This window comes from uncultured Fibrella sp., assembly GCF_964250085.1.
Taxonomy (GTDB): Bacteria; Bacteroidota; Bacteroidia; order Cytophagales; family Spirosomataceae; genus Fibrella.
In genome coordinates this window covers 50,270-280,955 of record NZ_CAXUEC010000005.1, presented here as the reverse complement: position 1 = coordinate 280,955, position 230,686 = coordinate 50,270, and the positions used below count along the sequence as shown (strand labels likewise).

Annotated in this window: 172 protein-coding genes (1 of these 172 only partly in view); 73 read left to right on the top strand and 99 right to left on the bottom strand. The window is 53.4% G+C overall.

Annotated features, from left to right (window positions below):
* Positions 1–168: the 3' end of an alpha/beta hydrolase family protein gene (locus ACFE8Q_RS18020; RefSeq protein WP_375446817.1), read on the top strand. The gene continues 1,029 nt to the left of window position 1, outside the view; 168 of the gene's 1,197 nt are visible here — the last part of the coding sequence; the start codon falls outside the window, past its left edge; its stop codon occupies positions 166–168.
* 112 nt (positions 169–280) lie between these two features.
* On the opposite strand, the gene ACFE8Q_RS18015 is transcribed toward ACFE8Q_RS18020, so the two are convergent.
* Both ACFE8Q_RS18015 and ACFE8Q_RS18010 read right to left on the bottom strand, forming a co-directional pair.
* Positions 281–709 carry a YtxH domain-containing protein gene (locus tag ACFE8Q_RS18015; protein WP_375446816.1) on the bottom strand — a complete coding sequence of 143 codons (429 nt, stop codon included), beginning with the start codon at positions 707–709 and terminating at the stop codon, positions 281–283.
* A 32-nt stretch (positions 710–741) separates the two neighbouring features.
* Positions 742–993, bottom strand: coding sequence for a YtxH domain-containing protein (locus ACFE8Q_RS18010; protein ID WP_375446815.1), 252 nt, complete (start codon positions 991–993; stop codon positions 742–744).
* Positions 994–1,219: 226 nt separating this feature from the next.
* Between ACFE8Q_RS18010 and ACFE8Q_RS18005 the strand changes: the two genes are divergently transcribed.
* The 4 genes from ACFE8Q_RS18005 to ACFE8Q_RS17990 all read left to right on the top strand — a co-directional run bounded on the left by ACFE8Q_RS18005 (position 1,220) and on the right by ACFE8Q_RS17990 (position 6,868).
* Positions 1,220–1,714 carry a histidine phosphatase family protein gene (locus ACFE8Q_RS18005; RefSeq protein WP_375446814.1) on the top strand — a complete coding sequence of 165 codons (495 nt, stop codon included), beginning with the start codon at positions 1,220–1,222 and terminating at the stop codon, positions 1,712–1,714.
* A 31-nt stretch (positions 1,715–1,745) separates the two neighbouring features.
* Positions 1,746–2,282, top strand: a complete 537-nt coding sequence (locus ACFE8Q_RS18000) for an FAD-binding oxidoreductase (RefSeq protein ID WP_375446813.1) — start codon at positions 1,746–1,748, stop codon at positions 2,280–2,282.
* Between the two features lie 119 nt (positions 2,283–2,401).
* Positions 2,402–5,731 (top strand): M4 family metallopeptidase, encoded by a 3,330-nt coding sequence (locus ACFE8Q_RS17995; RefSeq protein ID WP_375446812.1) that lies wholly within the window; start codon positions 2,402–2,404, stop codon positions 5,729–5,731.
* 111 nt (positions 5,732–5,842) lie between these two features.
* Positions 5,843–6,868, top strand: coding sequence for a bile acid:sodium symporter family protein (locus ACFE8Q_RS17990; protein WP_375446811.1), 1,026 nt, complete (start codon positions 5,843–5,845; stop codon positions 6,866–6,868).
* A 51-nt stretch (positions 6,869–6,919) separates the two neighbouring features.
* Here ACFE8Q_RS17990 and ACFE8Q_RS17985 read toward each other — a convergent pair whose 3' ends face one another.
* The 4 genes from ACFE8Q_RS17985 to ACFE8Q_RS17970 all read right to left on the bottom strand — a co-directional run bounded on the left by ACFE8Q_RS17985 (position 6,920) and on the right by ACFE8Q_RS17970 (position 11,939).
* On the bottom strand, positions 6,920–7,126 hold the full coding sequence (locus tag ACFE8Q_RS17985) for a TonB-dependent receptor (protein ID WP_375446924.1): 207 nt from the start codon (positions 7,124–7,126) through the stop codon (positions 6,920–6,922).
* A 318-nt stretch (positions 7,127–7,444) separates the two neighbouring features.
* Positions 7,445–9,334, bottom strand: a complete 1,890-nt coding sequence (locus ACFE8Q_RS17980) for a TonB family protein (RefSeq protein ID WP_375446810.1) — start codon at positions 9,332–9,334, stop codon at positions 7,445–7,447.
* A gap of 47 nt (positions 9,335–9,381) precedes the next feature.
* Positions 9,382–9,768 (bottom strand): BlaI/MecI/CopY family transcriptional regulator, encoded by a 387-nt coding sequence (locus ACFE8Q_RS17975; RefSeq protein WP_375446809.1) that lies wholly within the window; start codon positions 9,766–9,768, stop codon positions 9,382–9,384.
* A 122-nt stretch (positions 9,769–9,890) separates the two neighbouring features.
* Positions 9,891–11,939, bottom strand: coding sequence for a pseudouridine synthase (locus ACFE8Q_RS17970; protein WP_375446808.1), 2,049 nt, complete (start codon positions 11,937–11,939; stop codon positions 9,891–9,893).
* A 194-nt stretch (positions 11,940–12,133) separates the two neighbouring features.
* Between ACFE8Q_RS17970 and ACFE8Q_RS17965 the strand changes: the two genes are divergently transcribed.
* The 12 genes from ACFE8Q_RS17965 to ACFE8Q_RS17910 all read left to right on the top strand — a co-directional run bounded on the left by ACFE8Q_RS17965 (position 12,134) and on the right by ACFE8Q_RS17910 (position 36,744).
* A complete protein-coding gene (locus ACFE8Q_RS17965; protein ID WP_375446807.1) occupies positions 12,134–12,787 on the top strand; it encodes a response regulator in 654 nt (217 codons plus the stop codon).
* A gap of 54 nt (positions 12,788–12,841) precedes the next feature.
* Positions 12,842–14,755: an ATP-binding protein gene (locus ACFE8Q_RS17960; protein ID WP_375446806.1), complete on the top strand. Its 1,914-nt coding sequence runs from the start codon at positions 12,842–12,844 to the stop codon at positions 14,753–14,755.
* Positions 14,756–14,967: 212 nt separating this feature from the next.
* Entirely contained in the window at positions 14,968–16,722 is a 1,755-nt protein-coding gene (locus ACFE8Q_RS17955) for a hypothetical protein (RefSeq protein ID WP_375446805.1), read from the top strand.
* A gap of 37 nt (positions 16,723–16,759) precedes the next feature.
* A complete protein-coding gene (locus ACFE8Q_RS17950; RefSeq protein WP_375446804.1) occupies positions 16,760–24,580 on the top strand; it encodes a carboxypeptidase-like regulatory domain-containing protein in 7,821 nt (2,606 codons plus the stop codon).
* Positions 24,581–24,636: 56 nt separating this feature from the next.
* Positions 24,637–26,700 (top strand): fibronectin type III domain-containing protein, encoded by a 2,064-nt coding sequence (locus ACFE8Q_RS17945; RefSeq protein WP_375446803.1) that lies wholly within the window; start codon positions 24,637–24,639, stop codon positions 26,698–26,700.
* A gap of 20 nt (positions 26,701–26,720) precedes the next feature.
* Positions 26,721–30,545 (top strand): fibronectin type III domain-containing protein, encoded by a 3,825-nt coding sequence (locus ACFE8Q_RS17940; protein ID WP_375446802.1) that lies wholly within the window; start codon positions 26,721–26,723, stop codon positions 30,543–30,545.
* Positions 30,533–31,006 carry a hypothetical protein gene (locus ACFE8Q_RS17935; RefSeq protein ID WP_375446801.1) on the top strand — a complete coding sequence of 158 codons (474 nt, stop codon included), beginning with the start codon at positions 30,533–30,535 and terminating at the stop codon, positions 31,004–31,006. Before ACFE8Q_RS17940 ends, ACFE8Q_RS17935 begins: the two co-directional genes overlap by 13 nt.
* A 200-nt stretch (positions 31,007–31,206) precedes the next feature.
* On the top strand, positions 31,207–31,881 hold the full coding sequence (locus ACFE8Q_RS17930; RefSeq protein WP_375446800.1) for a hypothetical protein: 675 nt from the start codon (positions 31,207–31,209) through the stop codon (positions 31,879–31,881).
* An 89-nt stretch (positions 31,882–31,970) separates the two neighbouring features.
* A complete protein-coding gene (locus ACFE8Q_RS17925; protein ID WP_375446799.1) occupies positions 31,971–32,645 on the top strand; it encodes a hypothetical protein in 675 nt (224 codons plus the stop codon).
* Positions 32,646–32,657: 12 nt separating this feature from the next.
* Complete coding sequence (locus tag ACFE8Q_RS17920) at positions 32,658–33,782, top strand: hypothetical protein (RefSeq protein ID WP_375446798.1); 1,125 nt, start codon at positions 32,658–32,660, stop codon at positions 33,780–33,782.
* Between the two features lie 143 nt (positions 33,783–33,925).
* Positions 33,926–35,311, top strand: a complete 1,386-nt coding sequence (locus tag ACFE8Q_RS17915; RefSeq protein WP_375446797.1) for a DUF418 domain-containing protein — start codon at positions 33,926–33,928, stop codon at positions 35,309–35,311.
* 14 nt (positions 35,312–35,325) lie between these two features.
* Positions 35,326–36,744: a DUF418 domain-containing protein gene (locus ACFE8Q_RS17910; protein WP_375446796.1), complete on the top strand. Its 1,419-nt coding sequence runs from the start codon at positions 35,326–35,328 to the stop codon at positions 36,742–36,744.
* Between the two features lie 24 nt (positions 36,745–36,768).
* Here ACFE8Q_RS17910 and ACFE8Q_RS17905 read toward each other — a convergent pair whose 3' ends face one another.
* Positions 36,769–37,341 (bottom strand): pentapeptide repeat-containing protein, encoded by a 573-nt coding sequence (locus tag ACFE8Q_RS17905; RefSeq protein ID WP_375446795.1) that lies wholly within the window; start codon positions 37,339–37,341, stop codon positions 36,769–36,771.
* Positions 37,342–37,508: 167 nt separating this feature from the next.
* Here ACFE8Q_RS17905 and ACFE8Q_RS17900 point away from each other — a divergent pair, with 167 nt between their 5' ends.
* The 4 genes from ACFE8Q_RS17900 to ACFE8Q_RS17885 all read left to right on the top strand — a co-directional run bounded on the left by ACFE8Q_RS17900 (position 37,509) and on the right by ACFE8Q_RS17885 (position 44,363).
* On the top strand, positions 37,509–39,419 hold the full coding sequence (locus ACFE8Q_RS17900; protein WP_375446794.1) for a prolyl oligopeptidase family serine peptidase: 1,911 nt from the start codon (positions 37,509–37,511) through the stop codon (positions 39,417–39,419).
* Between the two features lie 64 nt (positions 39,420–39,483).
* A complete protein-coding gene (locus ACFE8Q_RS17895) occupies positions 39,484–41,589 on the top strand; it encodes a hypothetical protein (protein WP_375446793.1) in 2,106 nt (701 codons plus the stop codon).
* 158 nt (positions 41,590–41,747) lie between these two features.
* Positions 41,748–43,064: an esterase-like activity of phytase family protein gene (locus ACFE8Q_RS17890; protein WP_375446792.1), complete on the top strand. Its 1,317-nt coding sequence runs from the start codon at positions 41,748–41,750 to the stop codon at positions 43,062–43,064.
* A 147-nt stretch (positions 43,065–43,211) separates the two neighbouring features.
* Positions 43,212–44,363 (top strand): cysteine desulfurase family protein, encoded by a 1,152-nt coding sequence (locus tag ACFE8Q_RS17885; protein ID WP_375446791.1) that lies wholly within the window; start codon positions 43,212–43,214, stop codon positions 44,361–44,363.
* Between the two features lie 77 nt (positions 44,364–44,440).
* On the opposite strand, the gene ACFE8Q_RS17880 is transcribed toward ACFE8Q_RS17885, so the two are convergent.
* From ACFE8Q_RS17880 to ACFE8Q_RS17870, 3 genes are all read right to left on the bottom strand, one after another.
* Entirely contained in the window at positions 44,441–44,989 is a 549-nt protein-coding gene (locus ACFE8Q_RS17880; protein WP_375446790.1) for a DoxX family membrane protein, read from the bottom strand.
* Positions 44,990–45,065: 76 nt separating this feature from the next.
* The gene (locus ACFE8Q_RS17875; protein ID WP_375446789.1) at positions 45,066–45,542 is read right to left on the bottom strand and encodes a DoxX family membrane protein; all 477 of its coding nucleotides are present in this window, start codon (positions 45,540–45,542) and stop codon (positions 45,066–45,068) included.
* Positions 45,543–45,735: 193 nt separating this feature from the next.
* Entirely contained in the window at positions 45,736–46,329 is a 594-nt protein-coding gene (locus ACFE8Q_RS17870; RefSeq protein WP_375446788.1) for an NAD(P)H-dependent oxidoreductase, read from the bottom strand.
* A gap of 105 nt (positions 46,330–46,434) precedes the next feature.
* On the opposite strand from ACFE8Q_RS17870, the gene ACFE8Q_RS17865 reads away from it, so the two are divergent.
* Positions 46,435–47,277 carry an SDR family oxidoreductase gene (locus tag ACFE8Q_RS17865; protein WP_375446787.1) on the top strand — a complete coding sequence of 281 codons (843 nt, stop codon included), beginning with the start codon at positions 46,435–46,437 and terminating at the stop codon, positions 47,275–47,277.
* Between the two features lie 83 nt (positions 47,278–47,360).
* On the opposite strand, the gene ACFE8Q_RS17860 is transcribed toward ACFE8Q_RS17865, so the two are convergent.
* Together ACFE8Q_RS17860 and ACFE8Q_RS17855 are read right to left on the bottom strand one after the other, a co-directional pair.
* On the bottom strand, positions 47,361–49,988 hold the full coding sequence (locus tag ACFE8Q_RS17860; RefSeq protein ID WP_375446786.1) for a membrane or secreted protein: 2,628 nt from the start codon (positions 49,986–49,988) through the stop codon (positions 47,361–47,363).
* 44 nt (positions 49,989–50,032) lie between these two features.
* Entirely contained in the window at positions 50,033–51,253 is a 1,221-nt protein-coding gene (locus tag ACFE8Q_RS17855) for an arabinogalactan endo-beta-1,4-galactanase (RefSeq protein ID WP_375446785.1), read from the bottom strand.
* 221 nt (positions 51,254–51,474) lie between these two features.
* On the opposite strand from ACFE8Q_RS17855, the gene ACFE8Q_RS17850 reads away from it, so the two are divergent.
* Together ACFE8Q_RS17850 and ACFE8Q_RS17845 are read left to right on the top strand one after the other, a co-directional pair.
* Positions 51,475–52,281, top strand: coding sequence for a hypothetical protein (locus ACFE8Q_RS17850; protein WP_375446784.1), 807 nt, complete (start codon positions 51,475–51,477; stop codon positions 52,279–52,281).
* A gap of 163 nt (positions 52,282–52,444) precedes the next feature.
* Positions 52,445–53,728, top strand: a complete 1,284-nt coding sequence (locus ACFE8Q_RS17845; protein WP_375446783.1) for a hypothetical protein — start codon at positions 52,445–52,447, stop codon at positions 53,726–53,728.
* A 47-nt stretch (positions 53,729–53,775) separates the two neighbouring features.
* Here the strand turns inward: ACFE8Q_RS17845 and ACFE8Q_RS17840 are convergent, their stop codons facing one another.
* Positions 53,776–54,243 carry a RidA family protein gene (locus ACFE8Q_RS17840; protein WP_375446782.1) on the bottom strand — a complete coding sequence of 156 codons (468 nt, stop codon included), beginning with the start codon at positions 54,241–54,243 and terminating at the stop codon, positions 53,776–53,778.
* A gap of 88 nt (positions 54,244–54,331) precedes the next feature.
* Between ACFE8Q_RS17840 and ACFE8Q_RS17835 the strand changes: the two genes are divergently transcribed.
* Together ACFE8Q_RS17835 and ACFE8Q_RS17830 are read left to right on the top strand one after the other, a co-directional pair.
* Positions 54,332–55,384, top strand: coding sequence for a methyltransferase (locus ACFE8Q_RS17835; protein WP_375446781.1), 1,053 nt, complete (start codon positions 54,332–54,334; stop codon positions 55,382–55,384).
* Between the two features lie 68 nt (positions 55,385–55,452).
* Complete coding sequence (locus ACFE8Q_RS17830; RefSeq protein WP_375446780.1) at positions 55,453–55,896, top strand: protease inhibitor I42 family protein; 444 nt, start codon at positions 55,453–55,455, stop codon at positions 55,894–55,896.
* 40 nt (positions 55,897–55,936) lie between these two features.
* On the opposite strand, the gene ACFE8Q_RS17825 is transcribed toward ACFE8Q_RS17830, so the two are convergent.
* The 6 genes from ACFE8Q_RS17825 to ACFE8Q_RS17800 form a co-directional block, all read right to left on the bottom strand.
* Positions 55,937–57,055 (bottom strand): trans-sulfuration enzyme family protein, encoded by a 1,119-nt coding sequence (locus ACFE8Q_RS17825; RefSeq protein ID WP_375446779.1) that lies wholly within the window; start codon positions 57,053–57,055, stop codon positions 55,937–55,939.
* A 189-nt stretch (positions 57,056–57,244) separates the two neighbouring features.
* Positions 57,245–57,874 carry a YceI family protein gene (locus tag ACFE8Q_RS17820; protein ID WP_375446778.1) on the bottom strand — a complete coding sequence of 210 codons (630 nt, stop codon included), beginning with the start codon at positions 57,872–57,874 and terminating at the stop codon, positions 57,245–57,247.
* A gap of 37 nt (positions 57,875–57,911) precedes the next feature.
* Complete coding sequence (locus ACFE8Q_RS17815) at positions 57,912–58,376, bottom strand: MarR family winged helix-turn-helix transcriptional regulator (RefSeq protein ID WP_375446777.1); 465 nt, start codon at positions 58,374–58,376, stop codon at positions 57,912–57,914.
* A 158-nt stretch (positions 58,377–58,534) separates the two neighbouring features.
* Positions 58,535–60,529, bottom strand: a complete 1,995-nt coding sequence (locus tag ACFE8Q_RS17810) for a hypothetical protein (RefSeq protein WP_375446776.1) — start codon at positions 60,527–60,529, stop codon at positions 58,535–58,537.
* A gap of 73 nt (positions 60,530–60,602) precedes the next feature.
* Positions 60,603–61,130, bottom strand: coding sequence for a GNAT family N-acetyltransferase (locus tag ACFE8Q_RS17805; RefSeq protein WP_375446775.1), 528 nt, complete (start codon positions 61,128–61,130; stop codon positions 60,603–60,605).
* A 195-nt stretch (positions 61,131–61,325) separates the two neighbouring features.
* Positions 61,326–64,628 (bottom strand): cellulose binding domain-containing protein, encoded by a 3,303-nt coding sequence (locus tag ACFE8Q_RS17800; protein WP_375446774.1) that lies wholly within the window; start codon positions 64,626–64,628, stop codon positions 61,326–61,328.
* Between the two features lie 462 nt (positions 64,629–65,090).
* Here ACFE8Q_RS17800 and fdhD point away from each other — a divergent pair, with 462 nt between their 5' ends.
* A complete protein-coding gene (gene fdhD / locus ACFE8Q_RS17795) occupies positions 65,091–65,951 on the top strand; it encodes a formate dehydrogenase accessory sulfurtransferase FdhD (RefSeq protein WP_375446773.1) in 861 nt (286 codons plus the stop codon).
* A gap of 198 nt (positions 65,952–66,149) precedes the next feature.
* On the opposite strand, the gene ACFE8Q_RS17790 is transcribed toward fdhD, so the two are convergent.
* Entirely contained in the window at positions 66,150–66,590 is a 441-nt protein-coding gene (locus ACFE8Q_RS17790) for a hypothetical protein (RefSeq protein ID WP_375446772.1), read from the bottom strand.
* Positions 66,591–66,723: 133 nt separating this feature from the next.
* Entirely contained in the window at positions 66,724–69,561 is a 2,838-nt protein-coding gene (locus ACFE8Q_RS17785; RefSeq protein ID WP_375446771.1) for an alpha-amylase family glycosyl hydrolase, read from the bottom strand.
* Between the two features lie 132 nt (positions 69,562–69,693).
* On the opposite strand from ACFE8Q_RS17785, the gene ACFE8Q_RS17780 reads away from it, so the two are divergent.
* Positions 69,694–72,402 carry an ATP-binding protein gene (locus tag ACFE8Q_RS17780; protein WP_375446770.1) on the top strand — a complete coding sequence of 903 codons (2,709 nt, stop codon included), beginning with the start codon at positions 69,694–69,696 and terminating at the stop codon, positions 72,400–72,402.
* A 66-nt stretch (positions 72,403–72,468) separates the two neighbouring features.
* Here ACFE8Q_RS17780 and ACFE8Q_RS17775 read toward each other — a convergent pair whose 3' ends face one another.
* Positions 72,469–73,527 (bottom strand): PorP/SprF family type IX secretion system membrane protein, encoded by a 1,059-nt coding sequence (locus ACFE8Q_RS17775; RefSeq protein ID WP_375446769.1) that lies wholly within the window; start codon positions 73,525–73,527, stop codon positions 72,469–72,471.
* A 119-nt stretch (positions 73,528–73,646) separates the two neighbouring features.
* Here ACFE8Q_RS17775 and ACFE8Q_RS17770 point away from each other — a divergent pair, with 119 nt between their 5' ends.
* The 5 genes from ACFE8Q_RS17770 (at position 73,647) to ACFE8Q_RS17750 (ending at position 81,916) form a co-directional block, all read left to right on the top strand.
* Entirely contained in the window at positions 73,647–77,090 is a 3,444-nt protein-coding gene (locus tag ACFE8Q_RS17770; RefSeq protein WP_375446768.1) for a PKD domain-containing protein, read from the top strand.
* Between the two features lie 48 nt (positions 77,091–77,138).
* Entirely contained in the window at positions 77,139–79,064 is a 1,926-nt protein-coding gene (locus tag ACFE8Q_RS17765; RefSeq protein WP_375446767.1) for a DNA polymerase III subunit gamma/tau, read from the top strand.
* A 96-nt stretch (positions 79,065–79,160) separates the two neighbouring features.
* Positions 79,161–80,048, top strand: coding sequence for an NAD(P)H-binding protein (locus ACFE8Q_RS17760; protein WP_375446766.1), 888 nt, complete (start codon positions 79,161–79,163; stop codon positions 80,046–80,048).
* A 66-nt stretch (positions 80,049–80,114) separates the two neighbouring features.
* Complete coding sequence (locus tag ACFE8Q_RS17755) at positions 80,115–80,975, top strand: SDR family oxidoreductase (RefSeq protein ID WP_375446765.1); 861 nt, start codon at positions 80,115–80,117, stop codon at positions 80,973–80,975.
* Positions 80,976–80,992: 17 nt separating this feature from the next.
* Entirely contained in the window at positions 80,993–81,916 is a 924-nt protein-coding gene (locus ACFE8Q_RS17750; protein WP_375446764.1) for a helix-turn-helix domain-containing protein, read from the top strand.
* Positions 81,917–81,972: 56 nt separating this feature from the next.
* On the opposite strand, the gene ACFE8Q_RS17745 is transcribed toward ACFE8Q_RS17750, so the two are convergent.
* The 5 genes from ACFE8Q_RS17745 to ACFE8Q_RS17725 all read right to left on the bottom strand — a co-directional run bounded on the left by ACFE8Q_RS17745 (position 81,973) and on the right by ACFE8Q_RS17725 (position 89,280).
* Positions 81,973–83,493, bottom strand: coding sequence for a tagaturonate reductase (locus ACFE8Q_RS17745; protein ID WP_375446763.1), 1,521 nt, complete (start codon positions 83,491–83,493; stop codon positions 81,973–81,975).
* A gap of 131 nt (positions 83,494–83,624) precedes the next feature.
* Positions 83,625–84,974 carry an MFS transporter gene (locus ACFE8Q_RS17740; protein WP_375446762.1) on the bottom strand — a complete coding sequence of 450 codons (1,350 nt, stop codon included), beginning with the start codon at positions 84,972–84,974 and terminating at the stop codon, positions 83,625–83,627.
* Positions 84,975–85,374: 400 nt separating this feature from the next.
* Positions 85,375–86,856: a TolC family protein gene (locus tag ACFE8Q_RS17735; RefSeq protein ID WP_375446761.1), complete on the bottom strand. Its 1,482-nt coding sequence runs from the start codon at positions 86,854–86,856 to the stop codon at positions 85,375–85,377.
* Positions 86,853–88,214, bottom strand: coding sequence for an HlyD family secretion protein (locus ACFE8Q_RS17730; protein WP_375446760.1), 1,362 nt, complete (start codon positions 88,212–88,214; stop codon positions 86,853–86,855). Before ACFE8Q_RS17730 ends, ACFE8Q_RS17735 begins: the two co-directional genes overlap by 4 nt.
* Before the next feature lie 58 nt (positions 88,215–88,272).
* Positions 88,273–89,280, bottom strand: coding sequence for an ABC transporter transmembrane domain-containing protein (locus tag ACFE8Q_RS17725; protein WP_375446759.1), 1,008 nt, complete (start codon positions 89,278–89,280; stop codon positions 88,273–88,275).
* A gap of 127 nt (positions 89,281–89,407) precedes the next feature.
* On the opposite strand from ACFE8Q_RS17725, the gene ACFE8Q_RS17720 reads away from it, so the two are divergent.
* Entirely contained in the window at positions 89,408–90,085 is a 678-nt protein-coding gene (locus ACFE8Q_RS17720) for a TetR/AcrR family transcriptional regulator (RefSeq protein WP_375446758.1), read from the top strand.
* Positions 90,086–90,148: 63 nt separating this feature from the next.
* On the opposite strand, the gene ACFE8Q_RS17715 is transcribed toward ACFE8Q_RS17720, so the two are convergent.
* Positions 90,149–91,243, bottom strand: coding sequence for a hypothetical protein (locus ACFE8Q_RS17715; RefSeq protein ID WP_375446757.1), 1,095 nt, complete (start codon positions 91,241–91,243; stop codon positions 90,149–90,151).
* Between the two features lie 442 nt (positions 91,244–91,685).
* Here ACFE8Q_RS17715 and ACFE8Q_RS17710 point away from each other — a divergent pair, with 442 nt between their 5' ends.
* Entirely contained in the window at positions 91,686–92,288 is a 603-nt protein-coding gene (locus tag ACFE8Q_RS17710) for a T9SS C-terminal target domain-containing protein (protein WP_375446756.1), read from the top strand.
* 88 nt (positions 92,289–92,376) lie between these two features.
* On the opposite strand, the gene ACFE8Q_RS17705 is transcribed toward ACFE8Q_RS17710, so the two are convergent.
* The 5 genes from ACFE8Q_RS17705 to ACFE8Q_RS17685 form a co-directional block, all read right to left on the bottom strand.
* Positions 92,377–93,573 carry an alginate lyase family protein gene (locus ACFE8Q_RS17705; RefSeq protein WP_375446755.1) on the bottom strand — a complete coding sequence of 399 codons (1,197 nt, stop codon included), beginning with the start codon at positions 93,571–93,573 and terminating at the stop codon, positions 92,377–92,379.
* 182 nt (positions 93,574–93,755) lie between these two features.
* Positions 93,756–94,742, bottom strand: coding sequence for a DUF4466 family protein (locus ACFE8Q_RS17700; protein ID WP_375446754.1), 987 nt, complete (start codon positions 94,740–94,742; stop codon positions 93,756–93,758).
* A gap of 5 nt (positions 94,743–94,747) precedes the next feature.
* Positions 94,748–95,143 carry a hypothetical protein gene (locus ACFE8Q_RS17695; protein ID WP_375446753.1) on the bottom strand — a complete coding sequence of 132 codons (396 nt, stop codon included), beginning with the start codon at positions 95,141–95,143 and terminating at the stop codon, positions 94,748–94,750.
* 19 nt (positions 95,144–95,162) lie between these two features.
* Positions 95,163–96,893, bottom strand: coding sequence for a RagB/SusD family nutrient uptake outer membrane protein (locus ACFE8Q_RS17690; RefSeq protein ID WP_375446752.1), 1,731 nt, complete (start codon positions 96,891–96,893; stop codon positions 95,163–95,165).
* Positions 96,894–97,045: 152 nt separating this feature from the next.
* Positions 97,046–100,198 carry a SusC/RagA family TonB-linked outer membrane protein gene (locus tag ACFE8Q_RS17685; protein ID WP_375446751.1) on the bottom strand — a complete coding sequence of 1,051 codons (3,153 nt, stop codon included), beginning with the start codon at positions 100,196–100,198 and terminating at the stop codon, positions 97,046–97,048.
* Positions 100,199–100,634: 436 nt separating this feature from the next.
* On the opposite strand from ACFE8Q_RS17685, the gene ACFE8Q_RS17680 reads away from it, so the two are divergent.
* A complete protein-coding gene (locus ACFE8Q_RS17680; RefSeq protein WP_375446750.1) occupies positions 100,635–101,834 on the top strand; it encodes a glycoside hydrolase family 88 protein in 1,200 nt (399 codons plus the stop codon).
* Between the two features lie 92 nt (positions 101,835–101,926).
* Here ACFE8Q_RS17680 and ACFE8Q_RS17675 read toward each other — a convergent pair whose 3' ends face one another.
* Entirely contained in the window at positions 101,927–102,784 is an 858-nt protein-coding gene (locus tag ACFE8Q_RS17675) for a maleylpyruvate isomerase N-terminal domain-containing protein (protein ID WP_375446749.1), read from the bottom strand.
* Between the two features lie 219 nt (positions 102,785–103,003).
* Between ACFE8Q_RS17675 and ACFE8Q_RS17670 the strand changes: the two genes are divergently transcribed.
* The 4 genes from ACFE8Q_RS17670 (at position 103,004) to ACFE8Q_RS17655 (ending at position 107,410) form a co-directional block, all read left to right on the top strand.
* On the top strand, positions 103,004–103,918 hold the full coding sequence (locus ACFE8Q_RS17670) for a dihydrodipicolinate synthase family protein (RefSeq protein WP_375446748.1): 915 nt from the start codon (positions 103,004–103,006) through the stop codon (positions 103,916–103,918).
* A gap of 110 nt (positions 103,919–104,028) precedes the next feature.
* Complete coding sequence (locus tag ACFE8Q_RS17665) at positions 104,029–105,033, top strand: 4-hydroxyproline epimerase (RefSeq protein WP_375446747.1); 1,005 nt, start codon at positions 104,029–104,031, stop codon at positions 105,031–105,033.
* Between the two features lie 114 nt (positions 105,034–105,147).
* A complete protein-coding gene (locus tag ACFE8Q_RS17660) occupies positions 105,148–106,395 on the top strand; it encodes an NAD(P)/FAD-dependent oxidoreductase (RefSeq protein WP_375446746.1) in 1,248 nt (415 codons plus the stop codon).
* A 466-nt stretch (positions 106,396–106,861) separates the two neighbouring features.
* Complete coding sequence (locus ACFE8Q_RS17655) at positions 106,862–107,410, top strand: RNA polymerase sigma factor (RefSeq protein WP_375446745.1); 549 nt, start codon at positions 106,862–106,864, stop codon at positions 107,408–107,410.
* Between the two features lie 116 nt (positions 107,411–107,526).
* On the opposite strand, the gene folB is transcribed toward ACFE8Q_RS17655, so the two are convergent.
* The 3 genes from folB to ACFE8Q_RS17640 all read right to left on the bottom strand — a co-directional run bounded on the left by folB (position 107,527) and on the right by ACFE8Q_RS17640 (position 109,823).
* Positions 107,527–107,877, bottom strand: coding sequence for a dihydroneopterin aldolase (gene folB / locus ACFE8Q_RS17650; protein WP_375446744.1), 351 nt, complete (start codon positions 107,875–107,877; stop codon positions 107,527–107,529).
* 11 nt (positions 107,878–107,888) lie between these two features.
* The gene (locus ACFE8Q_RS17645) at positions 107,889–108,794 is read right to left on the bottom strand and encodes a DivIVA domain-containing protein (RefSeq protein WP_375446743.1); all 906 of its coding nucleotides are present in this window, start codon (positions 108,792–108,794) and stop codon (positions 107,889–107,891) included.
* A gap of 114 nt (positions 108,795–108,908) precedes the next feature.
* Positions 108,909–109,823, bottom strand: coding sequence for a WD40 repeat domain-containing protein (locus tag ACFE8Q_RS17640; protein WP_375446742.1), 915 nt, complete (start codon positions 109,821–109,823; stop codon positions 108,909–108,911).
* Between the two features lie 128 nt (positions 109,824–109,951).
* Between ACFE8Q_RS17640 and ACFE8Q_RS17635 the strand changes: the two genes are divergently transcribed.
* Positions 109,952–110,584, top strand: a complete 633-nt coding sequence (locus ACFE8Q_RS17635; RefSeq protein WP_375446741.1) for a 4'-phosphopantetheinyl transferase family protein — start codon at positions 109,952–109,954, stop codon at positions 110,582–110,584.
* Positions 110,585–110,592: 8 nt separating this feature from the next.
* Here the strand turns inward: ACFE8Q_RS17635 and ACFE8Q_RS17630 are convergent, their stop codons facing one another.
* Positions 110,593–111,831, bottom strand: a complete 1,239-nt coding sequence (locus ACFE8Q_RS17630) for an NAD(P)/FAD-dependent oxidoreductase (protein ID WP_375446740.1) — start codon at positions 111,829–111,831, stop codon at positions 110,593–110,595.
* Between the two features lie 122 nt (positions 111,832–111,953).
* Here ACFE8Q_RS17630 and ACFE8Q_RS17625 point away from each other — a divergent pair, with 122 nt between their 5' ends.
* The 3 genes from ACFE8Q_RS17625 to uvsE all read left to right on the top strand — a co-directional run bounded on the left by ACFE8Q_RS17625 (position 111,954) and on the right by uvsE (position 114,722).
* Positions 111,954–113,057, top strand: coding sequence for a DNA/RNA non-specific endonuclease (locus ACFE8Q_RS17625; protein WP_375446739.1), 1,104 nt, complete (start codon positions 111,954–111,956; stop codon positions 113,055–113,057).
* A 169-nt stretch (positions 113,058–113,226) separates the two neighbouring features.
* Positions 113,227–113,658, top strand: coding sequence for a peptidylprolyl isomerase (locus tag ACFE8Q_RS17620; RefSeq protein ID WP_375446738.1), 432 nt, complete (start codon positions 113,227–113,229; stop codon positions 113,656–113,658).
* Positions 113,659–113,762: 104 nt separating this feature from the next.
* Positions 113,763–114,722, top strand: a complete 960-nt coding sequence (uvsE, locus tag ACFE8Q_RS17615; RefSeq protein ID WP_375446737.1) for a UV DNA damage repair endonuclease UvsE — start codon at positions 113,763–113,765, stop codon at positions 114,720–114,722.
* A 130-nt stretch (positions 114,723–114,852) separates the two neighbouring features.
* On the opposite strand, the gene ACFE8Q_RS17610 is transcribed toward uvsE, so the two are convergent.
* Positions 114,853–115,806, bottom strand: a complete 954-nt coding sequence (locus tag ACFE8Q_RS17610; RefSeq protein ID WP_375446736.1) for an alpha/beta hydrolase family esterase — start codon at positions 115,804–115,806, stop codon at positions 114,853–114,855.
* 277 nt (positions 115,807–116,083) lie between these two features.
* Between ACFE8Q_RS17610 and ACFE8Q_RS17605 the strand changes: the two genes are divergently transcribed.
* Positions 116,084–116,926, top strand: coding sequence for a sugar phosphate isomerase/epimerase family protein (locus ACFE8Q_RS17605; protein WP_375446735.1), 843 nt, complete (start codon positions 116,084–116,086; stop codon positions 116,924–116,926).
* 223 nt (positions 116,927–117,149) lie between these two features.
* Positions 117,150–118,391, top strand: coding sequence for a low temperature requirement protein A (locus ACFE8Q_RS17600; protein ID WP_375446734.1), 1,242 nt, complete (start codon positions 117,150–117,152; stop codon positions 118,389–118,391).
* Between the two features lie 371 nt (positions 118,392–118,762).
* On the opposite strand, the gene ACFE8Q_RS17595 is transcribed toward ACFE8Q_RS17600, so the two are convergent.
* The 17 genes from ACFE8Q_RS17595 to ACFE8Q_RS17515 form a co-directional block, all read right to left on the bottom strand.
* Positions 118,763–119,587, bottom strand: a complete 825-nt coding sequence (locus ACFE8Q_RS17595) for a PoNe immunity protein domain-containing protein (RefSeq protein WP_375446733.1) — start codon at positions 119,585–119,587, stop codon at positions 118,763–118,765.
* 16 nt (positions 119,588–119,603) lie between these two features.
* Positions 119,604–120,995 carry a PAAR-like protein gene (locus tag ACFE8Q_RS17590; protein ID WP_375446732.1) on the bottom strand — a complete coding sequence of 464 codons (1,392 nt, stop codon included), beginning with the start codon at positions 120,993–120,995 and terminating at the stop codon, positions 119,604–119,606.
* A gap of 32 nt (positions 120,996–121,027) precedes the next feature.
* On the bottom strand, positions 121,028–121,768 hold the full coding sequence (locus tag ACFE8Q_RS17585) for a hypothetical protein (RefSeq protein ID WP_375446731.1): 741 nt from the start codon (positions 121,766–121,768) through the stop codon (positions 121,028–121,030).
* A 70-nt stretch (positions 121,769–121,838) separates the two neighbouring features.
* Entirely contained in the window at positions 121,839–122,252 is a 414-nt protein-coding gene (locus ACFE8Q_RS17580; RefSeq protein WP_375446730.1) for a hypothetical protein, read from the bottom strand.
* Entirely contained in the window at positions 122,253–123,065 is an 813-nt protein-coding gene (locus ACFE8Q_RS17575) for a hypothetical protein (RefSeq protein ID WP_375446729.1), read from the bottom strand.
* 145 nt (positions 123,066–123,210) lie between these two features.
* Positions 123,211–123,525 carry a hypothetical protein gene (locus ACFE8Q_RS17570; RefSeq protein WP_375446728.1) on the bottom strand — a complete coding sequence of 105 codons (315 nt, stop codon included), beginning with the start codon at positions 123,523–123,525 and terminating at the stop codon, positions 123,211–123,213.
* A gap of 10 nt (positions 123,526–123,535) precedes the next feature.
* Positions 123,536–124,096 (bottom strand): hypothetical protein, encoded by a 561-nt coding sequence (locus ACFE8Q_RS17565; RefSeq protein ID WP_375446727.1) that lies wholly within the window; start codon positions 124,094–124,096, stop codon positions 123,536–123,538.
* A gap of 181 nt (positions 124,097–124,277) precedes the next feature.
* A complete protein-coding gene (tssD, locus tag ACFE8Q_RS17560; protein WP_375446726.1) occupies positions 124,278–124,703 on the bottom strand; it encodes a type VI secretion system tube protein TssD in 426 nt (141 codons plus the stop codon).
* 60 nt (positions 124,704–124,763) lie between these two features.
* Positions 124,764–126,494: a type VI secretion system Vgr family protein gene (locus ACFE8Q_RS17555; RefSeq protein WP_375446725.1), complete on the bottom strand. Its 1,731-nt coding sequence runs from the start codon at positions 126,492–126,494 to the stop codon at positions 124,764–124,766.
* Between the two features lie 33 nt (positions 126,495–126,527).
* On the bottom strand, positions 126,528–126,944 hold the full coding sequence (tssD, locus tag ACFE8Q_RS17550; RefSeq protein ID WP_375446724.1) for a type VI secretion system tube protein TssD: 417 nt from the start codon (positions 126,942–126,944) through the stop codon (positions 126,528–126,530).
* A 206-nt stretch (positions 126,945–127,150) separates the two neighbouring features.
* On the bottom strand, positions 127,151–128,551 hold the full coding sequence (locus tag ACFE8Q_RS17545) for a type VI secretion system contractile sheath protein TssC (protein WP_375446723.1): 1,401 nt from the start codon (positions 128,549–128,551) through the stop codon (positions 127,151–127,153).
* Positions 128,552–128,599: 48 nt separating this feature from the next.
* The gene (locus ACFE8Q_RS17540; RefSeq protein ID WP_375446722.1) at positions 128,600–129,055 is read right to left on the bottom strand and encodes a type VI secretion system contractile sheath small subunit; all 456 of its coding nucleotides are present in this window, start codon (positions 129,053–129,055) and stop codon (positions 128,600–128,602) included.
* 307 nt (positions 129,056–129,362) lie between these two features.
* A complete protein-coding gene (locus tag ACFE8Q_RS17535; RefSeq protein WP_375446721.1) occupies positions 129,363–130,433 on the bottom strand; it encodes a hypothetical protein in 1,071 nt (356 codons plus the stop codon).
* 131 nt (positions 130,434–130,564) lie between these two features.
* Entirely contained in the window at positions 130,565–131,596 is a 1,032-nt protein-coding gene (locus ACFE8Q_RS17530; RefSeq protein WP_375446720.1) for a hypothetical protein, read from the bottom strand.
* Between the two features lie 103 nt (positions 131,597–131,699).
* The gene (locus tag ACFE8Q_RS17525; RefSeq protein WP_375446719.1) at positions 131,700–132,413 is read right to left on the bottom strand and encodes a hypothetical protein; all 714 of its coding nucleotides are present in this window, start codon (positions 132,411–132,413) and stop codon (positions 131,700–131,702) included.
* A 172-nt stretch (positions 132,414–132,585) separates the two neighbouring features.
* The gene (trxA, locus tag ACFE8Q_RS17520; protein ID WP_375446718.1) at positions 132,586–132,918 is read right to left on the bottom strand and encodes a thioredoxin; all 333 of its coding nucleotides are present in this window, start codon (positions 132,916–132,918) and stop codon (positions 132,586–132,588) included.
* A 99-nt stretch (positions 132,919–133,017) separates the two neighbouring features.
* Positions 133,018–133,737 (bottom strand): SDR family oxidoreductase, encoded by a 720-nt coding sequence (locus tag ACFE8Q_RS17515; protein WP_375446717.1) that lies wholly within the window; start codon positions 133,735–133,737, stop codon positions 133,018–133,020.
* A gap of 177 nt (positions 133,738–133,914) precedes the next feature.
* Between ACFE8Q_RS17515 and ACFE8Q_RS17510 the strand changes: the two genes are divergently transcribed.
* From ACFE8Q_RS17510 to ACFE8Q_RS17500, 3 genes are all read left to right on the top strand, one after another.
* Entirely contained in the window at positions 133,915–134,898 is a 984-nt protein-coding gene (locus ACFE8Q_RS17510) for a porin family protein (RefSeq protein WP_375446716.1), read from the top strand.
* A 146-nt stretch (positions 134,899–135,044) separates the two neighbouring features.
* Entirely contained in the window at positions 135,045–137,264 is a 2,220-nt protein-coding gene (locus ACFE8Q_RS17505; RefSeq protein WP_375446715.1) for a transglycosylase domain-containing protein, read from the top strand.
* Positions 137,265–137,431: 167 nt separating this feature from the next.
* The gene (locus ACFE8Q_RS17500; RefSeq protein WP_375446714.1) at positions 137,432–137,785 is read left to right on the top strand and encodes a 4Fe-4S dicluster domain-containing protein; all 354 of its coding nucleotides are present in this window, start codon (positions 137,432–137,434) and stop codon (positions 137,783–137,785) included.
* Positions 137,786–138,029: 244 nt separating this feature from the next.
* On the opposite strand, the gene lepB is transcribed toward ACFE8Q_RS17500, so the two are convergent.
* From lepB to dnaE, 9 genes are all read right to left on the bottom strand, one after another.
* Complete coding sequence (lepB, locus tag ACFE8Q_RS17495; protein ID WP_375446713.1) at positions 138,030–139,190, bottom strand: signal peptidase I; 1,161 nt, start codon at positions 139,188–139,190, stop codon at positions 138,030–138,032.
* A 145-nt stretch (positions 139,191–139,335) separates the two neighbouring features.
* The gene (gene dapB / locus ACFE8Q_RS17490) at positions 139,336–140,070 is read right to left on the bottom strand and encodes a 4-hydroxy-tetrahydrodipicolinate reductase (RefSeq protein WP_375446712.1); all 735 of its coding nucleotides are present in this window, start codon (positions 140,068–140,070) and stop codon (positions 139,336–139,338) included.
* 50 nt (positions 140,071–140,120) lie between these two features.
* Entirely contained in the window at positions 140,121–140,945 is an 825-nt protein-coding gene (locus ACFE8Q_RS17485) for a DUF5683 domain-containing protein (protein WP_375446711.1), read from the bottom strand.
* Positions 140,946–140,997: 52 nt separating this feature from the next.
* Positions 140,998–141,921 (bottom strand): ParB/RepB/Spo0J family partition protein, encoded by a 924-nt coding sequence (locus tag ACFE8Q_RS17480; protein ID WP_375446710.1) that lies wholly within the window; start codon positions 141,919–141,921, stop codon positions 140,998–141,000.
* A gap of 85 nt (positions 141,922–142,006) precedes the next feature.
* Positions 142,007–142,792, bottom strand: coding sequence for a ParA family protein (locus tag ACFE8Q_RS17475; protein ID WP_207330726.1), 786 nt, complete (start codon positions 142,790–142,792; stop codon positions 142,007–142,009).
* 188 nt (positions 142,793–142,980) lie between these two features.
* On the bottom strand, positions 142,981–144,018 hold the full coding sequence (locus ACFE8Q_RS17470) for a radical SAM protein (protein WP_375446709.1): 1,038 nt from the start codon (positions 144,016–144,018) through the stop codon (positions 142,981–142,983).
* Between the two features lie 367 nt (positions 144,019–144,385).
* On the bottom strand, positions 144,386–145,714 hold the full coding sequence (locus ACFE8Q_RS17465) for an ammonium transporter (protein ID WP_375446708.1): 1,329 nt from the start codon (positions 145,712–145,714) through the stop codon (positions 144,386–144,388).
* A gap of 120 nt (positions 145,715–145,834) precedes the next feature.
* A complete protein-coding gene (locus ACFE8Q_RS17460; RefSeq protein ID WP_375446707.1) occupies positions 145,835–147,079 on the bottom strand; it encodes an outer membrane beta-barrel protein in 1,245 nt (414 codons plus the stop codon).
* 365 nt (positions 147,080–147,444) lie between these two features.
* Entirely contained in the window at positions 147,445–151,065 is a 3,621-nt protein-coding gene (gene dnaE, locus ACFE8Q_RS17455; RefSeq protein WP_375446706.1) for a DNA polymerase III subunit alpha, read from the bottom strand.
* Between the two features lie 773 nt (positions 151,066–151,838).
* Between dnaE and ACFE8Q_RS17450 the strand changes: the two genes are divergently transcribed.
* Positions 151,839–153,644 carry a sensor histidine kinase gene (locus ACFE8Q_RS17450; protein WP_375446705.1) on the top strand — a complete coding sequence of 602 codons (1,806 nt, stop codon included), beginning with the start codon at positions 151,839–151,841 and terminating at the stop codon, positions 153,642–153,644.
* A gap of 52 nt (positions 153,645–153,696) precedes the next feature.
* Here ACFE8Q_RS17450 and hisS read toward each other — a convergent pair whose 3' ends face one another.
* Positions 153,697–155,058 (bottom strand): histidine--tRNA ligase, encoded by a 1,362-nt coding sequence (hisS, locus tag ACFE8Q_RS17445; RefSeq protein WP_375446704.1) that lies wholly within the window; start codon positions 155,056–155,058, stop codon positions 153,697–153,699.
* Between the two features lie 190 nt (positions 155,059–155,248).
* Here hisS and ACFE8Q_RS17440 point away from each other — a divergent pair, with 190 nt between their 5' ends.
* The 3 genes from ACFE8Q_RS17440 (at position 155,249) to ACFE8Q_RS17430 (ending at position 158,017) form a co-directional block, all read left to right on the top strand.
* A complete protein-coding gene (locus ACFE8Q_RS17440; protein WP_375446703.1) occupies positions 155,249–156,688 on the top strand; it encodes an MBOAT family O-acyltransferase in 1,440 nt (479 codons plus the stop codon).
* Positions 156,688–157,773, top strand: a complete 1,086-nt coding sequence (locus tag ACFE8Q_RS17435; protein WP_375446702.1) for a hypothetical protein — start codon at positions 156,688–156,690, stop codon at positions 157,771–157,773. The genes ACFE8Q_RS17440 and ACFE8Q_RS17435 overlap by 1 nt, the downstream gene beginning before the upstream one ends.
* An 88-nt stretch (positions 157,774–157,861) precedes the next feature.
* The gene (locus ACFE8Q_RS17430; protein WP_207330716.1) at positions 157,862–158,017 is read left to right on the top strand and encodes a hypothetical protein; all 156 of its coding nucleotides are present in this window, start codon (positions 157,862–157,864) and stop codon (positions 158,015–158,017) included.
* A 43-nt stretch (positions 158,018–158,060) separates the two neighbouring features.
* On the opposite strand, the gene ACFE8Q_RS17425 is transcribed toward ACFE8Q_RS17430, so the two are convergent.
* From ACFE8Q_RS17425 to ACFE8Q_RS17395, 7 genes are all read right to left on the bottom strand, one after another.
* Positions 158,061–158,411 (bottom strand): hypothetical protein, encoded by a 351-nt coding sequence (locus ACFE8Q_RS17425; RefSeq protein WP_375446701.1) that lies wholly within the window; start codon positions 158,409–158,411, stop codon positions 158,061–158,063.
* A gap of 50 nt (positions 158,412–158,461) precedes the next feature.
* Positions 158,462–159,460: a glycosyltransferase gene (locus tag ACFE8Q_RS17420; protein ID WP_375446700.1), complete on the bottom strand. Its 999-nt coding sequence runs from the start codon at positions 159,458–159,460 to the stop codon at positions 158,462–158,464.
* A 2-nt stretch (positions 159,461–159,462) separates the two neighbouring features.
* Complete coding sequence (locus tag ACFE8Q_RS17415; RefSeq protein ID WP_375446699.1) at positions 159,463–159,870, bottom strand: hypothetical protein; 408 nt, start codon at positions 159,868–159,870, stop codon at positions 159,463–159,465.
* Between the two features lies 1 nt (position 159,871).
* Positions 159,872–161,155 (bottom strand): glutamate-1-semialdehyde 2,1-aminomutase, encoded by a 1,284-nt coding sequence (gene hemL, locus ACFE8Q_RS17410; RefSeq protein ID WP_375446698.1) that lies wholly within the window; start codon positions 161,153–161,155, stop codon positions 159,872–159,874.
* A gap of 70 nt (positions 161,156–161,225) precedes the next feature.
* On the bottom strand, positions 161,226–162,962 hold the full coding sequence (locus tag ACFE8Q_RS17405; protein WP_375446697.1) for an ABC transporter substrate-binding protein: 1,737 nt from the start codon (positions 162,960–162,962) through the stop codon (positions 161,226–161,228).
* A gap of 129 nt (positions 162,963–163,091) precedes the next feature.
* Positions 163,092–164,927: a membrane protein insertase YidC gene (gene yidC / locus ACFE8Q_RS17400; protein WP_375446696.1), complete on the bottom strand. Its 1,836-nt coding sequence runs from the start codon at positions 164,925–164,927 to the stop codon at positions 163,092–163,094.
* Between the two features lie 130 nt (positions 164,928–165,057).
* Positions 165,058–166,746: a CTP synthase gene (locus ACFE8Q_RS17395; protein WP_375446695.1), complete on the bottom strand. Its 1,689-nt coding sequence runs from the start codon at positions 166,744–166,746 to the stop codon at positions 165,058–165,060.
* A gap of 262 nt (positions 166,747–167,008) precedes the next feature.
* Here ACFE8Q_RS17395 and ACFE8Q_RS17390 point away from each other — a divergent pair, with 262 nt between their 5' ends.
* From ACFE8Q_RS17390 to ACFE8Q_RS17380, 3 genes are all read left to right on the top strand, one after another.
* A complete protein-coding gene (locus ACFE8Q_RS17390) occupies positions 167,009–167,803 on the top strand; it encodes a hypothetical protein (RefSeq protein ID WP_375446694.1) in 795 nt (264 codons plus the stop codon).
* Positions 167,804–168,010: 207 nt separating this feature from the next.
* Positions 168,011–168,595: an RNA polymerase sigma factor gene (locus tag ACFE8Q_RS17385; protein ID WP_375446693.1), complete on the top strand. Its 585-nt coding sequence runs from the start codon at positions 168,011–168,013 to the stop codon at positions 168,593–168,595.
* Entirely contained in the window at positions 168,592–169,392 is an 801-nt protein-coding gene (locus ACFE8Q_RS17380; RefSeq protein WP_375446692.1) for a hypothetical protein, read from the top strand. The genes ACFE8Q_RS17385 and ACFE8Q_RS17380 overlap by 4 nt, the downstream gene beginning before the upstream one ends.
* Before the next feature lie 49 nt (positions 169,393–169,441).
* Here ACFE8Q_RS17380 and ACFE8Q_RS17375 read toward each other — a convergent pair whose 3' ends face one another.
* The 8 genes from ACFE8Q_RS17375 to ACFE8Q_RS17340 all read right to left on the bottom strand — a co-directional run bounded on the left by ACFE8Q_RS17375 (position 169,442) and on the right by ACFE8Q_RS17340 (position 178,265).
* The gene (locus ACFE8Q_RS17375) at positions 169,442–171,109 is read right to left on the bottom strand and encodes a LamG-like jellyroll fold domain-containing protein (RefSeq protein ID WP_375446691.1); all 1,668 of its coding nucleotides are present in this window, start codon (positions 171,107–171,109) and stop codon (positions 169,442–169,444) included.
* A gap of 39 nt (positions 171,110–171,148) precedes the next feature.
* The gene (locus tag ACFE8Q_RS17370; RefSeq protein WP_375446690.1) at positions 171,149–172,114 is read right to left on the bottom strand and encodes a hypothetical protein; all 966 of its coding nucleotides are present in this window, start codon (positions 172,112–172,114) and stop codon (positions 171,149–171,151) included.
* Positions 172,115–172,125: 11 nt separating this feature from the next.
* The gene (locus tag ACFE8Q_RS17365; protein WP_375446689.1) at positions 172,126–174,186 is read right to left on the bottom strand and encodes a serine/threonine-protein kinase; all 2,061 of its coding nucleotides are present in this window, start codon (positions 174,184–174,186) and stop codon (positions 172,126–172,128) included.
* A 34-nt stretch (positions 174,187–174,220) separates the two neighbouring features.
* Positions 174,221–175,003 (bottom strand): caspase domain-containing protein, encoded by a 783-nt coding sequence (locus ACFE8Q_RS17360; RefSeq protein WP_375446688.1) that lies wholly within the window; start codon positions 175,001–175,003, stop codon positions 174,221–174,223.
* The gene (locus ACFE8Q_RS17355; RefSeq protein ID WP_375446687.1) at positions 175,000–175,815 is read right to left on the bottom strand and encodes a PP2C family protein-serine/threonine phosphatase; all 816 of its coding nucleotides are present in this window, start codon (positions 175,813–175,815) and stop codon (positions 175,000–175,002) included. Before ACFE8Q_RS17355 ends, ACFE8Q_RS17360 begins: the two co-directional genes overlap by 4 nt.
* Positions 175,816–175,824: 9 nt before the next feature.
* Positions 175,825–176,430, bottom strand: coding sequence for an FHA domain-containing protein (locus tag ACFE8Q_RS17350; protein WP_375446686.1), 606 nt, complete (start codon positions 176,428–176,430; stop codon positions 175,825–175,827).
* Positions 176,430–177,410 (bottom strand): hypothetical protein, encoded by a 981-nt coding sequence (locus tag ACFE8Q_RS17345; RefSeq protein ID WP_375446685.1) that lies wholly within the window; start codon positions 177,408–177,410, stop codon positions 176,430–176,432. Before ACFE8Q_RS17345 ends, ACFE8Q_RS17350 begins: the two co-directional genes overlap by 1 nt.
* Positions 177,411–177,509: 99 nt before the next feature.
* Positions 177,510–178,265, bottom strand: a complete 756-nt coding sequence (locus ACFE8Q_RS17340; protein ID WP_375446684.1) for an FHA domain-containing protein — start codon at positions 178,263–178,265, stop codon at positions 177,510–177,512.
* A gap of 793 nt (positions 178,266–179,058) precedes the next feature.
* Here ACFE8Q_RS17340 and ACFE8Q_RS17335 point away from each other — a divergent pair.
* From ACFE8Q_RS17335 to ACFE8Q_RS17320, 4 genes are all read left to right on the top strand, one after another.
* Positions 179,059–187,758: an SdrD B-like domain-containing protein gene (locus ACFE8Q_RS17335; protein WP_375446683.1), complete on the top strand. Its 8,700-nt coding sequence runs from the start codon at positions 179,059–179,061 to the stop codon at positions 187,756–187,758.
* Between the two features lie 145 nt (positions 187,759–187,903).
* Positions 187,904–189,595 carry a helix-hairpin-helix domain-containing protein gene (locus ACFE8Q_RS17330; RefSeq protein ID WP_375446682.1) on the top strand — a complete coding sequence of 564 codons (1,692 nt, stop codon included), beginning with the start codon at positions 187,904–187,906 and terminating at the stop codon, positions 189,593–189,595.
* A gap of 263 nt (positions 189,596–189,858) precedes the next feature.
* Positions 189,859–190,674, top strand: a complete 816-nt coding sequence (locus ACFE8Q_RS17325; RefSeq protein ID WP_375446681.1) for a phytanoyl-CoA dioxygenase family protein — start codon at positions 189,859–189,861, stop codon at positions 190,672–190,674.
* Between the two features lie 109 nt (positions 190,675–190,783).
* The gene (locus tag ACFE8Q_RS17320; RefSeq protein ID WP_375446680.1) at positions 190,784–191,563 is read left to right on the top strand and encodes an SDR family NAD(P)-dependent oxidoreductase; all 780 of its coding nucleotides are present in this window, start codon (positions 190,784–190,786) and stop codon (positions 191,561–191,563) included.
* Here the strand turns inward: ACFE8Q_RS17320 and ACFE8Q_RS17315 are convergent.
* Positions 191,548–192,051 (bottom strand): Lrp/AsnC ligand binding domain-containing protein, encoded by a 504-nt coding sequence (locus ACFE8Q_RS17315; RefSeq protein ID WP_375446679.1) that lies wholly within the window; start codon positions 192,049–192,051, stop codon positions 191,548–191,550. The genes ACFE8Q_RS17320 and ACFE8Q_RS17315 overlap by 16 nt on opposite strands.
* 509 nt (positions 192,052–192,560) lie before the next feature.
* Here ACFE8Q_RS17315 and ACFE8Q_RS17310 point away from each other — a divergent pair.
* From ACFE8Q_RS17310 to ACFE8Q_RS17280, 7 genes are all read left to right on the top strand, one after another.
* Positions 192,561–193,793 carry a DUF819 domain-containing protein gene (locus tag ACFE8Q_RS17310; protein ID WP_375446678.1) on the top strand — a complete coding sequence of 411 codons (1,233 nt, stop codon included), beginning with the start codon at positions 192,561–192,563 and terminating at the stop codon, positions 193,791–193,793.
* 187 nt (positions 193,794–193,980) lie between these two features.
* The gene (locus ACFE8Q_RS17305) at positions 193,981–197,112 is read left to right on the top strand and encodes a protein O-mannosyl-transferase family (RefSeq protein ID WP_375446677.1); all 3,132 of its coding nucleotides are present in this window, start codon (positions 193,981–193,983) and stop codon (positions 197,110–197,112) included.
* A gap of 327 nt (positions 197,113–197,439) precedes the next feature.
* Complete coding sequence (locus ACFE8Q_RS17300) at positions 197,440–198,033, top strand: 1-acyl-sn-glycerol-3-phosphate acyltransferase (protein ID WP_375446676.1); 594 nt, start codon at positions 197,440–197,442, stop codon at positions 198,031–198,033.
* A gap of 127 nt (positions 198,034–198,160) precedes the next feature.
* Complete coding sequence (locus ACFE8Q_RS17295) at positions 198,161–199,441, top strand: hypothetical protein (RefSeq protein WP_375446675.1); 1,281 nt, start codon at positions 198,161–198,163, stop codon at positions 199,439–199,441.
* A 39-nt stretch (positions 199,442–199,480) separates the two neighbouring features.
* Complete coding sequence (locus ACFE8Q_RS17290) at positions 199,481–200,332, top strand: hypothetical protein (RefSeq protein WP_375446674.1); 852 nt, start codon at positions 199,481–199,483, stop codon at positions 200,330–200,332.
* 50 nt (positions 200,333–200,382) lie between these two features.
* Complete coding sequence (locus ACFE8Q_RS17285) at positions 200,383–201,393, top strand: PP2C family protein-serine/threonine phosphatase (protein WP_375446673.1); 1,011 nt, start codon at positions 200,383–200,385, stop codon at positions 201,391–201,393.
* 35 nt (positions 201,394–201,428) lie between these two features.
* Positions 201,429–203,801: a protein kinase gene (locus ACFE8Q_RS17280; protein WP_375446672.1), complete on the top strand. Its 2,373-nt coding sequence runs from the start codon at positions 201,429–201,431 to the stop codon at positions 203,799–203,801.
* On the opposite strand, the gene lpxB is transcribed toward ACFE8Q_RS17280, so the two are convergent.
* Both lpxB and ACFE8Q_RS17270 read right to left on the bottom strand, forming a co-directional pair.
* Entirely contained in the window at positions 203,802–204,926 is a 1,125-nt protein-coding gene (gene lpxB / locus ACFE8Q_RS17275) for a lipid-A-disaccharide synthase (protein ID WP_375446671.1), read from the bottom strand.
* A gap of 88 nt (positions 204,927–205,014) precedes the next feature.
* Entirely contained in the window at positions 205,015–205,431 is a 417-nt protein-coding gene (locus ACFE8Q_RS17270; RefSeq protein ID WP_375446670.1) for a 6-pyruvoyl tetrahydropterin synthase family protein, read from the bottom strand.
* Positions 205,432–205,787: 356 nt separating this feature from the next.
* On the opposite strand from ACFE8Q_RS17270, the gene rfaD reads away from it, so the two are divergent.
* Positions 205,788–206,753 carry an ADP-glyceromanno-heptose 6-epimerase gene (gene rfaD, locus ACFE8Q_RS17265; RefSeq protein ID WP_375446669.1) on the top strand — a complete coding sequence of 322 codons (966 nt, stop codon included), beginning with the start codon at positions 205,788–205,790 and terminating at the stop codon, positions 206,751–206,753.
* A 40-nt stretch (positions 206,754–206,793) separates the two neighbouring features.
* On the opposite strand, the gene ACFE8Q_RS17260 is transcribed toward rfaD, so the two are convergent.
* Positions 206,794–208,320 (bottom strand): S8 family serine peptidase, encoded by a 1,527-nt coding sequence (locus ACFE8Q_RS17260; protein WP_375446668.1) that lies wholly within the window; start codon positions 208,318–208,320, stop codon positions 206,794–206,796.
* 133 nt (positions 208,321–208,453) lie between these two features.
* Between ACFE8Q_RS17260 and ACFE8Q_RS17255 the strand changes: the two genes are divergently transcribed.
* The gene (locus ACFE8Q_RS17255; protein ID WP_375446667.1) at positions 208,454–209,749 is read left to right on the top strand and encodes an aminopeptidase P N-terminal domain-containing protein; all 1,296 of its coding nucleotides are present in this window, start codon (positions 208,454–208,456) and stop codon (positions 209,747–209,749) included.
* A gap of 82 nt (positions 209,750–209,831) precedes the next feature.
* Here ACFE8Q_RS17255 and ACFE8Q_RS17250 read toward each other — a convergent pair whose 3' ends face one another.
* The gene (locus ACFE8Q_RS17250; RefSeq protein ID WP_375446666.1) at positions 209,832–210,476 is read right to left on the bottom strand and encodes a TetR/AcrR family transcriptional regulator; all 645 of its coding nucleotides are present in this window, start codon (positions 210,474–210,476) and stop codon (positions 209,832–209,834) included.
* Positions 210,477–210,841: 365 nt separating this feature from the next.
* Between ACFE8Q_RS17250 and ACFE8Q_RS17245 the strand changes: the two genes are divergently transcribed.
* Entirely contained in the window at positions 210,842–212,050 is a 1,209-nt protein-coding gene (locus ACFE8Q_RS17245) for a saccharopine dehydrogenase C-terminal domain-containing protein (protein ID WP_375446665.1), read from the top strand.
* A 99-nt stretch (positions 212,051–212,149) separates the two neighbouring features.
* Here ACFE8Q_RS17245 and ACFE8Q_RS17240 read toward each other — a convergent pair whose 3' ends face one another.
* Together ACFE8Q_RS17240 and ACFE8Q_RS17235 are read right to left on the bottom strand one after the other, a co-directional pair.
* On the bottom strand, positions 212,150–212,923 hold the full coding sequence (locus ACFE8Q_RS17240) for an SDR family NAD(P)-dependent oxidoreductase (RefSeq protein WP_375446664.1): 774 nt from the start codon (positions 212,921–212,923) through the stop codon (positions 212,150–212,152).
* Positions 212,924–212,958: 35 nt separating this feature from the next.
* Positions 212,959–214,704 carry an IlvD/Edd family dehydratase gene (locus tag ACFE8Q_RS17235; RefSeq protein WP_375446663.1) on the bottom strand — a complete coding sequence of 582 codons (1,746 nt, stop codon included), beginning with the start codon at positions 214,702–214,704 and terminating at the stop codon, positions 212,959–212,961.
* A gap of 99 nt (positions 214,705–214,803) precedes the next feature.
* On the opposite strand from ACFE8Q_RS17235, the gene murI reads away from it, so the two are divergent.
* The 3 genes from murI to ACFE8Q_RS17220 all read left to right on the top strand — a co-directional run bounded on the left by murI (position 214,804) and on the right by ACFE8Q_RS17220 (position 218,000).
* A complete protein-coding gene (gene murI / locus ACFE8Q_RS17230; RefSeq protein WP_375446662.1) occupies positions 214,804–215,661 on the top strand; it encodes a glutamate racemase in 858 nt (285 codons plus the stop codon).
* Positions 215,662–215,812: 151 nt separating this feature from the next.
* Positions 215,813–216,835 carry a thioredoxin-disulfide reductase gene (trxB, locus tag ACFE8Q_RS17225; RefSeq protein ID WP_375446661.1) on the top strand — a complete coding sequence of 341 codons (1,023 nt, stop codon included), beginning with the start codon at positions 215,813–215,815 and terminating at the stop codon, positions 216,833–216,835.
* 106 nt (positions 216,836–216,941) lie between these two features.
* A complete protein-coding gene (locus tag ACFE8Q_RS17220; RefSeq protein ID WP_375446660.1) occupies positions 216,942–218,000 on the top strand; it encodes a peptidoglycan DD-metalloendopeptidase family protein in 1,059 nt (352 codons plus the stop codon).
* Between the two features lie 87 nt (positions 218,001–218,087).
* Here ACFE8Q_RS17220 and ACFE8Q_RS17215 read toward each other — a convergent pair whose 3' ends face one another.
* The 11 genes from ACFE8Q_RS17215 to ACFE8Q_RS17165 all read right to left on the bottom strand — a co-directional run.
* A complete protein-coding gene (locus tag ACFE8Q_RS17215) occupies positions 218,088–218,441 on the bottom strand; it encodes a heavy-metal-associated domain-containing protein (RefSeq protein ID WP_375446659.1) in 354 nt (117 codons plus the stop codon).
* Positions 218,442–218,519: 78 nt separating this feature from the next.
* The gene (locus ACFE8Q_RS17210; RefSeq protein WP_375446658.1) at positions 218,520–218,876 is read right to left on the bottom strand and encodes a four-helix bundle copper-binding protein; all 357 of its coding nucleotides are present in this window, start codon (positions 218,874–218,876) and stop codon (positions 218,520–218,522) included.
* Positions 218,877–218,932: 56 nt separating this feature from the next.
* Complete coding sequence (locus ACFE8Q_RS17205) at positions 218,933–220,426, bottom strand: hypothetical protein (protein WP_375446657.1); 1,494 nt, start codon at positions 220,424–220,426, stop codon at positions 218,933–218,935.
* Between the two features lie 68 nt (positions 220,427–220,494).
* Positions 220,495–221,319, bottom strand: coding sequence for a heavy-metal-associated domain-containing protein (locus ACFE8Q_RS17200; protein ID WP_375446656.1), 825 nt, complete (start codon positions 221,317–221,319; stop codon positions 220,495–220,497).
* Positions 221,320–221,441: 122 nt separating this feature from the next.
* Positions 221,442–222,005: a helix-turn-helix domain-containing protein gene (locus ACFE8Q_RS17195; RefSeq protein WP_375446655.1), complete on the bottom strand. Its 564-nt coding sequence runs from the start codon at positions 222,003–222,005 to the stop codon at positions 221,442–221,444.
* Positions 222,002–224,224, bottom strand: a complete 2,223-nt coding sequence (locus tag ACFE8Q_RS17190; RefSeq protein WP_375446654.1) for a TonB-dependent receptor domain-containing protein — start codon at positions 224,222–224,224, stop codon at positions 222,002–222,004. Before ACFE8Q_RS17190 ends, ACFE8Q_RS17195 begins: the two co-directional genes overlap by 4 nt.
* 72 nt (positions 224,225–224,296) lie before the next feature.
* A complete protein-coding gene (locus ACFE8Q_RS17185) occupies positions 224,297–224,740 on the bottom strand; it encodes a hypothetical protein (protein ID WP_375446653.1) in 444 nt (147 codons plus the stop codon).
* Between the two features lie 148 nt (positions 224,741–224,888).
* Positions 224,889–225,962: a M12 family metallopeptidase gene (locus ACFE8Q_RS17180; RefSeq protein WP_375446652.1), complete on the bottom strand. Its 1,074-nt coding sequence runs from the start codon at positions 225,960–225,962 to the stop codon at positions 224,889–224,891.
* A 350-nt stretch (positions 225,963–226,312) separates the two neighbouring features.
* Positions 226,313–226,642, bottom strand: coding sequence for a hypothetical protein (locus ACFE8Q_RS17175; protein WP_375446651.1), 330 nt, complete (start codon positions 226,640–226,642; stop codon positions 226,313–226,315).
* A gap of 221 nt (positions 226,643–226,863) precedes the next feature.
* Positions 226,864–227,106: a TraR/DksA C4-type zinc finger protein gene (locus ACFE8Q_RS17170; RefSeq protein ID WP_375446650.1), complete on the bottom strand. Its 243-nt coding sequence runs from the start codon at positions 227,104–227,106 to the stop codon at positions 226,864–226,866.
* Positions 227,107–227,260: 154 nt separating this feature from the next.
* A partial coding sequence (locus ACFE8Q_RS17165) for a T9SS type A sorting domain-containing protein (RefSeq protein ID WP_375446649.1) occupies positions 227,261–230,686 on the bottom strand: 3,426 nt, incomplete at its 5' end.

The following is a 230,686-nucleotide window of genomic DNA, read 5'->3' as shown; positions in this document are numbered from 1 at the left end:
GACAACACGGTCTTTTACTTCAATACCCAGAATGCCTACGACGCCATGCAACAGCGGGGCGCAACCAACGTGGCGCTCTACCGGTTGCCGGGACGTACCCACGCCACGGGGATCGTTGACTTTGTGCTGGGTACGTTCGAGTTTTTCAGCGCCAAGCAAGCACAGTAGTTAAGATTAACTTATTAAATAAAAAGCGAACGCCCCCGACTTGGCTAAGCCGGGGGCGTTCTTCATAGATCGTTGAGTAAATCAGCACTGATGTACTGGGCACTGTATGGTATTAGTCGACTTTGACTGATTCTTTCACTGAATTGATACCTGATTTAGCCGAATCGGCTGCGTCGTCTACTGCGTTGTTGTAGTCAGCTTTCGCTTCATATTTGTGGGCATCAAATTCTGACTGCGCCTGACCTTTAGCCTGGTTCAACTGATCTTTCGCCTGGCCAACCAACTGGCTTGCCTGATCTTTTACCTGACCAACATACTGGTTAGCCTGTTCTTTCACTTTGCCGAACTGGTCTTTGGCCTGATCAACATACTGACCAGCCTGCTCTTTTACTTTGCCGAACTGATCTTTCAGATCTTCAGACCGTTTGTTGGCTTCGTCAACCAGCTTTTCGCGGGTTTCTTTGCCGCTACGAGGGGCTGTAAGGATACCAATTGCTACGCCTGTCAAAAGGCCGGTCAGGAAATCACGTGTGCTACGCATTGTCTTCTTAATTTACGAGTTGATTGATAGTATTAAAACTTGGCCCGACGCTTAGCATCAGCGGCCACACTCTTTGTTTTATCGGTTGCCGTTTCAACGTATTCGTTGTACTGGTTACGAATGCTTTCCAGGCCATCCTGTAATTGATCCTGCAAATCGCTGAAAAAATTATCGGTGTCGGAAGCAAGGCCTTCACGTGTTTTTTTGCCACTCTGTGGTGCCAGAAGTACACCAACGATGACACCCGCTGCAATGCCAAGCAAGATTCCGGGTAGTGATTTCATGAGTATGTGTGTTAGGTGAATTGGGTCATGTAGACGTCAGTAGTACTGAAAAAAGCGTACCAGTAAACTACCCGTTGTTGATTATTGGTACTTAAATAACTGTAATACAGTTATTTGCCATATATCCAACGGCATAATGGTAAACTGTATTGTATATTGTCGTCGGGGAACAACTTCCACAAACTGGTTAGTATGGCCCCCACTGACGACTCTCATTTTATACAGTATGGTTAAAAATTACCTCACCTGGCTGCTCCTGACGGCTTGCCTGGCCAGTTGCTCGCCAACGGCCACACTCTACATTGTTCGGCATGCCGAACGAGCCAACGAGTCTGACACAACCAGCCTGTCGGTCGAGGGGCTTCGTCGCGCCGAGAAGCTATCCCAGCGACTGGCTCGGGTGCACCTCGACACAATTTATGTGACTCCTTATACACGTACCCGTCAAACGGCCCTACCCACCGCACAGTCAAAGAGCTTGCCGTTGACACAATATCCCGCCAGCCCGGTCACTAAACTGACTCAGCGCGTCCGTACTTTTCGACACAAATCAGCGTTGGCCGTTGGCCATAGCAATACCGTTCTGGAGATTGCCAAAGAACTGGGTACAACGCCCAGCTTGCAGAAGATCGAGCACGGCGACTATGCTAACCTACTGATTGTTAGAATGCGCCTGACCGGTGCTGGCTGGCGGACGACTGTCCGTGAAGAAACATACTAAATCTAATTGACTGCCTAACCACCAACTACTTATGCGAATACCGTTGCTTGCCCTCGCCTTTCTGACCACACTAACTACTGCTTTTGCACAGGCTCCTACTGCCGCCGCTCCTAATTCGCTACCGAAAAAGGCGGCTCCCTCTACCGATAAAACTCCCGCTATGGTGATGCGGGCCAGGAAGACAGTTGCCTCTCGCGAGATTCCCGATACCTATAAAGGGCGGGTGCTGACGATTGGCTCAGGCGGCGGTGTGGTTGGTAAAGAAAAGATGTATCTACTCCTCGACGATGGTCGTCTGTTTAGCCGGCAGTCGGGCCAGAAGAGCTATACGTTCATTGGGAAGCAGACTGCCGACAACACAAAAAAAGTGTTCTGGTCGGTTGAAGACCGTTGCGCCATTCGGAAGACAACATACAATAAGCCGGGGAATATATATCGGTTTGTGAGCTGGAAAAAAGGCGTTGAACTGCACAAAGTAGCCTGGGCTCCGGGTGATAAAAAACTGCCCGCCAACTACGAACAGGTATATACCGGCTTCTTGGGCATGATCCCACCCGTTAACAGGTGATACTGGTCAATTGGTTACTGGTTAACTGGTCAATTAATTATGGAAGAGTCTAATAACCAGTTAACCAGTAACCAATTGACCAGTTAACCAGCAACCAATTCCCCCCTAAATCCACTATCATGAAACTACTCTACGCTTGTTTGTTGGCCTCGACCAGTGCGTTGGCTCAACCGCCCGTTCAGGCCAACAACGCCCAATTGCCCGGCTCAACGTCGGGGCCGGGGCGTGGCTTTTTAGTGAAACAGAAAACAGGTCGGCCCGATGCTGAGTTGGCCCGCCGTCTGGATGCCATCGAGGCACCACTACCTACCGACCAACGTACCCGGCAAACGCTGCTGGCCACCGGGAGTGCCCCGGTATCATTGCCTCCGCTGAAACTGAAAATCGTTCGCGATGCGTCATCGGGTTTACCTATCTACATCGAAAACCTGTCGGCGGGGCGCCCGGTGCGCAATCAGCAGGCGCGGCGGTCGGTACAGGCTACTACTTATCAGTTTCTGAGCCAGGTACGTGGTCTGCTGACGATCAATGACCCTGAACAGGCATTTGCGATTAAACAGACCACTACAGACGAGCTAGGTCAGACGCACCAGCGCATGATGCAGACTTACCAGGGTGTGCCGGTCTACGGAGCCGAGTTGACGGTGCATCAGACCAATGGTGAGGTGACGCTCATAACCGGGCAGTATCGGGTGATTCCCGCTACCCTCGATATACGCCCGGCCCTGTCGCTGGTCCAGGCGGGTAAAGCGGCTATGCGATCACTGGGTAAGGCGGCTCCTGTTCAAATGTTTGGGCAGGGACTGATCAGGCTGGAACCGGTGACTGGCGAACTCTGCGTATATGCTGGTAGCACAGACACGAAAGAAACGCCCCGCTTAGCCTATGACCTTACGGTACGCCCTAACCTGATGGAGCGCTGGCAGTATGTGATCGACGCGCAAACGGGCGATGTGCTGCGTAAATTCAACAGTACCTGTAGCATCGACGGGCCCAGAGATGCCTCAGCCCGTGATCTGAACGGCGTCTCCAGGTCGTTCAAGACCTACCAGATCGGGAGCAACTACGTGATGATGGATGCCAGCCGGGTCATGTATAGCACCACCAAATCGAAATTGCCCGACAGTCCGGTTGGGGCACTCTGGGTCATTGATGCGGCCAATACATATGGAGACAACATCAGCGTGAAGCAGGTCTCGTCGGCCAATAACACAAACTGGACAGCTACGGCAGCATCGGCGCAGTACAATGGTGGTATTGCTTACGAATACTTCCAGAAAACGTTTAAACGCAATTCCATCAACGGGAATGGCGGCACGGTTACCTCGATCATTAACGTCAATGACCCCGAAACGGGCAAAGGCATGGATAATGCCTATTGGAACGGCGAGTACATGATGTACGGCAACGGCGATGTGGCCTTCAAGCCACTGGCTGGCTCGCTCGATGTCGCGGGGCACGAAATGAGCCACGGGGTTATTCAAAACTCAGCTAATCTGGTGTACGACGGTCAGTCGGGGGCGCTCAATGAGTCGTTTGCCGATGTATTTGGCGTACTGATCGATCGCGACGACTGGACCATCGGCGAAGAGGTGGTTGTCGCCAAATACTTCCCGTCGGGGGCGTTGCGGAGCATGGCTAATCCGAATCAGGGCGGAAAATCGGATAACGGGTACCAGCCCAAAACGATGGCGCAATATGTGAGTACCACCGACGATAACGGTGGCGTACACATCAACAGCGGTATTCCCAACTACGCGTTTTATCAGATTGCCTCAGCCACCAGCAAAGACAAAGCTGAACAGATTTATTACCGTGCCCTGACAACGTACCTGACCCGCTCGTCGAAATTCCTGGACATGCGGCTGGCGGCGATCAAAGCGGCTACGGACCTCTATGGCGGCAGTGGTGCTGAAGTGGCGGCGGTAAAAACGGCATTCGATAATGTAGGAATCACCGAAAACAGCACGCCGACCGATCAGAAAACGCCCATTCCAACCTCGACCGGACAGGATTTTATGGCGCTGGTCAGTACCAGCGACAGTAAGTTGTACAACACACCGTACCCAACAACGGCTTTCACCCAGCGCAGTCTGTCGGGGTTGAAACGCCGCCCAAGTCTCACCGACGATGGCAGTGTGGCGGTGTTTGTGGGCAGCGACGGTAAAATCCGGGCGTCGAGCATGACAAAGCCAGCCTCCGAAACCGTGATTTCGCAGGAGGCAGGCTGGGCCAACGTGGTGATTTCGAAAGACGGCACCAAACTCGCTGCCCTGACCGATAAGCAGGACGGCAAACTGTGGGTGTACAGCTTCGATCTGGCCAAGTGGAAGACCTACACCCTTTACAATCCTACGTCGGCGCAGGGGGTGAAAACGGGTGAAGTGGTGTATGCCGATTCGTTTGAATGGGACTATTCCGGTGAATACGTGATCTACGATGCCTATAATAAACTCACCAACGCGGGCGGACAGTCGGTCGACTATTGGGATGTAGGCATCATCAATGTCTGGGACGGCTCTAAAAAGAATTTCCCGGATGTAGGCCGAATAGACAAGCTATTCACAGACCTCGACGAAGGAATCAGTATCGGGAACCCGTCATTTTCAAAAACCTCACCCGATCTGATTGCGTTTGATTATTTCGACGAAAACGCCAAGTCATACTATGTGCTGTCGGCCAATATTGAGAAGGGTGATGTAGAGATCGTCTATGAAAACAACGACCTCGGTTTCCCCAGCTACTCCCGTACTGATAATGCTGTTGTGTTTGGCACCACCAATTCGTCTGGTAAGGAAAGCATAGCGTTGATGAACCTGAATGCCGATAAACTGACGCCAAAGGGAGCGGTTGTTGCCTTGTACACGGGTGCCAAATGGCCGGTCTGGTATTCGAACGTGGCGCGGGCTATCCCAACAAAGGCAAACCAGACAATTACTTTCAACGCTATTGCTGATCAGGTCGTTACTACGGGAAGCATTACGTTACAGGCTACGTCGTCGGCTGGCCTGGCGGTTGGTTTTACCGTTCCGTCGGGACCAGCCGAACTGGTTGGAAATCAGCTTCGCTTCACCGGAACAGGTACGGTAACCGTACGCGCTTTTCAGGAAGGGAATAGCCAGACCTACGCCGCTACCCCAGTCGACCGCACGTTTGCGGTGAAAGCAGCGCCCGTTGTTATCCTGGGCATTGAACCCGACTGGGCCAACGAGGTTCGTTTATTTCCCAACCCCAGCCGGAGCCGGGTCACCGTTGAATTGCCTGCCGGTATAACCTGGCAAGCGGTCGATCTGGTCAGTACATCCGGGGCTGTGATGCAGCAACAGCGCAACACAGGCACGTCCATAGGTACGTTATCGGTCGAACTGGGTACGTTGCCGTCGGGCCTGTACGTGATCAGCATCGAAACCAATCAGGGTCGTGTCCAGCGCAAAGTGCTGCGGGAGTAAAGGGCCGCCAACCGTAACACGGACTTCAGTCCGTATTTTGCTGTAGCCAAAAAACAGACTGAAGACCGTGTTACAGTAAACGAAAGCTCGACAAAGCCGGTTAGTTTGTGTATGGCAAAAACGTCGTTCCCTGCGCTGCTGGCCCGTGTCGGGCTCGACTGGTTTATTCTGGCCCTGCTGGGTATGATTGGATTGGCCAACCTCTGGCCAGAACCGGGTTTGCAGGAAGGGCCACTGTCGCTGTCGGCGCTGACCAACTACGGCGTATCGCTGATCTTCTTTTTTTACGGGTTAAAGCTCAATGTCGATCAGCTCAGGGCCGGGCTGCGCAACTACCGGTTGCATCTGCTGATTCACCTCACCACGTTTGTCGTCTTTCCGGCGCTGGTGCTGGGGGCACGCGCCTTGCTGATGTCGCCGGATACGGTGTTGCTCTGGACGGGCATTTTCTACGTCGCGGCCTTACCATCAACGGTATCGTCGTCGGTCGTGATGGTATCCATTGCGAATGGTAATATGCCCGCCGCCATTTTCAACGCCAGCATTTCCAGCCTGATCGGCGTGTTCATTACGCCCATCTGGATGAGCGTTCTGCTCAGTGCCAGCAACGGGCAATTCGACTTGCAGGGGATCATCCTGAAGTTGTCGATCCAGGTGATTGCGCCGGTTGTGCTGGGCCTGCTCCTGAACAGAAGGCTGGGTTGGTTCTCCGAAAAATACAAGTCGGCCCTGCGCTATTTCGACCAGCTCACGATTCTGCTAATTGTATACACCGCCTTTTGCGAGTCGTTTCACCTCAACCTGTTCCAGAATTATTCGGCGCTCGATTTGCTGGTGTTGGCCGCTGGTATGCTGGCCCTGTTTTTTCTGGTATTCGGCTTTGTACTTCTCGTCAGCCGTCTGCTGCATTTTAGCCGCGAAGACCGGATAACGGCGCTGTTTTGCGGGTCCAAAAAATCGCTGGTGCAGGGTAGCGTCATGGTTAAGGTGCTGTTTCCGCCCACGGCGGTTGGAGTGGTGTTGCTACCGATCATGATGTATCATGCCCTGCAATTGATCGTGGCGAGTATCCTGGCAAAAGCCATGATCAACTGGCAGCCGACACCGTTACCGGCAAAGACAAAAATTGAGAGCTAGCGGCAACGCACCTGAATCTGTAGCTTGGCATCTGTCAGGGGACGATGACGTTTATAGACCCTTTTTCGTCGTAATGACAATCACGCCATTTTTGACAGCCTTATTGCCATATCTAGCTGCTTTTTTCCCTCTATAAACCTCTATTGCCTGAATCATATTCGGGTTTATTCCACGCGGTAGACTGTCATAAGAGATAGCCATTCCGTCTACAGTGATCAACGGCTGGTCTTCCGGTTTCACAGGTCCACAACTGCACATACAGATGTTGGAAGGCTGGAGATCGGTCCGAATAGCCGCTGAGGGCAATCGACTGGGTAACAAAGTCAATGCGTGCAAACGGCTTAGACTGATGGACCGTGCGTCCTGTATCTGACCAATCGGCACCATAACTGACTGGGCCTGGACGCCCGCAGCGCCGAACAACAAGCAGGAAACGAGAAAACACAAGCTTCGAGAAGGCTTCATAGTCACAAAAAGGAGGATCGTGGGCACAAGGTAAACTTTCTTTTTAGAAAGTCTAGTAGCTGTGGCCGTACCTACAGACAAGCATAGACGAGGCAACATATCGTTTTATTGCTACCGATCCTTTTTCTTCTCTGCTTCAGCGCCTTTTTTCGTCGTGATCTTAATTACCCCATTCTTGGCTTTGAGTCCATAGAGTGACGTGGCCGAGGCATCTTTTAGCACGTCGATGGACTGGATCGTATTTGGGTTGATGGCGTTCATGTCCTCATGTGTAATTTCTTTACCATCAAGTAGGTACAACGGCGGGGCGCCGTTAAACTGTATACGATCATTTCGTAGGACACCCGTGTTGTGACTGGACGAATTATCTTTCGACGAACTATCTAGTTGGAGAAGCAAAGAGCTGGGTACGTTCGGCTCTACGTTCGTATCACTCAGCGAAAAGGCGATGGGCAGGTTGTACTGAACTGCTACAGGACGACCGTTTTGCTGGCCAGGAATCCATTTCGGCATAATCGACATAACCCGCACAGCTTCTTCATCGCAACCTCGGCCAATCCCTTTCAATATCCGAATCTGGTCAATTGAACCATCTGTATTGACGACGAAGTTGACAAACACTGTTCCTTGCACCCGCTGCTTACGTGCCTCTTCAGGATAGCGAAGGTTCTCCCCCAAAAATTTGTAAAGCGTCTTTGAGCCACCTGGAAATTCGGGGGCACGTTCCACAACGGTGAAAACCTCATTTGAACCAGCGGGGGCCGGTACAGTCGTTGACTCAGGTAACTTACTTATCGGCATTGTGGTGCCATCAACCGCCTGTGGCTCTAACACACACGAAACCGTATAATTTCCCTTTGATGGAGTGATAATTTCTGTTGACTGAAAACCTACAAAACTGGCAACCAATGTGGTTGTACCGGGTACATCGATTGTAAACTGCCCGTTGATATCCGTTGTCGTGCCTTTGTGTCCATTCAGAACAACGACATTTGCACCTGGTAAGGGTTTCCGTACGTGGTCTCTTATAATGCCTGTCACGTGTACGGTCGTGGCCGGACTCACCTCCGTTGGCAACTCATCCGCTGGTTCAGGCTTAGTAGTCATAGCCAGCAGAGTGGCAGTCAGGGGCAGCACCAGCGCGTATTTCCAGAGGGCGCGGCGGCGGGTATGTTGTTGGTAAAGCATCTGAATGCGTTGTTTGAGGGTTGGTGAATCGGGCCGGTCGGGACCGAACGAATGCGCCAGGCTGTCGTAGTCCGACATTCCGGCCGGGAGGTGGAAGGCGTAGCTGACCAGAAAGCGGGCGTAGGCGTCGCGATCGTCCGTGGGCGATTGGGCGGTGGCGTCGCGGTCGGCCAGGTATTCGTGTACCTGCCGGATGGCCCGCCGGTAGCCGAACAAGGCGGGATTGAGCCAGCACAGGGCATGAATCACTTCCAGTAAGAGCACATCCAGGCTGTGTTTCTGACGAATGTGCACCAGTTCATGTTGCCGAACGGCTTCGGTGTGGGCGTCTTCGGGGTTGAGCACCAGGTAGCGAAAAAATGAGAAAGTAGGCGTCTGCGCATTGTCGGGCAGCACCAGCGTGTGATCGTCCAGCGGTTGAGCGGGCCATTGCCGGATAACCCGCAGCAGCGAAACCGAGCGCAAAACGGTACGGACAAGTAAGCCAGCCGCCACCAGGGCAAAGAGCCACAGGGCCAGCACAGGCCAGTTGGGCAGGAGGGGCGCTTCGACTTCAGCGGTTGCGCCGCCAACCACCATCAGGGTAGCCACCGGGGCGGCTGTGTATTCAGGTACGTACGTTTCCCAAGGCCACGGGAAAGAAAGCCCCGGAATGTGCACAAGCGGCAACACAAATGCCAGCACCAGCGACCCCATCAGGTACGTTCGATTCAGCGTCAGAAACGTATGCCGATGGAGCAACAAGACGTAGCAGCCGTAAAACAGAATCAGAAACAGGTTAGCTTTCAGCCAGTAATCGACAAGCGGTGTCATAGCATCAAGGGGTTAAGGGTTGGCTGGGTCGGTCCGACGTTTCGGCGTTACTTAGCGGAGCCGTCACGCGAATTGAGCAGTTGAATAATTTCGTCGGCTTCGTTCAGACTCACGTTCCGTTCTTTTACGAAAAACGACACCAGTTTTTGCAGCGACCCGTCGAAGTAATTGGTCATCAACTGCTCGGTCTGGAAGCGGCGGTAGGCATCTTCGGTAATCAGCGGGTAATATTCGTGCGTTTTTCCATAGGCCGTGTAGCCTACTACACCCTTCTTCTCCAGGATGCGAATAATGGTCGATACGGTGTTGTAAGCGGGTTTTTCGCCAGTTGAATCGAGCGGAGGTAGCTCGGCCAGAATGTCTTTGACAAAGGCTTTCTCCAGCCGCCACAATACGCGCATTACGTCTTCTTCGGCATTAGTCAATTCTCTCATGGTGGTAGTCCGGGTCGTTCTAAGTCAAACGTAAGACTATTGTTTTAGTTTTACAACTATTAATGTAGTTATAATGTTTAAAAAAAGGCCCCGCCCCCTCTTTAACGGGGCGGGGCCTTTTTTTAAATTAGATACTTCAGCTTCACCACTTCCTTAGGCTCCAGGAAGCGCCACTTACCGCGTGGCAACTCTTTCTTGGTTAGACCCGCAAAAACGGTACGGTCAAGTTTCGTTACTTCATAACCCAGCGACTCGAACATCCGACGAACGATCCGGTTACGGCCTGAGTGAATTTCAACACCAACTACCTGAGCGTCAGGCGTAACAATGGCCAGATCGTCGGGTTTGATATGGCCGTCTTCCAGGTCCATACCATTGCGGATCTGCTCGAAATGCTCTTCCGTGATCGGCTTGTTAAGTTCTACCTGATACACCTTTTTCACGTTGTTCGACGGGTGAGTCAGCTTTCCAGCCAGTTCGCCATCATTGGTCAGTAGCAGCAGACCCGTGGTGTTGCGGTCGAGGCGACCAACAGGGTAAAGGCGGAACGGACCAGCATCGGCTACCAGGTCGAGTACGGTAGCGCGCTCTTCAGGGTCTTCAGTTGTCGTAATGATGTCGCGGGGTTTGTTCAGCAACACGTACACCAGTTTCTCGGCGTTCAGCACATTGTTGCCGTATTTGACAACGTCGTTCGGTTTCACGCGGTAGCCCATTTCGGTTACTACGTTGCCGTTCACCTGCACATCGCCTTTGGCAATCAGTTCGTCGGCTTCGCGGCGTGAGCAAACACCCGCGTTGGCGATATACCGGTTCAGGCGGATCGAGTTCGGGTCTGTTTCGCGTTCACGATCCAGGTTCTTGGCTACTTTCCGTGAGCGGGGCAGGTTGTCCCGCATCGCATTCAGGTTGTAGGTCGGCGCTTTCTCATAACGGCCAGTCCGGCGTTCGAATGGCTTCTCCTCGCCGCTGTCGGTATCCTTACTGTATGGCTTGCGGGTGCCGGTTGTCCGTGGACGGGCCGGCCCATTCGGGTCGCGGGCTGGGCGGTCATCCCGGTTGAATGGCTTACGTTCCGGGCGTTCACCAGACTCGTCACCTTCAGGGCGACGCTCGAAGCGGGGACGCTCTTCGCGATTGTCGTCACGGTCGCGGCTGAATGGCTTGCGTTCGAATGGACGCTCTGCGCCACCTTCCTGCCGGTCTCCGCCAGTAAATGGCTTACGCTCGAATGGACGTTCTGCGCCACTGTCACGTGGGCCGTTACTGCGGCGATCGTCCCGATCAAACGGTTTGCGGGCTGGCCGGTCGTCCGATCCCTCGGTCCGGTCGCGGCGATCAAAACGGGCACTATCGCCTTCGCGTGGCCCCGTTGGCCGGTCGTCGCGACGGTCTCCGCCAGTAAATGGTTTGCGCTCGAATGGGCGGTCCGATCCGCCTTCGCGGCTGAACGGCTTCCGGTCTCCGTAGGCTGGCCGATCGCCACCCTCTCTGCGGTCACCGCCTGAAAATGGCTTGCGATCTGGCCGGTCTGATCCGCCATCGCGGCTGAATGGCTTCCGATCACCGTAGGCTGGGCGATCACCACCGTCCCGAAATGGCTTGCGATCCGGGCGATCGCCGCTAAATGGCTTCCGGTCTCCGTAGGCTGGCCGATCTGATCCGCCTTCCCGGCGGTCGCCGCCAGTAAATGGTTTGCGATCGCCGCTAAATGGCTTGCGATCACCGTAGGCTGGGCGTTCTGACCCACCGTCGCGGCGGTCGCTGCCAGTAAATGGCTTTTTGTCGCCGTAAGCCGGGCGGTCACCACCGTCGCGGCGGTCTCCGCCAGCAAACGGCTTGCGATCGCCGTACGCTGGCCGATCTGACCCACCATCGCGGCGGTCTCCGCCTGAGAATGGCTTGCGCTCGAATGGGCGGTCCGATCCGCCTTCCCGGCTAAACGGCTTCCGGTCTCCGTAGGCTGGCCGGTCTGATCCGCCCTCGCGACGATCACCGCCTGAGAATGGCTTGCGATCGCCATAGGCCGGGCGGTCTGACCCGCCTGAACGTGGACCACCAAATGACGGGCGGCTACCTCCTTTATTGACTCCACCACGGGCGTCATCCCGACGGCCTTCTGGACGACCTTTACCATCCCGGCGGTCGTTACTATCTTTATCTCGTTTCATTGAAAAGTGCAGTACGTAGTAGCTGCCTGTTTGTGCTTAATCCCGCTGACCATCAGCTTATAAATTGGGAGTGGCCTTTTTGCGGGGACGCAAAGATACGGGTTTTTGTCCAATTTAACGATATCATATGCTTATCCGATACAGGTACGTTGTTCAACTGCCTACATTTGTAAGGCCTACACCCCCTGCCTGCCATGATCCGGGTTTCTCTATACGACGATAATGACTCGCTGCGCCAGACGCTGGTGCTACTGCTCGATACCACCAACGACCTGCTGCCGGTGGGAGCCTATGACAATGCCCTGCAAGTTGTAGAAACGGTGTTGCAGGACAAACCCGACGTCTTGCTGATGGACATCGACATGCCGGGCCGGTCGGGTATTGAGGCTGTACGGTTACTTCAGCAGTTGCCCAAACCACCCCGCGTGCTGATGCTCACCGTTCACGAAGAGCCGGAGGCGGTATTCGAAGCCGTTTCGGCGGGAGCCATGGGCTACCTGCTCAAGAAAACCCCCGCCGATCGCCTCACCGATGCGCTGCGTGATGTAGCAGCGGGCGGTGCCGTGATTACGCCTACGATTGCCGCCAAAATGCTGACGGTCTTTCAACAGCCGCCAACCCGTAGCGTGTTACCCCCAACGACCCGTCTCAACGCGTTTGACCTGACGGAGAAAGAGCGGGAAGTGCTGCTGCGGCTGGTCGAGGGAGATAGCTACAAACTCATTGCCGCTCATTGCCACATCAGTATGGGCACCGTACGTACCCACATCGTTAATATCTACCAGAAACTGCACGTCAACTCAAAATCGGAGGCGGTAGCCAAGGCGATGAAAACCGGACATTATTGATAGTCAGATCATTTGTGTATATTTTCAGGCTTGATTGCGTTGCGCTGACCATCTATGACGCCTGTTTACCGTTCCCGACAAATTAGTTGGGTCTTGCTGCTGCTGCTTGGCTGGCCCGTAACTGCACATAGCCAGATAATCGATTCACTGCTAAGTCAACTGCGGACCTCAACCCACCGCGATACCGCGTATGTACGTACCCAGACCCAGGCTGTCTGGCAACTGCTTCAACGCTCGAAGTTCGGCCAGGCCGATTCGCTGTTGACGGAAACCAATAAACTGGCCAGCCGGATCGACTATGCGCCGGGGAAATTCAACGTGATGTATTACCGGGCCCTGGCCTGTTACTACCAGGATCAGATCGCCAAAGGGCTGCCGTTTGCGCAGAAAGCCCTGGCTTTGGTGAATCAGTACGGGCTGTTGCCCCGGGAACGGCAGTTGGCTCTCAGCCTGCATGGGGTGCTCTATTTCAGCGTACACCGGTACGACGAAGCCCTTCAATATTACCTGGCTGCCATACGACTCACCGAGACAAACAACCTGACCTTTCGCGTTACACCTGCCTACTTAGGAGCCGGTAACGTGCTGAAGGTGATGGGCAGGAATAAAGAAGCTCTGGTGTACTACCGAAAGGCCCTCAGCGTGGCTCAGCACGAAGTGGAACCGCGCATGCTGGTGCTGGCCGAAAATCACCTGGGCGATAGCCTGAGCGAACTGGGTGTAGGTTACGCCAACGAAGCCCTACAGCATTATTTGGCGGCGCTACCCGTTGCCGAACGCAGCAATGCCCACGGCCCCACGGCCGATCTGCTGACCAACATTGGCCGAATGTACGTGATGCTCCGCCAGCCGGAACGAGCCTTACCCTACCTCAAACGCGCCGACCAACTGGCTAAACAGGATAACCTGCTCGATCAGCTAGGGGCCAACGATTGGGTGACCGGGCAGGCGTACGCGGCGCTTGGACAGGCCGGTCTGGGTGAAACGTACCTGAAGGAGTCGCTTAGGCTGGCGCGTCAGATTGACGATGCGGAAGGCATGCGGGTACGTATTCAGGCGCTGGCGACGTTCTACGCTGACCAGGGCGACTACGCGAAAGCATACAGTTATCAGCGCCAGAAAGCCGTACTGAACGATTCGCTGTTTACCGTGCAGGCGGCCCAGCACGCCCAGGAAATGGTGACGCGTTTTGAGACGCAGAAAAAGGAACAACAGTTGACCTTGCTGACAGCCCGTGCCGACCGAGCCCAACTGGAACGCGAAGCTTTGATAACGGTTGGTGTGCTGATCCTGCTCCTGCTGGGGGCGTTGACAGCCTGGTATCTGTACCGGAGTCGGCTCAGGCAGGCATTGATTCGGGAGCAGATGCGCCAGCGCATTGCGCATGACCTGCATGACGAGATTGGGAGTACCCTCAGTAGTATTTCCTTACTGAGTGGCCTCATCGGCACTCAGTTAACGGCTAATAACACCGGCGCTGCCGCACGAATGGTTCAAAAAATCCATGCCGATGCCCGGCAGACGCTGGAGTCGATGGATGAAATTATCTGGTCAGTAAATCCCGGCAATGATTCGTTGCAACGGGTGATTCTGCGGATCCAGGAGTACGCCCAGCCGCTGATGGAAGCGCAGGGAATCACGTTTTCGTTACACGTCGATCCTCAGTTGCACGACCGTCATCTGCCTATGGACTTGCGCCAGAGCCTGTATTTCGTGTTGAAAGAAGCGCTGAATAACCTGCTGAAATATGCAGAAGCCACTGCCGTTGACGTGCAGATAAAGCAGCAGCATGGTCAGTTGAAGGTAACCATTACCGACAACGGACTTGGATTCGATTCACACCAGATCGACAACCGAACAGGTCGGCAAAGTATGCAGCAACGAGCCGAAGCAGTTGGCGGACAGTTGCAGATTGACTCTGTGCCGGGCCGGGGCACCAACGTACGGCTAACAGCGCCACTAATCTAGGTAGCCTTCCCGATTGCAACTACGTGACCCGATACGTAGAACTACGTACGCCCTCAGAAGGCTTACCAATGTAATTAGTTGATATATAGCGAGTTAACGCGGGTAGGCGTGGTGATTGTCTAGCCATATCATACATTTATCCGATTGTGGCCGGGGGCGTAACGCAGTAGTTTTGAGTCAGTTAAGTGGCTGATCTATCTACGCCTTGTCTAATGAAATCGTTTCTATTCACACCCGTTTTTTGGCTTGGCTGGTGCGTCGTTGGTTCGTGTTACGGACAAGATGCACCAGCCTCCAAGGAACCCTCGCTACTGGCTAAGTACGTGAAGGTGTCGGGTGGCCTGAATGCCTACGCCGGGTTCTACACCGCCAATGGTATCCAGGCGCGTAACCAGACGGCTCCTTTTGGGTTGAGTGGGCAGGTGACCGTCTCCCTGCCGCAGGGTATTTCCATTCCCATCACGGCCGTGCTCGGCAATCAGGGCGCGAGTTTCAGCGTTCGACAGCCGTTCAATCAGTTTGGCCTGTCGCCCACTTACAAATGGCTCACCGTACATGGTGGCTATCGCAATGTTACGTTTTCGCCCTTCACGCTGGCGGGTCACACGTTTCTGGGCGGCGGCGTGGAGGCCAACCCTGGTAAGCTGCGGCTGGGGGCCATCTACGGAAAGTTTAACAATGCGATCTCAGGTACGTTGGCCGATGCCAATGTGCTGCCAAGCTACGGGCGCACCGGCTACGCCCTGAAGCTGGGTTATGGCAAGCCCAATAACTACATTGACCTCACGATGCTCCGCGCCAAAGACGATTCCTCGTCGATTGCGTCGGTGCCACAGTCGGCTACGCAGACGGTAACACCGGCCGAGAACCTGGTTGTGGGCGTTACGTCGAGGCTGCTGATTGTCAGGTACGTTACTGTTGAAGTCGATGCCGCGCTGAGTGCGTATACGCGGGATGTGCGGGCGGGGGAAGTGGCCGCTGAAGGGACCAATCCGGTAGTGCGGCTCTTCGGAAAATTATACACGCCGCGCCTCAGCACGCAACTCACGCAGGCGGTACAAGCCTCGATCGGTTACCGCGATAAATGGGGCGGGCTAAAGCTACAGTACAAGCGAATCGATCCCAATTTTCAGACAATGGGCGCGTATTATTTCCAGTCGGATATTGAAAGCTATGCCATTGCACCCACGCTGAACCTGCTGGAAAACAAACTCCGCCTGTCGGGCAGCTACGGTGTTCAGCTCGACAACCTGGCTAATTCGCGAAATGCACGGACGGGGCGGTCAATTGGTTCATTGATCGTTAGTTATAACCCGGCTACGAAGTTTGGCTTCGATCTGCAACTGTCGAATTATGGCATCAGTCAGCAGGCGGGGTTACGGCCGATCATTGATACGCTCCGGCTGGCACAGAACAACTTTTCGGCTACGGTAAACCTGCGGTATACGGTTCAGAAAACGGACGTAGTGCAATCGGTGAACCTGACCGCCACGCGCCAGCAACTCAGCGACCTGAACCGCAACACGGCGGCGCAGACGGAAAACACGAACCTGAACGCGAACCTGAGTTACACTTATCAGCAAACGACCACCGGATGGGGCCTGACCGGTATGCTGACGTACACCCAAACGAACCTGCCCGTTGCTGCTACCCTCGGCCTGCCCGACAGCACCGGCACGTTGCAACCCACCAGCGACGGTACGGTGCGGTTCTACGGACCAACGCTGGGCGTAAACCAGTCCTTTCTGAAAAATAAAATCAGCACCTCGGCCAATGTAAGCTACCTGGTCAACCAGCAACTGGGCGTAACGGGAAAAGTACTAACGGCTTCGCTGTCAGGTACGTATCAGGTGGCCAAACGGCAAACGCTCAACGCAACGCTGTATTACCTCAATACCGACACCGGCATTGCAGCTCAAAAATTCAACGAACTCAGAGGCAACCTCGGCTATGGCATCTCTTTTTAAAGGTTTCACCACAGAGACACAGAGTACACAAAGGATTGTGCCTCTGTCAGAAAAAACCGTCTATTTTCTCCGTATACTCTGTGCCTTTGTGGTTGGCCTTTTCGCGCCCTTCGCATTGAAAGCGCAGAACGACGTGCAGATTAACATTAGCGTATTACCGCCCTACAGCGCCTACATCCAGGACTATGCCGGGGCGGGAAAACAGGTACAGATTTTTGTGCGCAACGCAACGGCCAACCGCCTGAATGTGCGCTTGCAGGGAAGTGTAACGGGCGACAACGGCGTGCAAATTCAGACGGTATCGAATTACCGGCCGCCTGTGCCACTCACGCTCGAACCGTTCCAGAATCGACTGCTTACCTACGCTGACCTGTCGGGCCTGTTCGATCTGAGTCAGCTTGACGTGCAGGGCCTCGACCGGGCGAACCTGTATAAAGGGCTGCCGCTGCCGGAAGGAAGTTACCAGCTCTGCATCCGGGCCTTCGATAACGCCACGAGCCGTCCGCTCTCGCCCGAAAATCCGCTGGGGTGTTCGCCGCCGTTTCCGATCAAAGCCGTTGAGCCGCCAATCCTGATTGCGCCTTTCTGCGACAGCGATGTGCAGCCCCTGACGCCGCAAAATATCGTTTTTACCTGGACGCCACCCATCGGGGTATCGCCCGCGATGGTCGATTACACACTACGAATTGTGGAACTGCCGCTGGCAACATCTGATCCGAACGTGTTTATCGACGCTGTGGTGTTGCCAAAATCAGGGATAGAAGTGAAGGGATTGAAAACCAGCACGTTCCTGTACTCGGTTGTTCAGCCGCAGTTGATTCCGGGTAAAAAATACGCCTGGCGGGTGCAGGCCCGCGACATTAGCGGCAAGACCAATTTCCTGAACGATGGCAAAAGTCCGGTCTGCTCATTTCAGTACGGCGTTGTGCTGCAGGCAATCAGCCGACCCGAGCCGACCTACGATTTTATGTCGTTTATAACGCCCGCCGCGCCAAAGGGTAAGGCGTTGCCAGTGGTGCCGCTGGGGAAAGGAACGCCACTGTACATAAGCTGGCAGCTTGACCCCAAACTGGCTCTGGCGGTAGCTGGTAAATTACCAGCCGATCCCGCCGCGCAGATGGCCCTGCTGAAAGGAATGACCCCGGCCGAACTGGCGAAAGCCAAACAGACCGACCTCAGTGCATCGTCGCTGAGCTACAAACTGACCCTGACCAAACTGCCGCAGGGGCAGAAGAAAGGAGGCGTGGTGCTGAGCCAAGCGGTGAAAACGCCGTTCTTCACCGCTGAGCGGAAAGACCTGCCCGATATACTGGAGGTGGGACGTACCTACCGAGCCACCCTCGACCTGCTGGGATTAACCGACGAGCAGCGAACGCAGTATGGTTTGCCGAAGGGGCCTATTTCGGCTGAGCCGCGCAGTTTCTCGCTTAGTAAACAGAACGTGGGGGCCGAATCAGACAGCGTGGTGGTGCGGGGAACGCTGGCGTTCCGGTATCCGGGCGAAGCGGGTGCGGCCCATGTGCTGCCAGGTACGTCGGTGATGGTTAGGGAGATTTCTCCGAATGGCTACGAAGGAACGATCATGGTGGGCAGAACCGATGCGTCCGGCAACTTCCGCGTGGCTATTCCCCGCGAGTTCATCAACGCAGTTGATACGATCGTGGGCAAGCCCATCAGCCAGAAAGGTAAAGGCGACGCACCCGTGGCCGACACTACCTACAGCTACACCCGCTACCGGATTGTGCCGGGCAATGGCTACCTGATCCAACCCGACCAGACGTTCCAGCTTTCGGATAAGCAGGTCGGCGATTTCCAGATGGGCACCGTTGTGGCGCTGGCGCGGGGATACCGCCTAACCCTCACGGCGCGGCAGGCGTACAAAAACTGGCCCGACGCGCCCAACGTCAATCTGGAGGGAAAAACGCTGATCGTTTTCAGGAAGCCAAATGCCTATACCCAAAAAGAATGGCTGCCGGTTGAAGGTAATTTCGATCAGATGCCCGCCCTGCAAAAAGCGGCGATGGACAACACGGTCAAGGCGGGCAATGCCGGAAAAACGGCGGTGACGGGCGGATCCGCGAAAGCCGCCGCTGCCTCTACAAACGTGGCGAAAACGACCCAGGCCGATTATACAGGTAAGGTGGCTACACCGACCAAAGAGGCCAAAGGCGGTAAGGTGGGCAAATCGGCTGCGACGGGGGCAGGTACGTCACAGAACGCCGCCAGTGTTGGTAATCTGGCTGATATAGAGCCCAGTTATAGCGTACCGGGGAGTGGCGGTGACTGGTCGGATAAGGCATCGCCGGTTGTTAAATCGGCGTTGAAAGAGTTGAAAGCGGCGGGGTATACGTTCATTGGCGCGGGTGTGCTGAAACTGGACGGAAACGCCTATAAAACCAGCATCGACCGGCTGCTCTACCGGTATATCTCCAGCGATGGCTACGGTATTTATTGCCCCGACTGCGGCCAGACCCCCGATGCGGATGGCTTTTCGATCGGTGCGCCCAAAGAAGCCCTCTCGCCCGCGCTGGCCCGCACCGAAAATTACACCGTCAACATGACGACCACCGTTCCGCCGACGGTGACGTTTACGGGTAAACTAGCCTACGCCTTTGCGGGAAGTGGCTTTAACGCGGCCAACAAAAAGCCGATGGGCAACACACGGATCTGGTTGCAGGTGGTGTACCGCGACACGCACGTAACGGGCAGCAAATTTACGACCGACGTACCCCAGCCGTATTATGAGTTTCACCAGAAAATCAGTCCTACGCTGGCTACCACCGTCACCAGCAGCGACGGCTCGTTTGCCTTCGCCGCCAAAATGACCAAAGATCTGGTACTCGGCGACTTACCTGCTACTGAACCATCAGGAACCGGCGAGTTCAAAGTAGCCTCAACGGTCTATCAGCGGGCGTTGCGCGTGGTGGTCGACAATCCCTATTTCGCCAGCCCGGTAGAAACGTTTGGCGACAAACCGGGGCAGCAGCTAAAGCCGTTGCAAACGTATGACTTCGGCGACGTAACGGCGCGGGTGAAAAGCTACACGCTTCAGGCCCAGATCAAGTCCGATACCACGGGTCTTTCGCAGGTGTTGAAACAGCAGGCGGGCGTGCGGCAGGAACTATCGGGCGTGGTGGTTTATGCGCTCAGGGCGTACCGCAAAGGCAGTTTCCCAATGGCCCCCTACACCGGGCCGCCCCTCGACGAAGGGCAGGGGTTGACCGAGAAAAGAGCGTTTGGCAATAACCCGTATCAGTATATCGTGGTGGCCAAAGAAAAGACCAACGCCGAAGGCAAGGTAAGTTTTGCCCGCATGGTAATGGCGCAGGGCGAAGACGATGCCTACCTGCTGGCCGTAGAACCCAGCCCCGACGGACTGAATAATTACAAACTTTCGCCCCAAACCACGCTGCTAACCGAAGGCTGGGGGCCTACCTACACGATTACGCCAACACCTGAGCAAAAAGCCCAGGCTGAAAAACTGGGTAAAGTCATCAAGGGCATGCAGCAGATCAACTGCACGGCCGTTCTCTACGCCAGCAAACCAGCCTGTAAGGGTTGCCTGAATTCAGAAATTCTGGGCCCACTCGATCAGGCTACGGCAGAGGCTTATAAGCAAAGCCCATTCAAAGAACTGGGATACAATGTGTATACGAAAGACGAAGGCTGTGAGAACGCAACGGGTTACTGGATAGGCGATAAGCTAAAAACAACCAAGGTCAATGCGAAGGTGGTGATGGGAGGCACGGTCACGCCCATTTTTGCCGATAACTACGCCAACTTCAGTTCCGATCTCGTAGAACGCTACCTGGTGCCGGGGCCGCCCGTGGTGCGGGTGCGGGTGGTGGATAAAACGAACCCTACGCAGGGCATCAATGCCGCCACCGTAGAACTGAAAGTCCATTCCCTCTTTGGTGCTGTCAGTATGCATAAAGCAAACGCCGACCCCAACGGCTGGGTTACCATTCAGCCCGGCGTATTGAAGAATGCGTTCCTGTCGATTGCTGCGCCGGGGTACGTCTTTGACAGTTATTCCGACAAAGACGCAGGCGCTGCCCTGCCACCCGCCAAAGATGCCACCATTGAACTGGGCGACCTGAACCTGGGGCAGAATGCCTATTTCCCCCGGATTCTGATGCAGCCCAACACCCGCATCATTGGCTCGACGCTGGATGCTGACGCGCTGGCCGAAAACCCGAATGCCAGCCCAAAACCGTCAGTGGAGGCTTACGTGCAGGTCGATGATGGGTTCTATTTCAAGACGTACTCGCTCTTTGGTAAACAGGGATTCACTGTCTACGGGCCAGGGAATAAAGTTGATTCGCTCAAGATTTTTCCGGTCAATATCAGCTATTTCAACGAGTATCGGCTGGTGAAAAATCTGCCGAAACCGGCACCCGATCCCTCCCAGCCAGATGGATTTGTGATTAAAGCCGGTGAAATTCCCATCTTCCAGCGCGACCACCGGCTGCTGTTCGACATACGTACCCAGAGCAATACAAAGCTGGCCGGGGCTTATGTGCGGTTGTTTGGCCGGGATGAGGCCGGTTACAAATTCGGCCCCAGCGAGGCAATCGGGTCGCTGGAAGTGAAGTTCAAAAACGTGTCGGTCGAGAATCTGTTTGTCGAAGTGTCGCGGCCTGGGTACGTGACCAAGATCATTTCAGTCACGAACACGGAGTCGAAAACGGTCAAGTCGCAGACCATCGTTTATCTCGATGAGGCCAATCTGATCAAGGGCAACGTAGTGGCTAAAGCGGCCGATGGCACCGAAACGCCACTGAAAGGAGCCGAGGTGTTTGTGGACATGGGAGCCAACGCCCAGACGCCCGTCAGCACCACTACCAACGCCAGTGGCGCGTTTACCCTGTCGGTGCCAAAGGGGCTGAAAACAGTGAATGTGCAGGCGACCTACGCTGAACCAGGCTTTACCTCGTTGGGAGTTGGCGGCAGCACAGGCGGTACGTTGAATGGTCAGCCGGTTGCCATCAATACGAATGTGGTTACGGGTCCGGGGCAGAGTTACGTGGGCGTGTCGGTGGCGCAGTCGTTGCCGCAGACTACCGGCCAGTCGCTGAAGCTGACGCTGCAACCGTTCAGCAAATTCAGGATTGCCACCATCTGGGGCTTCCCGGTCAAGGTGGAAACGCTGAAAGAGGTTAGTAAAGGGCAGGTCGAGGTGTCGGGCGAAGTGGAACTGAGCGGCTCCGAGCGCGGACCGTTTGCCATCATGGACCCCACCGTGCGGGTACGTTTCGAGAAGGTGCTGTTCAAGCCCTCCGCCGCCGATGCCACGCTGGGCGAACCCGTCGACAATACCGTGACGCTGAAAACCGGCATTCTCGATCAGTTGGGGTATTTTGATAAGGTCTACAAGCCTGGTCAGGTGCCGCGCTACAACGTGAAACTGACCGCCACCGAAGGCAGCTACAACACGGGCATGTTCAAGATCGTCAGAAAGGAGGGAAGCGCGCTGGGCGTGGTGTATGCCAAAGCGCAACTGATCGACAACTCGTTTAACTTCTCGGAAAACCTGTTTAGCTACCAAAAAGGGCAGTTTTACCTCTGCGACCTGGACAATCGCCGGGGTAACAACGTCGAGGTGGTGGCGTTCAACGCCGGGGCTGTTCCCATGAAACGCACCAATTTCGGACTGAGCCAGGCCAACGGTAAACCGCTGGAGATGAAGCTGCTGGCCTTCACGGCGACCAGTAGCGTGGAGGGGTCACGACTGAAAGGCGACGAAATTCACCTGAACCCCACGCTCACCTGCACCATTAAAGATGCAGTGCCCGAAAATGTCAGCGTGACAGTGGGTAACCTAGTGTTGAAAAACAATACCATCGACGCCAAGTCGGGTGATACGCCGCTGAGTTTCAAACTGGGCGGTAACTGGAGTGTGGAAGTCCGCAACTGGACGCTCGATTACAAACAGGGTGGTTTCTACAGCACCGAGGGCGTCGTGAAAACGGGTAAAGTCGACGTACCTATCTCGCTGTTCAATCTTCGCGCCGATTTCCTTAAGCTGGAAGCTGCTCCTGCCAAAACCCTTGAACTGGCCGGTATTGCCAAACTGAATGTGAAGGGAAAAGCCTTTTTCGGTTACGATGCCGCTACCGGTTCCGACATGAAAGGCCACTGGTCGGTGGTGGTCACGCCCAATGTCGGGGGCCAGACAGCCGCCAGTTTAGGGGCTGATTCGGGCTTGCCGGGTCTGACCAGCAGCCTCGATTTCGAAACCATTTCGCTGCTTGATAATGGCGAAGATGTGCTTACGTTTGGTGCGGCCAGTAAGGAGTTTGCCTTCTTCGATAACGTGATTCAGGTACGTCCCAAAACCATTGAAACGGGAAAAGACTACTTCGCCTTCGATGCGGGCATGAGTACCTCCATTCCCAACGCGCCCAAAGACCGGCAGGTACGTTTCGTGTATTACCGCCCCGGCGGGAAAGGTGATGTAGCCCTGAAAACGGTGATGATCGACGAGTTCAAGATCGATACCAAAGGGCAGGTGGCCTTCCAGGCGGTGCGCGACGTAGCCCCGGACAAGAGCGAAAAAATGGCCCTGTATCTCGCCAATGGCCTTTTGGTCATGCGCGGCTTTGTGGAGGAACCCGGTAAGCTGAAACTGGGCGACGCCAAAGGCGGCATGATGCTGCTTCATTCGGTGCGGCCCGGTGGCGGCACCTACATCACCCACGACCGCGACGTGGACCTGAACAGCCCGCTTTCGCCCGATTTCGACAAGCTACTGGTGGCGGTGCCGATCAAAAACAATGCCTTTAAGGCTAAACCGCTGGCTGTGGAGCTGGGTAGCAAGCGTTTTGCGAAGGTGTATGCCGAGCAGATTGTGAAAGACGGGCAATGGAATCTACTTCAGTTTTCGGGCATTCCAACGGGTTTTACCATGCTGCCTGCCGAGGAGGTGAACCGGATGAGCTTTACCAACTACGGCGCGGTGCGGGCCGAGGGGCAGAAAATCAAGGCCGACGGGCTGGGCAAAACCGAAGGGAAAGATGGCAAAGAAGGCTTTTCGGGTCTTTCGCTGGAGTTCGATATGGCCAACAGCCGCCTGACGGGTTCGTTACAGCTACCGCCCAATATGCCGTTGCCGCCCACGATGACCGTGGAGCAGGGCATGGCCCAGGTGGTGATCGACCCGGCGGGTTTCTACCTGGCAGCGTCGGCCACGGTGCGCGACGTGCCGCTGATTATCCCGGTCACGATGAAGGCGGGGTTGATGCTGGGCTTCTATACCAGTTCTAATTTCAAGGATGCCGAGCCGATTCTGTTCCAGAACACACATCGAAAAGCGTTGCCCTGCGCATTTGACACCGGTTTTAAAGGGGTATTCGTCAACGGCCAAATCCCGATTCCGTTGATCGACAACTTCTCGTATGAGCAAAGCTTCGTGGTCGGCAACGTGAAGATGGGCCTCAACGGCTACATCGACGGCTACAGCTTCGCCAACTACGACAATGGTGCGTTCAAGTTTGGGGCCGGGCTGGGCGCGGGTGTGCATTACTACGCCTACGGATCGGTGCTCAACATTGCCGCGTCGGGCTCTGTCGATGTTGACGGGGCGGTGCAGGCCGAACTGAGCTACGACGTACCCAGCAAAACCGTTGGCATGGCGTTCGACATGAAACTGTCGGCCGAATTCAAGGCTAAACTCTACGTCGATCTGGGTATTGACTCCTACAGCACCGATCAGGAAATCGGGTTCTGCCTCGGTATGGGCATACCCAACGTGTCGTATCAGATTGGCGGTGGTGTTAACATCGCTTCGCCAAAATTCACCTGCGATTTCAACGCCTGTAAAGCCGAAATCTGCAAAACCGTCACGCCAGCCCAATGAAACAGGTAGCTAACGAATATGTAACACAGACTTCAGTCCGTCTACTCAGACTGTTTATGGAAGCGGCAAATAGAATTCTATTGGTTTTTAAGGCTATTAAAAAACGGACTAAAGTCCGTGTTACGGAGGCGGCAATATTAGTACAATTCCTGCTCCTCCTAACCCTTCCTGCCGTTGCCCAATTCCCGAACGTGAAAACGGGCCGGTACGGGGCGTTTGTGCAGGCGAGCCGGGAACTGCGCGGGCCACGATTTGTGGTGGAACGGTCGGAAAGTGGCACCCGCGACTGGAAACGGGTGGCGGTGAGCGATTATGCGCCCCGGTCGGCGGAGGAGCTACGGGTACGGATGCTGTCGCTGGTGGCGAAAAATCCGTTGTACAGTCCAGTGTCGGATACGATGGCGGTGGTGCTGTTCCAGCGTTTTTCGGCGGCCGATTTTACGGATTCGCTCTACACCTATGGCTATAACCCGCAGGTGCTGGAAGCCCTGGGTGTAGGTTATCTCGACACTTCGGCCGTGGCCGGACGTACCTACGAATACCGCCTGAAAGGGCTGAAAGAAGCCGAAACGGCACCGGGACGGGGCACCAAACCCGTCACCATGCCGGGCCGAACAGTCGGCGAACGCATTGGTACTACGCCCCGCAGCCTTCGGTATCGGGCCGATGGGTTTACGGTCGAGGTGCATTACTGGCTGAAAAAACCGGTGCCTACGCTGGCGGGTTTGCGGGTACGTCGGGCGGCGTATGCCCAGACCGATTTTGCCGACGTGCCGGCTGAATGGGGTTTTCGGAAAGGAAAGAAAGATAGCCTGTTCGTTTTCTTTCTGGACCGGAACGTGCGCCGTAAAATGCTGTATCAATACAGCGTTACGCCGCTCGATTTTCTGGGCAACGAAGGGCAACCGTCTGATACGCTGACAATTGCCAACCTGCGCGGCGGCGATGCGCTGCCCGTAATCGCCCAATTCAGGGCGGCAAGTGCTGAAAAGCAGCAGGCCATCCGGCTGTCTTGGCGGCTGTCGTCGACCAAAGACCTGCGCTCGGTGGATGTGTGGCGGAGCAATCGGTTCGAAGGACCGTTTGCCCGCGTGGCCACCGCTCTGCCCGGCGATACTGTGTATTTCGATGCTAATGTGGAACCGGTGGAAAGCTACTATTACCAGCTTCGCCCCAACGGTTATTACGACGAACTGCCCGCCTCGGTGAAGGTATCGGGCATGGTGAAAGCGTACCGGTCCAACCTCACGGCCCCGGCGTTCCTGAAATTGCGCGTCACGCCCGATTCACTGCATTTCGACTGGAGCCGGACCGCCACCGACACGCGGGGCTATTACCTCTATTATTCGCCCGACCCGAAAACGCCCTTTGTGCAGTACTCCGGCCTGATTTCGGCTACCGGCACGTCGGGGCATCAGGCGGTGGCGGTGGCAAATCTGCCCGTTGGCTTTAGTTACCGCTGGGCGGTGGCGTCATTGAATACGAGCTACAACGTGAGCCCGATGAGCAACGAGGTGTATTCGCCGCTGCGTTTGCCCAACCGCGTAGCTACGCCGCTCAACCCGGTGGTGCTGCCGCAGGAACGGGGCGTACTGGTGGTTTGGGACAACATGATCGAACTGGACCGGTACATCACCGGGTACGTTGTTTACCGGACCGTCGACGGGCAAAAAGAACAGGAAGTGTACCGCCAAACAGGCACCGACCGCGCCCGCAACGCCTGGGCAGACAGCAGCGTGGTGAGGGGACGTACCTACACCTACCGCGTGAAGGCCATGCGGAACGATGCCGTTGAAAGTGCATTCAGTGCTGCTACATCGCCTTATTTCCGCGAACTGGCACCGGTGCTGCCCCTGCGTGGGCTGGGTGTAATACCAACCACGGAAGGCGTCCGGTTATCGTGGAGCACGCCGCTGGATCAGCAACTCGATGGTGTTCAGGTGTTTCGCTACACCGCCAAAACCACCAAACCCCGGCTCATAGCCACGCTGCCCGGCCGCATGACCGAATACGTTGACCGCGACGCGACGCCCGGTATTTCCTATTTCTATACGCTGGTGGCCGTGCAACCCGACAAGCGCGAAAGTGACCCTACCGACCCTGTTGGTATTAACTGGTAAATCCACACGCATCTGAAGCCATGAACCGACTTTATCAACTAGTCCTGCTGCTGACCGCCCTACTGGCGGCAGACAGGGCATGGGCGCAATCCAACGCGCCAACCGGCCTGACCGTCAACGTGACCTATGGCGGGTCTATCTGTTTGCAGTGGAAACCGAATGTAACGGCGGCGACGGTCTATGAAATCGAACGCTCACCAAACGGACGCAGTGGTAGCTTTACTAAAGTTGGCGAGTCGGCTGCTGTGGCGGGGGGTACGCTGGCGGTGGGTAATTATTGCGATGAGAACCTGCTCTCCAATACGACATACTATTATCAGGTCAGAGGGAAAACGGGCACAACGTTCACCGGCTACTCGAACACCACTCCCGGCACGACCAAAGCTGCCCCGCCAACGCCCGCCGCGCCAACACTATCGGAGGTGACCGCCACCGACATAAAGGCGACCTGGAACACACAATTATCCACAACGTATCAACTGGAAATGCAGGCGGCAGGTGGTACTTGGCAGGTGATCAACACACAATCGTCGGGTCGAAACAGTAGCCTCAGCTATAAGATCACCACCCTGTCGGGCGGCGTTAACTATTGCTTCCGGGTGCGGGCTAAAGACCCTCAAGAGGGAACCTCGGAGTATTCGAACAACGCCTGCCAGACTACATTGCAGGCGGCGAGTAACGTTCGGAATTTCGCGGCTAACGCCAATGGAAGTACCAATTCCATCAAGCTCACCTGGGATCGGTACGGGAAAGAGTCGGGCATCACGATTGAACGCCGGACGGGCCAAAACGGGGCCTGGGATAAGTCGTTCAATACCCTGGCCGACGGTGGTGAATATACGGATACGGGCCTTCCATCGGGTACTGAATACTGCTACCGGATTCAGGAGAGTGGCCATGCTGTATCGGAAATCAAATGCGCTACGACGGCTCAACTGATACCGGAGCCACCGCGCAATCTGCGATTGACGGTCAACTCATCGCAGAAAATTACGCTCAACTGGGATCAGAGCCCGTCTACATTTGCCAATGGCTATTACATTGAAGTGGCTGATAACCAGGGTGGTAATTATACGCGTCTGGATGAAGTCAACGGCGTAGGCACCACCCAGTATGAGCATAATGGCCTCACGCCTAGTAAACAGTATTGCTACCGGGTAAAGACAAAATACAATGGCACCCTGTCGAACCCGAGTAACGAGCGGTGCGAAACAACCCAGGCTCCACCCGTCACCGTTCCCCGCCCGCCAACGGAACTGGGTTTGCAAGTCGTTAATGACAGGCAGATCACCCTCCGCTGGAAAGACAACAGCGACAACGAGACGAATTTTACTATTGAGCGTAGTACGGATGGTAAACGTACCTGGCAAGTCCATAAAACGCTGGACAGGAATACGACGAGTTACGACGACGGGGGGCTCAATGCCAATTCCCAATATTGCTACCGGGTGTTTGCCTACAACACCGCGGGCAATAGTGGGGCAACCAGTGAAGAGTGTGCCACTACGCAGGCCCCGCCCGTTACCATTCCGGCCCCGCCAACAGAACTGGGTTTGCAGGTCGTTAACGATAAACAGATTACGATTCGCTGGAAAGACAACAGCGATAACGAAACGAACTTCGCAATTGAGCGGAGCACCGACGGGAAACGTACCTGGCAGCGCCACAAAGATGTAGACCGGAACACCACCAGCTACGACGATGGTGGCCTGAACGCCAGCACGGAGTACTGCTATCGGGTGTTTGCCTACAACACGGCGGGCAACAGCCGAACTACCGACGAGCTTTGCAATACAACTCAGGCCCCGCCCGTAACGACACCCGCCCCGCCCACCGAACTAGTGCTGCAAGGAATCACTGATAAACAGATCTCCCTCCGCTGGAAAGACAACAGCGATAACGAAACGGGCTTTTCTATCGAGCGCAGCACGGATGGCAAACGTACCTGGCAACCGTTTAAAAATGTAGACCGGAACACCACCAGCTACGACGACAGCGGCCTGAGTGCTAACTCGCCATACTGCTACCGGGTGTTCGCTTACAACACGGCGGGCAACAGCCGGACCACCAATGAAGAGTGCGCCACGACTCAGGTTCCACCCGTTACAGCGCCCGCCCCGCCCACGGAACTAGCTTTGCAAGTCATTAATGATAAACAGATTACGCTCCGCTGGAAAGATAATAGCGACAATGAGACGAATTTTGCCATTGAGCGCAGTACCGACGGGAAACGTACCTGGCAACCACACAAAACGATTGACCGGAACACCATCAGCTACGACGATAGCGGGCTGAACGCCAGCACGGAGTATTGCTACCGAGTGTATGCTTATAATACGGCGGGCAACAGCCGCACCACCAATGAGCTTTGCAACACGACCCAGGCCCCGCCTGCTACGGCCCCTGCCGCCCCATCCGATTTGAAAGCAGCAGCTACATCGAGCACTGAAATTGCCCTTTCCTGGACCGATAACAGCCCGAACGAAACGCGGTTTGAATTGCAGCGGTCGCTGACAGGCAATGACCCCTGGGAAAACGTGGATGCCAACATTCCCGCCGATACGAAACAGAAAACCGACGGTGGGCGTAACCCCTCCACGCGCTACTGGTATCGGGTGCGGGCGGTGCTGGTCAGTGTGACGGGTGCGGCACTGCCCAGCGAGTGGTCGAACATCGCCAACGACATCACGCAGGCTCCACCGCTGACGCCTCCCGCTGCGCCATCCGGCTTGAAAGCGGAGGCCGGACCAACCAGTCCCGACCAGCAAATCACGGTGAGCTGGACGGATAATAGTACCAACGAATCAGGCTTTGAAGTGTGGCAGGCTACTAACCAAACAGCCCCGTTTACCAAGATCGCCGATGTTGGGCCCGACAAAACCTCGTATGTACATACCGGATTAACGGCCAGTACCCAATACTGCTATCAGGTGCGGGCGGTTAATACGGCGGGAAAATCGACCTATGCGGGTCCTGTTTGCACCAGCACGCAGGCGCCACCGCTTACTGCTCCCGCGCCACCATCGGATTTCGGCGCGAATGCCGCGTCAACATCGGTTATCAATTTGAGCTGGAAAGATAATAGCCTCACCGAAACAGGATTTGACTTGCAATGGAGTGCTACCAACGCCGACCCCTGGACGAGCTTACCCACGCAAACGTCGAATGTAACGACGTTCGCGCATACCGGACTGTCGCCCAACACACGCTACTATTACCGGTTGCGGGCCGTGAACAGTGCCGGTCCTTCGGTCTGGGTTACTGCCAATACCAGCACGCCAGCGTTGCCGGTGCCGTCAACGACGGCTGATCTGGATGCGAAGGTTTTTGACTACGATCAGATCAAGCTGACCTGGGGAGCGATTGCCAATAACCCGACCAGCATTGTGGTGGAGCGGGCAACCAGCCCGACGGGCAGTTTTACACAAGTAGGCCAGCCATTGCCGGGTACGGCCACCGCATTCACCGACGTCAACCTGCCCGAACTGACTACGTTTTACTACCGGATTCGATCGACAAATTCGTTTGGGCAATCGGGCAATAGTAATGTCGCTTTTGCCAAAACGCCGGAGGCGATCATCTCGGTGCGCCCTATGCCATTGCCCGAAGGCATATACGCGCATGTCGACCATGGCACACTGTTCGTGACGCTGAACTGGAATCAGTTTCAGGAAGCGAAACTGCGCGTGATTGGCCTCGATGGCCGCGAACAACTGACAGACCAGTGCCGCATCAACGGCGGTACCCTGTTCCAGTACGATGTGGCCCGCCTGCCCGGTGGTGTTTATGTACTTTGCCTCGATACCGACAAGAACCGATTCACGAAAAAGATATGGATACCTTAAAAAAGTGTACTGCGGTCCGCCGCGCGGTTTACTATTTGCTGTTTTCAGTTGCTTCGACGCTCTCTCTAGCCTGCCAGCCGAAGGAGCCTGCGCCGCTGGCGATCGGGAAAGTGTGGAAAGCGCAGGTGGTAAAAGAGGGCGATCAGGTGGTGTATACGCAGGGCGGAAGCGCCAATACGCAGCCTGGGTACGTTAATTTCCGGCTCGACCTGACCGACCCGCAGAAGGTGACGCTGGTAGACCGGGATGGCAAAACGATTGTGGGTACGTGGACCGTTTCGCCCGATAACAAACGCCTGATTCTGGAAAACCTGAAGCCTGTTCCGAGCAATACCATCGGCACCATTGAATACTACATCACCACGCCGCCAACGCCAGCTACGTTGCCCCTGCAACGCACCGCCGAAAGTCGAAAAACGGGCAACACGGTGAACGACTACCAACTGGTGCCGATGGAATAGATAGCGGACCCTGATTACCGTTGGCTCAAGTCATATGGATATCCGATAAATGGCTATCGGTCAACTCAATACCTTTGGGTCATTCATAACTGTTCACTTCTTAATCGACTTACGGTATGGGCCAGGGCCAACCCTTTTCCTTTTCTGCTTGTCAATCCCAACTGCGTTGCGTGGGTGGCATGACCGATCTCCGCATCAGTATGAAAACGCTATTCCTGGTGCTGATGCTGGCCGGGTCTTTTTCTGCTCAGGCTCAAAAACCACTGTCGGCCACGCTGACTAATCCCGGCAGCCTGACCGCTAAGTTTGACCCGAAGCAGAAAATTCCAATGCTGAAATCGTGCCTGATGAGCAATGGCAAGCCCCGGCCCTACGCCTGTGAGTTTGCCCTGATCGAGATCGAGGTCGTCGGAAAAAACGGGGTGACGTTAGGTAAGCTCACGCCGGGTAATTCCAACCTTACGCTACCGAAAAGTAAGGCGTCGAGCGACGTCGACGCGCCGGATGGTAAGTCGGCTGCGCTGGGCTATCTGTTTAAACTCCGGTATCGCCGGGTACACAAACCGGCCTTTCCCACGGCTCAGTATGTCATTAGTACAGCCACGGTGGATATGCCCAGTACGCCCTCGGAGTTGAAAGAACTCCACACGTTTACCGACGTACCTGGAAAACTACCCGGTGCCATTCAGGAGTACGCCTTTATTGTGACGTTGCCCTACCCAACCACAGGGTCGCCGGCCCTTATTGTACCCATCCGGTACATACAGATAGCCAATCCGGTCACGTTCGGTAAGTTTCAGTCGCCCATAAATAAGCTAAGCGACCGCGCCGAAACCGCCATGAGCCTGTATTTTGGCGTCGATTTCAAGCAGTAACGCCAGCAATTTCCAACGTCGCGGACGTAGTCTCCTAATAAATCAATTGGTTGTAAATCAGCTTATTAATCTGTGTTAAACTTGCTGTTATGAAGCAAATCCTGATCCTGATCCTGCTCGTTTGCTCCCTGGCTGCCCAGGCGCAAAAACCTTTGTCGGCTACGCTCACAAACCCGAAAAACCTGACGCTTCAGGTACCGAAAAACCCGAAGATCCCGCCGCTGAATCTACCCTGTAAGATGGCCAATGGGCTGGATCGGCCTTTTGCCTGCGAATTCCGGTTCGACCGGCTGGATTTCATCGGCAACGACGGGAAACTGCTGGGGAGTGTGGTGCCTAAAAAAGTGACGCTGACGCTGCCATTTGGTAAGGCTAAAAAAACACCGCCCGCTGGTCAGGATGGGCCAATCACCTACGCCGTCAAGGGCTATTTCACGCGGATCAACAAAGCGACGTTTCCCGTAAATAAGGGGTATCTGATTCAATCGTGCCCCGGTCCCCAGTGTTTCGATGCCCAGTTTACCGATATCAGCACCCTGGTGACCGGCCTGCAAATACCCGCCACCGTGGGAAAGCAGACGATGGTGCCGTTTGACCTGACGTTTGCCTACCGAAAAGGTAAAGAAGACGAACTGGTAGTGGGAGTTTATCTCCAGAATGACGTAACGACCAATAGTATAAAACCAAAACCCGGAACGGTGGTGGCTATGCACGACAAAGCCGAAGCATCGACCCTGTTGGCGCCGATCGTTAAAAAGCCCTAACCGCTTCACAGTATGACGCCTGCCTCACCGTATTTCCGCACCACCTGGTTTTTTAAACTCGTTGAATGCCTGCTGACCGCCATCGCTGTACTGAGCACGATGATGATCTCCCTTGAACTTCTACCCCGCACGTTCTGGGAAAAAAACGGCGACATCTTCGAATACATTCTGATCGGCACTGTTGCCATTGCGCTACTGGTCAGCCTTGTGTATAGCTGGTTCTGGCACCGGCGCGAGGCCACAGGTACGTTCGATAGCGGTCTGCGGCACGCCTGGCTACAGGGCATCATTCGTTACTGGCTGGCCCTGTCTATTTCAACGTATGGTTTTGCGAAAATTCTGAAGACGCAGTTTCAAACGCCCGGCTCTCGCCTCGATATGCCGCTGGGCGAGGTCAACGGATTTGGGCTGACCTGGTATTATTTCGGCTATTCCTACACGCTGGCCGTCATCATCGCCCTGTTTCAGATTGGTGGTTCCATCCTGCTGCTCTACCGCCGGACAACGTTGCTGGGCGCCATTATTTTGCTGCCTGTGATGGTCAATATCGTGCTCATCAACCTGTTCTACAGCATTGCGCCCGGCGCTTTTTTTAACTCCGTTATTTTCACGCTGGCGCTCACATTTTTGCTGCTGCTCGATGTGCCCAGGCTGAAAGCTGCTTTCTGGGATCTGGTCGATCACCTGCCGCCGGTGAGGCTGGGCGGCAACTGGTTAAAGCACGGTCTCCGCCTGCTGCCAATCGTGGCGGCCTTCGCCCTGATCGACTACTTTGTGCTCACCGACAAGTCTGATAAAGCACTGAAAGGAACCTGGAAAGTCGAAAAAATGACGCGTAACGGTCAGGTGGTGCCCGCAACAGCCTGGCTCAGCGACACAACGGCCTGGACCAACGTCTATTTTTCTGGCTGGGAAGGCTGCGCCTTCAGCCCCAACCCGTACCGGTATAAACCGGGCGAGAGCCTGCGGGGCAGCTATGAGTTCGACAGTGTGAAGAATACGCTACAGGTGATTACCTACGGAGAGAAAAAAGATACTGTCCGCGCCGTCATCCGTGACCGGAAGGCCAAATCGATGAGCCTATCAGGTATTTTTCGCGGCGACACGCTGGCTATGCAACTGTCCCGACTGAGGTGAGGATAGCCAACAGGCCCCGGTGATTACTATTGGCGACAGGTTAGTTGCCTTTTAATCAACCCTACAGCTTTCGTTTTGGATAACTAATTGTTTTTCATAGGTTTATCCTTAATTAACCGTTCCTCTCGCCAATCTCTTTTTTCATGGAAAATAAAACCGATTATGCTGTTGAACCGGCCTCGCTGCCGGAGGCTCAACGGGACTATACGCAACCCGATGCCGGGCCACGGCTCACGGTCAGACACGTGCTGCTGGGGGTAGCCTTACTGGGGCTGCTGCTGGTGAGCATCCGCGCTTTCGGGCTTACCCAGGCGCAGGCGACGCAATTGTGGCGGGGGCCGCATGGGGGCAATTATCAGTTGCTGAAGTGGACGCACCTGCTGCTCGATAACGCGATGGCTCCGTTGCTTGCACTGGTGGTTGGCGTCGGCCTGCTGCCGTTTCTGGCCAGGCCCAAAACAACGGCAGGCTACGCCATACCGGAGCTATATATCCGGGGAAGCCTCTGGTTGCTGGTGTTCGGCATCGTCAACGCGTTCATCCTGCTCTCGCCCGTCGATATCCTGTTTCATTATGGCATCGTGGCGGTGTTCATGTTTCCGTTACAACGGCTGTCGGCGCGGGGCTTTCTGATTGCGGCCATCGTTACCGGGCTCTTTTTCAGTGGAAAAGGCTACTGGAACTATACCGAACAACGGGAGAAATTCACTAAATATCAGAAGGTGGTTGCGCTGGAAAAAAAGAACAAAAAAGTGAAGCTCACCGACGAGCAGAAAGGTGATAAATCGGCCTGGGAGGGCATGGTGAAGGGTATCGCGTATGACAAGGAAAAAGACACCAAAGCCATTGCCACCACCCGCTCGGCCGCCTACAGCGATGTCTGGGACTTTCTGGTGCCGAGGTTTCAGTATGATCAGGCCTGGCAGTTTTACCAGCGAAAAATCTGGGACATCGCCTCGCTGATGCTACTTGGCATGGCCCTGTTTCGCTGGGGTTTCTTCACGAATCGATTCTCGACCGGCCAATACGCCGCCATCGCGTTGGGTGGATTAGTGGTCAGTCAGGCGGTGGCCTGGCTGTCGTTGCCGACCTACGAAGCGGCCATTGTCGATTATCCCAAACTCATCAGTTCAGGTACGTTGCCGCTGGCCGATCTGGTGCAGCCCATCGAACGGGCATTTGCGGCAGTAGGCTGGGCGTCGCTGGTGATCGGGCTATACCAGGCTGGCCGGGCAGGATTGCTGAGTCGGGCGCTGGGTGCCGTTGGGCAGATGCCGCTGACCAATTTCCTGTTGCAGGCGGCGCTTTGCACGTTCTTTTTCTATGGCTACGGCATGAGCTATTTCGGCAGCATCCGGCTGCAGTACCTCTACCTGGTCGTGGCCGAGATCTGGCTGTTTCAACTCATATTCAGCACGGTCTGGTTGCGCCGTTTCCAACTGGGACCTGCGGAGTGGCTCTGGAAATCGCTGACCTACAACCGCAGGCAACCGATTCGTTTGGCTACGTCAACGCCTGTTTTATCCTAAACCGACCTCTTCTGATGACTACTCCCTTACCAACGTACCCAGCCGACGAAACGGCTATGGATCAGGCCTTTGCGCCGCCGGTCGCTACTGCACACACGCAGGCACCTCGTCCCGTAAGCGCCGCCGATCGCATCCAGACCGTGGATCTGGTGCGGGGAATGGCCCTGCTGGGTATCCTGATGATGAACATTCCGCTATTTGGCTACCTCGAAACAGGCATGCCAGCGGTGGTGAAAGACCCCGGAAGCCGCGATTATTTTGCGTTTGCCTTTGTCGGAACGGCTTTCGAGGGCACCATGCGTGCGCTGTTTTCCATGCTGTTTGGAGCGGGAATGGTGCTTTTTGCCACCAACAAACCAGAAATGGCCGATGGCCCCTCGGTGGTGGAATACTACTACCGGCGGTTGATGTGGCTGGTTCTTTTCGGCCTGTTCGATGCGTATATCCTGCTTTGGCAGGGCGACATCCTGTTTATGTACGGCCTGATGGGCATGTTGCTGTACCCGTTTCGCAAGCTCAAACCTGCCTGGCTGATTGGCGTAGCAGTGACCTGTATGCTTATTGGCGTGGTGAAAAATGAAGGCTGGCAGGGCCAGATGCGCGAGGCCCGGTCGGGCTATTTGCAGGCAACGAAGCTCGAAAAAGCGGGTAAAAAACCGTCGGCGAAACAACTCGAACAAAAGGCAAACTGGGAGCGGATCGAGGCCCGCGCCAAGCCCGACCCCAAAGCCGACGCCAAAGCGCTGAGCGAGATGCGGGGCAACTACGCCTCGGTGTTTAAACACATGCTACCCAACAATGCGGGGAGCGAAATCTGGTACGTGTACCACGGTGCCTGGGATATGCTGGGCATGATGTTTCTGGGCATGGCGCTACTTGGCCTGGGCTTCTTCAGCAATAAATTACCGACCGATACGTACAAGACGATCCTGCTGATTGGCTACGGTATCGGGTTGCCCATCAGTTGGTTTTACGTGCAGCACACGGCCATAACGTACCTGAATCCAGCCCTGGCCGTTGACACGTACCGGGTGTCGCCCAATGCGCTTTATGATCTGCGAAGGGCGTTACTGGCGCTGGGTCATGCAAGTTTGCTGATGCTCGTATATCGCTCGCAACTGGTGCCGTGGCTCATGCGGGCACTGACGGCAGTTGGACAGATGGCGTTTACCAACTACCTGACCCACAGCATTGTGTGTTCCCTTTTCTTCTACGGATACGGCCTGGGTAACTACGGCAAACTGGCCTACTACCAGCTCTACTACGTCGTCTTCAGCGTCTGGATAGTCCAACTGATTATCTCGCCGATCTGGCTGACATACTTCCGGTTTGGCCCGTTCGAATGGCTCTGGCGCAGCCTGACCTACTGGAGTCCGCAACCCATGCGCCGCCCGGCCGAAAAGCCAGTGCTCAGTGAGGTAGCGTTGGGGTAGGGATGTTGCTTTTTTAAAGCAATACTACTCAATCTCAATATCGTATTTAACCAGTAAGCCAGCCACGCCGGAAAGTGAAAACTTCGCTTTAGCCAGGCGATTTACGTCAGGGTCGAGGGAGTAATTGTAGGCGGTTCTGAAATCGGCTTTTTCCAGAATGGTATTCTCGAACGCGGCGCGGCGCAGGTCGCATTCGTCGAAGTCAGTGCCGGTCAGGTCGGCACCCATGAAGTCGACTTCGTGTAGAATCGACTTTCTGAAGGTCGTGTTCCTGATCTTCTGCTTGTAAAACGACGACTTTGTCAACACGCAGGTATCGAAGCTGACGGCAAACAGGAAATCATTGCAATGCTCGAAGTGCAGGCTCTCGGCTTTACAATTGCGAAAGCGAACATCACGCAGTGCCGTTTTTGTCAGCTTTACGCCACTTAGCTGACAATCAATGAATTCACAATCATAAAAAATAGTGTTTGATAAATCAGATTTAGTGAAGTCGCAGCCGATGAATCGACAAAGCTCATACTCGCCGGTTGGTAGGTTGCTCTTCGTGTAATTGGTGTTTTCGAACTGTTCGTTGACGAGAAATAGGTCGGCCATCTGGTTGCTGAAAGGGGTGACGTTTGCTGAGCAAAGTTAGTCAGCGTCATACAGGGCGCCAGCCCTGTATGACGCTGACCGCTTACGAAATTGGTGGTGACTGGCAATACGTCATTTAGTAGATTACTGAAAGTTAGTTAACTCGTTCATCCTACTACTGTTATCCTATGAAGTCGCTACGTTTAGTGCCTGTTATTGCGCTGTTGAGTATCGGGTACGTTGCTCCGTCGGTGGCTGGTGATCCGCCGGTGAAAGCGGTTCGTCAGTACACCATCGAGCAGTTTATGAAAACGATCCGTTTTAACGGGGCGGATCTCTCGCCCGACGAGAAAACGGTGCTGTTTAGCTCGAATCAGGATGGTATTTTCAATCTCTACGAAGTGCCGTTTGCAGGCGGGCAACCCAAACAACTGACGTTCTCCAAGAAAGAATCACTGTTTACGCTCGGCTACCTGCCCGACGGTCGTATTCTTTACGCCGCCGATCAGGGAGGCAACGAGCTGACGCATATCTACCTGCGCGAGCGCGACGGTGCCGTAACTGACCTTACGCCCGGCCCCGATGCCAAGTACCAATACGCGGGCTTGAGCCACGACCGGAAAAGCTTTTACTACCAGTCGAATGCCCGCAATAAGGCGGCATTCGATGTGTTTGAGATGGACCTGGCCACGATGAAGCCCCGAATGATGTACGAAAATCCGGGCGGTTATTTCCCCGGCGATGTCTCGCCCGACCGCAGGTACGTTGCCCTCAGCAAAGTGGTGACCACAACCAACAGCGACGTTGCGTTGTATGACACGCAGACAAAAGAAACTAAACTGCTGACGGCCCACGAAGGCGAGGTCGCCAACAGTCCGGAAGGATTTAGCCCCGATGGCAGGAAGCTGCTTATCCGTACCGATGCGGGCAGCGAGTTTGCCTATGTAACGGCCTACGATCTGAAAAGTGGGAAAAGCGAGCCCCTCGACAAGGCTAACTGGGATATTTCGGCCGATTATTATTCGTATAAAGGGCGCTACCGGGTGGTGTCGGTCAATAACGACGCTCGCACTGAGCTGAAGCTGATCGATACGCGCAACGGGCAGGCGGTGGCAATGGCTGGCCTACCAACCGGTGACATAACGGGCGTAACCATTGGCGATAGTGAACAGCGAATACTGTTTTTTGTGAATAGCTCGAACGCGCCCGCTACGCTGTTCAGCTACGATTTTACCACGAAAAAGGCGACATCGCTGGTGCAGGGACTCAACCCCGAAATCGATCCGGCCGATCTGGTAACGGGCGAAGTGATCCGGTATAAATCCTTCGACGGGATGGAGATTCCGGCCCTGCTTTACAAGCCTAAAGATGCGTCGCCCACAAATAAGCGCCCGGCTGTTCTGATGATTCACGGCGGGCCGGGTGGTCAAACGCGCTTGAATTATTCGCCGCTGGTGCAGTATCTGGTCAACAATGGGTACGTGCTGCTGGCGGTCAATAACCGGGGGTCATCCGGGTATGGCAAAACGTTCTTCGCCGCCGATGACCGTAAACACGGTGACGCCGACCTGCGCGACTGCGTGGAATCGAAGAAGTTTCTAACGGCTACCGGGTACGTTATTCCCGACAAAATTGGCATCATGGGCGGTTCATACGGTGGCTACATGACGCTGGCCGGACTGACCTTCACGCCCGACGATTTTGCGGTGGGCGTCGATATTTTCGGGGTAGCCAACTGGCTGCGTACGCTCAAATCTATGCCTGCCTGGTGGGGCCCACAACGTGATGCCATGTTCAAGGAAATTGGCCATCCTGAAAAGGATTCGCTGGCGCTGTACAACAAATCGCCGCTGTTTCATACACAGCGAATCAAGAAACCGCTGATCGTGATTCAGGGGGCTAACGACCCGCGTGTGCTGAAGGTAGAGTCGGACGAGATAGTGGCTAACGTGCGAAAAAACGGCGTCCCGGTCGAGTACGTTACGTTTGCCGATGAGGGGCACGGGTTTGTAAAAAAGGAAAACGAAATCGTCGCCTATCAGGCTATTCGGACATTTCTGGATAAATACCTGCTGGGAAAAGATACAGCACTGCGGTAAGGTGCTGTGTCTACCTGAAAACAGAAGTGCATTTACCTTCCACACCGTTAACGGGTTCATTGTTATGCTAGTACCAGGATTAGCTGACAGGGGAGTTGTCGCTCAGCCGCGTCGGGCCTTTAGTCGAAAACCGCTGTTTTTCTGGCTGGTTGCGCTGGCCCTGATCTCGGGCGGGATCGTGCGGTCGAACTGGGCTACGCGACTGGATAGTTATACGTTCGATGAAGCGTACCACATCATGGCGGGGGTTTCGTACGTAAAAACCGGTTCGTTTCGTATTAACCCGGAGCATCCGCCGCTGACCAAACTTTGGGTGGGCGAAGTGGTGTGGCTGAATGGCTATAAGCCGGGTACGTTCCGGCCGTTGCAGGACAAAACGGATGAGCGGAAGTTTGCCGAAGAAGAGGTATACCTGAAAAATAACCCGGATGCGATTCAGCAGCAGGCCCGCGCGGCCATGTTTGCACTGAATGGCCTCTTATTGCTGGCCTTTACGCTGATGGTGCGTCGGGTACTGGGGCCGGTTGTGGCACTGGCAACGCTGGCTTTTCTGATGATCGACCCTACGGTGGCGGCTCATCTGCCGGTGGTCATGACCGATCTGCCCGTGGCGCTCCTGTCAGGTACGTCCATACTGGCGGCGGTGGTGGCTTTCCGGTCGTGGCGGGCCAGTGATCTTGCGCTACTGGCCGTTTGCCTGGGCTTTACGCTGGCGGCCAAACATTCGGCTATTATTACGGTCGTGGCAATCGGCCTGTTTGGCGTCGTTCTGACTTTTGCTGGGCCAGGGTTATCCGTCGCTGTAGCGGCGAATCGGGGAAGGGTTGCGGGTTATCTGCGGCGGCTTGGTCTGGTGGCTCTGGTACTCGGTGGCGCACTGGTGGTTCTCTGGGGTTTCTACGGGTTCCGCTACCGCGATAGCATTGAGGTGGGTGAGTTCTTCAACCGTCCGCTGGCAACAAAGATCGACGACATACGGTCGCCGCTGTACAAAGCACTGCTCCACGGCATGGCCAACTGGCACCTGGCTCCGGCCTCGTATATCTGGGGCCTAGCCGACACGATCAGGGCGGGAGTAGAGGGGCGGGCTGGCTCGGCCTTTGCCTTTGGTAAGCTGACCTTCAACCGGGCACCGTTCTATTATGCACCCGGTATCTGGGGCGCCAAACTGCCTATCGGATTACTTTTGTTGACGCTGGCTGGCCTGGTGCTGTTGTTGCTCAGGCGATTGCCGCGCACCGCGTTACTGCCGTTGGCTGGACTAGCCTTGCTGGCCGGTCTTTTCTGGCTGGCACTGGCGCGCGGGTCTACCTACGGCGGTGTTCGGCACGCCTTGTCGTTGCTGCCGCTGCTGGCAGTGCTGGGTGCGCTGGCCGTGAACTATGCGTTGCAAAACCCGTCCGGGTGGGTTAGGGGCGTTGTGGCTATGGCGATGCTTGCGGCACTGGTATCGGCATTGCCAGTGGTGCGGCCCTGGGAATACTTTAACGAACTGGCGGGTGGGTCGGCCAATAGCCACCGGTACTTCAATGATGAAGGCGTTGACCTGTTTCAGCGGTCGAAGGAATTGACGCAGTATTACAAAAAGCAGGTGCAGCCAACCGGCGAAAAACCATTTATCTGGTATGGTATGTCACGAGCCGAAAAGCAGCGGCATCAGATGCACTGGATTGGCGAAAAGTCGAATCAGGATAGCCTGCTGTTTCAGTTAGATCACATTACCGGCACCATCATAACGTCGACGCATAAGCTGACGCCCAACCTGTATAACGACGATTATTTGGTGTTTCAAAAAGCAACACCCGTAGCCCGAATGGGTAACCTGCTGGTGTTCAGAGGTACATTCCGGTTGCCCGATCTGCGGGCCTCCTGGCTGTCGGGGCAAGGCTTTAAGGCGCTGTATGTGGAAAGCAAACCCGACACGGCCAAAGCCATTCGCTACATAGCGGAGGCGGTGAAGTTAAATCCGAAGGTATTTTTTGTCGATTGGGAATTGGGTAATCTGTACGCCAGTCGGGGGGCGCGTCGGGAAGCAGTGCAGGCGTTCAGACTGGCCCATACATACTGCCCCGATGATGAGTTGAAAACGCTGCTCACGGGGCATCTGAAACGGCTGGCCTCCGATGATCTCCGTCGTGTGCCTGCCCTGAGAAACCCGGGAATGGAATGAAAAATGATCAGCTTATAGCCGGTAGCAGCTTGATTGTGTAGAGAGTGTACTGCCTAAGCTTAACAATCCAGTTACAAATGGGGGCGGTTTCTTGATGTTGAGGTAACATATGAGGCCGACTTTTGTAGTCATATCTACTTCATGATCTGTTCATCTGAATGAAAAATCGCTCCCTTCGTCAATCTGTAGTGGCTGGGCTTGTTGTTAGCCTGGTTGTTGCCTCCTGCATAGACCACCGTTTATCGCCCGAACCGGGTTTTCCGGCTGTTGTTGACGCTATAAACCCGAACACATTTCTGCCCAATGTGCTGGCGACGGTAAATGGTGTGCAGGTATACAATGGTGGGTTTGGCTCGGCCATTGCTGCTGACCCCAACGATCCGGGTGCCTTTTTTATGCTGACCGACCGAGGGCCCAACATCGACGGCACAGTAACGAACTCCAAAGTGTTTGCGGTGCCTGGTTTCGTGCCGCAGATTGGCAAATTCCGGGTTAAGAATGGCCAGATGATTCTGGAAAAGATCATTGAACTGAAAAACAGTGCGGGGGGTAAACTCAACGGACTGCCTAATCCCGTCAATCAGGGCGGGACGGGTGAGACAGCCCTTGACCTGTCGGGCAATAACCTGGGTACCAGTGTCGACGGTATCGATTCGGAAGGGATGGCGGTAGCAGCCGATGGCTCGTTCTGGATCAGTGACGAGTATGGGCCTCACCTGGTTCACTTCGATGCAAATGGCAACACGATCGAGCGCATTAACCCATTTGGCAGCGGTACTGGCGGGCGCAAAATTCCGATGGTGTTCGCCACCCGTCGACCCAACCGGGGTATGGAAGGCCTGACGCTCACCCCCGATGGTAAGACGCTCGTGGGCATTATGCAGTTCCCGCTGTATAACCCCAGTACGGCTGCTGTAGCTGGTTCGCTGGTCACCCGGATTCTTACGTTCGATATTGCCACCGGCGCAACCAAACAGTATGTCTACCTTATCGAACGGGCTAACCTTCAGGCCAATAGCGAGATTACGGCTATTACCAACACCACGTTTCTGGTTCTCGAACGTGATGGTGAATATGGCACAGATGCTACGAAAGGCACCTTGTTCAAGCGAGTGTATAAGATTGACCTGACTGGAGCAACCGACATTTCCGATCCAAACAACGGCGCAAATGGAAAACTGTACGCTGGCAAAACGGTGGAAGAACTGAAAACGGGGGCCGCTTTGCAGGCCAACGGGATTGTGCCGGTAAGCAAGTCGCTGGCCCTCGATCTGGCAACCGAAATTTCGCCGGTTTATCCGCACGACAAAGCGGAGGGAATGGCGTTGATTACGCCAACGCTACTGGCTGTTTCCAACGATGATGATTTTGGCATTGGCGGCGTAGGTACGTATGTGGCAAAAATTTTGCCCGCTACCAACACGATCGATAAAAACCGGGTCTACTTTATCGTACTGAAAGTACCCGTGAAGTAACCATGAATTCATAAAATCGACCGCCTGTCATTACTGGGAGGCGGTCGATTTTAGCGGGTAACGAGGCTGAATCTGAACCTGGTTACCTGATTTTGCGGTTAGTCGGTAGGGTGTTCGTACTTTTGCCGAACGATTCTTACACGACCTATGCAACGCGTTTATTTTGATAATGCCGCCACCACCCGGCTCGATCCTGTTGTGCTGGAGGCCATGCTGCCCCTGATGCAGGACAACTTTGGTAACCCTTCGTCGATTCACGGGCATGGCCGCGTGGTGCGTTCGGCCATTGAAAAAGCGCGCAAAACGGTGGCGTCTTTCCTGAATGCAGCCCCTGCCGAAATCTTCTTTACCTCGGGCGGGACGGAAGCTGATAATACAGCCATCTGCGGCAGCATCGATACGTATGGCATTACCCACGCCATCAGCTCGCCGCTGGAACACCATGCGGTGCTGCACACGCTGGAGTACCTGGCCAAAACGGGCAAAATAAAACTGAGCCTCCTGAACGTCGACGAACACGGCCGCCTGGACTACGACCAACTGGGTACGTTACTGAAAGCAAATCCCAACTCGCTGGTGTCGCTGATGCATGGCAATAACGAGATTGGTAACCTGCTGGATATGAATCTGGTTGGTGACTTGTGTCGGGAATACGGCGCTGTCTGGCATTCGGATACGGTGCAGACGATGGGCCACTATCAACACGATGTGCAGTCGCTAAAAGTCGATTTTCTGGTTGGTGCCGCCCATAAATTTCACGGTCCTAAAGGCGTTGGGTTTCTGTATGCCCGTCCTACCGAGCGGCCGTCTATTCATCCGTTCATTCACGGCGGCTCGCAGGAGCGGAACCGGCGTGGCGGCACCGAGAACGTATACGGCATTGTGGGCCTGGCCAAAGCACTCGAAATTGCCTACGCCGAGATGGACGAGCACCGGCGGCATATCGAAAATCTGAAACAACGCATGATCGACCAGCTTCGGGCCAGTATCGACGGGGTGCGTTTCAACGGTGATTCGGCTGATCTGGACAAGAGCCTGTATACGGTGCTGAGCGTGAGCCTGCCTGCCACCGACATGAGCGATATGCTGCTGTTCAATCTCGACATTGCCGGTATCTCCGTGTCGGGCGGTTCAGCCTGTTCGAGTGGTTCAGATGTGGGGTCGCATGTGCTGGGTGCGTTGCCGGGTCTCGACCCTGACCGGGGAAATATCCGCTTTTCGTTTGGTAAGTACAACACGGCCGACGAGGTGGACTTCGCCGTCTCGAAAGTAGCCGAAATGTACGCTGTGAAGGCGTAAAATAGCTGACTATCAATAGCGTAAAGCTACGCCAGCTACTAAATTAGGTAGCCGACGTAGCTTTTGCTATGTGTTCGTTAAGCGGGTTGCAAATGCCGATGGATCCTGGGAATCCGCCTGCGTAGCGACGACCGGAACGTTACGGGTTCGGCCACAATGCGGGCACCCGTCCAGGTGGCGGCGATAACCATGCCTGCGGCTACCAAAATAATGTCCTTAATGATATACTGAGCGGCCAGGGTTGGCGCATGCATGGGCGTATTGAACAGTTCAGCCGGAAAAAGTATAAGCGGCGACATGGCACCAATCATTTGAGCAGCCATTAGCCAGACCCCAATCCGCAGAAAACGGCCAGTGAGGAAGCTTATGCCGATGATGCACTCTAGGGCAGCCACGAAATTCATGGCAGAATGACCCGATAACAGGCCGAACGTCAGAACGGCCGTAGTACGCGTGGCCAGGTCTTCGATGGGGCTGATTCCGGGAAAAAACTTCAGCATGCCAAAGCCTAGAAACACGATACCCATGCAACTACGTAACAGCGCGATACTGTTGTTGACCAGCCAGCGATTCAGGGCGGTATCAAGCCGATCGAAGCGATCGAAGAGGTTGTTCAGCGTACTCATAGCGTTGATTGATTTGTTCACCTCACCTACGCACAAAGTAGACTAAACGATTTATCGCCCGTTGCCTGCTACGCTTTTAGGCTAGTCCAGGCTTTCTCTGACCCAAACCGGTTTTGTTCCAGTTAACGGCAATGAACAGGCCAGTGGCTACCAGCACTATTTCGGTAAGCATGTACTGGACCACCAACGTGGGCGTATTGAATAGCGAGAGAATCAACTCGTTTGAGAAGAATACAAAAGGGACCAAAGCCCCCAGGAGTTGAATGCCTAATAGCCAGATTACCAGGCGTATAGAACGGCTACTCAAAAAGCATGCGCCCGTGATACATTCCAGAAGAGCGACAAGGTGCGTAGCTGTACCGCCGGTTAACAGACCACCCGTGAGTACGTATGTAGCCAGACCCTCGACGGGACTGCTGCCGTAAAAAAACTTGATCAGGCCGAATTCCAGAAAAACGACGCCCGTGCAGATGCGTAATAGCGTACTACTGTTTTCGACCAGCCACCGATTTACCGTTGTATCGAGCTGGTCAAAGCGATTAAAAAAATTCATTAACACCTTCATGGATTCGAACTGTAGTCTACTATACTTATGAAGTAGACTTAATAAAGGATTTACGCTTTGTTCGGTTCCATTAAATAATGTTTTCTGAAATTTTAATCGCTGGCATGTAATACACTCACATGTGGCCAAATCTTATAAAATGGTAAGTAAGCGGCGCATCACCAGCATCGAGCTTAGGTGCCTATGCGTCTACCGTAACGCCATGCCACCGTTGGGCAACAATCAGCGTGTAGTCGATGAAGGCGCGGGCGGTACGGTCGTATACTTCGTGACCAATGAACAGGCCATCGGCATCCAGGTTTTTATCTGTTTCGTGCGATTCGTAAATCTTCGGCGAAACAACCGAGTAGCTATTGGTAAAACTGATCACTTTGTTCAGCACGGTGGTCATATCCAGCGCGGGTTGCCGGCCACCCCGCCCGTTGGACGTACCCGCCATAGCAAACACTTTGTTCTCAAACAGGTGCTTGAAAGCTGGTCCGCCCAGTGTGTTGAAAGCGTTGATGATCTGTGGCGTAGCTGTCCAGTTGTATTCGGGTGAGGCAAAAAAGACCACATCTGCGTCGCCCCAGGCCGTGACAAGCGTCTGTTGAAAAAGAGTCAGCGTGTCTGGTTTTACCCAGGCTGTACCCACAAATGGCAGGTCGTAGTTAACAAAATCAATGATCGTCACCTCGTGCTGACCACTTTCCTCCAACACATGCTGGATGAATTTGCAGAAACGAAGCGTATTGCTGTTTGCCCGTGGCGAGGTTGAAATAATGGCAATTTTCATAATGGACTGATGTTCGGGAGCGCCGGGAAAAGCCCGGCGTTGTCGTTTGCAGAACCACTGTATCAGCCAGATAGTTTACCTGCCATACGTTAACTAAAAATCAGCATGGCAGCATCACGCATCTGCGTTATTACCGGGGCAAACTCGGGTATTGGTAAAATCACGGCGCAGGAACTGGCCCGAAAAGGCTTCAGCATCGTTATGCTCTGCCGCAATCTTGACAAAGCCCGCCCCGTTCAACAGGAAATTCAGGCGACCAACCCGACAGTCGATATCGACCTGATGCAGTGCAACGTGGCCAGTATTGCTTCGGTGCGGGCCGCCGCCAACCAAATTCAGGACCGCTACGACCACATCGACGTGCTGGTCAATAATGCGGGCCTGTACATCCAGAAAGAACAGTATTCGCCCGACGGCTACGAACTCACGTTTGCTACCAATCACCTTGGTGCATTCCTGCTCACCAACCTGCTGCTCGATTTGCTGCGAAAGGGGCAGGACGCTCGTGTGGTAACGGTTTCGTCGGAAGCACATCGGGTGGCGGGTACGTTCCGCCTCGATGAACTGGCCCGACCAAAATCATATGGCTCCATGAAGGCGTATGGTAAATCGAAGCTCTGTAACATTTTGTTTGCCAGGGAGCTATCCGATCGGCTGCTCGATGATGGCATCACGTCGAACAGTTTACATCCCGGAACGGTCAGTACCAATTTTGCGGCCGAATCCGGGGCTATTTTTGGGGCTGTCCTCAGCTTGGCTCGTCCGTTTCTGAAAACGCCCGAGCAGGGTGCTGCCACCAGCATCTACCTCGCCTCATCGCCTCAGGTACATCACGTAACGGGCCTATATTTTGACGATAGCAAGCCGAAAACGCCAACCAAAGACGCGCAGAACAACTTCTACGCCAAACGCCTCTGGGATATGAGCGCCGAGATGGTTGGTTTGTAACGTGCCCATTTAACAAGTTTTATTTGGCTGAGTAGTGCTGCCATATCCTGGAGATATGGGAGCACTACTCAGCCAAATAAAACCTATTCTAACGTCACACTAACGATGCCTACTCCCTGTTTTTCAGTCAATTGACCGGTTGGAATACCTGGCCCGATAGAGAGTTGCAGGGTTTCGATGTCCGTCAGGTTCAGCGCTTTACCGCTGGTATTTGTGTTGATGAAATAAGGAAGGAACGACGGATAGGGTCGGGGCAAGGTTACGAAGCTGACCGGCTTTAACTGGCTCAGCGGCAAGCTATACGTACCTGATGCTGGTTCAATCAAAACCGTACCGCCGTAGATCGAGCCGTCGCGCGAAATCAGGGCCAGTTGCACCGTGCAGGGCTTGTTGTTGAGGGCCCGGCCGCGAAAAACCAGCTTCTGGAACGTACCCAGGTCGGCGCGGCGACCGGCAATGTGCGGGGTGAAATTGTAGCGCATCGAGTAATCGTAGACCGGCAGCGATTTTTTGTCTTCGGGGTCGGTGGTGGCGAGCTTGTCGACGTTGATTCGCAGTTCATCCTGTCCGGCTTCGGTTGTTGGCATCACGCCGGAGCCCGGAAGGTAGGTCCGGCTCACCTGATCGGCATCGGTGCGGGCGTTGAACAATGTGATGGGCGTCGATTTAGCCACGACACGTACCTGATAAGGCGATTCGCCGTAAAAATCCCAGTCGGTTGGTGCGGTGTTCAGGCCCGCCGGGTACGTGGTGGTTTGGCCTTTTTCGGTCACCGTCAGGTAGTAGCGGATAGCGCCTTCGCGCAGGTACTGGTCGGGAATGGTAGCGGCGTAGGTGTAGCCATCCTGCTTCTCCAGCTTTATTTTCTGGTTCCAGAAGTTAGTGCCCGTTACATACACCCCGACCGCGTCGGGTTCATTGACCGACACAATGCTGGCTTCCAGTTTCAGCGGTTGGCCAGCCGTAGCTTCGGGCACAGGCTGATGGAGCACATATGTCTTTTTCAGGGATGTTGCGGGCGCGGTGAACTCACCAAGCCGGATGTTCTTCCAGCGACTGGCACCGGTTAGTCTGGTGGTTACACCCTGTCGGATGAGCAGGTACGTTCCCGGCGAAACGATGAGGCTGTTGCCCGCCGATTTTCCGCTTCCCGTATTGCCTTCGTTCATTGGCTGAACGCTGAAGTCGGCACCCAGATCGGGCAGGTTGATGGTCATTGGCCAGGCCCGCCAGTTGATAACGGCGTTCTCTTTTTTCGGGCTGTTGCGGCCAAATATATTCTGCACCCAGATGGCATCGGGCATCACTTCAAGCCGCCACACGCCCGGCTCGATCCGGTCGATGAAATACGCGCCTTTTCCGCCGTAGGTAACAACTGATGAGTTGCCGAAGCCAGCAATCTGTTCCAGTTTGTCGGGCGCGGGCAGCGTGGCTTTGGTGGTGTTGGTGTAGATAAACTGCTTATCCGTCACCAGCTCAGCCAGGTCTTTTTGGTAACTGACCCTGAATGCGTCAAAGGCTGTATCGAGTGGAAAAGCGCCGTACTTTTTATACATCGGCACCCGGTGAAACACTGCCGCCGCCAGCATCAGGCTCAGGGCTTTCTGGGGCGCATAGGCCAGGTTCATGAAGTGGGTATTGTACTCGGTATTGGCGGCCGCCATAAACGTAGGGTCGTAGGCAAACTGATGCGCCAACTGCATGCCGGCTTCCCGAAAACTGCGGGCCAGCGCCGGATAGATGTACGAACGCCCCACATCGGCCGCATCGAACTCGTAGACGATCTTGCCCATCTTTCTGAACGCAGGATTGTTGGCGAACGGAATGTCGTACCGGTCTGCGTTGGGCAACAGGTTGCCGCGTAGTTCATGCTGCGCACCCAGCCCCGTTGGATACCACTGGAACGTGCCGCCCTGAATGTTGGCGTTGACATACCCGTCGACGAGGTGAATACTGTGGCTGATATTGTAGAAAATGGGCTTTTTGCAGCCCGTCCGCCGCATAGAGGACACCATCCGGTTGATGAAGGTCGTCACGTCGGCGGCCGTACCACCGTGGTGTGGCTCGTTACTGACCTCAAACAGGATCAGATCGGGTTCATTTTTGTAGGCGACACCCGTATATGGATTGACGTGATTCAGGAACTGGTAGAGGTAATTCTCCTGCGCTTTAATGGCGTCGGGATTGGTCAGGCAGGCTTCTTTGCCATATTTAGTAGAAAAACTCGGTGTTTTGTCGCCTGGTTCGGGGTAGCCGTTGTCCCAGTAAGCAATAGGCGTGATCACGAATTTGATGCCCCGGTCCTTCAACTGCTTCAACAGGTAATCGAACAGTTTCAGGTGCTCATTATCGAGCAGATTGCCCAACGTATCACTGATCTCGGTATCCCAGACGTGAACGCGATACGAATCGAACCCCAGCCGGGCGAAGTGATACACGTCGTTATCGATGGCTTTTTCGAGCGGAATGCCCATTCGTTTGGCGGTGCGGTAGGCGTGGGCAAACGGAGCGGTATAATTGGTGCCAAAGCCCTGCACCTCCGAGCCAGGCGTTTGCCCACCGGCTGTCCCCCAGCGTAATACGCCCGCTTTGTCGACATAGACATCGGCTGATTTCTGCGCAAAAAGGGACGTACCCACTAGTGTGAGCAGGAGCGAGGCGTAAAAGGTAATTCGTACGTGCATGAGTGGATTGATCAGTCGTTGTTGCATGGCTAAAGTCTTGCACGGCACCAGCCGTGTAGTGAGCTGAATTGTTATTTGTACGCCTGTTTCATGTACGCCATGCCCGTCGTTGGTTTGCCGCTGAAGTCGAAGAGCGTAGCGTTTTCCCACGACGAACCGGTTCCGTACAGGTCTTTCATGCTGGATGTAATCCAGGCGGGCTCCCAGTACATGATGCCCGACCCGCCGCCATCTTTCATCTGCTGCGTCAGTAGTTTTAGTAGATCCAACTGGCCCTGTTGCGTAAACGGGTAACCTGCAATGGGTGTTTGCGACCCAAATTGGTTGGCATAGGTGTCGTTGTAGCCGGTGCTCCACGGGTAGGCGGTTTCCAGCATCATCACCTGTTTGCCATACTTGCTTTTAAACTGGGCTACACTTCCCGATAGCCTGTCGACCGGTATGGTGGTGTGCCAGAGTGGATAATAGGAGAAACCGACCACATCGAAATCGGTCACGTTGCCCTGGGTCTTTATGTTGTCGAACCACCACTCCACATTTTTCGGGTCGGCCACATGCAGCAAAACCTTCGGTTTGGTGACTGAACTGGCCGAGGCAGTGCGTACTGCCCGAATGCCGCTATTGATCACCTGGCCCAGTTGACTCCATTGATTTTTACAGGCGTTACAAGCCGGAAAACTGGCGGGTACGTTGCCGTAGAGCATGCCGCAGTTAATCTCGTTACCGATCTGGACCATATCGGGCATCAGTCCCTTGCTGTTCAGCCGCAGCAACGTACCCAGCGTATATTGATACACCGAATCGGCCAGTACGTCGATGGTCTTGATGGCCGTCCAGGAGGTAGGTACGTCCTGCCGGGCCGGGTCGGCCCACACATCTGAATAGTGAATATCGAGGTTGACCAGCAGCCCTTGCTCCCTGGCCAGGCGAATGCTTTTTTCTACGTCAGCAAGGTCATTATAGAGTTGCGTACCGGCCGTGCCGTACACCGTTTTGGTCCAGGTCGGCGTATGCCAGAGCCGAAATCGGGCCACGGTAGCGCCCTGGTCTTTCAGGATGCGGTACGGGCTCCGCACTTCGTTCTGATCCATGTACAGGCCGCCATGATCCAGAATCTGGTTCACATAAGATAGGTCGGCCCCAAACTGAAAGCCAGCCGCCTGCGTGGTCGATACGACCGTGGTTGATGTGGGCCCGCCGGGTGTGGCGGCTACGGTATCCTGTTGCTTACACCGATTGAAGGTAACAAGCGATAAGATCGCCAGAGCGATGCTCAAGCCATTGATTTTCATGTGGTTTTGTTGGATATAGGGTTTTGGTACGAGTGTGGCCGGGCAACCGGTTAATCGGCAAAGGTAAACTGGCTGCGCAATGAATGAAGTTACTCCGGTGCTCCAGCGCAGTGGTAATCTATGAACTTTGCCTTTAGCTAACACCCGCTAAAACTATATGAGCGGCTAGTTACTTTACTGTAAAGTCTGTACTTTGATTTTCGTTTCAACTCATCCGAAAGATGATCTTTTCAATCCACATTAAGACGACGATTATCCTGCTACCGCTGTTGATACTGGTGCAGTTTGTTAGCGCGCAGTCTACAGTCGACAATTCAGACTATTCATCCGTGGAGTACCAGAATCATAACGAGTATTATGAGCGGATAACGTACATCGGAAAACGAAAGGATATATTCATTGTGGATACGTACCTGAAAGATAGTACACTATATCGGGTCGATAACTACAAAATGCTCGACCAGGGGTTACAGTTCGGGATATACGCCGTCAGGCATGGGCCATCCAAGCTGTTTTATGGGGATGGAAAGCTGTATCTATCCTGCGATTATAATATGAATGTCCTCAATGGCCCTTTCATCGTGTACTATAATGACGGGGCTATAAAAAGGAGGGAGCTCTACAAGAACGGTAACCTGAAGAAGAGCCTGTGCTACGACCCCGAGGGACATGAGCAAGCCTGTGAGCCTTTTTACCAGAACGTAAAATTCACGGGTAATCCCAAGGAGTTGAAAACGTACCTGGAGAAAAATTTACAGACTTTATTTGACGGCAACCAATCGATGATCCTTACAATGGGCTTGACTATCAATGAAGTAGGTCAGGTTATTAATGTGAATATGGGCGTTGGGCGTACGAACCCCAGGCTAGTGGCGGCCGTCAGGAGAGTGATTCAGGATATGCCGCGCTGGCACGAAAATGAATCGAACTGGCGGCCAGCCTACATGGATGGTGTTCCCGTTCCTGGCAACTGGGATATTCAGGCTTACCGGGAACGGAGCAACTACTGGCGCATCACGTTTCCCTAAGGTTGGTCGATTAGGGGATTAAGGGATTGGGGCTCTGCTTATAGGTGCCCTGATCCCTTTACTAAAGCCTTTCCAATCACCCCAAACCTTGCTAAACAGCCCATTTTTTAAGAGTTCAGGTGCGTGGCGTTTTATGTTTATCCCGATAAACCGCTACCCCCCCATGAGAATTAGCTCACTACTCATCATATTGCTGGTCACCAATTGGGTATACGTTCATCCGGCCAGTGCCCAGGATTTCAGAACGTACCTGAGCAAAAATGCCATCTCATACCAGCCAGGACAACATACCAGTTATAGTTTGTTCGACTCGGCATTCTATCAGAACGACGTCTTCCTGCTGGGTGAAGTGCATGGCTACGCGGCTCCACAAACGATTGACCTCGACCTGCTCAAACACCTGAATCAGCGCGTTGGGCTTCGGTATTACCTGGCCGAAATGGACTTCGGCCAGGCAACGCTGGTCAATCAGTACCTGGAAGTTGGCGACACCATACTGCTCGATTCGCTGTTTCAGGGTTTCCTTCGTCAAACAAACGCAGGTACGTCGCAGTGGGGGAACCAGGAGTTTTATAACAAGCTGGTTGCGATCAGGGCCTACAACAAAACCCGCCCGGATAGCCTCCAGATTCGGTTTCTCGGCGTGGATTGGTTTCAGGATCGTGGTGCGTTTGCCTGCTCACTCTTGAAAAACAGTATGCAGGCTATAAACCAGCCTGTTTCAGGACGGCCTCTCGTCGACAGCCTGCGTTTGGTGGTGCTGAGTGACAGCTTTAATCTGCTTAAAGCGCAGCCGTTTACCAAACGTATCCGGGCCGACATTGCCGCCAACGAAACTGTATATCAGCAACTGTTGGGAGATAAATTGTTATCGGTTCGATTGTTTTTTGAGCTATTAGTATGCGCCGATGATAAGTTGACCCGCGACGAAGTAGCCCTTCGCATGACGCAGTTTATGACGAAAACGATGGGTCTGGCGCGCGAAAAACTGTATGGTCTGTGGGGCTACGCGCACATTTTACAAGCCGGCACCGGAAAATCAGCCACGTTCTCGGGGCTGTTGGCTAAATCAGGGCGTCGGGTTGTTACGGTAGCTACACTTTTCAAAGACAGTAAAATGCTGATTCACCGGAAACACCTGCCGTTTTTTTTGCGTAAAGGCAGTAAAACCTTTTGCTACACCGAAGCCCTGAATGCCGACAGTAACGTATTCAAAGTGGATAACTTTAGCGATGTCGATGACCTTAGTCCTGCTAATCAGCTAACGCTGTTTAAGCTCGATGCGCCCGATTCTCCCTACCGTCAAACGCTTCGGTTGGTGAAAACCGGCGGTATAACCGGCACCAAAGTGAGTCCATACACATTGGCACCAACTGTAACCACCGATTATTTTCAGTACGTTTTTGTTGTGAAAAACTCGCCTGGCCTTACGATATGGTCAAAATAGACCGTATTTGAGTCTGGCTTTCAGCCACCTTTTTCTGAAAAGCGTATCTACAATTCCAGCTCGAACATGGCTTCGATTTCCACCGAAATGTTGGTTGGCAGTGAGCCCATACCAACGGCGCTCCGCACACCGATACCATTCTCGTCGCCCCAGATTTTGGCAAATAACTCGCTACAGCCGTTAATGACTTTGGGATGCTCCTGAAAGCTATCGACGGCGTTGACCATGCCCAGCACTTTCACCACCCGTTTTACCCGGTTCAGGCTACCCAATGCGGCTTTCAGCGTTGCTAAAATGGCGAGGCCAGTTTGCTGGGCGGCGGCAATGCCAAACTCAATATCCACCTCCAACCCAATTCGACCCGTCATCAGGCTGTTGTCGGGGAGGTAAGGGCCGTGGCCCGATACATAGATAAAGTTGCCAACGATGAGCGCGGGCTTATACACACCTTTAGGCGTTGGGGCGGGGGGTAATTCAAGGTTAAGGGCGTCGAAATTCTGATCAGCGGTTGACATGTTATAGGAGTAATTTGTCGGTTTTACGGCTACTTTGCCAATTCATGAGCAATCAGCAAGTTGCCTGTCTTCTCTTTAAATGTCATCTATGTCTGTTCTTACTCAACTTGATCCTGCACCAATTACCCGCCAGTTGCGGGCCATGTTTGGGTCGCGCCTGTTACTCGCGGCTGTTCATCACCTGTCTGTATTTGACGTGCTCAGCACCGGGCCGCTTTCGTTGGCTGAACTAAGCAGTCGGTTAGGGTTGGCCGAACGCCCGGCAATGGTGGTCTTTCCGGCCCTCTGCGCGATGGAACTGCTTCAGTATGACGAACAGGGCAGGTTGACCGTCACGGCTTTAGGGAGGTATTTGACCCAGCAACAAACGCCTAACCTGACGGGGTACACGGGTTTGGAAAAAGACGATCCGGGGGTGATCGAAATGGCACAGCTACTCCGAAACGATGGCCCGCTGGAATCACCGCAGGGAATCTCATTCGTGAAAGAGGGTGAAGGGCCATCACCCATGGACGACCCTGACCTGGCCCGCAAATTTACGCTGGGTCTGGCCGGACGAGCCCGTCATCTGTCGCCTATCGTGGCGCACTATCTTCCCAAACGGACAGGCCACCTACTCGATGTGGCGGGCGGTACGGGGTTCTACACCTACGAATGGCTGCTCAACAACCCCGAATCGACTGCTACACTGTTCGATCGCCCGGCCGTGCTGGCCGTTGCTGCTGACCTGCTCGACGAGTTTAGCCGGAGTGGCCGACCAGAAGCCGATACGGTAAAAAACCGGGTTATTTTCCAGCCGGGCGATATGCTCACCGATGAGTTGCCGCAAACCGACCTGCTACTGGCCGCCAGCCTGTTCCACGACTGGCCCACACCGACCTGCCAGCAACTGGCTCATCGATTTGCCGCAGCGTTGCGTGCTGGTGGCGAACTATGGGTTCACGATAGCTTTCTGAACGATACGCTGGATGGACCACTGGCTGCCACTGATTATTCAGCCCAGCTTTTTTGGGGTACCAAAGGCCGCTGCTACAGCCGGGCCGAATACCAGAGCTGGTTCGCCGCCGCCGGGTTGACCCCGATGCCCGACAGCCTGCCCACCCAACTGGATTACGGCCTGATCTGGGCGCGAAAGGTGTAGTTTGTCCCTTAGGCTCTGGTCTTGCCGGTTGTAATAAACCGCCGACCGGCCAACGGAGTTACAACGGTATGAAAAACCGATCTGATTCTCAGCTTTACTCACTCTCCGGCAGCGCAGTCCGCAGGTGTCACCACCATGCACTGTCATTGGCGATGGCCTGTGTGCTGGCGCTGCTGGCAGCCTGTTCAGCCAATCGAACTGGCGCGGCAAAAGGGCCGCCGCTCCGGCTGAATGTTGGCGAGATCAGGGAAATCAAGCTGGCTACCCGTTCTGATACAACCTGGCAACTCACGGCTACGTCCGACAATCAGGAAGTGGTCGACGTATCGCGCAAGCCGTCGGTGATCATCAGTGAAAATGAAACGCCTGTTACGGCGAAGGGACAGGCTGTTTTTCTCATCAAAGGCGTCACGATCGGTACGGCGAAGGTGGTCTTTTCCGAGAAGCAAATCGGTACAGATGGCGACGGACAGGCAAAAAAGACGTACCAGGTAACCGTAGTCAGTAAGTAAGGTGAAGTCGTACACGGCACCAGCCGTATACGACTAGGTATTACTCCAGCGCCCGTTTTAAATCGAAAATAAGGTCGTCGGCATGCTCCAGACCGATCGACATTCGGAGCAGGTTGGGCGGCGTCTGGCTGGTTGGCCCTTCTACGCTGGCGCGGTGCTCTATCAGGCTCTCGACGCCGCCGAGGCTGGTGGCACGGGTGAAAATCTGCACTTTCGCCGCCGCCCGAATGGCTTCGTCGGCCCCACCACGTACCTGAACAGAAAGCATAGCCCCAAAGCCGGTCATTTGTCTGCTGGCCAGTTCGTGACCGGGATCGGTGGGCAAGCCAGGATAATGAACAGCTTCCACGTTGGGGTGGGTCGACAGAAACGCGGCTACCTTTCCGGCTGTTTCTGTTTGCAGCCGAATCCGGGCGGCCAGCGTTTTAATGCCGCGCAGCACCAGCCAGCATTCAAACGGCGAAGGCACTGCACCGCCTACCGACTGAAGCCGCCTGATGCGCTGATACAAGGTGCCGTCTTCCTTGAACACCAGCGCACCGCCGAGTACATCGGAGTGGCCACCAAAATACTTGGTGGTGGCGTGCATGACCACATCGCAACCCATATCGAGGGGGCGTTGCAGGATTGGAGTGGCCCAGGTATTGTCACAAACGCAGATAGCGCCCCCCGCGTGGGCAATGTCGGCCAGGGCGCGAATGTCGACGATTTTCAGCAGCGGATTCGAGGGTGTTTCCACCCAGATAACCCGCGTGTTCTCGTGCATGGCGGCACGTACCTGAGCCAGGTCGGTCATGTCAACGCGGGTGTAGGTCAGGCCCCAGGGGTGCATCAGTTCTTCGAGCAGCGCGGGTGTGCCATAATACGCGTCGGTTGGAACGAGCACGTGATCGCCCGGAGCCAGCGCCAGAAACAGGTTCATAGTAGCGGCCTGCCCCGAGGCGTAGGTGGTGGTAGCAAACCCACCTTCCAAAGCCGTTATGCTGCGTTCGAGCGCATCGCGGTTGGGATTGGCATTTCGGGCATAGAGGTAGCCATGCTTAAATGTTCCGTCGGCATCACGTTCGTAGGTTGTCGACAGGTAGATAGGTGGTGCCAGGGCGCCGGCATTTCGGTCGTAATAATGCGTTGAGAGCAGCGCAATTGTTTCGGGCTTCATGGCTGCAAACTACTAGAAAAACGCGATTCGAACGGGTACTATCTGCGATAGCATCTGTGATAATTGGCTACCGGCCTATGCTTGCCCGTTTTTCAGGTACGTTGCCAGTCAACAAAAAAGCCCCGGTGTTGGCCGGGGCTTCACTAAACCTATAAGGTTTTTTGAAACCTTATAGGTTTGAGAGGTCAATTACTTGTTGGCAGCCAGTTTCATGTCAACGGTGAAGTCGTCATAGATGGCTTTGTCGCCGATGTTCTCGAAGAACGATTTAGACCCGTAACGGATGTCGTATTTGGTGCGGTCGAGGGTGGCTTTGCCGGTGGCGGTGATCTGATTACCAGCCATTTTCACGGTGGCGGGGAAGCTTACGGCGTTGGTAATGCCTTTGATGGTCATGTTACCGGTAATGTCGTACTGGTCACCACCTTTAGGCGTCACTTTCGTGATTTTAAACGTAGAGGTTGGGTATTTCGCCGTGTTAAAGAAATCTTCTGACTTCATGTGGCCAATGAACTTACCGTTGTACTCTTTGTCGGTCAGGTCGGTGCAGGTAATGCTGTTCATATCGAAGGTGAACTCACCACCCGTTACTTTGCTGCCGTCAACGACAAAAGCGCCGTCTTTTACATTGATGTTACCCGTGTGTTCGCCGGTTACTTTCTTGCCATTCCAGGTCAGTGTGCTTTTGGCGGCATCAATTTTATAGGTAGCTGCTTTGGCAGCAACGGTTTTGGCGGCTGGTTTGCCAGGGCCGGTGAAAGCAGTAGTTGCCGTGAGAGCGAGGGCGGCAAAGCCAGCCAGAATCAGGTTGTTTTTCATTTTGAACTGTTTATTATATAGTGAATTAACTTGGTAATCAATCGTCGGTGGCCACGTTGCGAAATTCATTCAGCAGGTCATTCAGCTCGTCGGCTTTCTGGCCTTCATATGCCTTGAACTGTACTTCCCAGTGGTCTTGCGCCTCATCAATTTTCTTAAGCAGCGCCAGCCCTTTTTCGTCGATCAGTACATCAACGGCGCGGCGGTCGCTGGGGCACTCGGTACGGAGAACAAGCTTTTTACTGACCAGCTTATCGACCAGCCGGGAGGCATTGGACATCTTGTCCATCATGCGTTCGGTAATGTCGTTGATCTTCACCGGCTGTGGGTGCTGACCCCGTAGAATCCGCAACACGTTGTATTGGGGAACCGTGAGACCAAACGGTTTCAATAACCGCATCTGGCTGTCGCACAGCCAGTTGTTTGTATACATCAGGTTCACAATCAACCGGTGGAGGGGCGATTTGAACTGAGCCTGTTTAATTTCTTCTTCAATATTCATGTGTAGGTATCGCTTGGGCAGGTGTCGGGAGAGGCACGGCAAACGTCGTTGCCAGTCCCGCTGTAGACGTCATGGTAAACTTTACTGTAAATATAATGTCGCTACATTAATTACAAGCGTAGTTGAGATTATATAGTTCCAGTGTAGCTAAAAAACCCTTATTGAAAGGTGGTCACCTGAGGCGAGTTGATATCAAAGTCGCGGAAGCGCAACACAGGTACGCCTTCAAACGCGTACCGCAAGGCAGCGGCATTGTTGGGCAGGTTTGGGTAGTAGGCAAACCGGATCTGCAGGCTGTTGAAGGTCAGGTTTTCGTTTCGTAACCTAAAGCCGATGCCGTAGCCCTGATACAACGGCCCGGCCAGCAACGACTGCTCGGGGTAGCTCACCAGACCGATGTTGGCAAAGGTTAAAAAGGCGACCCGGAAGCCCGCGATATTCACCCGGGAGAAGAGCAGGTTTTCGTAGTCGAGCACGAGCCGTTTAGTTCCAAACAGCCCATCGCCCCCCGCCCCGAAGATGTTGTTGCTGTTCAAATTGATATATTCATTGTTGAACCGATCGCCCCCCAGGGTTATATGCGTATTGACGAAATGGCGCATCTGCCCCCACTTAACCCGATGCAGGGGGCTAAAGTAATTCGTCTCCAGATTCAGGATCGACTGCTCGCGCCGCCCTTGTCGGAAAAATGAGCCTGTATTGAGCAGTCCATAAACGTACCCAAGCTTACGAATGTACTGACCCCGCGAGAAACTGACGCCGAAGTAATTACGCAGACCCAGTTCCGCCTCTTCAAAGCCCCCAACCACCGACATCAGGCTACCGTAAGGAACGTCTTCCGTACGTCCAAACCCGTAGATCAACACGTCACGAACGTACCTGCGCTGCGAGTAACCGAGGCTGAAAATGGTGGTGCGCCGGTTCTGGTAAAGCTGATTACTATCCGCGGTTACTTCGGGGCGGCGGGTATAATCGTAGGCCGTCAGTCGCCCGGCCAGCACGATCCGGGCGCGGTCGTCGGGGTTTTTCACCCGAAATGGAGACGGGAACGAGCGGCCAATCCAGATGTCGCTGTAGTAATAGTTGAGGGGGAAACTGAGTATACTATCCTGCCGGTCGACCACGCGATTGTTGGTCCAGTAGCGGCCCAGTTCAAGCTGGCCGGCCCATTTGGTATCTGGGTTCAGGAAGGGCCGGAACACCTTCGCCGACACGTATTTCAGATCACGCAGCAGAACCAGATCGGCCTGTCCGGTCAGAAACGTTTTGCCAATGTAGGGAATCAGATACCGGCCCTGGTACTCCGTTTTCTGGCCGGGAAGCGTTGCGTTATAGCTGATCCGGTTGAACAACTGATGGCCCATGCCCCGGAAATTGCGCTGATCGAGCCCGAACTGAAAATTATTGAATCCGCTGAAGCCCCCGTCGGGTAATAATGACCAAACGTCCTGCGTAATAACGTATACGTCAACAAATTGTCGGCTGTTGGGACGGGGTACGACCAGTATTCGGACGTCGATGAACAGGCCCACATTTCGCAGGAGCCGTTCGTTGTCGCGCAGCACGGTGGGGTTTACCCGATCGCCTTCCTGAAATTGCAGGTACGATCGCCTGATTACACTTTCGCGGGTGTTGACGTGCAGGCGATTGGCTACTTTCTCTACCCAGTTGGCGGCATTACGCGTGGTATCATATACGCTGGCTCCAAACACGCCCAGCCGTTTGATGAAAATGGTGCCGATTACCCGGCCTTCATACACTTTATAGGGGTTTACCTCTATCTGGTTCACCTCGCCCGACGGTCGGCTATTATATACGTCTCGAAACAGGACGTTGTAGAGTTCTCGAGTCAGTTTACCCTTCGACATGCGTTGTTTCAGACGGGTGTATCGTACGCTGTCGCGAACGCGCTCGGCACTATCGGCCAGCATCAGGCCATACGGCGTAATCAGCGAGTCGATTGGTAACTGTTTCGAGGTGGCCTGCACCGCCGTTGTTGAGGTAGCTGGCACTGTTGCCGAGGCCGCTGGTGTGGCGGGTGATGTGGCTTTGGTCGTATCGGTTGTTTGCTGCGCCCAGACACAGGTTATTCCGGCGAGCCAGAGCAGTAAGCCGCTAATCAGCAATCGGAATAAAGGAGCAGGGCGTAACAACGGACGTATAGAAAAAGTAGATTATTGTGAACAGCTACGTATAGACAGTTAAAAAGGATTGACGTTTAATTGGTTACAGACCTTTCCACAACCAGAGGTCTCGCTGACGTTCATTCCCGAAGAGAAAAGTATGCCAGCCACACTGGATGAAGCCCATCTTTTTATAAAAAACAAGCGCGGAGGCATTGTGTTCCCAGACACCCAGCCAGACAGCCTTATGTCCCTGATTACGAGCATGATCAAGGCAGTGCTGCATGAGTTGCCGGCCCTGTCCTTTTCCGGTTTGTGCCTGCAGCAGGTAGATCCGCTGAATCTCGATCGCGTTCTGCCGATGGGGGGCAGGCATCTGGCGCGGTGGGCGCTGTCGACGTAGTTTGGCGTACCCGATGGGCGTACCATCGTCGGTTTCGGCCACGAAAAAAGTCGACCGGTCATCGGCAAGTTCGGTTTCTAAAACAGGCTGCGTCAGGGCCGAGCGGATGTAGTCATCAACAAGTTCGGCGGGGTTGTGGGGTGGGCCAAACGCCTCGCGCATCGTGGTAGCGGCCAGATCAGTGAGTAAACCAGCGTCGGATAAAGTAGCAGGACGGATAACGATCATGGCAGTACGTTTTAGCCGCGATTTACGAATTATTGTTGACGAAAGAGGTATTGGTCTCATTAGTGTCCGGGGATAAAGCCGGATACAGAGCGGACTGCCAGTGCAAGAGCCGTACCATCATCGCCCGGATCAACGCAAAACAGCCGCCCCCATCTGACTGAGTGCGGCTGCTTTGTTGACTAAAATAGGGTCGGTTTACTCGGCCTTCAAAACCCGGATAATCCGGCTCTGAGTGGGCGTACTGACCTGTAGTAAGAAGATGCCAGGCGTCTGACCTGCCAGCGAGAGATTGTGCTGTTCTACAGCCTGTGGGTTGGCCACCTGCCGTTGCGTAATCACCTGCCCCTGGGCGCTCACCAGTTGGAACCGTAAAGGCTCCGCACCGGCTCCCCTGATTTGCAACGATACTACATCGTTCCGCACCGGGTTACCCAGCACCGTCACGGTTAGCCCGGTTGTGGGTTCGGCCGAGGCGATACGGGCGGCACCTGACGTTGGCTCATTGCCCCATACCCGTGTTCCGGCCACATACACCACTACCCGGCTGTTCTGGCTGCGGTCGGCAGGCTGTTCCTGATAGGAGTAGTCATTCGTCTGGTCGAATCGTCCGCCGTCGGGCTTGCTGATACGGTAGCGAACGGTGCCCGTGCTAGCGCCAGGAGCCAGTTGGCCACCTTGCAGATAGCTGATTTCCAGGTAGTAGTCGGCTCCATTCACGGGCTGGTTCAGTTTCACCAACTGGGCGCTCACATTCCCTTCATCCACTTCTACCTGCAGGCGCTCGTTGCCATCGGCGGAGAAGTAGTAACGCGCTTTCAAATCGCTGTAGTTGACCGCCGTATTGCCTTCGTTGCGTATTTCCAGGTACGTATTGATCTGAGTGGACGATGGTCCATTTTTGCTCTCCGTCAATGCCCGTAGTATCTGCCCCGATGCCGTTGGTGGCGCGCTGGTAGTGCCTGGCTCGATACCGGCGATGAGTACCCCATTGTAATAGGCCGTAATGCGGGAGTTAGCAACCAGTTGGTTACGCACCGTGGCATAGGAATAATCATCCAGTTCGTTAAGGGAACCGTAATCACCTTTGGCAAAGTAGGCCTGAATAGGACCCGATTCGGTGCCTGCTGCCAGATTACCTGCTCCTGCCGCGAAGCTTACCTCAACGTATCCCTGCGCACCCTGTTGGGCGGGTGAAAGGGGCACGTAGCGTAGCTGAACGTTCTGATTACCGATCTGGGCGTAGTTCACAAACAGGTTGGTCAGGGCCGAGGCGTTCTCTACCGTCACGTAGTAACGAAGTGTCAGAGCCGAGTAGGGCAGAGCGATGCTGCTGTTGTTTTGCAGCACCAGCAGGGGCTGAATGGCGTTGTTATCGGCGTAGTTGTCTACATCGCGGTGCAGCACCGTCAGCAGTGGCGTAACTGGCCCTTCGATGGTGAACAGGAACGTTGTCGACACCGACAGACCGCCTGGGTCCGTGGCAGTCACCGTAACCGTGAACGGCGATCCAGTGGCCGTCAATGGAGTGCCACTGATCGTAGCCGGTGCCGTAAACGTCAGTCCGGGTGGTAAGCCGCTCACCGACAGCGTTAATGAAGTTGGGGTCTGTAAGTCGTCGAATGTGTTGGCTGGAATTACGTACGAAAAAGCCTGACCAACCCGACCCGACTGTGCCGGAATGGCATTGGCTACCGTTGGCGCGGTGTTGCTGGCTGCCAGGGCTCTGTCGGCCTGAATGAACCCGTAACCGGTTCCAGTATCGAAACCAGTATCAAAACCTGTTGTTGCCGGGTCGTCCATATCGAGTGCCGTTTGTTCCAGTAAAGACACTATCCGGTCTGGCGACAACTGGTTCCTGTTGAATTGCTGCAACAGCGCGGCAACGGCGGCAGCATGTGGTGCGGCGGCCGACGTACCGAAGAAGTTGGGGAAACCGTCGCCGTCAGAATCACTACTGAAGAAGGTCGTGTTGGTTCCGTCAACGGCTGTGATCTCGGGTTTCTGGCGGTTCACCGTAGCGATGCGCTGGCCGGCCACGTTGAACAGAATAGGCGTTCCTCCGGCCGATGAGAACCCTTCAAGTGTAGCCGTCGAGGCTCCGTTATAGACTGGCGTCCGGCGGTAATCAGCGGCTCCGGTAGCAATGGCTCCGGCTGCGTTGGCGTGGCCAAAACAGGTCGAACTACGGGTTGGGTATTCAAACGCAATGCTCTGCCCGTTGGTGAAAGCCACCCACTTAACCAGCGTTGGAGCTGGCCCTGCATAGTGAGCGATGATCAGTTCAAACGTAGCCGACGCTGTGCCGGTATTAGTGAGCGTAACCAGTTCAAGCGGATCACCACCTAAATTGTTGCTGAAGCCCGAAAGCGATTGTTGAAACGCTCCATTCCTATACACCAGCAGGTCCATATCCGTTTGGGCACCAGCACCGCCGCTAACCGACGCAAATGGGTTATCCCATTGCAGCCCCAGCCTGATTGAACTACGGGCGGGTACAGCTACCGAGTGGCGAATATCGCCTCCGCCAAAGTTATGCGCTCCTATGTAAGGGTCGTTGGCAAATGGCCCGGCAAATGGGGTGGCTTCCGAATACGTACTCTGGTATGAGTTGCGGGCGTTATTGCCGGCCGATGAGAAGTATGTTACATTTCTGGTCGCCTTTACTTCATCGACCGCCTGGGCAATGATACCGTCCTGGAAGAAAGGCTCGGCAAAGTAGATCACGTCGTCGACAATAACATTGCAACCTGCTGCTGCCAGATCCCGGATACCTTTGGCGAAGCCCGCCTGTCCTCTGTTTGCCGTGTTGAAAGCCACGTTGGCCCCCGGTGCTATGTCATGAATGAGTTCGATCATTGCCCGGCCTTCGTCAGTAGCTGTTGACATGAGAAAATCGTCGATAACCTGCACGTTAGCAGGCAAATCACCCGACGCCACACCAGTTGCTGCCCCCCCTTTAGCATTGTACGAATCGGAGAGAACACCAATCTTGGAGCCGCTCCCCGTCACGTTATTTAGCTGACGGGCCACATCGGCTTTCATCGCCCGGTCACCCTGCGAGGTTGTTGCCCCGATATTGTGAATAGGTTCGTAGGAAGGACGGGCAAATCGAAGCGCGCTCAGGTTCTTGAGGTCGTCGATTTTGTCGATAGGCAGCAGACCCGATACCATTCGCTTTTCGGAAATTCCTTCCGTAAGACCCAGCGCCTGTAGCTGAGCAAGCAACGTGGAGGCATCCTGTCCATCAACAACGATAGCTTCAATCAGAATCCTGTTGTCTTCTATTCTAAGAAACTGGTTCTGGTTGACAACCCCCTTTGCTTTAGAAGATGAAGTAGCCGGGGTGCCTGTGCCTTCCTGCTGGATTCGCAGCAGATCGACGGTAATCTTACCTTCGGACGCCTTTACTTTGTCCGATTTCTGAGCATACGTAGCGGTTGTTAGCAGCACTAACAAGCCAATCAACCAGCCTTTTTTTAGTCTAGTAAAATTTTTCATTCACATTGTATGGGTTGATGATAAAGGAAAATAATTCGTCCAGCTAATGGAAGAGACGGGGACTGTCAGACAGCCGGTGGTGCCCTCAATGGGGCGGGAGACGTAGAAAAAAACATTATGAAATTATGATAACATGACCAAACGTTAATATTAAGGAGGCATTGTTAACACGCAATATTATTTGTGCCAATTATGAGGTTTCGGTCCCACTTATGTGCCATCTGCCAGCAGAAACACGTTTCTGCGCGCTAAACGGCTTCCTATTGAGCAGTAGAGGCTGCTTGTCTCATCAGGACCGCTCCGCCCTCCAGGAGTTAACCGGCAAAATCACGTACGATTGGATGGGAAGGGTATACCCAATTTCGCCAATTCTGGCAGGGCATGAGCGGTTTTCTGCTGGTTTTGGTTTTACGTATATAGCCGCTCCTGAGTCTACTGCCCAACCACTTGTTAGTCAATCCTATGCCGCTCGTTTCGCCCACTGCCGTGTATCGTTTTTCTGCCGGTGACTTCACCGAAAGCCCTGATCTGCTGGCTGTTGAGGAGCCGCTGGAAATTCGCCTGGGTTACGGCGCTACCGGCGACCGGCAACAGCGGCCCCTCGCCGTGACCATGCGTACGCCCGGCCATGATGTGGAACTGGCGTTAGGTTTTTTATTTACCGAAGGAATCGTTCAGGATCGCCAACAGATCATATCGGCCCGGCATTGTTCGCGCGAGGAAGTAGAGAAAGGCAACGTCATCCGGGTTGAACTGCACTCCGACGTGCTGCTCGACTGGGCCAAACTGGATCGCCACGGCATCACGGCCTCCAACTGCGGCGTGTGCGGCAAAACATCCATCGACGCTATCCGCACGTCGTGCCCCGCGCCGGTCGCCAGTACGTTCCACCTCGACTCAGGTACGTTACTTACCCTGCCCGAGAAACTGCGCACCCACCAGCAGGCCTTTGCCCATACGGGTGGTCTGCACGCAGCGGCATTCGTCACGGCCGATGGTCAGCTCGGTGCTGTGCGCGAAGACATTGGCCGCCACAACGCGCTCGATAAATTGCTGGGCATCGCTTTCTGGAACGGCAACGTACCAATGGCGCAGCAGGCCGTGCTGGTGAGCGGCCGCATCGGCTTCGAACTGGTGCAGAAAAGCTGGATGGCGGGCGTGCCGATGCTTATTGCCCTGGGCGCCCCATCGAGCCTGGCCGTTGACCTGGCCCGCGAAGCCGGCATCACGCTGGTGGGTTTCCTGAAAACCGACCGGTTTACGCTCTACACCTTCCCGGAACGTATCGCAAAAAAAGCCCCAACCAGCGTCGGAGCTTTGTGAAATCTGTAGAAATTGAACACACATTCATGTAAATCTTTCAGGCGGCGAAAGATTTATATGAATGGTAAATGCGCCACGCCAGGACGAACTTTTCAGGACAACTTGTCGTAATTGGATCAAACAAAGACGCTTCGGGCGTGAGAGGGGGGATTCCCAATATGGAAATGCACTTGCTCGTTGTTTTAAGTGGAATCAGGGCTATCCCTGATTCCACTTTGCTTTTATGATCCGCATACTGTTCAGTGCCAATTGCTTTTTGCCGGTCCTGACCTCTTTCAAAATTATATGCAGATCACCGATTCGTTTCTGGAATTGGAGCACATCACGACCAATCCTGTTCAGCCCATCGTAAAAAACAATGTCTGGCTGCGAAACAATACCGTGGAGTAAGTTAAAGTCGTATACGGTAATCGCTTTCTGGCCTCTCGCTTCTTCTCTTAGCTTGTTTCCATGACTTTTCATAATATGTCTGATAGCATACACGTCTATAGTGAACACGTAATCTGTCAAGTCAATGCCACTATCGAGAAGCACCTTTTCGATAACCAGGAGCGGAATGGGGCCAAGCACAATTTGTTTATTCTCAGGTGGGTTCGGCGATAGGCAATAGGTAATAAACTCTGATAAATCTTCAGTCATCTACAAGCCGGTTTAGGTACACGGGCAATATACTGGTTCGTAGAGACATTGAGCATATCGCAAAAAAAAGCCCCGACCAGTGCCGGGGCTTTGCCAAACTTATAAGGTCTCTTTTCAGATCTTATAGGTTTAATTACTCCTTCAACACCTTACGTACCTGCACGCCGTCGGTGGTCTGTACGTTCAGGAAATACATACCGGCAGCCAGTGTTTTCAAGCTTACCGACTGGCTCAGCGTTTGCGCCGTTTTCTGAACCGTCACCGTTTGCTGGGTACGTCCCGATACGCTGTTGACCGAAATGGTGACCGGTCCGCGATAGGCGCTTTCCCAGTTCAACACGGCCACATCGGCGGTCGGATTTGGCGACACCGTCAGGGTAAGCAGCGGTTCGGTGGCCAGCACGAGCGGCGCGGGCGGTACCAGATTCCAGGGTACAATATTGGCTTCGGGCGTGGGCAGTTTGGTCGTGGTTAGAATATGCCATTGGCCGGGTTGCATGGTCAGGGCCGTACTCGCCGTAGCATTCACCGATTGGCCCGTAAAATAATCGTACCACGTACCTGTTTTAGGTAGGTCGAGAAGCACCGAGTTGGCCTGTACGTCGAAGTTGCCGATGATCACCACAGGCTGGGTCACGTTGTTCAGCACCAGTTTCTTCACCGGCTGGTTGGCCACAAACGTATAATCGGTCGTCTGGAAAGCGGGCTGCGACGACTTCAGCTTGATCAACTCCTGATAAACGCGCAGCAACTTGGCCCGGTTGGCGTCGGTCGTGTATTCCCAGCGGATGGGTTTGGCACCGGTGCGGCCATTCTGCTCAATAGATACGTCGTAGCCCAGTTCGCCAAATTGCCAGATCAGCTTGGGGCCGGGAACGGGGATAAACAACGCGGCGGCCAGTTTAGCCCGTTCCAGCGCCGTAGCCACGTCTTTTGTGTTATACGTACCTAACGATGAGCCGTTCTGTACGACGTCATACATTAACCGTTCTTCGTCGTGGCTTTCCATGTACCCCAGAATGTTGGGGTTGTTCCAGCCGCGCAGTTTATACGAAATCCACTCGAAGTTATCATCGCGGCCGTTCACCACTCCACGGGCGGCGTAGCGGTAATTGTAGTTATGGTTGCCCCACAGCATCATCCCGTAGTTGGCGAGTTCTTTTTCTTCAGCATCATCGGCGAAGTGCTCCAGAATGACGTAGGCCGATTTGTCATACACCCGAATCTGGTCGTAAATCCGTTTCCAGATGGCCACGCGGCTGGGGTCGTACACCCGGAAAACGCCATCGTTGGTCGACTGTTTCTGCGTAAATCCTTTCGACAGGTCAAACCGGAAACCGTCCATTTTATATTCCTGCAACCAGTACTGATTCACCCGCTGCACCAGCGCCTGCGTAGCCGGACTTTCGTGGTTAAAATCGAAAAAGACGCTGAACGGATGCGTGGCCGTCTGGTTGAAATATGGACTGTCGGCCGAGGGCTTGGTGCCGTCCCAATACATTTTCACGTACGGAAATTCGTAGTCGGCCTGATTCAATACCATGTCCAGGATCACGGCGATACCGTTTTCGTGGCACTTGTCGATAAACGCTTTCAGGTCATTTTTCGAGCCATAGGCTTTGTCGGGCGCGAAATAGTAGATGGGATTATAGCCCCACGAATCATTGCCCGAAAATTCCATGATGGGCATGATCTCGATGGCGTTGATGCCCAGCTTCTTCAGATACGGTAGCGAATCGCCCACGTTTTTGTATTGGCGGGACGCGATGAAGTCACGCACCAGCAACTCATAAACGACCATGTTTTTGGCATCGGGGCGGGTGAAATTGGCCACCTTCCAGGGGTAAGCCGTCTGGCCCGTTTGCAACACCGACACGATCTGCCCCTGCGCTTTGGTCGGAAACGCTTTCAAACCAGCGTAGGTCGTGGTCAGGAACGAATCGTTGTTGCGGTCGAGGATTTTGTCTGAATACGGATCGCCGGTCGGAATTTGACCGTCGACGAGATACTGAAAAGCAAGTTCCTGCCCGGAGGTAAGCCCTTTGAGTGCCAGCCAGTAACGGTCACCGTCGGGCGTTTTGTTCATGAGCGAAGCCGGGTCGGGTGTCCAGTCGTTTTGTTCACTTAAGAGCAGCACAAACGATTTTTTCGGGGCATACAGCACCAGCGTGGCACTGGTCGGGTCAGTGGCGTTGTAGTTAATTCCATCTTTCAGTCCGGCGGGCAGCACCGCCACGGTGGGGGTCGGTTTCACGTACAGCAGAAACGAATCGGAGGCGGTTTCGGTAGCCGTTTGGGCGGTGGCAACCACCTTCCGGATCGTGTTGATGGCTGTGCCGGTAGATAGGTTGGCAACGACCGAATCGGCGTTGGTGGCGGATGCCGACGTGACTCCATTGACACGCAGGGTCAGTGTGGCTTTATCCGAGACATTGGCGCGGACCGATAGGGTAGTGCCGGGTTCGACAAGCAGGAACTTCGCCGTAGGCCGGGCGAATGAAACCGTTAGTTTGGCGTCATAAATGGGCGTGAAAAAGTCTTCGGTCTGCGCCGTTCCTGCCCCATTTTTGATCACTATGCCGAGCCGCCGAATGGGCGTGCCGACAGGTACGTTATAGTAGGTACGTGGCACGATCTTGATCTGCCATTTGTCGTTCCCGAGCGAAGTCATGGTGCCGGGCGTGTAGGGGGCATTGAAGTTGGTCTGACCCGTTGGGCCAAATTCAAAGGCGTTACCCGTTTCGGTGCGGCCCGCTCCCGACCAGAAGTAAACGTCGCTGGTTTTGCCCAACAACCCGGCGGCGCGGCCATCTTTTGCCTGCTTTAAATCAATGATAATGGTCACTTCGCGGTCGGCCGTGGGGAAGGCGGGTTGCGTAGTAACAAGTTGAGCAAGAGCAGGAATGAAGCTGCTTACCCATAAACAGACAAGCAGAATCCCCTTTGTGCGTTGGTAAAATTTGGTACACATACGTTGTATTTTTGGATTATCAAAGGTAACACAGACACCGTACCGTTCCATAAACTTACTGTATAGGAAAGACAGACGGGCCGTAGCCAGTACCTTGCAGGAATTTCTTTTCTGCTTTATAGTACATTCAAGATGGCTACTGGCCCTACTATTAATTTTTCGCTGACAGATTTGCTGGATGCGCTGCCCGACGGCGTTGTCTGGTCAAAGGCAGTTTATGATGATTTTGAGCAAGTCGTTGATTTTCAGGTAACATACGTAAATGGTACGGCCCGGCAGATGACCGCTTCCATACATGAGGTGCGGCCCGGTATGTTGTGGCGCGAGACCCTGGCTACCTATCTGCCAGCGGAGCCAGATAGTTTCGAGGCCATGAGTGCCGTTCTGGCAACGGGGACGCCTGATGAGTACAGCTTTCAGAACGAAGCGCAACACATATGGTATACTATCAGGCGGAGCCGACTGCATGGCGGCATCCTGAGTGTAGTCCGGGATGTGTCGTCGCTTCAATACACACGCCAGCAAGCCGATCAGCAGAATGCCCTGGTGGCGACTATGCTCGATGGGGCAATAAACGGCGTGTTGCTGCTGGAACCAGTATATGAACTTGATCAACTCGTTGATTTTGAGATCGTAGCCGCCAACAAATCGATACGGATGCTGACGGGCGTCGAGGCCGGTAAGGCTACCGGCCAGCTCATGAGCACCACGTACCCAGGCTATAAACTGGGCGGTTTTTTCGATTTATACAAGCGCGTGCTTCAGGATGGGCAACCGGGTCGGGAGGAATATTGGTACGACGACGGGCGGCTAAAAGGCTGGTTCGAGGTGTCGGTGGTCCGGCAGGAGCAACAAATCGTGCTGACCTTTACCAATACCACCAACGTTCGGACGGCCATACTCACCGCCCAACAGGCCGCCGAACGCCTGCAGGCCGTTATCGATCATTCGCAAACCGGCATCTTCGTGTTCAGTCCGGTCTTTGATGAGTCGGGTGAACAGATCGTTGATTTCCGGTTTAAAACCATCAACCGCATGGTGGCCGCGCTGGTCGGCCAAACGCCCGATAAACTCACCGGCGCGGTGGCTTCCGACTGGTTTATCAGCTACCGCGAAACCGGTTTGTTCGATAAATACAAGCGAACGTACCTGACCGGCGAGCCGCAGCGGTTTGATATCAACTACAACGTGGATGGCTTCGATGTCTGGTTCGATGTACAGAGTGTGCGGGTAGAAAGCGACGTGCTGGTGACCTTCACCGATTACACGCTGCTGAAACAGGCGCAGCAGGCTATTGAGCAACAGGCTATTCAAACCCGGAAGCAGACCGAACTGCTCAATGGGGTGCTCGACGGCTCAGAAAGCGGCATCATTGCCTTTGAAGCCATTCGTGACCCAGACAGACAACAGGGCATTATCGACTTTCGGGTTATGGTTGCCAATAAAGCCAGCGAAAGCATTCTGAAGCTTTCCGTTGAGGCGATGGAGGGTAAAAAGCTATACGACATCTTTCCTGGAAACTGGAAAACGGGCCTGTTCGACCTGTATGTGCAAACGACTGAAACGGGCCAGCCCGGCCACACAGAAGTGTACTACAATCATGATGGGCTGGATTGCTGGCTGAGCGTTTCGGTGCAGCAACTGGGAGATGGGTTTGTGGTCACGTTCTCCGATATATCGGCACTGAAACGGGCCAATAGAGCCGTTGAAGAAGCCGCCGATGAGTTGATTACCGTTATCGACACCTCACAAACCGGCATTTTTCTGTTCCTGCCCCTTCGAAATGAGCAGGGCGAAGTGGTCGATTTTCGGTTTAAGGTAGCCAACAAGCAGTTGGCCCGTTATATCGGTAAAGACGTATCGGAAGTTACGGGTGGATTGGGGAGTAATCTGTTTCCCGACTATATGACGAACGGGCTCTTCAACAAATACCGGGAAACGTACCTGACCGGACGTACCAATCGCTTCGATTTTCATTACTATGGCAGTGGCATCGATGCCTGGCTCGACATCATGTCGACAAAGATGGGCGATGCGGTGCTGGTTACATTCACGGATTATACCGCCCTGAAAAAACTCCAGCAGCAACTCGAAAATACCATTGCCGATCTGAAACGGTCAAACGCCAACCTGGAACAATTTGCCTATGTGGCCAGCCATGACTTGCAGGAACCCCTCCGAAAGATTCAGTCATTTGGCGATGTGTTGCAGAACAGTTTCGGCAATCAGCTAGGGGAAGAGGGCAGCGGCCTGATTGGCAGAATGCAGACGGCCGCCAACCGAATGGCGGGCCTGATTCGTGACCTGCTGGCCTACTCCCGCCTGACTACCCATCCCGATGCCAATCAGGCGGTATCCCTGCAAATGGTGTTGTCGCGGGTGCTCGACGATCTGGAACTGACCATTCAGGAAACGGGCACCGTGGTACATACCGGCCACCTGCCCACCGTCATTGGCGACGAAATGCAATTGCGGCAGCTATTGCAAAATCTCGTGTCGAATGCAATCAAGTTCCGCCTTCCAGACGGCCATCCTGTGGTGCAGATTTCCAGTAGCCGACTGGCTGCCAATGAACTGCCTGCCGACGTTCATCCGTTGCAGCAAGCTCCTCACTACGAACGTATTGATTTGACAGACAATGGTATAGGGTTTGATCAAAAATATAATGATCGCATTTTTCAGGTCTTTCAACGGTTGCATGGCCGGAGCCAGTATGAGGGAACCGGCATTGGGCTGGCCATTGTGCAGCGGGTAGTCGACAATCACGGTGGAGCTGTTACGGCCAGTAGCGAACCGGGGAAAGGGGCTACGTTTACGATTTATTTACCAGCCATAAACTGAGTCAGGCGGGGATGACGTGGTTGATTAGTTAACCAATAACCAGTCAACCAGTAATCAATCAACTACTTAAAAGTTCACACAGCGCCGGGCGCGGTTGGCCTGCCTGCGTTTGCTGGAAAAACTGAACAGGGAATCAAAGCCGTACCAGATGGTGATTTCGTGTGATCCGCCAGAGGCCCAGGCCAGGGAGGAAATGGTGAGATCGTAGCTGTATTGAACCATGATCTGATCGAGATGAACGGCCAGCAAACCCACCAACGCATCGCGCTGACTGGTCTGGTTGTAGCGCCGAAACGGAATATTGCGATACCACAGCCCAACCATAACCGGTGAATAGGTCAGGTTTATGCCCACGTCGAGTTGTTTATCCTGACCTTGCTGCCGGTACTGACCAGTCAGCGTAAAACTCCGGTCGCGTTCTGATTCATGCCCCAGACCACGCGGCGCAATGTCGAGGCCGGTGGGAATACGAATACTGGCCTGGAGACTAAGCCGTTGACCAATTGGGTTGAACCGGTCCAGCGACTGCCCAAGGTGATGAATAGCCCCGCCTAGCCGATAGGTGGGTAAATTCGCTCTGTCGGTGTTGTTTTCAAGCAGTAATCCAGTGCCGAAATCAAGCTGATTCTGATTGATGGCTACGCCCGCCAACGGGTCGGCACTGGTCGGGCTGATGGTGCCACCCGGCGAAAACTGATCGACGAATGAAATACCACTGGCATCGAACCGGCTGGTGCGGTAGCTGCTTTGGATTCCCCACACCAGTTGCCAGCTTTGGTTTCGGGTAGTCAGCAGGGTTAAGTTAAGGGCTCCCATAGCACTCACCTGATTGGTCTGAACAAACGCGCCCTGCCGGTCGTGCAACGCCTGAACGCCCCAGCCAATGCCAATGCTGCCCCGGTCGGGCTCCAGGTACGTATCAAATGAGGCGGCCCATGTTTGGTACGTGGTGCCCAGAGCCGGCCACTGATTTCGATACGTCAGAATAAGGCGCGACGACCCCGTTTGCCCCGCAAAGGCCGGGTTTTGCGACAGTGGGTTCGCGTGGTATTGCGAAAACTGGGGGTCCTGGGCAACTGCCGATGCGCTGATTAGCATTAAGGCGGGCAAGAAAAAACGAGTCATGAGGTGTGGCGTACCGCAGGCAATACCGCTTACTACGATGAGCCGTTGGATTGCCGCAAAGAAGCAAAATAGTACACCCTTCGCTTTATTTTTAGAGTAGTATTCTACGCCACACCCCGATGATGTTAGTAAACGTATGGAAACGCTGCCCGGCGAGCCTGACCGGGCTTCTTGTGATCGCCTGCTTATTGATTGCCGGAACTGGTTATGCACAAATTGTTGATCCGAAAGCCCTGGGAGGCACAACGCGGTGTGTTACTATCGCCGATAGCCTTTACGAAATTACCGTCGATGTGCAATCGCCCGCCCTTTGCCCCTTCACCAGCTACACGATTACCTGGGACCTGCTCGACCGCAATAGTGTAGGCCAGCGCGTTACAGGGCCGGGACCGATCAAGCACACCTACCGCCTCACCGATTTCCTGAAAAACTGCGGCAATGGAAGCGATAACGGCGAACGCCTGATTAAGGTTGAAACCGATTGCAACCGCGATAACAAGAGTTTTTCGATCTATTTCAAAATCAAGCCGGTTGCCGAGCCGTTTATCCCCGATATCTGTGTAGGTCGCTCTGCTTCGCTCCAGAACAAGAGCTGCGCCAGTTCGGCCGACACAAAATTTCTGTGGACATTCCCGGATGGAACTACCTCTACGAATGCCAATCCCTTCAAAACCTTTTCAACGGCCACCGTTGGCACAACCGTCCCCATCAGTCTGTCGGCTAGTAACGATTGCGGCTCCAGCGTAAAGACCATCAACGTACCTGTTCGTGGCACGCCAACCGCCAAAGCAAAAGCATCGGACTATACGTTTATGGTGCAGGATACAACCGTCACCTGCCTGTCCACCGGCGGAACATTAACCATGGATGCCACCACATCACTGGACGGCACCAGCTACCAATGGACCGTTACGCCGGCAACATACAGGTACGTTCAAAATACCAATAGCTCGTCGCCTGTTGCTAAAATCCAGTTTACGAGAACGGGTAATTACACTATCACGCTGGTGGCCATCAATAGTTGTGGCCAATCGCAGCCGGTTGTTTGCCCACACAAGGCCATTGATGTGCCAACGCTGCTTTTGGGTAAACAGGCCGACCTCTGCGAAACAGGTAAATATACCCTGGCTGGTGTTACCGCCGGCGCATCCTATTCGCTCAATGGCGCCCTGATCCTGCCCGGTCAGTCGATAGACGTACCTGTAAGTAACACACCCTACATCGTGACCGGATCGGCTGGTAATCAGTGTGGAGTGCGCACCGTAGCCGATACGTTCCTGGTGCAGTCGCCGCAGGCGGTGCAGATCAGTTTGCCCGGTCAGCAAACGGTGGTCTGTGCGGGTACAGCCCGCTTCCCTATATCCGTTAACCTGACCGGCGGCGACTGGGATGGAACAGGAAAAGACTTCATCGAAACCACCAGTAGCGGGGCCTTTTTCAACCCCCGAACCATTGGGCAGTACACCGTTATTTATAAACGGGGAAGCGGCGTCTGTAGCCGGTCAGATGCAATACAGATCAGCGTGGAGGGGGGGCGGCCAATTGTGCAGAACGTATCGGCCTGTGGTTCAGAAACGTTCGTGAAGCTTCGGGGCGATCCTACTGGTGGCGTTGGCACGTGGAGCCTTCCCGGCAATCCGGGCGCGGTGCGAAATGATACCCTGTTTCTGGCAGGACAGACAGCCACCCAGCTTACCCTGACTTATCAGGTCAGATATGGCGTATCGGGTTGCCTGTCAACCACTACGGCGACCGTCAGTGTTGGTCGGCCAAAGGCGGCGTTCACCATCACGGGAGCCTGTAGCAACTCAGCCCCGCAAGTGCAAAACCAGTCGACCGGCGGCACTACGTTTGACTGGACGCTCAATGGGCTGTCTGGTATAACGGGTAACCAGCCCACGTTTACGCTGGTGCCGGGCCTGAACCGAATCGAGCTTAAGGTCGGTTCGGGCAGTTGCTCCGATATAGCCAGTCAGACGTTGCTGGTGGTAGCCCCACCAACGCCGGTCAGTATCAGCACGGCCTTTCCGTCCGACTGTTCGCCCATGCGCGTTACGTTTACGCAACCGGGAACGGCCAACCCGGCTGTGCAGTATGCCTGGAGCCTGGGGCAGGGCCAGACAAGTACGGCTTTCGCACCCCCGGTGCAGACCTACCTCAACCAGAGCCGGTTACCCCAGCCCGTGTCGGTTTCATTGACGGCCAGTAATGGGTGTGGTCGACAGACGGCCACAACGACGTTCACCGTGCGGCCGCTGGCCAAAGCCGAAATCGGGGTCGATTCAACGCTGGTTCGGTGCACACCCGCCCGCATCAAATTCGCCAATCGATCGACCGGGCAAACGGGCAGCACCTGGCTTTTTGGCGATGGCTCTGCCGCATTGACATCACCGGTCGATACGTTGTCGCACCTGTTTTCGGCCCGCGACAGTGCCCGAACGTACCTGGTTCAATTGATCGTGAACAGTCAGTGCGGGCGCGATACCGATCGCGTCAGCATCCGCGTGGTACCTACCATCGTACGCCCGCTGATTACGCTGACAACCACCACACCCTGCCCCGGCGACCGGGTGACGCTTACCGATGCCACCACCCCTAAACCCGTTCGGGTAATCTGGCGGCTGGCCGACGGAAGTACACAAGTAACACCAATCGCCAACTGGACGTTTACACAGCCAAATACAACCTATACCGTATCGATGACCGCTATAACCGAATGTGGCTTCGATACAACCAGCCGACGAATCCGAACCACCACGCTGCCAGTTGGGAGTTTTACCGCAACGCCTGGTCTTATCTGTGCCGGACAGTCCCTCAGCGTTACCAACCAGACAGATCCTGCCGTTCGTTTTCGCTGGGATTTTGGCGACGGCTCACCGGTCGACTCCGTTACGTTTGCACCCACGCATAGCTACACCAAACCCGGCAGCTACAGCCTGAGCCTGACCCTGTTTGGAGGAAGCGCGGGCGGGTGTCGCAGCGTGTTGCCCGGTTCAGTAACGGTTCGAAGTAAACCCACGGCCCTGATCCAGTTTGTGGGCGACAGCCTGCAATGTTTACCGGGCCGGGTTACATTACAGGCAGGTACGCAACCGGGCACGACGGCCTGGCAGTGGCAGCTTAGCGACGGGCGCACCTTCAGCGGCGCGGCCATTGAGGTGCCACTTCAGCAGCCAGGTACGTTCGATGTGTCGCTGACAGTCACCAATGGCATTCCCGGCTGTGCCGATTCCACCCGTCGTGCGGGAAATCTGCAGGTTATCGACTGTGAGGTACAGGTGCCCGGTGCGTTTTCGCCAAATCGGGATGGCGTAGGCGAAGGCTGGACACTGTTTGGTCCGGGAATACTGAAAATCAGTATGTTGCGAGTAAGGAGCCGCTGGGGCGAGGTGATTTATGAGGGGTTGGACCTGCCCGCCAGCAGCCTGCGGGCTGGTGAATGTTGGGACGGCACCTTCAACGGAACGCCCATGCCTGCCGGAAGCTATACCTATGAGGCAGAGCTGCTTTTACGCGGCAACCGTACGGAACGCCGCGTTGGCAGCGTGGAATTACGACGGTGAGGATGGCGGATGAGGTAGGTTTTTCGGCCTCATCCGCTATCTTTGAGTATGGATAATTTTGTGGTTTCGGCCCGGAAATACCGCCCCGCCACCTTTGATACAGTCGTGGGTCAGGGGCATATCACCACCACCCTCAAGAACGCGATCAGGACCAACCAGTTGGCGTCGGCGTTCCTGTTTTGTGGGCCGCGTGGGGTGGGTAAGACCACCTGCGCCCGGATTCTGGCAAAAACCATTAACTGCACCAACCTGACTCCCGATGCCGAAGCCTGCGACCACTGCGAATCGTGCGTAAGCTTCAACCAGAATGCCTCGTTCAATATTCACGAGCTGGATGCAGCGTCCAACAACTCGGTCGATGACATCCGTAACCTGATTGATCAGGTACGTTATCCGCCGCAGTCGGGGAAGTACAAGATTTATATTATCGACGAGGTGCACATGCTCTCGGCGGCGGCCTTCAATGCGTTCCTGAAAACGCTGGAAGAACCACCCACCTACGCCATTTTTATTCTGGCCACCACCGAAAAGCACAAGATTCTGCCCACGATTCTGTCGCGCTGTCAGATCTTCGATTTCAACCGGATAAAAACGGCCGATATGGCCGCGCACCTGGCTGATATTGCCCAAAAGGAAAACGTGACGGCCGACGCCGAATCGCTGGAACTGATTGCCCAGAAAGCCGACGGTGGCCTGCGCGATGCCCTGTCGATGTTCGATCTGAACGTCACGTTCTCGACCGACCGGACGCTCCGTTACCGGGAAGTGCTGGACAACCTGCATATTCTCGACTACGATTACTACTTCAAACTGACCGATCTGCTGTTGCAGGGTAACCTGCCGCAGACGTTGCTGGTGCTGGACGAGATTCTGCGGAAAGGCTTCGACGCGCACCAGTTTGTGGTGGGTCTGAACCGGCATTTCCGGGATCTGCTGGTTTGTAAAGATGCTGCCACCGTGCAACTGTTGCAGGTGACCGAGCGGGTGCAACAGTTGTATCTGACGCAGGCGGCGCAGGCGCCCATGTCGTTCCTGCTGTCGGGCCTGAGCATTGGCGGTCAGTGTGATATGAACTTCAAACAGGCCAAAGACCAGCGCCTGCACGTTGAGCTATGCCTGATGAAGCTGGCCAGCCTCCGCGACCTGATAAACTGGGAAGCCCTGCCTGAGCCAGCAACGACGAGTCGTTCGTCAGAAACGCCAGTGTCGGCTCCGGGGGCAACCGGTATTGTGATCAGCGCCGAGAATGGTGCTGAAAAAAAAAACGGCCAATCCTCGTCTAACGACCTCCAGCGCGGTAGCAGCGTAGCCGACGCGGCGGCATATACGACCGATGGGGGTGAGGGCAACGTACCTGATTCAGTAGCGCCAACGCTCGTTGCGGCCGAAATTCCAACCTTCACCAGCGAACCGCCCGGTAACTATCAGCCCGCCGCCCGGCCGGTTGCCAATCGCCCGGCTGTGCCACCTTTACCACCGCGAACGGCTGCTCCACCCACCGGTGCGCCGATTCCCGCCACCAGCCGGTTGCGTTCCACGGTGGGCATCGGCGTTAAACCGCAGGTGGTAGAAACGGAAGTGACCGTCGCTACGGGCGAACGGCCCAGCCAGCCGTTTACGGTAATTGCATTGCAAGCGGCCTGGAAAACCTTTGCCGTACAACGTCGGCAGCAGACCGACAATGCCAGTGAGCAGATTATCCTGAACCGGGATTTTACGCTCGACGGGTATACCATTACCCTCAATTTGGATAATCATATTCAGGCCGATCTGTTTACCAGTATGCTGCCGGAACTGCTGGCTCATCTGCGGCAAACGCTGCAAAACTGGCAAATTCAGATCGAGCATGCCGTAGTGATGGCCGAAGTGAAAAAGATGATTTACTCGCCGCAGGACAAGTACAACTACCTCGCCGAGAAAAATCCTGCTCTCCACAAACTCCGTCAGACGCTCGGTTTGGAGGTGGACTATTAGCCATTCCGCTACAGGTTCGTGTTTTGGCTACAACAACCATAGATTTGGCTCCATAACGTTCTCCGCTGGTGCGGACCTTTGTAAAAAAACAAAGACATGAACGTTATCATAACCGGTTCGTTAGGCCACATCAGTCGGCCACTGGTAGCAGAGTTAGCCCAAAAAGGACATACGGTCACGGTGATCAGTAGTAAGCCCGAAAAGCAACCAGCTATCGATGCTTTGGGTGCTACCGCAGCCATCGGTTCGCTGGAAGATGTTGATTTTCTGACGGCAACGTTTGCTGGTGCCGACGCCGTGTACACGATGGTGCCGCCTAATTATGGAGCAGCCGATTTAAGAGCCTATTACGGGCGAATAGGCCGCAATTATGTGCAGGCAATTGGCCGGGCGGGCGTAAGGCGGGTGGTTAACCTCAGCAGTTATGGCGCCGATCTGGCGAGTGGCACCGGCATTATTCTTGGCGCGCATGACGTAGAGGGCCTGTTGAACCAACTGCCAGACGTAGCCATTACGCACCTGCGACCTACGTACTTCTATTACAATCTGTACAACTTCGCCGACATGATAAAGGGGCTGGGTTTCATTGGCGCAAACTATGGCGGCGATGATAAACTCGTCATGGTCGACCCGGTTGATATTGCCGCTGTTGCTGCGGAAGAACTGGTAACGCCTGCCACCGGCCAGACCGTGCGCTATATTGCCAGCGACGATCGCACAGCCAGTGAAGTAGCTCAGGTTCTTGGCCTCGCCATTGGCAAGCCGGATTTAACGTGGGTAACCTTTACCGATGAGCAGGCACGAACTGGCATGGAGCAGAGTGGCCTGTCGCCGCAGTTTGCCGCCGATTTCACTGATCTCGGGGCGAGTATCCATAGCGGAGCCATGCGCCGTGATTATGACCTACACCCGCCAGCGGTTATGGGTAAGGTGAAACTCGAAGATTTCGCCAGCGAATTTGCGGCGGCTTTCGCCAGTAAGTAATCGACTTTAGTCAGTCTCAAAAAATGATGAGTACCTGTTTCCTTTTATCTTTTAAACCAAATGCACATGATTCTTGTAACTGGCGGCACAGGTCAGCTTGGCGTTGCTACCCTTAACTTCCTGCTGAAAAAATGCCCCGCTTCCCAACTGGCTGCCCTTGTTCGTGATTCAGGCAAAGCGGCTGATCTGATCGAAAAAGGCGTCGCTATCCGGGTGGGCAATTATGATGATACGGCCTCGCTCGATGAGGCGATGCAGGGAATCGATAAGGTGCTGCTGATTGCCGGCACCGATGAAGACAAGCGCGTCCAGCAGCATATGAACGTTATCGATGCCGCCAAAAAAGCCGGAGTCAAGGTCGTAGCCTATACCAGCCGCGCACTGAAAGACCGACATACGCTGGCCAACCAGTTGATGCAGGGACATTTTCAGACCGAAGATTACCTGATGCAGAGCGGGCTGAATTACGTCTTGTTTCGCAACATTCTGTACATGGATGCCATTCCACAGTTTGTGGGGCCAACCGTATTTGAAACGGGTATTCGCCTGCCAACGGGTCAGGGAAAAGTGGCCTTTGCCCTTCGGAACGACATGGCCGAAGCAATGTCCGCTGCGTTGGTGGAAGATAACAACGACACGAAAATTTATACGCTGACGGGAAGTGAATCCTATTCCTTCAACGATGTAGCCGCGACGTTGACCGACTTGTCGGGCAGGCAGGTAGCCTACGAGTCGGTGGAGCCATCGGCCTTTGAGCAACAGCTAAAAGCCCGCGCCCTGCCCGGCGTAGTGATTCAGCGGATCATCGGTTTTTTGACTGATATTGCCAACGGCCAGGAAGAAGAAGTAAGCACTGATCTGGAAAAGTTGCTTGGCCGAAAGCCCGCTTTGCTCAGCGAAGGGCTAAAAATCCTCTACAACGTATAAAATTTACCCGTTCCCCGATGAAAAACGGACAACCTATTCGCGTTAAAACGATCACTGAATATCACCAGCTCAGGGAGTTGCCAAAGCCGGAACACCCGTTAATCAGCGTCGTGAATTTTGAAGCGATCAAGCACATGGCCTGCGATGAATCGGTCAGTATTATCCACGATTTTTACTCGATTGCGCTGAAACGGAATTTCAATGGTAAGATGAAGTATGGGCAGCAGGATTACGATTTTGATGAGGGAATACTCTTCTTTATTTCGCCCGGCCAGATCTTAACTATTGAAGCCGAGGCGGGACATAATGAAACAACTCATTCGGGATGGTTATTGCTTCTGCATCCTGATTTTTTGTGGAATACGCCGCTAGCCAAAAAAATAAAGCAGTACGAATATTTTAGTTATTCGGTCCATGAGGCCCTACATCTTTCCGACAAAGAGGAGGCACAAATTGCTGGCATTATTCAACAGATCGATCAGGAATACCGGTCAACGATCGACCGGTTTAGCCAGGATGTAATTATTGCCCAGCTTGAGTTATTGCTGACCTATGCCGAACGGTTTTATCAACGCCAGTTTATTACCCGGAAAATCTCGAACTACAAACTCCTTAACAGGCTGGAAGCCATTCTGGATGAGCACTTTAAAGGAAATTCTGTTGCGCAGAAAGGATTGCCCACGGTGCAACATGTGGCCGATTCGTTGAACGTATCACCAACGTACCTGAGCGGATTGCTAAAAACATTGACAGGCCAAAGTACGCAGCAACATATACACGATAAACTGATCGAAAAAGCAAAGGAAAAACTGTCAACGACCGATTTGACCGTTAGCGAAGTTGCCTACCAATTAGGCTTCGAGCATTCACAATCGTTCAGTAAATTATTCAAAAGCAAAACCAACTTTTCGCCGCTGGAATTTCGCAATTCGTTCAATTAATGTAACACGGCCTTCAGTCCGTGTTTTACTACAAAAAACACAGACTGAAGGCCGTGTTACACCAGTTTTACGGCGGCTTCAACGCCTTTTATGAGCATTGTGGTCAGGTACGTTGCTACCTTGTCGGCAAAGCCTGGCAATTCGGTTAGGTCGGCTTGCCAGAGGATTTTGTCGGCTAGAACAGCCTGCACGAAGTCAGTGATCGATTGGCTGTCTCCCGCCTTGACCGATTGCCATTTCTGGTAGAAATAAGCGGCCTGCGCGTCCCGGATAGGGTATACCAGTTCGCCACCGGGAACGATGATTTCCCCGATATAGTCGCCCTCTTCGGTTTGTCGATTGGCGCGCATAAACAGCAGATAAGCCGCAAAGCAAAGCGCCATCCGGTCAGGTACGTTACCAACAGAAGCGGCCAGGCGCTGCATGGTAGGTACGTTCCGCACCTGCATCTTGGCTGATTGCTGGAGGGTGATATTGAGCAGGAAATGCTCGTTAAACGGATTTCTGAACCGGTCCAGTACTTCCTGCGCAAACTGATTTACGGCCGCTTCGCCGTCATCGCCTGCCAGGTCGGTTGGTACGCTGGGGGCAATGTCGTTCATCATCAGCTTAGTAATCAGTGGCCCCATCAGTGGGTGGTTCATCGACTCCTCAACGGTCACGTTGCCAAGCAGGTAGCTAAGCGGCGTCATGAAGGTGTGGGCACCGTTGAGCAACCGGAGTTTACGTTCGCGGTAGAAACTGATGTCTTCATCGATAATCAGATGCGTGGGGCTTACTTCGGCAAAAGAGAGTACTTTTCGCACCCGGTCATCACCTTCGATCGCCCAGAAATAATAGGGTTCGGTAGCTGTTAACAGCGAATCGGAATAGCCCGCTTTCTGCTCGAAAAGGGCCGTTGATTCCTCATCGGGCTTACCCGTTACAATGCGGTCGACCAGTGAGTTGCAGAAGCGAACGTGGAATTTCAGCCATTTCATAAACAGCTTACCCAACTCGTTGAACTGGGCGGTACGTTCTACGGCATTGCGCAGGCGCAGGCCATTATCCGGGAGTAGTTCGGTGGGCACAACCACCAGCCCCATCTTACGCGAGCCACCCGCGCCTTTGAACCGTTCGTACAAAAAGGCGGTCAGTTTAGCCGGAAATGAGCTGGGAGGCGTCTGAAAAATGCTTTCCTCGACGTATTGCAGGCCCACTTCGGTGGTGTTGGACACCACGATCTGAAGCGATGGTTTGCGAGCCAGCGCCAGCACGTCTTCCCACTGCGTCTGGGCCGCCAGCACCCGGCTGATGGCCGTTATGACGGTCTGTTCTTCAACCGGCTGCCCATTCTGAACACCCCGTACCCAAACCGAGTAGCGATTCTCCTGCTGGGCAAATTCACTTACATCATTCCCCGTCGATTTGACGACTACGACCGATCCATTAAAAACGGACTGTTTGTTGGCTTTATCAATTAAAAAATCGACCAGGCCACGTAATAAAACACCGGTACCAAACTGGAGAACACGCTCGGGAAGTGCGGCGGCTGGTGGTCCGACGGCTGGGATGACAGATGATGGGAGTTGATTCATGGGGCAAAATAAGGGGCAACAGCCACGTCTCGTTGGTGTAGCTGGTAATTCGTAGTAAAAATAAGCCTACGGCGCTTACCTGTCTATATATCACGTTGATTCCTTGTGAATTAAGGCAGTTGTTACCAGTTTTAGCGGGATAAGGTAAAATCCGGGGCCAGTTCGGCCGCCGAAACGGGCTCCAGACGGGGGAGCACCAGGTGGATTAACAGGAGGGCGAGCAGGTAGGCGCATCCAGCCATGACAAACAGCGGCTGATACCCCAGCGTATTGATGATATCGCCGGAATAGCGGGCCAGCAAAATGCCACCCACCGCTCCAAACATGCTGCCAATACTGGTTACCGAGGCTGTCACGTTTTTAGGAAAGAGGTCAGACGCGAACGTATACATGTTGGCCGCCCAGCCCTGATGCGCCGCCGTGGCCAGTGAAATGAGCGAAATAGCGATAACCAGGCTGTTTGTTTTGGCGGCGTACATGATGGGCACCACACACAGGGCGCAGATCAGCATGGTGGTTTTGCGCGCCCGGTTGGCCGACCAGCCCGAGTTCATGAGTTGGGTGCTTAGCCAGCCAAAGAAAATACTGCCGGCATCGGAGACGACGTAAATGATCAGAAACGGAATGCCAAACGATTTAAGGTCCAGCTTCTGGTCCAGGGCGTCGTTCGAGTTGAAGAAATCGGGGAGCCAGGCCATGTAAAACCACCAGATCGGGTCGGCCAGGAATTTTCCAATGGCATACGCCCAGGTTTGTTTGTACGACAGCAGCCGGAGCCACGACACCCGTAGGGGCGGGGTGCTGGTGTCGTCGTCGCTCCGAATGTAGGCCAGTTCGGCCGGGGTAATGCGGTTGCTTCGGTGGGGTTTGGTGTAGGTAAACCACCAGAGCAGCAGCAGGCCAAAACCGAGTACGCCCGTGGCCAGGAAAGAACTGCGCCACCCAAAATTCAGAATCAGGTAGGGAACGATCAGGGCGGTGAGAACGATGCCCACGTTGGTGCCCGCGTTGAAGATACCGTTGGCATACGACCGCTCGCGCCGGGGAAACCATTCGGAGACCGTTTTGATGGCCGCCGGAAAGTTGGCCGCTTCACCCAGACCCAGCGTTACGCGGGCCAATGTAAGCCCCGATACGCTTTGCACAAATGACGAACAAACGGCGGCCAGGCTCCAGACAACGATGCCGAGCGAAAAACCACGTTTGGTGCCAATGCGGTCGATGAGCCAGCCCATGAGCAGGAAACCGATGGCATAGGCGAACTTGAACGCCGAATCGACTTTGCTGTATTCGACCCGAAACTGGTCGATTCGCTCCTGCGTGAGAATGTCCGTTGCCGCCATGCCGAGCATCTCCTTGCGGAACAACTCGTCGGTCATGGTGAAGGACAATACTTGCCGGTCGATGTAGTTGATGGTGGTCGCTACGAATAACAGCGCGACCATGCGCCAGCGAAATGTTCCGGGAGATAAGAGCGTCATGCCGTGCAAAGTAGCTAACCGGGTAAATTTACTAGAAAAAAGAAGGGTAAGACGGTCTGCTGCTGTGGATCAGAAGTCGATTATCGAGCGGGCAACCCGTCACCATTCGCTTACTTTCGGCAGACGATCTACTTGAAACGGGGGTAGAACTCCCATTCCGATCGAAAAACCAAAAAGGAAAAGGGAACGCCGGAAAAAGCGGCAGCAACCAGCGGTCGACGAAAAAAACAACCGAAAAGTCTGGCACAGACGAAACGAAGCAAAACAAAAAGAAAAATGCCAACAGCGTGGATTAATGTAATCGCTTGCGTTGTGTTGCCTGCGCGTGTGGCTTCGCGCTGGCAATTTCAGGCTTCATAAGGAAGCCCTGGTCAGTTCACTTCGGCTTGCCACTATCCAGTTATAACGACGGATTTTCTTCTCCCGCCGCATACCAGAGCGCCGCAATCGCTTTCTGGTATTTCGTGCGAAGTTCTTCCAGCTTGACTCCCAGTTCGATGAGTTTGCTCTCGCGGGAATTGACCAGGAAGAGCGAGCTTTCGCCGAGGATAAACCGCTGTTGTTCAGCCTGTACAAGTCGTCGCTGATTAACAACAGCCCGCTGTTGCACCTGAAGCTGCTGGTTGAGCGTCAGCATTTCGTTCCGCGCCGCCAGTACATCGTTCTGAATATCACGTACGGTTTGCTGGCGTTCCAGAAGCAACTGTTGCCCCTTTACCTGAACCTGCCGCAACTTGCCGCGCTCTTTCCGCAGGAACAGAGGCATCACAATATCGAGTCCGATTTTGTGGTTGGCCAGCCCAAACGCGTAATAACTGTTCCAGTCGTAGCCCTGCGCCAGGTTGGGCGTCTGGCTCAACAGGCTCGCACTCAGGTTAATCTGTGGCTGAATCAACGCGCGTCGCAGTCGTTCCTCCAACTGGTTCTGGCTCGTTTTGGCGTCCAGCTTCAGCAGTTCAGGATGCCGCTGAGTGGCCTGACTCAGCAGGTTCTGCACCACTTCGTCGCTCATCGGCTCGCTCACCGCCGACTGCGGCACGACTGTAGCGGGCAGGTCGACGGGCTGGTCGTTGGCGGCCCACAAAAAGACCGACAGGCGAAGCCGGGCATTTTGCAGGTCTACCTCCGCCTGCTGACGCTGCACCTGCCGATCCTGCACCGTGATGAGTGCCTCGGTGGTGTCGATGGTGGCTACTTCACCAATGAGCGCCCGCTGCCTGGTGGCGGCAAACCGAAAATCGGCCAGTTGAAACCCTTCGTTAACAAGCTGGTAAGAACGATACGCCAGATACCATTCCCAGTAGGCCTTGGCGGCGTCGTACAGCGTCTTGTTCACCTGCTTTCGCCGCTCGGCTTCTGCCAGATTAAGCCCTAGCCGGGCCTGACGAAGGGCCGTTCGCCGGGCGTCGATGAGTAACGCCTGCCCAACAGGTACGTTCACGCCCACCAGTACCAGGCCCGTCGGCGGGGTTTTCACTTCGGGGTTCACGCGCTCACCAACCGCCCGGTCGTAGCCAATTTTCAGGTCGATACCGGCGGGCATGATCGGCACCGACAGGCCCGATTGCCAGCGATTGTAATACAGGTCGGAACCAAACTCTTTGCGATCCAGATACGAACTGATTTTCGGGTCGAACGCGCCGCGTGCCTGCATGATCTCGGTTCGGGCTTCGTCGGAAAAAAGGGCCGCTTGCCGTACAATCGGGTGAAACTGCACCACCGCCCCAAAAAATTCGGCCGCCGTAAACACGACCGTGTCGGCCCGCTGGGCAAAAATCGGCGTTGAACACAGGCTGACCAGCACAAGGAATGTTCGGCCTACAGCGCGAAACGGCGCGCCAGTCGCCCGTAGAAGGAACGTACCTACCAATGACTTTTTCATTTTTTTACGCCAGCTTTATCACCTTTCGGCTCGTCTTTCAGGCTTGGGGGAAAACCATTGAGTTGCCGCCATATCTCGTACCAGATGGGAACATCGTCGAGCATCACCCAGCCGTATACACCCGATCCTACGCGGAGCTGTTCGGGCCAGCGGGGGTCTTTTTCGCTCTGTTTGGGGCGTACCAGCAGGCGGTATTTGCCGTTGGTACTGGCTACAGCGTCGATCACCGCCACTTCACCGCCGAATGTACCTACAGCCACCGTTGGCCAGCCCGAAAACTGAACCGCCGGCCAGCCATCGAACTCGATTCGCACCGTGCGTCCGCGCTGGATCAGGGGTACGTCGTTGGGCCGGACAAACAACTCCACAGCAATGTCGGGGCTTTCGGGCTGGAGCGTCACAATCGACTCGCCTTCCTTGATGGTTTCGCCAATACCTGCCTTGAACGACTGAACAACGTACCCGTTCTGCGGTGCCCGGATCACGTACATGCCCCGACGTACCTGCACGCTGCTGATCTTGTTGGTGATCTTCGATAATTCGCCCTCTGCATCCGCCCGGTACGATACAGCCGAGCTTTTGTCTGACTGCGCTTTGGCTACTTTCTCCTGATAATCAGCCTGAATGGTGTTGAGGTCGATGACCGAATTGGTTAGTTCCTGCCGCGATACGTTCAGCTTAGCTTCCTGCGAAATCACTTTGGCGTAATCTTCCTGTAGCTTCAGGCGGCGGCTTTCCAGGTCGGTCAGCGAGATCAGGCCGTCTTTATACATCTGCTCGGAACGCGCCAGCCGATCGGTGGCAATCCGGTAGTTGGTGCGTTGGGCAATCAGGTCGGTACTGTCGCTGGTGACTTTAAACCGGTTCTGTTTTACTTTATTCCGGGCTGATTGCAACTTGGCCGTCAGGCCAGCCGACAGGGCCAGAATCTGCCCGTCGAGGGCCTGGATTTTAGCGTTGGTGGCCGTCACGCTGTTTTCTTTAGCGCCCAGTTGTTCGCGGAGCCGGAGAGGCAGGTTCGGGTCGAAATACTCGTCTTTAATCTCGGAGATGATCAGGAGCGTATCGCCCCGTTTTACCTGTTGTCCGTCGCGAACGTACCATTTTTCAATTCGTCCGGCAATGGCGTTCTGCACGGTTTGGGGGCGATCCTGTGGCGTTAACGCCGTTACCTGTCCTTCGCCGCTGATGTTCTGTTGCCAGGGCAGGAACAAGGTGGCAAAAAGGACAAATAGGATAAGAAGCATCCACCGCCCCAGTGCCCGACCAGCCCGTAGATCGGGGAGTTCGCGGAGCGTTTTAAGCGGAAAATGATCAATTATATCTTCGTTTACACGACTATTCGATAGGTGGAGCATTGGTCAGTTGTCAAGTATCAATGAACAAGTATCGGTTTCCAGGTACCCATGGGTACCGTTAACTGGCAAATGATACTTTCTCATTAATGAGTGGGAGATCAGTTACCTGGCCAATTTTTTCGGCTGCTGTCATCAGGTCATACACCACGTCGATGCCCATAATCAGTTTATCTACTGAGCTGGTTATGAGCACGATCACTAGTTCGGCCGCTACAAATTGACCTAGTGTCATTTCGCGCCCTACGACCAGGGTGGTGCCCAGGATGAGCAGCCCGCCGGTGATGATCGTTTTGAAAGCAATGGCACTGAAATAAAACCGCTTCAGTACCCGGAAGTGATCATTGCGGTAAGAAATGTACTGCGCTACATACTCGTCGGTACGGCCCATAAGGTCGCTGGTCTGGTCTTTCTGCCGGAGGGCCGACAGTCGACTGGCCATGTCTTCGAGCCAGGCGGCTACTTTGTATTTGTACTTCGATTCACTCAGGCTGGTTTTCAGGGCACTGTCGCCAAAAAGGGCAATCAGGCCACCTACTACCAGCAGTGTAACAAGCCCAAACCCAATGAAAACGGGGTGGTAGAAGGATAGCAGGATGATACCAAACAGGATCTGGACCACCGCCGCCGTGAGGTCGATCAGGAGTTTGGGGAGTCCTTTCTGGATGGTTAAGACGTCGAAAAAACGGTTCATCAACTCGGGTGGGTACGTTCCTTCGAGCGACTCTGGCTGGATGCGCGGCAGGCGGTACGTAAACTCGAAAGCCGCTTTCACGAAGATGCGCTGCTGGAGCACTTCCACCAGCACCTGTTGGCCCACCAGGATAAACCCGCTGACAATTACACCAATCACGACCAGACCTATCAAGACGTATACCGAGCTAAAAACCATGCCTCCCGACACCAGATTAAAAACCGCCTGAATGCCAAGGGGTAAGGAAAGGCTGATCAACCCGGCTACGATGGCGTATAAATAAACGTACCAGATATCGCGCCGCTCGGTATTCAGCAGACGCATCAACCGACGGAATGGAGTAGGTGGGGGAAGACTGGAAGGAGACTGTGCCATACATTAAATTTTAAGACCGCTTTAATTACTTGATAGTAAAGCTATCTTTGGTGATAACATAACTTTGCCCCCGAAAGGTTTGTTATTAATTCTTAATTTCTCTCAAATAGCTCAGTAGACGATACGCATGGAGTACACCGTCCAGGTACGAATGAATGAAAAGCTGTTCCTCCGCGACCCGGAACAGTCTGATTTAGGCCGTCGTATTATTCGACAGGGTATTCTGCTAATTAATGAGATCGGCTTTGAGGAAACCACCTTCCGCAAGCTGGCGGATCGGATCGGTACGAAAGAGGCCAGCATTTATCGGTATTTCGAGAATAAGCACCGACTACTGGTGTATCTGGTGGCCTGGTATTGGCAATGGCTTGATTTTCAGGTGCTTTTCGAAACCAGAAACCTGATTGATACCCATGAAAAGCTGGAACGTGTGCTTCGGATATTGCTTCAGATGGATGTGCCTATGCCGTCGACGCCCGACGATATTGATCTGGTGGCGCTGCACAACATTGTGATTTGCGAAGCCAGCAAGGCATACCTCACCCGGCATGTGACGGAAGACAACCGCCAGCAGTTGTTCAAACCATACAAAGACCTGACGGCCCGCATCGCCCAGCTCATTCTCGATTATCGGCCTGATTATCCGTATGCCAAATCGCGGGCCAGTTCCATTATTGAAACGGCGCATTTTCAGTCGTTCTTCATGCGCTACCTACCCTCACTTACTGATTTCACTGGTGGTGACAGCAATGCTACGCTTCTGGATTTCCTGCGCCACCTACTCTTCGCCACCCTTGATCAGTGACTAGTTATTGGTGGCTTTGCTCAGGCACGTTGTGCAGCAGAGCCACCAATACCCATTAACGACTCACTGAATCTTCACCACGCTGTAGGCTGCCTGGTTGGGCTGGCGTTCGAGGGGGCCGATGTGGGTACGTACCCGGTCATCGTCGTGGATGATGAAAAGCGTATTGTGATCGGTGAACGTCATGTCTTCCGCTTTGTGATTGAACGTCAACGGTTTGCCATCCTGGGTACGAATCAATTGCAGATTGCCGTTGTTCTTTATGCCTTTCTCAGAGATAACCCATAGATAGGCACCGATCTTTTCGCCCTGTTCAAACGAGGTTAACAGCCAGAAACACCGGCGGTGCGGGTCGTATTCGATGCTTGAGATAGCCAACGGCTTTGGCAGCGCCGCGTCGACATCAGTTACATCGAAATTTCGGACGAAAACGGGCTTGTCGAGCAGGACGTTCTTCCTGATGCTGGCACCGTCCTGTGTGCGGTATTTAGCCTTCAGCAGCGTGATGCGATAATCGAACTTGTCGAAATGCTCGCCCTGCTCGCGTACACCAAACCACAGGTGCGTATTGGTGGCGGCCAATCCTTCCACTTTAAAGTAGGCCGAACCGCCCAGCGCCTGCTGTAGCTGTTTACGCAGATCGAGCGAGGCGTTTTCGTCGTTGCCTGCCCCCACAAGCTGCACGTTTCCTTCCTGACCGGGGTGCCAGGCCAGGAGCATATTGTAGCCGTCGAAATCGGCCGAGCCGGGCTTGATCCGGTCGAAGGCGGTGGTCAGGAACGTCCACTTGTGGTTTGGGCTCTGGGCAAATTCCTCAAACTTATGGGCCAGCCGCAGCACTGGCTGATCGAGGTATACGGGGCTATCGGGGTCGAGGCCGGTGCGGGTAGTGCTGTCTTTTTGCCAGTTGATATAAAATACCGACGAGCGGGGCGCGGGCATGTCTTTATCGTTGGCCAGATAGATCCGTTCGCCCTGCGCCAGTACGGCCGATGCCTCGCACCAGGTTTTTCCATCGGCCAGGCCGGGTTCAAAACACGTGATAAATCCTTCGGTGGCAATACGTGCAACTGGGGCTGATAAAGGCCGGGCCGTTCGGCACTGACAGAAGATAAGGGTGGCCAGCGGAATAAAAAGGCAGGTACTGATTTTTCTCATAACGGGGTAAAGAAAGCAAATTGCGCGGAAAGGGTCTGCATGATGCCGGTGAGTTGGCCGGGCTGCCCGACCCAAATATACGCCCATTCTGAGGGTGACGGATTGCCCCCGAACGCACCGGAAAATGACTGTTACAGAGCAGCAAAATAAGGCGTGTGTATTTGGCGGCGAGTCTTAAAAAAGTACAAATAGCACGAAAAGAATATAGTTTTTACGTGATTTCAGGTAATATCCTATTTTCTCTATGCTAGGGCTAAAATGTCACTGTGTAGTGAAAAAGGGAATCTATTGCACATTCTCTTTTTTCGTACAACGATTCAGTCAACGACTTGTACAGAATCAAGAACTTTGGTTAAATCATTGTTAATCAACTGTTTTTGTATTGCAATTGACCGGCGTCGCCCCACACCTTTGTCGCAGTCAAAACAACTGTACATCAACAATGAAACAGATTCGTGTAACAATCGCAATGCTCGCCGCAGCATTAACACTGACCGCCGCTGGCAATGCCGTGGCTCAGACGCCGGCCCAGGGTGCGCCGGTTCAAATTGTAAAATCAGCTATCAAGAAAATCCGGTTGCAGACGCCCGCCGGGGCAACTATGGATGTATCGGTAATCGATCAGACAGGGACAGTTCTCTACTCGGGAGCCGTTCGTGCCAAAGATAATCGGGGTACATCATTGAACCTGGCCAACCTGCCAGATGGTCGCTATTACGTAACCGCCACCAACAATGATTTCTGGATGTCGCAGGGCATTCTGGTGCGGAACGATCAGGTAACTGTCGATGCCCAGAACGTGACGGAGGTGGTTCGTCCGGCGCTGGTAGCCTACGCCAAGAACAAATACGAAGTGGTGATGCCCGGTGTTAAAACACTGAACGTGGCCATCTACGACCGGATGAATGAACTGGTTTTTACCAAGTCGTTCGGAAGCAGCGGTGAAGTGCACCGGTTCGACCTAAGCTCATTACCCACTGGCGAGTATACGTTCGTCTACGGGCCGGAGCAGAAGCAGTTCACCGAACACGTAGCGATTAAATAAATTATCGGATTTCAGACGCTGGACGTCAGACTTTGGACTCATGTCCAGAGCCTGACGTTTTTTTGTTCACGGCGCAGGGGAATTACTTCTAGAACAGGGAATTTGTCAGCGTAAACAAGCTGGTGTCACCCGTTGGTTTTGAGGCGGTTGCTATGTCGCCAGCCCGTTTGTATTTCCAGTTGGCAACGACTTTTACCGGCAAAAATTCTTCGCGATGCAGGTCTTTGATCTGCTGGAACGTCCACGGCTTTTCGCCTTCAGCGTAGGGCAGCATCCAGGTATACGCTTTCCTGATACTCTTCCCATCCGCCGTTTCGTAGTTCCAGAGGTCGATATTCACTTTTTCGGCCAGTTGCGCCAGCCCGAAAAAGCCTTTCAGGTTCATGAGTGAATAGCCCCAGGTGAGGGTGCGGGCCAGTTCGTGCGGCTGACTGCCATCTTCGTTCAACTGGCTCTGAATCCGTTTCATGGTTTTCTGCGCGAGCATCTGTTTCGCCAGCGGTTTATCGTTCAGAAACAGGGCGAAAGCGACGGTCTGAAAATCGTAATAAGTGCCGTGGTTGTTGTGCTCGTCTTCCTCATCTTTTCCCACGGGGCTTGTCAGCATCCAGGTCAAAAACTGCCTGAACCAGGTTTGTAGGGCCACATGGTCTTTCTGCGGCCATGCTTTTGATTCCTTCAGTAGTTGAACGGCATCGACCAGTTTGGCCAGCATCCGGGTATCGATCAACCCGATGCCGCGCCCTTCGGTGATGCCAGGAATAGCCTGCCCGTAGTTCAGGTTTGGGTTCATGCGGGTGTCGCTGTTTAGAAACCAGACCCGTAGCAGATCGGCCGCGCGGCGGGCGTAGTTCTCATCGTTCGAGAAGTAATAAGCCAGCGCCAGTACCTGTACATCGTCGCAGAGGGCGTTCAGGTACGTTCCATCCTGTATGGCGTACCGCTCCGGGTTGATCTGCCCATCCTTGCGGATATACGGCAGCCCATTCGGCTTTGTTGAGTCGGGCCACCAGTAGGGGCCAACGCTCATGTAATCGTGCTTATCGCCGCTGGGAGGCAGCTTCGTTTTTTCAACAACCGAATGAACCGGCTTTGTCAGTGCCTTATCGGCCATAGCCAGTAACGCCTGTTTCGAAGTCAGTAACGGCTTGTCTCCCTGTGCAATGCGTTGTTTGTTAGCCTGCAATAGCGTCGCGTCGAGCAGAAAGGTGGCTGGTTTCTGGGCGGTAGCGGTCAATACGCAGATGAGCAGCAGGAAGGTGCTTATGATATTCAGTCGTATCATGATGCTGGTTGATTGGTTGATTTGTTAATTGGTTAACTGCTTCGCGCTCTAGGCCCTTCGACAGGCTCAGGGTGACATTCTAACCCAAGTTGGTCATCAACGTTTAGATGTGAGTTGTCACCCTGAGCCTGTCGAAGGGCCTAGAGCGCGAAGCAGTTAACCAATCAACCAATTAACCAGTACTACTTCAGTTTCAATCGTTTAACGCTGACAGTCATGGTCTTGGCCGTATTGTTCACCGCGTTGACGTACACATAAGCGGCGTAGGTTCCGTCGGCCGATTTGACGAACGCGCCCTGGTCGGCGGCTAGTCCGTAGGCAAAGTCGGCGGCGTTGGTGAAGGTCGTTTGCTGCAGGTCGATATCGTCGATGTAGACGTCGAAACCGGCCGTGCCGCGCAACTGGGCATCTTTTACGTCTACCCGCTTGTCGAGCAAGGTGCGGGGTTTGGCCAGACCGGTGGGTAACGTTACGTCTTTCAGGTAATCGGGATTCGAGGGCGCTACCAGCGCGTGACCAAACGCGAAGGTGTTGATCGTGGGCCGGTAAACGTACACAAAATCAATTTTGCTGGCCAGGTTGTTCTGTTCCACTTCCGCTTTCGTGTACGCCGTCATGTCGGCCAGCGACACGTACGCTTTGGCCCCATCGGCCAGCACAATAGACCGTTTCATGTCCATGCTGCTGATGCGATAGGTGGGCGATTGAATGCTCACTTCCTTGCCGGTCGATGAGGTGCCGCTGAACCGGAACGACACATCTTTTCCCTGCGCATCGGCCGACGGATAATAATAGTAACGAAGCGTAACGGCCTTATTGGTCGCTACATCGAGAATATTGGCGGTCGAAACCGTACCAGTCGTCAACGTATCGGTAGCTGTTTGCCGTGGCATATCGACGCCGGTCGTGTAGTTGGTCGACCAGGAGTTGCGGCTAAAACCCGTCCCGACAGCCCCCGCTACGGTAGCTTCGGCCCGCACGTTTTTCAGATCGCCTTCCAGCGTGCCGATGGCGTAGGCAAACTCGATCCGGTCGCCGACAACGGCTGGGCCGGTGGTTTTCTTCAGCAAATCGTTTTTAAGCAGTTGCTGAGGCTCAACAGCCTTCTGGCAACCCGTGGTTAGCAAGGCCAAAACGGCCGGAATCAACAGAAATGAGGATTGGCGCATGGCGGTTATTGTTGAAGGGTGACCGTAACAGTGTAGGCTTTACGCACTTGCCGGTTGCCCGAGATGACCGTATAGACCTGCGGCTTCGTAAAATCAGTCCAGACGCCCATCGGTACATCCACGATGGCGTCGCTGACGAGGCTGCAAAACGGCTTCACGCGTTGCATGTTGGTGCCAAACTTGGCGGTGGCGGTCACGGTCAGGGCCGTGGTGTCGACTTTGGTCAGGCCGCTTACCAGTACAGTCCGGTGGTCGGAGCCGAGCAGGTCGAACGAGGTCATGTAGCACTGCGAACGCTGGGTGATGAGCAGGCCGGCGTCGTCAATCGGGTCTTTCGCGCAGGAGAAAAGGCCAACCAGTGCCAATAATCCCAGGTACGTATAAAGAGTTGATCGTTTCATGGATGTAGACGATTGAAGATTATAACCAGGGTATGTTCTGGGTGATTTTTGAGTTTACCTCGATTTCGCTCGGCGGAATCTGGAAGATGTAGTACCGCTGGTAGGTACGCAGGTCGGCGTTGACGAATTCGTCGCGGACGCGGGTACCCTGGGTGTCGAACAGGACTTGTCCGCTTGGCGCAGGCCAGATTTCTTCGGCTTTTTTCCAGCGGCGGATATCGAAGAAGCGTTGTCCTTCACCCACCAGCTCAATAATCCGCTCCTGCTCAATGGCCTTGAAAAACTCGGTCTTCGAGGCAAACTTGGCGGCGTTCAGCGGGGGCAGATTACCCCGGCGACGAATGCGGTTGAGCAGCGTGAAGAGTTCGGGCGTTGGCCCACCATTCACTTCATTGACTGCTTCGGCGTACATCAGCCACACGTCGGGCAGGCGCATCAGGTAGATGTCCTGTGGTCCGTCGCTGCGGCCAATGCCTCCGGTTTGACGTACCCATTTGCGGAACACATAACCCGCCGGTGCGCCGTCGTAGTTGATGGCGGTTACCCCGTCGCGGTTGCCGAACCGGAACGGCAGGCTGTCGGGCAGAACGGTGAGGCCATCGGTTGAGAGCTGCACCATTTTCTGACCGTCCCACACCATCGTGGCCCGCATGCGGTAATCGCGGCCTTCGTATGATTTCGGGTTGGTCGCACTGTTAAGCAACGTGGTAGTACGGCTCAGGACCAGTGGGGGCGCAAAATCGCCGGTGCTCGTCAACTGGTAGCGGTTGGCCAGCCGGAATGTAGGCGCCACCCAAACCTGGCCGAAGCCCGTGTTACGGTTACCAAAATCGCGCGATAACTCTTCGCCCTGACTGAGCAGCGGCCCGCCAAATTGCACCGAGAAGATAATTTCGGGGTCGTACTCGTTGAAGTACTGGAACAGATGCCAGTAGTTTGGATTGTCGGCCGGACCTGGATCGCCGTTACGGAAGAGCGGAATGTTCTTGTCGATAACCTTCTTAAAATCAGCCGCAGCCGCCGTAAAGTATTTCTGCGCTTCGGAGGCGTTGCCATCGTTTTTCATCCAGCTAGCCCAGAACAGGTTCACTTTGCCGCTGAATGCCCAGGCGGCCAGCTTCGACGCCCGACCAAGGTTATCGCCCGAATAGGTTTCCGGCAAAATGGACGCGGCATAGGTCAGGTCGGCCAGGATCGAATCCTTAACGGCAGCGCGGGGCGTGCGGATGAGGGTATACGCCTCGGCATTGCCGTTCAGCTTATTGGTGAAATAAGGCACGTCGCCCCACAAGTCGATCAGCCGGAAGTAGTTGATGGCCCGTAAGAAACGGGTTTCAGCTACAAGCCGATTCATCAGTGCCAAGTCGGTAGGAGACGTCAGGGTCGACCGCAACGTACCTATATTACCCAGTACGTAGTTGGCCCGGTTGATGGCCCGGTAGCAATCGCCCCACAAAAACCCGAAGTTGCCGTTAGAGCCCAGCGCACTCGGGCTGAACGAGCCCTGGTTGTTGCTGGTGCCGCGCGTGTGCATAAACTCACCGGCACCGTCGAAATAATAATCGCGGTCGAAGGTGGTGCGGTTGGCGTCGTAGACACCGTTTACGGCAGCAACGGCATCGGCGGTCGTTTTCCAGAACAGATCAGCCGATAATTGGGTGGTGGGCACCTGGTCGAGCAGATCCTTGGTACAGGCCGCCGACACAAGCAGCACACCCACCAGCATATATACTTTATACAATCGATTCATGATAAGAAGAAGTGGTCATTTGTGGTCATTTACTTCGTGTCATTAGGTGGTCATTATACTCCGCTGTCATTAAGTAGTCATTGGTGGTTTTGCTACAAATGACCATCAATGACAGCAAAGCATAATGACCACCTAATGACAGCGAAGCATAATTAAAAGCTGAGGTTTAGACCGAACGAGTACGATTTCAGCAGCGGGAATGGATCGTCGTTGTTATCCGCACCCGACACGCTGGTACTCTTTTCGGGATCAACGCCCCGGTACTTACTGAATGTCAGCAGGTTTTCGGCCGTGGCATAGATCCGCAGCTTACTCACACCGATGCGGCCGACATATTTGCTGGGTACGTTGTAGCCAAACTGAATGTTTTTGAGCCGCAGGTAGCTGAAATCATCCAGCCAGAAGGTTGACTCTGCCTGGTTGTTGCCCCCCGAACCGGTGAGCAGACGGGGCAGCGAAGCACTGCGGTTGTCGAGGGTCCAGGTATCGTTCCAGAGGAAATCCTGGAAGGCGTTCCGGGCCGACGGAATGTTGACCTGGTTGAAGGGTTCGAGCCAGAAATCTTTGCGGCCGGTAGCCCCCTGCCACAGCACGCTCACATCGAATCCGCGCCAGTTGCCAAACAGGTTCAGTCCGTACGTACCCAGCGGCTGATCCCGGTTGAACTTCGGCTGGGCGATCCGGTCTTCGTCGTTGATCTGTCCGTCGCCGTTCAGGTCTTTGTAGAGCACATCGCCCGGCGATACGTACTGTCCCTGGTAAGGTGCGGCGGCAATGTCTTCCCAACTTTGGGCAATGCCCGTGGCCACGCGGGTGTATACGAAGTGATAGGGGAGGTTCAGGTACGTATAGCCTTTGCTAAGAAACTCGTTCCATTCCAGCAACTTGTTCTTGTTCCAGGCCATGTTCAGCGTGGCCCCTACGTTGGCATCCCGCACTTTGGCCCGGTACGTGACATTCACCTCCAGACCCGTATTGCTCAACTGCCCGATGTTGACCCGGGGCGCGTTGTAGCCCGACAGGAACGAAGACAGCGACGATGGCCGGATCATGCCCGACGTCAGTTTGTTGTAGAAATCAATGTCGGTCGTCAGTTTGCCGCCGAAAAAGGCCAGGTCAAGACCCACGTTGGTCACGTTGGTTTCTTCCCACGAAAAGTCTTCATTGATGATCTTCGATGAGCTGAACCCCTTGGCAATCTTTCCGTTCAGGATGTAGTTGGTCAGGTTGAAAATGTCGCGCTGTTCGTAGCGGCCAACGCCCGAGTTGTTGCCCAGTTTACCAATCGACGCCCGAATTTTGGCCGACGACACCACCGCGCTGAACGGCTTGAAGAACGGCTCTTCCGAGAAACGCCAGCCTACCGACGCCGACGGAAAGAACCCATACTGGAAGCCCGGCAGGAACTTGCTCGACCCGTCGTAGCGGGCGTTCACCTCAAACAGATACTTGTCGTTGATCACGTAGTTGAGGCGACCGATACCCGACCGAAGCCCCTCGGCGTCGGAATTGCCACCGGCTGATTGGGTAGTTGTCAGGGCCGCGTCGATCTCGCTCAGTAGCGGGTTAATCCGTTCCAGCCGGCTGGCCGACAGGTTGCGGTTGAACCAGTATTCTTCCGTATATGCACCCAGTAGCGTCAATTGGTGATTGCCAAACAGCGTTTTGCTGTAGGTAAGTCGGCCCTGCAACAGCGTTTTATAGCCCGAGTTGATAGCGTTGCTGATTCCCGCGCTGCTCGACACGAGGTTACGCGACAGTTGGTTGGTCTGGAAATTGAATACGTCAGTGGGGTCCGAATAGCTCTTGGTGAACTGATTGTAGTACCGCAGGCCGTAGTCGAGCCGCGCCGTCAGACCCGTAATGGGCGTCCACTCGCCGTAGAGGTTGGCGTTGATTTCCTGCCGGTCGCGTAGGTTATGGTTTACGCTGTAGGCCGCCAGTGCGTTGAAGGCCAGTGCATCTTCACCGTAGGCCATCGCGCCACCATACTGGTCCGTGGTCGGGTTTTGCGGCAAAATGCCCGGAATTGCATACCGGATATCGTACCCGCCGGTGCCTGAATAGGCGATCAGCCCTTCCGAGTTGGCATACGTCTGGTTCGACCACTGCCCGTCCATCCGAATGCCCACTTTAATCTGGTTGCTGAGCTTGTAATCGAGGTTGAACCGGGTGTTGAAGCGCTTGAAATCGTGGTTGATCAGGATGCCCTGCTCATCATACATGCCCGCCGATAAGTAGAAATTTGCCCGATCGTTTCCGCCGGATGCCGACAGGTTATGAGTCTGTATTTTACCGTGATCACGCAAAACAACATCCCACCAGTTGGTGCTGGGGTAATTGATCGGGTCAATCAAACTCTTTGATAACCAGTCGTCTACCGTGCCATAACGAAACGTTGTTGAGGAAGCACCCGCGCCTGAAGCCCGCAAATGCATGGTCAGCGAACGGGCGTAATCGTCGAAATAGTTGTAGAAATTGGTTGGCTGCGAGAGGCCATACGTACCTGAGTAGCTGATGAGGGGTTTCTTGTTGCCCGACCCGTTCTTGGTCGTGATCAATACCACCCCGTTGGCCGCCCGCGACCCGTAAACAGAGGCCGACGCCGCATCTTTCAAGACCGAAATGCTGGCCACGTCGTTCATGTCGATCCGGTTGATGTCAACATCGGGCAGTCCATCAACCACGATCAGCGGCCCCGAGTTGTTTACCGTACCCAACCCCCGAATAACCAGCGCCGCGCCGCTGCGCCCCGCCTGCCCGGTCGATTGCTGCACCGATAAACCCGGAATCAGACCCGACAGCCCCGACGACACGTTGGCTAATGACCGGCTCGCGATCTTGTCGTCGATGGTGATGGCGGCAACGGCACCCGTCAGGTTTTCTTTTTTCTGCGTACCATAACCCACAACCACCACCTCGTTGAGCAGCTTGGTATCGGGAGCCATCGCCACATCGAGGGTTGTTTCGCTGGTGATCGCTATTTCTCTGGCCAGGTAGCCAATAGCCGATACCACCAGCGTAGCCCCGCCATTGGGAACGCTAATGGTAAACTTTCCGTCGACATCGGAGGTCGTACCCGTACGGGCGTCGTTTTTCAACACCACCGTAGCACCGGGCAACCCGCTATTTTTTTCGTCCAGCACCCGGCCACTAAACTTGTAGGTTGCCACTTGCTGCGTGGGGGCAGACTGTCCTCTGCCGGGTGGAACAGTCTGGCCAACCGCCACACCGCTGATCAGGGCAAGTGCCAGCCAGCTACATGTTGTCGGAAGCAAGAGATTCATGAATACAGTTTTTTGCATGAGTTTATTGGTAATAGGGCTGAGTAATGGACTACACGGCCACCCGATACGTGCCCCAGAAAGAGAACAGTAAGCAGCGTAAAGGACAGTCGTAGTGTCGGCTACCAACGCAGTTGAGCTAGGCTATTGGGCATCGACAAAGCAATAGTAGTAGGTATGTGACAATAAAATAATGGAATAGTATCAATTGGAGCGATCAATCCACCCTTTTGAACGCTCTGTCACCCGGCTGAACAATTTGTCCTCCTCCATGAACATTGGACGTACCCAGTAAAAAAATAGACGATACTAAACTTGCAGTATCAAATTCTAAAAGCTCCAACTGTGAGAAAAGATAGAAGCACGTTGACCCTGGCCGAAGTTGGATCGCTGGTATTAATCGTTAGTTTGTTGGTATATATGCTCTCCATTTTACTCTGACCAGTCGCCCTACCTCATGAAAATTACGCTACGCACCACGGCCTGTCTGCTCGCCATTTGCTACCTGTCGGCTTTCGTGCCGCAGCGCCTGCTGAAAACCCTGTTCGATCAGGCCCAGCAGCAAACACGCCTGATGCTGGTCGAAATGGCCAACGTACCCCAGACCGCCGGAAAACCAGCCCTAGTGTCGCCCCGGACCCTCACGGCAGAAGGCGCTTTACAAGCTGTAGCCGCCCGCGACTGGACCAGCGGCTTTTTCCCCGGTGAATTGTGGTACCTCTACGAATACACCGGCCAGAAAGAATGGGCCGATCAGGCGCGTACATTCACCAACCGGCTGGAGAGCGAAAAAACAAACGGCGGCACCCACGACATGGGCTTCAAGCTGTATTGCAGCTACGGTAACGGTTACCGCCTGACGCGTGACCCGGCCTACCGCCCCATCCTCATCGAAGCGGCCAGGACATTAGCCACGCGGTTTAAGCCAACAGCGGGCATCATTCGCTCGTGGGATCATCATAAAGAGGTGTGGCAGTGCCCGGTGATCATCGACAACATGATGAACCTGGAACTGCTCTTCGCTGCCACCCGCCTCACGGGCGATTCAACGTTCTACAAGATCGCCGTCAGCCACGCCCGCATGACCATGAAAAACCATTACCGGCCCGACAATAGCTCCTACCATGTGGTCGATTATGATACGCTGACCGGGAAGGTGCTGAAGAAAAATACGCATCAGGGCTTCAACGACGAGTCGGCCTGGGCGCGGGGGCAGGCGTGGGGGCTATACGGCTATACGGTCTGCTATCGCGAAACAAAAGACCCACAGTTTCTGAAGCAGGCTCAAGCCATTGCCCGCTTCATGCTCGATCACCCGCGTATGCCCGCCGATCTGGTTCCGTATTATGATTTCGATGCGCCGGGCATTCCCAATGAGCCCCGCGACGTGTCGGCGGCGGCCATAATGGCGTCGGCACTTTTTGAACTAAGCACCTACGTACCTGGAACGCCATACCGCGCCAAGGCCGAACAGGTTATCACGAGCCTGGCTAAAAGTTACGCGTCGCCTGTTGGCAAAAATCACGGTTTCCTGCTCCTGCACAGCACCGGCGCCAAAACCTTTGAACGGGATGTGCCGCTCGTCTATGCCGACTACTATTACCTGGAAGCGTTACTACGAGCCAAGAAAATAGGCGATAATAAACCGTTGTTTTAGACTTGTTACCAGTTGTAGCTATGCCATATCTTGGAGATATGGCATAGCTACAACTGGTAAAGCCATGACGTAAATACCTTAAAATGAGATAATTACATCATTACCGATCGCATCGCCAGTACCGGCCACCCCAACGCCTCGTCACCGTCGATCTGAACGTGTAAAGATGCCTCGTTGGCCAACAGGTTCCGGGTTAAAAGCTGCCAGGCAAATGACCGGTCGATGCGAACGAGCGTGTCGGGCGAAGAACCACCATCCAGGTTGCCTTCATCGGTTGGTAGCAGTTGCCAGGCGTCTTTTTCGCGGCGTAAAAACCAGTCGCCATTTGACAGGTCAGCTACCGAAATCTGAAGCAACGTACCTGTAGGGGCGGAGGTGTTGCGGTAGGCGAACGGCAACGCCTGCATGAACGTGTCGAGCACAGGCTGATACAACTCGCTGGTTTCCAGTTCCTGCGTTTGCCCAACGGCCAGCCGTATCTGCTGTTGATGGTGCCATCGTTCGGTGTATTCGCGGGCTATGTGAAACCAGTTGGGCGACACAGCCTGCCCGGCCCAGGCAACCGAAAACACGGCTGGCTCGTTGGGCGGCAACGCCATAAGCAACGCGTCACCTTCACGTTCCGACTGGTCTAGCCAATCGATCAAAACTGCCGGGCTAATCCGCCGCGTGGCACGTACCCAGTCGTTGTTGAGTTGATTTAGGTAATCGACCAGGTCGCGGTACGAGCGGATAGATGGCGTACCGGGCGCAGCATAGCCGTCGCGGTAGAGGGCAATCGTTCGCAGCGACCCATCCAGCAAGTGCGATGCGATATCTTTCACCGTCCAGCCTGCACAGACGGTTTCGCGCTGCCACTCATCGGCCGATAATCGCCGGAGTAACTCGATCAATTTACGATGCACTACCGGAAAGAGCGGAGCAGTCTGAATGGGTGGATATTGCTTCATGGACTAAATATATTCAACTGCTACAAATGAACGCAAGGAGTCACCGGCAGATCGTGGAGTTGCCAAGAATATTCGGCCTATTTGTACGACTTTGCCTTGGTTATTGCTCTTTTGTGGTGAAGATAGTATTAGAATTGCTCAACCAGGAGGCATCCCGGTAGTCGCTCCCAGTTGTACTTTTGATTAACTATTTGTTCTACTTGCAAACTGCTATACCGCATGAACGTACCTGTGAAATGGGAGGGGGTCTATCCCGCACTACTGACGCCTTTTACGGCCAACGACGAACTGGATCTGCCGCTGTTTGAAAAGAATCTCCACGCCCAGCTCGACGCAGGTGTGCATGGTTTTATCCTTGGCGGTTCGCTGGGCGAGGCCAGTACGCTGGGCAACGACGAGAAGATCGAGTTGTTACAGTCGGCCCTGGCGGTGTGCGAAAGCAGCGTTCCTGTGTTGGTCAATATTGCCGAGCAGGCAACGAAACAGGCCATTGCCCGCGCCCACGAAGCAGAAGCCAACGGAGCCGACGGCCTGATGCTGTTGCCGCCCATGCGCTACCCCGCCGATGCCCGCGAAACGGTCACGTATTTCAAAGCGGTTGCTTCGGAAACGGCGTTGCCTGTTATGATCTATAATAATCCATACGATTACAAGATCATGACTACCGTGGCCATGTTTGAAGAACTGGCCAGGTTCGATAACATTCAGGCCGTAAAAGAATCGACCCGCGACCTGACCAACATTACCCGGATGCGCAACGCCTTCGGCGATCGGTTCAAGCTCATGGGTGGTGTGGACACCCTGGCGCTGGAAGCCCTGCTTCTTGGCTGCGATGGCTGGGTTGGCGGCCTGGTCGATGCGTTCCCGCAGGAAACGATGGCTATTTATGACCTGGCCAAAGCCGGGCAGATCACCGAAGCTCTGGCCATCTACCGGTGGTTTATGCCCCTGCTCGAACTGGATATCCACCCCAAACTGGTGCAGTACATCAAACTGGCAGCCACCGCCACCGGCATCGGCTCTGAATACGTACGCGCCCCCCGCCTCCCATTGATCGGCGACGAACGTACCCAGGTCTGGCAAATCATCCAAACCCAACTAGCCTGTCGACCAACCTTACCAATGATCAAGTAACAATGACCAGTTATCAATGGCTACGCTGAGTAACCCTGTCTTGCGAGGCAGGCTGTATATGAGCGAAGCCATTGTTGATTGATCATTGTTACTTGTTAATTGACCTCCCTATGCCTGATTTTCATTTTTTCTGCATTGATGCCCATACGTGTGGTAACCCTGTGCGGGTGGTTACGGGGGGCAGCATTCCGCACCTCGTCGGTGAGTCGATGAGCGAGAAGCGGCAACATTTTTTGCGCGAGTACGACTGGATTCGGAAAGCGCTGATGTTCGAGCCGCGTGGCCACGACATGATGTCGGGCAGCATCCTGTATCCGCCCAACAACCCGGCCAACGACGCGGGCGTGCTGTTTATCGAAACATCGGGCTGCCTGCCCATGTGTGGCCACGGCACCATCGGCACCGTTACGGTCGCCATTGAACAGGGCCTGATCGTTCCTAAAACGCCCGGTGTCCTGTACCTCGAAGTGCCCGCCGGTTTAGTGAAAGCCGAGTATGTGCAGGAAGGCAAAAAAGTGAAGTCGGTAAAGATCACGAACATTAAATCGTACCTCGCCGCCGAAAAACTTACCGTCGACTGCCCGGACCTGGGTACGTTGACCGTCGATGTAGCCTACGGCGGCAACTTCTACGCCATCGTTGATCCGCAGCCCAACTTTCCGGGCCTTGAACACTACAAAGCAGAGCAACTCATTGCCTGGGCGCGGGTTGTGCGCCAGCGCATGAACGAACAATACACCTTTATTCATCCCGAGAATCCAACCATCAACGGCCTGAGCCATATTCTCTGGACGGGCGCTCCGTTACAATCGACCTCAACGGCCCGAAACGCGGTATTCTACGGTGACAAAGCCATTGATCGTTCTCCCTGCGGCACCGGTACGTCGGCCCGGCTGGCGCAGTGGTACGCACAGGGCCGGTTGAAACCCGGCGAAACGTTTGTGCACGAAAGCATTATCGGCTCCATTTTCAACGGCCGGATCGAGGCGGAAACTGAACTCGGCGGTAAGCCCGCCATCGTCCCCAGCATTGAAGGCTGGGCGATCATCCACGGCTACAATCATATCATTCTGGACGAAGCAGATCCCTACCGGTTCGGTTTTCAGGTTCTGTAATCGGTAGTTTGGCAATGGATGGTTGCTCCGCTCAGGTACGTTGTTACATAGAGCGGAATATTTACCCATTTACCAGATTCCTCATTTCTCAATCACCCATTACCCATTTACCATATGCATATCGGCATCATTGGAGGAGGCATCATCGGGCTTAGTTCGGCTTACTACCTGCATCAGGCAGGCCACCAGGTCACGGTTTTCGATCAGAACAAGATCACCGATGGCTGTTCGTTCGGCAATGCGGGAATGATCGTGCCGAGTCACATCATTCCCCTGGCCCAGCCCGGTATGATTGCCAAAGGCATGCGCTGGATGTTGAACTCGACCAGTCCGTTCTATGTAAAACCCCGGCTGAATCTTGATCTGATGCGCTGGGGCTGGCTGTTCTACCGCCATGCTACGCCCGAACATGTCGAACGCGCTATTCCCGCCCTGCGCGACATTAGTCTGCTGAGCAAAAAACTGTATCAGGAACTGGCTTCGTCAGGTACGTTGGCCCCCTTTGGCTGGCAGGAGCGGGGCTTGCTGATGTTGTACAAAACGGCCGCTGCTGGGCATGAAATGGCCGACGAAGCCACTGTTGCCAATCGGGCGGGTATCGAGGCGCAGGTGCTGTCGGCTTCGCAGGTGCAGGAGATGGAACCGGAAGTCCGCGTAGACGTTCGTGGGGCCGTTTATTACCCTGGCGACGCGCACCTGAACCCCGGCAACCTGATTCATGGGCTGGTAACGTACCTGAAAACCAATGGTGTTCAGTTTGTAGAAGAACAGGCCGTGACGGGATTTGGTACAAAGGGAACACGCATCGACTCCGTTCAGACCGGCAAGGGGGAGTATGCCGTTGACAATGTGGTTGTAGCGGGTGGCTCCTGGTCGCCTGAACTGGCCAGACTGCTGGGTTTTTCGCTGCCCTTGCAGGGTGGAAAAGGCTATAGCTTTATGCTGAATAACCTGACTGGCTCTGTTCAGGTACCGGCTATCATGCTGGAAGCGCGCGCCACGGCCACGCCAATGGGCAACGGACTGCGCTTTGCCGGTACGCTCGAAGTCGCGGGCACCGACCAATCGGTGAACATGAACCGGGTACGGGGCATCGTGGCGGGAATCCGACAGTATTATCCCGAGCTACCCGTTGAACTCCCTAAAATAGACACTGTCTGGAAAGGACTGCGGCCGTGCTCGCCCGACGGACTTCCTTACATTGGCCGCGTTGACCGGTTCGAGAACCTGACACTGGCAACCGGCCACGGCATGATGGGCCTGAGCCTTGGTCCCGCCACGGGCAAGCTGGTAGCCGAAACGATTACCAGTCAGGCGCTTAGTATGGATCCCGCTCCCTTTCTGCCCACTCGCTTTTCGTAATATTATCGCCCATTTATGCCGCCTGCCTGATTACGAAAGGCTACAGGAGCGCCCGCCCGTAAGCGCGTTTGCCTGTAATTATGGCTGCGTATGTGTTTGGCTATATCCTGCATATGTCACTGAAACGGCTGTCTATATAGTGGAGAGCGATTTCCATTTTGTGGACATAATGAATGTATAAGATCTTATCATATGATATTTATGACGTTAAAATAATATAAATAAGTATTTTTAAATTACTGATAATCAATTAGTTGAAATACATTAAATAAAATTAATTGTATTTAATGTACATACATGGAATCTAAATGCATCAAGTTTGCGTATGAATATTATTCCTGATAAATCGATAGGATAACTGTTACAAAAAGTAGGTTAGTCGTTCGGTTTACAGCCTCATCGGGATACCATCACTTCTTCAATTTGACCGCTTATCAGTCGAGTGACACTGATATCGTTTTTTTGTATGAAACAAGTATACTCAGATGAGGCTATCGTGGCCGCCTTCCTTAGCAACGGAGACGCCAAACTATTCACCGAACTTCACAACCGCTACCACTTAAAAGTTTACCAGTCGTGTCTACAGTTTCTTCATAATCCCGAAGAAGCGCTGGATCAGACGCAGGAAATATTCTGCAAGGTATATACCCGTCTGTCCACGTTTCGGGCAGAAGCCAAGTTCTCGACCTGGCTATTCGTACTGACGCGCTACCACTGCCTGTCAGTACTCGACAATCTCAAAAAACGCACGTTCGTCTCCATCGACTCCGTCGTTGACTCGATGAGCGGGCATGTATATATGGACGAGCCGTCGCTGGATGAGCGGTGGAACCGGGCCGAGCAAACACTCGATCGCTTATCTGTTCAGGACCAGCAGTTGCTTCGTCGGCGGTATCTGGCCAACAAGGATGTGGCCACGCTGGCTACTGAAGCACGGGTGAGCGTGAGTGCCATGAAAATGCGGCTCAAACGGGCGCGCGATCAGGCAAGATCGTATCAACACGATCGGTGCTAAATCGAAAATGTCATTAAGTAGTCGTGGTGCTACGCTGTCATTGGTAGTCATTCGTTGCTTTTTCATAATGAATGACTACCAATGACAGCGTAGCACCACGACTACTTAACGACATTTTATTCTCGTAGGGTGATGCGCGCCCGGTGGCAAACGCCGCCGATTGGCGGATTGAATTTGGATACGCTGACCTCTACGCTGTCTACTGCCGGAAACTGCTGCCTGATATCGGCGATCAGGTTGTGGGCGATGTGTTCGAGCAGGCGGGCGGGGCGTTTCATGACCGCCGCCGTAATCTGGTAGAGGGCTTCATAGTTGACAGTGGCACTCAGCCGGTCGCGGCGGGCCGCTTCCGAAAAGTCAGCAAAAACGGTGATGTCAACGGCGTATTTATTGCCAATCTTTTGCTCCTCGTCGTAAAAACCGTGATAGGCAAAAAACTCAAGTCCTTCTAAAGCGATTGTCCCCAAAATAGTGCTGATTAAATCTGGTCGAAGAACGAACCGCCCTTTTTCTCTTCCGGTTCAGCCTGCGCCACCTGTGGTTCGGGCGGTATGCTTCCGGCCACATACTGCGCCGACGCGTCGGCCCCGGCGAGTGAGTTCGGCTGGTCTGTTTCCTGCGCGTTGGTTGGCAACTCGTCGGGAACTTCCGCATCAGCCGGCAGGTCAGGTACGTTGGTCGTTATCTGGTCAACGGCCGACGGCTGATAGCTGTCTGGTGTGTCAGTTGTTGCTGCGTCAGCGGTTGTTTCCGGCTGTGAATCGCTACTTTGTGGCTCACCGGGGGCGGGTAGTTGGGCAGCAGGCGTTTCGGCCTGGATAGGGTCGGGGGTTACCTCATCGAACTTCTGTTTGGCCGACTGGCGGGCAAACTTCTTCTCGAAGCGATCGACGCTTTCCATGGCATTGGTAGCCAGCGCCCGGATCTGCACCATCAGGTTGTCTTTGTAGCGCTCCATAGCCTTGAAATCCTGTTCGAGCGATTTCAATTCGACCGACAGGTTTTCCCGAACGTACCTGGCCTGATTCTCGGCATCCTGAATCATCACCGCCGATTTCTTTTTGGCCGCTACCAGTTGCTCGTCGGCTTTTTGGCGGGTTTCGGCAATATACTGTTCGGCCTGCCGGTTGGCCTGTTCGGCAATCTGGGCACTATTATCCTCCGCGTTTTTCAGCGTTCGGAACAGGGTAAGTTCAATCTCTTTGAGTTTGTTCAGCTCTTTCTCGGCCAGTTCAAGCTGCATTTTCAGCATCTTGCTTTCGCCAACAACACGCTCCCATTCCTGCGACAACGACGATAAAAAAGCATCGACATCGTCGACTTTATAGCCACGCAAACTTTTTTCAAACGTATGCTGGCGAATTTCAATTGGTGTAATTTTCATGCGTATGGTATATATCCTAAAGGAAGAGTCCAGTTTTCGGGCGAGCCAGTCGCCCGCTCACTAGGGGAAATAACAACATAATTTCTGACAAAATAGGCTTTCTTACCCAATTAGTTAGCCGATAACCTCCCAAACGGCTACAGTCCGGTCATCACTTGCCGTTGCAAAGGTCGTGCCCGACAACCACAACACCTTATTAATCGACGTACTATGTCCGCCATGCCGGGCCCGGTCAATCACTTTTCGGAGGCGAAGTGTGTCGGCATCCCAGATTTTTATGGTCTTGTCCATGCTCACGGTGGCCAACCACTGCCCATCAGGGCTAAATGCCATATGATTCAGCGCATAGAGGTGGGCCACAATGTCGGCTTCGGGGTAATAATCGGCCTCCACGTCCCAGGAGCGCAGGTGTGCGTCGCGCCCACCCGCCAGCAGATGGCGGCAGTCGGGCGAGTAGGCAACGGTAAAAACCGAGTTTTCAGGGCCAGCTAACGTCCGTTTTAAATCAAGGGTGAGGAGATCGAAAATACGAATCTGATTGTCGCTGTAGCCCACGGCCACTTCGCGCTCAACCGGGTTGATCGCCACACAGCGAGCCGACTGGGTGGATGCTTTGAGGTGTTTGCGGATGGACCGGCTGGGTACGTCGAGCACCACCACAACGCCATCGCCCAACGCGACAAAGGCTGTCTGCTGGTAGATCTGAATGTCGAACAGCGCACCAGCCGTTAGTTTCAGCGACCCGACGGTCAACTTCTGAACAGGGTCGATAAATTGAATCCCTTCGTAGTTTTGTCCCACCCACAGAATGCCGCTTTGAGGCTCTATGGTCAGGGCATAGACCGACGCCGGAATGCGGGCCACTAAGGCTCCCAGATCGGGGCGGGCTACATCCCAGTCGGCGACCTGCCCATCGGCTCCGGCGGAAAAAAAATGCCCCGCCTGCAACGACGATGTCAGCGCAAAAACACTGTCGCGATGCCCGCCAAACGTGTCGAGGCGTTGAATCTGAAGTGAGGCTGGTTTCAATTTTTCTAACACGATTAACGGATACGCGCTACTATTGCGGATCTCCGGGATTTCTACTGCGTTGCAAAAGTAGTCGCTTCCCAACCGATAAAGCCCTATTTCTGCTACTATAGGTTCAAAACCAGCCCATGCCTCAGGTTTCCACCCAACTCAATATTCCCGACTGCGACCTGATTCGGTGGCAGATTTCAGAATCTGAAACGACGCTCGCCCAACAACTCGTATTGACCCATGAAGAAAAGCTTGACCTGGGCGGCATTGCACATCCGGGGCAACGGCTGGAATGGCTGGCGTGCCGGGTAGCGCTTAAAACGCTGGTCGATAATCGGGGAGAAACGTATGCCGGGTTGTGGAAAGACGAGTACGGGAAACCGCATTTGCGCGGCCTTACGGGCCATATTTCCCTCTCGCACACGCCCGGTTGGGCTACGGCCGTCTGGCACCAGACAAAGCCCGTCGGCCTGGATATCGAACCTATTCGCGATCAGTTCAAGCGGGTAGTGCCCAGGGTATTATCCGCCTCTGAAATTGCCGACGCCGACGGCCAACCCGACCGCCTGGCCGTATACTGGTGCGCTAAAGAGGCCCTGTATAAGCTCTACGGCAAACGGCAGCTAACCTTCCGCGAACACCTGCTGGTAGAGCCTTTTGAAACGGGAGCCACCCAGCTAACCGGCTACGTTCGCCTGCCCGACCATAACGAAACGCTCACTCTTTACTGCCTGCACGTCGAACCCGGCCTGCTGATCGTAGCGTGTTAGTTGATTGGTTACTGGCCAGTAACCAATCCCAGGTGCGTCCCGGCAACGTACCCGGTTGTCCAGGCGTTCTGAAAGTTGAAGCCGCCCGTAACGCCGTCGACATCAAGTACTTCGCCGGCGAAAAACAGACCCGGATGGGCGTGGCTTTCGAGCGTTTGCGGGTCGATGGCACCGAGCGAGATACCGCCGCAGGTGACAAATTCGTCTTTAAACGTGCTTTTCCCCGCCACGGCAAACTGACTGTTTCCGATGCGTTCGATCAACCGGTTCTGCATTTTACCGGGTAAATCAGCCCAGCGAAGACCTTCTGTAACACCCGCTTCGGCGCAGAAAGCCTCCCAGAGCCGGGCGGGTAAACCAACCGGATTCTGCGAGGTCACCTGCTTTTTTGGGTGTTGTTGCCGGAACGTACCCATTACCACGCGTAGCTGATCTTCGTTTTTATCGGGTAACCAGTTGATCCGCAACGTGAACCGATAGCCACAGTTGGCCAGATCACGCGCCGCCCAGGCCGATAATTTCAGCACCGCCGGTCCGCTGAAACCCCAGTGGGTGATGAGCAACGGGCCACTCTGCTGCTGCTTCGTACCCACCACCTGCACCCGCGCCATCGGGACCGAAACGCCCGCCAGATCCAGCAACGGATTATCCGGCGTATTGAATGTAAACAACGAAGGAACAGGCGATTGCAGCGGTTCGGCCTGCTCGGGCATCCACCCGTAGGAGGGAGCCTGCGGATAACCGCCTGTGGCAACCAGCACCCGGTCTGCCTGAGTGCGTTCCCCTGTCAAAAGGTGCAGGACGTACCCACCGGTTGCCAGCGGTTCGAGCCGTTCTACGCCGCAACTGGTCTGAATACGAATGCCTAGTTTCCGGGCGGTACCCAGCAGGCAGTCGATAATCGTTTCCGATGAATCGGTTGTCGGAAACATGCGGCCATCGGCTTCGGTTTTCAAGGGCACGCCCCGGCCTTCAAACCAGCGCACGGTAGTGGCCGTATCGAACTGAGTCAGCAGAGGACGAAGCCAGCGGTCGCCTCTGGGGTAGTGGGTGACCAGTTTTTTATGGTCGAAACAGGCGTGGGTCACATTACAGCGTCCCCCGCCCGAGACACGTACTTTTTGAAGTACCTGACGGCCTTTTTCGTAGATTGTTACGGTGGCAGTAGGGTCGGCTTCGGCCGCCGCGATGGCACCAAAAAAACCAGCCGCTCCCCCCCCGATAATTGCTAATTGACGCGAAGACATACGAGGGTAACAGTGAAGGTTGGGTTTCAAGTTTCACTGTTACCCTCCCAACCCCTCCCGGAATGCCGGACCACCGTTTGGGAGGGGTTGGGGTGGGGTAACAATTCATGTAGCTTTGTCATATGTTTCTTCGATTCAAAATTCGCGCCTCTCAACGCTACACTCGCCGGGGTTTTCGCCTTCGCGGCAATACCCTGCTTCTTCTGTTCGGTTTCTTTATGGTCGGGCTGTTCCTTCATTACAAAGGACGTACCGAACCGGTGGTTGCCTTCTGGAACGACGTGCGCAGTTTGCTGGGTATTGGCCGTTCCACCCGCGAACGTACCGGCCACAATCCATATAAAGCACCTGAACCTCAACAACCAGACGGTAGCGCTTCAGACGAAGCAACGGACGACCGAACGGCGGGTCAGGGAAGCGAAGCGTCGGACGATAACAGCACGGGTGCCGACAATACCGGAAGCTCGACTAAAAGTGCCGAAAAACGGACCTCCGGCAAGCTGTTCGACTTTGAAAAACAGGTTGACTTCATCCTGCCTTCGGGCCACACCGATGCTGAGCTTATTCGGCACGACGGCTACACGTTGCGCTACGATGATGATCTAAAAAACCCGGTTTGGGTGGCTTATCCACTACTTGCCTACGAAATCACAGGCGACGCCGAGCGTGATAATGAACGCTTTATGCCCGATCCAACCGTAGATGGTGGCACTGCCCTGCCAACTGATTATGTGAAATCGGGCTACGATCGGGGGCATCAGGCACCGGCGGGCGACTTCAAATTCTCGCAGCAACTGATGAAGCAATCGTTCTTGATGAGTAACATTTCGCCGCAGGCGCCGCAGTTTAACCGGGGCATCTGGAAATCGCTCGAAGAACAGATTCGGGCCTGGGCTCTGCGCGACGGTGGCCTGTATGTGGTCACGGGGCCGGTGTTGCGGGCGGGGTTGCCAACGATTGGTCGTGCCAACGAAGTAGCGGTGCCCGACTCGTTTTATAAAGTGGTGCTTTACTGCCGCAAAGGCGCGTCGCCGGAGATTCGGATGATTGGTTTTTTGCTCAACAATGAGCCATCCAGCGAACCGCTGACATCGTTTGTCGTGCCTGTCTCGACAATTGAACGGGCCACCGGACTTCGCTTTTTCGACAAGATGCCCGACGACCTGGAGCGGCGGTTAAAAAACCAGTCGCGTAGTCAGATGGTAAGTCAGTGGTTTGATAATTGATGTCGGATTCAGGATGTCGGATTGGGGATTTGTTGCTGACACCCGAGTACGCTTGCGTCAGCAACAAATCCCCAATCCGACATCCTGAATCCGATAAAGTGAGCGTGTTACCCTGCCTGTTCGGGAGTGGTTTCTTACCTTTACAACTCAACAAAAACGCACACAACTTATGGCACAGGCACAAGCTGGGGATACCGTTCAGGTACATTATACCGGTACGCTAACCGACGGCACCCTGTTCGACTCATCGCAGGGCCGCTCGCCGCTGGAATTTACGCTCGGTAGCGGGCAGGTTATCAAAGGGTTCGACGATGGTATCACGGGTATGGCTGTGGGCGAGCACAAAACCATCAATATCCCGGCTGACGAAGCGTACGGATCGGCCAATGAGGCGATGGTGTTCACACTGAACCGCACCGACATCCCCGACGAGATTCCGCTCGAAGTGGGCATGACCCTGAATATGCACGAAGATGGCAATCCACAACCCGTTCCTGTCATCGTTCGCGCTCTCAGCGATGACTCGGTAACGCTCGACGCCAACCACCCCCTCGCCGGCCAGGACCTGACGTTCGAAATCGAATTGGTGGGAATTAACTAAAGTTTACTGTTTGCAGTTTACTGTTTTCTGTTGCGCTGCTAATTCACGACATGGGCAATTAGCAGCGCAACAGAAAACAGTAAACTGCAAACAGTAAACTTTTTATGTCCAACGTTGGGTACGCCTGCATCAATCTGACTTTGCAGGTTGAGGAAAAAATAACTACCAGCCGGGGAATGATCAAAAAGACATTCACCGAGAAGGGTATCCAATACGCCTCACAACTGGCGTTGCAGAATGTACGGGACCTGCTGAAAATAGTGGACTGGAACCTGGCACATGGTTTTCGGATTTTTCGCATGTCGTCTGACCTGTTCCCGTGGGCGTCTGAATACCGGCTGCACCAGCTACCCGATTTTACCGAAATCCGGGCAACACTGGAAGAAGCAGGTGCCCGGCCTATCCGGCTCACGTTTCACCCCGGCCCCTTCAATCACCTCGCCGGGCAGGGCAAAACCCTCGACAATACCGTTACCGATCTGGAATACCAGTCGGAGGTGTTCGATGTAATGGGGTTGCCGCCGTCGCGCTGGAACAAGATCAACATTCACGCTGGCGGTACCTACGGCGATAAACTGGCCACGCTGACCCGGTTTGCCCATAATTTCAAGACGCGCCTATCCGAGAACCTGCGCGCCCGCCTCACCGTTGAAAACGACGACCGCCCAACGCTCTATACCGTCACCGACCTGCTGTTTCTCTATGAACAGATCGGTACGTCGATCGTTTTCGACTATTTTCATCACTCGCTGAATCCCGGCGACCAAACCCAGGAAGAAGCGTTTCACACGGCCTACGACACCTGGGATGTGCGGCCGGTTATGCACTATTCCGATTCGCGCCGCGACTACGAAGACCCCAAAGCCCGCAAGGAAGCCCATGCCGACTGGCTCTATACGGCGGCCAATACTTACGGCCGTGAGGTAGACATTGTCTTTGAATCGAAGATGAAGGAATTGTCGATTCTGCGCCTGCGCGGCCAGGAACCCGATTATTCACCCAAGATGCGGAAGCTGATCGAAGCGTCGGCCATAGCTGCCGATGCCGCCGGAACAACAGACTAACAGGTGTTTGCGCAGGAACTGGTTCAGCAGTAAAACAGCGTCTTGATTTTGCTCTCGACCTGGCAGTGCCGAGCCTGTCGGAGGGATACGACGTCAGCTATAGCGTGTAGAAGCGACCGCCCATCCGCATTCATGGTAGCGGGTGGGCGCTGAAGAATGTCCAGATGATGTCGTTGTTAACAAAGGCTTCTGAGGGCGGGTCGCCGATGCGGCGGGCGGCTTTCAGACCACCGGGCCATGAGTGGCCGCCGTCGCTGGTGAGGTAGTACTTGATAACGGCGTCGCCCGCACAGTCTGACCAGGAATAAAGGACATAGCTGGCCGTTTGCCTGGTAAGCTGTTTCTGGCTTTTGCAAGTCGCCAGTTGGGCAAAAACAGCCAGCGTACTATCCACCGGCGTATTCCACTGCCGGTTGATGCTTCGTGCCCCGACTCCACCCACATAAGGTACGTTACGGTCCTGTTGCGAATGCACGTGCAGGATGGGCATGACCCGGGCGGGTCGGCAGGGAGATTTTACCTGCATTGTACCGGAGTTGGCCGCAATGGCAGCCAGTTTATCAGACAGTTCGCAGGCGAGCCGGTAACAGAGCATTGCCCCGTTTGAATGCCCGGTAGCGTAAACTCGTTTCGAATCAATTTGGTAGGTAACCGCCAGTCTGTCAATAAGTTTGCGGATGAAGCCAACGTCGTCGGTCTGGTCGTTTGTCGCAATCTGACCGCAACAGGAACCCGCATTCCAGGTACGTAGGCCAAGCAGGCCGGGGTTCTGTCGACCGTCAGGGTAAACCACGATGAACCCTTCCTGATCCGCTTTTTCGCTTAGCCTCGATTGGGTTTCAAACTGCCTGCCGCTACCGCCGCCGCCATGCAGGGCAATAACGAGCGGTAACGGTTTTTTAGCGCTGGCATAGGCAGGCGGCAAGTGAACGGTGTAAAATCGGGTCTGGCCATCATGCCGCAAGGTATCGACGAGGTTGGTATGAGCGATCAGTGGGCGGGAGACCTGCCGGGTGGTTCTGAGTACAGGCGCGTTGGTCAGGAGTGTGGTGCAAATCAGTGTCGTGATGAGCCGTATTGTCATGGGTTTTCAGACGATTAACCGTGTTGGTAATGAGCAGGGTAGGGGATTTATAGCGCAGTCAAGGTAAGCCATTTTGTGTATTCCTGCCGTGGGTACCGGGAAAAACGGCGCAGATCGCCTTTAACAGGTACGTAATGCGACTTGTTGGCGATAACCTGACCCGCATTGCCTAACGCCCAAACAGGAAAAAACGCCGCTATAGAGTACAGACAGTGTGGTGTATGCTTTTAGTAGCTGAAAACGATCGTAAACCATCTTACCCAATCAAGTATAAACCGTGAAAACAAGTGTACTCATTTTCGCCTTTCTGCTGAGCTTAGGCTCAGTTCAGGCTCAGAAAAAGGTGTTTCCCCAAACGCCCGGCATGGTCTCATATACTTACCGAAATAGCTTCTCGAAGAACGTACCCGCCACGCTCGACACGATCAAAGCACTTGGTATTACCGATATGGAGTTTTCGAACCTGTTTGGTAAAACGGCCGCCGACCTGCGGAAATACCTCGATGAACGGGGCATGAAGTGCTCGTCGTTTGGCGTCGGATATCCCGATTTGCAGAATAAGCTGGCCGAGGTTGGGCAAAATGCCAAAACATTGGGAGCTGAGTATGTACGGGTGGCCTGGGTACCGCATAAAGGACCGTTCACGCTCGAACTGGCCAAGCAGACAGTAGCCGATTTTAATACTTTTGGCAAGCAGTTGAAAGACCAGTTCGGCCTTACATTCTGTTACCACAACCACGGCTACGAGTTCGAGAAGTACGATGACGGCACGCTGATGGATTATATCATCCAGAATACTGATCCCAGGTACGTTAGTTTCGAAATGGACATTCTCTGGACGTTCTTCCCTGGGGCCGACCCGGCTGCTTTGCTGGCTAAATACCCCGATCGGTTCAAACTGATGCACCTGAAAGACCTTCGCAAAGGTGTTGTCGGCAACCTGTCGGGCGGTACACCGGTAGAGAATGACGTGGCATTGGGTACCGGCCAGATCGATCTGGCGACGATATTGAAAGCAGCCCGGAAGTCAGGGATTAAGCATTTCTATATCGAAGACGAAAGCCCGAGCGTTGCTACGCAGGTACCGCAGAGCATTGCGTACCTGAAAAATCTGAAATAGCAGACTAGCTGCTCATTCTGGCTACCTGTTTGTTGTGAGCGGCATTCGTATCAGCGGAAATCCCGCTGATACGAATGCCGCTCATTTTTATTTTGCTTAGGTTATCAGCGGCCTGTGCTCGGCTGGGTACGTTCGTTGCCCGGCGGAGTAGAATAGATTTAGCTGACGCTCGTTGATGAATTGTGTTGTATGCAGACAACCGTCAACAACGTGTATACTGTCAATGGCCGACCAGAACGAAGCGAAGCGTAACGTACCTCAGCTACGCACCACCGAAGCAGGTGGTGAACGGCGAACAACCTGGGCTGAGTTGCTCAACGATCTGGCGTACACGACGATCATCATGCAACTGGCCATGCGCCTCAATATGACCATATCGATGGTTGACCTGCTGGAATTTCTGTTGCTCTACGTACCTATCTGGTGGCTCTGGAACGGACAGGCCCACTACTCCACTCGATTCGACAACATAAACGATCAGACGCATCGGCTACTAAGCAGTGCGCAACTTATCGGTCTGTTTATTCTGGCCGCGTCGATCCAGAAAGCAACGGCCAACTTATCGATGGTCTATGCCCTGTCGTATGCGAGTGTGCGCAGCATTTTACTCATCGACTATATCCGGGCGTGGGTCTACGTGCCTCAGGCGCGGCCCTACACGCGGGTCATCCTGATTGGCTTCTCGGTATCGGTACTAATCTGGATCGGCTCGGTGTTTGTCGATGCGCCGTATCGCTATGTTGTTTGGGCTGTAGCCCTGCTTATCGAACTCACCACTCCTTTGACATCGGGCGGTAAGCTACATGTTCAATTTCCACCCGATGTCAGGCATTTGCCCGAACGATATGGCCTGTTCACGTTACTCGTACTGGGTCAGGCGGTATCTGGTGTGGTAATGGGCCTTGTCGACAGTGGGTTTGCGCCCAACGCTATTCTGGCGACGGTGCTGGGGGGCATAATTATTGTTGGCCTGTGGTGGGCCTATTTTGACCGTCTGGATGACGATGCGGTTCGTAAACTTACTCAAAACGGGAACAACAGGCAGAAAGCCGGTCAATCATCAGTCCATCAGTATACAGTATGGCTTTACACACACCTGCCGTTGACTATGGCCCTGACCCTCAGTGGCGTAGCCCTTATGCATGCAATCAGAGACGTGAACAAACCGACGCTGACGTTCAGTAATCGCTGGCTATTGGTGGGCACTGTTGTTACGTACCTGCTTGCCGAGGCAGTCATTAGCTTGACGACGCTAAACTCCGGACCGGCTCACGAGAGTTTTCGGCGCGGTATTATTGTGCGGGTCACATCGGGTGTGATGCTGTTGCTGGTAGGGCTATTCACTCAATTGAGTACCCTTGCTTTGCTGGTTGTGGTGGCAACCGTTATCACAGGCCTGATTCTTGCCGATCAACTTTCGCCGGAAGCCCCCGATAGCACCGAACGTGTAAAAGAAGGCATGTAAAATTTACTTACTTAATTTAAAGTACTCGTAATCTCCTTCAAAGTTGCCTCTTAGCCATTAACAATATTCATTATTTTTCCACTGAATAATAATAAATTGCCCGGTTTGTCTTTAAATGTGTAGGCTACTTTTCCGTATTTTTCATAATCTACTACTAAATAATTTTCGTACTGCTTATTTGAGCGATAATAAAATAAAGAGCCTCCTTTAACTACTATATAGCAATTTCGACAGGGAGCTGTATCGGTAGTGAGACATATTTCTTCATGATCTAGTAAGATTACGCTTATCTATGTTACACGTATAGCATCTGATCGGAAAGCTATTGGTTTCATTATCAGGTACGTGAGTCATAGAAGAAAGCATGTTATTTATCGACTTGGCTCATGATATTCCTGCCAGTGTACCAGATCGTAGGGGTAAAATTCATTCTTTTGATAACTGCCATCATCCAGCTTCATTATTTTACTGATCGCGCCCGCTTCAAAAGCCCAGTACCCGAAATGACTTCCTTTATTGGTAAGATGAGAGTTGTAATTAGTGTCTAAATTATCGGGAGTATACCAGTAATTTTCCAGATAAACCTTCATTTTTTTTGCCGCTAATTCCTTATCACTTTGCGTAATATCCCATAACAATGTCAGACCCTCATCATCAGGAAAAAGTAGTGATTGATCAGGCTCATCTCCAGGCTTTTCAGGATGGAGCAAATAGTTTATTAGCTTATCTCCGAATTTCTCCCGCGAAAATAAAGTAGCTAGCTGAGTCAGAGAATGTTGGCTATTCAACAACCAGCCTAGCGAAATAATACGAAGTACCTGGTTATAAATAAAATCGTCGCTATCCCAGGATTTGACAAAATGGTAAACTGCTTTTTCATACAGTGGTATCAGTGATTGAACCGAATCGCCGCGTGAATAAGCAGTCGTTAGCTGGATAAGCAGGCCGTCTGATAGCTGAAATTCAATAATTTTATAGCCGTTGTATTCAGGACCACGTTCTGCGATAAGCTGGTCATACTGTTTTTTCGTTTCCTGGTCGAACGCTGTTGAATCGGCTAACACTTTATCATAGTATTCTTTATAAAAATAGCGTTCGCGAACACCGGTACGGGTTTGAACGAGAGCCGCCTGTGCCACAGGTGTCTGACTGGGTGCGGGTGATTTACCCCCAAATAAATTTTTCAGAAAACTCATTGTACGTTAAACAAAGTTAGAACCAACTTCCTACTTTTCCTCCCGCCCAACCGCCAATAAGCCCGCCCGCGATACCACCAATGATACCCCCGGCAATAATACCAACCGGCCCACCTATTGCCCCGATTGTTGCGCCAAGCTGAGCACCTGCCCAGGCTCCTCCCAAACCGCCAACGGCCGTTCCTACAGCCTGCTTGGTATTTGTTCCTACCTGACCACCGTCGGCTTCGTAGGCAGAATGGATATTATATAATTCGGTAGCAATGCCAATAACGAGCGTCGCCCGACCCAATACCCGACCCGCCTTGGCCACCGTGTTGGCATTGCGCACGAGCCAGGTGTTTGCCCCACTGATGGCTCTAGTGCTTTGTATGCTCCGTGCGGTGTTATTGATAAAATTGGACGCTCTCGAACTGCCACCCACTACATTGGCCGCCGGTAAAGTTGTCTGCGCCAGCGTTCGCCCATTGGCATCCAGCCCGTAATAACTAACAGTACCGTTGGCATCGACCTTAGCGGCAAGGCGAAGTAAATCCGATGAACCTGAATTGACTTTACCGGTCATCCGGGCAGCATCGGCAGGAGACATGGCCTGATAAATTCTACTGTTATTCCGCCCACTCGTTAACCACCGGTCACTCATCTGCCGACCGGTGCCCCGCGTAGTACTCATCTGGGGAGCGCCCGGTGTGCTCTTGAACTTAGCATCGGCCAGAATGTCGGTTGGGCCGTGCGGGTCGCGGGCTGCAATGTCAAGCCCCTGGTGACCTTGCCCCTGTAACGTACCTGCCTGCGTGGTACTGACGACGTCGTAGCCGCGCATACGCAGATCGGCTGTTGTACGAAGTTCACCAAAATTACCCCGAAGTGCGTTTGATGGAGCCGGTGTAGAGTTGAAATTGAATTGGTTCGCTTCGGAGGCTAATCCCCCAAAGCGATTGCCCAGGTACTGGCTACCCATACCAGTGCCGACACCCGCTCCCATCAGGCCATTGCCGAGTGGGCTGGCGGGGTTGAAAGGGGCGGGGGCATTGCCGTCGGCCATCATCAGCATCTGCACTTCCAGCGGGTTTTCGACGCCCATTGCCGCCGCCCGGCTGAAGAAGATGCTTACCTGCCCCCCCAGTGAACATTGTAGTTTGGCCTCGTCGACCAGCAGCTTGTAGCCGTTGACCCGCACGCCCTGCGCCGTTTTGTCCCAGTAGATTGGTGCCGGCACACACACACTACAGGAGACCTGGCAATAGCCCATCGAGGGGATATTGATAAAGGGGTCTTTATCGGCTTCCGAAGCAAGCGGGGAGCCGTATATCTGCGTGTTGTTATGGTGGGTGACCCGGAGTTGCTGGGGCATTGCTCCCATGCTACACCGCAACCAACTGCCATCGGGCACATACTTAATAGCCATACCTGTTCATCGTTCAATTTGCTGATAGCCAGTTAGTCTACCTTCTTCAACGTACGGGCGAAGGTGATGTTATACGCGTTGGCTACCTCTGTTTCCGTATACGCATCTACCTGATCGATCAGCCCATTCTTGTCTAGTAAATAAGTGATCTCATGGGTTAAATCCACACGGGTACGTAGGTCATGCACATCAATCATATTTTTTACGAATTGGCTGAAATTCGCCTGGTCAAATTTGCTTCTATCGACTTTGCCATCGATTTGAATTTGATAGCCAGTAGCTGTAGAACTGGCCGTCAGCGTTTCGAGTAAAGGGAGATCGATGCCGCCAAAATGCTGCGGTAAGACGTGTTCACGTATCCGATAAGCACCTGGGTACGTTCCTCTGATGTCGGCCATGAGTAGAGCCGTGTGCCCGTTGGTAATGGGGGTAAGTGTGCTTGCTTCGTAGCGCGAAGAATCGACTACACCCTGCTCGTCGCTGGTAAATACAAATTGGGGTAAAGACAAAATCTGGGTTTCATGAGCTTTAAAAAACCGCGTGGCCCCCGGACTGCCTACATATTCGATCAGGTCGGGTTTGAGAGTAAGCGTCCACCAGCCCTGCGAAGGGCGGCTCATATCTAGTTCCAACCTTACATTCACCCGCTCCACATACTCATCTACCTCCCTGGTGTTCACCATCCGGTAGGCATACGCTAATTCATACCTACGGCTGGTTACCCCGCCCTGGGCTGGAAACGGAACGGTTATCAAATCAGTGGCTAAATACATACGTGGAGTGATAGTTGTCGGTACAGGTGCCTTACATTTTTTTAATTGGTTTGATTCACATCAATTAAATTCATTCGCTTAATTTAAAATACTCGTAATCGCCTTCGAAGTAATCTCTTTTCAATAAGCAATATTTATTATTTACGCCGTTAAACAGGAGCAGATCGCCAGGCTTCTGTTTGAATGTGTAGACGGTATCTATGTAATTTTTATTTCTAATCAACAGTTGCTTTTCGTAAAGTTTTTTATAGCGATAGTAAAAAAAAGAATCCTGTTTAATGATTATATAACAGTTTGGATAAGGCAAGGAGTCTTGATTGTTCATCACGGGAATCTTTTTATATTCAACCCATTTTTTTGCCTTAACCATCCCTGTTTTTTCAGTAGACACATTCCCAGATGCTACCAGCACAGTGTGCTCCCTTTTGTCGGTGTGACAGCTAAGAAATAGAGCGATAGAAAAAAGAAACGCTGCCTGTTTCATCTAACTTGTTCTTGTTCTGTTGAATAAGCCCCAATCGACCCGCATCTTTCTAGTGGTATAATCATTTTTATTCAATTCATTTTTAGTAGTTGCCCAGTTAGCTTTAGCCGTTAAGTAAGCCATGTATGCCTGCTCATTCTGCTGAATCTTGATGTACTTGTCTTTTACTGAAGCCGACATATTCTTCCAGTTACTTGTTGCCCTGGTCAGGCTTCCCCACCAGGCTATAGCAGTATACCAATCTTTCGAATGACTCAGCCCGTAAACATTATCAAATTGAATCATGCCCTGAACAAGCGTATCAACATTACCTTCTGCCATAGCTTGATGGTCGCCTTCATAATTGCTGGTCTTCTGCTGTATTTTATAGTGTCTGTATACAGTGGGATAGGCTGATAACTTACCTTCTGCGCGAGCCATGTGGTATCTACTGTGCAGCCCTTCGTGCATAACTACTTTTGCTATAAATGTAGGATCTGCCACTAGTTGCCCGTTGATTATAAACCCATGATTTCCAATATAAATAGTGTACCCGTTTGCACCTCTCTCCTCCGGAGCCATTCCAAAATAGGTTCCGTCAGAAGGTGTTATAAACACATTGTCCTGGTGTTTTATGAACCGGGCAAAAATTGTGTGATAAACAGCTACACGATTTAAGGCCTTGATAATCCTTGAATATTTTCCATGCCAGTTCATCCAGATTATGCCTCCCCGATCAGCTTTGTTCGGAAATCGACTAATGGTTCTTGCAGCCGTTTTTTGGCCTTTATTGAGTCCGCTTCGGCTTGTAACGGGTGAGATGAATTTCTTCATTAGCTGGTGAAGTTTTAACCATCCGACTTGATATTTATACGCCTCCAGTAGTTGAATACTGCTAAAACCAGCCGCCTACTGTACTGCCCCAGGCACCTAATGCCCCGCCAACGACACCAATTGTGGCCCCAAGTTCTGCCTATCTCTAAAGGGGAATAACCCCAGCGGTATGACCACCAGCCCGTAGTATGGCGTCACGTGTACCGGCCATTGTATGGCCGTCGCTGACTACTTCCTGAGCCGTTTTACCCCAGTAAAGTGGGGTAGGTACACAGGCACTACACAAGACCGAACAAACTCCCGTTGAGGGGATATTGATGAATGGATCTTTGTCTGCCTCCGAGGCTAGGGGAGAACCGTATATCTGCGTGTTGTTATGGTGAATGACCCGGAGTTGCTGAGGTACAGCTCCTTTGCCACTCCGTAACCAACTGCTATTGGGCACATAGTTGCTTGGCATAACCAGTTAGTTATTCAGTCCATTGACCTGCGTGCAGGTAACTCACTAAATCATACCAACCATAGAAATCATCGAGATCTTCCACATCGTCTTTTCCTTCATAAGTACACACAGCCCGCTCAAGGAATCCGTCTACCGTACCATTCTGCCAAACCACCTGACTACTTGGTACAGCCTCAGGATGGCTGGCAAATCCACGCTTTAATTCGCTGATCTGCCGTTTGATGGTGCGCTCAAAATAGTTGTAAGACCGAAGTTCATGCTGACGGGCCTCGGTTCCGGCAACTGTTTCGTAATTGTCGCTCCATACATAAGGTTGCTTTAAATCAGCCTGCCAGTCGTAGATCATGGGCGGGTAGTCGAAGGCCTGGTCTAACCAATCGGCTACCATGCTGAACGTAAACCGGGGCAAAATACCATCGTTATATTGGCTGGTCAGGTGCCAGAGCGAACTTAGATACTGGTCCAGTGGCGGTAGCTCACCTGTGCTGCCCCGGCGGATAATTACCTGATTGACGAGTTTATAAAACTCATTGCCCGTTAAAGCTGTATACCCGCTGGATGTGGTCATGATTTTGTGCCCTGAGCAAGTGTACAAGCCACCGTTATGTTGTAGGCACCGCCTGTGCCGACCTCATGCCAGGAAGGCTAAATGAGATCATAACCAGGGAGTTGAATCGTATAGACGAAGGTAGACAAAGGGGTTTGAACAGAGCCAGCCATTCAAACCCCCTTCCAGTTGGCAACTAAGCTTACGCTTTGTCACCCCAGTTATTGTCATGTTCAGCACCGGCGAAGGTAATTTTCTCCGCCGAGATGCTCAGCGTGAAGGTCGCCGCCGGACGAGCAACGACACCCTGCTCAGGCGTCTTGTTGAAACGCTCGGCATACCGAATACACCGGCCTTTTGTGAATTCGACTGTTTTCAAAGTCGATTGATCCTGATCGACAAAACGGATGGTGCCATCGCCTTCCGTGTAGGAGTTTGCCAGCCATTCGGCCAGCGGGCCGTCGGCATCCGAAGATGTCAGTTCAACATGCACCACGCCCCCCTGGGTGACGGATGAGGGGCGTCCTTTTGAGTCAACCGAACGGCTCAACTCATAGTTGAAGCTAACGACTTCAGTGTCTGGTACGCCCATGGCGGAAAAATACGCGGCAACTGCTGATGCAGCCATAGTGGTAAGTTGTTTTAGTTGAACAATTGTTACTGAAAAGAAAGCGAAAAAGCATTGAGGTTAAGATTCATTCAAGTCGATTCGGGGAGCTGTTGCCTCGATCGTGCTACTCCCATTCAGGGTAATATTTTTGGCCGTTTCTTTATGGTCGACGGTGGCGTTTACCTCCACATTTTTGCCGGCCGTGATCTTGATATCTTTCCCGGCCTGCATTTCAATGTTATTTTTAGCGTTCATTTTGATGTCTTTGGCATCCATCTGAATAAGCCCTTTTGTCTGCATGTGAATGACGCCATCATCCTTAAAACTTATGTGTAAACTGGTGCCTTTATTATTTGAATTGGTGATGAAAAATTCCTGCTCGCCGGGCTTGTCTTTCATCACAATCTTATTGCCGCCTTTGGTCCGTATTATCTTCTGATAGTTATTATCGAACCAGTAATTGGTAGACGGATCTTTGTGATAAAGGCTACCAACAATGACCGGAAAATCAACGTGGTTGGCTTCGTAGCTGATCAAGACCTGATCTTCTATCTCCGGTATGTAGAGTGAACCTCTGGCTCCACCCGTGTAAGGCACCGCCACCCGAATCCAGCTTGATTTGGCCATCAGGGTATTGGGCCAGTGGAATTCCACTTTTACCCGGCCCAGTTTGAGCGGATCTTCGTTAAACTTTACCGTGGCTACTTCCGGTAATGCTACCGGCGAATGGGGATTGGGGCTAAATGGGGGCGAACTGACAGAGAAAGGAACAGCCTCAAAATGATTTTCATAATTACCCACTTCATCCACCGAATGAGTAATGGTATTGATGCGGTATTTGCCGGCACTCTCTTCCTTAAATTTATTGGTGTTGGCCGTATCGAGCTTGCGGGCAGTAACATTAACAACCACCCCCACGCCCAGATTTGGGTTCTCGCCCGCCCCGTTGAACCGGACCAAATCTGTTGCGTTGGCTTTATTCATAGCCTCCACCGCATCGTCGAGCTGTGACTTGAACTGAATATCTCGCAACGGCCATTGAAGCGATGATTGAGAAAACAGAGCCGCCGATTTTGAGTAAGCAAAATCACCGAACGTACCCAGACCTGATACCGCCTGCCCTTTCGAGGAGTAGCGCTCATGCTTCTGATAATTGTAGTGCATCATCTCGATCTGGTTGGGTTTCACACCAACTGACATGGAGAAGTGCTGGATGCCATCGGCTACAAAAGCCTGTTCAGGGTGTACGGCTTTGCCCACAACCAATTGGGTACCATCGTAATAGCACCACTCGCCATATTCGTGACAAAGTCTGGTCAAATACTCCCAATTGGATTCGTCGTATTGAGCTTTATAATCTATTTTATCTTTAAAGACTACATTGACCGATTTGTTGAACGAACTGTAATCTTTCAATACATCATTGATAATGCCAGGAAAAGGCTGCCCCACCCAGGCTCGACGTTGCGCACCATCCTCCATCAGGCAGGTAGGACTATGACCAATGATAACGAACGAATTGATCATATCGCTATCATTGATCAGCGTCAACTCCGTTACAATACCCGAGAATTTGAAGTCGGCAGGTACGTTCTTGTAAACGGTTTTAAATGAAATAGTGGCCACTTCGCCCACCATAGCGGAGTGCGACTGCTTGAAGAAAAAGTCGTTTTTGTCCTCAAGCACTTCGAAAGGCACGGCTATTTCGAACGTATGATGGGTGAACAGCGACTGGTTGATCTGGAGATGCGTGAAATGCTCCAGCTTCTTTCCGCCAATCACTATATCTGCTTTTACCTGCTGCGCCATAAATGCATCCGTTTTATGAGAAAAGTGAGCGGATTAAGCCCCCATTTTCCAATCCATCCACATATTATCATGTATATGGCCGTCAATGATGATCTGTCGGGCCGTCATACCTAGCTGAATTGAGTAGGCGGCCGTAGCATCACCCACCCGAAACGATTCATGATACTGTACACAGTAAGCATCTTTGATCTCGACCCGCTGCAACGTACCCCCTTTCTGATCTCGGTAAACGATCCAGCCGTTCTTCAGCGCAAGTGGGTCTGAGGCCCAGTTCGTCAACACGCCCCGATCATTCCCTAAAATGGTTACCTGTACCAATCCACTCCGAACACCCGCCGACGCCCGGCCTTTGCGGTCGGTCGATTGGTTGAAGTTGATGGAACTGTCGATCAATGTCAGCGGACTTTCCAGTCCATCGACCGAAAACTCCGAACGAAAGGATGATGCCATAGTCGGAAAAGCGTAAACTATTAATTGATGATCTCTATAGAGTAAGAGAATGGCATAGCTATGGAGATCAGCTTAGTAAACTTGCGCTGCGCTATACGGCACATTTGGCGATAGTCAGGTACGTGATAGCGTCCAGTTTTCGCAAGTACCAGCCGGGCAGACAACGTAATCGGTCTGTCGGGTTGGTACTTGCGCCATAAATTGCATCAACGAACCTCTGCTTTAAAGTCGTTTCGGCGGCCTGTGTCTTCGTTCCGGCCTTTCTCGCCCGTTAGGTTGATGATAAATGTTTTGGCTGGGAAAAACGGCGTAATATTAAGATCAACGATGATCCGGTCGGGCTGAATGGGGTCTTGCCGGAACTTGGGTGGATCAAACTTGTCGATGATTTTGCCGGGGCCTTTGATACGGTCGAGGAAGGCCACGATCTCGTCGGTCAGTTGCTTTTCAACCTTGCCGCTCCAGTTTTCCATCGCCCGTTTGTTGAGGAAATTCATCATCACCTTCATCAGCCAGTCGAAAACCCGGACCACCGAATAGGTCTTGAGGCCCACGTTATTGCCGGCAAACAGGGTTTTGCCCGAGAATGGAATGATGCGGGCAAACTCTTTGGTCATTGGAATCAGGCCCAGCCCTTCCAGCTCACCCACTTCCGTCTTAAGCAAGTTCATGCGAACGCCGTCTACTTCTTCGAGAGCACCAAACTGCAGACCCGCCGATACCTGTGAAATCAGGTTCTGGTGGATCTTTCCAGCCAGCGCCGTCGACGGCTCTATATAGAGATCTTCCTCTTCGTCGTATTCCTCATATTTGCCCCGGCCAATGAGGTGGTTCACTGTCATCATCACGTTGGCAAAGCGGGGTACGTCCTGTGATAGCTTCTCGCGCTGAAACTCCTTGATGGTATCTTTCAAACCACCCATATTCCGGTAGTCGGTGATGAGCATCAGTTTGTGATCGCTGGCTATTTTGGCCCAGGCATCAACAACAGTTTTCTTGCCGAGGTAGCCCGGAATAACCAGCAGGGAATAACTTTCCTGCAAGTCGAACCGGTTGTATACCTGATGAATCTCGTTCTTGACGTAGTCGATGGTATCGTTGTTGTAGACATTGGCCGGGTCGAGCTGGCTGAGTCCGGCATTGACAAAAACGATGTTGCGTACCTTGAAACCGCTTTGATTGGCGTTGGCAAAGTACAGGGCCACGCCCCGATAGGTAGCTTCCAACTCGCGGCTGGCATCGAGCACTTCTTTAACGTTCTGTTTATGAAGCTCTTCGGTAGACTCCAGCTTTTGCTGTGTTTGCTCGGCTAGCTCAGCAACACTACCATCGGTCGACAGCATTTCTTTCCAAAGTTCGAGTCGCTTCAGCAAGGCTTCCCGGTCACGGCGGCGATCACTCTCTTTCAGAAAGATCTCGCGCTTGGCCCGGCGCTCTGGATTCAGGCTATCGGCCCCCTCGATGGTTGTTTCGAGAAGTTTATATCCGCCAAACTTCAACTGCTGAAGTTCAGCTATGTTCTGGGAAAACGACCGGCCCAAAGCAACTTCACGTTCCTGTGTGCCGGTTTGTTGAGTGGTAGCCTGGTTTTTCTGCTGTTCAGCCATGACAAACGTTGAGTTGATTTGAAAGGTATGGATTGGACCTTGACCGGCTTAACCGGCCTGCTCTATTTCATCGATCATCTGCTGGATCATTGCCAGCATGGTCTGTTTTGCCTGCGGATTCTGAATGGCGTGTTGCAACATTTTGTTGGAGCGAAGCTGGTAGTTGATCCGCTGCAGATCCCGCATCTGATCGTTAAGCTCGGTCAGGTAAGGGCTTTGCTCCACAATCCCTTCAGGTGTAAAGTCGCCTAAACGACCAAATTTGAAGGTTTCTGCCATTGGTTCACCAGTCTGGCTATTGAGCATGACCGTGACCTCAGGTTTGTAATGATCCATGACGTCATCGACCGATTCCATATCTGGAACGGCTTCTGCTTCCATCGGCAACTCATCCGTGAACTTGCCGATGTACAGCGTTTTGTTCATGCTGATCGGCGAGAGACTAGGCGGAATCTCGCGCAAGCCGGGCCAGGCCCCGGGCATTGTGTTGTCAAATTGGTTCATCAATTTTCTAGTTAACTAGGCTAGCCCATAGAATTCAGCTACTAAGCTACTTAAACCGTCCGTTCAGGACAACTGTTTTTAACAATAGCCTGATTTAATAACACAGGGCTTATTTACCGGTCATGCTCTCGCTTCAATTGCCCCTCAGCAAGAACGGTAACAAATAATAACTTTAGTATATATAGTAAGTAGAAACTAATTGCGATTTAGCGAACGGTAAACACTAGCCACTTTATTTAGAAAAAATAAAGGGCAGTCTGACACATGACTTATGTGTCAGACTGCCCTTCTACTGGTGCGGTATCTATTACTTCAGCGACAGCAGGTAGCCGATAGTGAAGTTAGCGTCCCAGTCGAATACAAACTGTTTTGTACCCGTTGCATCCGCCACGCTCTTGTAGATGTTGAGTCCCGCTTTCTGCTTCGCGTTTTCGCCCGTGTAGCCAGCGGGCAACTTCAAGACGGTGTACCGCTCTTTGCCTTTACGTACCTGCTTGGCCAGGTCAGACGGAACACCGCCGATGATGAAGCACGTTTTACGCCGGTCGGCTGGCACCTGTTTCGCTTTGCTTTTCACTTCGTCAGTTACGGTAGCGTCGTCCGTACCTTTCTCAAAGTATTTGGCACCGTAGGTTTCGAGTGCCGTTACATCGCTGCCGTTCTTCCAGGCGATCTTGGTATTACCCGAGCCCATGTCGACCACAAACGCGTTGTCGTCAAATTCGGCAGGCAAGGCCGCCCGGAGGCCGAGTCGTCCTTCTTGTTCGGGCGTCACCGTGTTCACCACGTAGTTCAGCGCCTTGAGGTTCTTGATGATTTTCTGGGTGGTTTCGGCTTTCAATGCGCCCGAGCTAACCACAAACTGAATTTCGCGGCCACCTACACCGAAGTTGAGCATGTTGGCGATGTACTGCTTCAGCCCCGCCCGAATGTCGAGGTCAGTGGCCATGTTTTCAAGTACAAGGCTGTTGCCAAACTCAGCTTTTTCGAGCTTCCAGCGTTTCTGATCATCAATCTTGACGATGAATGAATTGAAGCCGCTGGCTCCCAGTTCCACAACGCCTTTTAGCTTGCCGCCCTGTGGTTCAGGAGCCTGATAATTAAAAGCGGCGGGGATGCCACCTTCGCTGCTCGCTTCAGAGGAGCTGGCTGTGGTTTCATCGGCGTTCACATCGACGCCGCCGGTTCCCTGAGCGGCCTCAGTGGCCTCCTGCCCCGGTGGGAGCGTGGGCGAGGTGGTATCGGTTTGTTCGGTCTTGTTGCCTCCTTTGAATTTCTCAATCAGGTCAACACCGGCTACGTACTTCAGGCCGAAATAAATGAGGGCTAAAACTAAGGCCGTAATCAGCAGACGGCCCGCAGTAGTTAATCGTTGCATGGATGGAAAAGGATTATTGATTAGGTGAATAGTTGATTGGGGATTGGTTACTGGTTGATTGGTTATACTCCGATGGCTGATCTTCTGGTTGACCAATAACTAATCAACCAATCACCAATTAACCAATTCAATTAATCGAGCAGGCTGCGGTAACCTTCGTCTTTAGGCGGATTGATCACTTTGGCTTCCAGCGGACGGTCGGCTGCCGGGGCATTGAGCTGAACAAGCGAAAACTCGCCTTTGTTGTAGGCTTCCAGTAAGGTCTGTCCTTTATCAGAGAGCATGCCATTCTGAATGTCGACGCCGTTGATGAAGTCCATCGACAGGTCCATGGCCCGTTTCATTTCACCGAGTTTCTTGCTCATATCCTCCTGGATATACTCCATCGACTCGTCGAAGTAAAACTTCTTGTCGGGATTTCCTTTGAAGATGCTCACCGCCGTTTTAAGGGCATTTGAGCTTTCTTTCACAATCCTATACTCCGTTTCTTTGAGCTTGACCTTGATGTCGGTCTCTTTAATCAGGTAGTCGGCCGATTTATTGACCTTTTCCATGAAGTCGAGCACGAGTTTCATGTTCCGCTGAAGGGGAAACAGTTTCTCGTTCATTTCCTGAAGACCAGCGCCTTCCATCGTTGCCAGCGTGGCCGCCTCCTTCATACCGGGGCGGGTAGCCGCCAGTTCATTGGCTTTGTTGGCTTCGGCAAACTTCTGCTTGATCGACTCGTTGTTCTCGTTGATCTTTTTGTTCAGTTTCACCAGTTGCCCGGCCAGTGTGTCGATCTGCCCCTGCATTTTCTCGCGTTTCTCCCGCAGGTCCTGCACGTAGATCTTCATAATGGCAATGGGGTCGAGTTGAATCACCGTGCCCGTGATTTTCCGCATCAACGTTTTGTAGAGAAAAAACATGGCGGTGCGCACATCACGGCTGGTGAATAGAAAGACCAGCAGTGCCACTATACCCAGCAGGAAGGCCAAATACAGCGTGTTTTCGGTAGCGCGGATCAGGAATTCCATGATCCGATTGAAATAAACGAGGCCAACCGCCCCCAGAGCACCCAGCACCAACATGCCGGTAATGCCTTCCGGGCGACCCCAGAACGACCCCTTCGTGTTGTCGTTGGTACCGCCGCCCGCCAGTTGTGAAAAATCAGGAGAAGCCATAGTTAGTTATCAGTTATTGGTGAACAGTTATTGGTTCGTATCGGCGGTCCCGCGTCCGGGTTGGGGGTTCGCCGATACAAACAGTAAACAGAAGACAGAGAACTCATTTCAGGTACGTGGCAATTTTCGAAATATCGGTTTTGATCTGGTCGGTGAAGGTAGCGTAAGTCGCTTCGAAGTTGGCCCGGTTCTGGCTGATCTTCGCGCTCTGTTCCTGTACCTCACCGCTGATCTTGGTCAGGCGATCGGCGTTGGCGGCGGCCCGTTGTTGCAGTTCCGCTAGTTGTTTGGTAATGGCTTCGTTGTCGGCCTGGAGTTTCTTCTGCTCTTCCTGAAGCCCACCCACCCGCTCTTTCATAGCGGCATCAACGCTTTTCAGAAAGGCGTCGCGGTCGGTGCTGAGCGCCGCCAGGTATTGGTTGGCGGCTGTTGCCAGTATACCCGGATCGCCGGTTGAGGCCATCGCCTTGAAACTGGCCCAGGCCGCCTGAAACTGCTTCTCTTCGGGAAGACCCAGATTGCTCAGGTTTCGGAGGATCTCCCGAAATTCAAAATAATCGGGGCCCTGCAAGTTGGCTTTGCTGAGTACCCCCGCAAAGTGATCGACAAACTTTGTGTCTACCGATCCAACAGGCGAACCTGTAGCGGGGCCTGCTGCCATACCGGATGCGCTGGGTGCGGGCGGCGCTGATGGCCCGTTTCTCGGTGCTGGTTGGGCGGCAGGTACGTTGCTGGCGGCGCTGGGTTCTTCTTTGATGAAGAACCCCAATAATTTGTCTCCTAAACTTCGGTCAGAATTGTTCGGGGAATCGGCCATGTGTGTGTTGTCGTGGTTGACGGGACAATACTACAATCTTGTCTGGAATCAACAACGGCCAATACGGATAAACGGTTATGGGACTGGCCTAATGAGCACCAGACTGGACCAATAAAAAAGCCAACCCTGGGGGCTGGCTTTTTGGCATTGCTGCTGGCTTAATGTGGCTAAACTACACCAGTTGGGCCTGCAATTTCTGTTCGAGTACCGATTTGGGTACGGCACCAATTACTTTATCGACCATCTGGCCGTTCTTGAATACCATCAGTGTGGGAATGCTGCGAATGCCAAACTGCATGGGTACCTGTGCATTCTGGTCAACGTCCATTTTGGCGATAACCGCTTTGCCGTCGTACTCAGTAGCGAGCTGCTCCACAACGGGGCCGATCATCTTACAGGGGCCACACCACTCGGCCCAGAAATCGACGAGTACGGGTATGTCTGAATTGATCAGGTCGTTGAAATTAGCGTCAGTGGCTTCGATTGCCCGTGATCCTGCTGCCATGATTATACTTGAGTTTATTGCGTTCAAACTTTTGTCAATGGCATAAACCCCGCCTGTAGGCTTTAGTTCCCCCAACCCACTGAGTGGCCCGTAGCGGCCCTACCAGGCAATCTCTTTCCTGTCGCGCCAGAATTTACCCGTCTCGGTAGCGGGTGCATCGGTGGCGAGCCAGACAATTGTTTCGGCCCCCTGTTCAACCGACCGGCTGGCCCCTTTGCCACCCATATCGGTACGTACCCAGCCGGGACAAACCGAGTTAACGGCTACACCAGGCAAGGCTCCGGCAAACTGCCGGGTAACAGCATTCAGGGCCGTTTTCGAGACGCTGTAGGCTGGAGCATACGTCTGCATCTCGCCCAGCGCCCCAGCCCCGCTCGACACGTTGATGATGCGCGTGCCGATCTGATCCCGGTTTGGGCTTTTTTCAAGAAAGGGCAAAAAATCCTGGGTGACCATGATGGCACCTTTTACATTTGTGGTCAGTGCCCGGTCCAGTAGTTCAGGATTAAGCTTAACGATCGTTTCGCCATGATCCTCCAGAATGGCGGCATTGTTGATCAATACATCGAGGTGATCAGCCTTCTGTGAGAACGTACCGGCGGCTTGCCGAATGCTTACCGGGTCAGTAACGTCGAGTTGAATGAAGGTTGCTTCGTAGCCGGCATCGCACAGGGTTTGTGCGGCGGCACGTCCTTTAGCCATATCGCGGGAGCCAACAAATACAGCAAAACCACGTTTAGCCAATTGACGGGCCACTTCAAAGCCGATGCCTTTATTTGCCCCGGTTATCAGGGCCGTTTTTGGATGTTGAGTCGTCATCTTATACTACTGGTCGTTAGAAGTAAATTCGGAAAGAGTCATCTTTGTTTCAAAAGAAAGTTAACAAGTGGCCAGTTACGCAAGTCAACAGGCCGTTACCTCAAATCAACTAGTAAGTCGCTCAATAACCAATCAACTTTGTTCAACAGTTCAATCACCAGTTAACCACATCGCTTCATGAGGTCTTTCTTCACCTTCCTACTCGTTTGCCTTTGCTTGTCCGTAGCCACGGCTCAGTCTACAACTAAGAAAAAGTCGACAACGACAAAAAAAACGGCGACTACCGCTAAGAAAACCACGACGGTGAAAAAGCCGGTCGCAACAAAACCCCGGCCTGTAACCGTTGCGGCGGCAGCAACCGAACCGGCCCCGTCAACACTGACGTTCCCCAGCACCGAGCCTGAGAATGCGGCTACGCTGGATGCGGCGAAGAAACAACAGATGTATGACGAACTACATGGCGTGAAGAGCCAGACCAATACGCCGGATACGGGCAAGAAAGGTCGCAAAACAGAACGTACCCGCGACTCGGATGAAATGGCTACCCGCGCCAATCGTAAAGCGGCCGTCGCGTCGTCCGACGAGGCACGTACCTATATAGGTGTGCGCGTGGGGGGTAACTACAATACGTACCTGGAAAAATTACAAACCCCGAATGGGTCAGGTGGTTTTATTAATTTGACGCCCGATCCTTCCTACGGTTTTCAGGCGGGTGTTGTGTTCCAGTTTGGGCGGGGCGGCATTGCCTTCCAGCCAGAAATCAACTTTCAGCAGGACTATATTAAGGTGACCACATTTACCAGTCCAACCTCGTTGACGGGTGTCACAACAACCCAGTCGGTCAGTAGCCTGGTTGTGCCTTTGCTGGCTAAATTTCAGTTTGGTGAGCAGGGTAGTACCCGTTTCTTTGCTAATGTAGGCCCATACGGTCAATACTCGCTCGAAGCCCGCCCGGCTAATTCTGAAACAGTAATTGGCTACGGTGGCGCGTTGGGTCTTGGCATCGGTATTCCAACCAGTTCGGGCAAATTCACCATTGAAGCGCGTGGCTACTACCCATTGGGCTCAACCGCCAGCGGAAGTGAATTTGGAAAAGTACTAGGCAAGCCAATCACTGCCCAGCTAGCTGTAGCCTATCTGTTCCCGCTGGGTAGCCGATAAGCCAATAACTGACCTATTTTTACTGTAAAACGGGTGGCCTGTGCTGCCCGTTTTGCTATGTACACACCCTGCAGAAAACAATGCCGACGGGTTAGGTAGCGTTCACCTCCTGAAATCCGTACTTTTGCGGCACTATTCGCAACGAAATGCCAATTAACAAACGCAATGTCCTGCGCTACACGGCCTGGACTGTGCTGACACTTCTGGTGTTGGGCATCGCTGGAGCCGTTTACGCGTACACCCAACGCGAACGCCTGCTTACCATCGCTATTGAGAGGGCCGTCAAGAAGGCCAAGCGAGACTACGACCTGACCGTACATATTGGCTCAGCCAAATTCACCGGGTTAACCTCCCTGTCGGTGACCAACGTATCGGTAGTGCCCGCCGACCGCGACAGCCTGACCCGCGTCGACCAGGTGTTGGTGAGCGTTCGGCTGTGGCCCTTGCTGGTTGGCAACGTGGCCCTGTCTGAATTATCCATTGAAAACGGGTTCTTCCAGGTGGTCAAACGCGATTCGCTGACAAACCTGGATAGTATTCTGAAACGTCGGAAAGATTCAACCGACACCCGTAAACCACGTACCCGGACGAATCTGGCGGATGTGGCCGAAAACTTGATCAACAACTTACTGACCAAGATTCCTGATGATCTGAACGTCCGCAACTTCGATTTCCGGGTTGTCGACAATGATAAGCAACTCAACCTGCTGGCGTCGGAAGCCCGGATCGACAACGGCGACGTGACGTCAACGTTCCTGCTGAACCGCAACGAGGCGATCTGGCACATTACCGGCACCGCGTCGCCCTCCGATAAAGAGTACGATGTAAACCTGTATGCCGTTGGCAAGCCACTGGAAATTAAATACCTGGAGCAGCGATTTAAGTTAAAAGCGCAGGCCGATACCCTACATGCCGAACTGCGCGACGTTGATCGGTCGCGGGGTGAATTCAGGCTCGAAGGTGTAGGATCAGTGCGCAACCTGCGGTTGAATCACCCGGCCCTATCGCCAAATGATGTAGTTGTTCAGCGGGCGGCGGTAGATGCCAATCTGTTTGTCGGCGAAAACTACGTGGGTGTGGATAGCAGTTCAACGCTTCATCTGGGCGAAGTGTCGGCCCGGCCGTTCATAAAATATACGCTTCCCGACGCCGAAGCAGGAACCGGCAAAACGATTGACGTACAGTTGCATACCGACGATATGGATGCGCAGGCGTTGTTCAACTCGTTCCCGAAAGGGCTGTTTGCTTCGCTCGATGGCATGAAAGTGGCCGGGAAACTGCGCTACGACCTGCGCTTTAACTTCGATACGGCACAACCCGATTCAGTTAAGTTTGACTCTGGATTGACACCGGATGGCTTCAGGATTGTTGGCATGGGACGAACTGATTTTCGGCGCATCAACCAGCCATTTATTTACACACCCTACGAGAAAGACAAGCCCGTTCGGGATATATCGGTAGGGCCGGATAACCCCGACTTTACCCCCCTCAATTACATTGCACCCGATTTGAAGAATGCGGTGCTTACCTCGGAAGATTACAATTTTTTCACGCATAAAGGCTTTAATGAAAAAGCGTTTCGCGTATCGATCGCCACCAATTACAAGGCAGGGTCATTCAAGCGGGGTGCCAGCACGCTGTCGATGCAACTGGTGAAGAACGTCTTTCTGAACCGGAATAAAACCCTCTCCCGAAAAGTTGAAGAAATCCTGATCGTCTGGCTTCTGGAAAATCAGCGGCTAGTCTCGAAGGAGCGCATGTTCGAGGTATATCTGAACATCATTGAATGGGGTAAGAATATTTACGGTATTAGTGAAGCCGCCCGGTATTATTTCGATAAAACACCCGCCGAACTGAATTTAGGGGAGAGTATTTTCCTGGCGTTCGTTATTCCAAGCCCCAAGAAAGCGTTAAACCATTTCCAGCCAGACGGCTCGTTGCAGGTACGTAATGTGCGGGGCTACTTTAAGATCATCGGCCGCATTATGGCTAAACGTGGTCTTACTCAACCAGATAGTGGCGCTTATGGGTTCTACGATGTTCGTCTGCGCGAAGGTCTTCGCCAACAGGTAACTCCGCAAGACTACGTTGAATCCGACAGCCTGAGCACCGACCCGTCGGAGGGAGGCGGTATGGATGATCTGTTTAATCGACTGCTAAACGGCAACCCGGACGACGATCAGAAGCCCGCCACGCAGCAACCTGCCGAGGAGGCCCCCGTTGTTCGCCCGACCCGCCCTGCTGATGAACCCGCCGCTACCGACACGGTGAAAACGCGGAAGCAACTCCGCCAGGAACGGCGCGAGCAAAAGCGGCGGGAGAAGGAAGAGAAGAAAAGACTGGAGGCGGAGAAGATCATCGAATAACTTTATTTCGGTGACGATGGTGGGTAGATTGGCTCCGGTTGCTGGCTTATTGTGCAGATGATCACGTCATAAGGCCACTTTTTTCTTCCATCGGCCAACTTTAAATAATTATATTTGTTGTCTCATTATCAGTCCCCCGACTATTAGCCAGCTAAATTGATTCGATTATGGCCATTATGATTACTGAGGAGTGCATCAACTGTGGTGCCTGCGAACCAGAATGCCCCAACACGGCCATCTATGAAGGTGGTGTCGAGTGGACATGGGGTGGTGGTACTGCCCTCGATGTCGTTGATTTTGGCGACGGCACCGTTGTGAGCGGTAAGTCGCCCCAAACGCCTGTTTCCAACGAGTTTTATTACATCGTTACCGATAAGTGTACCGAGTGCAAAGGCTTCCATGAAGAACCGCAATGTGCCGCCGTTTGTCCGGTCGATTGCTGCGTGCCTGACCCTGAGCACGAAGAAGACGAAGAAACGCTGTTAGCCAAGAAAGCCTGGCTGCACGCGGAGGAAGAATAATTCAAATCGTTGATTTGTAGGGGTAGCCGGAAGGCCGGATCACCCTCGCGTGGCTACCCGCTTTCGAACGCGATAGCGATCGCAAAAAAGGCGTTTCCATTTACATCTGTAAGTGGAAACGCCTTTACTGTTTGTATTCAACTGTAAATTGGCTACCCAAAAGTTTTCGGCAACTGCTTCAGGCGGTCGCTGTCGCGCCCGAGAGCGGGCACCCACGAGGGGGTGTCCCTACATATGATTTGGATTAGTGTACTACGCTAAACAGCCGGTTCCAGCGAATTTTGTTAGCGGCGTTGGCCGGATTAGGGTCGATCGACATCCAGATGAAGACGGCTTTCCCGACAATGTGGTCGGCGGGGACAAAGCCCCAGAAACGCGAATCGAGCGAATTATGCCGGTTATCGCCCATCATGAAGTAGTAGTTCTGTTTGAAGGTGTACGATGAAATAGCTTTTCCGCCGATAGTGACACCTTTTTCGGTGATGTCAACATTTTCATTGCCTTCGTACTTCTTGATCACTGTTCCGTATAGCGCAATTGATTTCTCGTCGAGCTGAACGGTAACGCCCTCTTTAGGAATCGTAATTGGACCGAAGTTATCGACCGTCCAGGGGAATTTGCTACCGCCATACATCTGCGAAAACGGCGTTGGCGTTGGGCTTGGTTCTTCGTCATAGGGCGTTACTTTTTTCACCCAATCGAGCGTTTTGATCTTATCGATCGTCTCGGCAGTGGTATTCAGCTTGTAGCCAACGACCTTGCTCGTTTTAGACACCGAATCTGCCTGTTCAATCGGTTGCCAGTTGAACGTGCTGGTCGGGTAGTCGTTGACAATATCGTACTGACGGAAAAACGCATCGTCCAGATCGCCCTTGCTTGTTTCTACATAGTACGTCATCTGCGATTTTGGCGGCACTTCGGCAGCTTTTCCGTTTACGAACACCTGCCCATGACGTACCTCCAGCACATCGCCGGAAATGCCCATGCAGCGTTTGATGTAGTTCGTTTTCAGGTCGGTCGGATACTGATCTTCGGGCGGAAAGTTAAACACCACCACATCGCCGTTTTTTACGCTCGTGAAGCTTGGTAGCCGAAACTGCGGTAACTGAATCCAGTCGAGATAGGATGGAATCTCGGTGCCCCAAATCTTCTGGTGCGTCAGCGGCACCTGTAAAGGCGTTTTGGGCGTGCGGGTGCCATAGTGGAACTTGCTGACGAACAGGAAATCGCCCACCATCAGGCTCCGCTCCATCGAGGGCGTTGGAATGGTGAAGGCTTCCATGAAGAGCCAGCGGATGAGCGTAGCGGCTACGACCGCAAACAAAACAGAATCGAACCACTCGCGGATGGCCGATTTTTTTCTGACCGGTTTGGCGGTCTTCGTTTTTAGGTTGACTTCAGACACAGGAAGTAGATGTTCTGGATTCACCGCCACTGATTCAGCGAGTTGAACTTACTGAAAAGTTGATGGATGAACCTTGTTATGTTTACAAAATTACAACGTTTTGGGGGCTAACGACTAACCGCCCGTCCGGTATTCGGGTTGCTTGTCATTCTCCCAGCAAATCGTCCATCCCGAAAACGCCCTGCCGACCAGCCACCCACTCGGCAGCCACCACGGCCCCAACGGCAAATCCCTGCCGATTATGGGCCACGTGCGAAATCTCGATCCGGTCAACGGCCGACTCAAACCGGACAATGTGCGTGCCAGGTACGTTGCCCTCGCGCACCGAGTCGATCACGATGGCATCTGTCGTATCACCTTCGGCGGGCTTGTCGGCTTCCGACACTGCCCAGTGGCTTTTGTAAGGCAGGTTTTCGAGTAGTCCTTCGGCCAGGGTAATGGCCGTGCCGGAAGGCGCATCTTTCTTTTGGGTATGATGTACTTCGGTCATCGATACCTGATAGCTGGGGTAGTCGTGCATGAATTTTGCCAGCGTTTTGTTCAGCCGGAAAAACAGATTAACCCCAATGCTATAGTTCGAGGCATAGAAAAAAGCACTGCCCCGTTCCCGAACCGCCTGCTCGATTTCAGGCCGCTGACCAAGCCAGCCGGTTGTGCCACAAACTACGGCCCAGCCACGCTGAATGCAGTAACGCAAGTTCTCGACCACCGATTCAGGTGAACTGAATTCGATAACGGCATCCACCGCGTCATCAGCCAGGGCATCGAGGTCGGCGCGGTTGTTGAGGTCAATACGCCCAACAATCTGGTGACCACGTTCGAGGGCAATCTGTTCGATGGCTTTGCCCATTTTGCCATAACCAAGTAAGAGAATATCCATTGGTACTGGTAGGTATTGAATTGAGTAATACAGGTGCTGGCGCTATAAGGTTACTTTCTAAACGTCATGGTCAGCTTTACACCCGGCACCAGGCCCGTGAGCGACGGCATGACGGTAGGTTCATACTTGAGCGTGAGGCTATCCGAGAGGTCGAACGTTTTCATGTGGGCTGTTACGTTGGCATCCACGACGTTCAGGCCCCAGAAGAGGGCGGTAAAAATGATGTTATAATCGCGCCACCGCCGGTAGAAATCGGTACCCGTTTTGAGCGTATTTAATGGTAGTTCAACTCCATCGATATAAGCCGTTTTCGTGCGGGTAGGGTCCTGTCCTGCAACATTTGGTTTGTTATACGCTATGGTATAACCCGCCAGGAACTCCTGATAGCGGCCGCCCAGGGTAACGATAAAGTAGCCAAATGAGGCGAAACCGGCGTAGATGATCGGCACTTTCCATTTCTGGCCGTTATAGATCTGACCCAGACCCGGCAGGGCCAACGAGAGCAACGCCGCCCGTTTCGGGATGATCTTGCGAATTTCAGCATTGGCCTTCGCCGACAGTTGAACCGTGTCAGTAGCCACGCTGTCAACATCATCAACGATCAGTGAATCGACCAGGACTGCGTTGTTATCTCTGGCCATTTCGGGCGTGAGCGTGTCGCCCGGAAGTGGTGTGCCAGGCCTGATAATGGGTCGTTGCCGGGTTGTGTCGGGCCTTTGGGCCAGCAATGTACCTGTAGATACGCTTAGCAGGCCGATCCATATGAAGAGGACGTACCCAGCCTTGCCCAATCGGCGGGCACGTCTGGGAGACAGAAATTTGTTTTTCACCTGATTACCGGTAATGACGCGACCGGCGCGAACGTTTGTAGCCATGCTCGTAACGTAAACGCCGGTCGGAATGACACTACTGCTGTGTTAAATGATCTTAAGCTGAATAGTTGAGAACGTTCAGAATTCGGTCGAGGTCTTCCTGCGAAGTGAACGGAATCTTGATTTCGCCCGTGTGCTTTTCGTCGGCCTTGATCACCACTTTGCTACCAAACATCGACGACAGCTTGAATTGCAAGCTCCGCATTTCCTGCTTGGGCAGCGTTGTTTTGCGGGCCGGGCCGTTGTCTTCGGCCATCGAGAGGTTCCGCACGGCCTCTTCCACCTTCCGTACCGACCAGTCTTCCTCAATAATCTTGTTGAAGAGTTTGATCTGTGTTTCGGGGTTTTCGATGTTGATGATCGCCCGGGCGTGCCCCATCGAAATGCGGGTGTCGCGAAGGGATGCCTGAATGGCGGGGGGAAGCTTCAGCAAGCGGATGTAATTATTGACCGTGGTGCGGTTTTTACCCACGCGCTCGCCCAGTTCTTCCTGCTTCAGGCTGCATTCGGTGATGAGCCGCTGGTAGGAGAGGGCAATCTCGATCGAGTTCAGGTTTTCGCGCTGAATGTTCTCGATCAGGGCCATTTCGAGCATCTGCTGGTCGTTGGCCGTCCGCACATAGGCGGGAATGTGCAGCATGCCAATCAGCTTGGATGCCTGCAAACGGCGTTCGCCCGAAATGAGCTGGTAATGATCTTTACCCAGTTGCCGCACCGTAATGGGCTGAATGATGCCCTGAACGCGAATCGAGTCGGCCAGTTCGTTGAGTGCCTCCTCATCAAACCGGGTACGTGGCTGGAAGGGGTTCGTTTCGATCTGATCGAGTTGAATTTCGCACATCGTGCTGATCGACTCGTAGGGCGATGGTTTGGTCTGCTGCCGCCCATCGCTGTCTTGCAGCAATGCGCCAAGCCCCCGACCAAGGCCCATCATTTTATTGTTTTTAGGCGCGCCCGCCTTCGTATTTGTCGTATTCATTTGAAAAGAAGTTCAAGGTCTAAAGGTGTAAGGTCCAATGTTGGCTACTCAACTGAGGCTCTTTTTGGACGTTGAGCTTTAGACGTTAGACTGTTTCTTGTGGCATGAGGCCGTTTTTGACCAGAATCTCGCGGGCTAAATTCAGGTAACTAATGGCCCCTTTGCTGTCGGCGTCCTGCGCCAGCACGGGCACCCCAAAACTGGGCGATTCACTCAGGCGGATATTGCGGGGAATAATGGTGTGAAAAACCATTTGCTGGAAATGAGACGTCACCTCACCCACCACCTGGTTTGACAGCCTTACCCGCAGATCATACATCGTCAGCAGAATGCCTTCGATGGCCAGATCCGTGTTCAGCCTCGACTGAATGATCTTGATCGTATTGAGCAGCTTGCCGAGCCCTTCGAGCGCAAAATATTCACATTGTACCGGAATGATAACAGAGTCAGCAGCGGTGAGGCTGTTGATGGTGATCAAACCGAGCGACGGCGAGCAGTCGACGATGATGAAATCATAGTCATCGCGAATCTGGTTCAGCGCATCTTTCATCTTGTCTTCCCTGCTTTGCAGGTTTATCATCTCGATTTCGGCCCCGACCAGGTCAATGTGGGAGGGCAGCAGATCCAGATTTGGGAAGTCGGTCTGAATGATGGCATCGCGCGTCTGCACATCTTCAATCATGCACTCATAGATGCTGTTTTCTATTTCCTTTGGGTTGTAGCCCAATCCGGAAGTGGAGTTCGCCTGTGGGTCAGCATCGACAATCAGCGTTCGGAATTCTAAAGCGGCCAGACTGGCAGCCAGGTTAATCGTTGTTGTGGTTTTACCGACGCCACCCTTTTGGTTGGCAATGGCAATAACTTTACCCATGGGTTTGTTCGTTGCAGTCCCAAAGATGCCGGAACCAAGTTAGCTTTCCAAGAAACGTTTCACGAAAATGTTTCACAACGAAATTAGTTCGTGGTTTGTAGTTTGAAGTTTGAGGTTGCGTTGCCTGTTTACCAGTCGATTAACGGGCAAGGCAACCTCAAACTTCAAACTACAAACCACGAACTAAATCATGCCCACACTTTGGCGCCTTCCGTGCAGTTTCTGCACATCTCGATCTCGGCCCGGTTCTGAATGAGGGTCCGACGGAAGCGGCGATAGGCATCGCTGAACCACACGTCCGTGAAACTATGATCCTGCAACGTACCTAGCTGGTGATCGGCGTCTTTGTCGAAGCAACAGGGTACGATACGTCCGTCCCAGGTCATCACGCAGGAGTGCCACATGCGCCAGCAATGGTCGAGCAGGGCGTTTTTTATACCAAACGTGCCGTCGGCTTTGGGTGCGTAGCGGCTGTACTTCTCGATGGTCGGCATCAGATCGGAGCCATGTTCGTAATCGTAGATCTGCGCCGTTTTTAGTTTGACCTCATCTACGCCCAGTTCGCGGGCCAACTGATGAACTTCAGCAATCTGATGCTCATTGGGCTTTACTACCAGAAACTGAAAGATCACGTGGGGCGTGGCTGACTTCAGTTCTTTTTTCCAGCGGATCAGATTACGGGTGCCTTCCAGTACCTTGTTTAGATTGCCGCCAACCCGATACTGCTCGTATACATCCTGCGTGGTGCCGTCTATCGAGATAATAAGCCGGTCAAGCCCCGATTCAATGGTTTTGCGGGCATTGTCGTCGGTCAGGTAATGCGCGTTCGTGCTGGTGGCCGTATAAATTTTCCGGTCGGCGGCGTAGCGTACGAGTTCCAGGAAATTCGGGTGCAGGTAGGGTTCGCCCTGGAAATAAAAGATCAGGTACAGCAGTGTATCGTGCAGCTCGTCGATGGTGCGTTTAAACAGGTCGACGCCCAGCATACCCGTTGGCCGGGTAAATGAGCGAAGCCCACTCGGGCATTCCGGGCAGCGCAGGTTACACGACGTAGTTGGCTCAACCGAGAGCGAGACGGGCAAGCCTTTTTGATTGGGTTCCCCTGATTGCCGGGAGGCGTAAAAACTGGTCAGTACGCGTACGGCATTCGCTATTCGCCGGGGCGTAAGCTTACTGGCAAAGTTCAAACCGTCGCGGGTACGTCCCCAAAGTGATGAGCGCGTCATATACGTAAAGGTACAACGTACCTGCGAGGCGCACCGTTAAGAGTTTTGACAGGATTTGTTTTTTGACAGGATTAACAGGATTTACAAGATCTCTGATGGCTTTTGCTAGTAGAGATCTTGTAAATCCTGTAATCCTGTCAAAAAGTACACTCCAGCCACTTCCGAAAACAAAGAAGGTATCCGCCAGAAGCAGATACCTTCAACGAGTACAACAAAACCACAGTCCGATGGGCCATAACCGAGGCTACGAACAACACCTAAGCCTGTGGATTAGTCGTTATATTTTAGTTCAAAGTTGAAGTGTTTACGTAATCGCCTGGCTGGGGAAGTCAATTTCCTGATCAGTCGGCGTGCCAGAAAAATTCTACTAAGCGTCGATCAGGAACTCATCGTGCTGGCTGACATCGAGGCCTTCTTTTTCGTCGGCTTCCGATACACGCAGGGGCAGGATGATGTCAGTGACTTTCAGCAACAGCAATGACATACCGAAGGCAAAGACAGATACGATAGCCAGCGCCTTCAAATGCGTGAAGAACAGGGCAAATTCGCCGTAGGCCAGCCCTTCAACCGCTACTGCCGAGTTAACGCCTTTGGTGGCGAAGATACCCGTCATCAGCATACCAACCATGCCGCCTACACCGTGGCAGGGGAACACGTCGAGGGTATCGTCGAGGGTTGACTTAGACCGCAGGTGAGCCACGAAGTTAGACACCATAGCGGCGATCGTACCGATGAAGATAGCCTGTGGAACGGTAACGAAACCGGCGGCCGGCGTGATGGCAACCAGACCAACTACGGCACCAATACAAAAGCCCAGGGCCGATACCTTTTTGCCTTTGGCAGCGTCGAACAATACCCAGCCCAGGCCAGCCGCAGCCGCAGCCGTGTTGGTGGTGGCGAAGGCAACCGCCGCTAATGGAGAAGCACCCACCGCCGAACCAGCGTTGAAACCAAACCAGCCGAACCACAGCAGACCCGTACCGAGCAATACATACGGAATGTTGGCGGGTGGCAGGAAGTTGGCATTGACGTGGTTCTTACGACGCTTCAGGTACAAAGCACCCGCCAGCGCAGCCCAACCGGCCGACATGTGTACAACGGTGCCACCAGCAAAGTCAAGAACGCCCATTTTAAACAGGAAACCTTCTGGGTGCCAGGTCCAGTGAGCCAGCGGCGCGTATACGAACAGGCTGAACAGGATCATGAACAATACGTAGGACCGGAAGTTGATGCGCTCAGCCATTGAGCCCGTGATCAGGGCAGGCGTGATAACGGCAAACTTCAACTGGAAGAAAGCAAAGACGGCCAGGGGAATTGTAGCGGCCAGCGACCAGGGCTTACCGTCCAGTACACCTTTAAACATCAGGAAAGTACGTGGGTCACCGATGAAACCACCGATTGAATCACCGAAGGCCAGGCTAAACCCAACAACGACCCAGATAATGCTGATTACGCCCATGGCAACAAAGCTCTGCAACATGGTCGAAATCACGTTCTTGTTGCTCACCATACCACCATAGAAATAGGCAAGGCCGGGTGTCATCAATAAAACGAGTGCCGTAGCCATCAGCATCCAGGCAGTATCGCCGGAGTTGATGCCCTCAGTTACGATGGTGGTTGGCACCGATGGGCTGAGCACAGCCCATAAGCTGATAGCCAGCAGAATGACTAATGGAATAATTGCAGGTTTTTGCATGACAGTTAACTGGTTTTGTTGTAAAAGGAAGTTGTTTGTTTGTCTGTAGTGGGTTTGCTGCTTTTGTGGTTGCACCAACTCAGGATCGGCAAGCCAACTACAGACAAACAGCCTGTTTTTTTAGAACTTGAAAATCGCAGCCATACCAAGCGTTGCCTGACTCTTGCTCAGTGTGCCATCGTTCATCTGAAATTTGTTAGCTGAGTAGCTATCAATCCGGAACTCAGGCTTGAGCAATACATGCCCGTTGGCACCGGTAAGGTTACCCGTGATGGTAATCGAGTTAACGCTTGCACCCAGGCCAGCGGCGTCAGTTAGCGCACGGGCGCCGTTCTTGTTGTCGAACGTTTCGTAGCGAATGCCGAGGCCAAACTTGTCGGTGAAGGCGTAGTTTGAGTAGATAGCAGCACCACCCCAGGTTTTGGCAGACGTTGTTCCGCCATATCCTTGATAGTCGCCCGTTTGTGAACCGGCAGCGGCGTTCAGACCCAGAAAGAATTTAGATGTAATCTGGTACGTAGTGGTCAGGTCGAAGAGTGAGTAACTGGCGTCATCTGCTTTCACGGCAATACCAGTTCCGGTCGCGTTCGGAATATCTTTCGAGGCTTCGTTTGATACGATGGCGTTCAGATACACGTTCCAGCCCGTTACAGGCGACACGAACAGTTGACCGATCAGGCCCTTTTTCTTATTGTTATCAATCAGGTTATCGACGTTATTGACCAGGCCAACCATCAAATACGCTTTATCACTGAAGGCATATTGTGCTTTCAGACCAATGTGGTAGAAAGGACCGTTGTTGAACAGGTTCGACAGCGAGTAGTTGTAGTTTACAGGAGCGTCGATTACTTCATAACCGATATGTGTGCCGAACTGACCAGCCGTGAAGGACAGTTTTGGGGTAGCCTTGAGAACAATATATGCCTGCTTGATAGCCAGTGCGGTTGATCCGGCGCCCAGTGGACCGGTGAAGTTACCGTAGTTGCCCAGATCAGCGAAGGGACCGAAGGTAAGGTCCATTACCGCATCTACTTTATCGGCGGTGTATACAGCTTTGGCCTGAACCAGACCAATACCAAACTGACCTGCTTTCTGATCGAACGCACGGGCATTACCTACTCCTTCGCCATTCAAGCCCAGGTTAGACTGGCTCTTCGGATTGTTGAAGTTGCCGAAGTAATACGTATCGAGGTAGCCTGAAAAGGTGAACTTACCTGTGTCGTCGCCATCGGCCTTGGGCTTTGCTGCGGTAGGCTGAACTACGCTCGGCTGAACAGTAGCTGGCTTGGCAACGCTGGTTGTATCAGTGGCGTTTGCCGCAAAAGTCGAACTTGCTAGAAATGTAAGTAAAAGTGATTTTTTCATGCTGTTTGTTTTGTTAGACTCGATGGTAATAGTAGTTAGGTTTCGTGCAAATTTTATCTAACAAAATGGCTGGTGCAAGGTTTTATCTCATGATTTTGGCCTGATTAGGCCGTTAAATAGAAGATTCATTAAATATTTATAGTAAATAAAGACATAAACATAAGCATCTACCCTAACTAATGCAACTTTCAATAAATTTTGCATTTCACTAAAAAGACAGAATATTATACCGATATAGGAATAAGCTAAAATCTTCTAAAATAGAGTCAATAAATATGTGTAACCGGTAAAAAGTAAAAAAGCCCCGGCGGTTAGCTAGGGCTTTGGAAGGCAATCAAGACGTTGACATGTGGAAATGTAGTGGATCAGGCCACCTTGCAACGTACCCCGTCCATCGTGCGCAGGGCATTTAGCAAGGTGTTGGCCGGGAAGACCCGAATCGTTCGTGATAGCAGGTTCACTTCCACCGGTTCCTCCGGGTCCTGTACTTTCATCGACAGGGTACACGTACCTGGATGCGCTTTCACCAGATTATTGATCGTCTCAATCAGTTCTTCGCTCAGGTTAGCCAGATTGATGGTAATGGCCAGTTCCTTGCACATCTTCTCCCGAATCTCGCTCAGGTACCGGATGCTGGTTGGTTTGAATTCCAACTGATCGGAGTTCCATCGGTTCTGCGTTTTGCCCGACACATGCAGGAACAGCCCCACTTCAACGTATTGCGCCATGCGGGCATAATCGTCGCCGAAGAGGGTCATTTCCATCGATCCCTGATAGTCCTCCAACTTGAAGATCATGAACGGATTCCCGTTCTTGGCAATTCGGGTCTGTACGGCCGATACAATACCGCCAATCTTGATGTCGGGGGCGTTGGTTTCGTAGACCTTATCCAGCGTGCAGTTGCAGAACCCGTCTAACTCGACCTGGAATTCATCGAGCGGGTGGCCGGTGATGTAAAAGCCGACCACGTCTTTCTCATATTTCAGCTTTTCAATCTGGTTCCAGATAGGCACTACCGGGGGTTTAGGGCGTGGCATGGCCACGTCATTCCCCGCGCCACCGCCAAACAGCGACTGTTGCGAGGCTGCTTTTTCAGCGTGGTGCGTATTGGCAAACCGGATGATCTTTTCAATGAACGTTGCATTTTCGCCGGGAATGACCTCGAAGTATTGCGCCCGGTGAATCGATTCGTCCAGGGCGTCGAAAGCCCCGGCATAGGCCAGCGATTCAATGGTTTTCTTATTAACGGTTCGCAGGTTTACCCGGATGATGAAATCGAAAATGTCGGTATACGGCCCGTTCTGGGTACGTTCCGCAATGATGTTTTCCACCGCCGCATCGCCCGATCCCTTGATAGCGCCTAACCCGAACCGGATTTCGCCTTTCTTATTCACCCCAAATACCCGCTCTGATTCGTTCACGTCGGGGCCAAGCACCGGAATGTTGATGTTCTTACATTCTTCGAGGAAGAAAGTGATTTTTTCAATGTTGCCCAGGCAGGAGGTCAGGACCGCCGCCATGTATTCGGAACGGTAATGCGCTTTTAGCCAGGCAGTCTGGTACGCCACAAAGGCGTAGCAGGTCGAGTGCGATTTGTTGAAGGCGTAGGAGGCGAACGCTTCCCAGTCGGTCCACACTTTGGCGCAGGCTTTCAGAGGCAGTTTGTTGGCTTCGCAGCCATCCATAAACTTACCCTTCATTTTGTCGAGCGTAGCGCGGTCTTTCTTACCCATCGCTTTCCGCAGTACGTCGGCATCCCCTTTGGTGAAGTTGCCGAGCTTCTGCGACAGGAGCATCAACTGTTCCTGGTAGACCGTAATGCCATACGTATCGGCCAGGAACTCTTCCATCTCCGGCATGTCGTACTTCACTTCTTCCCGGCCGTGCTTCCGGTTAATGAAGTTCGGAATGTACTGAATCGGACCGGGGCGGTAGAGGGCGTTCATCGCAATGAGGTCTTCGAAGCGGTCAGGCTTCAAATCCTTCATGTACTTCTTCATCCCGTCGGATTCAAACTGGAAAATAGCGTTTGTTTCCCCCCGCTGGAACAGTTCGTAGGGCTTCGGGTCATCGAGCGGAATAGCGTCGATGTCGATTTCACGCCCGTAGTTCTGCTTGATCAGGCGCAGACATTCCTTGATGATGGTGAGGTTGCGCAACCCCAGAAAGTCCATCTTGATAACCCCCGCATCCTCGATAACTTTGCCTTCATACTGCGTGATAATCAGGTTAGTATCTTTCGACGTTGACACCGGAACGATGTCGGATAGATCACTTGGTGCGATGATGATACCCGCCGCATGGACGCCCGTGTTGCGCACCGTTCCTTCGAGCCTGCGCGCCTGTTGCAGCACGTTCTGAACCTTCTCGGTGTCGATCAACTTCATGGAGCGGCCCGTCCCCTGATCGCCCGATTCGAGCGCCCGCATCTTGCGAACGTTCTCCACTTCGTCGGGGGAAATGATATTCGACAAGCCGCCCGGCCCGTCAATCGGATCTTCGAAGATCCGCTTCAAGGTCATGTTGTAGGTCGGCTTGTCGGGCACCAGCTTAGCCAGTGCGTTGGCATCGTTGAGGGGCAAGTCCATCACCCGCGACACGTCTTTGATGGCCGATTTGGCCGCCATGGTGCCGTAAGTAACAATGGCGGCCACCTGCTGTTTGCCGTATTTATCGACCACATAATCGATCACTTTCTGACGACCTTCATCGTCAAAGTCAGTATCGATATCGGGCATTGATTTCCGGTCGGGATTCAGAAATCGCTCGAACAGCAGGTTGTACTTTATGGGGTCGATGTTGGTGATACCGATGCAATACGCCACCGCCGAACCTGCCGCCGATCCCCGTCCGGGCCCAACCATCACGCCCAGATCACGACCGGCTTTGATGAAATCGGCCACGATGAGGAAGTAACCCGCGAAGCCCATCGTACGGATGGTAAACAGTTCGAAATCAAGGCGTTCCTGCACCTCCTGCGAAATATCAACGTACCTGGCTTTGGCCCCTTCGTAGGTCATGTGCTTCAGATACTCCCACTGGTTCATCACGTCGTCGGCATGCTGCTGGAACTCCTTCGGAATGGGGAAGTTGGGCAGCATGATGTCGCGTTTCAGCTTCAGCGTGTCTACTTTACCCACAATCTCGTTGGTGTTGTCGATGGCCTCAGGCAGGTCTTTAAACAGCGTGGTCATCTCCTGCGTGTTCTTGAAATAGAACTGATCGCTGTAGAAGGCAAAGCGCGTATTTTTGGGCATCGCCTCGTCGTCGCTGAACTCCTTCATCGACGGCGTGCTCTGCTTCTCGCCCGTGTTCACGCAGAGCAGAATGTCATGCGCTACCCAATCGTCCTGATCTACATAATGTGAATCGTTGGAGGCGATGATCTTGACATTGTATTTTTTGGCAAACTTCACCAGCACCTCGTTGGCTTTGATCTGATCGGGAATCTCGTGGCGCTGGAGTTCCACATAATAGTCCTCGCCAAACCGGTCGAGCCACCATTTGAACTCGATCTCGCCCGCTTCTTCACCTTTTTTCAGGATCGTCTTGGGTACCATTGCCCCAATGCAGCAGGTCGAGGCGATGAGCCCCTCTTTATACTGCTCGATCATGGCTTTGGTGATACGGGGGTATTTGCCATAAAGTCCCTCCATATAGCCCAGCGAGCATAGTTTCACCAGGTTTTTGTAGCCCGTTGCGTTCTTGGCCAGCAGCAACTGGTGATAGCGAATGTCTTTTTTCTCCTTCGTGAACTGCTTGATATGGTGATCTTCGACCACATAAAATTCGCAGCCGACAATGGGTTTGATGCCCTGCTTGGCGGCTTCAGCTACAAATTCGAAGACGCCGAACATATTGCCGTGATCGGTGATGGCTACCGCCGGCATATTGTCTGCTTTGGCCTTCTTGATCAGCTTCTTAATGTCAGCCTGCCCGTCGAGCAGCGAATACTGGGTGTGGCAGTGGAGGTGTGAGAATTGCATTAACTATAAATGTCTTTTCGGTTGCCGATTGGATAACCTATATGGAAAGTACTTGGAACTCAATGCTGTACACGATCCGATAATTACCAGAGCGGAGCTATTACAGATTTTTAAAGCCTTTCAGCTCTTTACAGTTCGTTGGGCGGTGTTCAGAGACGAGTGCATTAACAACTGACTGAATGCTGTATTGATAATTTGGCCAATTCCTGTGCCGCCGACTTAGTAATTGTGATGCCATAACTATCCATTCTGCTTTTCGGTGCGTATGCGGTCAACGGCGGCTTTGAACTCTTCCTTAGGCTCGTTCTTCCTCGATTCGCTTCCGGGCCATCCAAAAAGTCTTCTATTTCTTCGCCGTATGTCTGACTATCAATGACTACGGCCGTTCGGCGGCCACTGTCATCTGTTAAAAAAGTGATGCCTTTCATTAGCGTTGACGTTCACATGCCTGGTAAAGATAGCCAGAATCTAATCATTGAATAGAGAGGAAAAAGGTAGGTTAACACTACCCCTTAATTGTCAGCCAGTTGCTAATTTAGATAAGCGGCCTCTAAAATCGTGCACGATACCAGCCGTGTAGTGAGCACTAGTTAAGCCACCAGAAAGGCTGGTTAATTCACTCTTTTAAGTTGACGACACGGCTGGTGCCGTGTATGACTTCGGCTTGCCGAAAAAGTATAGGCTCAATACTTACAACAATTGCCGTAAAATGAGGAAATTGCCTCTTTGCTTCTCCCGGTTACTACAGCTTTACTACATAACGCCGTCTGCCCATGCCCTATTTTTTACTCCATACCAACTCGCTGATGGCCCTTAGCCTGGCGTTAGTAATGGGCAGTATGTGGGTGTTCATCCTGAAGGCGCCGGCCAAAACACTAACCCGTCAGTGGCTATCAGGCTTCTATCTATGCCAGCTTATCTGGCAGACCAGTGAAATTTTCCATTACGCTGTTCATCCCACCTATATAGGCAGCTTACCCTACAAACTGCTGCTTTCGTGCTGGACGTTTCCATCTCTGGCACTGGTCGAAATCACGTTCATTCAGTTCAACTATCTCTTTCTTGACGATTCATTTCCAAAAGAACGCCGCTTGGTTCGGTACCTGTCGTTTGGGCTGGGGGCTATGCTGTGCGCTTTCACGGTCTGGAACGAATTTGCCAACAACAGTAACCTGGAACAACTCAATTTTGCCGGGTTTCTCTACGGATCACTGACCAACATATGGGCGCTGACCATTTGTATTCGGAAAGTTTTCCACCTGAAAAAGAAAAATTCACCGGCCGTTACGGGCATTCGCTGGATGACGGCGGTCAACGCCGTGTTCGTCTTTATGTGCCTGGTGGTGATCTCGGTGGGATTTTACTCCAATATTGGCTACTGGACTTATTCTACACTGCTCTGGTCGGGAAACCTGGCCGAAATCGCGGTGTATCTCACCTTTTCAGCCATTCCAACCAGTCTGAATGTGAAGCAGATCGGATTTGCCCAGATCACCGTTGCTTCCATTCTGCTTACGGTCATGCTGGTGTTTTGCCCGCCCGTTGACATTCTGAATCTGTCGGCGCGGCTTGGGCAGCAGGAAAGCTTACTGAAAATCACGCTCCTGATTATTGGAACGGCACTGATCAATTTCCTGCTGTTGCCCCGCCTCATCAACGCAACCTTAACGCAACCCGTACTACGGCTGCTCGATGGCGTACAACATGTGAATGCCGGTGACCTGACCGTGCAGGTGTTGCAAACCACGCAGGATGAAGTGGGGGTGTTGACCCAGCATTTCAATCAGATGATTGGATCGCTGCACGATGCCCGCTCCGAACTGACCCGATACGCCCAAACGCTGGAAGAACAGGTAGCCGACCGTACCGCCGAGCTACGGGCCGACAAAGCCCGGATCGAAGAACAGTCGGAACAATTGCAGACGGTTATGCGCGAACTGCATCACCGGGTGAAAAATAACCTGTCCATTGTATCAGGCCTGTTGAGTCTTCAACTCAATCGGCTCGAAGATGAGCAGGCTATCAAGGCGTTTCAGGAAGGGCAGCGGCGTATCGAGGCTATCTCGCTGATCCATCAGCGCCTCTACCAATCCGACGAACTGACCAGTATTCATATGGGCAAGTTTCTGGAAGAGCTCACAACCAGCATCATGCATGCCTATGGCTACTCGGCAAAAACGGTGAATCTGCATATCAAAAGCGATGTTGACGTTTTGGATATAGATATGGCTGTTCCTATAAGCCTGATCATCAACGAGTTGCTGACAAACTGTTTTAAATACGCGATTCCGAACGTACCTGCACCGATGCTGTCTATCTCATTCCTGAACCGGAACGGGTTATTGCTGGAAGTGGTCGATAATGGGCCTGGGATCAATATGGACCTTTGGCATCGCCCAACTACGTCGTTTGGCAAACGCCTCATCAAAGGCCTTAGCGAACAGACCGGCGGAACGCTGACCGTCGAAAACCTAACACCTGTGCTGAGCCACGCTGGTCAGACGGGGCAGGTTGATGTAGCCGAAAGCCACGGAACACGGTTCCGGCTACATATTCCCGAATCGGACCTGATGCGGTAACGCGGACTTCAGTCCGCACTATTTGTAATCAAAATGCGGACTAAAGTCCGCGTTACGCGGACAGCCGCTCAACGATCTGCGCGGCGGTTAGCTTCTGCTGTTCGCCCGTTACCATATTTTTCATCGACAACAGCCCCGACTGCACCTCGTCTGAGCCAATCAGCACCACATACGGAATCTGCTTCTGGTTGGCATAATCGAGCTGCTTCTTCACCTTCGACAAATCGGGATACAGTTCCGCAGGTACGTTGGCCGCCCGCAACTGGCTGAGCAGGGGCAGGGCGAGGTTGCGCCCATCCGTGTCGAAGCAGGCCAGTAACACCTGCGTTCCCTGCCCCGCCGAGGCCGGAAAGAGGTTCAGTTCGTCCATCACGTCATAAATCCGGTCGACGCCAAAGGAGATACCAACACCCGACAGGCCCGGCATCCCGAACGTACCTGTGAGGTTATCATACCGCCCACCGCCGCTGACGCTGCCAATGCTGACGCCGTTCGCTTTTACTTCAAAAATAGCCCCGGTGTAGTAGGAGAGGCCCCGTGCCAGGGTAACGTCAATCTCAACCCGGGCGTCGGTCAGGCCAAGTCCGTTGGCGAGTTGTAGCATTTCTTCCAGTTCGGCAATTCCCTGCTGAGCAAGGGTCGACTCTACCAGCCAGGTACGCAGGCTGCTGAGGACGTCGCTGGGGGTGCCGTTGATCGTAAACAATGGGCCAAGTGCAGTGATATGTTCATCCGTAAAGCCGCGTTCACGCAACTCGTCGATGACTTTTTCCTGGCCGATCTTATCCAGCTTGTCAATGGCGACGGCCAGCATGCTTTCATCGCCGGGTCGGCCAATGGCTTCGGCAATACCGGCCAGAATCTTGCGGTTATTTACTTTCAGCGTGAAATCCTGAATACCCAGATTGCGGAAAACCTCGTGTACCATCAGCACAATTTCGGCTTCGCAGAGGAGCGAATCGGTGCCCACCACGTCGGCGTCGCATTGGTAAAACTCGCGGTAGCGGCCCTTCTGCGGCCGGTCGGCTCGCCACACGGGCTGCATCTGATACCGTTTGAAGGGCATAGGCAGGGCGTGCCGGTTCATGACAACGTACCTGGCAAACGGTACCGTCAGGTCGTAGCGCAGCCCTTTCTCGGCTAGTCGGGGCGTTAACTTTTTACTGTCCTGAGCGAGGTCGGTTTCGGTAATACCAGCGGCAAAGTCGCCGGAATTAAGAATTTTAAAGAGTAATTGATCGCCTTCATCGCCGTACTTACCCGTCAGCGTCGACAGGTTTTCCATGCTGGGGGTTTCGAGGGGTTGAAAACCGAAACGGCGGAACGTTTGCCGGATGGTATCGAAAATAAACAGCCGTTTGCTCATTTGCTCTGGCCCAAAATCGCGCGTCCCCTTAACTAGTGATGGTTTCATGGCACAAAGGTACGGCACCGTTCCGAATGGCGTGAAATTGTAAGATAACGTCGGACCACGTTAGGCTCATTTTTAGAACCATTCGATTCCGCGTAGCTTTGTCGACTTATTTCGGGCTTCTGCTGGTGAAACAGTCAGGACACGGGTAGTCGGCGATTCGTCTACTTAGCTCCCCATTCAACCGTACGTAATGCTTTTTAACTCGCTACATTTTTTACTGTTCTTCATCTTCACCACGCTGGCTTACTTCAGTTTGCCGCTGCGGGGACGGTGGATATTGCTCTTACTGGCCAGTTGTTACTTCTACATGGCCTTTATTCCGGTCTACCTGCTCATTCTGGGGCTGGTTATCGGGATCGATTATGTGGCCGGTATCTACATCGAACGGTCAGAGGGGCACAGGCGAAAGTTGCTGCTGATAATCAGCCTGATCGCCAACGTAGGGCTGCTTGCCTTTTTCAAGTATTACGACTTTTTTCACGAACAGATCACGGCCTTGCTGGGTACGTTCGGGCTGACGCACTCGGTGCCCATGCTGGGTGAACTGATTCCTGGCATCGTGTTGCCGATTGGACTTTCCTTTCATACGTTTCAGTCGATCAGCTACACCATCGAAGTGTATCGGGGCAGCCAGAAAGCCGAGCACAACCTGGGTGTCTACGCGCTCTACGTTTTGTTTTATCCGCAACTCGTCGCCGGACCGATTGAGCGGCCACAGAATATTTTGCACCAGTTCCATGCCTTTCAACCGTTCGACTGGACACGCGTACGGTATGGATTGTTACTGATGGCGGGCGGTTTCGTGAAAAAAGTGGTCATCGCCGATCGCATGGCGCTGGTTGTCGATCCGGCTTTCAGGCATGTCGATATAAGCAACGGGTCAACGCTCCTGCTGGCGGCGGTTTTTTATTCCATTCAGATTTACTGCGATTTTTCGGGTTATACCGACATCGCCATTGGCGCCGGGCAGGTGCTGGGAATCAGGATGATGAAAAACTTCGACACGCCCTATCTGGCCGCGTCTATCGCCGATTTCTGGCGACGCTGGCATATTTCGCTGTCGAGCTGGTTTCGGGATTACGTCTACATTCCGCTGGGCGGCAATCGGGGCACAACCACACGAACGTACCTGAATACCCTGGCTGTGTTTGGGTTGAGCGGCCTGTGGCATGGAGCAAGCTGGAAGTTTATCATCTGGGGCCTACTGCATGGTTTTTACCTTATTGTGGGGCAGATGTGGTCGCGGCGAAAGGTGGCTGATCTGGAAGTTGTTCAGCGTAAATCGCAGGTGAACGGCCTGGCTATTCACCGCGTGAACCAACTGCTGACGTTTGCGCTGGTCACATTGACCTGGATTTTCTTCCGGGCTGCCAGCACCGGCGAGGCGGTCACTGTGCTGGGTAAAGTGTTGACTGTCAACCTGGCCGAGCCTGTTCAGACTACAGTTTCTATGGCTGAATTGCTCTTTTGTACGTTGCTGATCGTCAGCTTACTTTTCGAGCCCCGCTGGATCGCCTTCACCAAACGCGTCACCAACGGTCAGTTCTGGCTAACGTTTATCGGCCTCATCGTTGTCTGCTACTTCTTCGGCGTCTTCACGGCCAATCAATTCATTTATTTCCAATTCTGATGAGTAAGAATTTGATTGTCAGTCTATTGCGGTTGGGGTTTTTGGGCTTGTCCGGGGCGTTGCTGGTAGTAGCTCTGTCGCCTCCCATGCAACGGTGGCTCGATCGGCATGGCTTTATTCCGAATCAGTACGGCTATGGCGATTTATACAACATGTCGAATTTGCCCGAGTTTAAGGAAACCGACATTTCCGCAAATGGCGATCTGACCGAAGCCGATAAACCAGCCAAACACTACCCCGACGTCGATTTATATACGCTTGGGGATAGCTTCACCAACATTGACACCAGTTTCTACGCGGGTAATCGTAATTTCCATCGCTGGGTAGGTAACCGAATTCCACTGGAAGTAACGCTCGATACAACGAAGACGAACATCCTGGTTGTTCAGATCATTGAGCGGGTTCTTCAGGAGCGTATGTATTCGCCTGAGTACGAGAGCATGTTCATCAATGGTGGCTTTGTGCCAATGGGTACGGCCAAACCCGTGCTGAAGCAGGCCGAAGAAGCACCGAAGCCCTGGTTACTGGCGCGGTTTGGGGAAGAGATCAATCAGCGCATTGAATTTCTGCTCTTTAACGGGCCGCTATTTGTGCGGTTTAAAGAAGCGAAAGCGGAATTGCTATTCCGGCTTTTTGGCCGAACGGCGGGAACGGCCGCATCGAAAGATAAAAAGCACCTGTTCTATCAGGTCGAAGTCGATACTACGTCTACCTACAGTTCGTTCCGTTCGATTACCAATCAGCGGTTAGATACGCTGGTCAACAACCTGAACACCTTGCGGCGGCATTACCTGAAGATGGGTTTCAAGGAAGTATATCTATGCCTGGTGCCAAACAAAGTGACGATCCTGGACCCGACCTACGGTGTTTATAATCACCAGATCGAGCGCCTCGAAGCTAATCCACGCCTGGAATTGCCAATTATCTCGACAATCGATACGCTTCGGCAACATCCGGACTGGTATCATTTAGGCGACGGACACTGGAATAAAAAGGGCAAAAAATTCTGGCTTCGGGAGGTCAACAAAGTGGCTGCTTCCTGGTCAGGGAAAAAGACACAGGGTAGCGAGGTGCGTTTGCACTGATTTTGACTCGTCAAATCACGCTTTTTTGATTGAAAATGCCTACTTTTGCGTTCCAAAAATTTGAACCGTCAATTAACGATATATCACAATGGGAGTTACCAAATTACTTCGGAAAGGCCGCAAAAACCGCGCTATTGCCAATAACGCCGTTAAAGCCATCAAACAATTAACGCTGAAACCAACGATCAAAAACGTTGACGTTGAGGCCATCAAAGCGTCTTTCGCCGAGAAAAAAGCAGCCTAAATCAGTGTCAGATTCCAGGCAGTTCGCCTGCGTCTTGACACTATCAGGAAGCTCCGTCCCGTTTTGGTGACGGAGCTTTTCGTTTTTTATTGAATTCCTTCTGTCGGCGTTTTAGCTCCTGCCGAATAATTTGCCGGGTATCGATCATGACCCGAAAGCGAATTGCTGATCCGAAAATTGATAGCCCGCCATTAATCAGGATCAGGCTGTAGGTGCCCTTCAGAAACCAGCGCATAAAGGGGGCACCGGTTTGCATATCGTAACCGGCACCGTAGAAAACGCACAGGCCGAAACCGATCAGTAGCAGCCCGGCCGGTGCCATGATCAGCCATTTTGTGCGGGCACTCATGCGTTTAACCAACCGCTGTCCGGGCGGCTTCGGGGGATTCGCCATGTACTACGTCAGAAATGCTGTAAAAGAAGGTTGCAAAATACAGTCTTTCATCAACTAGTAGATGTCGGCGGGACCGTATCCCCACTTTTTTGGCGAAATAGACGGAGCCATTCGCCTAAAAACCCAAATCCGTAGGCCGAAAGCTGCGTAACGGCGGCTTGTAAGCTCAACCAGCCCACGGACAGGCTCCCTTCCTGCCGCGTGGCGTCGATGAGCACGAGCGTTGCAAAGAGCAGGTACGTGAACAGCCCAACTAGCGCCAGAACTGGCCAGATCAGTGCCAGCAGGGGTAGGCAAAGCCAGCCCAGCGTGAACAGCACCGGAAACGTATGCACCAGCTTGATGGGTATGCCGAACGACCGCTGCAACTGCACCCGCGTACGCCCGAAGTTGATAATCTGCCGGAAGAAAGCGGACAGTGTGCCCCGGCGTTTATGGTAAACGACCGCGTCGGGAATAAGCCCAACCCGGTAACCGAGGCGGATGAGCCGGGTGCTTAACTCCATATCTTCGCCCATATCGCGTTTGGCAAAGCCGCCCGTTTCAGCAAAAACGCGCCGCGACAATCCCATGTTAAAGGAGCGGGGCAAGAAAGCGCCGCCTACATTCTGCTTTTTCCCCCGAATGCCCCCCGTCGTAAACACCGACGTCATGGCGTAACTGATGGCCTTTTGTGTGTCTGAAAAATCAGGGCTGGCACCGTCCGGACCGCCGTATGCATCCAGCGGCGTATGCGTCAGGTACGTGTTTACCGTGTCTAGGTACGTTGGTGGTACCACCGCGTCGGAATCGAACACCACGAAGTAATCGCCGGTAGCCCGTTCGAAACCGTAGTTGCGCGAAAACCCCTGCCCGGTATTGGGCTTGTCGAAGTAACGTACCTGGAGCCGGTCCAGGTACGTTGCCACCACCTGATCGGCCTTGCGGGTTGAACCGTCTTCAATCACCAATACCTCGAAATCCGTCATAGTTTGCCGTGTCAGGCTGTCGAGCAGATCCGCCAGTTCATCGGGGCGGTTGTAGACGGGAATGATGACGGAGAAAGTCATGCTCAGAATGAGTGCTCTTGCCGGAACGGTAGATGACTACTATTGGGACGGTATTTCGTAAATAAATTAAACTGGCCTCCTTCTTTAAGGACTTGCTCAATAAGTGGCTCATACACATTCTCCCAATCGAACGCCCAGCCGCTGCCAGGATCTATTTCTATATTCAGTGTCTTTTTGGCCGAATTAAAGTAAGCGATATGAGTACGTTCGGAGTTGTCTTTGTTCCTGATCTGGTATTCAATGCGCCTTTCGTTGCAAAGGCAATTTTTTCGTTTGTCCGAAAGCTGGCGCACCACGTCCTGCTGCACACGATATGGCGACGTGAAGGCGACTTGCGTTGGTAGGCAATAATACGCCCGCCCGAACAAGAGCGCAAATACCATCACAACTACCAGAAAAACCTTACCCATATCAACGGTCTAGTTCCAGTAAGCTTTCTTCGTTGGCCTGAATGACCTGGTCAATCAGATCATCGGTAAGGGCTGTAGAAACAAAGAGGCTTTCATACTGAGCAGGAGCGAGGTAAACACCCCGGTCGAGCATGGCGTGGAAATAGCGGCCAAACCGGGGAATATCCGACGTCTTGGCCGACTCCAGATCGGTAACGGGTTTGTCGGTCATAAACAGCGTGAACATGGAACCGATCTGATTCACGGTATAATTCAGGCCCAGTTTAACGGCGCTGGCGCGGAAACCGTCGGCCAACCGTTTCCCTACTTCATCGAGGCGGGTGTATACCTCTGGATGGTCGTTGAGGTGGTGCAACATGGCTAGCCCCGCCGACATGGCAATAGGGTTGCCCGACAACGTACCTGCCTGATAAACGGGGCCAGCCGGAGACACCATGTTCATGATGTCGGTACGGCCGCCGTAGGCTCCTACGGGCATGCCCCCGCCGATAATTTTACCCATCGTGGTCATATCGGGCGTAATGCCAAACCGCTCCTGCGCACCGCCTTTTGCGAGCCGGAACCCGGTCATCACCTCGTCGAAGATCAGGACAATGCCATGTTTGGTACACAAGTCCCGAATACCCTGCAAAAAGCCTGGCTCGGGCAATACGCAGCCCATGTTGCCAACTACCGGTTCCAGAATGAGGGCGGCAATCTGGTTTGGGTTCGCGTCGATCAGCCGCTCAACGGCAGCTAGGTTATTGTAGGGGGCGGTGAGCGTGTCGTGGGCCGTGGCCTTGGTTACGCCGGGACTGTCGGGCGTGCCCATTGTCATGGCCCCACTACCGGCTGCAATCAGGAACGAATCGCCGTGACCGTGATAACACCCTTCAAATTTGATGAGCTTGTCGCGCCCGGTAAATCCACGCGCTACGCGAATAGCGGCCATTGTGGCTTCGGTGCCCGAATTGACCATCCGAACTTTCTCTACGGAGGGGACCATACTGATGATCAGTTCAGCCATTTCCACCTCCTTGCGGGTGGGTGCGCCGAAGGAAAAGGAGTGTTGGATGGCGTCGCGAACGGCTTTCTCAACGGGTTCAAAGGCGTGGCCCAGAATCATCGGCCCCCATGAATTGATGAGTTCGATGTATTGGCGATCATCTTCGTCGGTGATATACGCTCCTTTTGCCGATTTGATAAAAAGTGGGTAACCACCTACGGCGCGAAATGCCCGTACCGGTGAATTGACGCCGCCGGGAATTAGCCGCTTTGCCTGCTCAAATAGTTCTTCGCTTTTCATAGTGAATGAGTAAACCGTAACGCGGACCAGGCGTCTCCGATTAAAGTCCGCGTTACGGTTTATGCGCGTCTTAATTAATTTTTACAAACCGGCTGCCATCGAACTTAATGATGGGAACAACCTGATTATCATTGGATTTTGTGTAATCGAATCCCGACAGAACGTAGTCTTCACTGTCGTCTGTCTTTTGCAAGGACTTTGATTTGATGGTTCCCTTTGCCAATTGACGGCCAAAGAACAGAAGCATATCGTAGCCCTGCGCCGAAAACGTGGAGGGAATGATATTGCGCTTCGACAGGTACGTTTCCTGAAACTGCTCGGTGGCTTCGCGTTCCATATCCATAAATTCGGGGGCTACCAAATACAGCTCGCGCCGCGTGAAGGTGGAGAGCGAATTACGGAAGTAATCGAACGCTGGGTACGTAGCAATCAGCGGACTGGACACCCCCCGTTTGCTGAGGGCCTCCAGCAGGCTGGGGCCATCGTCGTTGTTGCTACTGGCCAGAAAGACATGCCCTGGGCTGTTTTCTTCGGTCAGCCTTATGGCCGTGGCCATACTGGCGGACTTGCCGCTCAACCGGCGAAAATCAATGACCTGAAACCCCTGCGCCTTTAACGCCGCCTGGTAGGAAGCCGCAAACAGGGAATCTTTCCGTGACGCCCCAAAATAAATAGCCGCCTTTCGGTTGGTTGTCAACTCTCGGGCGAAGAGCGCGGTTTCGCCTGCCTGTTGCAGGGTCGATGGCTGGGCGAGATACGCGTTTGGCTGGTTAGCAATTAATTCGTGGTTAGTGGCGATAGGATTTACCAGCGGAATGTCATTCTGCGTGGCGAAAGCCGCTACCAGCCGGTTGGGCTCCGTATACAGTGGGCCAATGAGCAGGTCGTTCTGAGCAAACGATGAATTATTCAGAATCTCCAGGGTCTGGTCAGTGTCATTATCGATGTCGTAGGCAAACAGGTTTATGGTGATTCCCTCCGACATGAGCTTGGCTTTGGCCAGTTTCATGCCTTCGTAGAGGTCATACACGTACTGATTGGTTCTGGCTCGTTCGGTCGTATTGAATCGGTTGACCCGGAACGGAAACAGGACGCCCACATTGACGTAGCCTTTCGCTTTTCCTCGATCGGTGCGAACAGGTATAACGGGTTGGCTGGCAGGTACGTTCGGCTCGGCCGGGCGGGCAACCGGTGCCTTCGTGACTGGGGTGGGCGTAATGCCGTATCGGTTCGACAGGCGATCGGACAGTTCAAGGTCGTCCTTATCCGACGAGGTGCGCTGGATAAGGTCAACCAGGGTTCGGGCTAGCGTCTTGTTTTGTGGATATTGCTTTTGAAGCCCTTTCAGGCGGTTCAGGTCGCCGATTCGGGGCAAAAAGGTCTGCTCCATTCGGTCAACGTCCGTGCGGAGGTCAGGATCGGTGATGAGTTGCGTATAGGATAAGCCTTCATCGTATAAGCCTTGCTCATAGGCGGCAGCGGCAGCCAGGTAATAGCCTTCTTCTTTCTTGAGCCAGTTGGGGAACCGGTCGATCAGCTCTTTCAGGGTAGCGCGAGTCGCTTCGTAGCGTTTCTGGCGGTACGAGGCATCAGCGTGGTAATAATAGGCAAACGGTGCGTAACTACCGCCGCGCTGCATCACAGGCAGTAATTCCGCACGGGCCTGCTCATAATCACCTAACTGCACCAGCCGGATACCAGACCTGTAGCGTCGTTCTACATCTTTGGTTTTCTGAGCGTTAGCCGCCGTATGGCTGAGCAAGCCTACCCAGCAGAGTAGGAGTAGTTTAAGCTGCTTTGTGGTCATAAGTTTTGTTGGAACGCGAAAAAGCAACGCCTGCGCTGCGTTGCTTTTTCGCGTTGATCAGTTCAGGCACTTTCAGTTGCGATGCGGTTATGACGTAACAAACTAACCAAGGCAACTGAACGGCAAAACTTATTTTTTAGCCCGTTTCTTGGCGTCTTCGGCTTGCTTCCGGGCATCTTCAGCGGCAGATAACTGCTTCTGAAGCATCTCCTGAAACTTTGATTTTTTACCTCCGCCAGCGGCAATTTTTACCCGATTTTCGTCGAGCATCGCCTTTAATTTCGTTTCGTCAACAAAGTTGCGGATGAGCAGTTGCTGGGCGATCGTGACCACGTTTGATACGAAGTAATACCAGGTCAAGCCAGCCGGAAACGAGTTCAGTACGAACATGAACATGACCGGAAAAATATAGCTCAACGCCTTCATGTTTACCGGACCGGGCTGTTGTGGCGTAGTCTGGTTGTTATAATAGGCATAGGCAATACTCGAAATGGTCATCATCACCGTGAACAGGCTCAGGTGGTTACCCACGAACGGGATATTGACACCAAACTTGATAAACGAATCGTAGGTCGACAGGTCGGGTGCCCACAGGAATGTTTTTTGCCGTAACTCGATCAGGTTCGGGAAGAGCTGGAACAGGGCAAACAGGATAGGCATGGTTGCCAGCACCGGGATACAACCGCTCAGGGGCGAAACGCCCACTTCCTGATACAACTTCATTTGTTCCTGCTGCTGCTTGGTCATATCGTCGCCAACGCGCTCTTTAATGACAGCCAACTCTGGCGCCAATACCCGCATTTTGGCCATGCTGACATACGACTTGTACGTGAGCGGGGTCAACAACAGCTTCACAAACACCACCAGGCAGAAAATCAACAGGCCATAGTTGCCAATGAATTTCTCGAAGAAGTTGAACACCGGTATAAAGAAATACTTGTTGATCGGCTTCAGGATCGAGTAGCCCAGGTACACGTTCTGGTCGAAATCGGGGGCAATTCCTTCTTTGATGACCTGGAAATCGTTGGGTCCGTAGTAGTACCGGAACTGGCCTTTTCCTGCTTTTACATCCGCCAGTGGGAAGCTTACGTCGGCTACGGCTGTTTTTACGGTGCTACTATCGGCCAGATCAACTACGGTCTGAAACTTCGCTTTGGTCAGTTGCGTGGTTTGGGCGATAAAGGCAGAAAGGAAGTACTTATGCTTGATAGCAAACCACTTGACCGGATCTTCTACGACCGCTTCGTTGCTACTTTCGTTTTCGGCCAGATGGTCGAAATTGTCTTTCGTCGTCAGGTAGTTGATCGTGGCGGCGCGGCGGTTGTTGCTCAGGTCATTCTCGAACTGAGGCATGCGGTCTTCCCACAGGAAGCGTACATCGCCGTTTCCGAGAACATTGTCCAGGTTGCTGGCTTTCAGCGCGTAATCGATCGTGTATCCCGTAGCCGGTACGGTATACGACTGCTCAACTGCCTGGCCATTGCCTACATCAGCGCGGAACGTAACAACCTGAGGCTGACCACTTACGGTGCCACTTTGTGCTGTGGTTTGAAAGTATAGGCTATGCAGATCAACTTTGCCGGTTTTGGTGGGCAGTTCCAGCGTTGTGCGGCTGGTTTTGGCGTCGACCAGGAGTAATGGCTTGCCATCGAAAGTTTTATATTTCTTCAGCAGCACCTCTTTAACACGGCCGCCCTGCGTACTGAATGTAACTTTCACATCGGGGTTTTCAACGACGATGTCACGTACCTGGCCGGTAGCCGCTGCCGCAAAATCACCAAACTGGCTACGCGCGGCGGCTGAATCGAGTGGGGCAGCGGCGGCAGTTGTACTTCCCGGCGCTGGTGTCGTGGTTTTTGTTATCTGGGCCGGTTTTTTCTCCGGCGGGGGTTTCGGTACCAGGTACTGGTAACCGACAAACATGGCCAGAATAAGTAGCAGGCCAATTAGTTGATTGCGATCCATTATAGAGTCTAAAGTTCAATGCTCAAAGTCCAATGCTCAACGTGCTTCGCTCAAAGTCAGGGCACGTTAGCCATTGGACTTCGAACCTTGAACAACATTTTAAGGCGCAAAATTACGCCAATACGGCCGGTTAACCAACAAGGGTTTCGCTGGTGACGGGGGCTGCGTAGGCATGTCGGTGATCGGAGAAAGCCATAGCGGCTTTCACAAATTGCACAAACAGAGGCTGCGGTGCCATGACGGTACTTTTTAATTCCGGGTGAAACTGCACACCAACAAACCAGGGATGGTTGGGCAATTCAACAATCTCGACCAGCCCCGTTTCGGGATTGGTACCAACGGCACGCATACCGCCTTTTTCGAATCGGTCGGCGTAGGCGTTATTAAATTCATACCGGTGCCGGTGCCGTTCGCTGATGACGGTTTTGCCGTAGGCCTGATAGGCCAGTGAGTCTTTTTTAATCTTACAGGCATAAGCTCCCAACCGCATTGTTCCGCCCATGTTGACCACTTTCTTCTGGTCTTCCATCATGTTGATGACCGGATGCGGCGTGTCGGGGTTCATTTCAAATGAGTGTGCATCGGCCAGGCCAAGTACGTTGCGGGCATACTCGATCACGGCGCACTGCATACCCAGGCAAATGCCAAAGAAGGGGACGCCGTTCTCGCGGGCATATTTGATGGCGTTGATCTTGCCTTCAATGCCGCGCTCGCCAAAACCAGGCGCAACCAGAATACCGTCCAGGTCACGCAGGCGGTCTTCTACCGCCGCTTCATCGGCCAGGTTTTCCGATTGAATCCAGTCGATATGCACTTTGCATTCGTTCTTCGATCCCGCATGGATAAACGATTCGGCAATTGATTTGTAGGCGTCATGTAGCTCAACGTACTTGCCAACCAGGCCAATTCGCACTTCGCTCGTCGGGTTTTTCAGCCCGTTCAGAAAGCCTTTCCACGCGTCCAGATCGGTATCCTGGTCATTATACAGGTCGAGCATATACAGGGCCCGCTGATCCAGCTTTTCCTTCTTCATCAGCAGGGGTACGTCGTAGATCGTTTCGGCATCCATCGCCTCGATCACCGAGTTGACCTGCACGTTGCAGAACAGCGCGATCTTCTTGCGAATATCCATCGGCAATGGATGTTCAGTGCGGCAAACCAGGATATCGGCCTGAACACCAGACTCCTGCAACATCTTCACGGAGTGCTGCGTGGGTTTGGTTTTCAGTTCACCGGCCGACTGCAGGTAGGGGACCAGCGTAAGGTGAATGATCAGTGTGTCGTGTTCGTCCAGTTCAAACTTAAACTGACGAACGGCCTCGATGAAGGGCAGTGACTCAATATCACCCACACAGCCGCCAATTTCGGTGATCACGATGTCGTACTCCCCGGAGTCGCCCAGGAGCCGCAGGTTACGCTTGATCTCGTCGGTAATGTGCGGAACAACCTGTACGGTTTTTCCCAGGAAATCGCCTTTCCGTTCGCGGGTGATCACGTTATTGTATATCCGCCCGGTAGTGATGTTATTGGCCTGCGAGGTCGGTGTGTTCAGAAACCGCTCGTAGTGGCCCAGGTCAAGGTCCGTTTCGGCCCCGTCGTCGGTCACGTAACATTCGCCGTGTTCATACGGATTGAGTGTGCCCGGATCGATGTTGAGGTATGGATCGAATTTCTGGATGGTGACCGAGAGGCCGCGTGCCTGTAGCAATTTGGCCAGAGAAGAGGCAATAATCCCTTTTCCCAATGATGATGTTACCCCGCCGGTAACAAATATGTATTTCGCGGAAGTCCGCGTAGAGTTGGTGCCCGTTGCCGCCATGAGGATAATCAGGTTGAAGCGTTACGGGGTATAAAGATACTACTAAGCAAGGAGGAAAAAGGAAAGCATTGCCGGAAATAATCGACGAGGCCCTGTCAATAGCTGTCGTTAGCCTGGAAAATCGCTGGGCCAATTAGCTGACAGTGATAGCGCGACGCCGTTTTTTATGGAATCGAAAAATTTTTAACAAAAGCCACTGACCTTTTCGCCGCCCCACCGATGGAGTGGTACTAACGAGAACGGCATCCGCTTCACCACAACCATGAAACATCAGTCTATTGCAAAAGCACCTGCATTACTTTTCCTATTCCTTACTTACACCATCGGCACACTGACCTCCTGCCAAGACCATCGCGAGGAGGTCGAACCGGTTCGTTTTCGGCTAAAGAAAACAGTCAGTACCAGCGCGATCAGAGGAAATACGAAAGACACCACAACAATCTTGTACACATACAACGCCAAAGGTCAGCTAGGTAGCGAAACCAGTGTTGAAACGAGTACATACGGACCCTTGCGGTATGTAAAGAATGCTACTTTCACCTATAATGCTCAAGGTCAGTTGACACAGATCAATGCAGAGTACTCTGGAAATTTTTCGGGTTTTGATCGTACTGAGTATACATACGACAGTGCCGGAAATATTATGTTGGAGACAAAACTGAGGAACTTCGATAAATCGCAGCCCAGCAATTATCAGGTCATAGATAAGACCGAATATACCTATGACGGTTCTCTCTTCCCTGCCACAGCAACAAATAGCTATGGAACAACCAGGTACACGTACCTGAATGGGAACATAAGTTCTAAAATAGTCCAAGGTTCTACACTGTTCCAGTATGATGATAAGCCTAACCCATACTATGGAGTAATTCGGGCTGACGGTATACTGTCGCGACTATTTAGCGTGAATAATCAGATTGATATTGGGATCGTTGAGCCCAGGCATGTTTTGACATACAATGCCGCAGGATTACTCGTCCGGCTGAACATAGTATACAGACCCTCTTTTCCATACAACTATGATGAACAGACCACGTATGAGTATGAGGCCTACTGATTGACCGCCCGCTGATGAGCAGTGTTCTGGAGTTCAGGTATTTTCGGTCGCCGCAGATGTGCGGGTGTCAGCCATGTGCTGTAAGAGGTAAAGGAAGGCCTGAAGCGAAGCATGAACTAGTCGATTTTGTATATGTCAACTGTGCGATGGGGGGCTTTTGTAGTTACAGACTTACCTATTATTCTTGTAGAGAATCTACCTGAATTAATGCCAAGCCGCTCGCTTCAATTTGGTACCGACCAGTCGCTTTATGAAGCACTGCTTCGCCGTGAGGACAAGGCCTACGAGTGGCTCTACTCAGACCTGTATCCGTCGTTCCGGTTTTGGATAACCACTAACAGCGGCACCGAGGCCGACGCAGAAGATGCCTTTCAGAAAGGGCTAATCAGCTTTCTGGCTAATCTTGAATCGGGTCGCTACCAGTATCAGCCCGGTACAAAGGTGACCACCGTTATTTTTGATTATTGCAAGAAGGTGTGGCTAACCGAGTTAGGATCAGCCCGCCGTCGGCATGCGGCCACAATGCCGGAGGAAATCAGGCTGGCAACAACAGATGATACATTGGACGATCTGGTCAGAACGGATACGGTGGAGGCTGTTCGGGCTGCGTTATCAGAACTGAAAGAAGGATGCCGACAGTTGATGCACTGGTTTTATGTCGACGAGCGGTCGCTTCGGGAAATAGCGCTGGAGATGAACATGAAGGAAACATCGGTGAAATCGAAGCGGTATGAATGTACAGAGCAGCTTAAACGGATATACCAGAAAATCGCCGTTCGGCGCGGATCATGACGTTATCACAGGAGCAATTTGAGCTGATCGAAGCGTATCTGGCCAATGAACTGTCGGCAGCGGACGCGCAGGCTTTTGAACAGGAAATAGCGGCGGATGCTGCGCTTCAGGCAGAGATAGAGACACAGCGGACCTTTCGGATGGGACTACACGCGCTGGCAATCGAGCAACGCCTGCAACTGGCCCGCCAACGTGTACGGCAAGCGGAGAAGGAGGTAGTCCAAGCTACACCCGATCGGTTGGAAGCGCCCGGCAAACCGTTCCCTGCGCGTAACAGAACCTTGTCGTGGGGCTATTGGGCGGCAGCGGCCAGTATCGTGCTGGGGTTGGGCATCGGTGTATACTGGTACCAGCACCAACAGCAGGCTCCTGAACTGGCCTATGCCGACACCGCTACAGCCGACCAACTGACCAAAAGCCTGCCTGCTGACATACGACCTGCTGATCGGCAGCGCATTATGAATGCTATCCGGGGTTATAAAGCAGGGCGGTACGACGAGGTTATTGAGCAATTGAAAATTCCGGCGGCAGACCAGCGAACCGGCTACTACCAGTCTTACTTTCTGGGACTTAGCTACTTGTCGGCCAACAAACCAGCGAAAGCCATCAGGCCATTGACGGAATCGCTGGGTACGTTGTCGGTACCGCTTCGGCAGAAAGCCAACTGGTTTCTGGCGTTATCCTACCTGAAGAACAAAGAAAAAGAGAAAGCCCTGCCAATTCTGGAGAAGATCCGAACAGACAAGGCTCACCCATATCACGAACTGGCAGAACGAATATATGCCAAAGTAAACTAACCGTTAGCCGCCGTTTCAGCAGTTCACCAACGAAACGGCTGACGGGTTTTTAAAGATCAGACAACGCTTTCGCCTGTGCGCTGGTCAACGCTCGCTTGTAGACTCGAACGTCGTCCATTGCTCCGTTGAAGTACTGGGGGAAATCCTTGATCTGGGCACCGAATTTCAAATCACCGCCTGCACAATTATCCATATTACTGGCGGGTAGGTCGGTCCGTTCAGAAAGAAGCGTGCCATCCAGATACATACGGGCCGTGCGGCCTTCATACGTGAAAACAATATGCCGCCACGTGTTGATGACCGGAATATTGCTCGTCACCGGGAAGGTCTGCCAACCTACACTGTAGTTGCAATTACTACCCTGTTTAATATCCGTATTGATCGTGATACCACTCCCCGAATCGGCGGGTTTGATAAGCGAACTGTACTGCTCGCCCAGATTGTCGCTAAACCGGGATTTATTATAAAGCTGCATTCGGCCGGTCAGGGCATTGGCTTTGATCCAGAAACTAATGCTCAACGCGGCGGGTCGCAGGGCCGCGCCATCGATGAAATAAAAATACTGCCCGTTGCCATTGAGTAAAATAGCCGAATTGGCCGCTCCCTTATGATCTGTGACGAAGCCAGGAGTGCCAATCGGATTAGCCGTGTTGTTATTTCCGCTCAAATCGGTGTACGACTGATTCGTAAACGGCACGTTGATGATCAGATCACTGGTAATATCTACCGTACTGAACGTACCTGTGGTGGCGCTGTAGACGGTGCTACCAGTGGCCGAGCGGGCAAACGCACGATAATAATAGGTTCTGTCGATCGACAAGCCGCTCAGGGTTGCCGGTATGCTACTCGTAAAAACGGGCGAAGGCACCGTAACAGCCGACGAATTATCGACAGTTGGTGTGTTTGTCGTTGCCGAATAAACAATACCGTATTGACTGGCCGCCGGATTTCCCTGGTTCACAACCGAGAAGCTCACCGAACCAGTTGTGCCCGATATGCTGGCTCCGTCGATCAGATTCACAATGGGGTCGGAAAGGAGTTGAAATGAGCGGACCTCGGTACTGTAACTTGGCGTTCCGGTCAGGTTTGCTTCATTCCGGGCGTAGGCCCTTACATAATACGTCACGTATGGTTCCAGGCCGCTGACTACAAATGACTGGGTCTGATTCACTGCCGCATTACCAGGGGTGGCGGCTGTCTTTGTGTTTGGATCGGTCACTACCGGACTGGTGCTGGTTTTAGAGTAGCAGAGACCATATTCGGTGAGGAGCGCTTTGCCATTGTCTGTCACCATCATACGGAGCGTTGCCGTGCTTTTGGTAATGTCGATCGGGTCCAGAACGATCACCGTAGGTGGTACTGCATCCGTCACTTTCACCGAGGTAGTCAATACCGTAGAAAAGCTACACAGGTTGCTCATGGTCGCTTTAACGGTGTAGGTTCCCTTTGCTGCGTAGGTATGGGCAACGCTCAATTCGGAGGTCGACTGCGTTTTGGCGTCACCAAAATCCCAGTCTACACGGTCTGTTGTACCGGTGGGTTGCCCAATGGTGAGCGTAGCCTGAAGCTGATTAGCCGAGCTGCCAAGCTGGCCCCCGGGCGTGATGCACACGCGCTGTGCTTTTCGGGTGGGGAGATCCCACGTCTGGCAGTTAAGCAGCAGACTGCTACCCGCAACGGCCAGGGCGAGTACGTAAATACGACGAAGATGACGCATATGAAAAATCGGTAAGGTCTTGAAAGGAGTAGATGTTACTTAGAAACGGTACCCAACGGCGAGGCCGTAACCTGTCTGTGATGGCCTGATGTGAAAGCCAATTACCTGCCGGGGCTTCGGTTTATGCACCAGTAAATACAATTCGGTTAGCGTTGCTGCCGCCGCAACGGCAACGCAGGCTGTATACAGGCCACGCTTACTCTGGGCATCTTCCGCAGATTTATAGGCCGTAGCGTACCGTTGATACTCATCGAGCGTGTTGATAATGCCATCGCCGTCCGGGTCCATTGCCAGTGCCACCGCATTGAAGGCAGTCTGTTTGGTGGTGAAATCGTTCTGTAGCGTGTAGGCATAGTAGCCCGAACCAATTGCCAGTATGCCCATCGCTATTTTCAGGCCGGTTCGTTTAGGAACGACGTACCTGACAATGGCCTTGTTTTTATCGTCTTCAATTTGCTTGATCCGGTTGTCGCTGTTTCGGATCTGTAGTTCGAGCGTGCTCTGTTTGACCCGATTGCCCTCGGCCTGGGCAAACGCCAGTCCTTTGTTATATTGCACCTTCGCTTCCGAAAACCGCTGCTGATCAAATAGTTGATTGCCCTCTGACAGGTAATAATCGGCGAGGCGACCTTTAACGAGTGGGTCGGTCGGGTTTAGCGCCAACACCTCAGTCAACCGGGCCACTACCTCATCGTTCTTTTGCTGTTGCAACGCATCGTCGGCCTGTTGCACCAGCGTCAGACACTGGGTAGCCAGCTCAATGCGCTGCTTTGCATACGGGTCATTCTCGAAACCGGGCACTTCCAGGCAGTTGCGGTACTGTCGGCGGGCTTCGTCATAACGACCCACTTTAAACGATTCGTCGCCTTTTTGGCGGTAGCGGTCATATTCGTCATCGGCTACAACAGGCGTGGGTTTATAACCAATGCTGGCCTGTGCAGGCTGTTGCGAGAGCGCAACCAGCATGAGCGACAGTCGGCATAGGTTGAGTACAGATTTTTGCATGAAAGCAAGCGTTATTGGTTGGTACAAAATTTAATTTTAGTTCTTACCTCGGCGGTATTGTCGAGCGACTGCGCCACCAGAAACCACTGTTTAGCGCCTTCGTACTCGTCATTTTCCAGGATCCGGTTGGCGCGGCCAAAGTACTGGGCGTATTTCTCATGGCCTTTCGTTGTGCTGAGGTCGTTTTTCTCGGCCAACTGGCGCGCTTCTGTAAACAGCGCAATGGCTGCCGCTTTATCGTTTTTAGCCGAAATGGCCGCCGCTCCTTTGTCAATCAACTGATCGTACTCACGTTGGGCCTCCTGTTTTGCCACCTGAGGATCCGGCAACGTCGGGGCTGGCTTCTCGGCAACAGGCAACGTACCTGTAGGCGAAACAACTGATGCCGACAACGTACCTGACGCCGAACCGGGAACAGTGGCACCGTCTGTACCCGTTGGTGAACCAGTGCCCGGGTTATGAAATTTGTATTTTTTCGATGCCTGTTGAACAAGCTGTATGGCTTTTTCCTGAGCTTCGTTCGTGCCTGTGGCGGCTGTATTCCAGAATTTCAGCAACTGTTTTGCTTCTGTTTCCGCACCCTGTGTCTTCATAAACGTTGTCAGTCGAACAACGCCGGGCGCATTGACCTGTAGCTTCCTGCCCGTTGTAAGCAGCGTTTTGCCGGTAGGAGGGGGTAAGTCTGCCAGCAACGAGTCGGAAGTGGTAGCTGGTGCCTCAGCCTGTTCAGTTGAAACAGGCGTGTTGGTAGCCGGGTAGAACCTGTAAAGCCCCAGCCCTGCAACTACGACAGCCACCGGCACCAGGTAACGCCAGGAACGGGACGTACATGACGTTGGAAAGGTTGGCGTAGCTGGTTGATCAACGGATTCCTGAACAGGTATAGCTTTCCTGTCAGGCTGTTTCCGGGTGTCTTTTACTGAAGCTGCCGGTTTTGGTGGGCTGGCTGCCGGTTTCGTGTCGAAGACATCGGTCGGTAGTTCATCAGCCACTACATTGGTCGACGGGCGGTACACATCGGTGGCTTCCTTAACGGGAACGGAGGCAGGTGGGCGGCTTTTATCAATGCAGTTTGCTAGCCCTTTAATCGCCGTTTGGTTGGCCGACGAAAACCGAAGCACCTGCTCGTAGCCTAGTCTGGCCTGCTCGTAGTCACCCTGTTGTTCGGCTCCCTGTGCCTCTGCCAGTAGCTGAGGAATGTTGTCAAGTAAATCGAGTAGCTCACTTACCTTCCGTACGCGCTGATGAATATCCCGGACCAAACAGCGTTTGATAATACGTTGGTATGGTTCGGGCACGGTCTCGATCCGGCCGGGCAACTGCACCGATACGATTTTCAGTTCAATGGCCCGGCGAATGGCCTGTTCACTACCCGACCGAAGTTCGGCCTGGAAGGGTTTTTCGCCCACCATGATCTCGTAAAGAATCACGCCGAACGCCCATAAATCGAGGTTGAAACTGACCCGGCTCCCTTCAATCTGTTCCGGTGCTTTGTAAGACGGCGTGCCGCGCCCATCGCTAAGGTCGAAATCCGAATTGTCGATTTCTTCGTTACCAACGAGTTTACTCAATCCAAAATCAGCAATTTTTGGAATTAGCTTTCCGCCGTTATCCCGCGAAATGAGAATGTTGGCAGGCTTGAAATCGCGGTGAACGATACGGTGTTGGTGCAGGTGTTGAAGGCCAAGCAGAATGCCTTTGGTGAGGTCATAAATCTGGCTTTGTGTAAGCTTTTCGTTTTTCAACAGGGCGGCCAGGTTCCCGTCTTGGTAATACTTCATCACCGCGAAGTCACTCAGGCTGGTATCTGTTTCCAGCCGGTAACAGGCGTCGTACCGGGCAATGTTGGCCTGCCGGGGAATGCCCTGCGCCAGCTTTACTTCGTCCAGCAACGACTTACCGTCGGAGCCTTTCACCTCGCTGATTTTAATGGCCACCCATTCTGTTTCAAGCTGGTCCTCAACCTTCACCACCTTCCCGTAAGAACCGCTACCCAACAACATGGATTCGTCGTTAGGCCGGATCGGGTATCGGTGTCGAAAGTCAGCAAATGAGGTAAAGTGTTTGGTCATACAGTGAGTACGATTACCAGGTGGTTGGGGTGGATTACAGGTAGGTCAACGCGAGTGTGTCGGGAAACTTTCCGTAAAATACAGGCGACTGTCTGCCCTTCGTAGCGCTTCGCACATGAGATGATACGTAGGTGTGTAATTCGCGGATGGTCACAATTCGGTTGGCATCGCGGTCGGCCAGACCCCCAAGCCCCTGCAACAGGAAATGGGTAAACATGCCTCCTTTGAGGCGTCGATCTTCGATGGCAAACTGCGTGGCCCGGCCCGCCAGTAGCAGCGCCACGTTGGTGCCTGCGGTGAACGTACCTGCCATTGATTGCATCGACTGTGAAGAGTTGCGGCGGGTCATTCCGCCCGATAAACAGGCGTCAGCGATGCAGAGCCTCGTGTGGGCTTTCGACCGGCGAAAGGCCGCTTTTATGGTCTGGTGAGTCAATACAGAGGCCGACTGACCGGGGGTTACGTCGTAGGGAATAAAACACGTAGCCAAGCCATGCCCGGAAAAATAAAGCAGTATCCGATCGGCAGACTGGGCGTTGGCGAAGATGTTCATGGCCTGTACAATAGCCGCCCGACTGGCCTGGGCGTTGGTCAGCAACCGGATGTGTGAGCTGGGTACATTCCCGCCCTTTTTACTTTTTAGAAAAGCAGCTACCTGTCGGGCGTCCTGATCCGCAAATCGCAGATCGCCAGTCCGATACGTCATTGCCTTGTAGTCTGAAATACCAACTACCACGGCATACGTTTTCCCTTGTGAGAACGCGAACTGGCTGACCAGGAGAAGTAACGCACTGATGATTCGTAGCTGTCTGCTCATAACGTCGTTGCGTTGACATATTTGCGTGGGAGTACCGCTCCGGTGCGTTCAGACAGATCGATCCGGATCAGATGGCCAGAATAATTGTCCTTCGTTCGTCCCTCGCAAAGCCCCATCAACATCTGGTATTTTGTCTGGTCAGGTACGTCGCTGGCGAGTACTTCTGTGAGCCGGTAATTGTCTACCTGCTCCAACGCTCCGTCTGAACACAGAAAGAAATAATCACCTGCCTGTACGTCCTGAATCTGTTGACTATCAGGCAATACCCGTGATGCCGCTGTGCCTCCGTTCTGGCCTGTTACTGCCCGGCTGAGGCGGTTGCGCCAGGGGTGCGTTTGCGCCTGTTCGGCCGTAATGATACCGGCTTCAACCAGGTCGTTGACCTGCTTGTGATCCTGCGTTTGAAAAACCACCTGCCCATTCCGAATCTGATAAACCCGGCTATCACCAATGTGGGCAACCAGTATGCCCTGTTCGTTGACCTGTAGTAGCGCCAGCGTGGAGCCCATCCGACTAACCAGCGGATGCTCATCCAGGTACGTTCGATAGGCCTGATAAGCCTGATCCAGCGCCGATTGCAAGTGGACCACGTTTAGCGTAGGAGCATCGAGAGCGTGGTAGTAAGCGACAATCGCCTGGCACAGGAGCCGACTGGCCTCTTCGCCTTTATCGGCTCCGCCCATGCCGTCGCACACCAGAAAAAGCCGGTCTTGTGGAGTGGCTTCGCCTGGCGCCGGGTAGATCGTATCCTGGTTGATCGTTCGCTGTCCGATGTGTGAAAAAGACAGCGGCTGGTGAATAGTTAACTGCATACGGATTGCCTATTGGGTCTGATCGGCGCTGTAGGTTAGCTCAACGCGGTACGTGTCTCGCATGACGGGGTCAATCAGTTGGTGAGAAACCCGGAGCTGATCGATACCGCCGAGGGTGATGATTCCTCCGTCGGCTACGTCGATCTGCTCGGTTTTATGCAGCAACACACCGTTCAGCCACGTCCCGTTCAAGCTGGGTTTCACGGCTTTTTCTACGGGGTCAACTACACCATCACGGATCTGATAGCGTAACGTACCCAGCCACTTGTCGAGGCTTACCGTCAGGGTGCAATGCCGACGGCTGATATAACACCGGCCTTCGTGCAGATAGCGCTCTAGCCGAATCTGGCACGACGCGTCGGTACCGATCACATTATCCCCAAGTAGTAGTGGCAGCATGACCGGAACGGGGCTATTCAGGTACGTGAGCCGACCGTGTGCAGGCAGCCCTACCGCCAGGCTTGGGTCATACTGATAGGCTTTGTTCAGCGTATTCAACGCGCTACAGCCCACGTGCGAGCAGACAATCGTTCCCCGTTCGGCATCGGCGGGCCGAACCATAATTTTACGGCCGCATTGCTGACAGGCAACTAAAGTGGTTTTGAAAATGGCCATTATTGATGCGTATCATCCATGTCGTCGACCGGAGCATTATTGACGTAGGTGTCGCCGTAGCCGTTTTCTTCGTACGACTCGCTGGTTGAACTGTCTGGCCCTTCATCGTCAGAATCGTCGTCGGCAGCAGTGTCGTCGTCGGCTGTCTCTTCCTCACTAACAGGCGCATCGGAGTAATCGGCCATGATCGCCGCTACGGCTTCTTTCGACATGGCATCTTCCAGCTCTGCACTGAAATCATCATTTGTCAGCCTGATTGGCTGGTCCAGTCTGGCGGCCAGTACGTAGTCATCCTTCAAGGCCTCATAGACATACATGGTATCGAGACCCTGATCGCCCGAAGCATCCGCCACTGTGTAGGTATACCCATCTTCGCCCTCAATGACAAGCATATCAATTACCCCGTCATTGTCTTGGTCGATGCCCATGACCCGGCGGTCGCCAAGGTGCCCTTCAATAATGGTTGGATCAACGGCCTGCGTAGACATGGGGGCAACTGCTGCGTCGGTATGCCGGGTCACCGGCTGCTGAACCGCAATGGGCAGGCCGACATCGAGTACATGCTCGGCGTATTCCTGGCGTTGCTGGAGCGATAAACCGGCCCATTCTTCTTTCAGGAACGTGTTGTAAGCCTGATTACGCCACATAAAAACACCACCCAGCCCGACCTCGTCACGGGCCGTAGAAAAAGCGTTTCCGAATGACATACCGTCGTTGACCCTGGTTGCGACGTCGGCATTTGGCGGGACTACTGCAACGGGCGGTTCATTGCCAGCATGGTCATCAGGCTGCGGCTGTGGTTCGTCGGCATCTTTGGGCATGAAGGCCAGCGCTGCGCCACCACCCAGTAACAGAGCCGCCGCAGAAACGCCAAGGCGTTTTTTTAAGTTGGCAGGAAGATTAGGTCTGACCGATGAAGCGGTGTTGCCAACAGGAAAAGTATCGGTTGGGAGGTCTGATGAGGCAGAGTTTTGTGCCATGATTTTTTGAGCAAATAAGGTGGTTAGAGCAGACGATCTGGCTCAGTATTTCCTGAATAGGAGCAGAGTCGAAAAGGAAAGGGGGATAAAGAAAAAAGATCAGGAAACCCAGATTGCTTTACACTGCCTGCAGGTTTTCTGGCGGGCCAGCAATTCCCATTCACGAGTGCCGAACGGATCACGGCAGGCGGGATTAGGGCAGCGATAGCGTTCGCGGTATTCTTTGTCGATGACCTCCAGTTTCTCATCGACAGAAAGCAGCGTGGAGCAAAGTGTTGGAATCAGTACGCTCAGACCGGCACTGGAGAGCAGAGGCAGGATAGCCAGCGCCGTACCGCCAGACCCCAGGGCAGCCCCCACGCCCACCATTGACGACAGGATGACACTACCGGTACGAATCATCTTCTCCCGATCCCGGCAATTCTTTCTAAGCTTGGGGTACTGCTCAAAGACAGTCTGCAACTGCAAAAAATCGTCCGAGAAATCGAGGGTCTTTTTGGCTGGACTGGCAACGCCGGGAGTTGGCGGAGCAGGTTTAAGTAGGAGTAACGTACCTACAGTGTACTCACTATCAGCGAAAAGGAGCTGGTCGTCAGCACTGATAATTTTGCGGGTTATCCTGGTTCCATTGACAAACGTACCGTTCTTGCTCCCCAGGTCTTCCAGAAGGTAGACGTGATCGGAGCAGCAGATCAGTGTAGCGTGTTGCCCGCTTACCCTGTTGTTTGGAATTGATATTGTGTTTCCCGCTGAGCGGCCAATAGAGTAACAAGGCAGTTTTCCAAGATGCTCTATAAGTGAATCGACAGATATAGTCTCATTTGGAGGGGTCTGGTGCGTCAGAGTAGGTTGCATATCACCTGCAACTTACAAAAAGAGACTTAGTATATTCATGGAAAATGTATAAAACGGTCGGCAGATGTTTACATCTATCAAGTTGCTTGCCGACCTACACTGACTTTGTCGTTGGTCTGTTGTTGTCGAAGAGCCTCGCGTCAGCAATTTTTGAAGCTAAAAATGAATTCTACAATTTTATGAGAAAGCCCTGTCTTCGCTGGTAAGCCCCTATAAGTAGTATCAACTACGATAGGGGCCGCTCTTTCATAAATCGTGCCAAATAGAATAGGCGCACTAGTTGAGTAGTTTTTAAGTTTTCAATCAAGCTGATAGTGTAAATTTTATAGATTCATCTGTGGATAATCAATTATTTATTGATCATCTCGCAATGAATAAGACGGCTATAAAGTCAATTTAGGTAGCATATATTATAAAATAAGTATATCTAAGTAGCTTACATTTTTGTAAAAAAAGATTGATGTTGAGCATACATGTAATGGGGTTAGTAGTTGTTGATTGTAACTATAAATATAGAGTAAAAAGACTTATATTTTATATGGCATTGTTTTAGTTAATCGGGGTACTCAGGAAACTTATTTAAGTATTTATGGTCCCCGCATACCCCCCACCACATACCTATTCGTCATATACTCGCAATTCCAGTTGTGTCCCGGAACCAAGCACTCTGCTTAGGCATACCACCTGGTTTACTAACACAGTTGGCAGAGGAGTACGTCTGCTGCTACTTATTGTTGGGCTATCTGGCGCAGCACAGGCGCAGGTTGCAGGTAAGGTGTTCCGTGAAATGAATATGAACGGGGTCGCTGATGCCGCAATTAGTACTACATTTAAGGATGTAGCAGGGGCTAATTCAACTATAATTAACACACGTTACTCCGAACTTGGCTTACCCGGTGCAACCATTACCGTTTATGGCGATAACGAACTGGTATTGGGTACAACCACTACTTCGTCGACCGGAAGCTGGACAGTTACTATACCAGCTACCTACACCGCATTGCATGTGCTCGTAGAGTGCAGCCCTCCGACTAGTCTTTCTATCTTGCAAACCGGGCCGCATGGCATTGATAATAATACGACAGTCGCCCGAGTTCTTAAAAACGCTACGAATGTAAATTTTACATTTGGGCTTGGTTCTGAACACGCGCAGAATAGCCCCGATCTGGCACTGGCGTGTTTTGCCATACCCGACCCCACCACCGCCAATGGTAATCCGGGGAACACCGAACCGATGGTAATCCGGTTTCCCTACATCAATGGCGGACCACTCACCGACGGTACTCGCCAAACAGCAGGCAGTTCAGTAGCTACTAACACGGGCCAGAATTACTACTCAGCCACAGCCTACCCACCTCTTACGACTAAAACTACGCTGACTACTTTTGGTCAGACTGGTTCGGTATATGGGGTAGCCTACGATAAACGTCGAAATCGCCTGCTGACGAGTGCCTTCGAACGAGCTTATACCGGCCTTGGGGCAGCGGGTATTGGTGGTGCGGGTAAACTATACGTAACCACACTGGCCACTAGTGGTACAGCCACTGGCACAACAGTCTGGTTGGATCTGGAAACAGCACTCTCTCCTGGCGTAGCTGGGATTGATCCAGCCATAACAGCCGGTCTTGTGGCCACCACTACGGTAACCGGTATTCCGACCCCCGTCACAGTAGTTCGTTTCGAGCATAATAAAATAGGCCACCTAAGTCTGGGGGATCTGGAGTTCTCGGCGGATGGACGGACCGTATTTGTGGTCAACCTGTTTTCCAAACAGATTTATGGTATCCCGGTTAATGCTGATGGCACGCCTAATATAGCCGGCATTCGGACGTATACACCCACCAACCCTTGCACGGGAGCCGCTTTCACAGATCCTACTCCGCCTTCGCCAGCCAGCCGCCCTGCCAACGCGCTGCTGGGCCTGGGTATTCATCCCGAAAACGGCCTTGTGTATTACACCGTCACCTGTACAGGGCAAAATGCCAGTGACCTGAAGGGATTCGTCTATTCATTTGATCCGACAACAGCCACGCCTGTTTTCACTCAGGAGCTGCAAATTCCACTCAGCTTCAGCTTACAAACGGGTGGTACAGGGACAGAGGGGGTGTATGGCACCAAGGTCAATGCACCCTGGTCTACCTCTGCACCTAATACGATTGTCTCGAACACCACCAGCAATAACATGGAGGAACAGCCCTGGCTGGCTGATGTGCTCTTTGACATACAACCCGATGGTAAAATCTACATGCTTGTTGGTGGTCGTAACCGATTCCTGGATGCTGTTTCGGGAAGCCGGATTACCACCGGTCAGGGTATATGGATAGCGGCGCTCAACAACAATGCCTGGAACCTGGAAACGAATGGAGTCGTTGGTAGCCGAACCACTGCCAATAACCTCACTTTACCCTGGTTTAGCGTCCGCAATGGTAACGGTGTTTTCTTCAACACAAACGGTTCCGAAGGTGCTGATGGCACTGGAAATCTTGTCGCTATACCAGGCTTTACCGAGGTCGCTGTATCGGGCATTGACAATGTCAAGTCAGGTGGCAACAACGGGATGTCGTTTATGAGCCGCGACAAGGGCTCACGTACTCGCGACATTCTGCTGCTGGGTAGCCTGGTTACAGGTGCTGCTGACCGGTCAGGCGTTTATAAAGCCAACGTGTGGGGCGAGGTGGAAGCGTTGCTCAATCCGGCTCCGCTCGAAGTAGGGAACTACGTATTTGCCGACCTTAACAAGAACGGATTGCAGGACCCCTCTGATCTGCCCCTTACCGGGGTGACCGTCAGCTTGGTAGAAGATACCAATGCTGACGGACTACCAAATGAAACAGCAGTAGCATCGACCACTACAGACGCCAACGGTCACTATTATTTTGATCAGGCAGATGGGCTGAAATATGACACGAAGTATGTATTGGTGATCAATAAATCAACCGATTTTACGACAGGAGCCCTAGCCAGCATGTCGGCGACAGTAGCCAATGTTAGTGCTAATTCTAAAGATTTTCGTGATTCCGACGGAGAATTGTTTGGCGCAAATCAATATGCCAAAGTGGCGTTCACCACAGGAGGGCCAGGAGAAAATAACCACTTGTTTGATTTTGGCTTCACGTTGCCTCCCTGCGCCAAACCAACGTTAACGGCGATTCCTTCGCAAACGCTTTGCCAGGGTTCTATATTCAGTATGCCACTGGTTTCGGCGGTGGTCAGCAACACGGTTACGTCGGTGCAATGGTACCTGACCAATGCGTCAGGTACGTCGTTCACCGCCATTAGTGGTGCTACCAGCCTTAGCCTCAGCGCGGCACAGGCCGTGGTGCCAACGGTTGGGCAGAGCAAGTATTACGCACTGATCGGGCAGAACGGCTTATCAGGGCTGTGTTCAGATACGGTTTTTGTTAATCTGGCCTTGAAAGCCACACCGGTACTCACGATCACGGTGCCATCGGCGGCGACAGTGACTCAGTGTTCGGGTGGAACGGTGGCGTTTAGTGTATCGTCGAATGCGGTGACGCCCGATAATATATCGTTGGTGTATTTCTCCAGCCCGCAGTCGGGTACAGCCATGTATACAGGTGGTACAAGCCTGGGTACGATAACCTCAACATCGATAGCTGGCACAAAAACACTATCCTTCACGGCTACCCTCCCCAACAACCCAACGGCGAGTATGGCCACCCTCTACGTGTATGCCTTCCTGTCATCCAACGATGGCGCCTGTAAGTTGTCTGATGCCGTTGTTGTCAATATCCGGCCTGACTTCGGCACAACCTTATCGGCTAATCCGTATGTCTGCAAAGGGGCATCGGCTACCCTGGTTGCGCTAGCCTCAAACGGGTCGACTCTGCGCTGGTCGACGGGGCAGAGTGGGGTGGATCTGGTTACGGTCAATCCGGTGATGAGTGCCACGGTCACCTCGCCCATTGTTTACTCAGTAACGGTTGTTGATGCCAATGGCTGCTTATCAACGCCAGCCTCCATCACGATTACATCAGTTTACTGTACCACCTGCGCTGGCAACACGTCTACAATTGGAGGTAATGCCTATCAGGATTACAATGCGGACGGCACGAAAGCGGCGACCGACCGTAGCCTATCCGGTATCACGGTGACCCTGTTTGTTTGTGACCCGAGCGGTACGAGCACGCAGGTGGCAACTACCACCACCGACCTGAATGGGGCTTATAGCTTTACGGGCCTTACTGCCGGAACAACCTATCGGGTAGAGTTCAGCAACCTGCCTGTAGGCTATACCCCAACCTATCGGGGTATTAACAATGGCAGTACGGTTCAGTTTGTGCAGCCTGGAACCTGCAATGCCAGCCTGGGGCTGAATGTGTCTTATGATTATTGCCAGACCGATCCAGATTTTGCAGTGGTCTGTTTTACCCGAAACAATAGCGGCGTTGCCCAACCAACGATCGTTGATATGAAGTACAGCACAGGGCAGCCCTTTACGGCGTCTAATGCGCTCGATGCCAACTATTTATGGGGGGCGCCTACGGGCGGAACCTCCTATTCGATAGCCGCCCATACCACCGTGGCGACCAAAGCTGATATAAGCACCACGCTCGGACTGGCCTGGGATCGTACACATAAACAACTGCTGACAGGATCGTTCATGCGAGCATATGCACCCATGCAAACCAACAGCAGTACGAATACATTTGGTGAGGCGACGCTTTATAAAGTAGACTACACCAGTGGAGTTGCTGGTGCTAAATCAGTCTGGCTCGATCTGGAAACGCTCTACGGCGACGGTTTTGCTGGCTCGTATGTGGCCGATGGAGCCTATACAGAAACTCCTTATGGCAAAACGGGTAGCAACCCAGCCAAAATTGGCTACACTGGTTTAGGATCCATACAGTTTGCCCGCGATGGACATGAAGTGTATGTCGTTAATCTGAAAACACAGGAGGTACTGGTTATTCCGGTGGCGGCTGATGGAACTGCTGTGGCGAATACTGCACAGATCAAGCGGTTCCCCTTACCGACAGATGGCTGCCCAACGGGAAACTGGGCAGATAGCAGACCCAATCAGGCGGCATTTGGCCTGGGCCTCCACCCAGTTACAAACCGGGTATACGCCACCTTAACCTGTACCGGACCAACGGCGGCAGACCTGAAAGGAATTGTCTACTCCTTCGATCCCACGGACGTAACGCCCGCGTCTACTGATTTTAGAAAGGAACTCACTATACCGTTGAATCTGGATTTTCCCGCGACCAATACCAACGTCTCACAGTATTATAGCCAGATTACTCACCCCTGGGAGGTAGCGACGCCCAACACGGCATTTTATACCAATGGTAGTGCTAATACCACGCAGCATACACAGCCGTGGTTGGGAGAAATCGAGTTTGATTTGCAGTCAAATGGGGTGTATGGCATGATGGTGGCGACCCGTAACCGATACCATGATCTTATTAATACCTCTTTTTATGTGACAGGGGGTGTTCTTTTCCGAACCGCTAATGTCGGTAGCGAAGTGGCTCCTCAATGGACGCTGGAGCAGTATGGAACTGCCGGTACGTTTGCATCGGGTGTCAACTATACCTTCAGCGCAGCCACCCGTGCAGGGGCCAATACCAGCCCTGAAAACCGGTTTTTTAAATACGTAGGGTTGGAAGGAGCCGCTTTGGCCGGGACGACTGATTACATCCCCGGCCGCACTGAAATTCTTATGCCATCCCTGGACAATGTGTTATTTAATGCCACATCAGGGATGACCTGGTTGAATCGCCTGACGGGTGATCGCTCCCGTGATAACCATTTATTGAGTGATGGCACAGCGGCAGGATATAGCGCCGTTAACTTTACCAAAGCAAATAACTGGGGTGGCCTGGTAGCCATGTGTGCGCAGGAACCGATCCAGATTGGTAACCGGGTGTGGCGCGATGATAACCAGGACGGGGTGCAGGACCCCTGCGAACCACCCATTCCGGGGGCTGTGGTCAAGCTCTACAATGCGGCCAAGACAACGATCATCGCCAGCGCAACGACCAACGCCGCCGGGGAGTACTACTTCGCATCGGCCACGGTGGTGGCTGGTACGTCGACCTCGGCGGTATCCACTTCCCTGCTGACTTACAACACCACCTATGGGTTGGTTCTCACCAGTTTGGGCACCAGCAGTGTGGTGGCTGGGTTGAGCCTGACCAACGTGACCCCGTTGACACCGGGTGAAAGCGGCGTACTCAACTCAGGTACGTCGCTGGCCAACAACGATGCGAAGCTGGATGTGGTAGGCGGCATTAGCAGCCCCTGCATCAAACTCACCACTGGTGGGCCGGGAGACAGTAACCACACGTACGATTTTGGTCTGGTGAAAGTTGCCTGTAACCTGACCGTAACGGCTCAAACCGGTAGCCAGAGTGTCTGTACTGGTTCACCCGTTACTCTTACGGCCCAGGCTACACCTGTTGGTAGTTATACGTATGTCTGGTCTGCCCCGGCAGGTGCAACACTGACGGGGGGCAGTACCGCGACGGCCACCGCCACAGCGTCGACGGCTGGGTTGCAAACTTTTACGGTGACGGTGAGCAGTTCGCCTTCGTGCCAGACAATAGCTATCGTGAGTGTGCAGGTCATTGCGCCAACTACGCCAACGTTCAGCCCGGTTAACCCGATCTGTGCAGGAGCCATACTAAGCGCGCTGCCTACTACCTCGCTTAATGGCATCACCGGTACGTGGTCACCCGCGTTGATCAATACGACTACCACCAGCTACACCTTCACGCCCACAGGAGGACAGTGTGCGACAGTGGCGGTGCTGACTGGTATCGTCAATCAGCCCACTACGCTGCCTACGTATCAGCCGACGGTTATCTGCGAAGGTGGCTCGGCTATTTTCTCCATTACCCCACCAGCCGGGGCCACGGCCTACTGGACCACACCCGCCACCACCACCATCAGCAGTGGTACGGTCAGCATCGGCCCGGCTACGGTGGCCAACTCAGGTACGTATACGCTGGTCTACACCAACGCCAGCGGCTGTGTCTCGACGACGACTAAACTGGTGACGGTCAATCCCCTGCCAGCGCTTAGCCTGGCTGGTAGTGGGTGTGTGTCGGGCAACCAATCCTATACCGTATTGCTGACAACCACCGCCAGCAGTCTGACTACCAACGCTGGTCAACTGGGGGTAACCATCAGCGGTAACCTGTTGACGGTGCCTGTCAATGTTGCCTCTTTCGTTGTGTCGGCCTCCTCAGCGGCGGGTTGCGGATCAAGCCTGCCTATAACAGCACCCGCCTGTACGAGTGTGTGTGCGCCACCCAGTGCAGGCGCCGATCAGGCGCTATGCCTGGGTACCACCTCAACCACGCTGGTCAGTCCCGCTGCCGGTGAGCAGTGGAGCATACTACAGCAGATAGCCGGTACGTCGCCGGTGATTAACCAGTCGGGGAGCCCGGTGACGGTATCGGGGCTGAGCCTGCCGGGCGTGTATAAGTTCCGGCTGGCCTCTACGTCTGTGAGCAATTGTTCGGCGGTGGTTACCATTACGGTCAACGCGCCCACCACGTTGCCTGTTTTCACGCCTATTGCCCTGTGCGAAAGCGCTGGAGGTGCCTTCGGGGTGGCCATGCCGGTGGGGGCATCTGCCTACTGGACCACGCCGACGAACACGACCGTGAGCAGTGGTACCGTTACCCTGGCCAACGTTACAGTAGCCAGCGCAGGTACGTATACCGTGCACTACACCAACGCCAGTGGCTGTAGCTCATCAGCCATTCAGACGGTCGCCGTCAACCCATTGCCGACACTAAGCGTGGTGCGGAGTGGGTGTCTGTCAGACAATCAATCGTATACGGTGCTGCTGAGTACGAACGGGGCTAGCCTGACGACCAACGCGGGTCAGTTTGGGGTGATTATCACCGGAAATCTGATTTCGTCGCCCATCGGTGTCACTGCCTTCGCGGTGTCGGCCAGTTCGGTGGCGGGTTGCGTTATTACCCTGCCCATCACCGCGCCGGGCTGCCTGACAACCTGTACGCCGCCCAATCCGGGTCCTGACCAGAGCTTCTGTGAAGGACCAACCACTACCACCCTGGTGAGTGCTGCAGCGGGTGAACAATGGTATGTGCTTCAGCAAGTTAGCGGTACAACGGTTGTTATCAATCAGACGGGTAGTCCGGTTACGGTATCGGGGCTGAGCCTGCCGGGCGTGTATAAATTTGTACTGGCTTCTACCTCGGTGAGCAACTGCTCGGCGGTAGTAACGGTGACCGTCAAGGCCAAGACTGTCATTACGCCGTTTAGCCCATCTACGCTGTGTCAGGGGGATGGATTAACGTTTGCGATCACACCGGCGGCGGGAGCTTCGGCTTACTGGACCACACCGGCCAGTAGCACGGTCAACAGCTCAACGGTTACCCTGACGAATGCCACTACGGCCAACTCAGGTACGTACACGCTCTATTACATCAATGCAAACGGGTGTGTGTCGGCACCAGCCAGCAAAACGGTTGTTGTTCATGCAAAACCAGCGCTGAGCGTTGTCAGTAGCAGTTGCGTGTCGGGTAACCAGTCATATACGGTGTTGCTGAGCACAAATGGGGCAAGCCTGACCACCAATGCCGGTCAGTTTGGCGTGACTATCAGTGGTAATGTCCTCACGGTGCCCATCAATGTGAGTGGGGTGGTGGTGTCGGCCAGTTCAGCCGCAGGGTGCGTAACAGGGGTGCCCATCACCGTACCGATCTGTACAACAGTAGTACTACCGGCCAGCCTTGGCGATTATGTCTTTGTCGATGTGAATAAAAATGGTAGTCAGGATGGAGGCGATACGCCAAGTCCCGGAGTTATTGTCACGCTCATCACTAGCGGAACGGTTGTGGCTACAACCACAACGAATGGCAGTGGCCTGTATAGTTTCACCGGTTTAACGCCCGGTATTCCTTATTCGGTGAGCTTCACCACGCCGTTTGGCTACTCGGCCACCAGCCCGAACGTCGGCGTCGACGATGCCCTTGATTCAGATCCCATTGGAGGCGTTACCGCCCCGGTGACGTTGACAAGTGGCGAGCACAACCCAACGCTGGATGCAGGGTTTGTCCGGTTGACAGGTAGCATTGGTAATTATGTCTGGAAAGACCTGAACAAGAATGGCCAGCAGGATAGCGGCGAAGCGGGAGCCGACGGCGTAACGGTCCGCCTGCAACAGCAGACCAGCCCAGGTACGTTCACCGTGGTGTCGACAACCGTTACAGCGGGAGGGGGGTACTACCTGTTTACGAATTTGCCCGCCGGTGTGTATGTGGTCGAGATTGACAAGAATACGTTGCCCGCTACCTGTACGCTCAGTCCGAATGTGAATGTGGGCAACCCCGCAACAGACTCGGATACCGATCCAAATACAGGGCGCTCGCCACTTATTCCGATTGATCCGACTGATCCGACGAAGCGAACCATTCTGACGGTTGGTACGGCACTGGAAACACCCTGTGAGGCTGTCTGTATACCTGTATCGGTCAGGCGGGTCAGATAGCATATTGGTCAGTTTAAAGCGGGGCTACTGTTGGACGATAACAGTAGCCCCGCTTTTTATGCGGGCCAGTAGCCAGGTGCCGACTGTCAGGCGGCGCTTCCTATACAGGAAATGCCGTATTTTGCGCGTCCAATTTTACTTGCGCATGACGAACTCAGATATCATCGACAGCCTTGAACTTACCGCCCGCCTGATGGAACTTCACAACGGAGATCCATTTCGCATTAAAGCGTTTTCGGGCGCGGCCTTTTCGCTCGAAAAAATAACCGACGACCTTAGCGAACAATCGGTCGCTGATCTGATCAAGCTGCCGGGCATCGGTAAAACGGTAGCCACTAAAGTTCGGGAATTTGTCGACACGGGGCATCTGACTGAACTCGATGAGTTGCTTGCTCAAACACCGCCCGGCGTGCTGGATATGTTCCGAATCAAAGGGCTGGGCGTCAAGAAAGTAAAGACACTCTGGCACGAACTGGGTATCGAAACCCTGCGTGATCTGCGGCAGGCCAGTGAAACCGGTCGTGTGGCCGCCATTAAAGGTTTCGGTGAAAAAATCCAGCAGAATATTCTCGATAATCTTGATTTCCTGGAAAGTCAGTCGGGCAAGATCCGTATGGACAAGGCTGATCGGCTGGCCAGCCAACTACGTGACGAACTGGCTCCGCTGGGTAGGGTAGCCGTGAGCGGTCAGGTACGTCGGCGGTCCATTGAAGTGGATACGGTTGAACTACTGGTTGAGTCAGATGACCCGCTGGCGGTGCAAACGTACCTGAACGTGCAGCCGGGCCTGTCGCAGGACGTACCTGCATCGTCGCCATTTACCTGGCGAGGGCATGCCGAAGGAACTGATGTGCAGGTGGTCATCGTAACGTACCCAGCCGCCCAGTTTGATCAGCAGCTATTCGTTCGATCGGCCACCGAAGCACACCTTGCCGAGACAGGCCCGACGGGAAAAACGCTGTTGCAAAGTGCCGTAAACGCGTCGGCAGGCTCAACGGAAGAGACGATCTACGCGCAGGCAGGCTTGCCGTTTGTGGTGCCCGAAATGCGGGAAAATGAGCAGGCGTTTGTCTGGTCGCAACGCCACCGGGCCGATGAACTCATTGCCTGGGACGACCTGAAAGGGACCTTGCATAACCACAGCACCTGGTCGGATGGCAAGCATACCCTTCGCCAGATGGCCGACTACGCTCTTGAACTGGGGCTTCAGTATTTCGGGATCGCTGACCATTCGCAAACAGCCAGTTATGCCGGTGGCCTGACGCCCGACCGGGTGGCTCAGCAGCATGTTGAGATCGACGCGATCAACGAAGCCTACAAGGCTGCCGGAGCTAATTTTCGCATTCTGAAAGGGATTGAATCCGACATTCTGGGCGACGGGTCGCTGGACTACACGGATGAGGTGCTGGCTTCATTTGATTACGTCGTGGCCTCGGTGCATCAAACCCTGAATATGACCCAGGAGAAAGCCACCGCGCGTCTTTTGCGGGCCATCGAAAATCCGTACACCACGATTCTGGGCCACCCAACCGGGCGGCTGTTGCTGGCTCGCGAAGGGTACCCGCTCGATTTCAGGGCTATTATCGACGCCTGCGCGGCCAATCGTGTCGTAATCGAAATAAACGCCAGTCCGTATCGCCTCGACATCGACTGGCACTGGATCGATTACGCCATGAGCCGGGGTGTATTGCTCAGCATAAACCCTGACGCCCACGAAATGCGCGGACTACTCGATATGCATTACGGCATCTACGCGGCCCGGAAGGGGGGGCTAATCCGGTCAATGACGTTCAATGTCTTGTCGCTGGAGGAGATAACTCAGTATCTGGCAAAATAAAGTTGATCGTGCTGGAAACTAGAAAAAGTACTATTTTTGCCGAACGGCTTTCGGATTTAATCGGATTTAAAGCGATAGCCTCGATTTTCTGTATAAACTTTGTACCCTGAATTAGACTCTGGCCGGTCTAAACCGCATTTTATCCTTAAATCCGAACATTCATACAAAAAGTGTTTGGTCAGACCGGTTACCTTTAGTTAATTTAGACCCCAAAATATAACACGTAGCTTCCTTGATCGTACACAGTAACAACTGTCGCCAATATGAGAAAACTGCAATGCCCCAGGTTTGAGCTGGGCGAAACCCTCACCGCTGAACAGAAAAATTTTTTTGATAAGAACGGAATAATCATTTTTCCGAACTTCCTGAACCGTGATACTGTAAAGCTATTTTTAAGTGAATTAGCCCGTATTGAACAGGAATGGATTGCTGATGGTCGCGACAAGATCAACGGTGTTCCGCTCAAGTTTGGTAGGGATGAAGCTGGTAATAAAGTCATTCAGCGGTCTTGTTTTCTGTCTCACGCCAGCCAGGTGTTGCACGAATTTCTGCAGGACCCCCGGTTACAGACTGTTGTTGACCTGCTTCAGCCGTATGAAGGCCGGATGGGTGAAAACGAGAAAGACGGTCTGGTACTGAACAATTACGTTCGGACGCCGAGCAGCCAATATTCGCAGATGGGCTGGCATACCGATAGCCCCCGCGATATTTTCCTGGGTCAGCGGATCATGCCGATGCTCAACGTAGGGATTCACCTCGACGATTGCCCGATGGAAAACGGTGGCCTGCGCGTGTTGCCCGGCACCCACAAGCAAAGCACGTTTCGGATGCTGTTCGGCAAGAAGTACTTCGTTGACAACAACCCCGATCCCCGTGAAGTTGGCCTGGATATTCAGGCGGGCGACCTTACCGTTCATGACGGTCGTATCTGGCACCGCGTACAGCAATCGCCGCATATTGGTGAAGCCAGCCGTCGCCGGGTTATGTACGTACCTGTGGTTACGGGCAAGTACAAACCCAAAAATGAGTTCAGCAAAACGCCATTCTATCACCGCTTCATTCAGAAGGTGAATATTTAATTTAGTTTGAAATTTAACGTTTAACGTCCAACGTTTAACGGTCAAAAAGTACGCTGGCTTAGAAGCAGAGCAACTTGGACCCATAAACGTTGGACGTTAAACTTTTTTTATGTCCTACGCACTCATAACCGGCGCTAGCCGGGGTATTGGTCTGGCCATTGCTACCGAACTGGCACGTCGCAATTATAACCTGCTTCTGGTTGCCCGGTCGGGCGATCAGTTACAGCAACTGGCCCGCCAACTGGCCGCTGACCATCAGGTGAAGGTCGATACGCTGGCCGTCGACCTCTCCGATGGGGCGGCACCACAGCAGGTGTTGGACTGGTGCAAAACCAATCAATATGATGTGTCGGTGCTGGTCAACAATGCCGGATACGGCCTAAGCGGCCAGTTTGAGCAGTATTCGCTCAACGAGAATCTGGCGATGATGCAGGTGAACATGACCACACTGGTGCAACTGACCCAACTGTTTTTGCCCGAACTTCGTCGGCAACCGCGTGGGTACGTTCTCAATATTGCCAGTTCAACCGCCTATCAGGCACTGCCGGGTATGAGCCTGTATGCGGCTACCAAAGTGTTCGTATTGAATTTCAGTCGTGGTCTGCATCACGAACTGGCCGGTACGTCGGTTAGCGTGACCTGCATTAGTCCCGGTGCCACCGATACGGGCTTCAACGATCGGGCGCAGATCAACCAGAAAGCCCGTGAGGCAGCCAAAAAAATTACGATGACGCCCGAAGCCGTTGCCAAACAGTCGGTGGAGGCGATGCTGGCCGGAAAAGCTGAAGTGATCACCGGTGGGATCAATAAATTGGGCGCGTTTGCCGCCTGGCTGTTGCCTAAAGGGCTGGTTGAAAAAACGGCGTACAAGATCTACAAAGAGTCCTGATTGAGCACGGTCAGTTCAGTAAAGGGAACCGGGCGGTTGACACTTTCTTCCAGCGAGATAAACGTCTCGGTGCGCTGAATACCACCGACTTTCTGAATCTTGTCGTGTAATACCTGCCGTAGATGAAGCGTGTCGCGGCAGACTATTTTGGCGAAAATACTGTAGATACCCGTGGTGTAGTGGATGTTCACAACCTCGGGTATTTTCATAAGCTGTTGAGCTACGTCTTCGTAGAGAGAGCTTTTGTCGAGGTAGATGCCCAGGAAGGCGCTGATGTCCCAGCCAAGTTTGGTATGGTCGATAATGAGTTGCGAACCTCGAACGATGCCCATGTCTTCCATCTTCTTCATGCGGACGTGCACGGTGCCTCCCGACACGAAGATGCGTTTACCAATCTCGGTATAGGCCATCGTCGCGTCCTGCATCAGCAGGCTCAATATTTTCAGGTCGACGTTATCAATTTCCAAATTTTTGGCTGCTTTTTCCATAGTTGTTTTGATGAATTGATAACAAAAATAGCCAAATTTTATCTAAACCGTAAATTTTGAGTTATTTTTATAGAATACTTGCAATGAAATGTGCGCTTACCCTATCTTTGCATTGTCAAGTTAATCAGGTAGTTGAGACGTCCTGATAAGTGGATGAGACAAGACATTTTTCATTGTAGGGTGTCGAAATTGGCAGACGTGCCCTCCTGTCTCGGGGGTGGTGATAAGGGATAAACGCAGCATAATGCCGCTTTGCGGAATTCGTTTCTTCGGAGCGACTGGGGTTGACCACCAGATGTTGTACTGTAGCTAACCGCACCGTGGGTGGTTCGAGTCCCCCTCCTACAGCTTTTTGGTTTTTAGTTTGTTGATGAAGTGTAATTACGACACGCCGGCTCAAGTTGAGGCCGGCGTTGTTTATTTATGGGCATCGCCGGTCTCAACGGTCATTTGTTGTCATTAATGGTCGTTTATTGCAAATCGCTACCAATGACTACTAGTGACGATAAATGACCAACCCATCCATCCTCCTTGGTATTCTGCTGCTCATTATAGCCGCCGTGCTTACAACGGCCGGTAGTTCGCGACCATTTTGGCAACGATTCTACGCCATTGTACCCACAACCCTCCTCTGTTACTTTTTGCCCTCGTTGCTTAATACGGCCGGTTTGGCCAAGTCAGAAGCCGTTGATGCGCTGTACTCCGTTGTCACGCGGGTATTGCTCCCCTGTAGTCTTGTTCTGTTTACCCTTGGCGTAGACGTGCGGGCGTTTCGGCGATTAGGGCGCAAAGCGGTGCTAATGTTTGGCGCGTCGGCGGTGAGCATTATGCTGGGTGGGCCACTGGCTGTCTGGTTCCTGGCCCACGTGGCGCCGTCGCTGGTGGGTGGAGCAGGACCGGATGCTGTCTGGCGGGGGTTAGCTACCCTGGCTGGTACCTGGATCGGTGGCGGTGCCAACCAAACGGCGTTGAAGGAAGTCTTTCAGCCCAGCGACGCGTTATTTTCAGCTATCGTTACTGTGGATGTAGTGGTTGCCAATCTCTGGCTGGGTACGTTGCTGTACGGAGCGGCCCGCGCCTCCCGCATTGATCGCTGGCTACGTGCCGATGCGTCGGCTGTAGACGAGGTACGTCGGCAGGTACAACAACAGGCCGAGATTAGTCAGCGAAACCCAACGAGTGCCGAGCTGGTACAGATTCTGGCCGTTGGCTTTGGCTGCACGGCGCTGGCAACGGCCATTGCCGATCCGCTGGCCCAGTACATCAATACGCATTCGCCCCTGCTCAACCGGTTTAGTCTGGGTACGTCCTTTTTCTGGCTGGTGGGTTTGGCCACAGCCCTTGGTGTGGGCGCCTCGTTTACCCGTCTGCGAAACCTTGAAGGAGCAGGGGCTTCCAGGCTGGCAACGGTGCTGCTTTACATTATGGTCGCCACTATCGGGTTGAAAATGAACGTGCTGGCCATCGCTGATCAGCCGGGTTTACTCGTGGTTGGACTGGTCTGGATGGCGTTTCATGTGCTGCTCATGATCGGGTTTAGCCGGTTAATTCGGGCACCTTATTTTCTGCTGGCGGTGGGTAGTCAGGCGTGTATTGGCGGGCCGGCTACGGCACCTATTGTTGCGGCGGCCTTTCATCCTGCTCTGGCCCCGGTAGGCGTACTGATGGCCATTCTGGGCTATGCCGTAGGTACGTATATGGGCTATGTGTGTGGCGTACTGATGCAATTAGCAAGTCCGTAAAATGAGTTCACCGTTTGCTGTTTGCTGTCTTCTGTTGCGCTGCTGTTCATCGGCAACGTACCTAAGCAGCGCAACAGAAGACAGTAAACGGTAAACGGAAGACTGGTTGTTTAGGAATTATTAACAGCTCCATTGGCCCATATTTCGCTATTTTTGGGCATTCTTAAAGTTCAATCCCTACACAAACATGCTTTCCTACAAACGCCTGAATAACCTGACTGGCTGGGTCATTTTCGCGGTGGCATTGATTACCTATGCCTCAACCGTTGAACGTACCGCCAGCTTCTGGGACTGTGGCGAGTTCATTGCCTGTGCCTACAAACTACAGGTGCCTCACCCACCAGGTGCGCCTTTCTTCCTGTTACTGGGTCGTCTGTTCTCGTTTCTGGCAGGCGGTGATGTAACAAAAGTGGCTTACTGGATCAACATGGTGTCGGTGCTGTCAAGTGCGGCAACCATTCTGTTCCTGTTCTGGACAATCACCATGCTGGTGCAGAAAACACTGACAACCGACGAAGAAGATTACACCACTGCCGATACGCTGCTGGTGATTGGCTCGGGTGCGGTGGGTGCGCTGGTCTACACCTTCTCCGATACCTTCTGGTTCTCGGCTGTCGAGGCGGAAGTGTACGGTTTGTCTTCGTTCTTCACGGCCATTGTGGTCTGGGCAGCCCTTCGCTGGGAGCGGATCAAGGACGAGGCAACGGCCAACCGCTGGATTCTGCTGATCGCGTACCTGACGGGCCTTTCGATCGGTGTTCACCTACTGAACCTGGTCACGCTGCCCGCGCTGGCACTGCTGTTTTACTACAAGCACTACAACCGCCTGTCGCCCCGCGATTTGATCGCTACGCTGCTGCTGGGGGTTATGCTGATGCTGGGTCTGATACTGCTTGAAAGCGTTATCTGGCGGAGTATCTACATGGCGGTTTTGGTTGGTGCGTTCATTATGGCCATGCGTACTCTGCCCGCTACGAAGTATACGCAACCCACCACCTGGGGTGTTGTGTTGGCCTTTTGTATTGGCATGGCCTTTCTGGGTGTCATCAACGCGGGCGTTATTCCTGGCTTGCCCAGTTCGGCGTTTGCAGTAGAACGCTTCGCCGTAAACACGTTGGGACTGCCCTTCAACGTGGGGGTGATCACGTTTGTGGTCATTTTCTTCAGTGCCCTGATCTACCTGATCATCTGGTCGGCCCGGAAACGGAACGTAGCCCTGCACACGGGCTTATTGGCTTTCGCTTTTGTGCTGATCGGGTACGCCTCATTTATTCAGGTACTGGTCCGGTCGAACTATAATACGCCGATCAACGAGAACGACCCGAGCGATGCGCTGAACTTTATCTCGTACCTGAAACGGGAGCAGTATGGCAGTCGCTCACTGACGTACGGCCCAATCTTTACGGCCGAACCGAGTGGACAGGAGAGTGATAAGAGCAAGCTGGAGCCGGTGTACATGAAGAACAAAACCGGTTACGAAATCTTCGATTACAAACCGGTTTACACCTATGAAAAAGGGGATCAGATGCTCTTCCCCCGGGTATGGAGCAACCAGCAGAACCACCCGCAGTTGTATAGGCGCTGGCTGCATCTGGCCGAAGGACAAAAACCGACCTTCGGAGATAACATCAACTTCTTTATCACCTATCAGCTAGGCCACATGTGGGCGCGCTACCTGATGTGGAACTTCGCCGGTCGGGAAAGCGACATTGAAGGAGCAGGTTATCTGACGCCGTTTTCGAGCAACTCAGGTCTGCCGGAAGTGCTGCAAAACAACAAAGGCCGCGACAACTTCTACATGCTGCCGCTGGTGCTGGCGTTGCTGGGTATCGTATACCAGGCATTCCGTCGGCGGGGCGATTTCCTGGTTGTGATGTTGCTGTTCCTCTTCACGGGCATTGCCTTGCAGGTGTTCCTGAATTCGCCGCCATCTGAACCCCGCGAACGTGATTATATCTACGTTGGCTCGTTCTACTTCTTCGCCATCTGGGTGGGCCTTGGCGTAACGTCCATCGCCGAAGGGCTGAATACGTTTATCAAAAACGCGACGCTTCGCAATGCGCTGGTTCCCGCTGTTTTCCTGCTGGTGCCGGTAATGATGGGGGCCAAAAGCTGGGATAACCACGACCGCTCGAATCGCTACCATTCGGTTGATTTTGCCAAGAACCTGCTGAATTCCTGCGCGCCAAACGCGATCCTGTTTACGGGCGGCGATAACGACACCTTCCCGCTCTGGTACGCCCAGGAGGTAGAAGGCATTCGGCGCGACGTGCGGGTGTGTAACCTGAGCCTGCTGGGAACGGAATGGTACATTCAGCAGATGAAGCGCGATACCTACGAGTCGAAAGCCCTGCCTATTTCGCTGGACATGGAGCAGTTCAACAAGGGTAAAAACGACATTGTGCTCTACTACGCCAACCCATCGGTGAAAAGCGGTATTGATCTGCGTCAGTATATTAGTCTGATCAAGCAGAACAGCCCGGCTATTCAGGTGCCGTTGACAACGGGCGAGATGGCCAATACGCTACCGTCGTCAACGCTGTTCCTGCCGATCGATAAGGCGGCGGTCGACAAAGCTGGGTTTGTGCCTGCTGAACTGCGTCCATACATGAAGGATACACTTCAGTGGAACATTGGCGAACGTAACCTGTATAAGCCCGACCTGATTATTCTGGATATGATTGCGGCCAATAACTGGCAGCGGCCTATCTATTTCTCGGCTACGCTGGGTGGCGAAAGCTACCTCAACCTGCGCGATCACATGCAATTGGAAGGCTACGCGTACCGGTTGATGCCCGTGGCTATTCCGGGCGTGCAGGATGGGTACGTTAATAGCGACGTGATGTATAAAAACATGATGAACCGGATGGCCTGGCGCGAAATGAACAACCCGAACACGTATTACGATGAGACCTACAAAGGCTCTCCCGTCGTGTCGGCCCGGATCGCGTTCTTCCGGCTGGCAGATCAGTTACTGCGTGAAGGCAAGAAAGAACAGGCAAAAGCGGTGTTGCAGCGCAGCCTGAGCGTACTGCCCGATAAGAGCATTCCATACGATCAGGTGTCGGCCAGTTATGTTCGACTGCTGCTCGAAATCGGCGACACGAAACAGGCAACTGATATTGCCGATACCATGAGCCGCCGCGCCGACCAGAACCTGACCTACTACGAAAAAACAGGACGTACGGTAGGCGAAACCAACGCCGACCTCTATGGCCTACAGATGCTGTCTGAAGCGTATAAGGAAGCGAAACAGCCGCAGCTCTCGAAGAAATACGAAGATCTGTTGCAAAAGCATTTCGCCATCATTGGCAATTAACCTAAAACGGCCCCTGCAAAGGGGCCGTTTTCTTTTTCTTTTTATCTTTGCAGCTACTCAGTTGCACAATAAGTTATACCAGTTCAACTGCCCTTTATTTACGTTCTAACGATCATGACACACGACACGCTTTCGACCATCGGTACCCTGATTTTTTACGCCGTCTTACTTATCGCCTCGTATATTACAGGCCGCTGGCTGGTGAGCAAAGAGCGCAATTATTAGTAAAGTTCAAAAGTTTGATGTCTAAAGTGCAACGTCTGATTGGTTTTAGACGCTGAACTTTAGACATTTGCTTTTCGATACGCAGACATAATTCTTCTCCCCATGATTGGTGCCATTCTCACCTTTATCTATCACCGCTTAGGCTGGAAGATCATAGGGCCCTGGCCTACCGTGCCCAAGGCGCTTTGGGTAGTAGCACCGCACAGTACCAACTGGGACTTTCCCATCGGCCTCTGGATACGGGACGAGGTACGTATCTACATCGGCTTTCTGGCCAAAAGTTCGTTGTTCACCTGGTATAGCGGGTGGCTTTTCCGCGCCCTGGGTGGCACGCCCGTGTATCGGAGCAAAACAAATAACCTGGTCGACGCCGTGGCCGAGACCTTTCAGCGCCATGACTTTTTGCACGTATGCATCACGCCCGAAGGAACGCGCAGCGATGTGAGTAAGCTGAAAACAGGCTTTTACTACATGGCCCAAAAAGCCGATGTACCCCTCATACTCGTTGGGTTTGACTGGCCCCGCAAGACCATTATCCTGAGTGAACCGCTATACGTTACGGGCGATTACCAGCACGATATGCTGCCCTTCTATGAGTTCTTCGCCCGCATCTCGCCGCCCCACAAAACCTGGCTCCGCGACTGGGAAAAAACTGGTATGATACCGGCTCCGACGGCAATTTCTGCTGTTAAGTAAGTTTCCAGCTTTTTCTGCACCAATTTTATGGGCTAAGTGCGTTTGGTAGGCATGAATAACGCAACTTACAACTATCTATATAGATAAAGTCGCGTTAGCCTGTCCATAACCTACACCACGACAGCCCATGCTGCCTAAACTGGAACACTACCCGGTGAATTGGGTAGACGGGATGAAAATCGCCCGGAAACATTTCACCGATTTCGAACACTTTGTCAGCGACCACCTGCGCGACAGCAGTGCGGTGAACCTGACAAACTATAACTACGGCCTGCTGCCGTCGGATGCCCCTGCTTTTGGCATTCAGGTCATTACGGATCGCTCACAGAATGTACGGGTTCAGCTCAGCAATTGCCGCGCCGTAACGGGTGCCGGTTGCCGGATTGAACTGGTCAACCAGCCGCTCGAACTGGCCACGAGCCTGCAAGCTATTCTGGATAAATACAACATGCCGATGGCCGACGAGCTTCAGTTCCTGATCGTGCTTTCGGTTGATCTGTATACGCGCCAGCCAGAGGGTGTACCGGCCAACAACGAGCCATTTCCCCGTCCGCCGTTTACGATACCTACCTATACGCTCAATATCCTGCCGAGCCAGCAGCAGGGCGCAGACCGACCCGCCGCTTCGCCGCTGAATGGGCAAAATGGACAGGCAACGCCAACGCCCGCGTACCCGTCGGCCTCGTTTGAATCGTACCATATCGTGGTTGGGCAGCTACTGGCCAAGTACGGTATTTTGAGTAATGATGAGTCGTTCATTCCGTCCTGTGCGGCCATCAGCGCCCATACGGGGCTCCTGGCCTGGACCGAGAAGATGAACAAAACGCTCTCGGAAGTGCAGCGGGATGCGTATCAGATTGTGGCAAAAGTGGTGCGTAAACGCCGCACCGAGCAGGCATACCGGGCCGGGCCGCTGGCCGAACAGATCCGTATTCTGGCCGAGAGTGTGGCGGGTAGTCTCGACGATGCGCTGAATCATCTTCAGTTTGGTGGTCGCGAGCAATCGCCCATGGAGTACATCAGGTACGTTACCCGGGCTACCCGACTGCTGAAAACCACGCTCGACTGCCTGTGCGAAGAAGATAAGAACTCACCCTCGCTGGGGCGTGAACTGGTTCTTCCTTATTTCCAGAGCTGGACAAACATTGAACCGGCCACGGTAGAAACGGCTATCAACGAGGTAATTACCCGGCAATACCGGCATGGGCAGTTACAACAACACCTGCCGATACTGGATCGGTGCTGGGAAGCGATCCGGGTCATCTTCCGGCGCATGACTGAACTGGAATATATTGGTCAGGAAAATACCGACTACGATTTCGACACCCAACGCCGGTCGACGCACCGGGCCGACCGGCCCGCCGACCGGGTCAACGACCCATTCGGTGGCGGCTATAGCTTTCAATAACAGCGACTAAACACCCTATTCCTCAACTTATTTACCTGTATGGAACCTATCAACAAGGCCGAGCGCAGTGCATCTCTGTTCAACTTTGTGTTAGTCTACTTGCTGATTACAGCGGTGCCCGTGGGCATTACGTATCAACTGGCCAAAAAATCGGGCGGAAGCAGCCTGAACCAGAAAGCGGTGAGTGAGCAGCAATCACTGGCAACCGAAATGACGGCCTTGCAGGCGTACGTGAAACGAATGGAAGATATCGATACCCGTCGCCCCGCCGAAACGGCATCTAATGAAACCTGGAATGTGTGGTTGCAGGAAGCCGAGAAGCAGAACAGCGAATTTAAAAGCAGGGTCGATATTTTCCAGCGCAACAACCGATTCACGGGCGCCCGCCTGACCATGCGCGACAATGCCTGTTCGTATCTCTACCGAATCAGTATCGAACGCCGTAATTACCTCTCGAAACGCGCCGCCCTGCTCGACCGCCGCGACGATTCAGATGCGCTGGGGAAGGCAGAAACAGAAAAGAAAGAGTTGCAGGATAAAGTGGACGAATTGAAAGCCCTCAACAACCAGATGGCGGTGATGTCGGCAGCGGCCCGGCCGGCACCGGCTGGCGGCGGTAGTGGTGCCGATTGTGGCCCGCTGAAAATGAAGATCGAGGAACTGAACGATCAACTGGCGTACAATGCCGCTATTGCCAAAAAATCGCAGGCCGACCTGCTGAGTATCGGCAATGACGTAACCAAGCGGCGGCAGCTTTATAGCCAGTCGCGGCAAAGTCTGGAGAAACTGACGCAGGACCGCAAATTCGATCAGCGCCTGAAGCAGCAGGCCGAAGAGAAACTGGATGAGATTGACCGTACGCTGCTGGCGTTGAACGGCAAGCAGGGGTAAGTAGCTAGTGACCAATTGCGTATCAGTGAACAGGCAAGAAAACTCAGCGTATGAATCGAGTGGTATCCATATACCCCCCGGTGGGGTTCACGAGGCAGGGCCGCCGCGATAATAATGAAGACTACATCGTGCCCACGCCAGGGCGGGCTACCCCGGCCGACCGCCTGTTTGTGGTTTGCGATGGGGTGGGAGGTGCCCAGCGGGGCGAACTGGCGAGCCTGCTGGCAGGAGAGACAATCCTGGCCTACGCCCGGACTCATTCCACTTCCGCTGTTGATTCAACGTTTGTACGCGCTGCCCTGCTCACTGTAGAAGAAGCATTTGACCGGGCCATTGCCGACGAGACCGACGCCCATTTGTCGGGCATGTCCACAACGATGACCCTGCTTAGCCTGCACGACCGGGGCGTTACCATTGCCCATATTGGCGACAGCCGCGTTTATCACATCCGCGATGGCCGAATTCTACACCAGACCGACGATCATTCGCTGGTGAACGAACTGGTCAGGGCGGGTCAGATTTCGCCCGATGAGGTAGCGACGCACCCGCGCCGGAACGTGATCACACGGGCTATCCAGGGTAGTGCCAATCCAACGCAGGCAACCGTATACGTGACGCAGGACGTAGTGCCCGACGACTACTTTTTCCTTTGTACTGATGGCGTCTTGGAGAGCATCTCGAACGATGATCTGACCCAGACGCTGCTAAGCCATACGCTGTCGGATCGACAAAAAGTGGAAGCCATTCTCGATAGTTGCGCCGACAACTCGCGCGACAATTATTCGGGGTATCTGATCCGAATAGCCGCCGTTGAACCCATTGACCAGCCGCTGCTGCCCGACGACGATGTGGTGCCGCTGGTGTTGCCGCAGGTGCAGGCACCGGTAATGCCACCCGAACCCGTTCATGGCCCGGTTATGTGGCAGGAGCCCGTTGTTGAGCCGGTTGTCAGCCCGACGGAAGCCGAGCCTGAATCGTTTCAGTTTACGATGGATGATGAAGAAGAGGCCCGCTGGCGAGAGCAGGAAAACCGGAACTGGATTAAACGTTTGTTTTCTTAACTCATTGATTAGTTGTTGATTGATTCATCACTACTGTGGAATATCACAAACAGCAATTTCTCACGTACGACGAATTCACCCGGCAGTTTGCCTGTGACTACGCTATGCCGCTGGCAAGGGGCGGGCATGGGGAAATCTATCGGGGAGTTGATCTGGAGACCAACGAAGAAGTGGCCATTAAGCGTCGGTTGTACAGCGTTGATGACAACGCACTGACGCTCGAGAAGGAGTATGCCAATACGCAGGCCGTGCCCGTCAACCGGTTTGTGGTGCGTTATCTGTATTACGGACGCTACGCCACGCCGTTTGGTACCTACGAATTTCTGGTCATGCGGTATTACCGCGATGGTAACCTGACCAATACGTCGTTGTCGTGGAATGCGCTCTCGAACCTGCAACAACAGCGGTTTGTCAGCGAATTCCTGCTCGGCCTGTCGCACCTGCACACGCACGGCATCGTACACCGCGACATCAAACCCGAAAATGTGTTGCTGGTACGGTACAGCGACGCAGAAGGAATTGCGTTCAGGCCGGTAATCGTGGATTTTGGTATCAGTAAAATGATGACCGACCATCCCGAAGCGGCGCGGGCCTTTGTGCAGAACAGCATGCGCATCGGCACGGTGACCTACATGGCCCCCGAGCAGTTGCGTACCGAAAATATCGATTACAACGCCGATCTGTGGTCATTCGGCATCATTTTGTACGAACTGATTACGGGTAAACACATGATTGCCCGGAAGTCGTTTCCCGAAACGCAGCGCGAAGAAGCGTACGCCTTCTGGCGAATGGCTAACGAAGAGCAGTTCCCCGACGACCTGCGGACGGTGCCCCAGCCATATCAGCAGATGATCCGTAGATGCCTGATCGTAAGCCCCGACGAGCGGGTGCAATCGGCAAAAGCGTTGCTGGATTTGCTGGAACTGCAACCCCGGATCGTGGAAGCCGAACAGGCCTTCAGGCGGCAAAACTGGGACGTCGTGATCGAAGCACTCGACCCGATCGTAGACCGGGCGGATATTCCTGAACTGACGGTCTGGCTTCAAAAGGCCAGAATGCAGGCGGCGCTGTCGCAGCCGATCGAGCGCTTTGTCGAAGAGCCACAAACTGAAGAAATCCCGGAGTATATACCCGAAGCGGAACCGGCAGACGTACCTGAATCGCTACTTGGTGAGGGCGAGGTGCCTGCCAACGTACCTGAGCCGCCCGCCGAGCCGTTGGAAAACAAGCCGGTGCCCTACACGGCCCAGACCGAACTGCTTGAAGCGCCTGCCGAACCGCTGTTCCCTGAAAAAACAGCGATAAACGATGACGACGAAACGGATTCGGTAACCGAACAGGAACTGCCTGAAGGAGCCCCGGAAGCCCATACTGAACCCATAACAGACAACGTATCTGACAAAGCAGACGTACCCATAACAGCCAATGAACCAGCCGCTTCTGAACCGCTACCCATAACCACGAATGCACTGGCGGCAGACGAGATCGACGCCGAGCCACCTAGCGAAGAAGCCCCAATAACTGCGCATCAGCCGGTAACCGGGCAACTCACCGAAGCATTTGTCGACGAGCCAGTGATGAATTCGGCTACCGCTGGTAACGTACCCGACTCAATAGATCACCCGGTTGCAGAGCCAGGCGCGAACAACGTACCTGAACCCGACGATAAGGAGCCACAGAAAAACGAACAGGAAGAGCCAGCGGATGCCCAATACACTGAGGCCTTTGCCGAACCCGCCGCCAGTCAGAACGGAGTGGCGCATACCGTACCTGAAACCGTAGCGGCTGTTTCATGGCCGGAGACCAGGCAATCGGTGCCCGCCCAAACAGCCGCAGTAAGCGTACCTTTCCCCCAGCTACCAAAAGCTCCATCGCCAGTGTCGAGACTGGTTGCTGTAACGCTGGAAAGCCTGAAAAACCGGCTCGACGGGATCGACTCCGAGCAGGTGAAGCAACGGGCTGGTGAGGTGTATGAAGAAGCGAAAAAAGCAAAAAACCGGCCGCTGCTGATTGGTGGCGTGGTGGCGGTGCTGCTGCTCCTGCTTTTCGCAATTGGTCCCGGTCAGACTACCGAAAAAGGAATTGCGCAGTTAGACCCTAACGAGAACTATGCCACGTCGCTGAAACGATTTCAGGACTACTCGAGAATGTATGAGAAAACAGGCGATTTGAATCCGTACGTATGGGCATTCGTTCATTGTAACCCCATGTACGACGACAGTCTGCGCAAATCGGCAGTACGGCGGGCTGAGTTGATCCGGGCGCAGCACGAACTGCTTTTTGGTATATACTCAGACGATATTTCCAAGTTGAAGCGGATAGAAATGAGAAAGATGTCGAATAACCAACTGAGCTGGGAACTTCGTCCGCACAGTCTGTCTGACGAGAATTGTTTGCCAAAAAAATGATCAGCTTGCCATCATCTGGCGCAGAGCAGTAACCATCGCAACACCCGTACGCTCCGACGCGCCCGGCTCGCCCATACGCAGCTGCAAGTCGACGTACCCAGCCAGCACCTCGCCGCGCCGGGTGCCGCCGGGTAAAATAGCCTGTAACTCATCGCCGGTTCGGGTGGGGGTCAGTTCGTTCTGAATCAGTTCGGTGACCAGCAGCCGGTCAACGATCAGGTTGACGAGGGAAATGTACGGCACGGCAATAAGTCGGCTGGCGATAACATAGCTGAGCCACGACGTGCGGTAGCAGACTACCTGTGGCACGTTGAGCAACGCCGTTTCGAGCGTAGCCGTCCCCGACGTAACCAGGGCCGCCGTCGACGCTTTCAGCACATCATACGCCGCATCGGATACGCGCTCAACGGCCGGATAATCAGTTAGTAGGGTGTCATAAAGATCATTCGGCAGGTTGCTAACCGTGCCGACGACAAACCGATACGCTGGAAACCGGCGGGTCGTTTCGAGCATAACGGGCAACATCGCCGTGATTTCCTGGCGGCGGCTGCCGGGCAACAGCGCAATCAGCGGCTTGTCTGACTGGTTCAACTGAGCGATTACCTGCGCATTAGGCTCATGATTTGCCAACGCATCAAGGAGCGGATTACCAACGTAGTCGACTTCATAGGCGTAGGTACTGAAAAACGTCTTTTCAAACGGCAGGATCACAAACAGCCGGTCTACGTTGGCTTTGATGGTCAACGCCCGCCGCTGATTCCAGGCCCACACTTTAGGCGAGATGTAGTAAAATACCCGGATGCCCTGCTGTTTGGCCCATTTTGCCATCCGCAGGTTAAAGCCCGCATAGTCGATCAGGATCAGCGCGTCGGGGCGGTGAGCCAGCACATCGGCCTGGCATTCGCGCAGTAGCCGGCGAATGGTACCCAGGTTTTTGGCCACTTCCCAGAAACCCATGAACGCCAGTTCCCGATAGTGCTTCACCAGCGTGGCCCCGGCACTTTCCATCTGCTCGCCGCCCCAGGCACGTACCTGCGCGTCGACATCCTGCTGCCGAATAGCCTGAATCAGGTTGCCGCCATGCAAATCGCCCGAACGTTCACCAGCAATGATGTAGTAGGTCATACAATTATCAATGAACAATTATCAGTGGCGCAGCCACAAAGCAAAGTTGTATTGTAACGGAGCCATTGATAATTGATAACTGGGCTATTCACTCGCCGTAATAATCGACAAAATTCCGCTCGGTTTCGTAGAGGCGGATCTGGTGCAGGCGGGCTTCCGACAGTGGCGCGAGGGCCTGTTCGAGCAACCGCCAGATTTCCATCACCAGAATTTCGCAACTGGCCATTTTCCCCTGCATGAAGGGCACATCGAGGTTGATGTTCTTGTGATCCAGTTGCTCAATGATTTCCCGTTTGATGACATCGCCCAGCACTTTCAGGTCAATGACAAACCCCGTATCAGGATCGGGTTCACCCCTCACCGTAACGATCAGTTCAAAATTATGGCCGTGCCAGTTGTGGTTGGCGCAGGGGCCAAATACTTCCTTATTTCGCTCGTCAGACCAGTTGGGATTAAACAACCGGTGGGCAGCATTGAAATGTTCTTTTCGACTTATGTATACCATTGAGTCTGGTTAGTTTACGGCGGTTACCAGACAACGCCGACTGTTTAGGGGGCAAAAGTACGCCTTTTTACCCGATAGCGACAAAGTGCAACCGAGTTAGGTATTACAGGGCCTGCCTCGCTTAGTTACTAGCTAGAGAAATCCCCAGGCTAGACGGCTGTAGGATGCTCAATGCACCTCTTTAACTATATTTAATGGGTATGTCTATTTATTAAAACTACGAATAGTACTATTTATTAAGAGAATACGTTATGGTTTCCTCCTTTTAAAGCCCGTACCTTTACAGACTAATTTTAGTATTCGTAGGACTTACATCCAGTAGTATACATAGGCCAGACGTTTAACAGAAGTTCTCTATGATTATTGTGACGGGGGCTGCCGGTTTCATAGGCAGTTGTTTGATTGATAAGTTAAACTCGGAAAACTTCAATTATATCATTGCTGTCGATGACTTCTCGAACCCCGACAAGAAGCCTAACCTCGACGGTAAACACATCCAGGAATTTGTTGAGCGCGAACAGTTCTTCGACTGGCTCGACGCTAATTATCAGGAAGTAGAGTTCCTGTTCCATATCGGTGCCCGAACTGATACCACCGAGTTCGACTACGCCATTTTCGAGCACCTGAACGTCGCCTACTCGAAGAAAATATGGGAGAAATGTATTGAGTATCAGATACCGCTGGTCTACGCCTCATCGGCCGCCACCTATGGCTTGGGTGAACACGGATACGACGATAACGAGTCTGTTATTCCGCAGCTAAAGCCCCTGAATCCCTATGGCGAATCGAAAAACGAGTTCGATATCTGGGCATTGCAACAGGAACGCAAACCTTTTTTCTGGGCCGGCCTGAAATTTTTTAATGTCTACGGCCCCAACGAATACCACAAAGGCCGGATGGCTTCGGTTATTTTTCATGCCTACCACCAGATCTGTAAGACGGATCGCATGAGGTTGTTCCGCTCGCACAACCCCGATTTTACCGATGGCGGGCAAATGCGCGATTTTGTGTACGTAAAAGACGTTGTCGATGTATGTCTTTTTCTGATGCATCACCGGCGCAATTCGGGCATCTATAACCTGGGTAGCGGTACCGCCCGCACCTTCCTCGATCTGGCCAATAGCACCTTTGCCGCCATGAACCGCGAGCCACAGATCGACTTCATCGACACCCCCGCCGACATTCGCGACAAGTACCAGTACTACACGCAGGCCAACATGAGTAAACTGCGCTCAATCGGATACGATCGCCCGTTCCATAGCCTCGAAGACGGTATTGCCGATTACGTACAGACGTACCTGCAACACGATAAGCGCCTGTAGACCAGGTACGTATGACCTGGTTCTGCTCGTCGAGGTTACCTTACCAGGCCACCTCGATTACCTCGTTCTTTAGATCGACCGTCGTAAACTGTTCCCCCGATTGACGGTGTAGCGTGAGCTGTCCTTTATTGACCCGCACCGCCTCCTGTTGGAGCACGTGGGTTGCGTCTTTTTTCCGAAACACGGAAACCAACGTCTCCGTAGCCGGTAACGTAAGCACAATCTTATTCCCCGACGCTTTCACCGATCTGGCCGTCTCCGGCAACGGTTGCCCGCGCAATAAGGCCAGCGCACGTGTAGCCTGTGGTACACCATAGCCCACGTAATTATTGCCGTACGGATAGAGATGCGACGATTTTTCGATCAACTCACGTACCTGCCGGTTGGTCAGTTTTGGGTTGGCCTGCATGAGGCAAGCGGCGAAACCAGTGATAACGGGAGCCGCCAACGAGGTTCCGTAGAGCGAAAAGCATGAAACGTTGGGCTTCAGATAGGGGAGTGCTTCCGGGCCGATGCTGCTATACCCAATGCGGTTCCACAGCCTGGAATTGGTAGCTCCTACGGCAATTACCCCTTCGGCGTCGGCGGGCGTGCTCACGATGCGCCAACTGCGGTCGTCGCCTTCATTACCAGCCGACACGATGATCAGCATTCCTTTTTTATCCGCTGCCAGTTGCGCCGCCCGGCTAATCAGGCTGGTGTGGCCATCCATCTGGGCGGGTTGGTAATTTTCACTGGGATTGGAAAATCCTTTAGCGTAGCCAAGCGACGTGTTTACGAGACGAACGCCCAGGCTGTCGAGCCATTCGATGGCCTGCACCCAATTGTCTTCTTCGCCCCGAAATTCGCGGTTACCTGCATCGGTTCGGGCCAGGTAAAAGGTGGCGTCGTAGCCTAGTCCAAGTTGCAGATTACCCACCGGGTCGTAGCCCGCAATGGCCGCCAGCACTTCGGTACCGTGCATATCTGACATGGTTTCCAGGGTTCGGAACAACTTGTTTTGCGTTGTCGGCCGGTTGACGTAGTCACGTACCTGACGAAAGCCACCCCGAACGGCAATGGGTTTGAGCACGGCGGCCGAGTCGGCTCCGAAAAAACCGGCATCGACTACCCCCACCTGTACAAAACGGCCCGTCAGGTTCTCGGTAGCAAAGGCCGCCGCCTGAATCTGCGACATCACCGGTGCCAGTTTTGCCTGTTCTATACGCGACGAACCACGGCTGGTGACAGTGACCGAGCGATCGACGGGACGTACCTCGCGCACAAAAGCAAGCTTGCTGACCTGCTCGCGTTGGGCGGGCGTAAGTGGAGCCGACACCGCATTGAGCCAGCGCGACCGGCAGTTGATCTGTATACCGAGCTGCGTGAGCGTAGCCAGGTAAGCGGCCGAAATAGGCCGGTCGGTATCATCAATAGGTAACTGCAGCGTTGCCCGATTGGCTACCGCTGCGGGCGACAGCGCGGGCGCATCGGTCAACTGTTTGTTGGTCAACAGGATCCAGTAAGTAATGGGCCGTGCCTGCGCCGATGCACCAAGCAGGAAGAGAAGAATAACGGAGATACGCACAATTTTTGTCGAGTATGGTTGCGGTTTTGCGATGTAAGGCGGAAGTTGCGGCCTGAACAGACCTTGTAACCGATGCGCTCGTCAGAAGCAAGTACAAGGTTAGTCAATACACCTCAACTGGTAAACTGGTTTTATGCGCTATTTGCCCATCAACAACTTGCTTTTTAGTGAAAATCGTCAGCGACTGGCTCAATTACTGCCCGAAAAGTCAATGGCTGTGCTGAATGCAAACGATATTATGCCCACAAATGCCGACGGTAGCATGCCGTTCCGGCAAAATAACGACTTATTCTACCTAACCGGTGTTGATCAGGAAGAATCGAGGCTGGTGCTGTTTCCGCAACACCCGGATCCTAAATTTCGGGAGGTGCTCTTCCTGCGCGAAACCAGCGAACTGATCGAAATCTGGGAAGGCCATAAACTGACAAAAGCCGAAGCTGAACAGGTATCGGGTATTTCGCAAAAACAGGTGTACTGGATGAGTCAGTTCGACAACATCTTTACCCAGTTGATTTTTGAGGCAGACCAGGTATTCCTCAACAGCAACGAACACACCCGCAACGGCCTGTCGGTGCAAACCCAGGACGATCGCTACGTGGCCGATTTCAAGCGAACGTACCCACTCCACAAGCTGGCACGGCTGGCTCCGCTGATGCACCAACTGCGGGCGATCAAATCACCGATCGAAGTAGACCTGTTGCAACGCGCCTGCGACATCACGGATGGCATGTTTCGTCGGCTGCTCAAGTTCGTGAAACCGGGCGTTTGGGAATACGAGATCGAGGCCGAAATGATGCACGAGTTTCTTCGGAACCGCTCACGTGGAGCCGCCTACACACCGATTATTGCCTCCGGGAAAAATGCCTGCGTGCTTCACTACATCGACAATTCAGCCCAATGCCAGCCGGGCGATCTGATTCTGCTTGATCTGGGCGCCGAATACGCCAATTATAACGCCGATATGACGCGCACTATTCCGGTCAATGGCCGGTTTACGCCCCGTCAGCGGGCGGTGTATGATGCCGTGTTGCGGGTGATGAAAGCCGCTCAGGCCATGCTGGTCACGGGCAACATCTGGGATGAGTACCACCGTGAAGTAGGCCGGATAATGGAATCAGAGCTGATTGGACTGGGCCTGCTCGACCAGCATGAGGTAGCCCGGCAAGACCCTGATGCACCGCTATACAAGAAGTATTTTATGCACGGTACCTCGCACTTCCTGGGGCTGGACGTGCATGACGTTGGCAACAAGTACCGTCGTTTTGAGCCGGGAATGGTGTTCACCTGCGAACCCGGCATCTACATTCGGGAAGAGGGAATTGGTATTCGACTGGAGAACAACATCCTCATCACCGAATCGGGCAACCTGGACCTGATGGCGGGTATTCCGCTGGAAGCCGACGAGATCGAAACCCTGATGAACGAATAAAAAAAGTGGTGTGCCTGACTGAGGCACACCACTTTTTTACTTACCAGGATGTGTAGGATTTCGCCGACCAAAGGTCGGTTGGTCACTTGGCAGTAGCCGTTTCCTGTGCTTCCAGCGCGTGGCTAAGGCTACTGAAAATACGGCGAACGGCCGTTTCGATGCGTTCCCACCCTTCATCGGTGCTCACATCGATATCGACTACTTTATTACGATTGTCACTCACCAACGTCAGGTACGTTACCCCACCTAACACAATAGCCGTAAGAGCGGTTGGATCATAAGCTGGAAAAGGAGCCAGCTTATCGATTATTTTTTTGTACGAATCATTTCGGAATGCAGACAGGCGGCGGGCTAGTTCCGTTTCACCATTTTGCATTTCCCAGCGGATCAGCTCCTGTGAGGATTTCCGGCTGCGAAACTCGCGGGCTACTTTAATAACATACTCCGACCAGATTTTGCTGCGTTCTTCCAGGGCTGGGTTTGATGGAACCGTATCCAGGAAACGATCATTGAACATCGATAGGAAGAAACCGCGCTGAACGTAGGCCTCCAGGAGTCCGTTCCAGCCACCGAAATAGCGATAAATTAACACTTTGTTCACACCGGCTTTCTCGGCAACTGCGTTAATTCCCGCTTTCTTTGTCCCTTTCTCGGCCATTACATCGCCCATAGCGCGCAAAATGCGCTCCATAGTCATGGCCCGATTACGTCTTTTTACTTGCTTCATAGTCACTCTGTTTTAAGGATGGTCACTCAATAAAGGATACGATTACGGCAAAGCTGTAGAATTAGTTTCATGTTACCAAGTGGTAACCTAAAATTTATTTTTTCACTATAAGTAGCTCGTTATTAAATAGGTGTAGATACGAAGATTGCTTTAGTACAATTTAGTTGACTGATTATCAATTTTATCGGGGTTTAGTGTCCGAAAATGGCATCTAGCGTAACAATTTATAAATTTGACAAACGAATTTGAGCTTTGCTAAGAACATTTATCACGCGGACACACTGTCACGTTTTACGGTACGAACCCAAGTACTGATGTGCGTATCTTTGCAAAGTAGTTTCTACTGAAAAAACAATCATACGTATATGGCCAATGTGCTGATTATTGGTGCAGGTGGTGTAGGCAGCGTTGTTGCGCACAAATGTGCAATGAACGCATCTGTGTTTACTACCATTACGCTCGCCAGCCGCACCAAATCAAAATGTGACAAAATTGCCGAAGAGATCAGCACCATGCATGGTGTTACTATCGCCACCGCTCAGGTCGATGCCGACGTGGTGGCCGAGGTAGTAGCCCTGATTGAACAGGTAAAACCGTTTTTAGTGATCAATGTAGCGTTGCCTTACCAGGACCTCCCAATCATGGATGCCTGCCTGGCTACCAAAACGCATTACATGGATACGGCTAATTACGAGCCCAAAGATGTTGCCAAGTTTGAGTACAGTTGGCAATGGGCCTATAAGCAACGCTTTGAGGATGCAGGTATTATGGCGCTGCTCGGCTGCGGATTCGACCCCGGCGCCACGCAGGTATTTACCGCCTATGCCGCCAAACACCAGTTCGATGAGATGCACTACCTGGATATCATCGACTGCAACGCGGGTAATCACGGCAAAGCGTTTGCCACTAATTTCAACCCCGAAATCAACATTCGTGAGATCACCCAGCCCGGCCGGTACTGGGAAAACGGCGAATGGATCGAGATTCCGGCGATGAGCATTCACAAGCCGATCGACTACCCCGAAATTGGCCCTAAAGAGTCGTACGTCCTCTATCACGAAGAGTTAGAGTCGCTGGTCAAGAATTTTCCGACGCTGAAACGGGCACGCTTCTGGATGACCTTCGGGCAAGCGTACCTGACTCACCTTGAGGTACTTCAGAATGTCGGTATGACCCGGATCGACCCGGTGAAATTTCAGGGAATGGACGTGATTCCGCTCGAGTTTCTGAAAGCGGTTCTCCCCGCTCCCGATTCGCTCGGCGAAAATTATACGGGCCAAACCAGCATCGGTTGCCAGATAAAAGGCATCAAAGATGGCCAGGAACGTACCTACTACATCTGGAATAACTGCGACCATGCCGAAACCTACAAAGAGGTGCGTGGACAGGCCGTGAGCTACACAACGGGGGTGCCGGCCATGATCGGCGCCATGCTGCTGGTAACCGGCGTTTGGCTGAAACCCGGCGTCTGGAACTGCGAAGAACTGAACCCCGATCCGTTCATCGAGCAAATGAACAAGCAGGGCTTACCTGTTCAGGATGCCGTAAACGTAGCGTTGCCGCACGAATACTAAAAGGTTTACCGTCTTCCGTTTACCGTTGCGCTGCTACTCAGAAAGTACTGAGATGTAGCAGCGCAATGGTAAACGGAAGACAGTAAACAGCAAACTTTTTTAAACAGGCGGTACACCCACGCTCGTCCAGCCACCGTCGATGGTGAGGGTCTGGCCGGTGATGTGGCCCGCTTGCGGAGACAGTAAAAAGAGCATAGCCGCCGTAATGTCATCAACCGTAGCCGGGCGACCCATTGGCGTAATCCGCGACCAGATCGGAATATAGGTCGGGTCGTCGGTGGTGCGTTCGGTGAGTGTAGCGCCGGGTGCCACCGCATTGATGGTGATGCCGTGCGGCGAAAGGTCGATGACCGCCTGCCGGGCCAGCATTTGCAAACCAGCTTTGGTCAGGCTGTAGACGGGTAATCCCGGATGGCCTAACTGCCCCACCACCGACGACATCAGCATGATTCGTCCGGCACTTCCATACTCATCGCGTTCCTGAGTTTGCATTTGCGTTGCGGCCGCCTGAACCAGGAAGAACGTACCCCGGAGGTTCAGGTTGACGATCGTCTCAAACGCTTCGGGCGTGGTGGTAAACAGATCGCCAAAGACCGTAATGCCCGCGTTGGCAATAGCCATATCGAGCCGACCGAACGTACCTGCCGCCCTATCGACCATCTGCCGGATAAACGCCACATCCGACGCATCACCAGGATGTGCAACGCATGAGCCGCCCAGTGCCCGAATGGCGGCCGCTGCCTGTTCGGCCAGTGCGGCATCAAAATCATTGAGCAGTACGTTGGCTCCCTGCCGGGCCAGTTCACGCGCAACGGCAAAACCGATGCCCTGTCCGGCCCCGGTAATAACAGCCGTCTGGTTTTTGAATGTCATCGTACGGTTTTTACGGCTAATGTTTAGGATAAATATCAATGCGAATCCCGTTTCACCACACTGCCTGAACTGCCGCGCAGGAAATCGAAATCGGCTCCTTCGTGGGCCTGCATAACGTGATGAATGAACATGTTGACGTAACCGCGCGTATACCCCAGGTCGAGTGGTTTGAAATGGCTCAGGCGTAGGGCCAGTTCCTCATCGGATACGTGCAGGTGCAGGCTCCGGCCAGGTACGTCGAGGGTGATCAGGTCGCCATTCTGCACAAATGCCAGGTTCCCGCCTACTGCTGATTCGGGTGAGACGTGCAGCACGACAGTACCAAATCCGGTGCCGCTCATACGTCCATCCGAGATGCGAACCATGTCGTGTACGCCCTGTGCCAGAATTTTGGCGGGTAGTGTCATATTGCCCACCTCAGGCATACCCGGATACCCACGCGGGCCTACGTTCTTGAGAACCAGCACACAACTGGCATCGAGTGGGTACGTACCTGCGGCTAGTTCAGGGTCGTCGATGCGCTTTTTGTAATCGTCGATGTCTTCAAACACCACCGCCCGGCCCGTGTGTTGCATCAACTCGGGCGTGGCCGCTGATGGTTTAATGACCGCCCCATTCGGGCACAGATTGCCCCGCAGCACCGCAATACCGGAGTTAGGCTTGAACGGTTTTTCCAGCGTTGCAATCACGTCCGGGTCGTAGCACCGGGCTTCAGCGCAGTTTTCACCCAGCGTTTTTCCGTTCACCGTCAGAGCGTCGGCATTTAGGTGGGGGAGTAGCTCACGAATAAGCGCGGGGAGGCCACCAGCATAGAACAGGTCTTCCACGAAATGCTCGCCCGATGGTTGCAGGTTGGCCAGCAACGGAATCTGCGCCGACAACCGGTCGAAATCGTCCAGCGTCAACTCAACGTCGTCGCCCAACGTACCCGGAGTGGATGCTCCCAGCCGGCCGGCAATGGCCATCAGGTGCAGAATGAAGTTGGTAGACCCACCCAGTGCCGCGTTTATCATGATCGCGTTCTCGAAGGCTTTCCGGGTCAGCAGTTTCGATGGAGTCAGCCCTTCGCGTACTAGCTCAACCGCCCGTACGCCGCTCATGTGCGCCAGTACTTTCCGGCGCGAATCGGCGGCAGGAATCGTGGCATTGTCGGGCAACGACAGGCCCAGGCTCTCGACCATTGCCGCCATTGTGCTGGCCGTACCCATCACCGCGCAGTGGCCCTGACTGCGAGCCATGCTTGCTTCAGCGGCAATAAATTCGGCCTGACTCATCTTGCCCATCTTGTAGTCTTCGGCAAACCGCCACAAATCTGACGTACCTATTTTACGGCCCTGAAAACGGCCGGCCAGCATAGGGCCGCCCGATACAACCATCGTCGGAATATCAACGGAACAGGCGCCCATGACCAGCGAAGGCGTGGTTTTGTCGCAGCCACAGAGCAGAATGACCCCGTCGATGGAGTTGCCCCGGATGCTTTCTTCCACGTCCATACTGGCCAGGTTACGAAACAGCATGGCCGTTGGTTTTATCTGGCATTCGCCCAGCGACATCACCGGAAATTCGAGCGGAAAGCCGCCTGCTTCCCAAACGCCGCGCTTGACGGCCTCGGCCAGTTCCCGAAAATGGGCGTTGCAGGGCGTCAGCTCCGACCAGGTGTTGCAAATGCCGATAACGGGTTTGCCCTCGAATTCGTGATGCGGAAACCCCTGGTTTTTCATCCAGGCGCGGTAAATGAAGCCGTCTTTGCCGGTCCGGCCAAACCATTCTTGTGAACGCATTGTTGGGTTCAGAGTCTAAAGTTCAAGGTCTAAAGTTGCGTTGCTCTGCGTACGCTGTCGTAATATAGCAGGGCAACTTTAGACGTTAAACGTTAAACTTTGAACTCTTTACTTCCCTACCAACCCATCGGTGTTTTCGATTCCGGCTACGGCGGGCTGACCGTTCTGCGCGAACTGGTCGGTGCCCTGCCCGACTACGATTACCTGTATCTGGGCGACAATGCCCGCACGCCCTACGGTACCCGCTCGTTCGAAACCGTATACGACTACACGCTGGAGTGTGTAACGTACCTGTTCGAGCAGGGTTGCCCGCTGGTGATCCTGGCCTGCAATACGGCGTCGGCCAAGGCGTTGCGTAATATTCAGCAGCTCGATTTGCCTCTTCTATACCCTGGCGCAACGCCCGATGCCCTGCCCACCCGCCGGGTGCTGGGCGTCATTCGGCCCACGGCGGAGACTATTGGGCAATACACCCAAACCGGACACGTGGGGATACTGGCGACGAACGGCACCGTAACGTCGGAGTCGTATCTGGTTGAAATTGCTAAATTTTTTCCTGAACTGATCATCAGCCAGGAAGCTTGCCCCATGTGGGTACCGCTGATCGAAAACGGGGAGTCGGGCCATCCGGGGGCCGATTATTTTGTAAAGCAACACCTCGACCGGCTACTGGCCCGCGATCCGCAGATCGATACGCTATTGCTGGCCTGCACGCATTACCCCTTGCTGTTGCCCAAGTTACGCGCCGCGTTGCCCGCCACGATCCGGCCCATCAGTCAGGGACCAATTGTGGCGCAGAGCCTTGTCGATTACCTGAACCGCCACCCCGATCTGGCTGAGCAATGTAGCCGACAGGGAACGCGACACTTTCTGACCACCGATTCGCCGACTGAGTTTAGCCGACAGGCCAGTTTGTTCTGGGGAGAGCCCGTGGTGGCCGAGAAGGTCGTTTTCTGAGTTGATCTGCTGAATCCAGCCAGCCTGTAGACTTGTAGACTTGGCTTTGTAGCGAATTTTTTTGACCTTTGCACGTGTTCTCTACTTAACGGTAAGTAGCGCAAACGTACGCTCGACCATCCGTTTTTATAGGAACACTTCTGCATTTCATATGACTCCCGAACACGTTCATTGTCTGATAATTGGCTCTGGCCCGGCTGGGTATACCGCCGCCATCTACGCGTCGCGCGCAAACCTGCACCCCGTACTGTATCAGGGCGGTCAACCAGGTGGACAACTGACTATTACTACTGAAGTTGATAATTTCCCGGGTTATCCAGAAGGCGTACAGGGACCGCAGATGATGCAGGATCTGGAGACTCAGGCGCGCCGTTTTGGCACCGATGTCCGGTATGGTCTGGTTACCAAAGTTGAATTTACGGAAAATCCCGGTCCCGGTCGCCCACATCGCGTCTGGGTGGATGATACCCACGAGATCACGGCCGACAGTGTTATTATCTCGACTGGTGCTTCGGCCAAGTGGCTGGGCCTACCGTCTGAAATGCGCCTGAACGGTCATGGCGTGTCGGCCTGTGCCGTTTGTGATGGCTTCTTTTTCCGGAATCAGGACGTGGCTATTGTCGGCGCGGGCGATACCGCTGCCGAAGAAGCCAGTTACCTCTCGAACCTGTGCCGTAAGGTATATATGATTGTGCGTCGGGGCGAAATGCGGGCTTCGCGGTTCATGCAGGCGCGCATCAAAGCCAAAGAGAACATCGAGATTCTGTGGCATACCGACACCCTGGAAATTCTGGGTGACAATGGCGTAACCGGGGCACGTCTGAAGAATACGCAAACGGGTGAGGAACACGTTATCGACGTGACCGGCTTCTTTGTCGCCATCGGCCATAAACCCAACACCGACATTTTTAAAGGCTACGTAACGCTCGACGATCATGGCTACATCCTGACTGAAAAGGGAAGCACCCGCACCAACGTACCCGGCGTGTTTGCCTGTGGCGATGCCCAGGACAACATCTACCGGCAGGCCATTACGGCGGCTGGCACGGGTTGTATGGCCGCACTGGACGCCGAACGGTATTTAGTTACCCTGGAGATGCAGGGTGAGCCTGTGTCAGCAAATGGAGTCGTGGCGGGTGTCGATCTAGCCGTCGGCGAACCAGTTATAAGCTAACCTTCTATACACGAAACGAGCAGCAAACGCAGATAACCCGGCCGCTACAGCCCCATTTTTAGCCCCGTTGTCTGCGTTTGCTGCTCGTTTCATTTTATATCGTTGAATGAAAAAAACAGCATTGACATGGCTGGTAGCCGTGAGTTGTCTGTGTGCAACCGTAACCACACAGGCGCAGGAAAGGGGACGTTTTAAGAACGATACGAAGTTCACGCCGAAGACAAAGAACAACGCGCCGGAGCCTAGTAAGCAAAAAACCGAAGAGGTTTTTGAACAGGAGAATACGCAACTCCGATTCAATAGCCAGTTTGAGCCGAAGAAGGAACTAAACCCGGTTGTCAGCGAAGACACGAGTAGTATCGATCAGGGTGAGATCACCGTCAATGAGGTGATCGACTCGATGCAGGTAGGCGACGAATGGGTGAAAATCGCCGATTATTACGCCGTCTGGGATTCCCACAGCATCGATCCCTACAATATCGACCCCCGCGATTTCGACCAGGTGGTTGATCTGAAACTGTACGATCCGAAAGCCAATCATTACTGGTCGGCCCCGCTTGATGAAGGTAAATTAACGTCTCAGTTTGGTTTTCGCTGGGGCCGCTGGCATACCGGCGTCGACCTGGATCTGGAAACGGGAAACCCGGTTTACTCCGCGTTTGATGGTATCGTCCGCGTGGTTGGCTGGGACGGTAACGGCTATGGCAGGTACGTCCTTGTTCGCCATTATAACGGTCTGGAAACGCTGTATGGCCACTTATCGAAGCAACTGGTTGCCGACGGTCAGCTCATCAAAGCGGGTGATCAGATTGGGTTGGGTGGTAGCACCGGCCGAAGTTCAGGGCCACACCTGCACTTCGAGACGCGCTATGAAGGCAATCCATTCTCGCCCGTCAATATTTATAGCTTTCCGGCTAATACGATCATCTCTGATCATTTTTTGCTGACGCCCGCCGTATGGGATCACCTGCGGGGTGGAAGCCGGTCAACCGAGCTGTCGTTCAAGCCCAAGTTTAAGCGCACGGTCTTGCACAAGGTACGTTCTGGTGAGACCCTTTCATCAATCGCCAGCCGCTACAGTTTGTCTGTTAGCCGGCTAGCCGAGAAAAATCATATCTCATCCCGCTCGCGCCTCCGCGCCGGGCAGAAGTTGAGGGTTAACTAAGGATTTAAAGGTTAAAGGTTCAATGTCTAAAGTTGCTCCGCTGTTCAGAACGGGTGGAGCAACTTTAGACATTGAACCTTTAACTTTTTAATGATGCGCCATTCCGCCTTTTTTGCAGCAGCTTGGTAGCTTGTCGTAGCCTTTAGGGTCGGCGGCAACTTCGTCGGCGTCGTAACCGGTTTTGGTGATGTTGGCTTTTAGCTTCGTCACGTCGGTTTTGGCCGGGTTGTATTTGATGGTCACCACTTTTGTGTCTACATCGAGTGTGGCCTCCTTCACGCCTTTCTCAAAAGCCAGATTACGCTCGATGCGGGCTTTGCACATCTCGCAAATAGCCGATGTTTTAATCTTTACTTCTTTGTCTTTATCGTCGGTGGCCAACAGCGTGGTGCCGCTCAGGGTTAGCGCCATCAGGCTGCTCAGGAACAGGTTGCGATTCATGATTTGTGGTTTTTACTATAAGACGGTTGAAAAGGCAATTCGTTTAATTGGTAGCGTAGTAGGTTAACAAACAATGACTTACATCTGGTTCGCCATGCTGCGGCATTCCTCGGCGCACCGGCGGCAGGCTTCGGCGCAGGCTTTGCAATGCGCGTGATGATCGGCGTGTTTGTCGCACTCGGTTGCGCAGGCGTCGCACACATCAGCGCAAAGTTGCATGTATTGCTGCATAAACTGCGAACCCCGGGCTTCAAGGCGACCACAAAGGGTGCAGATATCGGCGCAGTCACGGCAGAGCTTGATACAGGCGGTCATGTCGTGATGCTTGCTATCCTGATCGCCCATCTCAAGGCAGGCTGTTACGCAGCGTTCGCAGGCTTCGGCACACTCGAAACAGGTATCAGCGTGGCCGTGAGAATGATTCGTAGTAATCATAGCGATTGTTGGTTTACAATGAAAAATTAGTGTTGAGTCATGCCTGTCGCTTGCCTTTAGCGGGCAACCAGCAAAGCAGGCGTTAGTCGCAGATAAATTTGCCCCGACAAAGGCGTGTTGCCATAAAACGGCCGCAATGCCTGACCAGGCAGGCTCACGGTTAGTTGAGTACCAACGGCCAGATCGGTATTGGCCATATGCATAAAGCGCCAGTTGGTTCCCAGGGTCAGGTTGTCTACATTGACAAGCGTTCGTTCGGGGTTAGCCACGCCAGCGATCGGAAGAGCTAGTTCCTCAACTGATTTCATGACGTTCTCGTAGCGGCCGTACAAAGCCAGCCTACCCAATTGCAGGCTTGTTTCGGCCAGATACGCATTTTCATTGACGCCATCATGGCTGTTCATGCCCCAAATTAACGACGAGGTCATGTAGCGGTCACCCGCGCCGAACGACGTACTGTGCAGAACGGAGGCCGTAGTGCGGCGCACATTTTCGTTGGGATGTACCGCTTCAGGGCTATTGATCAGTCCCTGCGACACTTGAAAAGCCAGGCCCGGCGTTGGGTTCACCGAGAGGCGATACGAGTAGCTATCGAAGCGGGGTTTGTCGAAATTATACCGAAACTCGTCGGGCTCACGACCGGTAAACTGCGAGAATTCGATCTTCGCTATCTTGTACCGGAAGCCCGCCGTGGCTACGCCAAACGTAATATGGGTTGCGTCGATCCAGTGATGGCTTAACGGCGAATCGGGATTGTTAAACGACGACATCCGGTGCATGAAGGCCGGCGCGCCAAGTGCCGGTTCGCCGGGGTAGCCTACATACACGAAGGCGTCGGCATCGCGGGTAAACGCGTGACTATACGAAACTGACAACTCGGAGAAGAGGTCGTGCGGGTGCTGACGATCGACCAGCGGCTCGCCCCGGTACGATTCGCCCGTTTGAAACAGCAACGGATACCCTCCGTTCCCCACCGTCAGCGGATCGAGCGACATCATCAGTTTGGCCGTAACTAACCCTTTTTTACCCACCGTACGCTGGGCCATACCCATCGCCCAGTTCGGCGCGTCGATCCGGGCTTCGCGCCCACGCTTATCGGAGTTGGTAAAATTCTGGTTGGTATGCCGCAAAAACACACTGTAATGCAGCATGTACATCCATTTTCCGTCGCCCGGTGAATGCGCCATGTAGGCATACATCGGGGTCTTATCGGGCATCCAGGACGTACCTGATCCGTTCCGGTTCATGGGCAGGTTACGTGATAAAGCGTGCGACATGCTGCCCATTGGTGAAAACGTAATGCTTCCCATTGCATCGTTAGTAGAACTCATTCCCGCCATTGCCTCCTGACCCATGCCCCCCATTGTACCATGGTTCATTCCGCTATGGTTCATCTGAATTTTTGGTGTCCCGACGTTGGGAACGGCCGCTTTTTTGGGTCGAACAGTATCAGCGGACATGGTCATTTTGTGCCCCGTATGCTGCTCATGCTGGGCTACTGCCAGACTTACTGACAGAGCAAGCAGGAGGGTGAAGAGTATTATTTTCATAGGTTGTTGAGTAAGAAATAGGAATACCAAAGCTGGGAAATCATACTGCACCCGGCTTTGATTTTGACTTACATCGCTGCCAGCATCACCGCCGCCATGCCGATCATCAGGCTGTCTTCGACGATAGTAACGGTGGTCATGGGCAGGTTGAACACGGAGCCCAGACAGGCACAGCGAATCTTCCGTTTGTCGAGCACGCTTTGCACCACACCAATCAGGCTGATGCTCATGACAACGAGGGTAGCCCAGTTCGTTAGTACCGGGTGAAAGCCTGTCAGATAGGCAGCACCCAGTGCCAACTCGATAAATGGGTACACGAAACCGTAGCCGGGAATGGCCTTCGCCACGATATCGTACATGCGATAGCTACTGGCGAACCCTTTGATATCCAGTAGTTTAAAGAATGAAAAGACCAGAAAAAAGCCCGACATGAACGTACCCATCGCCCGCATCCAGTTGACGGGAGCCCCGATGAACGTACCCGAAGAAGAGCTTCCCATGCGCACCTCGACCAGTGCCGTAATGCCCAGAATAAAGGCCAGAATGATCAGCAGGGGCTTATAGGTCGTCACGGAGGGCTCGGACAGATCGTCGGTGACAGCGTGCGAGGCCGGTGATGACATCACGCCCATCTTCTGAGGGTGGTGACCAGTGCTGTGGCCACCCATTGTGTCGACGACCTGTACTTCGTTGGTAAGGGAATAGGCACCGGCTTTTTTCACGGCCCGGTCAAGTATGGCGGTATCGATCGGGTGGGTCATGCTGACAACAGCTTCCTGCGGTTGTAGCGAGACGGCCACTTTCTTAACACCGTCCACTTCCTGAAGCGCCTCCTGCACCCGCCCCACGCAGGAGGCGCAGTGCATGCCGTCAAGTTTATAAGTATGAATCATGATTATCGTCGTCTTTAGTTGATGGAACCGGTAATGTCGTCTATCAACGAAACAAAGGTAGCCTGGGTGCCCGGCAAAAGTTTTACAGAATTCCGGGCCTGACTTACATCATTTTGGTCTCTTCAGATCGTATCCAGCGCCTGCCGCCCCAAGGGCGATTTGCGGAACTGGGCCGGGGTAATGCCCACGATAGTCCGAAACTGACTGGTGAAATGGGGCACACTACTGTAGCCCAGATCAAAGGCAATGTCGGCGATGCGCTGCTCCCCATCCTGTAACAATTCTTTTGCCCGTTCTATCTTCTGCGCAATCAGAAATCGTTCGATGGTCGTTCCGGTCTGTGCCGAAAATAATTGACTCACATACGAGTAGTCGTAGCCCAGCTTTTCGCTCAGAAAGTCAGATACATTCTGGTGGTCGGGCCGCTCATGTGCATGATGTACTTCGTTGACCAGCAGTGACTTGATTTGTTCAACCAAAATACGTTTCGGCTCATCGATCAGGTCAAACCCTTCTGCCTGTAAGGTCGATCTGATCTGTTCGTGGCTTACCTCATCGGGCCAGTTCAGCACCTCAACCCGGCCCAGGTCAACCGCTCCGACCGTCAGCCCAAGCTGCGCCAGGTCACGCGCTACCGTACGTCGACAGCGGTCGCAGACCATGCCTTTGATATGTAGTTCGGTCATGGCTCAAGCGTAAATCGGAAACCCGCATAGATCATGGCTCCTGTAACCGGCCCCCAGTTTTGTCCGGCCGCGTCGAAGCCTGTGCCAAACGGATCGGCCGCCCCGATGATGGGCGTTGGTTGCCGGTAGTTGGTCAGGTTTTCGCCGCCCAGATACACCTGCCACGTTCGGAAACTGCGGGTAATCTGCGCGTTAAGATTCACAAACGAAGGCGAGTAGTACCAGACCATCGACGAGTAGGTCGAGTGGGTATGCGACTCATCCGCGTCGGGCAGGCGTTTGGGGCCGTTCCATTGCAGCGTTGCGTCGAACTTCCACTTGTCGTAGGGCAGGGCATACGCAGCGTTGAGCAGCATCCGGTCACGGCTGACCATCATGCGCGGCATCAAAACACTTTCGCCTAATGGCGCCCCCATACTTTGCTTTGCATCGAAGAACCGGTAGGCCGCTTTCACTTCCGCCCGTTTGAATGGCGAGACGGTTAGTTCGGCCTGAAAACTGGTGGCAAACGACGTACCCGACAGGTTATAAAACAGCAAACTACGAGGCTGGTCGGCATCAACCACCAACTGATTCTGGAAGTTGGTCCGGCTGGCATCCACGACCAGCGTGGCTTTTTTACCAAAGAGCAAAAACTCGTTGGTGACGCCCGCCGTGTAGGTCCAGGCAATTTCGGGCTGTACGTTCTGATTCAGAAATACCCCACGCGACGAAACCAGGTAGCCGTAGTTCTCGGCAATCTGATTCGGCACCCGCCAGCCGCGCCCCGCCGACGCGCGCAACGTAAGCTGGCCGTGGATGTGGTACTTCAGATGCAACCGGGGCGTCCATTGCAGGCCATACAGGTTATGCGCGTCGAGGCGGTTGCCCAGCACCAGGGCGAAGCGTTCCGGGTAGGTATAGGCATATTCGAAAAAGGCACCGGGCACCGATTCAAACCGGTCGATGGGTTGCGCTACGTAGCGTTCGCGGTAGTCGTCGAGCAGGTAGCTGACCCCCGTTTTGACCGTATGGTTCGTGTTGCCAATAATAGTCTGATAAATCAGGTTGCCGTAAATCGACTGTTGTTTCCCGGTATACGGCCGCAGCCCAAACGTCGATTCCTGGTTATGCCAGGTCGCGTTCAGGATCAGACCGAGGCCGCGATACGGCTGATCGGGGAAAAGCCGGGCCGTTTTGCTGAACACCTCCGTGCGCCGGGTGTGGTTGGTAAATCCATACCGGTACTGACCAACGCTGCTTAGTTGCCCGCCATCGCGGTCTTCAGAGAGCGCCTTCACGCCAAATTGCGACATCCACCGTTCCGAACTGTACTTGGCCCGCATCACGCCGTTGTACTGGGTATACAGCGGCAGGTCGCGAAATTTGTCGCCGTTCTGGTCAAGCTCCGACTGGAGTGCGCTGACGTGCCCAAGTGCGCCGATGCTCCATTTGTCAGACAGCGCCTGTGAGTAATTGACGTTCCCCTCGACCCGCCCAAACGCGTTGACGTACCCATTCAGCAGCATGTTGGGCCGTTTGGTTTCGCCGCGGTATTCAGGCTTTTGCAACTCCACGTTCATCTGCCCGCTCATCGACTCGTAACCGTTGACCACCGAGCCTGCGCCTTTACCAATGTCGATGCTGGTGATCCACGTACCTGGAATGTAGTTCAGGCCAAACGTAGTGGCCAGGCCCCGAATCGTTGGTATGTTTTCGACATTGGTTTGCACGTACTGACCGCCCAGCCCCAGAAACTGGATTTGTTTGGCACCCGTTACGGCGTCGGCGTACGAAACACTGACCGAGGCGTTGGTTTCGAAGCTTTCCGACAGGTTGCAGCAGGCGGCTTTGGCCAGGGTGCGCTGGGTCAGCACCTCCGTCTGAATTGGGTTCATCCGGTCGATCTGGGTATTGCCCGCCGTAACAACCACTTCGCGAAGCTGCTGGGTTGCCTTCAGAGTAACCGTCAGCGCGGCGGCATAATCGGTAATGCGGAGCGTATCTGGCTGGTAACCCACGTAGCTGATTACAAGCTGGTTAGTGCGACCGGTGGTGTCGATGGAAAAACGCCCGGCTGAGTCGGCAGCGGTTGCTTTCAAACCGCCCGACCAATAGACCGAGGCACCGGGTAGCGGCACGGTGGCGCCTTTCTCGCTGGCCTGAACCCGACCGCTGAGTTGTTGAGCCTGCGACAGTAAAGGCAGGCATAGGAAACTGATGATGAGAAGTTTATGCATGATTTTCGGCTGAAAGATAAACGCGAAAAGCCTGGTTCTGGATGGAATCAGGTAACGGAATTATCGATCAGATCAAATCAGGAATGATTGCACAAACGCCAGCAAATGACGCCCCGATAAGGGTGGGGGCGAGGCGTAGTCGGCAACAGGTAGGTGGGTCTGCTGACCAAACGACCAATTGAGCAAGGCAACAAAAACCGCTGCAACACCCGCCCTGAACCGGTCGCCAATGACCTTAATGAATTTGGTTAACTGGTGGCTCAGCGAAGACGTTGTGTCAACGTTGTTGTAACGAGTCTCGTCTTTGCAGCAATCTGTTCGATTGACAGTCGGCGTTTTTGTTGTTGACTGGGTACGTACCTGGCAGAGCTTGCAGCCCGGCCGCTCGTCGTGGATCGAGTAAATGCGCTTACCCCGTAGCTGACACGAATGCTCTACCAGCCCGAAGCCCATGCTGCTAAGCAGCACGACCACGGCCATGAACAGGTGCAGAAAACGGAGTAATATCTTAGGCATCGCGTGTATACCGATAGCATGAGCCTACCTCAGGTAGGGTACTTCGGAAAACGCAAAGGTAATCGGGAAGAGTTCATCCGTAACACGGACTTTAGTCCGTCTGTTGAATCGAACAGTTCATAAACCAACAGACGGACTAAAGTCCCTGTTACCCATGCGAGTTGCTTACCGAATCAAACTCTGCTTCCGGCGACGCTGTGTTTACACCCGTGTGAAGCATGATCGTCGACCGGATCGCTTCTTCCAGCGCCTGATTGCCAACGTCTTCGGCGGGTTCCCATTCGTCGTTCATAGCCGAAACGGGCATTTCTGAAGCAGGTGCAGCGCCAATTTTTGGGTAAATCTGGGCCGCAAACGCGTAGTCGGTTGCGTTGATGTCTGTGCCTCCCAGGATTGGCTGGCCATTTTTGGTAATCGAACCCGGTAGTTGATAACACATGATCGACGTTTGGTCGGCGGCGGTGCCAAAGATGGATGCCTGATTCAGAGGCGTCAATACCTGCGCATCGACCATGCTTTTGTTCCAGCCCTGGGTGCGCAGAAAATAGGCGTAGGCTTTCTGCGGGTCAATCCGGTTCACCAGTTCCTGCCGCATGTGTTCATGGGGGAAACCCAGCGTGTGCCCCGTTTCGTGCCGAACAACGCGTTTATACTCCGATTCGGGCGTTGCCATCGAAAAGCCCTGCAAATTCATGGTTGGCCGGTTGGCCGGAATCTGAAGAATGTCGGTGCCCAGGTATGACCAGTAGCCGCCCGCACCCCGCGAAATACGTACCTGGCCAACTCCGTTGGTTAATACGAATGAGATGCATTCCCGGGTAGCCCAGGCATTCATATGACTAAGAATACGGTTTTTTAAGTCGGTCGGTGTGGCCTCCATGAAACTGACCGTCAGTCGGCGCGGCGTTGGCCCCCAGTATTTGCTCACGAAAAGGGTGAGAAATTCGGGCGTCAAAATGCTCTCATCCAGCGCGTTGGCGGCTAGCCCTAGAAAAGGGGCGTTTACGGGATTGACCTGGATGGCGGTTTTGGCCGCTTTTTCCAGCAACCGGCCAGGCAACTGCTTGATACTACACCCCGCCTGCGGATCAAATTCGACGGAGGTATCGGTTGGCTCATCGGTGGAAACTGGTCCGGTTGTTGACGGGCTGCCAACCGCCTGGCTGGCTACTTCGGCAATCTTTGCGAGCGCATCCCGCAACTGTTTTTCAGACTTAGTCATAACTGTACGCTTTAGTGGTGTGATAAACTGAGCATTTTCTGGCTTTGCACAGCGCAAAACGGCCTCAAATGTCAGAATAGCCTACTTAACCTACAAGCGTACATTCCCCCTTCCTTTTGCCGGTAAGTACCTGAAATGAAGCGTATTATTTTGCGTAAAAAAACGCTACTCACTGTCTGACCAGTTATCTAATTTTGTCTTTATAAACGTTGAAAGCCTCATATGAATGTTGTTTTGTATAAAACATTCACAGGCTATCACACAATAGAAAAGAGGCCGTTTACAGCACCTGCTCACCATTATGGGAACAGGTGCTGTAAACGGCCTCTTTATGAGTAGTCGCTAGCTACCTACCGGTTAGGGCCTTCGGTAACTACTTCTTTCGTTTTTTTAGCTGCTTTGCTCACGCCCCGGCCTGTGGCTTTGGCGGCATTGCCTACGGCGCGGCCTGTTGCTTTTCCAGCATTGCCAACGGCTTTACCCGTCGCTTTGCCCGCTTTTCCAACGGCTTTGCCTGCCTTTACGGCAGCCCGGCCAGTTGCCCGCGTACCTTTTTCCGTAGCATTGCCTACGTCGGCAGCCGTATTATCTACTTTTTGTTCGGCAGGTGTTGTTTGGGCAAATGCACCAGCGGAGAGAGTCAGGCAAAGAGCCAGACTAAAGAGCCATGTCTTGTTCATACCAGTTGTGAATCGTTTTACGTGTGAATGAGTGAGTTGCCAGTTAGTATCAGCAAACCGTTCATGAAAGTATAACCTGCTGGCTGATGTATGGGCTGATTCTTCCAGCCAACGGCCCAAAACCTGTTGAAACAAAGTTGATTTTGGCTCGATAACCGGCTGACTACACCAAAGTAAGCTGATCCTGACGCCGACGCCCACAATCCGAAATCGTAAGAAGGCTACGTCCGCTTTTCGCGTTTCATGTAGGTTGAGGCTCCGGTGCCACGACGTTCGCCCATTTTGTGGAGGCGTTGTGCGTCGGCCTGTGACATCAGTTGCAAGGCGGCATATTCGGTTTTGCCGGTGATCATGGGGAAGCCCGCCACCCGTTGCGCCGACGAACAGCGTACGCAGGTACGTGTGCCGGGAACGGCTTTCAACCGGCCTTCAGGAATCTCATTACCACAATGAATACAGTACATATCGTTGAGTTGTTGTTCATATATAGAACAATTCGGCCAGGTACATAGTGCTGGTTTATTTATTTTATTTTGAATGTAAGATGTTGAAATACAATTGATTGACTCACGTTCTTTCTGTTTATGACAATAAGCAGAAAGAACGTGAGCCACTTGATTAGCGCAAGAGTATCTTCTGTGTCCAGACTTTATCTTCTCGCCGGAGTGTTATCAAATAGAGGCCTGGCGGGTAACCGGTAAGATCAAATTGAGTCCGAATTTGATTGGTTGGTGTAAATGTCTGTTCCCTTATCAGTTGTCCAGCCGTGTTGAGCAACTGAACGGTTGAAGCTATGGCATCGCTCCCCGTCATAGAAACCGTAACCATGCCGGTGGTGGGGTTGGGATAGGCAACAAAAACCAGACCGGAAAGAGTGGGTTCTGTTGCTGTGATAACAGACGTGACCGCATCGTATTGGCTGGGTACGTCTTCCCGGTTTCCGGCCTGATCTATGGCGATGGAGTAGAAATAGTAGGTTGAATCGACCTGGCCGGTAAACGTAGCTGTACTATCGGCCGTAAGCAGCCAGCGTTTGTAGGCACTCGGTTTATTGACGGCGTACCAAACTTCATACTGCTTTATGCCCGACTGCCGGTCGTTGCCGCCCCATTGGATCCGGTATACGGGTTTGGCCATTGCCGCCGGAATTGGTTTAACCGCACTGACGGGGGCATCCCGGTCAATGGTGTTGACCCAGTTGGGCGTAACAATCGGCTTGTTGCTGTCGAAATAAATCAACGCCCGGTTGCTGATCTTGGTGCTGTTGGGCAGGTTAGGCTTCACTTCCACGGTGAAAAATACGCTGCCTTCGCCTTCGGGTGCTTTTTTGTTCTGGGGCAGAAAGCCAGCTTCCGGGTCGGCGGGCAGATCAAGCGTTTTGGGGTCGAGGGATGTAAACAGCCATCGGATAATACCTGTGCTGGTATCTGCTTTAGCTTCCACCTTGGCAAGCACTCCTCTGGTGGTGCGCAGGTCGATATAGCCTGTAAACTGAATGGCATTGGTAGGCGGGGTGAAACTGCTGGTGCCTACCGTCACCTGAGCCAACCGGATGGTTCGGAGGTTGAATACCTGCCGGTCAAGGGTGTCAATCACCACAACCGTCTGGGCTGGCGCCGTTGCCGTGGCCAGATTTTCGAAGCGTATCTGATAAGGAAAATCACGGGCTTCGCTCAGGTAGCGTTCACTGCCACTGCCCGTTAAGCCAAGCTTGTCGTTGGGGTCGAAAGAGGTTACGTTACGAATTATTTGTGTGAATAGGGTGGTGCCGTCTTTAAAAGCTTCGTAGCAGGCAATACCCTGATCGATTCGTTCTTTGGCATCATCAACTTTACCCCCGTATCGATCAATCCATTTAACGATTTTTCCCGCAATGGTGGCAGCACGCTTTACGGCAATTTTAGTAGCTGTGGCTCCTAGTTTCAGTAGTGCGGTGGCTGGAATACAACTGGCAATTCCGCTGGCGTGTTTCCAGATCAGGCTACCCCATTCATACCCGTTCTTAGGTGGCTCATCGGCTTCCGGGGTCTTACCAAGCAGCACCAATACATTGTCTTTGGGGTCAATTTTTATAGGGGTATTGTAGGCACCGTAGGTGGGTTTGAACAAATCGTCGACGAGGTATTTAGCGCAGCCAATCACAGGCAACGATTCAACGATATCCTCCAGAATGTCATCGGCTTCGGTTGCATCCCATGCTGTTTCATACAGGCATTTAGCTGCGCTTTCTTTAAACGGGTTGATAAAAAGAGGCGGGCTGGCGTAGGTGTATACATTAACGGCATTAGGCAGTTCGGTGCGAATTCTAAAGTAAGCCACGCCCGTTTGCCCCGCCGGGATGAGGGGCATATACAACGGGATGATTCGCCCCCACTGTTTTTTGCCAAGCAGCGAATCCGTCACCACATCGAGCGGAATGTCGGCGTAATCGATACGGCGACTGGTATCTTTTGCTACAAACTGGTAGTCTTTGGGCGGTGATACCGAGAACAGGAGTTCCACCTTCGTGGTTGTGTCGCCCAGCATGAGCCAGATCGGAACGCCTTTGGCGTCGATATTGCCCCGATTGCCATAATGCAGCGCGTAGGTTTGCCAACGGCTGGGTCGTATGGCGGTAAAACCCACAATCTCGGAATACGGCTTTGCCACCCCGCCACTGATAACCTCAAAGGCGTCTTTGGCGGTAACGGTGGTGCCATCGGGCCGGGTCAGCACAACGGAATGTACGCCCGCCGCCCGCCCGCGAATAGGTAGCGTTACCTCGATCCGGTTGGCATTGATGAAACGAAACAGGGAGTCGGGCACCAGCAGATCGGGTTGCCCGGCACGGGTAAGACGCATGTTCATTCCCGCCGAAAAACCACCCCCCAGTACAACGGCCGTGACTGTGCCGTTGTTGCCACCCTGATTGGGCTGGATACCGGCAAACACGTTCTGGTTGAGCGGAAAACGAAGCCACGGATCGAAAATGACGCGGTCAGATACCACGTTGCCCTGTCCCGACGGATTTTTTGTCCGGTGTTGTGGCCCCGACGCATGGCCCCACCAGGTGGTTAAGGCCACAATCAGCCCCGACTGTGAGCCTACCGTGGCCCCGCTAGAAGAGTTACCATAAATAGCCGATGAGGTTAGTTCCAGTGTTCCGTTACGGACATACACCCCGTAGGTTGACTGACTGATGGAGACACTGCTCCCGGTCATGCGGGCATCTTCGGCCAACTCCAGGTACAGCCCGTATATGGCCTCCCGGATCGACACGCTGCTGAGGGTGATCGGCTCGCGGGAGTAAATAGCGTTATACAACCGCCGAATCGACACGTACCTGAGTTGCGATGCCTTACTGCCCTCGTAAAAATAAACATTGCCATTGACGGTGTTTCCCAGGCCACTGAACCGGATCGAGTCGGTTTCCGTGCCTTTGGCCAGTAGGGTGCCATACACATACAGGGTGCCGTTGAACTGCACCTCCACGCCGGGAGCAATCGTCAGTGTATCGCCTTTGGGGATAGCCAGTCCGTCTATCTGATAAGGTGATCCTAACTTAGCCAGCCGTGCCCCTTTTGGGGTGCCATAGTCGCGCAGGTTCATGGCCGGTACGTCGAGCAGACTCAGGTTGGTGGCCCCTGTGACGAAGGTCGAGGGCAGGTAGGTCGAACCGCGTACCCGCAGGCGGCTGAGTTGAGGGCGGGTCTTGTCGTAGATGATCAGGGGGTAAAACAGCCGCTTGATACTGACATACTCCCACTGGGAGTTGCTGCTGCCTTCATAAAAGAACAGGCTGCCGCTGTTCGTAGTGCTGATGCTGGTGAAGCGCACCGAGTCGGCGGAAGTGCCTTTGGCCAGCACGGTGCCATACACATACAATCCCCCCCCGTTGAACTGCACCTCCACGCCGGGGGCAATGGTCAACGTATCACCCCGGTCGATGGTCAGCCCCCCGTCGATGTTGTAAGGCGAGCCGGTTCGGGGTATTCGGGCGGTCTTCTCGCTGCCATAGTCGCGCAGGTTCATGGCCGGTACGTCGAGCAGACTCAGGTTGGTGGC

Excerpts from the sequence above, each read along its gene's own strand:
- ACFE8Q_RS18015 (WP_375446816.1), bottom strand. The coding sequence starts at position 709 with ATGCGTAGCACACGTGATTTCCTGACCGGCCTTTTGACAGGCGTAGCA.
- ACFE8Q_RS18010 (WP_375446815.1), bottom strand. The coding sequence starts at position 993 with ATGAAATCACTACCCGGAATCTTGCTTGGCATTGCAGCGGGTGTCATC.
- ACFE8Q_RS18005 (WP_375446814.1), top strand. The coding sequence starts at position 1,220 with ATGGTTAAAAATTACCTCACCTGGCTGCTCCTGACGGCTTGCCTGGCC.
- ACFE8Q_RS18000 (WP_375446813.1), top strand. The coding sequence starts at position 1,746 with ATGCGAATACCGTTGCTTGCCCTCGCCTTTCTGACCACACTAACTACT.
- ACFE8Q_RS17995 (WP_375446812.1), top strand. The coding sequence starts at position 2,402 with ATGAAACTACTCTACGCTTGTTTGTTGGCCTCGACCAGTGCGTTGGCT.
- ACFE8Q_RS17990 (WP_375446811.1), top strand. The coding sequence starts at position 5,843 with ATGGCAAAAACGTCGTTCCCTGCGCTGCTGGCCCGTGTCGGGCTCGAC.
- ACFE8Q_RS17985 (WP_375446924.1), bottom strand. The coding sequence starts at position 7,126 with ATGTGCAGTTGTGGACCTGTGAAACCGGAAGACCAGCCGTTGATCACT.
- ACFE8Q_RS17980 (WP_375446810.1), bottom strand. The coding sequence starts at position 9,334 with ATGACACCGCTTGTCGATTACTGGCTGAAAGCTAACCTGTTTCTGATT.
- ACFE8Q_RS17975 (WP_375446809.1), bottom strand. The coding sequence starts at position 9,768 with ATGAGAGAATTGACTAATGCCGAAGAAGACGTAATGCGCGTATTGTGG.
- ACFE8Q_RS17970 (WP_375446808.1), bottom strand. The coding sequence starts at position 11,939 with ATGAAACGAGATAAAGATAGTAACGACCGCCGGGATGGTAAAGGTCGT.
- ACFE8Q_RS17965 (WP_375446807.1), top strand. The coding sequence starts at position 12,134 with ATGATCCGGGTTTCTCTATACGACGATAATGACTCGCTGCGCCAGACG.
- ACFE8Q_RS17960 (WP_375446806.1), top strand. The coding sequence starts at position 12,842 with ATGACGCCTGTTTACCGTTCCCGACAAATTAGTTGGGTCTTGCTGCTG.
- ACFE8Q_RS17955 (WP_375446805.1), top strand. The coding sequence starts at position 14,968 with ATGAAATCGTTTCTATTCACACCCGTTTTTTGGCTTGGCTGGTGCGTC.
- ACFE8Q_RS17945 (WP_375446803.1), top strand. The coding sequence starts at position 24,637 with ATGGAAGCGGCAAATAGAATTCTATTGGTTTTTAAGGCTATTAAAAAA.
- ACFE8Q_RS17940 (WP_375446802.1), top strand. The coding sequence starts at position 26,721 with ATGAACCGACTTTATCAACTAGTCCTGCTGCTGACCGCCCTACTGGCG.
- ACFE8Q_RS17935 (WP_375446801.1), top strand. The coding sequence starts at position 30,533 with ATGGATACCTTAAAAAAGTGTACTGCGGTCCGCCGCGCGGTTTACTAT.
- ACFE8Q_RS17930 (WP_375446800.1), top strand. The coding sequence starts at position 31,207 with ATGAAAACGCTATTCCTGGTGCTGATGCTGGCCGGGTCTTTTTCTGCT.
- ACFE8Q_RS17925 (WP_375446799.1), top strand. The coding sequence starts at position 31,971 with ATGAAGCAAATCCTGATCCTGATCCTGCTCGTTTGCTCCCTGGCTGCC.
- ACFE8Q_RS17920 (WP_375446798.1), top strand. The coding sequence starts at position 32,658 with ATGACGCCTGCCTCACCGTATTTCCGCACCACCTGGTTTTTTAAACTC.
- ACFE8Q_RS17915 (WP_375446797.1), top strand. The coding sequence starts at position 33,926 with ATGGAAAATAAAACCGATTATGCTGTTGAACCGGCCTCGCTGCCGGAG.
- ACFE8Q_RS17910 (WP_375446796.1), top strand. The coding sequence starts at position 35,326 with ATGACTACTCCCTTACCAACGTACCCAGCCGACGAAACGGCTATGGAT.
- ACFE8Q_RS17905 (WP_375446795.1), bottom strand. The coding sequence starts at position 37,341 with ATGGCCGACCTATTTCTCGTCAACGAACAGTTCGAAAACACCAATTAC.
- ACFE8Q_RS17900 (WP_375446794.1), top strand. The coding sequence starts at position 37,509 with ATGAAGTCGCTACGTTTAGTGCCTGTTATTGCGCTGTTGAGTATCGGG.
- ACFE8Q_RS17895 (WP_375446793.1), top strand. The coding sequence starts at position 39,484 with ATGCTAGTACCAGGATTAGCTGACAGGGGAGTTGTCGCTCAGCCGCGT.
- ACFE8Q_RS17890 (WP_375446792.1), top strand. The coding sequence starts at position 41,748 with ATGAAAAATCGCTCCCTTCGTCAATCTGTAGTGGCTGGGCTTGTTGTT.
- ACFE8Q_RS17885 (WP_375446791.1), top strand. The coding sequence starts at position 43,212 with ATGCAACGCGTTTATTTTGATAATGCCGCCACCACCCGGCTCGATCCT.
- ACFE8Q_RS17880 (WP_375446790.1), bottom strand. The coding sequence starts at position 44,989 with ATGAGTACGCTGAACAACCTCTTCGATCGCTTCGATCGGCTTGATACC.
- ACFE8Q_RS17875 (WP_375446789.1), bottom strand. The coding sequence starts at position 45,542 with ATGAATTTTTTTAATCGCTTTGACCAGCTCGATACAACGGTAAATCGG.
- ACFE8Q_RS17870 (WP_375446788.1), bottom strand. The coding sequence starts at position 46,329 with ATGAAAATTGCCATTATTTCAACCTCGCCACGGGCAAACAGCAATACG.
- ACFE8Q_RS17865 (WP_375446787.1), top strand. The coding sequence starts at position 46,435 with ATGGCAGCATCACGCATCTGCGTTATTACCGGGGCAAACTCGGGTATT.
- ACFE8Q_RS17860 (WP_375446786.1), bottom strand. The coding sequence starts at position 49,988 with ATGCAACAACGACTGATCAATCCACTCATGCACGTACGAATTACCTTT.
- ACFE8Q_RS17855 (WP_375446785.1), bottom strand. The coding sequence starts at position 51,253 with ATGAAAATCAATGGCTTGAGCATCGCTCTGGCGATCTTATCGCTTGTT.
- ACFE8Q_RS17850 (WP_375446784.1), top strand. The coding sequence starts at position 51,475 with ATGATCTTTTCAATCCACATTAAGACGACGATTATCCTGCTACCGCTG.
- ACFE8Q_RS17845 (WP_375446783.1), top strand. The coding sequence starts at position 52,445 with ATGAGAATTAGCTCACTACTCATCATATTGCTGGTCACCAATTGGGTA.
- ACFE8Q_RS17840 (WP_375446782.1), bottom strand. The coding sequence starts at position 54,243 with ATGTCAACCGCTGATCAGAATTTCGACGCCCTTAACCTTGAATTACCC.
- ACFE8Q_RS17835 (WP_375446781.1), top strand. The coding sequence starts at position 54,332 with ATGTCTGTTCTTACTCAACTTGATCCTGCACCAATTACCCGCCAGTTG.
- ACFE8Q_RS17830 (WP_375446780.1), top strand. The coding sequence starts at position 55,453 with ATGAAAAACCGATCTGATTCTCAGCTTTACTCACTCTCCGGCAGCGCA.
- ACFE8Q_RS17825 (WP_375446779.1), bottom strand. The coding sequence starts at position 57,055 with ATGAAGCCCGAAACAATTGCGCTGCTCTCAACGCATTATTACGACCGA.
- ACFE8Q_RS17820 (WP_375446778.1), bottom strand. The coding sequence starts at position 57,874 with ATGAAAAACAACCTGATTCTGGCTGGCTTTGCCGCCCTCGCTCTCACG.
- ACFE8Q_RS17815 (WP_375446777.1), bottom strand. The coding sequence starts at position 58,376 with ATGAATATTGAAGAAGAAATTAAACAGGCTCAGTTCAAATCGCCCCTC.
- ACFE8Q_RS17805 (WP_375446775.1), bottom strand. The coding sequence starts at position 61,130 with ATGATCGTTATCCGTCCTGCTACTTTATCCGACGCTGGTTTACTCACT.
- ACFE8Q_RS17800 (WP_375446774.1), bottom strand. The coding sequence starts at position 64,628 with ATGAAAAATTTTACTAGACTAAAAAAAGGCTGGTTGATTGGCTTGTTA.
- fdhD (WP_375446773.1), top strand. The coding sequence starts at position 65,091 with ATGCCGCTCGTTTCGCCCACTGCCGTGTATCGTTTTTCTGCCGGTGAC.
- ACFE8Q_RS17790 (WP_375446772.1), bottom strand. The coding sequence starts at position 66,590 with ATGACTGAAGATTTATCAGAGTTTATTACCTATTGCCTATCGCCGAAC.
- ACFE8Q_RS17785 (WP_375446771.1), bottom strand. The coding sequence starts at position 69,561 with ATGTGTACCAAATTTTACCAACGCACAAAGGGGATTCTGCTTGTCTGT.
- ACFE8Q_RS17780 (WP_375446770.1), top strand. The coding sequence starts at position 69,694 with ATGGCTACTGGCCCTACTATTAATTTTTCGCTGACAGATTTGCTGGAT.
- ACFE8Q_RS17775 (WP_375446769.1), bottom strand. The coding sequence starts at position 73,527 with ATGACTCGTTTTTTCTTGCCCGCCTTAATGCTAATCAGCGCATCGGCA.
- ACFE8Q_RS17770 (WP_375446768.1), top strand. The coding sequence starts at position 73,647 with ATGATGTTAGTAAACGTATGGAAACGCTGCCCGGCGAGCCTGACCGGG.
- ACFE8Q_RS17765 (WP_375446767.1), top strand. The coding sequence starts at position 77,139 with ATGGATAATTTTGTGGTTTCGGCCCGGAAATACCGCCCCGCCACCTTT.
- ACFE8Q_RS17760 (WP_375446766.1), top strand. The coding sequence starts at position 79,161 with ATGAACGTTATCATAACCGGTTCGTTAGGCCACATCAGTCGGCCACTG.
- ACFE8Q_RS17755 (WP_375446765.1), top strand. The coding sequence starts at position 80,115 with ATGATTCTTGTAACTGGCGGCACAGGTCAGCTTGGCGTTGCTACCCTT.
- ACFE8Q_RS17750 (WP_375446764.1), top strand. The coding sequence starts at position 80,993 with ATGAAAAACGGACAACCTATTCGCGTTAAAACGATCACTGAATATCAC.
- ACFE8Q_RS17745 (WP_375446763.1), bottom strand. The coding sequence starts at position 83,493 with ATGAATCAACTCCCATCATCTGTCATCCCAGCCGTCGGACCACCAGCC.
- ACFE8Q_RS17740 (WP_375446762.1), bottom strand. The coding sequence starts at position 84,974 with ATGACGCTCTTATCTCCCGGAACATTTCGCTGGCGCATGGTCGCGCTG.
- ACFE8Q_RS17735 (WP_375446761.1), bottom strand. The coding sequence starts at position 86,856 with ATGAAAAAGTCATTGGTAGGTACGTTCCTTCTACGGGCGACTGGCGCG.
- ACFE8Q_RS17730 (WP_375446760.1), bottom strand. The coding sequence starts at position 88,214 with ATGCTCCACCTATCGAATAGTCGTGTAAACGAAGATATAATTGATCAT.
- ACFE8Q_RS17725 (WP_375446759.1), bottom strand. The coding sequence starts at position 89,280 with ATGGCACAGTCTCCTTCCAGTCTTCCCCCACCTACTCCATTCCGTCGG.
- ACFE8Q_RS17720 (WP_375446758.1), top strand. The coding sequence starts at position 89,408 with ATGGAGTACACCGTCCAGGTACGAATGAATGAAAAGCTGTTCCTCCGC.
- ACFE8Q_RS17715 (WP_375446757.1), bottom strand. The coding sequence starts at position 91,243 with ATGAGAAAAATCAGTACCTGCCTTTTTATTCCGCTGGCCACCCTTATC.
- ACFE8Q_RS17710 (WP_375446756.1), top strand. The coding sequence starts at position 91,686 with ATGAAACAGATTCGTGTAACAATCGCAATGCTCGCCGCAGCATTAACA.
- ACFE8Q_RS17705 (WP_375446755.1), bottom strand. The coding sequence starts at position 93,573 with ATGATACGACTGAATATCATAAGCACCTTCCTGCTGCTCATCTGCGTA.
- ACFE8Q_RS17700 (WP_375446754.1), bottom strand. The coding sequence starts at position 94,742 with ATGCGCCAATCCTCATTTCTGTTGATTCCGGCCGTTTTGGCCTTGCTA.
- ACFE8Q_RS17695 (WP_375446753.1), bottom strand. The coding sequence starts at position 95,143 with ATGAAACGATCAACTCTTTATACGTACCTGGGATTATTGGCACTGGTT.
- ACFE8Q_RS17690 (WP_375446752.1), bottom strand. The coding sequence starts at position 96,893 with ATGAATCGATTGTATAAAGTATATATGCTGGTGGGTGTGCTGCTTGTG.
- ACFE8Q_RS17685 (WP_375446751.1), bottom strand. The coding sequence starts at position 100,198 with ATGCAAAAAACTGTATTCATGAATCTCTTGCTTCCGACAACATGTAGC.
- ACFE8Q_RS17680 (WP_375446750.1), top strand. The coding sequence starts at position 100,635 with ATGAAAATTACGCTACGCACCACGGCCTGTCTGCTCGCCATTTGCTAC.
- ACFE8Q_RS17675 (WP_375446749.1), bottom strand. The coding sequence starts at position 102,784 with ATGAAGCAATATCCACCCATTCAGACTGCTCCGCTCTTTCCGGTAGTG.
- ACFE8Q_RS17670 (WP_375446748.1), top strand. The coding sequence starts at position 103,004 with ATGAACGTACCTGTGAAATGGGAGGGGGTCTATCCCGCACTACTGACG.
- ACFE8Q_RS17665 (WP_375446747.1), top strand. The coding sequence starts at position 104,029 with ATGCCTGATTTTCATTTTTTCTGCATTGATGCCCATACGTGTGGTAAC.
- ACFE8Q_RS17660 (WP_375446746.1), top strand. The coding sequence starts at position 105,148 with ATGCATATCGGCATCATTGGAGGAGGCATCATCGGGCTTAGTTCGGCT.
- ACFE8Q_RS17655 (WP_375446745.1), top strand. The coding sequence starts at position 106,862 with ATGAAACAAGTATACTCAGATGAGGCTATCGTGGCCGCCTTCCTTAGC.
- ACFE8Q_RS17645 (WP_375446743.1), bottom strand. The coding sequence starts at position 108,794 with ATGAAAATTACACCAATTGAAATTCGCCAGCATACGTTTGAAAAAAGT.
- ACFE8Q_RS17635 (WP_375446741.1), top strand. The coding sequence starts at position 109,952 with ATGCCTCAGGTTTCCACCCAACTCAATATTCCCGACTGCGACCTGATT.
- ACFE8Q_RS17630 (WP_375446740.1), bottom strand. The coding sequence starts at position 111,831 with ATGTCTTCGCGTCAATTAGCAATTATCGGGGGGGGAGCGGCTGGTTTT.
- ACFE8Q_RS17625 (WP_375446739.1), top strand. The coding sequence starts at position 111,954 with ATGTTTCTTCGATTCAAAATTCGCGCCTCTCAACGCTACACTCGCCGG.
- ACFE8Q_RS17620 (WP_375446738.1), top strand. The coding sequence starts at position 113,227 with ATGGCACAGGCACAAGCTGGGGATACCGTTCAGGTACATTATACCGGT.
- uvsE (WP_375446737.1), top strand. The coding sequence starts at position 113,763 with ATGTCCAACGTTGGGTACGCCTGCATCAATCTGACTTTGCAGGTTGAG.
- ACFE8Q_RS17610 (WP_375446736.1), bottom strand. The coding sequence starts at position 115,806 with ATGACAATACGGCTCATCACGACACTGATTTGCACCACACTCCTGACC.
- ACFE8Q_RS17600 (WP_375446734.1), top strand. The coding sequence starts at position 117,150 with ATGGCCGACCAGAACGAAGCGAAGCGTAACGTACCTCAGCTACGCACC.
- ACFE8Q_RS17595 (WP_375446733.1), bottom strand. The coding sequence starts at position 119,587 with ATGAGTTTTCTGAAAAATTTATTTGGGGGTAAATCACCCGCACCCAGT.
- ACFE8Q_RS17590 (WP_375446732.1), bottom strand. The coding sequence starts at position 120,995 with ATGGCTATTAAGTATGTGCCCGATGGCAGTTGGTTGCGGTGTAGCATG.
- ACFE8Q_RS17585 (WP_375446731.1), bottom strand. The coding sequence starts at position 121,768 with ATGTATTTAGCCACTGATTTGATAACCGTTCCGTTTCCAGCCCAGGGC.
- ACFE8Q_RS17580 (WP_375446730.1), bottom strand. The coding sequence starts at position 122,252 with ATGAAACAGGCAGCGTTTCTTTTTTCTATCGCTCTATTTCTTAGCTGT.
- ACFE8Q_RS17575 (WP_375446729.1), bottom strand. The coding sequence starts at position 123,065 with ATGAAGAAATTCATCTCACCCGTTACAAGCCGAAGCGGACTCAATAAA.
- ACFE8Q_RS17570 (WP_375446728.1), bottom strand. The coding sequence starts at position 123,525 with ATGCCAAGCAACTATGTGCCCAATAGCAGTTGGTTACGGAGTGGCAAA.
- ACFE8Q_RS17565 (WP_375446727.1), bottom strand. The coding sequence starts at position 124,096 with ATGACCACATCCAGCGGGTATACAGCTTTAACGGGCAATGAGTTTTAT.
- tssD (WP_375446726.1), bottom strand. The coding sequence starts at position 124,703 with ATGGCTGCATCAGCAGTTGCCGCGTATTTTTCCGCCATGGGCGTACCA.
- ACFE8Q_RS17555 (WP_375446725.1), bottom strand. The coding sequence starts at position 126,494 with ATGGCGCAGCAGGTAAAAGCAGATATAGTGATTGGCGGAAAGAAGCTG.
- tssD (WP_375446724.1), bottom strand. The coding sequence starts at position 126,944 with ATGGCATCATCCTTTCGTTCGGAGTTTTCGGTCGATGGACTGGAAAGT.
- ACFE8Q_RS17545 (WP_375446723.1), bottom strand. The coding sequence starts at position 128,551 with ATGGCTGAACAGCAGAAAAACCAGGCTACCACTCAACAAACCGGCACA.
- ACFE8Q_RS17540 (WP_375446722.1), bottom strand. The coding sequence starts at position 129,055 with ATGAACCAATTTGACAACACAATGCCCGGGGCCTGGCCCGGCTTGCGC.
- ACFE8Q_RS17535 (WP_375446721.1), bottom strand. The coding sequence starts at position 130,433 with ATGCAACGATTAACTACTGCGGGCCGTCTGCTGATTACGGCCTTAGTT.
- ACFE8Q_RS17530 (WP_375446720.1), bottom strand. The coding sequence starts at position 131,596 with ATGGCTTCTCCTGATTTTTCACAACTGGCGGGCGGCGGTACCAACGAC.
- ACFE8Q_RS17525 (WP_375446719.1), bottom strand. The coding sequence starts at position 132,413 with ATGGCCGATTCCCCGAACAATTCTGACCGAAGTTTAGGAGACAAATTA.
- trxA (WP_375446718.1), bottom strand. The coding sequence starts at position 132,918 with ATGGCAGCAGGATCACGGGCAATCGAAGCCACTGACGCTAATTTCAAC.
- ACFE8Q_RS17515 (WP_375446717.1), bottom strand. The coding sequence starts at position 133,737 with ATGACGACTCAACATCCAAAAACGGCCCTGATAACCGGGGCAAATAAA.
- ACFE8Q_RS17510 (WP_375446716.1), top strand. The coding sequence starts at position 133,915 with ATGAGGTCTTTCTTCACCTTCCTACTCGTTTGCCTTTGCTTGTCCGTA.
- ACFE8Q_RS17505 (WP_375446715.1), top strand. The coding sequence starts at position 135,045 with ATGCCAATTAACAAACGCAATGTCCTGCGCTACACGGCCTGGACTGTG.
- ACFE8Q_RS17500 (WP_375446714.1), top strand. The coding sequence starts at position 137,432 with ATGGCCATTATGATTACTGAGGAGTGCATCAACTGTGGTGCCTGCGAA.
- dapB (WP_375446712.1), bottom strand. The coding sequence starts at position 140,070 with ATGGATATTCTCTTACTTGGTTATGGCAAAATGGGCAAAGCCATCGAA.
- ACFE8Q_RS17485 (WP_375446711.1), bottom strand. The coding sequence starts at position 140,945 with ATGGCTACAAACGTTCGCGCCGGTCGCGTCATTACCGGTAATCAGGTG.
- ACFE8Q_RS17480 (WP_375446710.1), bottom strand. The coding sequence starts at position 141,921 with ATGAATACGACAAATACGAAGGCGGGCGCGCCTAAAAACAATAAAATG.
- ACFE8Q_RS17475 (WP_207330726.1), bottom strand. The coding sequence starts at position 142,792 with ATGGGTAAAGTTATTGCCATTGCCAACCAAAAGGGTGGCGTCGGTAAA.
- ACFE8Q_RS17470 (WP_375446709.1), bottom strand. The coding sequence starts at position 144,018 with ATGACGCGCTCATCACTTTGGGGACGTACCCGCGACGGTTTGAACTTT.
- ACFE8Q_RS17465 (WP_375446708.1), bottom strand. The coding sequence starts at position 145,714 with ATGCAAAAACCTGCAATTATTCCATTAGTCATTCTGCTGGCTATCAGC.
- ACFE8Q_RS17460 (WP_375446707.1), bottom strand. The coding sequence starts at position 147,079 with ATGAAAAAATCACTTTTACTTACATTTCTAGCAAGTTCGACTTTTGCG.
- dnaE (WP_375446706.1), bottom strand. The coding sequence starts at position 151,065 with ATGCAATTCTCACACCTCCACTGCCACACCCAGTATTCGCTGCTCGAC.
- ACFE8Q_RS17450 (WP_375446705.1), top strand. The coding sequence starts at position 151,839 with ATGCCCTATTTTTTACTCCATACCAACTCGCTGATGGCCCTTAGCCTG.
- hisS (WP_375446704.1), bottom strand. The coding sequence starts at position 155,058 with ATGAAACCATCACTAGTTAAGGGGACGCGCGATTTTGGGCCAGAGCAA.
- ACFE8Q_RS17440 (WP_375446703.1), top strand. The coding sequence starts at position 155,249 with ATGCTTTTTAACTCGCTACATTTTTTACTGTTCTTCATCTTCACCACG.
- ACFE8Q_RS17435 (WP_375446702.1), top strand. The coding sequence starts at position 156,688 with ATGAGTAAGAATTTGATTGTCAGTCTATTGCGGTTGGGGTTTTTGGGC.
- ACFE8Q_RS17430 (WP_207330716.1), top strand. The coding sequence starts at position 157,862 with ATGGGAGTTACCAAATTACTTCGGAAAGGCCGCAAAAACCGCGCTATT.
- ACFE8Q_RS17425 (WP_375446701.1), bottom strand. The coding sequence starts at position 158,411 with ATGGCGAATCCCCCGAAGCCGCCCGGACAGCGGTTGGTTAAACGCATG.
- ACFE8Q_RS17420 (WP_375446700.1), bottom strand. The coding sequence starts at position 159,460 with ATGACTTTCTCCGTCATCATTCCCGTCTACAACCGCCCCGATGAACTG.
- ACFE8Q_RS17415 (WP_375446699.1), bottom strand. The coding sequence starts at position 159,870 with ATGGGTAAGGTTTTTCTGGTAGTTGTGATGGTATTTGCGCTCTTGTTC.
- hemL (WP_375446698.1), bottom strand. The coding sequence starts at position 161,155 with ATGAAAAGCGAAGAACTATTTGAGCAGGCAAAGCGGCTAATTCCCGGC.
- ACFE8Q_RS17405 (WP_375446697.1), bottom strand. The coding sequence starts at position 162,962 with ATGACCACAAAGCAGCTTAAACTACTCCTACTCTGCTGGGTAGGCTTG.
- yidC (WP_375446696.1), bottom strand. The coding sequence starts at position 164,927 with ATGGATCGCAATCAACTAATTGGCCTGCTACTTATTCTGGCCATGTTT.
- ACFE8Q_RS17395 (WP_375446695.1), bottom strand. The coding sequence starts at position 166,746 with ATGGCGGCAACGGGCACCAACTCTACGCGGACTTCCGCGAAATACATA.
- ACFE8Q_RS17390 (WP_375446694.1), top strand. The coding sequence starts at position 167,009 with ATGAAACATCAGTCTATTGCAAAAGCACCTGCATTACTTTTCCTATTC.
- ACFE8Q_RS17385 (WP_375446693.1), top strand. The coding sequence starts at position 168,011 with ATGCCAAGCCGCTCGCTTCAATTTGGTACCGACCAGTCGCTTTATGAA.
- ACFE8Q_RS17380 (WP_375446692.1), top strand. The coding sequence starts at position 168,592 with ATGACGTTATCACAGGAGCAATTTGAGCTGATCGAAGCGTATCTGGCC.
- ACFE8Q_RS17375 (WP_375446691.1), bottom strand. The coding sequence starts at position 171,109 with ATGCGTCATCTTCGTCGTATTTACGTACTCGCCCTGGCCGTTGCGGGT.
- ACFE8Q_RS17370 (WP_375446690.1), bottom strand. The coding sequence starts at position 172,114 with ATGCAAAAATCTGTACTCAACCTATGCCGACTGTCGCTCATGCTGGTT.
- ACFE8Q_RS17365 (WP_375446689.1), bottom strand. The coding sequence starts at position 174,186 with ATGACCAAACACTTTACCTCATTTGCTGACTTTCGACACCGATACCCG.
- ACFE8Q_RS17360 (WP_375446688.1), bottom strand. The coding sequence starts at position 175,003 with ATGAGCAGACAGCTACGAATCATCAGTGCGTTACTTCTCCTGGTCAGC.
- ACFE8Q_RS17355 (WP_375446687.1), bottom strand. The coding sequence starts at position 175,815 with ATGCAGTTAACTATTCACCAGCCGCTGTCTTTTTCACACATCGGACAG.
- ACFE8Q_RS17350 (WP_375446686.1), bottom strand. The coding sequence starts at position 176,430 with ATGGCCATTTTCAAAACCACTTTAGTTGCCTGTCAGCAATGCGGCCGT.
- ACFE8Q_RS17345 (WP_375446685.1), bottom strand. The coding sequence starts at position 177,410 with ATGGCACAAAACTCTGCCTCATCAGACCTCCCAACCGATACTTTTCCT.
- ACFE8Q_RS17340 (WP_375446684.1), bottom strand. The coding sequence starts at position 178,265 with ATGCAACCTACTCTGACGCACCAGACCCCTCCAAATGAGACTATATCT.
- ACFE8Q_RS17335 (WP_375446683.1), top strand. The coding sequence starts at position 179,059 with ATGAACGGGGTCGCTGATGCCGCAATTAGTACTACATTTAAGGATGTA.
- ACFE8Q_RS17330 (WP_375446682.1), top strand. The coding sequence starts at position 187,904 with ATGACGAACTCAGATATCATCGACAGCCTTGAACTTACCGCCCGCCTG.
- ACFE8Q_RS17325 (WP_375446681.1), top strand. The coding sequence starts at position 189,859 with ATGAGAAAACTGCAATGCCCCAGGTTTGAGCTGGGCGAAACCCTCACC.
- ACFE8Q_RS17320 (WP_375446680.1), top strand. The coding sequence starts at position 190,784 with ATGTCCTACGCACTCATAACCGGCGCTAGCCGGGGTATTGGTCTGGCC.
- ACFE8Q_RS17315 (WP_375446679.1), bottom strand. The coding sequence starts at position 192,051 with ATGGAAAAAGCAGCCAAAAATTTGGAAATTGATAACGTCGACCTGAAA.
- ACFE8Q_RS17310 (WP_375446678.1), top strand. The coding sequence starts at position 192,561 with ATGACCAACCCATCCATCCTCCTTGGTATTCTGCTGCTCATTATAGCC.
- ACFE8Q_RS17305 (WP_375446677.1), top strand. The coding sequence starts at position 193,981 with ATGCTTTCCTACAAACGCCTGAATAACCTGACTGGCTGGGTCATTTTC.
- ACFE8Q_RS17300 (WP_375446676.1), top strand. The coding sequence starts at position 197,440 with ATGATTGGTGCCATTCTCACCTTTATCTATCACCGCTTAGGCTGGAAG.
- ACFE8Q_RS17295 (WP_375446675.1), top strand. The coding sequence starts at position 198,161 with ATGCTGCCTAAACTGGAACACTACCCGGTGAATTGGGTAGACGGGATG.
- ACFE8Q_RS17290 (WP_375446674.1), top strand. The coding sequence starts at position 199,481 with ATGGAACCTATCAACAAGGCCGAGCGCAGTGCATCTCTGTTCAACTTT.
- ACFE8Q_RS17285 (WP_375446673.1), top strand. The coding sequence starts at position 200,383 with ATGAATCGAGTGGTATCCATATACCCCCCGGTGGGGTTCACGAGGCAG.
- lpxB (WP_375446671.1), bottom strand. The coding sequence starts at position 204,926 with ATGACCTACTACATCATTGCTGGTGAACGTTCGGGCGATTTGCATGGC.
- ACFE8Q_RS17270 (WP_375446670.1), bottom strand. The coding sequence starts at position 205,431 with ATGGTATACATAAGTCGAAAAGAACATTTCAATGCTGCCCACCGGTTG.
- rfaD (WP_375446669.1), top strand. The coding sequence starts at position 205,788 with ATGATTATTGTGACGGGGGCTGCCGGTTTCATAGGCAGTTGTTTGATT.
- ACFE8Q_RS17255 (WP_375446667.1), top strand. The coding sequence starts at position 208,454 with ATGCGCTATTTGCCCATCAACAACTTGCTTTTTAGTGAAAATCGTCAG.
- ACFE8Q_RS17250 (WP_375446666.1), bottom strand. The coding sequence starts at position 210,476 with ATGAAGCAAGTAAAAAGACGTAATCGGGCCATGACTATGGAGCGCATT.
- ACFE8Q_RS17245 (WP_375446665.1), top strand. The coding sequence starts at position 210,842 with ATGGCCAATGTGCTGATTATTGGTGCAGGTGGTGTAGGCAGCGTTGTT.
- ACFE8Q_RS17240 (WP_375446664.1), bottom strand. The coding sequence starts at position 212,923 with ATGACATTCAAAAACCAGACGGCTGTTATTACCGGGGCCGGACAGGGC.
- ACFE8Q_RS17235 (WP_375446663.1), bottom strand. The coding sequence starts at position 214,704 with ATGCGTTCACAAGAATGGTTTGGCCGGACCGGCAAAGACGGCTTCATT.
- trxB (WP_375446661.1), top strand. The coding sequence starts at position 215,813 with ATGACTCCCGAACACGTTCATTGTCTGATAATTGGCTCTGGCCCGGCT.
- ACFE8Q_RS17220 (WP_375446660.1), top strand. The coding sequence starts at position 216,942 with ATGAAAAAAACAGCATTGACATGGCTGGTAGCCGTGAGTTGTCTGTGT.
- ACFE8Q_RS17215 (WP_375446659.1), bottom strand. The coding sequence starts at position 218,441 with ATGAATCGCAACCTGTTCCTGAGCAGCCTGATGGCGCTAACCCTGAGC.
- ACFE8Q_RS17210 (WP_375446658.1), bottom strand. The coding sequence starts at position 218,876 with ATGATTACTACGAATCATTCTCACGGCCACGCTGATACCTGTTTCGAG.
- ACFE8Q_RS17205 (WP_375446657.1), bottom strand. The coding sequence starts at position 220,426 with ATGAAAATAATACTCTTCACCCTCCTGCTTGCTCTGTCAGTAAGTCTG.
- ACFE8Q_RS17200 (WP_375446656.1), bottom strand. The coding sequence starts at position 221,319 with ATGATTCATACTTATAAACTTGACGGCATGCACTGCGCCTCCTGCGTG.
- ACFE8Q_RS17195 (WP_375446655.1), bottom strand. The coding sequence starts at position 222,005 with ATGACCGAACTACATATCAAAGGCATGGTCTGCGACCGCTGTCGACGT.
- ACFE8Q_RS17190 (WP_375446654.1), bottom strand. The coding sequence starts at position 224,224 with ATGCATAAACTTCTCATCATCAGTTTCCTATGCCTGCCTTTACTGTCG.
- ACFE8Q_RS17185 (WP_375446653.1), bottom strand. The coding sequence starts at position 224,740 with ATGCCTAAGATATTACTCCGTTTTCTGCACCTGTTCATGGCCGTGGTC.
- ACFE8Q_RS17180 (WP_375446652.1), bottom strand. The coding sequence starts at position 225,962 with ATGACTAAGTCTGAAAAACAGTTGCGGGATGCGCTCGCAAAGATTGCC.
- ACFE8Q_RS17175 (WP_375446651.1), bottom strand. The coding sequence starts at position 226,642 with ATGAACAAGACATGGCTCTTTAGTCTGGCTCTTTGCCTGACTCTCTCC.
- ACFE8Q_RS17170 (WP_375446650.1), bottom strand. The coding sequence starts at position 227,106 with ATGTACTGTATTCATTGTGGTAATGAGATTCCTGAAGGCCGGTTGAAA.